This is a genomic window from Metapseudomonas resinovorans DSM 21078, assembly GCF_000423545.1.
GTDB classification, from domain to species: domain Bacteria; phylum Pseudomonadota; class Gammaproteobacteria; order Pseudomonadales; family Pseudomonadaceae; genus Metapseudomonas; species Metapseudomonas resinovorans.
Map to the genome: position 1 here is coordinate 1 of NZ_AUIE01000010.1, position 199,726 is coordinate 199,726.

General features: G+C 62.0%; 165 protein-coding genes and 9 pseudogenes. 84 read left to right on the forward strand and 90 right to left on the reverse strand.

The window, feature by feature from the left end:
• From gcvT to G559_RS0110915, 7 genes and pseudogenes are all read right to left on the reverse strand, one after another.
• Nucleotides 1-188, reverse strand: a pseudogene (gene gcvT, locus G559_RS28835) (glycine cleavage system aminomethyltransferase GcvT); the annotation flags it as partial.
• Nucleotides 189-269: 81 nt separating this feature from the next.
• Entirely contained in the window at nucleotides 270-1,646 is a 1,377-nt protein-coding gene (locus tag G559_RS0110890) for an L-serine ammonia-lyase (RefSeq protein ID WP_028626745.1), read from the reverse strand.
• Between the two features lie 185 nt (nucleotides 1,647-1,831).
• Nucleotides 1,832-4,696 carry an aminomethyl-transferring glycine dehydrogenase gene (gcvP, locus tag G559_RS0110895; RefSeq protein ID WP_028628250.1) on the reverse strand — a complete coding sequence of 955 codons (2,865 nt, stop codon included), beginning with the start codon at nucleotides 4,694-4,696 and terminating at the stop codon, nucleotides 1,832-1,834.
• Between the two features lie 9 nt (nucleotides 4,697-4,705).
• Entirely contained in the window at nucleotides 4,706-5,083 is a 378-nt protein-coding gene (gene gcvH / locus G559_RS0110900; RefSeq protein WP_028628251.1) for a glycine cleavage system protein GcvH, read from the reverse strand.
• Nucleotides 5,084-5,682: 599 nt separating this feature from the next.
• On the reverse strand, nucleotides 5,683-7,206 hold the full coding sequence (locus G559_RS0110905) for a sigma-54-dependent transcriptional regulator (protein WP_028628252.1): 1,524 nt from the start codon (nucleotides 7,204-7,206) through the stop codon (nucleotides 5,683-5,685).
• Between the two features lie 180 nt (nucleotides 7,207-7,386).
• Nucleotides 7,387-7,611: a hypothetical protein gene (locus tag G559_RS0110910; RefSeq protein WP_028628253.1), complete on the reverse strand. Its 225-nt coding sequence runs from the start codon at nucleotides 7,609-7,611 to the stop codon at nucleotides 7,387-7,389.
• Between the two features lie 406 nt (nucleotides 7,612-8,017).
• Nucleotides 8,018-8,344, reverse strand: a complete 327-nt coding sequence (locus G559_RS0110915; RefSeq protein WP_028628254.1) for a hypothetical protein — start codon at nucleotides 8,342-8,344, stop codon at nucleotides 8,018-8,020.
• Between the two features lie 241 nt (nucleotides 8,345-8,585).
• On the opposite strand from G559_RS0110915, the gene pqqF reads away from it, so the two are divergent.
• From pqqF to nahK, 4 genes are all read left to right on the forward strand, one after another.
• Nucleotides 8,586-11,045: a pyrroloquinoline quinone biosynthesis protein PqqF gene (gene pqqF, locus G559_RS28840; protein ID WP_051246568.1), complete on the forward strand. Its 2,460-nt coding sequence runs from the start codon at nucleotides 8,586-8,588 to the stop codon at nucleotides 11,043-11,045.
• Nucleotides 11,046-11,323: 278 nt separating this feature from the next.
• Nucleotides 11,324-12,472 carry a porin gene (locus tag G559_RS0110925; protein ID WP_245586498.1) on the forward strand — a complete coding sequence of 383 codons (1,149 nt, stop codon included), beginning with the start codon at nucleotides 11,324-11,326 and terminating at the stop codon, nucleotides 12,470-12,472.
• Nucleotides 12,473-12,711: 239 nt separating this feature from the next.
• On the forward strand, nucleotides 12,712-13,878 hold the full coding sequence (gene nosP / locus G559_RS0110930; protein ID WP_028628256.1) for a nitric oxide-sensing protein NosP: 1,167 nt from the start codon (nucleotides 12,712-12,714) through the stop codon (nucleotides 13,876-13,878).
• A complete protein-coding gene (gene nahK / locus G559_RS0110935) occupies nucleotides 13,808-16,435 on the forward strand; it encodes a hybrid sensor histidine kinase/response regulator NahK/ErcS' (RefSeq protein ID WP_155945711.1) in 2,628 nt (875 codons plus the stop codon). Before nosP ends, nahK begins: the two co-directional genes overlap by 71 nt.
• Before the next feature lie 12 nt (nucleotides 16,436-16,447).
• On the opposite strand, the gene G559_RS0110940 is transcribed toward nahK, so the two are convergent.
• Nucleotides 16,448-17,347, reverse strand: a complete 900-nt coding sequence (locus tag G559_RS0110940; RefSeq protein WP_028628258.1) for a LysR family transcriptional regulator — start codon at nucleotides 17,345-17,347, stop codon at nucleotides 16,448-16,450.
• Between the two features lie 127 nt (nucleotides 17,348-17,474).
• Here G559_RS0110940 and G559_RS0110945 point away from each other — a divergent pair, with 127 nt between their 5' ends.
• The gene (locus G559_RS0110945) at nucleotides 17,475-18,305 is read left to right on the forward strand and encodes an oxidoreductase (RefSeq protein ID WP_028628259.1); all 831 of its coding nucleotides are present in this window, start codon (nucleotides 17,475-17,477) and stop codon (nucleotides 18,303-18,305) included.
• A gap of 82 nt (nucleotides 18,306-18,387) precedes the next feature.
• A complete protein-coding gene (locus G559_RS0110950) occupies nucleotides 18,388-19,188 on the forward strand; it encodes a lipase family protein (RefSeq protein WP_028628260.1) in 801 nt (266 codons plus the stop codon).
• A 112-nt stretch (nucleotides 19,189-19,300) separates the two neighbouring features.
• Here G559_RS0110950 and G559_RS0110955 read toward each other — a convergent pair whose 3' ends face one another.
• The 3 genes from G559_RS0110955 to G559_RS0110965 all read right to left on the reverse strand — a co-directional run bounded on the left by G559_RS0110955 (nucleotide 19,301) and on the right by G559_RS0110965 (nucleotide 21,523).
• Nucleotides 19,301-20,200: a bestrophin family protein gene (locus tag G559_RS0110955; protein ID WP_028628261.1), complete on the reverse strand. Its 900-nt coding sequence runs from the start codon at nucleotides 20,198-20,200 to the stop codon at nucleotides 19,301-19,303.
• A 220-nt stretch (nucleotides 20,201-20,420) separates the two neighbouring features.
• A complete protein-coding gene (locus G559_RS0110960) occupies nucleotides 20,421-20,900 on the reverse strand; it encodes a nuclear transport factor 2 family protein (protein WP_028628262.1) in 480 nt (159 codons plus the stop codon).
• Nucleotides 20,901-20,959: 59 nt separating this feature from the next.
• Nucleotides 20,960-21,523, reverse strand: a complete 564-nt coding sequence (locus G559_RS0110965) for a TetR/AcrR family transcriptional regulator (protein ID WP_028628263.1) — start codon at nucleotides 21,521-21,523, stop codon at nucleotides 20,960-20,962.
• 310 nt (nucleotides 21,524-21,833) lie between these two features.
• On the opposite strand from G559_RS0110965, the gene G559_RS0110970 reads away from it, so the two are divergent.
• From G559_RS0110970 to G559_RS0110990, 5 genes are read left to right on the forward strand one after another with little or no spacing between them, the layout of a single operon-like run.
• Nucleotides 21,834-23,285: a cytochrome c oxidase subunit II gene (locus tag G559_RS0110970; protein ID WP_028628264.1), complete on the forward strand. Its 1,452-nt coding sequence runs from the start codon at nucleotides 21,834-21,836 to the stop codon at nucleotides 23,283-23,285.
• A 37-nt stretch (nucleotides 23,286-23,322) separates the two neighbouring features.
• Nucleotides 23,323-25,098, forward strand: coding sequence for a cytochrome c oxidase subunit I (ctaD, locus tag G559_RS0110975; protein ID WP_028628265.1), 1,776 nt, complete (start codon nucleotides 23,323-23,325; stop codon nucleotides 25,096-25,098).
• Nucleotides 25,095-25,784, forward strand: a complete 690-nt coding sequence (locus G559_RS0110980; protein WP_028628266.1) for a cytochrome c oxidase subunit 3 — start codon at nucleotides 25,095-25,097, stop codon at nucleotides 25,782-25,784. The genes ctaD and G559_RS0110980 overlap by 4 nt, the downstream gene beginning before the upstream one ends.
• A 4-nt stretch (nucleotides 25,785-25,788) precedes the next feature.
• A complete protein-coding gene (locus G559_RS0110985; protein WP_028628267.1) occupies nucleotides 25,789-26,475 on the forward strand; it encodes a heme-copper oxidase subunit III family protein in 687 nt (228 codons plus the stop codon).
• A 17-nt stretch (nucleotides 26,476-26,492) separates the two neighbouring features.
• Complete coding sequence (locus G559_RS0110990) at nucleotides 26,493-26,810, forward strand: cytochrome C oxidase subunit IV family protein (protein ID WP_028628268.1); 318 nt, start codon at nucleotides 26,493-26,495, stop codon at nucleotides 26,808-26,810.
• Nucleotides 26,811-26,974: 164 nt separating this feature from the next.
• Here the strand turns inward: G559_RS0110990 and G559_RS0110995 are convergent, their stop codons facing one another.
• Entirely contained in the window at nucleotides 26,975-27,529 is a 555-nt protein-coding gene (locus G559_RS0110995; protein ID WP_028628269.1) for a magnesium transporter, read from the reverse strand.
• A gap of 261 nt (nucleotides 27,530-27,790) precedes the next feature.
• Here G559_RS0110995 and G559_RS0111000 point away from each other — a divergent pair, with 261 nt between their 5' ends.
• Both G559_RS0111000 and G559_RS0111005 read left to right on the forward strand, forming a co-directional pair.
• Nucleotides 27,791-28,132 (forward strand): hypothetical protein, encoded by a 342-nt coding sequence (locus G559_RS0111000; RefSeq protein WP_028628270.1) that lies wholly within the window; start codon nucleotides 27,791-27,793, stop codon nucleotides 28,130-28,132.
• A 445-nt stretch (nucleotides 28,133-28,577) separates the two neighbouring features.
• On the forward strand, nucleotides 28,578-28,994 hold the full coding sequence (locus G559_RS0111005) for a cupin domain-containing protein (RefSeq protein ID WP_028628271.1): 417 nt from the start codon (nucleotides 28,578-28,580) through the stop codon (nucleotides 28,992-28,994).
• A gap of 51 nt (nucleotides 28,995-29,045) precedes the next feature.
• On the opposite strand, the gene G559_RS0111010 is transcribed toward G559_RS0111005, so the two are convergent.
• Nucleotides 29,046-29,270 carry a VF530 family protein gene (locus G559_RS0111010; RefSeq protein ID WP_028628272.1) on the reverse strand — a complete coding sequence of 75 codons (225 nt, stop codon included), beginning with the start codon at nucleotides 29,268-29,270 and terminating at the stop codon, nucleotides 29,046-29,048.
• 137 nt (nucleotides 29,271-29,407) lie between these two features.
• Nucleotides 29,408-30,139, reverse strand: a complete 732-nt coding sequence (locus G559_RS0111015) for an alpha/beta fold hydrolase (RefSeq protein WP_028628273.1) — start codon at nucleotides 30,137-30,139, stop codon at nucleotides 29,408-29,410.
• Nucleotides 30,140-30,574: 435 nt separating this feature from the next.
• On the opposite strand from G559_RS0111015, the gene G559_RS0111020 reads away from it, so the two are divergent.
• The 4 genes from G559_RS0111020 (at nucleotide 30,575) to G559_RS0111035 (ending at nucleotide 33,253) form a co-directional block, all read left to right on the forward strand.
• Nucleotides 30,575-31,117 carry an HvfA family oxazolone/thioamide-modified RiPP metallophore gene (locus tag G559_RS0111020; RefSeq protein ID WP_028628274.1) on the forward strand — a complete coding sequence of 181 codons (543 nt, stop codon included), beginning with the start codon at nucleotides 30,575-30,577 and terminating at the stop codon, nucleotides 31,115-31,117.
• 70 nt (nucleotides 31,118-31,187) lie between these two features.
• On the forward strand, nucleotides 31,188-32,036 hold the full coding sequence (locus tag G559_RS0111025) for an HvfB family MNIO-type RiPP peptide maturase (RefSeq protein ID WP_028628275.1): 849 nt from the start codon (nucleotides 31,188-31,190) through the stop codon (nucleotides 32,034-32,036).
• A complete protein-coding gene (locus tag G559_RS0111030) occupies nucleotides 32,029-32,775 on the forward strand; it encodes an HvfC family RiPP maturation protein (protein ID WP_028628276.1) in 747 nt (248 codons plus the stop codon). Before G559_RS0111025 ends, G559_RS0111030 begins: the two co-directional genes overlap by 8 nt.
• Before the next feature lie 55 nt (nucleotides 32,776-32,830).
• A complete protein-coding gene (locus G559_RS0111035; protein ID WP_028628277.1) occupies nucleotides 32,831-33,253 on the forward strand; it encodes an organic hydroperoxide resistance protein in 423 nt (140 codons plus the stop codon).
• Nucleotides 33,254-33,463: 210 nt separating this feature from the next.
• On the opposite strand, the gene G559_RS0111040 is transcribed toward G559_RS0111035, so the two are convergent.
• From G559_RS0111040 to G559_RS0111050, 3 genes are all read right to left on the reverse strand, one after another.
• Entirely contained in the window at nucleotides 33,464-33,889 is a 426-nt protein-coding gene (locus G559_RS0111040) for an HvfX family Cu-binding RiPP maturation protein (RefSeq protein WP_051246612.1), read from the reverse strand.
• 200 nt (nucleotides 33,890-34,089) lie between these two features.
• A complete protein-coding gene (locus G559_RS0111045; RefSeq protein WP_036997301.1) occupies nucleotides 34,090-35,397 on the reverse strand; it encodes a sensor histidine kinase in 1,308 nt (435 codons plus the stop codon).
• Nucleotides 35,397-36,137: a response regulator gene (locus G559_RS0111050; protein WP_028628280.1), complete on the reverse strand. Its 741-nt coding sequence runs from the start codon at nucleotides 36,135-36,137 to the stop codon at nucleotides 35,397-35,399. The genes G559_RS0111045 and G559_RS0111050 overlap by 1 nt, the downstream gene beginning before the upstream one ends.
• A gap of 327 nt (nucleotides 36,138-36,464) precedes the next feature.
• Here G559_RS0111050 and G559_RS0111055 point away from each other — a divergent pair, with 327 nt between their 5' ends.
• Entirely contained in the window at nucleotides 36,465-37,697 is a 1,233-nt protein-coding gene (locus G559_RS0111055) for a cytochrome c biogenesis protein DipZ (RefSeq protein WP_028628281.1), read from the forward strand.
• Between the two features lie 120 nt (nucleotides 37,698-37,817).
• Nucleotides 37,818-38,990, forward strand: a complete 1,173-nt coding sequence (ampC, locus tag G559_RS0111060; protein ID WP_028628282.1) for a class C beta-lactamase — start codon at nucleotides 37,818-37,820, stop codon at nucleotides 38,988-38,990.
• 243 nt (nucleotides 38,991-39,233) lie between these two features.
• On the opposite strand, the gene G559_RS0111070 is transcribed toward ampC, so the two are convergent.
• Entirely contained in the window at nucleotides 39,234-39,965 is a 732-nt protein-coding gene (locus G559_RS0111070) for an SDR family NAD(P)-dependent oxidoreductase (protein WP_028628283.1), read from the reverse strand.
• Nucleotides 39,966-40,031: 66 nt separating this feature from the next.
• Nucleotides 40,032-40,238 carry a tautomerase family protein gene (locus G559_RS0111075; RefSeq protein WP_028628284.1) on the reverse strand — a complete coding sequence of 69 codons (207 nt, stop codon included), beginning with the start codon at nucleotides 40,236-40,238 and terminating at the stop codon, nucleotides 40,032-40,034.
• Nucleotides 40,239-40,388: 150 nt separating this feature from the next.
• Between G559_RS0111075 and G559_RS0111080 the strand changes: the two genes are divergently transcribed.
• Entirely contained in the window at nucleotides 40,389-41,309 is a 921-nt protein-coding gene (locus G559_RS0111080; RefSeq protein WP_028628285.1) for a LysR family transcriptional regulator, read from the forward strand.
• A 318-nt stretch (nucleotides 41,310-41,627) separates the two neighbouring features.
• On the forward strand, nucleotides 41,628-43,823 hold the full coding sequence (gene katG / locus G559_RS0111085) for a catalase/peroxidase HPI (RefSeq protein ID WP_028628286.1): 2,196 nt from the start codon (nucleotides 41,628-41,630) through the stop codon (nucleotides 43,821-43,823).
• A gap of 112 nt (nucleotides 43,824-43,935) precedes the next feature.
• Here katG and G559_RS0111090 read toward each other — a convergent pair whose 3' ends face one another.
• Complete coding sequence (locus G559_RS0111090) at nucleotides 43,936-45,105, reverse strand: alkane 1-monooxygenase (RefSeq protein ID WP_028628287.1); 1,170 nt, start codon at nucleotides 45,103-45,105, stop codon at nucleotides 43,936-43,938.
• Nucleotides 45,106-45,134: 29 nt separating this feature from the next.
• Nucleotides 45,135-46,169, reverse strand: coding sequence for a 2Fe-2S iron-sulfur cluster-binding protein (locus G559_RS0111095; protein WP_028628288.1), 1,035 nt, complete (start codon nucleotides 46,167-46,169; stop codon nucleotides 45,135-45,137).
• A gap of 152 nt (nucleotides 46,170-46,321) precedes the next feature.
• On the opposite strand from G559_RS0111095, the gene G559_RS0111100 reads away from it, so the two are divergent.
• Nucleotides 46,322-47,320 carry an AraC family transcriptional regulator gene (locus G559_RS0111100; RefSeq protein ID WP_028628289.1) on the forward strand — a complete coding sequence of 333 codons (999 nt, stop codon included), beginning with the start codon at nucleotides 46,322-46,324 and terminating at the stop codon, nucleotides 47,318-47,320.
• A 55-nt stretch (nucleotides 47,321-47,375) separates the two neighbouring features.
• On the opposite strand, the gene G559_RS30365 is transcribed toward G559_RS0111100, so the two are convergent.
• Nucleotides 47,376-47,618 (reverse strand): hypothetical protein, encoded by a 243-nt coding sequence (locus G559_RS30365; RefSeq protein ID WP_137823284.1) that lies wholly within the window; start codon nucleotides 47,616-47,618, stop codon nucleotides 47,376-47,378.
• Between the two features lie 774 nt (nucleotides 47,619-48,392).
• On the opposite strand from G559_RS30365, the gene G559_RS0111110 reads away from it, so the two are divergent.
• The 3 genes and pseudogenes from G559_RS0111110 (at nucleotide 48,393) to G559_RS0111120 (ending at nucleotide 55,343) form a co-directional block, all read left to right on the forward strand.
• A complete protein-coding gene (locus tag G559_RS0111110; RefSeq protein ID WP_028628290.1) occupies nucleotides 48,393-53,915 on the forward strand; it encodes a peroxidase family protein in 5,523 nt (1,840 codons plus the stop codon).
• Nucleotides 53,916-54,246: 331 nt separating this feature from the next.
• Nucleotides 54,247-54,751, forward strand: a pseudogene (locus G559_RS28845) (GNAT family N-acetyltransferase).
• Between the two features lie 163 nt (nucleotides 54,752-54,914).
• Nucleotides 54,915-55,343: a nuclear transport factor 2 family protein gene (locus G559_RS0111120; RefSeq protein WP_028628291.1), complete on the forward strand. Its 429-nt coding sequence runs from the start codon at nucleotides 54,915-54,917 to the stop codon at nucleotides 55,341-55,343.
• 300 nt (nucleotides 55,344-55,643) lie between these two features.
• Here G559_RS0111120 and G559_RS31165 read toward each other — a convergent pair whose 3' ends face one another.
• A complete protein-coding gene (locus G559_RS31165; RefSeq protein WP_211228793.1) occupies nucleotides 55,644-56,081 on the reverse strand; it encodes a hypothetical protein in 438 nt (145 codons plus the stop codon).
• Nucleotides 56,082-56,099: 18 nt separating this feature from the next.
• Entirely contained in the window at nucleotides 56,100-56,432 is a 333-nt protein-coding gene (locus tag G559_RS31170; RefSeq protein ID WP_137823214.1) for a hypothetical protein, read from the reverse strand.
• 190 nt (nucleotides 56,433-56,622) lie between these two features.
• On the opposite strand from G559_RS31170, the gene G559_RS0111130 reads away from it, so the two are divergent.
• The 4 genes from G559_RS0111130 to G559_RS0111145 all read left to right on the forward strand — a co-directional run bounded on the left by G559_RS0111130 (nucleotide 56,623) and on the right by G559_RS0111145 (nucleotide 61,079).
• The gene (locus G559_RS0111130) at nucleotides 56,623-57,477 is read left to right on the forward strand and encodes a DUF6502 family protein (protein ID WP_028628293.1); all 855 of its coding nucleotides are present in this window, start codon (nucleotides 56,623-56,625) and stop codon (nucleotides 57,475-57,477) included.
• A complete protein-coding gene (locus tag G559_RS0111135) occupies nucleotides 57,474-58,937 on the forward strand; it encodes a DUF5666 domain-containing protein (RefSeq protein ID WP_028628294.1) in 1,464 nt (487 codons plus the stop codon). The genes G559_RS0111130 and G559_RS0111135 overlap by 4 nt, the downstream gene beginning before the upstream one ends.
• A gap of 200 nt (nucleotides 58,938-59,137) precedes the next feature.
• On the forward strand, nucleotides 59,138-59,893 hold the full coding sequence (locus G559_RS0111140) for a hypothetical protein (protein ID WP_028628295.1): 756 nt from the start codon (nucleotides 59,138-59,140) through the stop codon (nucleotides 59,891-59,893).
• Between the two features lie 517 nt (nucleotides 59,894-60,410).
• Nucleotides 60,411-61,079 (forward strand): TIGR04211 family SH3 domain-containing protein, encoded by a 669-nt coding sequence (locus tag G559_RS0111145; protein ID WP_028628296.1) that lies wholly within the window; start codon nucleotides 60,411-60,413, stop codon nucleotides 61,077-61,079.
• Between the two features lie 46 nt (nucleotides 61,080-61,125).
• On the opposite strand, the gene G559_RS0111150 is transcribed toward G559_RS0111145, so the two are convergent.
• Both G559_RS0111150 and G559_RS0111155 read right to left on the reverse strand, forming a co-directional pair.
• Nucleotides 61,126-63,129: a peptidase U32 family protein gene (locus tag G559_RS0111150; protein ID WP_028628297.1), complete on the reverse strand. Its 2,004-nt coding sequence runs from the start codon at nucleotides 63,127-63,129 to the stop codon at nucleotides 61,126-61,128.
• 90 nt (nucleotides 63,130-63,219) lie between these two features.
• Entirely contained in the window at nucleotides 63,220-63,636 is a 417-nt protein-coding gene (locus G559_RS0111155; RefSeq protein WP_028628298.1) for a PaaI family thioesterase, read from the reverse strand.
• A gap of 163 nt (nucleotides 63,637-63,799) precedes the next feature.
• On the opposite strand from G559_RS0111155, the gene G559_RS0111160 reads away from it, so the two are divergent.
• Nucleotides 63,800-64,579, forward strand: coding sequence for a CHAD domain-containing protein (locus G559_RS0111160; RefSeq protein ID WP_028628299.1), 780 nt, complete (start codon nucleotides 63,800-63,802; stop codon nucleotides 64,577-64,579).
• 14 nt (nucleotides 64,580-64,593) lie between these two features.
• Here the strand turns inward: G559_RS0111160 and G559_RS0111165 are convergent, their stop codons facing one another.
• Entirely contained in the window at nucleotides 64,594-65,208 is a 615-nt protein-coding gene (locus tag G559_RS0111165) for an NAD(P)H-dependent oxidoreductase (protein ID WP_028628300.1), read from the reverse strand.
• Nucleotides 65,209-65,316: 108 nt separating this feature from the next.
• On the opposite strand from G559_RS0111165, the gene G559_RS0111170 reads away from it, so the two are divergent.
• Complete coding sequence (locus G559_RS0111170; protein WP_028628301.1) at nucleotides 65,317-65,928, forward strand: TetR/AcrR family transcriptional regulator; 612 nt, start codon at nucleotides 65,317-65,319, stop codon at nucleotides 65,926-65,928.
• A gap of 18 nt (nucleotides 65,929-65,946) precedes the next feature.
• On the opposite strand, the gene G559_RS0111175 is transcribed toward G559_RS0111170, so the two are convergent.
• The 5 genes from G559_RS0111175 to G559_RS0111200 all read right to left on the reverse strand — a co-directional run bounded on the left by G559_RS0111175 (nucleotide 65,947) and on the right by G559_RS0111200 (nucleotide 70,783).
• A complete protein-coding gene (locus G559_RS0111175) occupies nucleotides 65,947-66,792 on the reverse strand; it encodes an alpha/beta fold hydrolase (RefSeq protein ID WP_028628302.1) in 846 nt (281 codons plus the stop codon).
• A 157-nt stretch (nucleotides 66,793-66,949) separates the two neighbouring features.
• A complete protein-coding gene (gene nhaA, locus G559_RS0111180) occupies nucleotides 66,950-68,326 on the reverse strand; it encodes a Na+/H+ antiporter NhaA (RefSeq protein ID WP_028628303.1) in 1,377 nt (458 codons plus the stop codon).
• 153 nt (nucleotides 68,327-68,479) lie between these two features.
• The gene (locus tag G559_RS0111185) at nucleotides 68,480-69,031 is read right to left on the reverse strand and encodes a GNAT family N-acetyltransferase (protein WP_051246572.1); all 552 of its coding nucleotides are present in this window, start codon (nucleotides 69,029-69,031) and stop codon (nucleotides 68,480-68,482) included.
• Nucleotides 69,032-69,086: 55 nt separating this feature from the next.
• Nucleotides 69,087-69,527 (reverse strand): hypothetical protein, encoded by a 441-nt coding sequence (locus G559_RS30380; RefSeq protein WP_155945712.1) that lies wholly within the window; start codon nucleotides 69,525-69,527, stop codon nucleotides 69,087-69,089.
• Nucleotides 69,527-70,783, reverse strand: coding sequence for an OprD family porin (locus G559_RS0111200; protein ID WP_028628306.1), 1,257 nt, complete (start codon nucleotides 70,781-70,783; stop codon nucleotides 69,527-69,529). Before G559_RS0111200 ends, G559_RS30380 begins: the two co-directional genes overlap by 1 nt.
• 921 nt (nucleotides 70,784-71,704) lie before the next feature.
• Here G559_RS0111200 and G559_RS0111215 point away from each other — a divergent pair.
• On the forward strand, nucleotides 71,705-72,379 hold the full coding sequence (locus tag G559_RS0111215; RefSeq protein ID WP_028628308.1) for a nitroreductase: 675 nt from the start codon (nucleotides 71,705-71,707) through the stop codon (nucleotides 72,377-72,379).
• Nucleotides 72,380-72,495: 116 nt separating this feature from the next.
• On the opposite strand, the gene G559_RS28855 is transcribed toward G559_RS0111215, so the two are convergent.
• Both G559_RS28855 and G559_RS28860 read right to left on the reverse strand, forming a co-directional pair.
• The gene (locus G559_RS28855; protein ID WP_081668024.1) at nucleotides 72,496-73,764 is read right to left on the reverse strand and encodes a sensor histidine kinase; all 1,269 of its coding nucleotides are present in this window, start codon (nucleotides 73,762-73,764) and stop codon (nucleotides 72,496-72,498) included.
• 229 nt (nucleotides 73,765-73,993) lie between these two features.
• Complete coding sequence (locus G559_RS28860) at nucleotides 73,994-76,045, reverse strand: multicopper oxidase family protein (RefSeq protein WP_081668026.1); 2,052 nt, start codon at nucleotides 76,043-76,045, stop codon at nucleotides 73,994-73,996.
• A 618-nt stretch (nucleotides 76,046-76,663) separates the two neighbouring features.
• Between G559_RS28860 and G559_RS30385 the strand changes: the two genes are divergently transcribed.
• Together G559_RS30385 and G559_RS30390 are read left to right on the forward strand one after the other, a co-directional pair.
• A complete protein-coding gene (locus G559_RS30385) occupies nucleotides 76,664-76,810 on the forward strand; it encodes a lmo0937 family membrane protein (RefSeq protein WP_155945713.1) in 147 nt (48 codons plus the stop codon).
• Nucleotides 76,811-76,870: 60 nt separating this feature from the next.
• Complete coding sequence (locus G559_RS30390; RefSeq protein WP_137823229.1) at nucleotides 76,871-77,017, forward strand: lmo0937 family membrane protein; 147 nt, start codon at nucleotides 76,871-76,873, stop codon at nucleotides 77,015-77,017.
• A gap of 187 nt (nucleotides 77,018-77,204) precedes the next feature.
• On the opposite strand, the gene G559_RS0111240 is transcribed toward G559_RS30390, so the two are convergent.
• The 3 genes from G559_RS0111240 to G559_RS0111250 form a co-directional block, all read right to left on the reverse strand.
• Entirely contained in the window at nucleotides 77,205-85,916 is an 8,712-nt protein-coding gene (locus tag G559_RS0111240; protein WP_028628309.1) for a GH36-type glycosyl hydrolase domain-containing protein, read from the reverse strand.
• 352 nt (nucleotides 85,917-86,268) lie between these two features.
• Nucleotides 86,269-86,691 carry a cupin domain-containing protein gene (locus G559_RS0111245; protein WP_028628310.1) on the reverse strand — a complete coding sequence of 141 codons (423 nt, stop codon included), beginning with the start codon at nucleotides 86,689-86,691 and terminating at the stop codon, nucleotides 86,269-86,271.
• Nucleotides 86,688-87,137 carry a carboxymuconolactone decarboxylase family protein gene (locus G559_RS0111250; RefSeq protein WP_028628311.1) on the reverse strand — a complete coding sequence of 150 codons (450 nt, stop codon included), beginning with the start codon at nucleotides 87,135-87,137 and terminating at the stop codon, nucleotides 86,688-86,690. The genes G559_RS0111245 and G559_RS0111250 overlap by 4 nt, the downstream gene beginning before the upstream one ends.
• 115 nt (nucleotides 87,138-87,252) lie before the next feature.
• On the opposite strand from G559_RS0111250, the gene G559_RS0111255 reads away from it, so the two are divergent.
• Nucleotides 87,253-88,173 carry a LysR family transcriptional regulator gene (locus G559_RS0111255; protein WP_028628312.1) on the forward strand — a complete coding sequence of 307 codons (921 nt, stop codon included), beginning with the start codon at nucleotides 87,253-87,255 and terminating at the stop codon, nucleotides 88,171-88,173.
• Nucleotides 88,174-88,808: 635 nt separating this feature from the next.
• Here G559_RS0111255 and G559_RS0111260 read toward each other — a convergent pair.
• Together G559_RS0111260 and G559_RS0111265 are read right to left on the reverse strand one after the other, a co-directional pair.
• The gene (locus tag G559_RS0111260; protein WP_028628313.1) at nucleotides 88,809-89,183 is read right to left on the reverse strand and encodes a hypothetical protein; all 375 of its coding nucleotides are present in this window, start codon (nucleotides 89,181-89,183) and stop codon (nucleotides 88,809-88,811) included.
• 75 nt (nucleotides 89,184-89,258) lie between these two features.
• Complete coding sequence (locus G559_RS0111265; RefSeq protein ID WP_028628314.1) at nucleotides 89,259-89,687, reverse strand: hypothetical protein; 429 nt, start codon at nucleotides 89,685-89,687, stop codon at nucleotides 89,259-89,261.
• An 86-nt stretch (nucleotides 89,688-89,773) separates the two neighbouring features.
• On the opposite strand from G559_RS0111265, the gene G559_RS0111270 reads away from it, so the two are divergent.
• The 3 genes and pseudogenes from G559_RS0111270 (at nucleotide 89,774) to G559_RS0111290 (ending at nucleotide 92,147) form a co-directional block, all read left to right on the forward strand.
• Nucleotides 89,774-90,067 carry a helix-turn-helix domain-containing protein gene (locus tag G559_RS0111270; protein WP_028628315.1) on the forward strand — a complete coding sequence of 98 codons (294 nt, stop codon included), beginning with the start codon at nucleotides 89,774-89,776 and terminating at the stop codon, nucleotides 90,065-90,067.
• Nucleotides 90,068-90,516: 449 nt separating this feature from the next.
• Nucleotides 90,517-91,044, forward strand: a pseudogene (locus tag G559_RS31325) (site-specific integrase); the annotation flags it as partial.
• Nucleotides 91,045-91,202: 158 nt separating this feature from the next.
• Nucleotides 91,203-92,147, forward strand: coding sequence for a SphA family protein (locus G559_RS0111290; RefSeq protein ID WP_028628317.1), 945 nt, complete (start codon nucleotides 91,203-91,205; stop codon nucleotides 92,145-92,147).
• A gap of 39 nt (nucleotides 92,148-92,186) precedes the next feature.
• On the opposite strand, the pseudogene G559_RS31255 reads toward G559_RS0111290, so the two are convergent.
• Nucleotides 92,187-92,339: pseudogene (locus G559_RS31255) on the reverse strand (hypothetical protein); the annotation flags it as partial.
• A 400-nt stretch (nucleotides 92,340-92,739) separates the two neighbouring features.
• On the opposite strand from G559_RS31255, the gene G559_RS31260 reads away from it, so the two are divergent.
• The 20 genes from G559_RS31260 to G559_RS0111400 all read left to right on the forward strand — a co-directional run bounded on the left by G559_RS31260 (nucleotide 92,740) and on the right by G559_RS0111400 (nucleotide 116,345).
• Nucleotides 92,740-93,024, forward strand: coding sequence for an AraC family transcriptional regulator ligand-binding domain-containing protein (locus G559_RS31260; protein ID WP_155945714.1), 285 nt, complete (start codon nucleotides 92,740-92,742; stop codon nucleotides 93,022-93,024).
• A 461-nt stretch (nucleotides 93,025-93,485) separates the two neighbouring features.
• Nucleotides 93,486-94,319: a phytanoyl-CoA dioxygenase family protein gene (locus G559_RS0111300; RefSeq protein ID WP_028628318.1), complete on the forward strand. Its 834-nt coding sequence runs from the start codon at nucleotides 93,486-93,488 to the stop codon at nucleotides 94,317-94,319.
• 14 nt (nucleotides 94,320-94,333) lie between these two features.
• Nucleotides 94,334-94,750 carry a RidA family protein gene (locus G559_RS0111305; protein WP_028628319.1) on the forward strand — a complete coding sequence of 139 codons (417 nt, stop codon included), beginning with the start codon at nucleotides 94,334-94,336 and terminating at the stop codon, nucleotides 94,748-94,750.
• Nucleotides 94,751-94,794: 44 nt separating this feature from the next.
• Nucleotides 94,795-95,091 carry an EthD family reductase gene (locus G559_RS0111310; protein ID WP_028628320.1) on the forward strand — a complete coding sequence of 99 codons (297 nt, stop codon included), beginning with the start codon at nucleotides 94,795-94,797 and terminating at the stop codon, nucleotides 95,089-95,091.
• Nucleotides 95,092-95,248: 157 nt separating this feature from the next.
• Complete coding sequence (locus G559_RS0111315; RefSeq protein ID WP_028628321.1) at nucleotides 95,249-95,953, forward strand: TetR/AcrR family transcriptional regulator; 705 nt, start codon at nucleotides 95,249-95,251, stop codon at nucleotides 95,951-95,953.
• Nucleotides 95,954-96,244: 291 nt separating this feature from the next.
• Nucleotides 96,245-97,303, forward strand: a complete 1,059-nt coding sequence (locus G559_RS0111320; RefSeq protein WP_051246580.1) for an extracellular solute-binding protein — start codon at nucleotides 96,245-96,247, stop codon at nucleotides 97,301-97,303.
• Nucleotides 97,304-97,487: 184 nt separating this feature from the next.
• Nucleotides 97,488-99,107: a methyl-accepting chemotaxis protein gene (locus G559_RS0111325; RefSeq protein WP_028628323.1), complete on the forward strand. Its 1,620-nt coding sequence runs from the start codon at nucleotides 97,488-97,490 to the stop codon at nucleotides 99,105-99,107.
• 29 nt (nucleotides 99,108-99,136) lie between these two features.
• Nucleotides 99,137-100,294, forward strand: coding sequence for a hypothetical protein (locus G559_RS0111330; protein WP_028628324.1), 1,158 nt, complete (start codon nucleotides 99,137-99,139; stop codon nucleotides 100,292-100,294).
• 11 nt (nucleotides 100,295-100,305) lie between these two features.
• Nucleotides 100,306-100,710 carry a hypothetical protein gene (locus tag G559_RS0111335; protein WP_028628325.1) on the forward strand — a complete coding sequence of 135 codons (405 nt, stop codon included), beginning with the start codon at nucleotides 100,306-100,308 and terminating at the stop codon, nucleotides 100,708-100,710.
• A gap of 181 nt (nucleotides 100,711-100,891) precedes the next feature.
• Nucleotides 100,892-102,379, forward strand: coding sequence for a flavin monoamine oxidase family protein (locus tag G559_RS0111340; RefSeq protein ID WP_028628326.1), 1,488 nt, complete (start codon nucleotides 100,892-100,894; stop codon nucleotides 102,377-102,379).
• Entirely contained in the window at nucleotides 102,379-103,218 is an 840-nt protein-coding gene (locus G559_RS0111345) for a c-type cytochrome (protein WP_245586495.1), read from the forward strand. The genes G559_RS0111340 and G559_RS0111345 overlap by 1 nt, the downstream gene beginning before the upstream one ends.
• Nucleotides 103,219-103,478: 260 nt before the next feature.
• Complete coding sequence (locus tag G559_RS0111350) at nucleotides 103,479-105,251, forward strand: DUF1302 domain-containing protein (protein WP_036997305.1); 1,773 nt, start codon at nucleotides 103,479-103,481, stop codon at nucleotides 105,249-105,251.
• 15 nt (nucleotides 105,252-105,266) lie between these two features.
• Nucleotides 105,267-106,610, forward strand: coding sequence for a DUF1329 domain-containing protein (locus G559_RS0111355; protein ID WP_028628329.1), 1,344 nt, complete (start codon nucleotides 105,267-105,269; stop codon nucleotides 106,608-106,610).
• Nucleotides 106,611-106,679: 69 nt separating this feature from the next.
• Nucleotides 106,680-109,259 (forward strand): LuxR C-terminal-related transcriptional regulator, encoded by a 2,580-nt coding sequence (locus tag G559_RS0111365; protein WP_155945715.1) that lies wholly within the window; start codon nucleotides 106,680-106,682, stop codon nucleotides 109,257-109,259.
• A gap of 375 nt (nucleotides 109,260-109,634) precedes the next feature.
• Nucleotides 109,635-110,471: a phytanoyl-CoA dioxygenase family protein gene (locus tag G559_RS0111370; RefSeq protein WP_028628332.1), complete on the forward strand. Its 837-nt coding sequence runs from the start codon at nucleotides 109,635-109,637 to the stop codon at nucleotides 110,469-110,471.
• Between the two features lie 27 nt (nucleotides 110,472-110,498).
• Nucleotides 110,499-110,903, forward strand: a complete 405-nt coding sequence (locus G559_RS0111375) for a RidA family protein (RefSeq protein WP_028628333.1) — start codon at nucleotides 110,499-110,501, stop codon at nucleotides 110,901-110,903.
• Between the two features lie 140 nt (nucleotides 110,904-111,043).
• Complete coding sequence (locus G559_RS28875) at nucleotides 111,044-112,519, forward strand: MFS transporter (protein ID WP_081668032.1); 1,476 nt, start codon at nucleotides 111,044-111,046, stop codon at nucleotides 112,517-112,519.
• A gap of 112 nt (nucleotides 112,520-112,631) precedes the next feature.
• Nucleotides 112,632-113,963 (forward strand): NAD(P)/FAD-dependent oxidoreductase, encoded by a 1,332-nt coding sequence (locus G559_RS0111390; RefSeq protein WP_028628334.1) that lies wholly within the window; start codon nucleotides 112,632-112,634, stop codon nucleotides 113,961-113,963.
• A gap of 43 nt (nucleotides 113,964-114,006) precedes the next feature.
• Nucleotides 114,007-115,308 carry a flavin monoamine oxidase family protein gene (locus tag G559_RS0111395; protein WP_028628335.1) on the forward strand — a complete coding sequence of 434 codons (1,302 nt, stop codon included), beginning with the start codon at nucleotides 114,007-114,009 and terminating at the stop codon, nucleotides 115,306-115,308.
• 104 nt (nucleotides 115,309-115,412) lie between these two features.
• Complete coding sequence (locus G559_RS0111400) at nucleotides 115,413-116,345, forward strand: MBL fold metallo-hydrolase (protein WP_028628336.1); 933 nt, start codon at nucleotides 115,413-115,415, stop codon at nucleotides 116,343-116,345.
• Between the two features lie 342 nt (nucleotides 116,346-116,687).
• Here G559_RS0111400 and G559_RS0111405 read toward each other — a convergent pair whose 3' ends face one another.
• From G559_RS0111405 to G559_RS30405, 13 genes are all read right to left on the reverse strand, one after another.
• Nucleotides 116,688-119,792: an efflux RND transporter permease subunit gene (locus G559_RS0111405; RefSeq protein WP_028628337.1), complete on the reverse strand. Its 3,105-nt coding sequence runs from the start codon at nucleotides 119,790-119,792 to the stop codon at nucleotides 116,688-116,690.
• On the reverse strand, nucleotides 119,789-120,880 hold the full coding sequence (locus G559_RS0111410) for an efflux RND transporter periplasmic adaptor subunit (protein ID WP_028628338.1): 1,092 nt from the start codon (nucleotides 120,878-120,880) through the stop codon (nucleotides 119,789-119,791). Before G559_RS0111410 ends, G559_RS0111405 begins: the two co-directional genes overlap by 4 nt.
• 400 nt (nucleotides 120,881-121,280) lie before the next feature.
• Nucleotides 121,281-122,648: a DUF1329 domain-containing protein gene (locus tag G559_RS0111415; RefSeq protein WP_051246584.1), complete on the reverse strand. Its 1,368-nt coding sequence runs from the start codon at nucleotides 122,646-122,648 to the stop codon at nucleotides 121,281-121,283.
• Between the two features lie 322 nt (nucleotides 122,649-122,970).
• Complete coding sequence (locus G559_RS0111420; protein WP_051246591.1) at nucleotides 122,971-123,636, reverse strand: hypothetical protein; 666 nt, start codon at nucleotides 123,634-123,636, stop codon at nucleotides 122,971-122,973.
• Nucleotides 123,637-123,670: 34 nt separating this feature from the next.
• Nucleotides 123,671-124,327 carry a c-type cytochrome gene (locus tag G559_RS0111425; protein WP_028628341.1) on the reverse strand — a complete coding sequence of 219 codons (657 nt, stop codon included), beginning with the start codon at nucleotides 124,325-124,327 and terminating at the stop codon, nucleotides 123,671-123,673.
• 9 nt (nucleotides 124,328-124,336) lie between these two features.
• Complete coding sequence (locus tag G559_RS0111430) at nucleotides 124,337-125,830, reverse strand: flavin monoamine oxidase family protein (protein WP_028628342.1); 1,494 nt, start codon at nucleotides 125,828-125,830, stop codon at nucleotides 124,337-124,339.
• 151 nt (nucleotides 125,831-125,981) lie between these two features.
• Nucleotides 125,982-126,695, reverse strand: a complete 714-nt coding sequence (locus G559_RS0111435) for a hypothetical protein (protein WP_028628343.1) — start codon at nucleotides 126,693-126,695, stop codon at nucleotides 125,982-125,984.
• A gap of 70 nt (nucleotides 126,696-126,765) precedes the next feature.
• Complete coding sequence (locus tag G559_RS0111440; RefSeq protein ID WP_028628344.1) at nucleotides 126,766-128,133, reverse strand: NAD(P)/FAD-dependent oxidoreductase; 1,368 nt, start codon at nucleotides 128,131-128,133, stop codon at nucleotides 126,766-126,768.
• An 11-nt stretch (nucleotides 128,134-128,144) separates the two neighbouring features.
• A complete protein-coding gene (locus G559_RS0111445) occupies nucleotides 128,145-129,383 on the reverse strand; it encodes a thiolase family protein (RefSeq protein WP_028628345.1) in 1,239 nt (412 codons plus the stop codon).
• Nucleotides 129,384-129,400: 17 nt separating this feature from the next.
• Nucleotides 129,401-130,960: an AMP-binding protein gene (locus G559_RS0111450; RefSeq protein WP_028628346.1), complete on the reverse strand. Its 1,560-nt coding sequence runs from the start codon at nucleotides 130,958-130,960 to the stop codon at nucleotides 129,401-129,403.
• A 10-nt stretch (nucleotides 130,961-130,970) separates the two neighbouring features.
• On the reverse strand, nucleotides 130,971-132,104 hold the full coding sequence (locus G559_RS0111455; RefSeq protein WP_028628347.1) for a saccharopine dehydrogenase family protein: 1,134 nt from the start codon (nucleotides 132,102-132,104) through the stop codon (nucleotides 130,971-130,973).
• A gap of 51 nt (nucleotides 132,105-132,155) precedes the next feature.
• On the reverse strand, nucleotides 132,156-133,439 hold the full coding sequence (locus G559_RS0111460) for an acyl-CoA dehydrogenase family protein (protein WP_028628348.1): 1,284 nt from the start codon (nucleotides 133,437-133,439) through the stop codon (nucleotides 132,156-132,158).
• Nucleotides 133,439-133,597: a hypothetical protein gene (locus tag G559_RS30405; protein ID WP_155945717.1), complete on the reverse strand. Its 159-nt coding sequence runs from the start codon at nucleotides 133,595-133,597 to the stop codon at nucleotides 133,439-133,441. Before G559_RS30405 ends, G559_RS0111460 begins: the two co-directional genes overlap by 1 nt.
• Before the next feature lie 443 nt (nucleotides 133,598-134,040).
• Between G559_RS30405 and G559_RS29620 the strand changes: the two genes are divergently transcribed.
• The gene (locus G559_RS29620; RefSeq protein ID WP_051246593.1) at nucleotides 134,041-136,218 is read left to right on the forward strand and encodes a putative bifunctional diguanylate cyclase/phosphodiesterase; all 2,178 of its coding nucleotides are present in this window, start codon (nucleotides 134,041-134,043) and stop codon (nucleotides 136,216-136,218) included.
• A 30-nt stretch (nucleotides 136,219-136,248) separates the two neighbouring features.
• On the opposite strand, the gene G559_RS30930 is transcribed toward G559_RS29620, so the two are convergent.
• The 5 genes from G559_RS30930 to G559_RS0111495 all read right to left on the reverse strand — a co-directional run bounded on the left by G559_RS30930 (nucleotide 136,249) and on the right by G559_RS0111495 (nucleotide 143,910).
• Complete coding sequence (locus G559_RS30930) at nucleotides 136,249-137,232, reverse strand: methyl-accepting chemotaxis protein (RefSeq protein ID WP_028628349.1); 984 nt, start codon at nucleotides 137,230-137,232, stop codon at nucleotides 136,249-136,251.
• A gap of 157 nt (nucleotides 137,233-137,389) precedes the next feature.
• Nucleotides 137,390-138,355: a WD40/YVTN/BNR-like repeat-containing protein gene (locus G559_RS0111480; RefSeq protein ID WP_028628350.1), complete on the reverse strand. Its 966-nt coding sequence runs from the start codon at nucleotides 138,353-138,355 to the stop codon at nucleotides 137,390-137,392.
• Between the two features lie 10 nt (nucleotides 138,356-138,365).
• Entirely contained in the window at nucleotides 138,366-140,735 is a 2,370-nt protein-coding gene (locus G559_RS0111485) for an efflux RND transporter permease subunit (protein WP_394296410.1), read from the reverse strand.
• Between the two features lie 53 nt (nucleotides 140,736-140,788).
• Complete coding sequence (locus G559_RS0111490; protein WP_081668034.1) at nucleotides 140,789-142,465, reverse strand: DUF1302 domain-containing protein; 1,677 nt, start codon at nucleotides 142,463-142,465, stop codon at nucleotides 140,789-140,791.
• A gap of 20 nt (nucleotides 142,466-142,485) precedes the next feature.
• Nucleotides 142,486-143,910: a DUF1329 domain-containing protein gene (locus G559_RS0111495; protein WP_028628353.1), complete on the reverse strand. Its 1,425-nt coding sequence runs from the start codon at nucleotides 143,908-143,910 to the stop codon at nucleotides 142,486-142,488.
• Between the two features lie 464 nt (nucleotides 143,911-144,374).
• On the opposite strand from G559_RS0111495, the gene G559_RS0111500 reads away from it, so the two are divergent.
• Nucleotides 144,375-144,956, forward strand: a complete 582-nt coding sequence (locus G559_RS0111500; protein ID WP_028628354.1) for a TetR/AcrR family transcriptional regulator — start codon at nucleotides 144,375-144,377, stop codon at nucleotides 144,954-144,956.
• Between the two features lie 74 nt (nucleotides 144,957-145,030).
• Here G559_RS0111500 and G559_RS0111505 read toward each other — a convergent pair.
• From G559_RS0111505 to G559_RS30410, 4 genes and pseudogenes are all read right to left on the reverse strand, one after another.
• Nucleotides 145,031-145,243 (reverse strand): annotated as a pseudogene (locus tag G559_RS0111505) (hypothetical protein); the annotation flags it as partial.
• 115 nt (nucleotides 145,244-145,358) lie between these two features.
• Complete coding sequence (locus tag G559_RS0111510) at nucleotides 145,359-146,141, reverse strand: SDR family NAD(P)-dependent oxidoreductase (RefSeq protein ID WP_028628356.1); 783 nt, start codon at nucleotides 146,139-146,141, stop codon at nucleotides 145,359-145,361.
• A 242-nt stretch (nucleotides 146,142-146,383) separates the two neighbouring features.
• Nucleotides 146,384-148,495 (reverse strand): 3-hydroxyacyl-CoA dehydrogenase NAD-binding domain-containing protein, encoded by a 2,112-nt coding sequence (locus tag G559_RS0111515; protein WP_028628357.1) that lies wholly within the window; start codon nucleotides 148,493-148,495, stop codon nucleotides 146,384-146,386.
• Between the two features lie 134 nt (nucleotides 148,496-148,629).
• On the reverse strand, nucleotides 148,630-148,779 hold the full coding sequence (locus tag G559_RS30410) for a hypothetical protein (RefSeq protein ID WP_155945718.1): 150 nt from the start codon (nucleotides 148,777-148,779) through the stop codon (nucleotides 148,630-148,632).
• A 236-nt stretch (nucleotides 148,780-149,015) separates the two neighbouring features.
• Here G559_RS30410 and qhpR point away from each other — a divergent pair, with 236 nt between their 5' ends.
• The 4 genes and pseudogenes from qhpR to G559_RS0111540 all read left to right on the forward strand — a co-directional run bounded on the left by qhpR (nucleotide 149,016) and on the right by G559_RS0111540 (nucleotide 151,818).
• Nucleotides 149,016-150,041 carry an AraC-like transcriptional regulator QhpR gene (qhpR, locus tag G559_RS28885; protein ID WP_036997307.1) on the forward strand — a complete coding sequence of 342 codons (1,026 nt, stop codon included), beginning with the start codon at nucleotides 149,016-149,018 and terminating at the stop codon, nucleotides 150,039-150,041.
• The gene (locus G559_RS0111530; protein ID WP_245586496.1) at nucleotides 150,034-151,095 is read left to right on the forward strand and encodes an AraC family transcriptional regulator; all 1,062 of its coding nucleotides are present in this window, start codon (nucleotides 150,034-150,036) and stop codon (nucleotides 151,093-151,095) included. The genes qhpR and G559_RS0111530 overlap by 8 nt, the downstream gene beginning before the upstream one ends.
• Before the next feature lie 232 nt (nucleotides 151,096-151,327).
• Nucleotides 151,328-151,587 (forward strand): annotated as a pseudogene (locus G559_RS29845) (IS5/IS1182 family transposase); the annotation flags it as partial.
• 39 nt (nucleotides 151,588-151,626) lie between these two features.
• On the forward strand, nucleotides 151,627-151,818 hold the full coding sequence (locus tag G559_RS0111540) for a DUF7740 domain-containing protein (RefSeq protein WP_028628359.1): 192 nt from the start codon (nucleotides 151,627-151,629) through the stop codon (nucleotides 151,816-151,818).
• Here the strand turns inward: G559_RS0111540 and G559_RS0111545 are convergent.
• Both G559_RS0111545 and G559_RS29625 read right to left on the reverse strand, forming a co-directional pair.
• On the reverse strand, nucleotides 151,790-152,692 hold the full coding sequence (locus G559_RS0111545) for a site-specific integrase (RefSeq protein ID WP_081668036.1): 903 nt from the start codon (nucleotides 152,690-152,692) through the stop codon (nucleotides 151,790-151,792). The two genes, G559_RS0111540 and G559_RS0111545, sit on opposite strands and share 29 nt — an antisense overlap.
• A gap of 631 nt (nucleotides 152,693-153,323) precedes the next feature.
• Nucleotides 153,324-154,823, reverse strand: coding sequence for a GGDEF domain-containing protein (locus tag G559_RS29625; protein WP_051246595.1), 1,500 nt, complete (start codon nucleotides 154,821-154,823; stop codon nucleotides 153,324-153,326).
• A gap of 475 nt (nucleotides 154,824-155,298) precedes the next feature.
• Between G559_RS29625 and G559_RS28895 the strand changes: the two are divergent.
• A pseudogene (locus tag G559_RS28895) lies at nucleotides 155,299-155,706 on the forward strand (cation transporter); the annotation flags it as partial.
• Nucleotides 155,707-155,901: 195 nt separating this feature from the next.
• Here G559_RS28895 and G559_RS0111560 read toward each other — a convergent pair.
• Nucleotides 155,902-156,885 carry a DNA-binding protein gene (locus tag G559_RS0111560; protein ID WP_028628361.1) on the reverse strand — a complete coding sequence of 328 codons (984 nt, stop codon included), beginning with the start codon at nucleotides 156,883-156,885 and terminating at the stop codon, nucleotides 155,902-155,904.
• 180 nt (nucleotides 156,886-157,065) lie between these two features.
• On the opposite strand from G559_RS0111560, the gene G559_RS0111565 reads away from it, so the two are divergent.
• Nucleotides 157,066-158,037 (forward strand): site-specific integrase, encoded by a 972-nt coding sequence (locus G559_RS0111565; RefSeq protein ID WP_028628362.1) that lies wholly within the window; start codon nucleotides 157,066-157,068, stop codon nucleotides 158,035-158,037.
• A gap of 327 nt (nucleotides 158,038-158,364) precedes the next feature.
• Here the strand turns inward: G559_RS0111565 and G559_RS30935 are convergent, their stop codons facing one another.
• The 6 genes from G559_RS30935 to G559_RS0111595 all read right to left on the reverse strand — a co-directional run bounded on the left by G559_RS30935 (nucleotide 158,365) and on the right by G559_RS0111595 (nucleotide 163,010).
• Nucleotides 158,365-158,592: a GDCCVxC domain-containing (seleno)protein gene (locus G559_RS30935; protein WP_081668038.1), complete on the reverse strand. Its 228-nt coding sequence runs from the start codon at nucleotides 158,590-158,592 to the stop codon at nucleotides 158,365-158,367.
• Between the two features lie 462 nt (nucleotides 158,593-159,054).
• The gene (locus tag G559_RS0111575; RefSeq protein WP_028628363.1) at nucleotides 159,055-159,927 is read right to left on the reverse strand and encodes a sterol desaturase family protein; all 873 of its coding nucleotides are present in this window, start codon (nucleotides 159,925-159,927) and stop codon (nucleotides 159,055-159,057) included.
• A gap of 74 nt (nucleotides 159,928-160,001) precedes the next feature.
• Nucleotides 160,002-160,730, reverse strand: coding sequence for a helix-turn-helix domain-containing protein (locus G559_RS0111580; protein ID WP_028628364.1), 729 nt, complete (start codon nucleotides 160,728-160,730; stop codon nucleotides 160,002-160,004).
• 11 nt (nucleotides 160,731-160,741) lie between these two features.
• Entirely contained in the window at nucleotides 160,742-160,939 is a 198-nt protein-coding gene (locus G559_RS0111585; RefSeq protein ID WP_028628365.1) for a hypothetical protein, read from the reverse strand.
• Nucleotides 160,936-162,330, reverse strand: coding sequence for a heavy metal sensor histidine kinase (locus G559_RS0111590; protein ID WP_028628366.1), 1,395 nt, complete (start codon nucleotides 162,328-162,330; stop codon nucleotides 160,936-160,938). Before G559_RS0111590 ends, G559_RS0111585 begins: the two co-directional genes overlap by 4 nt.
• On the reverse strand, nucleotides 162,327-163,010 hold the full coding sequence (locus G559_RS0111595; protein ID WP_028628367.1) for a heavy metal response regulator transcription factor: 684 nt from the start codon (nucleotides 163,008-163,010) through the stop codon (nucleotides 162,327-162,329). The genes G559_RS0111590 and G559_RS0111595 overlap by 4 nt, the downstream gene beginning before the upstream one ends.
• 210 nt (nucleotides 163,011-163,220) lie before the next feature.
• Here G559_RS0111595 and G559_RS0111605 point away from each other — a divergent pair, with 210 nt between their 5' ends.
• From G559_RS0111605 to G559_RS0111640, 8 genes are all read left to right on the forward strand, one after another.
• Nucleotides 163,221-163,580: a co-regulatory protein PtrA N-terminal domain-containing protein gene (locus G559_RS0111605; RefSeq protein ID WP_028628368.1), complete on the forward strand. Its 360-nt coding sequence runs from the start codon at nucleotides 163,221-163,223 to the stop codon at nucleotides 163,578-163,580.
• Between the two features lie 166 nt (nucleotides 163,581-163,746).
• Complete coding sequence (locus tag G559_RS0111610) at nucleotides 163,747-164,307, forward strand: cupredoxin domain-containing protein (RefSeq protein ID WP_028628369.1); 561 nt, start codon at nucleotides 163,747-163,749, stop codon at nucleotides 164,305-164,307.
• A 149-nt stretch (nucleotides 164,308-164,456) separates the two neighbouring features.
• Nucleotides 164,457-164,996 (forward strand): cupredoxin domain-containing protein, encoded by a 540-nt coding sequence (locus tag G559_RS0111615; RefSeq protein ID WP_028628370.1) that lies wholly within the window; start codon nucleotides 164,457-164,459, stop codon nucleotides 164,994-164,996.
• Between the two features lie 98 nt (nucleotides 164,997-165,094).
• Nucleotides 165,095-165,349: a DUF2933 domain-containing protein gene (locus G559_RS0111620; protein ID WP_028628371.1), complete on the forward strand. Its 255-nt coding sequence runs from the start codon at nucleotides 165,095-165,097 to the stop codon at nucleotides 165,347-165,349.
• 3 nt (nucleotides 165,350-165,352) lie between these two features.
• Nucleotides 165,353-167,737, forward strand: a complete 2,385-nt coding sequence (locus G559_RS0111625) for a heavy metal translocating P-type ATPase (RefSeq protein ID WP_028628372.1) — start codon at nucleotides 165,353-165,355, stop codon at nucleotides 167,735-167,737.
• A 136-nt stretch (nucleotides 167,738-167,873) separates the two neighbouring features.
• Nucleotides 167,874-168,641, forward strand: coding sequence for a thiol:disulfide interchange protein DsbG (dsbG, locus tag G559_RS0111630; protein ID WP_028628373.1), 768 nt, complete (start codon nucleotides 167,874-167,876; stop codon nucleotides 168,639-168,641).
• An 87-nt stretch (nucleotides 168,642-168,728) separates the two neighbouring features.
• On the forward strand, nucleotides 168,729-168,929 hold the full coding sequence (locus G559_RS0111635; RefSeq protein WP_028628374.1) for a heavy-metal-associated domain-containing protein: 201 nt from the start codon (nucleotides 168,729-168,731) through the stop codon (nucleotides 168,927-168,929).
• Nucleotides 168,930-169,023: 94 nt separating this feature from the next.
• A complete protein-coding gene (locus tag G559_RS0111640; protein ID WP_051246598.1) occupies nucleotides 169,024-169,773 on the forward strand; it encodes a TraX family protein in 750 nt (249 codons plus the stop codon).
• Here the strand turns inward: G559_RS0111640 and G559_RS0111645 are convergent.
• Genes G559_RS0111645 through bufA2 form a run of 3 tightly spaced genes read right to left on the reverse strand, consistent with a single transcriptional unit; the run spans nucleotide 169,742 to nucleotide 171,682 of the window.
• The gene (locus G559_RS0111645; RefSeq protein ID WP_028628376.1) at nucleotides 169,742-170,545 is read right to left on the reverse strand and encodes an HvfC/BufC N-terminal domain-containing protein; all 804 of its coding nucleotides are present in this window, start codon (nucleotides 170,543-170,545) and stop codon (nucleotides 169,742-169,744) included. The genes G559_RS0111640 and G559_RS0111645 overlap by 32 nt on opposite strands.
• Entirely contained in the window at nucleotides 170,536-171,375 is an 840-nt protein-coding gene (gene bufB, locus G559_RS0111650) for an MNIO family bufferin maturase (RefSeq protein WP_028628377.1), read from the reverse strand. The genes G559_RS0111645 and bufB overlap by 10 nt, the downstream gene beginning before the upstream one ends.
• 46 nt (nucleotides 171,376-171,421) lie before the next feature.
• Nucleotides 171,422-171,682 carry a BufA2 family periplasmic bufferin-type metallophore gene (gene bufA2, locus G559_RS0111655; RefSeq protein WP_028628378.1) on the reverse strand — a complete coding sequence of 87 codons (261 nt, stop codon included), beginning with the start codon at nucleotides 171,680-171,682 and terminating at the stop codon, nucleotides 171,422-171,424.
• Nucleotides 171,683-171,975: 293 nt separating this feature from the next.
• Here bufA2 and G559_RS0111660 point away from each other — a divergent pair, with 293 nt between their 5' ends.
• The 9 genes from G559_RS0111660 (at nucleotide 171,976) to G559_RS30800 (ending at nucleotide 179,242) form a co-directional block, all read left to right on the forward strand.
• A complete protein-coding gene (locus G559_RS0111660) occupies nucleotides 171,976-172,176 on the forward strand; it encodes a co-regulatory protein PtrA N-terminal domain-containing protein (RefSeq protein ID WP_028628379.1) in 201 nt (66 codons plus the stop codon).
• Nucleotides 172,177-172,376: 200 nt separating this feature from the next.
• On the forward strand, nucleotides 172,377-174,218 hold the full coding sequence (locus G559_RS0111665; RefSeq protein ID WP_028628380.1) for a copper resistance system multicopper oxidase: 1,842 nt from the start codon (nucleotides 172,377-172,379) through the stop codon (nucleotides 174,216-174,218).
• A 12-nt stretch (nucleotides 174,219-174,230) separates the two neighbouring features.
• A complete protein-coding gene (locus G559_RS28905; RefSeq protein WP_051246602.1) occupies nucleotides 174,231-174,533 on the forward strand; it encodes a hypothetical protein in 303 nt (100 codons plus the stop codon).
• Nucleotides 174,523-175,494, forward strand: a complete 972-nt coding sequence (locus G559_RS0111675; protein WP_028628381.1) for a copper resistance protein B — start codon at nucleotides 174,523-174,525, stop codon at nucleotides 175,492-175,494. The genes G559_RS28905 and G559_RS0111675 overlap by 11 nt, the downstream gene beginning before the upstream one ends.
• Before the next feature lie 9 nt (nucleotides 175,495-175,503).
• Entirely contained in the window at nucleotides 175,504-176,397 is an 894-nt protein-coding gene (locus tag G559_RS0111680; RefSeq protein ID WP_028628382.1) for a c-type cytochrome, read from the forward strand.
• The gene (locus G559_RS0111685) at nucleotides 176,387-176,845 is read left to right on the forward strand and encodes a DUF411 domain-containing protein (protein ID WP_028628383.1); all 459 of its coding nucleotides are present in this window, start codon (nucleotides 176,387-176,389) and stop codon (nucleotides 176,843-176,845) included. Before G559_RS0111680 ends, G559_RS0111685 begins: the two co-directional genes overlap by 11 nt.
• A 183-nt stretch (nucleotides 176,846-177,028) precedes the next feature.
• A complete protein-coding gene (locus G559_RS0111690) occupies nucleotides 177,029-177,562 on the forward strand; it encodes a cupredoxin domain-containing protein (RefSeq protein WP_137823205.1) in 534 nt (177 codons plus the stop codon).
• 3 nt (nucleotides 177,563-177,565) lie between these two features.
• The gene (locus G559_RS0111695) at nucleotides 177,566-178,195 is read left to right on the forward strand and encodes a LolA family protein (RefSeq protein ID WP_036997310.1); all 630 of its coding nucleotides are present in this window, start codon (nucleotides 177,566-177,568) and stop codon (nucleotides 178,193-178,195) included.
• A 15-nt stretch (nucleotides 178,196-178,210) separates the two neighbouring features.
• A complete protein-coding gene (locus tag G559_RS30800; RefSeq protein ID WP_211228795.1) occupies nucleotides 178,211-179,242 on the forward strand; it encodes an SRPBCC family protein in 1,032 nt (343 codons plus the stop codon).
• Nucleotides 179,243-179,470: 228 nt separating this feature from the next.
• On the opposite strand, the gene G559_RS0111705 is transcribed toward G559_RS30800, so the two are convergent.
• The 12 genes from G559_RS0111705 to G559_RS0111760 form a co-directional block, all read right to left on the reverse strand.
• On the reverse strand, nucleotides 179,471-180,796 hold the full coding sequence (locus tag G559_RS0111705) for an OprD family porin (RefSeq protein ID WP_028628386.1): 1,326 nt from the start codon (nucleotides 180,794-180,796) through the stop codon (nucleotides 179,471-179,473).
• Between the two features lie 185 nt (nucleotides 180,797-180,981).
• On the reverse strand, nucleotides 180,982-181,314 hold the full coding sequence (locus G559_RS0111710) for a DUF2790 domain-containing protein (protein WP_028628387.1): 333 nt from the start codon (nucleotides 181,312-181,314) through the stop codon (nucleotides 180,982-180,984).
• 250 nt (nucleotides 181,315-181,564) lie between these two features.
• Complete coding sequence (locus G559_RS28915) at nucleotides 181,565-184,729, reverse strand: efflux RND transporter permease subunit (RefSeq protein WP_051246609.1); 3,165 nt, start codon at nucleotides 184,727-184,729, stop codon at nucleotides 181,565-181,567.
• Nucleotides 184,726-186,207: an efflux RND transporter periplasmic adaptor subunit gene (locus G559_RS0111720; protein WP_028628388.1), complete on the reverse strand. Its 1,482-nt coding sequence runs from the start codon at nucleotides 186,205-186,207 to the stop codon at nucleotides 184,726-184,728. The genes G559_RS28915 and G559_RS0111720 overlap by 4 nt, the downstream gene beginning before the upstream one ends.
• Entirely contained in the window at nucleotides 186,204-187,457 is a 1,254-nt protein-coding gene (locus G559_RS0111725) for a TolC family protein (protein WP_028628389.1), read from the reverse strand. Before G559_RS0111725 ends, G559_RS0111720 begins: the two co-directional genes overlap by 4 nt.
• A 97-nt stretch (nucleotides 187,458-187,554) precedes the next feature.
• The gene (locus G559_RS0111730; RefSeq protein WP_028628390.1) at nucleotides 187,555-187,887 is read right to left on the reverse strand and encodes a hypothetical protein; all 333 of its coding nucleotides are present in this window, start codon (nucleotides 187,885-187,887) and stop codon (nucleotides 187,555-187,557) included.
• A gap of 230 nt (nucleotides 187,888-188,117) precedes the next feature.
• The gene (locus G559_RS0111735) at nucleotides 188,118-188,777 is read right to left on the reverse strand and encodes a methyltransferase family protein (protein ID WP_028628391.1); all 660 of its coding nucleotides are present in this window, start codon (nucleotides 188,775-188,777) and stop codon (nucleotides 188,118-188,120) included.
• The gene (locus G559_RS0111740; RefSeq protein ID WP_028628392.1) at nucleotides 188,774-189,049 is read right to left on the reverse strand and encodes a DUF2933 domain-containing protein; all 276 of its coding nucleotides are present in this window, start codon (nucleotides 189,047-189,049) and stop codon (nucleotides 188,774-188,776) included. Before G559_RS0111740 ends, G559_RS0111735 begins: the two co-directional genes overlap by 4 nt.
• A 25-nt stretch (nucleotides 189,050-189,074) precedes the next feature.
• A complete protein-coding gene (locus G559_RS0111745) occupies nucleotides 189,075-189,539 on the reverse strand; it encodes a hypothetical protein (protein ID WP_028628393.1) in 465 nt (154 codons plus the stop codon).
• A gap of 155 nt (nucleotides 189,540-189,694) precedes the next feature.
• Nucleotides 189,695-190,738, reverse strand: coding sequence for a YVTN family beta-propeller repeat protein (locus G559_RS0111750; protein ID WP_245586497.1), 1,044 nt, complete (start codon nucleotides 190,736-190,738; stop codon nucleotides 189,695-189,697).
• Nucleotides 190,739-190,878: 140 nt separating this feature from the next.
• The gene (locus tag G559_RS0111755; protein WP_028628395.1) at nucleotides 190,879-191,622 is read right to left on the reverse strand and encodes a cytochrome c biogenesis CcdA family protein; all 744 of its coding nucleotides are present in this window, start codon (nucleotides 191,620-191,622) and stop codon (nucleotides 190,879-190,881) included.
• A 6-nt stretch (nucleotides 191,623-191,628) separates the two neighbouring features.
• On the reverse strand, nucleotides 191,629-192,246 hold the full coding sequence (locus G559_RS0111760) for a TlpA family protein disulfide reductase (RefSeq protein WP_081668040.1): 618 nt from the start codon (nucleotides 192,244-192,246) through the stop codon (nucleotides 191,629-191,631).
• Nucleotides 192,247-192,423: 177 nt separating this feature from the next.
• On the opposite strand from G559_RS0111760, the gene G559_RS0111765 reads away from it, so the two are divergent.
• Nucleotides 192,424-195,108 carry an AAA family ATPase gene (locus tag G559_RS0111765; protein ID WP_028628397.1) on the forward strand — a complete coding sequence of 895 codons (2,685 nt, stop codon included), beginning with the start codon at nucleotides 192,424-192,426 and terminating at the stop codon, nucleotides 195,106-195,108.
• A 60-nt stretch (nucleotides 195,109-195,168) separates the two neighbouring features.
• Here the strand turns inward: G559_RS0111765 and tnpC are convergent, their stop codons facing one another.
• The 4 genes and pseudogenes from tnpC to G559_RS28925 all read right to left on the reverse strand — a co-directional run.
• Entirely contained in the window at nucleotides 195,169-195,531 is a 363-nt protein-coding gene (tnpC, locus tag G559_RS0111770; RefSeq protein ID WP_028628398.1) for a Tn3 family transposase post-transcriptional regulator TnpC, read from the reverse strand.
• Nucleotides 195,528-198,545, reverse strand: coding sequence for a Tn3 family transposase (locus tag G559_RS0111775; RefSeq protein ID WP_028628399.1), 3,018 nt, complete (start codon nucleotides 198,543-198,545; stop codon nucleotides 195,528-195,530). The genes tnpC and G559_RS0111775 overlap by 4 nt, the downstream gene beginning before the upstream one ends.
• Nucleotides 198,546-198,623: 78 nt before the next feature.
• Nucleotides 198,624-199,090 (reverse strand): annotated as a pseudogene (locus G559_RS28920) (DDE-type integrase/transposase/recombinase); the annotation flags it as partial.
• A gap of 142 nt (nucleotides 199,091-199,232) precedes the next feature.
• Nucleotides 199,233-199,718: pseudogene (locus G559_RS28925) on the reverse strand (reverse transcriptase domain-containing protein); the annotation flags it as partial.
• Nucleotides 199,719-199,726: the final 8 nt, after the last annotated feature.

The window sequence follows — 199,726 nt, forward strand, 5'->3', positions numbered from 1 at the left end:
TCGCCGCGCAGGATGATCTGGCCCATGTGGGACACGTCGAACAGGCCGGCCTGCTCGCGGGTGTGCAGGTGCTCCTTGAGCACGCCGAGCGGGTATTGCACCGGCATGTCGTAACCAGCGAAGGGCACCATGCGCGCGCCGAGTTCGAGGTGCAGGGCGTGCAGCGGGGTTTTGGCGAGATCGGTCATGTATTGCTCCAGGAATAAAAGTCCGAACGGGATGAGGCTTCCCTCACCCCCGGCCCCTCTCCCAGGGGGAGAGGGGAGAAATCAGCATTCGATGATGTTCACGGCGAGGCCGCCGCGAGCGGTTTCCTTGTATTTGCTCTTCATGTCGGCGCCGGTCTGGCGCATGGTGCGGATGACCTTGTCGAGGGAGATGAAGTGCTGGCCGTCGCCGCGCAGGGCCATGCGCGCGGCATTGATGGCCTTCACCGAACCCATGGCGTTGCGCTCGATGCAGGGCACCTGGACCAGCCCGCCGACGGGGTCGCAGGTCAGGCCGAGGTTGTGTTCCATGCCGATTTCGGCGGCGTTCTCCACCTGCTGCGGGGTGCCCCCCATGACTTCGCAGAGCGCGCCGGCGGCCATCGAGCAGGCCACACCGACCTCACCCTGGCAGCCGACTTCGGCGCCGGAGATGGAGGCGTTTTCCTTATAGAGGATGCCGATGGCGGCAGCGGTGAGCAGGAAACGCTCGATGCCGTCGGTGTTGGCGCCCGGCACGAAGCGGCTGTAGTAGTGCAGCACGGCGGGCACGATGCCGGCCGCACCGTTGGTGGGGGCGGTGACCACACGGCCGCCGCTGGCGTTTTCCTCGTTCACCGCCAGGGCGTAGAGGTTGACCCAATCCAGCACGCTGAGGCTGTCGCGCAGGTTGGCTTCCGGGTGTTCGCTGAGCTGGCGGTAGAGCGCGGCGGCACGGCGCTTCACCTTGAGCCCGCCGGGCATGATGCCTTCCTTGCGGCAGCCGGTGGTCACGCAATCCTGCATCACCTGCCAGATATTCATCAGGCCGGTGCTGGTTTCCTCAGGGGTGCGCCAGGCTTTCTCGTTCTCGCGCATCAGGCCGCTGATAGAGAGCCCGGTGGCGCTGCAGTAGGCGAGCATGTCCTTGCCGGTCTTGAAGGGATAGGGCAGCGGTGTGCTGTCTTCGACTATGCGGTCCAGCCCGGCCGCTTCCTCGTCCACCACGAAGCCACCGCCCACCGAGTAGTACTCGCGCGAACGAATCTGGATGCCGGCGTCGTCGAAGGCCCGGAAAATCATGCCGTTGGGGTGGTAGGGGAGCGGCTTGCGGATCATCGCCAAGTGCTCTTTTTCCACGAAATGGATCGGCTTCTCGCCGCCCAGGCGCAGTTCGCCACTTTGGCGAATGCTCGCCAGGCGCTCATCCACGCGTTCGGTATCCACGGTATCCGGTTGCTCGCCTTCCAGGCCCAGCAGTACGGCCTTGTCGCTGCCGTGGCCTTTGCCAGTGGCGCCGAGGGAGCCGTAGAGCTCGACTTTCAGGCTGTGGGTGTCGGCCAGCAGGCTCTCGCGGCGCAGGCCTTCCACGAAACGCGCGGCGGCGCGCATCGGGCCAACAGTATGGGAGCTGGAGGGGCCGATGCCGATCTTGAACAGGTCGAAGACACTGAGAGACATGTCGTGCTCCTGAGCGGGTGCTCGGCTCTTTCTTATTAGTCAGCGTAGTCAGCCCGGCGGAACGGACCTTGCGGACCGACCGCCGTGCTCCTTGTCTTGTGTCCGGTCGCTGTAGGAGCGAGCTTGCTCGCGAATGGCTCCGCAGAGCGCTTCGCCAGCAAGCTGGCTCCTACAGAGGATCGCCGTCAGGCGTCCTGGTAGGCCTCGATGGACGGGCAGGCGCAGACCAGGTTGCGGTCGCCGTAGACGTTGTCCACGCGACCCACCGGCGGCCAGTACTTGCCCTCCACCAGGCTGGCGGTGGGATACACAGCCAGCTCGCGGCTGTAGTGATGGGTCCACTCGCCGACCAGTTCCGCCGCGGTGTGCGGCGCGTTCTTCAGCGGGTTGTCGTTGGCGTCCAGTTCACCGTTCTCCACGGCGCGGATTTCTTCGCGGATGCGGATCATGGCGTCGCAGAAGCGGTCCAGCTCTTCCCTGGATTCGCTCTCGGTGGGCTCGATCATCAGGGTGCCCGGCACCGGGAAGGACATGGTCGGGGCGTGGAAGCCGTAGTCGATCAGGCGCTTGGCCACGTCATCGACGCTGATGCCGCTGCTGTCCTTGAGCGGGCGCAGGTCGAGGATGCACTCGTGGGCCACCAGGCCGTTGTCGCCGGTGTAGAGCACCTGGTAATGCTCCTCCAGACGACGAGCAACGTAGTTGGCGCTGAGGATGGCCAGTTGCGAGGCCCGCTTGAGCCCCTCACCGCCCATCATGCGGATGTACATCCAGGTGATCGGCAGGATGCTGGCGCTGCCGAACGGCGCCGCGCTGACCGCGCCTTCCTTGCGGGCCATGTGTGCGTGGCCGGGCAGGAACGGCGCCAGGTGGGCTTTCACGCCAATCGGGCCGACACCCGGGCCGCCGCCGCCGTGGGGGATGCAGAAGGTCTTGTGCAGGTTGAGGTGGGACACGTCGCCACCGAACTGGCCCGGAGCGCAGAGGCCGACCATGGCGTTCATGTTGGCGCCGTCGATGTACACCTGGCCGCCGTTGTCGTGAACGATCGCGCAGATTTCGCGAATGCCTTCCTCGAACACGCCGTGGGTGGACGGGTAGGTGATCATCAGTGCAGCGAGGCGATCCTTGTGCTCTTCGGCCTTGGCCTTGAGGTCGGCGATGTCCACGTTGCCGCGGGCGTCGCACGCGGTCACGACCACGCGCATGCCAACCATGCTGGCGGTCGCCGGGTTGGTGCCGTGGGCCGATTGCGGGATCAGGCAGATGTCGCGCTGGTCGTCGCCGCGGCTCAGGTGGTAGGCACGGATGGCCAGCAGGCCGGCGTACTCGCCCTGGGAGCCGGCGTTGGGCTGCAGGGACACGGCGTCATAGCCGGTGGCCTTGCACAGCATGGCTTCCAGCTCGGTGGTCAGTTCCAGGTAGCCCTGGGACTGCTCGGCCGGCGCGAAGGGGTGCAGGGCGCCGAACTCGGCCCAGGTCACCGGAATCATCTCGCTGGCGGCGTTCAGCTTCATGGTGCAGGAACCCAGCGGGATCATGCTGCGGTCCAGGGCCAGGTCCTTGTCGGCCAGCTTGCGCAGGTAGCGCATCAGCTCGGTTTCGGAGTGGTAACGGTTGAACACCGGGTGGCTGAGGATCGCGGATTGGCGCAGCAGGGCAGCCGGCAGGCGGCTGGCGACGCTGGCGGCCAGTTCGGCGAAGGCCGGCAGGGTCTGGTCGTTGGCGAAGATCGCCCAGAGCTGCTCGATGTCGGCCTGGGTGGTGGTTTCGTCCAGGGACAGGCCGAGGCGCTCGGCATCCACTTCACGCAGGTTGATCTGCTGGGCGCGGGCTTTGGCGTGCAGCGCGGTGGTCTGGGCGCCGGTGGCCAGGGTCAGGGTGTCGAAGAACGCTTCCTGCTCGACCTTGACGCCAAGCTTGGCCAGGCCCTGGGCCAGGATGGCGGTCAGCTGGTGCACGCGCTGGGCGATGCGGGTCAGACCCTGCGGGCCGTGGTAGACGGCGTACATGCTGGCGATGTTGGCCAGCAGCACCTGGGCGGTGCAGATGTTGCTGGTGGCCTTCTCGCGGCGGATGTGCTGCTCGCGGGTCTGCATGGCCAGGCGCAGGGCCGGCTTGCCGTGGCGGTCGATGGACACGCCGACCAGGCGGCCGGGCATGTCGCGCTTGAAGGTGTCGCGGGTGGCGAAGTACGCCGCGTGCGGGCCGCCGAAGCCCAGCGGCACGCCGAAGCGCTGGGCGCTGCCCAGGGCGACGTCGGCACCGAACTCGCCGGGTGGGGTGAGCAGGGTCAGGGCCAACAGGTCGGCGGCGACCGCCACCAGGGCATTGGCGGCGTGGAAGCGCTCTACCAGCTCGCGGTAGTCGAAGAGGTCACCATTGGCGGCCGGGTACTGCAGGAGCGCGCCGAAGTAGGCGCTGGCGTCGCTGATCTCGCGCTCGTCACCGATCACCACTTCGATGCCCAGGGGCTCGGCACGGGTGATCAGTACGTCGAGGGTTTGCGGGTGGCAGTGCTTGGAGGCAAAGAAGGTGTTGCTGCCCTTGTTCTTTGACAGGCGCTTGCAGAAGGTCATGGCTTCGGCGGCAGCGGTGCCTTCGTCCAGCAGGGAAGCGTTGGCCACTGGCAGGCCGCTGAGGTCGCTGACCAGGGTCTGGAAGTTCAGCAGGGCTTCCAGGCGACCCTGGGAGATTTCCGGCTGGTAGGGGGTGTAGGCGGTGTACCAGGCCGGGTTTTCCAGCAGGTTGCGCAGGATCGGGCTGGGGGTGTGGCAGGGGTAGTAGCCCTGGCCGATGTAGCTCTTGAACAGCTGGTTCCTGGAGGCAATGGCCTTGATGGCGGCGAGGGCTTCGGCCTCGCTCTGGCCAGCCGGCAGGTCGAGCACGCTGGTGCCCTTGATGCTGTCGGGGATGACGCTAGCGGTGAGGGCTTCGATGTCATCAAAGCCAAGCAGCTGCAGCATGGCCTTGGTATCGGCATCACGCGGGCCGATGTGGCGAGCGATGAATTCGTTGGTGGTGCCGAGGGCAGGGGTTGAGAGGCTCATGGTCGTTCCTCAGCCGTTGGCTTTCAGCAGGTTTTCGTAGCCGGCCTGGTCGAGGAGGCCGTCGAGGATGCTGGTGTCGGCCAGCTGCATGCGGAAGAACCAGCCTTTGCCCAGGGGTTCTTCGTTGACCAGCTCGGGGCTGTCTGCCAGCGCCTGGTTCACTTCAACCACTTCGCCGTCGAGCGGCATGACGATGTTGCTGGCGGCCTTCACCGATTCCAGCACGGCGACTTCTTCGCCCTTGGCATACGCCTGCAGCTCCGGGAGTTGAACGAAGACCACATCGCCCAGGGCGTCCTGCGCGTACTCGGTGATGCCTACGGTGACGCGACCGTCTTCTTCAAGGCGCAGCCATTCGTGGTCGGCGGTGAAACGCAATTCGCTCATTTTTGGTCCTCAACTCGTATGACGCGCCTGTTTCTTCTGCCAAGCGCTTAGCCCCGCACGTGGTCATTGCCGCGCGCTGTTGCCCGGCCTTTAGCAAGGGCAGTGCCAGAAGGCTGAAAGCCTTGTGTATCAAGGCGTTGAGGGTTGTATTGAATAGTTTGGATGAAATTTGGTGTAGCGATATCGCTACGGAGAGAGGGAGGCTTGATAGGGGATTTTCAGCAGGCGCAGGCGTGGCGGGGGTTTCAGGCGGTTGTTGCGAATTCGTTACGCTGTATCGATTTCGCTACGATATTTCGATGAAAAACTATGTTTATGTCTAAAAACAATAACTTGAAATGATTATGTGATGCTTTGCAGGAGCTATGAGGACTGCCCCATCTTGGGGGTCGCAACTATGCCCGCAGGAGCTGGCTTGCCAGCGAATGGCCCCGTTTCGCTGGCAAGCCAGCTCCTACAAGGCTCTTGGCCTGTTAGTCAATCTCTCGCACAGCTAACGCAGACATGGCGAATGAATTCGCCCCTCCAGGATGTGGTTGATCTGTTTTTGAAGAAAGCTATTAGTTTCAGGCAAATAGGCAGCTTATCTAGAAAGCAGATCAGCTTTTGCCTGGGATTCCGTACTTGCGCAGGCGATGGGCGATGGCGGTGTGGGAGGTCTGCAGTCGGGCGGCCAACTGACGGGTCGAGGGGTAGGTGACGAAGAGCTTCTCCAGCAGTGCCCGTTCGAAGTTCTCCATGGCCTCTTCCAGGCTGTTCACTTCGCCATCGCTTTCCCGCGCCACGGCGGTGCCGGCGATGTCCAGGTCGCCGATTTCCACGAGGCTGCTGTCGCAGATGGCTGCGGCACGGAATATGACGTTCTGCAGTTGGCGCACGTTACCGGGCCAGCGGTTGCCCAGCAGCGCCTGGAAGGTTCCGGGCGCCAGGCGGCACGCGGGGCGCTGGATCTGAGTGCAGGCGTGCTGCATGAAGAAGCGCGCCAGCAGCAGGATGTCCTGGCCGCGCTCGCGCAGGGGCGGCACTTCGAGGTTGAGCACGTTGAGCCGGTAGAAGAGGTCTTCGCGGAAGGCCCCCTCGCTGACCATCTTCTCCAGATTGCGGTGGGTGGCGCTGAGGATGCGCACGTCCACCTTGATCTCGCGGTCGCCGCCCACCCGGCGGAAGCTGCCGTCGCTGAGGAAGCGCAGCAGCTTGGCCTGCAAGTAAGGCGACATTTCGCCGATTTCGTCGAGGAACACCGTGCCCTGGTGGGCGAGTTCCAGCAGGCCAGGCTTGCCGCCGCGCTGGGCGCCCGTGAAGGCGCCGGGGGCATAGCCGAACAGTTCGCTCTCGGCCAGGTTTTCCGGCAGCGCGGCGCAGTTCAGCGCCAGGAACGGCTGATTGCGGCGGGTACTGGCAGCATGGCAGGCGCGGGCCACCAGCTCCTTGCCGGTGCCGGTCTCGCCGCGGATCAGCAGTGGTGCATCCAGGGACGCCACGCGCTGGGCGCGAGCCTTGAGGGTGGCCATGGGGGCGGAGTCGCCCAGCAGGGCATCGAAACCTTCGGCTGCGTGGTCATGGTGCAGGGCGGAAAGGCGCTCACCGATACGGTTCGGCTGGTAGAGGGTCAGCAGTGCACCCGCCAGGTGATCCCCTTCGGTAATGGGGACCGCATCCAGCAGCAGTGCCTGGCCCTTGAGCGTGATTTCCCGCAGGGGCAGCCGGAACCCATGCTCCAGCAAGGCGCTGTGCAGGCGGTCGTCACCGAAGAGCTGTGCCAGGGGCTGGCCTTCTGCTTCTGCCCCATAGAGGGCGGTCAGCGCCGGGTTGGCCAACAGGATGCGGCCGCCGCCATCCACCGCCAGCACCGGGTCGGTCATGGCGGCCAGCAGAGCGTCCAGTTGCAGTCGACGACGTTGGCCGGGAAGGATGTCCACCACCGTCACCTCCTTCACGCCGTGTACTGCATGCAGCGCTTCGCGCAGCTCATCGAGCACGTCGGGGCTGAGGGTAGGGGCGTCGATATAGACGTTGGGCGGCACCATCTCGACCGCATCCAGGTTGAGATTACGGCCGCCGAGCAGGGCCAGGACCTCCTGGGTGATGCCGACGCGGTCGATGAAGGTGACGTGAATTCGCATGGAGATGCTGGGCTGGCGATTTGAAGGGGCGAATTATGCCCGGTCTGTCTCTCTGAGGTAACAGGCTGTCGGTGTTGCTGTGCGTCTACAGGCCGGTTTCGTTCAGGGGGCCGCCGGGGGAATTCGGTTGCCCATGAAAAAGCCCCGCGTGGGCGGGGCTCTTCGTTTGTCGCTGGTTCATCAGCAGGTCAGGGCTCTCTGTGCCCGGTCAATCACATGCTGGAGGTGGCCGGCATTGCCGTAGTGCTCCGGGTACAGGCGCTCGCTGTGACGGGCTACACCGAATTCATTGACGACGGTGAAGCTGAAGTTGCCGTTGCGAGCGGCGGTGATGTGGCAGGTGAACGGCGCAAAGGCGCTGGTCAGGGTGCTGATTGCAGCTTGGGCTTGATGATGGATGGTCATCGTGTTGCTTCCTTCGATTTGCGGCCAATGGGCCGCCAGACAAATAGCTCCGAATCCGCCGAGCAACGCGCTCTGGTCGAATGATCCTTATCGGAGCAAGGGTGCCGGCATGAAGTTCCCCGATCGGGATCAAGCTCTGGCAGCTGGTACTTGGGATGCCAGGTGCTGCGCCGGGTAAGGGTCTGGCCCGGCTGGCAGTCCTGGTCAATCTACCGTGCGTTCATGACAGCTTTGCTGCATCGCCCTGGGGCGGGAGCCACTGTCTTCTAGGCGGCGGGGGTGGCCATGTCCCTTTTGGTGTGGCTCGTTCGAAGTCGAAAGAGCGAGGGATCGGAGGGCCGGATTGACTTACAACTTGGTACTAACGGCGGCGACCCTAGCGGATCGTCTCGCCGATTGCAAGCTTTCAATGACTAAGGGGCAACTGGCTGATGTCGATTTCGGTCACCAGGGACGTTCGCGCAGGCGGGGTACGGGCGAGCAGGGGGCAGAAACGGTCCAGCGACTGAATCAGGTCCCACTGCAATTCAAGGTCATGGCCCAGGCCGGTAACCTTGTCGAGCAGACCGACCGAGGCGTTCTGCAGGTTGGTGTCGGTGGAGTTGGCGAGGTTTGCCGTGACCTGTGCCAACAGGGTGGTGATGGCGGTCATGTTGCGAGTGGTGAGGGCCAGGATATTGGCCAGCAAGGCTATTTCGCTCTGCGGTACTTGTTGTTGGGGAATCTGGTCCATGAGCGCTCCGGTAGGGCCATCAGTCCATATGGCATTGCGCCATTATCGGTTTGACATGTCTGTCACAACGATGGAGTCACGCCCCTAAGAGATGCTGGCCAATGTCTTATTGGCTTGTAGGAAATTCGCTAATAGTCGAAAGAACAGCACACAAAAACTGTCGGACTACTCCCAAAGCAGCATTGCCGAGTCTTTGGTCGGCTTCGAAGCTAATGCTGTTCTCCACCTGGTTCGGCCTGCCATGTCCGCCCTCATCGAGTCTTCCGCGCAGCAACGCCCACTGGATCTGCTTCTGGTCAATGGGTTGCGCGTGCGCCTCGTGTATCGGCCGGATACCGCGCTTTCTGCGGCCCTGGTGGAAGTCCGCGGTGGCAGTCACGACGAGCCGGGCGAGTTCCCGGGGATGGCGCACTTTCTTGAACACCTGGTCTTCCTCGGCAGCCGCGATTTCCCGGCTCACGAGGGATTGATTCCCTTCGTCCAGGGCGTGGGGGGACGCGTCAACGCCAGCACCCGTGCGCGCAGCACACGCTTCTTCTGCGAAGTGCCGGCGACACACTTGGAGCAGGCCCTGGCGCGGCTCCTGGACATGCTCGCGAACCCTTTGCTGGAGACGGATGCCCTGTGGCGCGAGCGCGAAGTCCTGCAGGCCGAGTACAGCGCCCGTGCGCAGGACCTGCAGACCCTGTGTGAAGCCGCGCTGGCCTGGGCATTGGCCCCTGGCCATCCGCTGGCGGATTTCCACGCGGGCAATGCATCCAGCCTGAAGCTGGAGTCGCCGGCGTTCATCCCGGTGCTGCGCCGGTTCCACCAGGCTCACTATCAGCCCGGCCGCATGTGCTTGACCCTGGTGGCGCCATTGCCGCTGGCCCGGCAACTGGAACTCGCACGGCGTCACGGCGAGCGGCTGCGTGCGGGAATAAAACTGCCTGAGCCGGCGTTGCCGCCGCTGTTGCCCCTGCGCGCGAGCCGGCTGCGGCTTGGTGTGCCGGGCGCACTCGGGAGGTTGTCGTTGGCGTTCGCGCTGGAACGGCAGGGGGCTGGCCTGGAAGCGGCCGTGAGCTTTCTTGAGAGCCTGGCGACCGATGAGTCCACCGGCGGCCTGTCGGCTCGCCTGGGATTCCTGGGACTGAGCGATGGTATCCAACTGCACTTGCCCTATGCCCATGGTGGCCAGGGCTTGTTGTTGATGGACTTCGATTGGGTCGAAGGGGCGGACAGCGCGCAACTTGAAGCGGAAGTTCTGGACTGGCTGGCCTTTCTTCGCGCCTCAGCACCCTGGCCAGGGCTCTGGGAAGAACGGCTGGAGATCCTGCGACACAAGTCTTCGGCCCTGGAACCGCTGGAGGCTGCGCTGGCTCCAGGACTTCCCGAGCCGGCAGACGTTCGCACATTGCTGGAACAGCTGCGGGCCGAGCGTATGGTCCATCTGGAAACCGGCGCATCCAACCGTGCGCCCAACCTGACGTCGGCGGGCTTTCCCCTGCAACTGGAGCGCCTCGGCGTTCGTCCTGGCGCAAGGTCCACCGCCAGTTGGCGGCTTCCCTCGGCCAATCCCTATTGGCGTTCCAGGGCGTCAGCGCCGGTGGAGGCCTCGCTGGTTCCTTTGCTGCCCGGGGTGCCCAGCGCTCCTGAACAGGGCGCGCTATTCCTGCGCTGGAATCCCGGCGAGAACGGGCTGCCCCATGGCCTCGCCTGTGGACTGCAGCGGGCATTGCGCCCCATCCTCGGTGCCGCCGGCCTGGCTGGGGTAGAGGGACGACTCCAGGCGGAGCAGGGCGGACTGACGCTCGACCTGATGGGCAATGCAACGGCATTGCGGCAGGTCATCGTCGACCTGCTGCCCATCCTGCAGGCGCCACCACGTTGGGCCTTGGTCCAGGGGCCACGCCTTCAGCGCAGTGCCATTCGCCGCCAGGCAGGCGAACTGCCGATTCGCCAATTGCTGCAACGCCTGCCTGAACTGTTGGAAAGCCCGCGAGCGGAAGCGCCCTCAGTGCTCGACCCGGAAGCCTTGGCGCGTTTCTGGCGGCAGGCACGCTGGCAAGGGCTGGGCATCGGTGATGTGGGCCTGTGTGCGGAACTACCCGGAATGCCCGGCCCGCGCCAGACGAGGATCGGGGAGTGCGGGCGTACCTGGCATCGGTTGCCGATAGAGGGCGAGGCCGCGCTTCTGCTGTTCTATCCCCTTGAGTCCGTCACCGCCGAGTCCGAGGCGGCCGTGCGACTCCTCGCCAGCCTGCTTGAGCCGGCCTTTCATCAACGCCTGCGCGGCGAGCTGCAGCTCGGTTACGCGCTGGCCTGCGGCTATCGCCAGTTGGGTGGACACCGCGGCCTGTTGTTCGCGGTGCAGTCGCCGCGCGTGTCGGTGGCCGGGCTCTTCCAGCACGTCCAGGCGTTTCTCGTTCGCCAGTACGACCGGCTCGTGCAGCTGGATCGGGTGCAGCTGCGTGAGCGAGGCCAGGCGCTCGACCAGAAATTGCTTGGGCAAGGCACGAACTTCACCGCCTATGCCCGCCAATGCTGGTTCGATCGCCAGGCCTGCCTTCCGGTCGACCACCTGGCGCAGGTACGCCACGCCCTGGCCGGGCTGCAGCCCGGTTCTCTGCTGGAGCAGCAAGGTCGCCTGCTTTCCGGGCTGTCCTGCTGCGCCATCGCCAACGCCCAAGCCTGCGAAGCGAACTGGCACACCGGCGCCTGATTCCACGTCCATTCACCGACTGACGGACGAACCCGAAAGGGTGTCGTCCTTTCGTGCTTGCGCGTCAGCCCGCCGACCCAAGACCTTGGGGCGGACCGGTCTTAAGCCTTGCCGATGCAGCTCCCGCGCTCCGGCCAAAGCAGCGCAGAACCCCTGCCATTGCAGCGTATGGCGGGCCTGATGGCGTTTCGATAATCGCCTCCGACACGACTGACCTGCCCGGTCGTCCACCCACAGCGGAGAGCGTCATGCACAACAAGAAAATCGCCCATGCCCGTATGTCCCGCCTCGCCCTCGCGGCGGCGGTAGCGCTGGCCACCCAGCAGGCTGGCGCCGAGATCGTCCTTTATGACAAGGACCAGACCACCTTCTCCACCGACGGCTACGTCAACGCCTTCTACGTCAACAGTGACGTGGACCGTGACGGCGAGCAGTTCGACCGCCGCCAGTCGCGGGTCAAGATGGGCTTTCTGCCCAACTGGATCGGTTTCAACATGGGCAAGCAGGTGGACGACCTGAAGCTCGGTGCCCGCTCTTCCTTCTGGGTCACCATCAACGACAGTGAAACCAATGGCACCGCCACCGCCATCGATGTCCGCCAGTTCTACGGCACCGCTGGTGGCGAATGGGGTGAAGTGCTGGTGGGCAAGGATTTCGGCCTGTTCGCGCGTTCCAACATCCTGCTCGACGAACTGCTCGCCGGTTACGGCCAGGTGAGCGACACGCTGGGCCTGGTGGATGGTGGCGGCGTGTCCTTCGGCAACATCGGCAGCGGCTATCCCTATCCATTCCCAACCTCGCAGATCACCTACCGCAGCCCGAAGACCGACGGCCTGCGTGCCGCCGTCGGCATCATGGACCCGGTGGACACCAACGACGACAGCCCCACCGGCAAGGCCTACCAGGAGAATCCACGCTTCGAATCGGAGATCACCTACGAGGTCGAACTGGGCGGCGCGCAGATCTATTCCTGGGTCAACGGTGCCTACCAGACCTCGGAGAACACCGACCCCAACGTCGACTCCGTGACCTCCAAGGGCCTGGGCTATGGCGTGCAGGCCAAGATGGGCGCCTTCACCCTGGTGGGCTCAGGTTTCCAGGCGAAGGGCATCAACCCGTTCTTCACCAACAACGCCGGCGAACCGACCCTGCGCGAAGTGGACAGCGACGGCTACCTGTTGCAGGGCTCCTACCGCTTTGGCAAGAACCGCGTGGCGCTGTCCTATGGCAAGACCAAGGATGACGGCAACGGCGTGGTCAACACGGGCGCCGACTACGAAACCCGCGGTATCGCGCTGTTCCATGACATCAACGACAACCTCAAGCTGGTGGCCGAGTACAACCAGTTCGAGATCGACGGTCACGAGGGCGACGCCCAGAACGAAGACACCGACACCGTTGCCGTGGGTGCCGTGTTGACCTGGTAAGCCCTGTTCCAGATCGCTCCGGTTTTGGCGGGAGAGACGCGGGTCCTCCCGTCTTTTTGGTTTTCGGCAAGGGATGCGTAGATCGTAGCCCGTAGGCGCTGGCTTCATCCCGCGCGCTCGCCAGGTATGGAGTTGCTACCTTCGAACGAGCCCGCCCAGTACCCAAGAAGGATGGGGCGGCCCGCAAGCCCTCCGTAGAATTTCCCCATCCACAGCAGGCTGATTGAGTGAGACCGAGGATGCTCGAGGAACCGGAAGAGGGCGTCGTCACCGCCATGTCCCTGGCCAGCGAGGCAGAGGCCGTGGCCCAGGACCTCGCGCGCCAGCTCATCCACCCGCACCTGGGGTTCGTGCTGTTCTTCTGCTCGGCGGAATACGACCTCGTGGCCCTGGGCCAGGCCCTGGAACAATACTTCGGCGGCGTGCGCCTGGTGGGCTGTACCAGCGCCGGGGAAATCACGCCGCAGGGCTATGGCCGCAACTGCGTCAGCGCAGTGGGCTTCGACCATCGCAGCTTTTCCATCGCCAGCGCCCTGGTGGATGAAATGGACCGCTTCGGCCTGATCCACGCCCAGCAACTGGTTGAGCGGCTGGTACAGGATTGCCGGGCCAATTCCCTGGCGCCGATCAAGGGCCACAGCTTTGCCCTGACCCTGCTGGACGGTCTGTCCAGTCGCGAGGAGGTGGTGCTGGCTGCTCTCGGCGCGGCATTCGGCAGCATCCCCCATTTCGGTGGTTCGGCCGCCGACGACCATCACCTCAAGCACACCCACGTCTATTACGAAGGGCGCTTCCATGCCGGGGCCGCGGTGGTGGTGCTGGTCAACACCGCGTTGGATTTCGAAGTGTTCAGCACCCATCACATCCTGCCCGGTGCTGAAAAACTGGTGGTTACCCGAGCCGACAATGCCAGCCGCAGGGTCTACGAACTCAACGCCGAACCGGCAGCGGAGGTCTACGCGCGGATGATCGGCGTCCCGGTGAGTGCCCTGGACCTGCGTATGTTCGCGGCGCATCCGTTGGCGGTTCGCCTTGGGGATTCGTACTACGTGCGCTCGATCCAGCGGGTCAACGCGGACCACAGCCTGACCTTCTACTGCGCGGTGGAGAACGGCATCGTCCTCACCGCCATGCGCACCGGGCCCTTGCTGCCCAACCTGGAGTCGCTGTTCCAGCGCCTTGGCGAGCGCCTCGGCCCACCCTTGCTGACCATTGGCTGCGACTGCTTCCTGCGCCGCCTGGAGATCGAGGACGACCCCGACGCCGTGGCGCTCACATCAGAAATCCTGCGCCGGCAGCGCGTCATCGGCTTCAACTCCTACGGAGAGCAGTTCAATGGCATGCACATCAACCAGACCTTCACCGGAGTCGCCATCGGCCGCCGGGGTCGCAATGGGGGCCGCTGAACAACAGACGCGCCTGGTGGCGTTGGCGGAGGAGAACCGCAAGCTGCGGAGCATCAACGCGGCGTTGATCGAACGGGTGGAATCCAGCGCCTCGCGCCGCGACGACAGCTACGCCGCGTTCCAGCACTCCGTGGTGCTGGCGGAACAGGTGCGCGAGCGCACCGATGCGCTCAACCAGGCCATGGCGGAGTTGAAGGCCAGCAATCGATTGCTGAGCGACGCGCGACTGCGCGCGGAAACGGCCCATCACCATCTGATCGACGCCATCGAGAGTATTTCCGATGCCTTCGTGCTGTTCGATCGTGAGCAGCGCATCGTGCTCTTCAACAGCCGCTTCAAATCGTTCTGGGCCCGCAGTCGTGCCCGTATCTGCGCAGGCACGCGGCTCTCGGAAATCCGGCGCCTGGCGGAAAGTACCGGGCTGATCGTCGAAGAGCACCGTGGCAGCGACGACAACATCTTCTACCGCCTGCACGATGGGCGCTGGGTACAGGTCAGTGAGCGGCCCACCCGCGAAGGCGGACTGGTGATTCTCTACACCGACATCACCGAGGTGAAGCGGAGCGAAACCGATCGTCGCGAACAGGCCCTGGCGCAGAAGTCGCGCCTGTTGCAGCGGGCCGTGGACAACCTGTCACAAGGGGTGGCGATGGTCAGCGCCGAGGGCATCCTGGAGCTCTGGAACCACCGTTTCCTCGAACTCTGCGGTCTGGCACCGGTGGAGGCGCACCGCACGTTCGCCGGGGTCATGGCTGACAGCGAGTTGCCGCTGCTAACGCCTGACACCCGGGACGCCCAGGGCCGTCCGGTCCGCGAGATGGAGCAGCGCCGGTACAACGGCCGGGTGCTGGAGGTGCGTACCCATCCGCTGCCCACCGGCGGCTTCGTCAACACCTTCACCGACATCACCGAGCGTTACCGCCACGCCGAAACACTGGCCGAAAGCGAGCGCTGGATTCGCCTGATCACCGACCATGTGCCGGCGTTGATCGCCTACCTCAGCGCCGACCTGGTCTATGAGTTCACCAACAAGGTGTACGAGGAGTGGTACTGCTGGCCGCGCGGCTCGATGCTCGGCCAGAGCCTGCTCGAGGTGCACAGCGAAGAGCACTGGCGGCGCCTGGAGCCCTATGTGGAGCGGGCGCTCAGTGGCGAAAGCCTGTCTTTCGAGGTCACGGAGACCAACCACAACGGCCAGGAGCGCTGCATGCTGCGTTCCTACGTGCCCAACCGCCTGGCCAATGGCGAGGTGGTAGGCATTTTCGTGCTGATCCGCGATATCACCGAACGCCGCCGCACCGCCGAGGCGTTGCACCAGGCCTACCAGAACCTGGAACAGCGGGTACGCGAGCGGACCACCGAGCTGACCGCGCTGAACAGCCAGCTGCGCCGCGAAATCGACGAGCGCACCCAGGTGGAACTGCGCCTTCGCGAAGCCAAGTTTGAGGCGGAGAAGGCCAACCTGTCGAAAACCAAGTTCCTCGCGGCCGTGAGCCATGATCTGCTTCAACCGCTCAACGCCGCGCGGCTGTTCACCAGTGCGTTGCTGGAGCAGCGTGGCCCGTCCTGCAACCTGGAGCTGGTGCGCAATGTCAGCAACTCCCTGGAAGACGTGGAGAACCTGCTGGGCACCCTGGTGGACATTTCCAAGCTGGATGCGGGGGTGATCAAGCCGGATATCGCGTCCTTCGCCGTCAGCGAACTTCTCGAAAACCTCGCAGTGGAATACCGCCAGATCGCCGCCAGCGAAGGCTTGCAGTTGGACTTCGTGCCCAGTTCGGCACTGGTGCGCAGCGACTCCCAGCTGTTGGCGCGCATCCTGCGCAACCTGCTCAGCAACGCCATTCGCTACACGCCCAGGGGGCGCATCCTGCTGGGCTGTCGGCGCCGGCGCCAGAGCCTGTGGATCGAGGTGCGCGACACCGGTGTCGGCATCGCCCAGGACAAGCTCGGCGAGATATTCCAGGAGTTCAAGCGCGGCGAAGTCGTGCGCGAGAAACAGGACCGGGGGCTCGGTCTGGGCCTGGCCATCGTCGAGAAGATCGCGCGCATGCTCGGTCACCGCATCCACGTGTCTTCAGTGCCGGGCAAGGGCTCGTTGTTCGCGGTGGAAGTCCCGTTGACCCGCCGCGTTCCCCGCCAGAAGCAGGAACGCGACGAACCCCGGGCGGTTCTGGAGCGCTTGCAGGGAGCCAGGGTCTGGGTACTGGATAACGACGCGGCCATCTGCGCAGGCATGCGGACCCTGCTCGAAGGCTGGGGCTGCCAGGTCATCACCGCGCTGTCGGAAGAAGATCTGGCGCGCCAGGTGGACAACTTCCACGCTGAAGCGGACCTGTTGATCGCCGACTACCACCTGGACAACGACTGCAACGGCGTCGACGCCGTCGCCACCATCAACGCCCGTCGCAGCACGCCGCTGCCCGCCCTGATGATCACCGCCAACTACAGCAACGAGCTCAAGCAACAGATGCGTGAGCTGGGCCACACCCTGATGCACAAGCCGGTCCGTCCCATGAAGCTGAAGACCGCCATGAGCCATTTGCTGGAGCGCTGAAGCGCGTGGGGGTCACGTTTCCTCCCGAGCCGCGCGGGCGAACTCGATGAAGGCCTTGAGCACTGCCGGCACCTGGCGGCGGCTGGGGTAGTAGAGGTGCAGCCCCGGGTAGTAGGGGCACCAGTCCGCGAGTACCTGGATCAGCCGGCCATCGGCGATAGGCCCGGTCACCATGTCCTCGAACACATAGGCCAGCCCGACGCCTTGCAGTGCCGGGCCGATCATCAGGCCTACGTCGCCCAGCGTCAGTGGGCCATCCACCTCGATCTCCAGTTGCATGCCGCCACGCTCGAACTCCCAGCGATACAGGTTGCCACTGGGGAAACGGTGGCGAATGCACGGCAGGCCATGGAGGTCCTGGGGTTTCTGCGGTAGCGGATGGCGCTCGAAGAAGGCGGGAGCCGCCACCACCACCGAGCGCATGTAAGGGCCGATGGGCAGCGACACCATGTCGGCCTCCAGCCGTTCACCGAAGCGCACGCCGGCGTCGTATCCACCGGACACCACATCCACCAGCGCATCGTCGGTGGAGATTTCCAGCACGACATCCGGATAGGCCTCGAGGAAGCGGCTCGCCAGCGGCAACAGGACCAGCTCCGCAGCGGCGCGGCCGGCGTTGATGCGCAGGGTGCCGGACGGTGTGTCGCGGAATTGGTTGAGGTCCTCCAGCGCGTCATCGATGTCGCGGAAGGCCGGCTTGATGCGTGCGTACAGGCGCTCGCCGGCCTCGGTGAGGGCCACGCTGCGGGTGGTGCGGTTGAACAGGCGCACGCCCAGTCGCTCCTCCAGGGCGCGCAAGGCGTGACTCAGCGCCGAAGGGGAGAGGCCCAGCTCCACGGCGGCGCGGCTGAAGCTGAGGTGGGCGGCGATGCTGAGGAAGACATTGAGGTCGGCAGCGGATACGGATTTCATTGATGAATCCTGCTCAAAAGCTCATGTGATTTTATTGGGATTATCGCAGGAGTAAAGGCGCCATAAAGTGACGGCAACTCACCAAGAAAGCCCGCGCGGTGCGGGTTCCCACACAGGAGGAGTTGCTATGCGTACCTGGTTCATTACTGGAGCTTCCCGCGGTCTCGGCGCCCTGATCGCAGCCAAAGCGCTGGAAGTCGGCGATGCAGTGATCGCCACCGCCCGCAAGCCGGAAGACGTGGTTGCCCGCCTGGGTGACCACCCCAACCTGCTGGCCGTGCGCCTGGATGTGACCCGCGAAAGCGAGGCCCATGAAGCAGTCGCCGAGGGCATCAAGCGCTTCGGCCGCATCGACGTGCTGCTGAACAACGCCGGCTACGGCATCCTCGGCGCAGTGGAAGAAACCAGCGCCCAGGAAGTGGAGCGCATCTATGCGACCAACGTCTTCGGCCTGCTCAACGTCACCCGCGCCGTGCTGCCGCACATGCGTCGACAGCGCTCCGGCCACGTGCTCAACATTTCCTCCCTGGGCGGCTACCAGGCCTACTACGGCTGGGGCGTGTACGGCTCCACCAAGTTCGCCGTGGAAGGCATCAGCGAGGCACTGCATCAGGAACTGGCGCCGCTGGGCGTGAAGGTCACCGTGGTCGAACCGGGTTTCTTCCGCACCGACTTCCTCGACGACCAGTCGCTGGCGAAGACGGCCCTGGAACTGCCGGACTACGACGAAACCGTCGGTGCCATGCGCCGCTTCGCCGAAGGCGCCAACCATGCTCAGCCGGGCGACCCGAGCAAGTTCGCCGGCGCCGTGCTGAACCTGGTCAACGCGGCCAATCCGCCGCAGCGCCTGCCGCTGGGCAGTGACGCCCTGGCCCGCATCAGCGAAAAGCACAGCCTGGTGGAAGGTGAAGTGGCCGCGTGGAAGGACCTGGCGATGTCCACCGACTTCGACGCGTGACCCCACAGCGGCCAACGGTAGCTTTACGGCAGACGGGCATGGTCTAGAGTGGGAACCCAGATCCGCAGGCAAGGAGGCCACCATGCCCAGTCTTCCGATGTACTTTCCCGCTGCATTTTCCCTTTCCCAGGCGCTGCAGTGCGCCAACCTGGTGGAAGCCGCCTACGACCAGTACGACCAGTGGCTGCAGCAGGACAAGCCGCGCAAACCCTCGGATTTCAACTGGCAACCGCCGAGCATGAGCGGATGGGGCTTTTCGGCACCGATCTGGAGCATCCTCAGCGAGCTGAAATACATCAATGAATCCGAACCCTTCGGCTTTGCCGTCAGCGATCCGAACGGCGACGTTTACCTGGTGTTCCGGGGTACCGAATCGGCCCAGGACTGGGTCGATGACCTGGAGGCCAAGCAGTCCACCTATCCCTGGAAGGCTGACGTCGGGCTGGTCCACGACGGCTTCCTCAAGCTCTACACCTCGCTGCGCGACCTCGCCCTGCAGGCCGTGGACAGCCTCAAACCTGCCGGCAACTTCTGGGTTTGCGGTCACAGCCTGGGCTGTGCGCTTTCCAGCCTCGCGGTGCTCGACCTGCAGCAGGCCTGGCCGGGGCAGGCGATCCAGCACTACAACCTCGCCAGTCCGCGGGTGGTCGATCCCAGCTTCGCGGCCTATTACAACGGCCTCGACGTGCCCACCTATCGGATCGTCAACGACAGCGACCTGGTGCCCGAAGTCCCGCCCGGCGTAACCGGAAAGTGGGTCTACCAGCACCTGGGCCAGACCGTCACCTTCACCGCCAGCTACACGAGTGTCGAAGACGACCACAGCCTGGCGAGCTGTTACCTCTATGCCTTGAACAATCCCGAAGCGCCGATGAATGGGTGAACACGGGCTCTTGTGCATGCAGCGTGGATGACACCGGGACTGTAGCGCCGGCTGAGCGGTTGCAAGCGCCCAGTGGTTGTTCAATGAATCCTGTGTGGCGCCTTGGGCACGCTCAGCTCAGTACGTAGTCCACCGGTTGCAGTACCGGCGGCAGGTCGCGCTGGCCAAGAACGTCGAGGATTTCACGCTCCAGGGTACGCACCATGGCGTCGGTTGCCAGGTCGTTCTCGTCGTGGCCGAAGGGGTCTTCCAGTTGGTCGCCGATGGCATCCAGGCCAAAGAAGGTGTACGCAACGAAAACTGTGATGATGGGCGCCAGCCAGCCCAGTGGCCCAGCCATGGCGAAGGGCAACAGCACGCAGAAGATGTAGCTGGTGCGATGCAATAGCAGTGTGTAGGGGAAGGGCAATGGTGTGCCCTTGATCCGCTCGCAGGTGGCCTGGGCCATGCTCAATCCGGTCAGGCGGGTTTCCAGCAGGGTGTAGCGCCATTCGTTGATTTCGCCGCGACCGGCCAGGCGGGCGCACTGGTCGCCGATGTTCCGCAGGATGCCGTCGCTGGTGTTGAGGCCATAGGCATCGGGCGTGTCAGTCAGCCAGGGACGTGCTGCCTCCCGCTCGTCCTCGTCCCGCAGTCGGGCATTGAGCGCATGGACGAAACCGCATAACTCGCGCAGCACTGCTTTGCGCAGGGGCGCATCGGCAATGGCCACGCTTTGCCGGATGAAGGAGCGGACGTCGATGATGACCTGGCCCCAGGCCTTGCGGCCCTCCCACCAGCGGTCATAGCAAGCGTTGTTGCGAAAGCTCATGAAGATCGACAACGACAGTCCGAGCAGGGTGAACGGCATGGCGTTGACCTTCGTGAACCAGTCCGGGTGCAGGTTTTCGACAACGACGATCAGGCAGGCCAGCAGGGTGATCATCGAGGTACGCAGGGCAATATGTCGCGCGATGGAGCCTTTGAGGGTGGTGAGGATGCCGAGCAGATTGGGTTTGGGGCGGACGATCATCGGGGTACCTGGCGCCAAAGGCATTCGTGTAACGAAAGCTAAGGCCGCGCAAGGCATTACGTCCAATCGCCAGTAATGACCGGGTGATCAACGTCATCTATCAGTGATGGCAACGTGATCCAGGTTTTGACTGGGCATGCATAGACAGGGTCGATGAAGTGCGCGGCGCTGTGTGCGCCGCGCAAACCTGAAATGGCTGAGCGTCCCTGTCGTGCCGGGGTCAGAGGCCCAGTTCGGAAAGCCCAGGATGATCGTCCGGACGGCGCCCCAGAGGCCAGTGGAACTTGCGCTCGGATTCCTTGATGGGCATGTCGTTGATGCAGGCGTGCCGGTTGGACATCAGGCCGTGCTCATCGAACTCCCAGTTCTCGTTGCCGTAGGAGCGGAACCAGTTGCCGGAGTCGTCGTGCCATTCGTAGGCGTAGCGAACCGCAATGCGGTTGTCGGTAAAGGCCCAGAGTTCCTTAATCAGGCGGTATTCCAGTTCCTTGGCCCACTTGCGGGTGAGGAAAGCCTTGGCTTCTGCGCGGTTGGCGGCGAACTCGGCGCGGTTGCGCCACCTGGTGTCCAGGGTATAGGCGAGGGAGACCTTCTCCGGGTCACGGCTGTTCCAGCCATCTTCGGCCAGGCGGATCTTCTGGATGGCGGTTTCACGGGTGAACGGGGGAAGCGGCGGACGAACTTCGGCGCTAGAGGACATTAGTTGTCTCCAATACAAATAGAGGTTCAAAGTTTGAAGTTGCCCGCTCGATAACTTCTCTATTTACGCAGCAGAGTGCGTGCTACTGCTTGAGCATTATCTGCCGAGTTGAAATCACCAAGCACGTGGGCAACGGTAATGGCACCGTCGATCAGGATAATGAATTGCCTGGCCAGGGCTTCCGGATCAACGGCACCATATTGCTGGCAAATCCCGAGTACGAATGCGAGCATCTTTTCTTTATGCTCTTTGGCAACCAGGCGCACAGGGTCCAGGGGATCACCCGTTTCGCCAGCGGTATTGATGAAGGCACAGCCGCGAAAGCCGTTCGACTGGAACCAGCCCTTGAGCACGCTGAAGATTTGCAATAGACGTGCTTCCGGGCTGTCGACCTTTTCGACTTCGCTCTTGAACCAGTTCATCCAGCGCTCATCGCGCTGTTTCAATACCTCTGCTACCAATTCGTCCTTGGTTCCGAAGTACTTGTAGATACTCTTTCTCGAAATCCCGGAAGTCTTGACCAGGAAATCCATGCCGGTGGCATTGATACCGTTTCTGTAGATGAGGTCTTCGGCGGTTTCGAGAATTCGTTCTCTGACATCGGAAGTTGATTTGCTGTCCATGTGAGAGATGGTAGAACGATCGTTCTCCATGGGCAAGCCTCTTTCTTGAAAAAACTATGAACGGTGCTTTGATAGATGGAGGAAATGACCTTATTTCGTTTATCTATCAGCGGCGAAGTGTAACCCGTACGCCCCGTGAACGGGCGGGCAAGCGGGCAGCAGCGACTATACTTGCCACGAACTTTGTCCTGGGGGAGATAGAGAGCGATCTTCCGGCCTGTCCGGAAGCCGGAACACGTGTCTGCTGCACTGCCGATGACCGTCGCACGCTCCACCCGCGTACGAGCATCAGGAACGAGGCGACGGGAACATGGCGATAGCAATCATCTTGGGTCTCATCGTTGTCGCGTCTGTGCTGTTCCACTTCCTGGCGCCCTGGCACCTGACCCCGGCCGCGTCGAACTGGGGCTCCATCGACACCACACTCCTCATCACCCTGCTGATCACCGGTGTGTTCTTCATCGCCATTGTGGGCTTCATGGTGGTGGCCATCATCCGTTTCCGTCACCGCGAAGGCCGGCGCGCAAAGTACGAGCCGGAAAACCGCAAGCTGGAGTGGTGGCTGATCGTGGTCACGTCGATCGGCATTATGGGCATGCTCGCACCGGGGCTGGTGGTCTACAGCGATTTCGTCCGGGTGCCCAAGGATGCCTATCCCCTGGAAGTCGTTGCCCAGCAGTGGCAGTGGGCTTTTCGTTTTCCCGGCCAGGACGGCCAACTCGGCCGCGCCGACGTGAAGTGGGTCGATGCGGGCAATCCGCTCGGGCTGGACCCGAGCGATCCGGTCGGCCAGGACGACGTGCTGATCCGCAGCAATGAGGTGCGCCTGCCCCAGGATCGACCGGTGAAGGTATTGCTGCGTTCCAAGGATGTGCTGCACAACTTTTACATCCCGCAGATCCGCGGAAAGATGGACATGGTGCCGGGCATGGTTTCGCACTTCTGGTTCACCCCGACGGTGGCCGGCAAGTACGAAATCCTCTGTGCGGAGTTCTGCGGGGTAGGGCACTTCAATATGCGCGGGATGCTGTTCGTCGAACCGGTCCAGGCCTTCGATCAGTGGCTGGCAGCCCAGCCCACCTTCGCCCAGACCCTGGCGGCGGCCAGTAAACCCAGCCAGGGCAGCCTGATCGACAAGGGGCGCCAACTGGCGGAAGACCATGGTTGCCGTGCCTGCCATAGCCAGGACGGCAGCGCGAGCCTGGGGCCGGGCTGGAAGGATCTCTATGGGCGCGAAGAGAAACTGGTGGATGGCACCCGCGTGAAGGTGGATGACGCCTACCTGAGGGAGTCCATCCTCGATCCCAAGGCCAGTCTGGTGCAGGGCTTTCCGCCCGTGATGGTGCCCTATACTTTCAACCAGGATGAACTGGCCGCCCTGGTCGCGTTCATCCAGTCGTTGAGCGCCGCCGGCCAGCAGGAGCAGCGTTCCTCCGAGGCGGGTGGCGATGCGGTGGAGCAGGGGCAACGACTTGCCCAGTCCATGGGTTGCCTGGCCTGCCACAGCCTGGATGGCAGCAAGGGCATAGGACCCAGTTGGCAGGGTTTGTACGGCCACCGTGTGACCCTGGCCGATGGCAGCCAGGTCGAAGCGGACGACGCCTACCTCAAAGAGTCCGTGCTGGCGCCTGCCGCCAAGCTGGTCCAGGGGTTTGCGCCGGTGATGCCGGCCTTTACCCCGACCGATGTGGAACTGGCGGCACTGGTCGCCTTCATCAAATCCAGGGCAGATCCCGACGCCAAGCAGGAACAGGCGCCGTAGAAGCGGAAGGACCCGGTCGCGTCACGGAGGGTTTCCGATGGCCCATGTCGAGCAAGCCGAAGCCGATGTGCTGCACGAACCGCAGAGCTTCTTCACGCGCTACATTTGGAGCCAGGACCACAAGGTCATTGCTATCCAGTACTCCCTGACCGCGATCTTCGTCGGCCTGATCGCCCTGGTGCTGTCCGGCCTGATGCGAATGCAGATCGGCTTCCCCGGCAGCCTGGAGTTCATGGACCCGACCACCTACTACCAGGCCATGACCCTGCACGGGATGATCATGGTGATCTACCTGCTGACGGCCCTTTTCCTCGGTGGCTTCGGTAATTACCTGATTCCGCTGATGGTGGGTGCGCGGGACATGGTCTTTCCCTACGTCAACATGCTCAGCTACTGGTTCTACCTGCTCTCGGTGCTGGTGCTGCTGGCGAGCTTTTTCGTGCCGGGCGGCCCGACGGGGGCGGGCTGGACGCTCTATCCGCCCCAGGCCATCACCCAGGGCACACCGGGAACCGAATGGGGCATCGTGCTGATGCTGGTGTCCCTGGCGATCTTCATCGTCGCCGCCACCATGGGCGGCCTGAATTACGTCACCACCGTGCTGCAGGCCCGCACACACGGCATGACGCTGTTTCGCATGCCGCTCTCGGTGTGGGGCATCTTCATGGCCTCGATCCTCGCGCTGCTGGCCTTCCCGGCGCTGTTCGTCAGTGCGGTGATGATGCTCTTCGACCGGTTGCTGGGGACCAGTTTCTTCATGCCGGCGCTGATCTCGATGGGCCAGCCGCTGGATCACCAGGGCGGCAGTCCGATTCTCTTCCAGCACCTGTTCTGGTTCTTCGGGCACCCGGAGGTGTACATCGTCGCGTTGCCGGCCTTCGGCCTGGTGTCGGACCTGATCAGCACCCACGCGCGCAAGAACATCTTCGGTTACCGCATGATGGTCTGGGCCATCATCGCCATCGGCGTGCTGAGCTTCGTGGTCTGGGCCCACCACATGTACGTCAGCGGGATGAACCCGTACTTCGGCTTCTTCTTCGCCATCACCACCCTGGTCATTGCGGTGCCGACCGCGCTCAAGGTCTACAACTGGACCCTCACGCTCTGGCATGGCGACATCCACCTCACGGTGCCGATGCTGTTCGCCCTGGCGTTCATCGTCACCTTCCTGGTGGGCGGCCTGACCGGGCTGTTCCTCGGCAATGTGATCGTCGACATCCCGCTGTCCGATACCTATTTCGTGGTCGCGCACTTCCACATGGTCATGGGAGTGGCACCGATCCTGGTGGTGTTCGGTTCCATCTACCACTGGTTCCCGAAGATCACCGGGCGGATGCTGAATGACACCCTCGGCAAACTGCATTTCTGGATCACTTTCCTCGGAACCTATGCCATCTACTTCCCCATGCATTACCTGGGGTTCCTCGGCATGCCGCGGCGTTACTACGCCTATCCGGACTACGAGTTCATCCCGCAGTCGGCCCAGGAGCTGAATGCCTTCATCACGGTGGCCGCGCTGATCGTGGGTGTGGCGCAGCTGCTTTTCCTGTTCAACCTGGCCTGGAGCACCTTCAAGGGCCGGCCGGCGGGTGGCAACCCGTGGAAGGCCACCAGCCTCGAATGGCAGACCCCGGACACACCGCCGGTGCATGGCAACTGGCGGGAGAAACTGCCAGTGGTGCATCGCTGGGCCTATGACTACAGCGTGCCCGGCGTGGAGCAGGACTTCGTGCCGCAGACGGTTTCAGAAGAAGAACTTCAGCTTCTTCGCGAGGCCAACGGCACGAATACCCGCGCGGAGAAACAGCCATGAGCACGCAACCCTGGAAGAACGCCGGGGCTTCCGAGCCAGGTGGCTGGGGCCCGCGCGAATCCCAAGGTCCCGAGGCGCCGATCCAGGACCCTGAGCGGACCGCCAAGGTTGGCCTGTGGGTGTTCCTCGGTGTCGTGACCGCGCTGTTCCTGCTGTTCCTGCTGGCCTTCATCGCCCGCTCGCAGGTCTCGGACTGGCGCCCGCTGACCGATCCGCTGGCGCCCTTGGCCCATCCCTGGATGCTCTGGGTGAACACCGCGCTGCTGGCTCTGGGCAGTGCTTGCCTGCAGTGGGCGAACGGGGCGATGCGGCGCGACCAGATGGGCACATCGACCCTGGCGTTCCTGCTCGGAGGGGCCTTTGCCATGGCTTTCCTCGCAGGCCAGCTGTGGGTCTGGCAACAGTTCGCCGCCTGGGGCTACGCCGTCTCGGGCAATCCGGCCAACAGCTTCTTCTACCTGCTCACCGGCCTGCACGGCCTGCACCTGGCAGGCGGTCTGGTGGTATGGGTCGTGGTGGCGCAACGCATGCTGCGCCACGGCCCGATGAAACGAATGCGGACCGGAATGGAACTCTGCGCCTTCTATTGGCATTACCTGCTGGGGTTGTGGCTGGTGCTCTTCGCGCTGCTCACCAGCACGCCGGAAACCTACCAGGCCATCGCGGCCTTCTGCGGGTTGAGGTAGCACCATGGCCACATCGACGCGGGAAACGCCGGTCGGCAATCCATCGACCTGGCAGGGCATCGCACAGGACTGGTCCTCGGATCGCGACGCTTTCAAGCAGGTGCCCTGGGGCAAGGCGATGATGTGGATCTTCCTGCTCAGCGACACCTTCATCTTCACCTGCTTCCTCACCGGCTACATGTCGGTGCGCATGAGCACCACCGCCACCTGGCCGAATCCCAGCGAAGTTTTCGCCCTGACCATCGGCGGCGCGAGCATTCCGTTGATTCTCATCGCCATCATGACCTTCGTGCTGATCACCAGCAGCGGCACCATGGCCATGGCCGTGAACTACGGATATCGACGCGACCGGGTGCGCAGCGCGGCGCTGATGCTGACGACCGCTGCCTTGGGGGCCACCTTCGTCGGCATGCAGGCGTTCGAATGGAGCAAACTCATCTCAGAAGGTGTGCGGCCCTGGGGCAACCCCATGGGCGCGGCGCAGTTCGGCGCTTGCTTCTTCATGATCACCGGCTTTCACGGGCTGCATGTTTCGGTGGGGGTGATCTATCTCTGCACCGTGGCGTTCAAGGTGCTGCGCGGGGATTACGAGAAGCGCGGGAACTACCAGATCGTCGAAATCACCGGGCTCTACTGGCACTTCGTCGACCTGGTCTGGGTATTCATCTTCGCGTTCTTCTACCTGTGGTAGAGCAGGGGAGAGATGAGATGGCACATGCGCAAGGTCAACAACACCCGATCAGCCTGTACCTGAAGATATGGGGGTTGCTGTTCGTCCTCAGCACCCTGTCGTATCTCGTGGATTACTACCACTTCACCGGGTACTTCCGCTGGTCGATGATCCTCATCCTGATGTTGCTGAAGGCCGGGCTGATCGTTTCGATCTTCATGCACATGGCCTGGGAGCGCCTGGCGCTGGTCTACGCCATCCTGGTACCGCCGCTGTGCCTGCTGGTACTGGTGGGGTTGATGGCGGCCGAGGCCGACTACGTGCTCTTCACCCGCGGGACGTTCCTGGGGCAGTAGCTGGGAGCATTGAGATGCGGTTGTGGCAGGACTGCGTCCTGCTTGGCGAATGAATTCGCCCCTACAAGGTTGCGGTAGAGCGGAGCGAAACCCAACTTGGCGACCCACAGGCTTGCACTGAAAACCCCTCTCCCTTCCGGGAGAGGGGTCGAGAGCGGGCAGCCCTAGATCGTCCGCTTGAACTGATGCCAGCGGTGCAGCCAGGAGACTATCCAGTGCGGTGAAGCCGAACCCGTTCCGGCCAGTCGCAGCTGCGGATGGTGGTTGATGACCCGGTCGAGCGTGGATTCCTGTTCCGGCTCCACATCCACGAAGAAGATGTGTTCACCTTCCTTGACCTTCTCTTTCAGGTTGCGGAAGTGGGCGTTGGGTACCTGGATACCGAAGAAACCGCCTTCCCAGATGCAGAATCCGAGCACCACCACGGCAAGGAACGCGAACGGCACCCAGCCCGCCGGCGTGTCCGTCCAGCCTGCCAGCCAGGCGACCAGCAGGATCAGCGCGGCCAGCGGCACACCGATCACCGCTCCGATCTCGCCCGAGTGGACGACGTCCTGCTTCATGAAGGAGTTCACGTCATGGAGATGGTGTTGTTCGACATCGGCATCCTTGTCGCTCAGTACGTGGATCTGTTCTGTATTGATGCCGCTGGCCTCAAGCTCGGACTCAAGGATTTCCAGATCGTCGAGGTTGTCACTGATGTAGTAGTGCCGATTCATGCCGCACCTCCGGCTTCTTGTTCGAAGTGGTCTGCCGTCTCCCGCAATTGATCGCGTTATTCCGGTTGGTTATCTACGAAGCATCAATGAAACTTGATGGTTCTTTCACTTGAAAATTATAGCATTCGTGTTCTCGGGCAATCCCTGAAGCCCTTGTGATGCGTGGCTTCCGGCGATGGATGACGTAGTCCGCTGATAGGGCTTGTCTAAACTGGTGATTGAACATCAGGTGTGGCAACGCCCACGTCAGGAGGTTGCTAGATGAACACGTTGACCATCAAAAGCTGGTGCAAGCCCAAAGGCGCGGAAAAGTCGATCCCGATGGGGGATCTGCATTTCCACGTCAATGACACCGACCATCTGCGGCTGGAGGAAGCGGAAGAACGCCTGCAGCAAACCCATGAGCGGGAAATGATGATCGCCGCCGACATGGAGCACATGGAACTGATCACGCCCAGCGAATGCGGTTCGCTGTCCGATCTGCAGTTCCGTGTCTATCTCAGCAGGGACGACGAACGCGGCCAGTTCCACCTCGTGGGCCACCGTGAAAGCGATGGCAGCCTGGTGTACACCAACTCGGTGATGATCGATCAGTTGGGCTAGCCCTCAAGTGCAGCGCCAGACTCCAGGCCATGCTGCTTCACCAAGGCGGGGGTGTAGTGTCGTCACCTCCGCCTTGCCATCTACCTGTAAAACATCGCGCGTCAGCGAGCGTTGAGGACTACCAGCAGCCACTCCGGACGCTGTGCAACTTGCAGCCCGTAGGATGTGGTGGAGCAACGCGATACCCATCAGTACAAACCCGGCGGGTGCTCAGTCCTTCTTCCCGTCTGCCTCCACCCATTCCCAAACAGGCAACGCCCATGCCGCCGAGAGCGGCATGCTCAACGCAAAGGTTTCGTTGCACCTCTGGCGTTTCTGTATTTCTCTGTGTCCGCCCCGGCCTTGCACATGCAGGCTTGCAGAACCTCGATACGCCGACACATTGGCGGTACGTGGCGTGAATAGGGTGGAGCTTCCAATCCCACCCATTCGAGAGGTCACAGCCATGTGGCACGTACGTTTTCTCACCACCACTGCAGCACTGGTCCTTTTCGCAGGGCTCGCCCACGCTGAAGGCACGGCCAGCCCCCCAAGCTGGCAGAACGGCATCCACCGCACCGATCTTTCGCGCCACGATCTGGAAGTTCCGGGCTACGAAGCCATCCAGGTTCGGGTGGACTTCGAGCCAGGCGTCGTGTCCCCACGGCACTCGCATCCGGGGGCGGAGGTCGCCTATGTCATCTCGGGCACCTTCGAGTATCGACTGGAGGGTCGTGCGCCGGTGGTTCTCAAGGCCGGTGAATCCCTGTTCATCCCGGCCGGCACCCCGCATGTCGCGACGAACATCGGCAAGGTGGAGGCGTCGGAACTGGCAACCTACATCGTGGACAAGGCCAAGCCGCTGTTGAAGCTGGAGGAGTGAACGGGAACCTCGCCGCGCCATTCGTGGCGCGGCGTGCTGGCAGCGACCGGGTCAGGCGCCCCGCTTGCGCAGATCGACAAACAGCGCCTCGACCTTCTCCCGCGCCCAGGGTGTCTTGCGCAGGAAGGTGAGGCTGGACTTGATGCTGGGGTCGCTCTTGAAACAGCGGATATCGATGCGTTTGGCCAAACCGTCCCAGCCGTAATGGTCGACCAGTTCGTTCAGCAGCTTTTCCAGGGTGATGCCGTGGAGGGGGTTGTTCGGTGTCTGGGTCATGGCGGTACTGACGTAATGGCAGGGCGAAGGCGGGCACTATGTGCGTTTCGGGCTGAAAGTAGAAGCCATTCCGAACTCGACCATGCGCCACAGCGACACCTTCCGCCTCCAGCGGGGCGGCGGAAGGCATGCCGCATTCAGAGGGTGTAGACGAACTCTGGAGCAGGGCGCTGGCCTAGCCATTCCCGCAGCAACGCCGTGGTGCGCTCGGGTTCCTCCAGCGGCGGCAAGTGCCCGCATTGCGGCAGGATTTCCAGCCGCGAACCGGCAATTTTTTCATGCATCAGATGGGCTTCGGCGACCGGTGTGAGCTGGTCTTCGGCACCCACCACGATCATCGTGGGGATGCGGATGTCCTCAAGCAGCGGCACTGAGTCGGGGCGGTCGATGATCGCTTGTTGCTGGCGGATGAAGCCTTCCTTGCCCACCGCAGCCGCCATCTGCTGCACGGTGGCGGAAACCTGGGAATCGAGCCAGCGTGAATGGATCAGGCGCGGCATCAATTGTGGGCTGACGCCGATGAAGCGCCCGCGATTAGCCAGTTCCAGCAGTCCCTGGCGAGTGGCCGCGCGCTCTGCGGAGTCGAGGCTTGCCATGGTGTCGAACAGGGCCAGGCGCGACACACGCTCAGGGGCCTGGCGCAGGATTTCGAAGGCCACGTAACCGCCCATGGACAGCGCCGCCAGGGCGAATTGGGGCGGCGACTCGTCCAGCACGCGGTGGGCCATGGCAGCGATGCTGCTGTCTCGTGTCAGATCAGCGATCTGTACGTTCGCCTCGTCGGACAGCGCATCGGCCTGATGCGCCCAGAGGAGATGGTCATTGAGCAGGCCCGGGAGCAGGACCAGGGAGGTTTGGATCTCTTCCATAGGGCGGGGGCACTTGTACGAATAGGAGCGGTGATCGGAGCGGTGCCGGAGCACCCTGTTCGGCAACATGGTTCAGGCTTTGCGATGGACCCTGTCCACCCGCGAATCCTGGCCGCAGCGCATTTCACTTGCGTGAACGGCGAATTCTAGACGCTCTGCACTTCGGATTGGCTCCGGGGGCAAGGACGCCGGGTGGATTTCGGGCGGCATTCGGCCAATCACTGCCTGCGACCGCTGACGTATCCCTTTGTATCCGCCCCCCGTCCTCGCTGACTCGCTTACAAATGCGCCTTTTCACGGATACGCCGTGGATACACGGCAGCGGCTTAATAGCCACACCCCAACGAGGTTAGCCCTGGCGCCTCGCTCCAGGGTTACAACGCCCTTGCGGCATGACCTGCGCGGCCTGGCCGCTACCCTATCCGGAGAAACTCCATGTCCCGTGCCCAGATTTCAAACAAGACCCGTATTGGCCTGATCGCTGTCGCCCTGGCCGGCGGCATCAACCTGGCTTCGTCCACCGCCTTCGCCGTGGAGGCGCTGCCCCAGGGCTACCTGCTGGCCGCTGCCGACAAGGCGGGTGAAGGTAAATGTGGAGAAGGCAAGTGTGGAGAAGGCAAGTGTGGTGCGGCTGAAGCCAGTGACAAGGCAACCCAGGCCGAAGGCAAGTGTGGCGAAGGTAAATGCGGCGCTGCCGAAGCCGGCAATGCCAAAGCGGCCGAAGGCAAGTGCGGTGAAGGCAAGTGCGGCGACGCCTCCTTTGCCCGCACCGATACCGATGACGACGGCCTGGTCTCACGCAAGGAACTCCTGACCGTGGCCCCGAACGGCGGTGCGGAATTCATTGCGATGGATACCAACAAGGACGGCTTCCTGTCCGAGGGCGAGGTCTACAAGTTCCGCAGCAACCAGTACACCTCCAACGGCAAGAAAGTCCCCACCGAGCTGTTCACCAAGATGAGCCAGGCCAAGAACTGATTCGAGGCCACTCGTCCCCCCCTCCCTGTGCCCTTGGCCGGGGAGGGTTTCACCCCGCTGGAGAACTGCCATGACCACCGCCGCTTTCCCCTACGGTGCAGGCCTTGGCCTGCGTCGCGCCCTGTTGCCCGAGTTGCTGGAGATGGATGCCGGTGCCGTGGACTTTCTGGAGTGCACACCCGACAACTGGATCAAGGTCGGTGGCCGCCACGGGGACGGCCTGGCGCGCCTGGCCGAGCGTTTCCCGCTGGCCTGTCACGGCCTGTCGCTGTCCCTCGGTGGCCCGGCGCCCCTGGACCGCGACCTGCTGCAGCGCACCCGCGAATTCCTCGACCATCACAATGTCGCGTTCTTCAGCGAGCACCTGAGCTACTGCTCGGACGATGGCCAGCTCTACGACCTGCTGCCGCTGCCCTTCACCGACGAAGCGGTACGCCATGTCGCCGCGCGAATTCGCCAGACCCAGGATGCCCTGGAGCGCCGCATTGCCGTGGAGAACATTTCCTACTACGCCGCGCCGTACCAGGCGCTGCAGGAGATCGACTTCCTCCGCGCGGTACTGGAAGAGGCTGACTGCGACCTGCTGCTGGACGTCAACAACCTTTTCGTCAACTCGATCAACCACGGTTATGACGCCACGGAATACATGGCGGCGCTGCCGGCGGAGCGGGTTGCCTACGTGCATGTGGCCGGTCATTACGACGAAGCGCCGGACCTGAAGATCGATACTCACGGCGCCACGGTGAAGGCGGATGTCTGGTCCTTGCTGGAGCAGGCCTATCGGCGCTTTGGTCCGTTACCGACCTTGTTGGAGCGGGACTTCAACTTCCCGCCCTTGGCAGAACTGCTGGCCGAGGTCGAACAGATTCGTGTGCGGCAACAGGCAGCGCAGACATGGCCGGAGGTGCGCCATGCATGAGGTACTGCATGACCAACTGATGAGCATGGCGCGCTACGTGCGCGACCCGCAGCACAACGCGCCGCCCCCCGGTATCGAGGTGCGGCGGCTGGCGGTTTACCGGCAGTTGTTCTTTGGCAATGTGGAGTCGCTGTTGGCCGGCGGCTTCCCCGTGCTGCGCGCCAGCCTTGGGCCGAAGCAGTGGCAGGCGCTGAACGAGTCCTTCTACGCCGACTACCGCTGCCAGACGCCCTTGTTCACCGAGATTTCCGGCGAGTTCGTCGACTACCTGGCGGAGGGCGGGGCCGATGCCCAGGGCCTGCCGCCCTGGGTCGTGGAACTGGCGCATTACGAGTGGGTGGAGGCCGCGCTGCTCCTGAGCGACCGGCGCGAACCAGCCCACGACCCGGAGGGCGACCTGCTCGATGGGGTGCCCCTGCTATCCAATCTGGCCTGGCCGTTGGCCTACCAGTGGCCGGTCAGTGAGATCGGCCCCGACTACCTGCCGCATGTGGCCCCGGAGCAACCGACCCTGGTGCTGGCGCGGCGCGGAGCGGACATGAACGTGCACTTCTCGCGGCTGGCGCCCCTGGCCCATGCACTGCTCGATTCGTTGCAGGAGCGTAACTGCTCCGGCCGCGAACACCTGGCGGCCCTGGCCGAGGCCATTGGTGCCGACAGCGAAACCATCCTGCCGCAGGGCCTGGCCCTGCTGGAAAACCTGCGTGCTCAGGGCGTGGTGCTCGGCACCCGCAGCTGACGTGCGTTCTGATGCCGGATCGCTCCGGCATTTCCCCACCTGTGGAGATTCAGTGATGACCGCAATTCTGGAAAAAACCCTCTATGTCGCACAGACCCGGACTACCGGCGGCCGCGATGGCCGCGGCAAGTCGTCCGATGGCGAACTGGATGTTCGCCTGAGCCCGCCCGGTTCGGGGCGGCCGGGTACCAACCCCGAGCAGCTCCTGGCCGTTGGCTGGTCCGCCTGTTTCATCGGGGCACTGCGCCGCGCTGGCCAGAGCCTGGCGATCCGCCTGCCGGACGACGTAGCGGTGGCGGCCGATATTTCACTGGGCAACACCGCCGACGGTGGCTTCGCCCTGGCGGCGAAACTGACCGTGGAACTGCCGGGATTGGCCACCGAGGACAAGGCCCGGCTGGTGGACGCAGCGCACCAGCTTTGCCCGTACTCCAAGGCGACCCGGGGGAACATAGCGGTGACCTTCGACATTCCCTGATCAGTTCCTGCCAGTACAAAAAGCCCGCGCGCCTGGAAAGGTACGCGGGCTTTTTATTGTCTGGTGGAATGCGTGTCTTCGACTGCCGATGGGTTTCGCTCCGCTCAACCGCATCCTACGTACCGCCACTCGGCGCGTCCACGTAGGATGGGTAGAGCCTGTGAAACCCATCGTGTTACAGGTACGAAAAAGCCCGTGCATCCGAACGGGTCAGGCTTTCCTGCGGAAGAGCAAGGCATCCAGGCTGAATTTCCCGGCGCCCTTGAGCAGCAGAGGCATTGCGGCCACCAGGTAGATCAGCGGCAGCTTGTAGTTGCCAAAGCCCTTGTCGCTGATGGAGTACCCCTGGGCGAGTTCCGACAGGCTTGACCAGTGCGCCGGCCAGTGCACGGCGGCGATGGCCACCAGGGTCAAGATCATCAGCGCCAGGGTGGCGAAGCGCGTACCGAGACCGAGCAACAAAAGCACGGGGGCGATCAGCTCGGCCCACATCGACACCTGCCAGTTGACGCCGGCGGGAATCTGGTCGAAGGGGAAGGGGAAGGCCGAATTGATCTGTTCGAACCAGTTTGCACCGTTCCATTTCTCCAGGCCGGATTCGAAGAATTCCCAGGCGAGGAACAGGCGCAGGGTCATGTCGGCGCTCCAGGCGCCCAGGCGGTCGAGTTGCTGGCAGGCGTGCGTGAGCGGGGCGAAGGCAAGGTGGGTCACGGGCGGGCTCCAATGAACTGAGCGCGACCGCGGGATGCTGTCGCTGCTCCTGTGCCCATGCTGGCAAGGGGGCTTGTCCCGCATGTGTCGGCTGCGGCCCGTCGTGTATCGCTGTGTACGGCGCCTCAGGCCGTGGCGCCGAGCTCCAGCTGTGCGCACAGGCCACCGTTTTCGCGGTTGTGCAGGGTCAGGCGGGCGCCCAGGGCCTGGCTCAATTGCTGGGCGATGGCCAGGCCCAGGCCTGTGCCGCCGGTGCTACGGTTGCGCGAGCTTTCCACCCGGTAGAAGGGCTTGAACACTTCGTTCAATTCCTCTTCGGCGATACCTGGGCCGTTGTCCCGCACCTGTACCTGCACGGTGCCCTGTACATCGCGTTGCACAACCAACTGGGCCTCGCCGCCAAACTTCAGGGCATTGTCGATCAGGTTGCTGAGCACCCGACGCAAGGCATGGGGGCGGGTTTCCAGTTGCATCCCGCAGCTGCCGCTCAGGCTCACTGCCTGGCCGCTGTCCTGGTAGTCGCAGACCAGGCTGTCGAGGAAGGCGTCGAGGTCGATCCGGCACAGGGGTTCGCTGGCGCCGTCCATGCTGCGCGCATAGGCCACGCCTTCGCGCACGAGGTGCTGCATTTCATTGAGGTCGCTCCACAGCTTGTCTCGTTCCTGCGAGGCATCCATCTGCTCGACGCGCAGCTTCATGCGGGTAATGGGGGTTTGCAGGTCGTGGGAAATGGCCGCGAGCAGCTGCATGCGTTCCTTCAGGTAGGTGCCGATACGCCCCTGCAGGGCATTGAAGGCGCGGGCGGCGTAGGCCACTTCGTTCGGGCCGCGCTCGTCGAGTTCCGGGCCGGGGGAGTCGGGGTCGAGGTGGTCGACGGCCTCTGCCAGGCGAGTCAGCGGGCGAATGGCCGTGCGCACTGCCAGCCAGGTGCAGAACAACAGCAACAGCAGTTGCAGGATCAGGACCACGGGCAGCCACTGGGCCACCGGAATCGGCCTGGGCGTGACATCCACCGTCAGCGGCTGGCCATCGCTCAGCACCAGGTGGGCCTGGAAGTGCGGGGTCGGTCCGGGAATGTTCTCGAAGCGCACGGGGTAGCGTTGGCCGATGGCCCGTTCGATGGAGATCGCTGCCATGTGCGCCTGGTTCATATCCATGGGCACACCCGGCACGCCCTCATCGAGGCGATAACGGTAGTTGCGCCGTTCCAGCAGCGACAGCCAGGCGGCGCGTTCGTCCGCCGGCAGCCGGTCGATCAGCGCCACGGCGGTGCTCACGTCATATTCCAGGTTGCCCAGCATCACGTCGCGCCCGGTCTGGTAGCGCTCGTAGAACTGCGAGGCGAAGGACAGTCCGTAGGCCAGCAACAGGCCGCTGAGAAAGATCAGTGCCAGGCGCGCCGCCAGGGTGCGCGGCCAGTGGGGCAGGGTCATCACGCGGTTGGCTCGATCAGTTGCACGGGTAGCGCAAAGACATAGCCTTCACTGCGCACTGTCTTGATGCAGGCCGGCTCGCGGGCGTCGTCCTGCAGGCGTTGGCGCAGGCGGCTCACCAGCAGGTCAATGGAACGGTCGAAGACATCCGCTTCGCGGCCCTGGGTCAGGTTGAGCAGTTGCTCGCGGCTGAGCACGCGCTGGGGATGGTCGAGAAAGACCCGCAGCAGGCGGTATTCGGCGCCGCTCAGGGCCACCAGGGTGCCCTCGGCGTCCAGCAGGTGGCGCTGCGTGGTATCCAGGCGCCATTTGCCGAAGCCGATCAGCCGGCTACTTTCGCTGATCTGCAGGTTCGGCGGCAGCATGCGGGTACGGCGCAGCACGGCGTTGATCCGCGCCAGCAGCTCGCGGGCGGAGAAGGGTTTGGTCAGGTAGTCGTCGGCGCCCATCTCCAGGCCGATGATGCGATCGGTCTCCTCGTTGCGCGCGGTCAGCATCAGCACTGGCGTCGCCTTGTGCTTGCCGACGCGCAGTTCGCGACACAGGCGCAGGCCATCGTCGCCGGGCATCATGATGTCGAGCACGATCAGGTCGACCACATTGCCCTCGAGGAAGGCACGCATCTGCCGGCCGTCCGCCGCCAGGCTGACGCGCAAGCCATTCTTCTTCAGGTAGTTGCCAACCAGCTCGCGGATTTCCCGGTCGTCGTCGACGACCAGGATGTGATCGATATGGTCCATGGGCAGTCCTCACAACACATGTGTCGGCGCTAGTGTATCGGGCTCGATGGCGCTTGCCCGCCGCCCTTTGTATTGCAGTGTATCCAGCGTGGCCCTGATACCCGAGCTTGCACAATAGCCTCGCGTATCCGTCTGTATCCGCTGGCGCTGTCGATACCTGGCGCAGCAATCGCCGATGGTGTCGGACACATCCGCGATACCTCCCGCCACTGAAATGGGCACCGCACGGATGCCAAGTCGCATCCCCCCTTAACCGGACCCGTGTGCCCAGGACGGCCTGGTTCGCCCGCCCGGATCATCCCGGGCGCATTCACCATCGAGGTGCCCATGTTGCTTGTTGCCTTTCTTGGCGGGGTGCTGACCCTCTTCAGCCCCTGCATCCTTCCCGTATTGCCCCTGCTACTTTCCCGCGCCGGTGGCCCGGCCTGGTCGCCGCTCGTGACCCTGGCCGGCCTGGCCTCGGGCTTCGCCGTGCTGGCGAGCCTGGCCGTGGTTTCCAGTAACTGGGTGATCGAGGCCAGCCAATGGGGCCGCTACCTGGCCCTGGGCCTGCTGGCGGTATCGGCGATGGCTTTGCTCTCGACGCGTGTCGGTGCCTGGCTGTCGCGGCCCTGGGTCTGGCTCGGCAACCGTTTGCACGCTGATGCCCGCGGACTGCCGCCGGTGCTTTCGACCTGGCTGCTGGGCTGCGCCGCCGGGTTGCTCTGGGCGCCCTGTGCCGGCCCCATCCTCGGCCTGATCCTCTCCGGCGCGATGCTCAATGGACCGAGTGCCTCCACTAGCCTTCTGCTGCTCAGTTACGGCCTCGGCAGTGCGGTTGCGATGGGTGCGTTGATCTTCCTGGGCCGCGGTGCGTTCCAGCGCGCGAAGCTGTCGTTGCGCGCGATGGAATGGCTGCGTCGCGGCGCCGGCGCCCTGGCCTTGCTGGCGGTCGTTGGCATTGCAAGCGGCACCAGTGACCAGTTGGCAGGAGCGGGTTCCTCGCGCCTGGTGTTCGAACTGGAGCGCAAGGCGATCGAGGGTATTCCGGCGCTGGTGGAACGCCTGGTGGGCAACGCCCATGCCGATAGCATCGAGCAACTGCCGGACCTGGGCGCGATGCCCTCTCTGGAAGGCGCCACCCAGTGGCTCAATGGCCCGCCGCTCAGCAACGAACAACTGCTCGGCAAGGTGGTCCTGGTGGACTTCTGGACCTTCGACTGCATCAACTGCCGGAACAGCCTGCCGTATGTGAATGAATGGGCCAAGCGCTACGCCGACCAGGGCCTGGTGGTGATCGGCGTGCACACGCCCGAATACCCCTTCGAACGGATCATCGACAATGTGCGCGAGGCGGCCGGTCGCCTGGGCGTCAAGCACCCGGTGGCCATCGATAACCAGTACCGCATCTGGAACGCGTTCACCAACCAGTACTGGCCGGCGCATTACTTCATCGACGCCAACGGGCGGGTTCGCCACCTGCATATCGGCGAAGGGGACTACGCAGAGCAGGAGGCCATCATCCAGAAGCTTCTGCAGGAACGGCAGGCAACAATGGGGGAAGGCGGCGGCAGTCGCTGAACCCGTGCGGTAGACATGCGCGGCCGATCGGGGCCGCGCGACATCTGGTGATGAGCCTGGATTGGACGCGCCTGCCTGATTTGCTAGCTTCTGCCCCTTTCATCATCAAAGGACGTCCCGATGCGCCCAACAGGAAAGCGCAGCGTGCAGAGGCTTCTGTTCGCCCTTGCCACTTCGCTCGCTGGCCATGCCGTGGCCGATGCCGAGCGGGCAGATATCGGCACCGCCGTGCAGCAAGCCGCAGGGCAGGTCATGCAGCAGTACGGCATTCCGGGCCTGGCCATTGCAGTCACTGCCAATGGTGAGCAGCACTTCTACAACTTCGGTGTGGCGTCCAGGGAGACTCGGCAGGCGGTCACTCGCGACACCCTCTTTGAAGTCGGCTCGGTCAGCAAGACGCTGACGGTAACGCTGGCTGCCTATGCCGAAGCCAACGGCAAACTATCCCTCTCCGACAGTCCCGGGCAGTACCTGCCGCAACTCAAAGGCAGCCAGCTCGACCCGGTGACCCTGATCAACCTGGCCACGCACACGGCGGGTGGATTTCCGCTGCAACTGCCCGATGAGGTCCAGAACCAGCAGCAGTTGATGGACTATTACAGGTCCTGGCAGCCCCGGTTCGCCCCTGGCACCTACCGGACCTATGCCAACCCCAGCATTGGCCTGCTGGGTGTGATCGCAGCCAGGAGCCTCGGCATGCCCTATGCCAAGGCAATGGAATCCGAACTCCTGCCGAAGCTTGGCATGCGCAGCACTTTCATCGACGTACCGGCGAGTGCCATGCCGCGCTACGCCCAGGGTTACAACAAGGACGATGCGCCGGTGCGGGTGAATCCGGCGATGCTGGCGGCGGAGGCTTATGGAGTGAAGACCAGCAGCAAGGACCTGCTGCATTTCGTCGAAGTCAATCTGGGCCAGGTAGCGATGGATGATGCTTCCTTGCAGCAGGCGATCGACGCCACCCGCACCGGTTACTACAGGCTGGGTGCCATGACCCAGGCCCTGATCTGGGAGCAGTACGACTACCCGGTGGCCCTGCAAACGCTGCTGGAAGGCAATGCCAGCCGGATGGCACTTGAAAGCCATGCCGTCACGGCCATCACGCCGCCCCTGGCGCCGCAACAGGCCGTCTGGGTCAACAAGACAGGCTCGACCAATGGCTTCGGCGCCTACGTGGCCTTCGTGCCGGAGAAGAAATTCGGCATCGTGCTGTTGGCCAACAAGAACTACCCGAACGAGGAACGGGTGAAGCTGGCTTACCGCATCCTCGGTGAGCTGGAAGCGCATCAGTAGGTTGGGTAGAGGAACGAAACCCAACGGGCGGGGCTGCGGCCCCCGGGGAAGTCCAGCCTGGACGATTGATGGGGTTCTGGCCGGACTGCGCGTTGGGCTTCGCGGAGCTCAGCCACAACCTACAAGAGCCGGCCCCGCTGCTGGTCCGCTGACTCGAATCGTCACAGGTAGATCCGATGATTCATGACCACGCCCAATTGAAGAAGGGAGGCCGAGGCCTCCGTTTTTCATGCCTTCAGGCGATTACCATTTGCCGGTACTCATCCCACCGTCCACGGCGAGGACGACGCCGGTGGTGAAGTCGGCCTTGGCCAGGTACAGCACCGCGTCGGCGATTTCCTGCACGGTGCCGACACGGCCGGACGGCGCCAGGTTGTTGAGGAAGTCGCGGGCGGCCGGGTCGTGCATCGGGGTGTCGATGATGCCGGGGGCGACCGCGTTCACCTGAATGTTATGCGGCGACAGTTCCAGGGCCAGGGCCCGGGTCATCTGGTTGATACCGCCCTTGATCAGCACGGGCAAGGCTGCCGGCACGTTGATGTTGGGCTGAAGGGCAACTGCCGCGGAAATGTTCACGATGTGTCCGCCCCCCTGTTGTTTCATGTGCGCGGCCGCCACCTGGGAGGTGTAGACCACGCCCTTGAGGTTGGTATCCAGCAGGTTTTCCAGGTCTTCCGGGGTGTAGTCGGTGAAGGGCTTGGCCATAAAGAAACCGGCGTTGTTGACCAGGACTTCGACGCTGCCGAAGGCCTCGATAGCGGCGGCGAAAATCTTGCGGGCGGTCGCCGGATCGGCCACGTCGCCGGCAACGCCAACGAAGTTGCTCGGGTTGCCCAGGCTGGCGGCGGCTTCCTGCAGGCGCTCGACGGAGCGAGCGGTACCTACGACGTTGTAGCCATTTTCAATGAAGGCCTTGGCCAGGCCCAGGCCGATACCGCTGGATGCGCCGGTGATGACTGCGGTTTGCTTGCTCATGGTGGTTCCTCTTAAAAGCGGGTACGGGTTTGCCTTTGAGGCGAATGGATGGGGGTGGTTGGCAGGTCAGCCCGGCGAGTTCTTCCGGTACTCGGTCGTCGTCATTCCGGCATAGCCCCAGTTGTCGGTATCCACTTCCTCTATGACGATGTGCGTGAGGTCAGGACGTTTGCCGAGTACGCGCTGCAGGGTGTCGGTGATCTCGGCAATGACCTGGGCCTTCTGCTCCCGGGTAACCCCGTCTCGGGTGATTCGTACGCTTACGAAGGGCATCTTGAGTTTCCTCTGCTGATGGTGGTGGTCATCAGCCTCGCTCCGGGCGAAACGCCGTGGGAGTGGCTGTCTGGAGTCAACTGTATTTGTGCTTGGCGTGTAGATAAATGTAGGCTCGGATACTTCAGTTGATACGCGGTGTAATGAATCGTGAAGCGCCACTTTGACGACATCCAACTGGGCAGCATCGAGCTCTTCTGTCTTGCCGCAGAGGAGGGCAGCTTCACGGCCGCGGCGCTCTCGGCCGGGGTTACGCCAGCGGCCGTGAGCCGTTCGATTTCCAGGCTGGAAGAGCGCCTGGGAACACGTCTGTTCATGAGGACGACGCGCAGCATTCGCCTCACTGAGAGCGGCCGCGCCTATTTCGAGCAGTGCCGGCAGGCGCTGACCCAACTGGTGGAAGCCGAGCGTGAAGTGATGGGCAAGCAACTCGAACCGGCCGGCGAGCTGCGCATCAGCATTCCCACGACCTATGGCCACCACCGCATCCTCCCGCTGCTGCCGCGCTTCAGGGAGCGTCATCCCGGTGTGAGGATCGATGTTCACCTGAGTAACCGGAACATCGACTTCGTCGGTGAGGGTTACGACCTGGCGATCCGTGTGCGCGCCCAGCCCGATTCGACGCTCAATGCCCGCCATCTCGAAGACGCACGGCTGGTCGTGATTGCCGCGCCGGAATACCTGGCCAGGGCTGGCACGCCCACTTCCCTGGACGACCTTGCCGGTCACGATTGCATCCAGTACGAGCTACCCAGCAGCGGGCGCCGTATCTCCTGGTTGTTCACCGACAACGGCAAGGAGCGCGAGATCCTCGCCACAGGCAACTATTGCTGTTCGGACGATGTGCTGGGCGGAGTGACCCTGGCCAGGCATGGCGCCGGTCTGTTCCAGACTTACCGCTTCATTGTCGAGAAGGAGCTGGAGGAGGGCAGTCTGGTTGAGGTCCTGCCGGAGTTCGGCGGGCGCTCCCGTCCCTTCACCCTGCTGTATCCCCATGGCCGCCACGTGCCATTGCGCCTGCGCGCCTTCATCGACTTCCTGATGGAGTGCACACAGGAATGGAAGGTTTGAGACAGCGTGACGCCCCGAAGCTCTTCAGACCCTGGCATTCCTGGTCGGGCGATTAAGTCCGCCTATGAGGGCCAGAGCAGTCCATCAGCCAGCTAAATCAATTCGACAATTAACACGCAACACCCTCAAAGCCCTTGATATCCAGAGAGATATCGCTGCTGCGTCAGCCTCGTCCGAGCTGCGCGAACGGGCGCGCCCGCATGGTTTTCACAATCCTTGTCTACTATCAATGCCATTTCCAAAACCTATTGGCTGGGTCGCAAGGTGGATTCCAAGCTGAATAGAGTGATTGGCTGAAGACAAGAAGAGGAGATAAGTATGTCAAGCGAAGCAAAGTGCCCGTTCTCTGGCAAAAATGTGATCGCAGGTGTCACGCCATCCAATGCGGAGTGGTGGCCCAACCAACTGAACCTCAAGATCCTTCATCAGCACTCGGCCGAATCCAACCCATTGGGTGGTGAATTCGATTACGCCGAAGCCTTCAAGACCCTCGACCTCGACGCGGTGATCAAGGACCTCCACGCGTTGATGACCGATTCCCAGGACTGGTGGCCGGCTGACTACGGCCACTATGGCCCAATGTTCATTCGTATGGCCTGGCACGCCGCCGGCACCTATCGCATCGCCGACGGACGTGGTGGCGCGGGCACCGGCAACCAGCGTTTCGCGCCGCTCAACAGCTGGCCGGACAACGGCAACCTGGACAAGGCGCGCCGCCTGCTCTGGCCGATCAAGCAGAAGTACGGCAACAAGCTGTCCTGGGGCGACCTGCTGATCCTCACTGGCAACGTCGCGCTGGAATCCATGGGCTTCAAGACCTTCGGCTTCGGCGGCGGTCGTGCGGACATCTTCGAGCCGGAGGACGACGTTTACTGGGGCGCCGAGCAAGAGTGGCTGGCCACCAGTGACAAGCCCAACAGCCGCTATTCCGGCAAGCGGGAACTGGCAAACCCGCTGGCCGCCGTGCAGATGGGCCTGATCTACGTGAACCCGCAAGGCCCGGACGGCAACCCCGACCCGGTAGCCTCGGCGAGCGATGTCCGTGAAACCTTCGCCCGCATGGCCATGAATGATGAAGAGACCGTGGCCCTGACGGTCGGTGGCCATACCTTCGGCAAATGCCACGGCGCCGGTGATGCGGCCAACGTCGGACCGGAGCCGGAAGCCGCTCCGATCGAAGAATTGGGCCTGGGCTGGCGGAACGCGTTCGGCACCGGCAAGGGTGGCGACGCAATCACCAGCGGCCTTGAAGGCGCTTGGACCCCGACGCCCACCAAGTGGGACAACAGCTACCTGGAAACCCTGTTCGGCTACGAGTGGGAACTGACCAAGAGCCCCGCGGGCGCCCACCAGTGGAAACCCGTTGGCACCAGCGGGGATGGCACGGTGCCGGACGCCCATGACCCGAACAAGCGCCATGCGCCGATGATGACCACCGCCGACATGGGCATGCGCATGGACCCGGTCTACGAGAAGATCTCCCGGCGCTACAAGGACAATCCGAAGGAACTGGAAGACGCCTTCGCCCGTGCCTGGTTCAAACTGACCCACCGCGACATGGGACCGCGCAGCCGCTACCTCGGCCCGCTGGTACCGAAAGAAGAGCTGATCTGGCAGGACCCGGTACCCGCCGTCGACCATCCGTTGGTCAATGAGCAGGATGTCGCCGCGTTGAAGGCAAAGATCGCCGCGACAGGTTTGTCCGTTTCGCAACTGGTCAGCACGGCCTGGGCGGCGGCGGCTTCCTTCCGTGGCAGCGACAAGCGCGGCGGTGCCAACGGCGCGCGCCTGCGTCTCGCACCGCAGAAGGATTGGGAAGTGAACCAGCCGGCTGAGGTGGCGAAGGTCATCGCGGCGCTGGAAGGCGTCCAGAAGGACTTCAACGCTTCCGGCAAGAAAGTCTCGCTCGCCGACCTGATCGTTCTGGCTGGTGGTGTGGGCGTTGAAGCCGCCGCGAAGAAGGCCGGCATCGATGTGACCGTCCCCTTCGCACCGGGCCGTACCGATGCCTCGCAGGCCCAGACCGATGTGGAATCCTTCGCACCGCTGGAGCCGCTCGCAGATGGCTTCCGCAACTTCGCCAAGAAGGGATTCGAGGGTTCGGCGGCCGAGATGTTGGTGGACAAGGCGCAGTTGCTGAAGTTGAGCGCCCCCGAGATGACTGTTCTGGTCGGTGGTTTGCGCGTTCTCGGCGCCAACTACGGCAAGGCGCAGCACGGAGTGTTCACCAAGCGGCCTGAAGCGCTGACCAATGACTTCTTTGTGAACCTGCTGGACATGAGCACGAAGTGGCAGCGTTCCTCATCCGATGCGAATGTGCTGGAAGGGCGTGACCGGACCAGCGGCGATCTCAAGTGGACAGCCACCGTGGCGGACCTGGTCTTTGGTTCCAACTCCCAGCTTCGGGCGATTGCGGAGATCTACGCCAGTAGCGACTCGCCGCAGAAGTTCGTGACTGACTTCGTCGCCGCCTGGACCAAGGTGATGAACCTGGACCGCTATGACCTGAAGTGACGACAACGGCAAGGCCCTGGCGGGCCTGCCTGCTCTGAACACCACGCCGCCGGCAGGACATTCCTGTCGGCGGCGTGGTGTTTCAGGGAGCCGTCAAGTCCAGTGGGTGAACTCAGGCCGCGCCGTGGCTCATCAGCTCGCGGATGCCGCTGCGGGCGTTGGCCTCGGCGGCCAATTGGCGCTCTTCAGCACTGGCGTAGTGGCGGTCCCAGGCCAGCACCTTGGGCGTCATCAGCTTGTGCCAGAGCGGCGGGATCATCGCGACGATGATGGTGGTCAGGTAGCCACCGATCATCATCGGCGCGTCCGCGAAGGGTTTCAGGTCCTGATAGGGCACCTCGCCCTGGGCATGATGGTGGGAGTGGCGGGTCAGGTTGAACATCGCCCAGGAGCTGATGCGCTTGTTGGTGTTCCAGGAATGCCGTGGCTGCACCGGGGTTGCCGGGTTGCGCACCATGCCGTAGTGCTCCATGTAGTTGACGATCTCCAGCAGCGCCTTGCCCCACAAGGCACAGGCGGTGAAGAACAGCGCGGCTACCGGACCGCCGATGGCATAGGCGGCCAGCACCAGCAACAGGCTCATCAGGTGGCCGCGGATTACCGCGTTGCGCCAGCCGAACAGGGCATGGCCTTTGCGCGCCAGGCGCTTCCGCTCGATCTGCCAGGCACTGAGGTTGCCCTTGAGCGTCGAGGCGAGGATGTGAAAGTAGACGTTGCGGCCGCGCGGCGCGGTGGCCGGGTCCTCGCGGGTGGACACGTAGCGGTGGTGACCGTAGACGTGCTCGATCGAGAAGATGGTGTCGAAGCTGAAGGCCAGCAGCCAGCGGCCGACCAGCATGGAAACCGGGTCCCAGGTGCGGTGCGTCAGCTCATGGGCGGTGATGGTGCCGACCATGCCGATCATCAGGCCGGTGATGATCCAGGTGGAAAGGTAATGGCCGACGAAGGTGGCGTCCCGCGCGGCGATCAAGTCGTAACCGGTCAGTTGGCTCAGCGCCAGGCCGAAACTGAACAAGTCGCCGCTGCTGACACTCCACACCGCGGAGAACACGATGAAGGCCAGTAGCGGCAGCGCCAGCCAGAGCTGCACGGTCAGGATGCCGGGATAGTTGAACCGCGGGGTGCTGATGTCGTCGCCACAGACAGCGTCGCCGATCAGGTAGATCACCAGCACCGCCACCAGGCCGAAGGTGATCCAGGCGCCGCCGGCGAGAATCGCTACGGCCGCCAGCAGGCCAATGGCATGGAAGAGGAAGTACTTGAGGTAGTGCAGGGCGTTCATGGTCGTCTCTCTTGTTGTTTTGAAGGGTGTCAGGCCGACGTGGGCAACACGTCCTGCAGGGTGGTGAAACGGTCGGCGTGAATGTGTTCGCGGGGCACACCGGCTTCGCGCAGCAGCGTGATGGCGCTGTCGATCATGGCCGGTGGTCCGCACAGGTAGGCATGGGCGCCAGGCGGGAGCAGCGCAGGTATCTGCGCCGTCACCAGACCGCGCTCGCCTCGCCAGGCGGCATCGGCGGCAGCTTCCGACAGCACCGGTACGAAACTGAATGACCCACGCCATTGCGTGGCGATGGCACTGATGTCCTCCAAGGCATAGAGATCCCGCGCCTGGCGGGCACCGAACAGCAGCGTGACGGGGCGCGAAACACCATTGGCCACGGCGTCCTGCAGCATCGCCAGCAGTGGTGCCAGGCCGCTACCGCCGGCAATCAGCAGCAGGGGAGCATCCGCCGCTCGCAGGTGGAAATCGCCCAAGGGACCTTCCACGGTCACGCCGTGGCCGAGCAGGGGGCGGTCGTTGACCACGCCGGTAAACACCCCACCAGGCACCCTGCGTACGAAGAAGCTCACCTGGGCATCCGGCTGTGCGGGGCTGGCAAAGGAGAAGCTGCGGCGCAATCGCGGCAGGCTGTCGAGGCTGAGGTCGGCGTACTGGCCGGCGCGGTACGCCAGGCTTTCTTCCAGTTGGATGACCAGCCGGGTGATGTCGTGGGTCAGCCTGTCCTGCGCCACCACCTTCCCGCGCACCTGGCGTCTGCTCGGCTGGCGGGCGAGATCCACTTCGATGTGTACATCCCCCCGAGGCACGCTTTGGCAGGCGAGGATGTAGCCGGCGTCCAGCTCTTCATCGGACAGGATGTAGCCCGTCTCGGTCAGTTCACGCACGCTGCCCGACACCAGCTTGCACTTGCAGCTGGCACATCCGCCGACACGGCAGCTGTGGGGAAAGTCGATGCCATGGCGCAGGGCGGCCTGCAGCAGCGTCTCTTTCGGATAAACCCCGACGCTGACCCCGTTGATCAACGCAGTGGTTGGGCGATGCCGGGTAAAGAGAGAAAACATGCGTCCTCCTGTTCTAGTTATTGGCGTAGAGGTTCGGGACGCTGAAATCCTAGGGCGCAGGGGAGGTGGGCAGAGAGAGCCCGGATTGACATTCAGGGGGTCATTAATTGACATTCTGGCGCTAAGCCAGATCACGAGAACCTGCTGCCCCCATGTCCGACTTCCTGCTCCCCGTGCACTACCTGCGACAGATTGCCGAACAGCTGCGGGTGATGGGTGCAGACCCGGCCGACTGGCTGCTCCAGTGCGGTGTCGAACCACGGCAACTGGATGACCTGGGCTACCAGCCAGGCTTGCCGTTGTTTTGTCGGCTTATCGAGCACGCACTGGAACTGACCGACGAGCCCGCGTTTGGCCTGCTGTTGGGCGAGCGACTGGGGATCAACACCCACGGCATCCTGGGCTACGCGGCCCTGCAGAGTGAATCGCTGCGCCAGGCGATCCAACTCGTGGAGCGTTACCTTGCGGTACGCACCACACTCGTGACGCTCAGGCATGAACATGACGAGGCGGCGCAACTGGAACACATCCAGTTCGTTCCCAGCTATCCGCTCGGCCCCATCCAGCAAACCGTGCTGGAGGCGGTAATGCTGGCCATCAAGAACGTTTTCGACGCCATTACGCCCGGCAGCGCACGGGTCAACCAGGTCAACTTCCCGTTACCGGCGACGGATTACGCGGACCTGGCCAGTGCAATGTTCAACTGCCCGGTCGCCTACGCGCAGCCCTGGGCAGGCTTCACCTTCGACTCGGCCCTGCTGGACCTCCCGCTGCGCATGGCCGACCCGGTCGCCTTCCGCGAGGCCGAGCAGATCTGCCAGCGCGAGTTGATGAAGCTCCGCGAGAAGACGTCCCTCACCGCGCGCATCCGCCGGCTCATGCTGGAAAAGCAAAACGGTTTCCCCAGCCTTGAGGTGACGGCTCGCCTGTTCCACATGACCCCACGCACCCTACACCGTCATCTGCTGGACGAAGGCACGACCTTCAAGCTGATTCTCGAAGACGTCCGGCGCACCTTGGCGGTGGAGCACCTGAAGGCCGGGCGCCTGACCGTGCAGGAGATCGCTTATTCCCTGGGCTACAACGATGTGGCCAACTTCCGGCGGGCGTTCAAACGCTGGGAGGGCGTGCCGCCCACCGAGTTCAGGTGAATGCGATTCGCCGCCATAGCGGTACGGGGCGCCGAAATATCCACTGGTAGAAACCTCATTGTGTCTTCTGGCGACCCAGGATCAGGTTGATCGTTCCGTCCGAACTCGATGAGACATATGGATCAAGATTCGGAAACTTCTCTGCTGCTCGCTCCAGCAAGAATTCCCCTGCATGCTGAATCCGCTCGCGGGTTGGGTTCGCAAGTTGGGTGTTCACTCTTGCGAAACCATGGGCGGCAAAGTCCGCCGCCGCTTGTTCAAAAAGAACTTCCAGTAAGGCCAGGGTTTCTTTATCCATGAGTACTATCCAGATGAGCTGATCGGTGCTTGGAACCAGGCAAGCAACATGCCGGAATCCGTTGAAAGCCCCTCTTGAATTGACCTGGCGAGCTTGACGGCGCGTCCCGCGGCCTGCACGTGCAGCTGCACTTGGAAATATAACGACACAAACACCGATGTCATCAGATAAACGGGCGTGCAGACCCATTTCCGGTTGGGTGAATAGCCCATTTGTGGGGGAGTTATGGGGGTGTCAAATAGTTCTTCTAAAGCATTGAAGAAGAAAAGTGGGGAAAGTAATCCCCACTTTCTGGGGTGTCATGAACTATATATCGACAATCCAGATAATTTAAAAAACTATCGAATTTTCAATTAGATAGGTTTTCTTAGTTGTGCCTTTTCGATTGTGACGATCTCTTGACGGCTATGGGGGCGAGTATTTAAGTGAACACGACGCCAGTTCCCAGTCGTTAAGCAGTCTCCACTCATCCCGTTCGGGGAGGGCGTCAGGGAGGCGTCTTGATTCTGGCCCGTTCGAATGCAATGCAAAGGTGGTTGTCGTTCCGGCGACACGGCCATCCTTTGTTCCATGGTCCGCCACTCGCTGCCAATCACTCAGGTACCGCCGCCTGAGTGAAAAAGTGGCACCCATTCCGCCACCGTAGACAACGCGCAGTCCGCTGCCTGTGCGAGGACGTCGCGTCTGCCTGAAAACCGTTGATACCTGAGCAATAGGCCATCCGCCCTCGCTGACGAATGGCCCAGAGGGGCGCTTTGCCTCAAGGAAAGCAAAATGGTCACCCTGATCAAGCAAGACTTGGCATTTATCCTCGACCAGATCGTCATTGCCGAACGCCACGCCGCTGGTGAATCTCTCTACGACCTGGTAGGCAATCCATTGCTGCCTATTGGTCTGCGCACCGTCAATGGCATGTGGAACAACCTGATCCCCGGCCGCGAGAACTACGGCTCGGCAGACCAGACGATGCCCCGCATGCTGGACCATGAATTCCGGGATGCCGAGAACGGCATCGACGGCCCCGGCGCTCCACCCGGTTTCCCCGACAGCACTACGCAGACGTCTTACGAACAGACGTCCGGCTATGTGGTGGATTCGACGCCGAGAACCATCAGCAACCTGATTTCCGACCAGTCCGTTGCCAACCCGGCCGCCGTGGCGGCAGCGGCTGCTACAGAGGGCAGCTTCGCCTTCGACCACGATGGCAACCCGGACACACCGGACCTGTTGTTCATTCCCAACGTTGCGCCGGATGAAGGGATTTCCGCGCCCTATAACGCCTGGATGGCTATCTTTGGCCAGTTTTTCGACCACGGGCTGGACCTGGTCAACAAGGGAGGCAGCGGCACTGTCTACATCCCCTTGAAGCCGGATGACCCGCTCTACGACCCTGACTCCCACACCAATTTCATGGTGCTCACCCGCGCGACCAACCAGCCGGGTCCTGATGGGGTGCTCGGCACCGAGGACGATGTGCGCGAACACATCAACCTGACCACGCCCTTCGTTGACCAGAACCAGACCTACACCTCCCACGCATCTCACCAGGTGTTCCTGCGTGAGTACGAGATGGTGCCGAAACTGGACGCCAACGGGCAGCCGGTGCTTGATGGCAATGGCCAACCACTGCTGGTTCCCGTGGCGACCGGCCGCATGCTCGATGGTGCGGGTGGTGGCCTGGCCACCTGGGCAGACATCAAGCAGCAGGCCCGCGAGAAGCTCGGCATCGACCTCAGCGATGCCGACGTCACCAATCTGCCGCTGTTGGCCACGGACGAGTACGGTCGCTTCGAACGAGGTGCCAATGGCTTTGCGCAGATCGTTACTGTCAGCGGTCTGGTAGAAGGCAATCCCGCCGCGCCAATCAGCACCGCAGAAGCGATTCGCACGGGCCATGCCTTCCTCGATGACATCGCCCACGACGCCGCTCCACGCAACAGTGACGGCAGCCTGAAGGTGGCCGATGGCGACGATGCCCTGGGCGTGGGTGGCGCTCCTGTTCCCAATCCGGATTTCGACCCCACCCAGCCTGTAGGCCCCGGCAACTTGCCGACCCTGACTACCTACGACAACGAGCTGCTGGATGCCCACTACATCACCGGCGACGGCCGCGGTAACGAGAATATCGGCCTGACCGCCGTGCACCACGTCTTCCACTCCGAGCACAACCGCCTGATCGAGCAGATCAAGACAACGCTGCTGGAGGATGGCGACCTGACCTTTCTAAATCAGTGGCTACGCGTGGATGTCGCCACCTGGCCGGCCAATCAGGCCGAGATCGACGCCTTGGCCTGGGACGGCGAGCGGTTGTTCCAAGCCGCACGCTTCACCAATGAGATGCAATACCAGCATCTGGTGTTCGAAGAGTTCGTGCGCAAGATCCAGCCCTTCACCGACGTGTTCCTGGTGCAGCCCAACGTCGAACTGGACCCGGCCATCGTCGCGGAGTTCGCCCATGTGGTGTACCGCTTCGGCCACTCCATGCTGAACGAAACGGTGAACCGTCTCGATATCAACATGCAGAGCGGCGAAATCGGCCTGATCGAGGCCTTCCTCAATCCTGTTGAGTTCGGCAGCTCCGGGGATGCGGATGCCGCCGCTGGCGCCATCGTCCGTGGCATGACGCGGCAGGTGGGCAATGAGATCGACGAGTTCATCACTGGTGCCCTGCGCAACAACCTGGTGGGACTGCCGCTGGACCTGGCCGCCATCAATATTGCCCGTGGCCGCGATACCGGCGTGCCCTCGCTGAACCATGCGCGGGAGCAGTTCTTCGAGATGACCAACGACGCCAATCTCAAACCTTACGTGAGCTGGGTGGACTTCGCGCTGAACCTGAAGAACCCCGCGTCGATCATCAACTTCATCGCGGCCTACGGCACCCACGACAGCGTCACTGCGGCTACCACGCTCGCTGACAAGCGTGCGGCGGCCGAAGCGCTGGTGCTCGGTGGCGCCAACGCCCCTGCGGACCGGGTGGACTTCCTCAACAGCAGCGGTACCTGGGCCAGCCAGGAGTCTGGCCTGAACCTGGTGGACTTCTGGATCGGTGGCCTGGCAGAACGCAAGATGCTGTTCGGCGGCATGCTCGGCTCTACCTTCAACTTCGTCTTCGAAACCCAGATGGAAACGCTGCAGAACGCGGACCGTTTCTACTACTTGTCGCGCTTGCAGGGGCAGCACTTGCTGGGCGAACTGGAGGCCAACTCCTTCGCCTCCCTGGTGATGGCCAACACCGACCTGGGCGCGGCCGGGTCCTCGCACCTGCCGGGCGATCTGTTCGCGGCGGTGGACTACATCCTGGAAATCAACCAGTCGCTGCAGATAGGCGCCGATCCCACCTGGAGCAACCCGATACTCCAGGCCCTGACGCCGATGGTCGAGCGCGCGGAAGGCGTGCTCAAGTACCACGGCGATGACCATGTGGTGCTGGGCGGCAGTGAGGGGAACGAGTTGCTGCTGGCGGGGACGGGCGACGACACCCTGTGGGGCGACGGAGGCAACGACACGCTGGAAGGCGGTTACGGCAATGACATCCTCCATGGCGGTGCCGGCGACGATGTGATCACCGACATCGGGGGTGACGACAACATCAAGGGCGAGGACGGCAACGACGTCATCAGCGGCGGCAATGGCATCGACCTGCTGTTCGGCGGCGCCGGCAAGGATTTCATCATCGGCGGTACGGATGGCAAGCAAGTACTGGCCGGCAGTGGGAACGACTTCGTCTATGGCGGCGATGGCATCGACGCGCTGTTCGGCAATGAAGGGGATGACTGGGTCGAAGGTGGGGCCGGCTTCGACTACATCGCGGGTGACAACGGCGACATCTTCTTCGAGAGCAAGGTCATCGGCCATGACGTGCTCAATGGCGGCGGCGGGGATACCGACTACGACGCCGAGTCGGGCGACGACATCATGTTCCAGAGTGCCGGCATCCAGAAGAACATCGGCATGTGGGGCTTCGACTGGGCTGTCCATTTGAACAGCCCGGTGGTGGCGGATTCCGACCTCAACCAGGCGATTTTCCCGAACATGCCCATCGAGGTGCTGCGTGACCGCTTCAGCGAAGTGGAAGCGCTGTCCGGCTGGAACCTCGATGACACCCTGCGCGGCGACGACCGCACCAATGACCCCACGGGCGAGCCGGAGTTGTTCCTGGATAACAACAACTTCCTCTCCCAGGCCGGGGTGGATCGCATCGACGGTCTGCGGGACCTGCTGGGCGATGTGATCCCCGATTACACGCCGTCGGTTGGTGTCGATGCGGAAACCCTGATTGCGTTCAACAGCGGCAACATCCTGCTGGGCGGTGGCGGCAGCGATCTGATCGAAGGGCGTGGTGGTGATGATTTCATCGACGGCGATGCCTGGCTCAACGTTCAGCTGCGACTGCTCGACGCGAACGGTGTGCCGATGGTGGATGGCAGCGGCAACGAACTGCGCTTCAACAGCCTGGTCGAGCTGCAAACGCGGATGTTCAACCGTGAGCTGAACCCCGGCCAGTTGGAGATCGTGCGCGAGATTCTCTTCACCAACGACGCGAGCGACCGCGACGTCGCGCTGTTCTCCGACCTTGCGGAGAACTATGACCGGACGCGAAATGACGACGGCTCCTGGAGCGTGGTTCACGCCCGCGGCACCCAGCTGGATGGCACCGATCGCCTGAGTAACATCGAGGTGCTGCGTTTCCTCGATCAGGAGGTGTTCATCGGCAATCAGGCCCCGGTCGGCACGGTCTCCATCAGCGATACCTCACCCACCGAAGGCCAGATGCTGACCGCTACCCGCGCGTTCACTGATATCAACGGCACCAGCAACGCCGCCTTCAGCTACCAGTGGCAAGTGTTCAACGGCCTGGCGTTCGTCAACATTCTCGGCGCTGTTGCCGCCACCTTCACGCCCACTCAGGCGGAAGTCGGCAAGGAGTTGCGGGTGATGGTCAGCTACACCGACGACCAGGGGAGTGCGGAAGTGGTCTATTCCGCGCCGACCCAGGTGGTCGGCGACCTCTGGAATGGGGTGGGCGCCACGGCCGATGTGCTGAGCTTCACCGCCGGAGACGACATCGCCCACGGCAACAACGGTAATGATCAGCTATTTGGCTTGGCCGGCAACGATCTGCTCACCGGTGGCAACGGCAATGACGCACTCCATGGAGAGCTAGGGGACGATACCCTCCAGGGCGGCGTCGGTAACGACACGTTGCAGGGAGGCGACGGCAACGACACCCTCCAGGGAGATGCCGGCAATGACACGCTGAATGGCGGCACCGGCGCAGACCTGATGCAGGGTGGCGCCGGCAACGACGTCTATCTGGTCGACGATGCCGCTGACCAGGTGGTGGAGGAAGCCGCCGGTACCGCAGGCGGCACCGACCGGGTCGATACCACCCTCGCCAGCTACACACTCGGGGCCAACGTCGAGCACCTGACCTTCGTCGGCAACGGCAGCTTCACCGGCATCGGCAATGCGCTGGCCAATACCATCACGGGCGGCGCTGGCGACGATGTGCTCGACGGCGGCGCCGGCGCGGACCGGCTGGTGGGCGGTGCCGGCAACGACACCTATTACCTGGAGGCGTCCGGCGATGTGATAGTCGAAGCCGCGGGGGGCGGCGATGACCTGGCCTATTCGCAACGGTCCAGCTACGTCATGGCGGCCAATCTGGAGAATCTGGCCTACACCGGGCCCGATTCCACCTATGTCATTGGCAACAACCTCGCCAACCTGATCAGTGGCGGAACCGAGGGCGACGTGCTGATGGGTAACAGCGGCGATGACACGCTGATCGGCCTGGAGGGTGACGATTCGCTGGATGGTGGTCTTGGCAATGACCTGCTGCAGGGAGGGCAGGGCAGCGACTCGCTGACAGGTGGCACGGGCAATGATCGACTCGAAGGCGACGAGGGTGACGATTCGCTATCCGGTGGTAGCGGCGATGACCTGTTGCAGGGTGGCGATGGGGCGGATGTTCTGCGAGGCGAAACCGGTAATGACGTTCTGGTGGGCGGCGCCGGCAACGACCTGATGGATGGAGGATCGGGGAACGATATCTTCCAGTTCTCCGCCGGCTTCGGGCACGACCAGATCATCGGTTTCGACAGCAACCCGGCCGGAGGCCAGGACGTGCTGGATATCTCGGCCCTCGGCATCAGCGCGGCGAACTTCGCCGCTTCCGTTGCCATCAGCGGTACTGTCGCCCAGACCACCCTCACTATCGGCGCAGACAGCATCACGCTGGTAGGCGTCAACGTAGCCACGGTCAACCAGGCTGACTTCGTCTTGGGAGCATGAAGTAGCACCAACAGGTCCACCCAGGTCGACACTGACTGGGTGGGCCTGAAGCTGATCAGGTGCACTGCAACTGCATGCTGGGTAAAGGCAATCGGCCGAACAGGCAGCGACTAATGTCTGCTCTCAGCTGATAATCCCCCGATTTCTTCCAACAGTCGTCGCTCCAACACGCAGATCCGATGGCGTTGCCCAGCACTTTTCGTAATAAATACCGCCATGAAAAACGGCAGGCCCTGAGCGGGCCTTCGTGATCGCACCCTTCTATCGAGATAACCATGCCTGTCATTCCCAATTCCCTCTTTCGTTACCAGCACGGCAGCGAGGTCCGACCATGAGTGGTGCCGCAATCGAGCTGGTGCAGACCGGCCCCGGAGCACGCCGAGTTGATCCGCAACCTGTACCAGTTCTATGCCTACGAGTCGTCGGACTGGGAGCAGGAAGACGTTGAGGTCGACGGTCGCTTCTACATCCACGAGGAGCATCTGGCGCGCTATTGGCAAGATCCGCAGTGGAGCGCCAACCTGATCCTGGTCGATGGCTTCATTGCCGGGTTCCTGCTGATCGAGCGCAGCGAGTTGCCGGGCCTCGACGCCCTGGAACTGGCCGACCTGTTCGTCCTGAAGAAGTACCGCCGATTGGGCGTCGGGCGAGCTGTGGCTACCCAGGTGCTGACGGGCGGGCAGGGTGCCTGGCTGGTGCGTTTCTATGGCCAGGATGAAACGGCGCTGGCGTTCTGGCGCGCCGTGCTGGACGAGCTGCCTTGTCCCGTACGTGCGATCGAGCCGGAAGACGACGCACAGCTACTCAGCTTCCTGGTGACGCCAGTGACCCATTGAGAGGGTTGCCCACCCAATTTGTTCGGCAGGATCATTCGACTGTCATTTTCGATCATTGAGCCCGGGAGTTTCCGCTCGTTATCGTCCGTCTCGATCACACCAATGGGCGCCTCGATTCGCAGCGGGTGCGCCCAACAAGAAGAACGATCGAGAGGAATGCACGATGTCCGAACTGAACCTGAACCCCCGGGCCGCCGAGTCGCTGCAGCGCTGGCACGACATGGTCGCGCAGCAGGATCTCAGCGCGCTGCCCGAGCTGCTTGCAACGAACGTGGTGTTCCGCTCACCCATGGCGCATACCCCCTATCCGGGACCTGTGGTGGTCTCGACCATCCTCAACACCGTGCTCAAGGTTTTCGTCGGCTTCACCTACCACCGCCAGCTTGCAACCGCCGATGGGCTCAGCGTGGTGCTGGAGTTCAGCGCCTCGGTCGGAGGGCGCGAGCTAAAGGGCATCGACATGATCCGTTTCGATGAACAGGGGAAGATCGTCGAGTTCGAGGTCATGGTCCGCCCCATGAGCGGCCTGCAGGCGCTCGGTGCGGAGATGGGTCAGCGCCTGGGCGCCTACCTGGCCGCTGCCAAGGCCTGATCCGCGCGGCCCTGCGCCAAACGGGGCAAAGCGCCGCCAGCAAATCTGGGAGGGGCGGCTTGCGCGTTCGACGTCTCACGTGAACCACGAATCCGGATAGTCGGTCGTTGACACCCGGGTTGTCAGTACTAGCCTCATGGTGTGGGAAAAATTCCCACACCAAAGTTCTGACTGGCTTGCACGCATAGCGCGGAATCCGCAGCCAAGCATTCAGGTTGCAGAAAAAGGCTGAGCTGGTTGGTTGGCCGCTCCTCGGGGCGGCTGCGAGTCTTCTATCAATTGCGTTCGATAGGGAAATGACTACGCAACTCCATCCGGAGGTTCATCATGATGCTCAAGAAATGTTTGCTGGCTCTGGCAATTGCTGGGGTCTTGTCGGCCTCGACAGTTCTGGTTCCGGACTACATCGGTAATTTCTCCAGCGCGTATGCAAAGGATGGCGGAGGCGGAGGTGGTGGTAGCGGCGGTGGAGGCGGCGGCAGTGGCGGCGGTGGCGGTGGCGGCCACGGAGGCGGCGGTAGTGGCAGTGGAGGCGGTGGCGGTCATGGAGGTGGCGGTAGTGGCAGTGGAGGCGGTGGCGGCCACGGAGGTGGTGGTAGCGGCAGTGGAGGCGGTGGCGGTCATGGAGGTGGCGGTAGTGGCAGTGGAGGCGGTGGCGGTCATGGAGGTGGCGGCAGTGGCAGTGGCAGTGGCAGTGGCCACGGCGGCGACGGAGGTGGCGGAAGTGGAAGCGGTCACGGCGGCGGCCACAGTGGGTCAGGCCACAGCGGTGATGGTGATGGCAATGGCCACTCCGGCAACAGTGGCCCCGGCAGTGCCAACAGCGGACCTGGCAGCGCCAACAGCGGGCGCGGAAACGACAACGATAATGACCACGATGACGGTGGGCCGCACGGTGTCGGTCATGGTGCGGATGACGGCCCCGGCCATGATGTAGGCGAGGCACATGGCGTCGGTCACGGCGCAGATGATGGTCCCGGCCATGATATGGGCGAAGCTCACGGTGTAGGACATGGGGCAGACGATGGCCCGGCGCATGATGTAGGCGATGATCGCGGCGGCGCCTAGACAGCCACTCCGCGAGCGCACAAAACCCGGCGTGGCTCCGGGTTTTGTGCTACTTGGCTGGAAATGCCGTCGGTTGTGATTGCTTGAGGGAATGGGCTTGGGATAGCCGCTCAATCAGTACCGTAGTAGATGGCGGTTGAAGCTCCGTTCGGATTGCCTGGGGCTGCCTCCCGCATCGACCTTTGTGTTCAGTTCTTCAGGAATGCCTTGAATGCATTTGCCCTCTTTCCCTTCGTCTCTACTGCCGGCGCTCATGCACGTCATGCGCCCGTTAGTGAGACTGATGCTCAGAAAAGGGGTTTCCTATAGCTGTTTCGCCGATTTGCTCAAGGAAGTCTTCGTCGATGTCGCCGAACGCGAGTTCCGCCTCGACGACAAGCCGCCGACTGACAGCAGGATCAGTTTGCTCACCGGCGTACATCGCAAGGACGTCAAACGCCTTCGGTCCAAGGTAGTTGAAGGTGCGAGCAATCTGCCAGAGAACATTTCGTTTGGCGCGCATCTGGTCAGCATATGGCTGAACAGCGCGCCTTTCTGCGCGCAGCCTGGCGAACCGCAGGCGTTGGCTCGCTTGGCCAGCAACGGCGGGGAGCGCTCGTTCGATGCACTGGTAGCGACGGTCAGCAAGGACATCCGTGCTCGCGTTGTGCTGGATGAGTGGCAGCGCCTGGGCATTGTGCGAGTCGATGACCAGGACTGTGTCCACCTGGAGACGATGGCTTTTATTCCACAACGTGGGTTTGACGAGAAGGCAGCCTATTTCCGGCATAACCTTCACGACCATGCCTGCGCGGCCGTACACAACCTTACCGAAGCGTCCGAGCCTTTCTTCGAACGCAGTGTCCACTACGACAGCCTGTCTCCAGCCGGTGTCGATCAGCTACGCGAAGCTGTTCGGGTGGAAGGCATGCAGGTCCTGATCGCGTTCAACCAACTGGCTGCGGAGCTGGAAGACCAGGATGTTCCGAGCCCCGATAGTCGGCAGCGAATCACCATCGGCCTGTACTTCTACACCGAACCCAACCCGTCAACCGTTGCCAATTCCACTGCGGCCGGTTCGTCATGAACATCGCCTCGCGCATTCTTTGCACCCTTGCATTAATAAGCGGGCCTTTGTTGTTCGTCTCGCCCTTGAGCGCAGCACCCGCCTGCCTTGAACCAGGCGGCATGGGCGGGACGGGCGCTGTTGCCACCGGCGGGATCGGTGGCACCGGAGCACCGGCCGACAACGGTGGAATCGGTGGCACTGGAGTGAGGGACGACGACGGCGGAATCGGAGGCACCGGAGCGAGGGACGACGACGGCGGGATTGGGGGTACCGGCATTGTCGGGACCATCACAGGCTTCGGTTCGATCTGCGTCAACGGCGTGGAAGTTCACTTTGACAGCAAGGCCTCGCTCAGCCAGAACGGCGTGCCTGCCAGCAGCAAGGAGCTGGCCATTGGGCAGGTCGTTGCCGTCGAGGCCCACAAGTCCTCGAGAGGGCTGGAAGCCCGAAGCATTGCGATACTCCACGCCTATGAAGGCCCGATTACAGCGGTCAAGCCGGGGGCCGCCTCCATGCGAGTAATGGGGCAACCCGTACGCGTTGCGGCAGACGCCCGTGTGCCGCAGGGCCTGCGTCTTGGCGAATCGGTTCGGGTCAGCGGCTTGCGCAATGCCCGGGGAGAGGTAGTCGCGAGCCGGATTGATCGGGCACCGGACCTTACCCAGGCAAGCGCTATTGGCACCATCGAGCGTGCCGGCGATCTTCAAGGGCTGCCCCTCAGCAAACCGCTGGCGCCAAGCACCGAGGTGCTGGTTCGCGGTACCTGGAATGGACAGCGGCTGAATGTCGCCGAGAGCCGCATCGATCCGGGGCTGCCCTTTGGCGGGCGAGCCCGTAACGCGCTGGTGGAGGGCCTGGTGCGGTCGCAGCACGGAGATCGCATCGAGTTTGGCGGGTTCACGGTCCAACTGGACCGCAGTACATCCTTCGGCAGCTCTCGGCCCGCGGACCTCGCGGTGGATCAGCGCATCCGAGTATTCGGTGTATTCGACAGCGGACGGACCATTCGTGCGGAACGGATCGAACTCGTCCGCGAACGTCCCGAAGGGGCCAATCGGCAAGGTTCCGGTCACATCGACACGGACGCATCCGAATCAGAGCACCACGAGAGCGGTAACTCCGGGCGCGACGGTAACGAATCCCGTCTGCAAAATGACACCGGAGAAACACGGGAGAGAATCGAGCGACGAGAGGAATCCGCCTCTGGTGATTTGGAACGCCGCGAGCGGATAGAAACACGAGAATCAGGCGACCGTCTTGAAACTCGGGAGCGGATCGAAATATTCGAGAACGGTGTACGTGTAGAGCGAATCGAACGGATTGAGAGAATCGAACGACCGGACCGGGCCGACAAGCCGGAACGCGTTGAACGGGTGGAGCGAGTTGAACGCGTTGAGCGCGTCGAGCGGCCCGATCATGTCGAGCGGCCGGAAAAGGTCGAACGGGTCGAACGGTTGGATCATTCCGGCCCGCATTAGGGTGGGTAAACGCAAACAACCGCAGCCATGCACGCCCCAAAACGGAATCCGGCGCGCCGTCTATGCTGGGAAGGGTGTCCCATGCCAGGCGTCAGCCTGGTAGCCAGGAGAACGGATGCCTTTCGTCCTAAGCGGTGAGGCCATCCTCGGGACAACGCATTTGATCTGAGCTTCGATGTCCGTATCGTAACGAGGTAATCATGAGCCCCACGCGCGTGATTTCACCGGGCCTGCTGGTGTTCCTGGCATTGCCGGCCTTGTCGGACGAATTCACGATGTCGATGGGGCTCGATTATTCGCGGGGCGATTATGGAAGCCCGACAACCAGTGAGACCTGGTATGTCCCAGTGGTCGGCAAGTATGAAACCGGCCCGATGATCTACAAGTTGACCATTCCATACCTGCGTATCACCAACCCGGCGGTAGGCCCGGATGGCGAACCCTTGGCGGGTGACGACTGCGGCAGCGTCGAGAGCGGCGTCGGCGACACCGTGGCAAGTGCGGATTACGCACTGCTGGACGGTCGCGATGGAGGTAGCCTGCTGGTGGATCTGGTAGGCAAGGTGAAACTGCCGACGGCCGACGAGAACCATTGTCTCGGAACCGGCAAGACTGACTACTCCGCCCAAGTCGACCTCACTCAAGCCTTCGGTGCAATCAGCGGGTTCGCCACGCTGGGCTGGAAGAAATTCGGCGATCCATCGGATACCGACTTCCGCGATCCAATCTTCACCTCGATCGGCCTGGTCACCCGCTTGGCGCCGGCCACCTCCGTGGGTGCGGCTTACGACTGGCGCGAGAAAGTGACGTCTGATGGTGACGAAATCCAGGAGTTCACCCTGTTCCTGACACAACGGCTCAGCACCGAGTGGAGGGTTCAGCTATATGCGCTCAAGGGATTTTCCGACTCCAGCCCGGATACCGGTGGCGGCTTGGTGCTCAGTCACAGGTTTTGAGCCGAAGACTCATGCACGCGTGAGACGATATTTGTCCCGGTTTTAGTCCGTCGCGAAAATAACCAGGATGGCCCGTGTTATTTTCGCGTTTCCTGTGAAAGTCCTTCGCCGTCTCGCGGCGGTCTGGAGGCTCTGATCTTCGGCACACTCGCTGCCCCAGGTGCTGGCCCGGCACAGCACCGCCGCCCGCCTGCGCCATTCACTGATCATCGGAGCCCAACACGGCACTTGCTCGGGGGGTGATAGCAGGCCCCACGAGCAGACTGACAGAGCATCGCCCGGATGCATTCCCGGAACACCGCCCATCCCGCGCCGGTTATGCGAGTGAACTCCTTCCGGGTGCCCGGTGTCTGTCTGCTGTCGGCCCATTGGGTGGATTGCATGGCCATTCGCTACTTGGGCGGCTGCGCTGTCCTTCGCTCCATCTGATCGCGTTCCTGTCTAGAGCACTTCGCGTGGCCGGCCACTTTCGCGCCCGTATGCCGGGTTTTGTCCCATCGCCATGTGAAGATTGCCCATGCCCCTATCCCGTCATTTCTCCGCCGGTGTTTCTCCGTTCCAGCCTCGCGCCTTCGCTGCCCTCTTGTTGGGTGGCCTGCTGACGGCGGGTGCGCCGGCCCAGGCCGAGGAGCCCGCCGGCAACGTGCGCTGGGTAAGCGACAGCCTGACTACTTACGTGCGCAGCGGCCCGACCGATGGCTACCGCATTGTCGGTACGCTCACTTCAGGGCAGAAGGTTGAGTTGTTGACGACCCAGGGGGACTACAGCCAGGTGCGCGGTGAGAACGGCAGCACCGTGTGGATTCCCAGTCGCGACCTGCAGGAAGTGCCCGGCCAGACCGAGCGCCTGCCTCAACTCGAACAGAAGGTGGCCGAGCTAACCGCCGAACTGGAAGGTATCGACGGCACCTGGAAGACCCGTGTGCAAGGCATGCAGGAGACGCTCGACGCGCGCAAGAAGCTGATCGACGAATTGCAGGCAGCACGCTCGGCACTGGACGCCGAACTGACTCAGGCCCGCACCGAATTGCGCGATGCGCAGGCGCAACTGGGTGAGGAGAACAAGCAGGTATTGATGCGCTACATGGTTTACGGCGGCAGCATCGCCGGTGCCGGGCTGCTCGTCGGTCTGATCCTGCCGACCATGCTGAGGGTGCGGCGCAAGCGTAACGATCAGTGGGTCTGACGACGCGAGAAGCCCATCGGCCTTCCTTGGCGGTGCGCGCCGCAACTCAGTGCGGCGCGCGGTGGCGGATGGTCTTCAGCAGGTCATCGGGGGTGATCTGGCCGACGACGCTGCTCGCTGCGCTGCCCGGTTGAGGCAGGTCGAGAATGTGCCCCTTCATCTTGCCCACCACATGCATCTCGCAGGGTTTGCAGTCGAATTTCAGGGTCAGCACTTCGTCGCCGTGGACCAGTTGCATCGGCGCCACCTTGGTGCGCACGCCCGTGACGCCCTTGGCCTGTTTCGGGCACAGGTTGAAGGAGAAGCGCAGGCAGTGCTTGGTGATCATCACCGGCACTTCGCCGGCCTCTTCATGGGCCTCGTAGGCCGCGTCGATCAGTTGCACGCCGTAGCGGTGGTAGAAGTCGCGCGCTTTCTGGTTGTAGACGTTGTAGAGGAACGACAGGTGCGCCTCGGGGTAGACCGGCGGCGGCACGCTGACGGCCTTGCGGTATCCATGCGGATGGGCGGCAACGCGGGCAGCGGTCAGGGCCTCGATGGCTTCGCGGCGCAGGGCCTTGAGCTGTGAGTTGGGGATGAAGAATGCCTGCGGGGCATCCAGCTCGATCTTCTCGGCGTAGTACTGGGTGGTGCCTAACTGACCGAGCAGGTCGTGCAGTTGTTCCAGGGCCTGTTCGGGCTTGTTCGCTGCGCCGAACGGGCCGTCCAGTGTGACCGACGCGCTCACGCCTTCTTCGCTGGTAGCGACCAGTTCCAGGCGCGCTTCGCGCAGGGTGGCCTTCCACTCGACGCCAATGCGGCGCTCGGCGGAGGTCTTCAGCAAGGCCTGTTGCCAGTTGTGGTCCAGGTTGCGGGAAAGCGGGTGGTTCGGGCGCAGACGGAAGAGCCCGGCCGGCATCTCGTTGGGCTCGACGCGGTAGCGCCAGCGCTTCTCGCCGTCTTCCTCGAACTCATCCTTGAGCTCGGCGATGTTGGCGCGGAAACCCACCACTTCGCGCTTGACCAGCACGTTGAGGCCGTCGCCGTTGGACAGCGGCTCGCGGGTCACGGCGATCAGGTCGCGCTTGCCGACTTTCTCCACTTCGCCAACCAGCAGGCCGGTGAAGGTCGGGGTGTCGAAGGCGCCGATGTCGATCTTGCGTTCGGTGACGAAGTAATCGGTGCTGCCCCGGTGGAAGGTCTTGTCCGGGTCCGGCACGAAGAAGTGGTCGGTACGGCCACTGGAGGCGCGGGCGAGGTCCGGGCGCTCGGCGAGGATGCCGTCCAGGCGCTGGCGGTAGTAAGCGGTGATGTTCTTGACGTAGCTCGCGTCCTTGTAGCGTCCTTCGATCTTGAAGGAGCGCACGCCGGCATCGACCAGGGCGCTGAGGTTGGCGCTCTGGTTATTGTCCTTCATCGACAGCAGGTGCTTCTCGAACGCCACCACGCGACCCTGGTCGTCTTTCAGGGTGTAGGGCAGGCGGCAGGCCTGGGAGCAGTCGCCGCGGTTGGCGCTGCGGCCGGTCTGGGCGTGAGAGATGTTGCACTGCCCGGAGAAGGCGACGCAGAGCGCACCGTGAATGAAGAATTCGATGGCCGCGTCGGTTTCATCGGCAATGGCGCGGATCTGCTTGAGGTTCAGCTCGCGGGCCAGCACCAGTTGGGAGAAGCCGGCCTGGTCGAGGAACTTGGCCCGTTCCAGCGTGCGGATGTCGGTCTGGGTGCTGGCGTGCAACTCGATTGGCGGGATATCCAGTTCGAGCACGCCCATGTCCTGCACGATCAGCGCGTCGACGCCAGCGTCGTAGAGCTGGTGGATCAGCTTGCGTGCCGGTTCCAGCTCGTCGTCATGAAGGATGGTGTTGATGGTGACGAACACCCGCACATGAAACTGGTGGGCGAACTCGACCAGTTTGGCGATATCCGCTACTTCATTGCAGGCGTTGTGGCGCGCACCGAAACTCGGGCCGCCGATGTACACGGCGTCGGCGCCATGCAGGATGGCCTCGCGGGCAATGTTGACGTCACGGGCGGGGCTGAGCAGTTCTAATTGGTTTTTTGGCAGAGGCATGTCAATCACGTTCGGCACGGGTGCAAGTGGCGCATTGTAGCGGGCATGCGCCACCCGGGCATCCATCGGGTGCCGGATGGCGGTCGAGGGTCAGGTGAGGCGGGCTGGAGGAATCGAGTAGGTGCCCACCACGTGGGCCACCGGTTCATCGAGGCCCTCCGAATAGAGTGAAACCTCTCCTACGGCCAGGGTCTTGCCGACCTTCATCAGCTGGCACTCGCCAATCACGCGTTTGCGTGCTTCGGGCTTGCGCAGGAAGTTGATGGTCAGGCTGGTGGTGACCGCGAGCGGCACGATGCCGATCTCGCCCAGCAGGGCGATGTAGAGCGCCACGTCGGCAATCGCCATCAAGGTGGGGCCGGAGACGGTGCCGCCAGGGCGCAAGTCAGACTCGCCCACCTCCTGCGAAACCCGGGCGCTGCGGTCGCCCACGGCTTCGACCACGACGCGGGTCTGGGGAAATTCCTGCTGGATGAATCGGGCTATCGCTTCTTTCTTGTCGGCCATTCCGGACTCCCTGGTGTGCCATGGTCGAGCGGACGCTGCCACAACCATCCCGGCCTGTCCATGTCCGCTGCCTCAGCCGCCAGAGGCGTATTTGATCTCGTGCAATAACACGCTCATGTTCCTCGACTAAGCTCCCCGGACTTGGTTTCGAAGGGTAGCCGGGATGTCTTTCATCGATTCGATCGTCGCTCAGGTTCTGGTGCTGGAAGTCGGGATTCATCACGCCTATGCGCGCCTGGCCTGCCGGACCGATGACGAGGCGCTCCACGACCTGCGAATCAACCTGCGCAAGTTGCGCAGCCTCCTGCGGCCCATGCGCCGACTGGAGGCTGCGAGGGAGCTGGATGCCGCCGCGGCTGACGTAGGCCGCTTGACCACGCCGGTGCGCGACCTCGAGGTGCTGATCGCCGAACTGCAGCGGCAGGGCTTCCATGACCAGGCAGAACGGCGCAAGCACCTGCTCGAATCCCGCTATGCCGTTATCGAGAACAGCGCCACGGTGCAACGCTTCATGGCCGTGCTGGATGGCTGGCCGGCGCGGATGCGCGAGGCCGATAGACAGGGCGAACTGGACAAGCTCCGCGACCGGGTACGGATTCGCCTGCAGCGGCAGTTACAGCGTCTACGCGAAGCACTGGCCAATCCTGCGTTCGACCGCCATGCGCTGCGTCTGCTGGTCAAGCGAATGCGCTACGTCCATGAGGCATACCCGAAGCTCTCACCCATTCCCCATGACGCCGTCCCGGCCCTGAAGGCCGTGCAATCCGCCCTGGGGGATTGGCACGACCACTTCCAGTGGTGCCTCAAGGCCGACCAGGAGGCGGATCTGCTGGTGCTCAAGGATCGCTGGGAAATCGCCGGCGAGGCGGAACTGAAGGCCGCCGAAGTCGAGCTTTCGATCCTCGCGGAGTCCCTGGCGGAACAGGCGCCCACCGGAGGGTAGGGCGCCCTGGCTATTCAAGCGACGCCAGCCATTTCGCGCTGCGGAGTAACCTCGAACAACCTGAGGCCGATGGAGCGCGCGGCCTCCAGGTGAGGCACCGGGTCGCTGGACTCCGATTCGAAGAACAATTCGGAGGTCAGCACGCGGGCACCGCAGTAGTCGAATATCCCGTGATCGATCTGCGTCTTCATGGCCTGGCTATAGCCATGCCGCTCGAAGGTGCCGGCATCCGCGCCGGCCACGCCAATCAGGTGAACCTTGAGGTTTCGCAGTTTCTTCGTCAGGCCGCCTTCCAGGCTGTACTCAAACGCCCAGCCGTTGGCGAACACGCGGTCGATCCAGCCCTTGAGCAGCCCTGGCATCGACCACCAATACACAGGGAAGACCAGCACCAGGGCGTCGGACCGGTCGATGCGGGCTTGTTCGGCGGCTACATCGGCAGGCGGTGCTACCTGGTGGCGGTGGACGGCATGGTCCGCGAGGTTGAACCTCGGGTCGAAACCTTCCTGGGCGAGATCGCCGATCTCGGCGCTGTGGCCGGCCAGGCCCAAGCCTGCGGCGACCTGTGATGCGAGGCTGTGGGTGAGCGAGCGGGGATCGTGATGGGCAACGACGATCAGGGCATGCATGGTAAGAACTCCAAGAGGCTGATTGCGGCTGAGAGACGCGCTCGATATGCTGAGCGCAAGTTACTTTCAGTAAGTTACGATTGGTAAGTTACTTTCGGTAGGTTTTCCGTGTCAACACATGAAGATCAAACGCGTCCGCGTCGCCGTTTATCCAGGGAAGAGCGGCAGCGACAGCTGCTGGATACGGCCTGGCAGTTGATCCGGGAGGAGGGCACCGACGCCCTGTCCCTGGGCCGGCTGGCCGAGCAGGCCGGCGTTACCAAACCGGTGGTTTACGACCATTTCGGTACCCGGGCGGGGCTGCTTGCAGCGCTGTTCATGGAGTTCGATGCACGCCAGACGGCAGCGATGGATGCCGCACTACAGGCCAGTGAGGAGAGTTTGCAGGGCAGGGCGGGGGTAATCGCCTCGTCCTATGTCGAGTGCGTGCTGCTCCAGGGCCGCGAGATCCCTGGCGTGATCGCGGCACTGGCTGGCTCGCCGGAGCTTGAGTCCATCAAATGCGGGTTTGAATCGGTGTTCCTGGAGAAATGCCGCAACGCCTTGGTGCCATTCGCTGGCGGAAACGGTGTTGCCACAGCAGGCTTGCGAGCGATGTTGGGGGCGGCGGAGGCGCTGTCCCATGCCGCCGCCACCGGGGAAATCACGCCGCAGGAAGCGCAGGACGAACTCCGCGAAACCATCGTGGCCATGGTCGAGCGCAGTGCCCAGCGGGGCTGATCCCGGCCCTGATTCTCCTCAGCCCGCAACGAAAGCCGCTATGTGCCTGGCGCTGGCGTGCGGGTACTGCAGGTGCGGCCCATGGCCTGTGCTTGGCAGCGTCACCAGGTGCAGGGTGGGGAGCGCGCGGCTCAGTGCGTGCCAGTTCTCGACCGGGAATACGATGTCATGGTCGCCGCCGAGATGCAGGACCGGTGTGCTGGTTGTGCAAAGCGCATCCAGCGCAGGCTGCAGAGGGAACATCGGATTGCGCGGCCCATCCCCCAACTGCTGGCCGGCCCATTCATGGGGTACCTCGGGGCATCGCCCGTCCTGGCGTGCAGCGATGCGCTCGGCGGAGCGTACGGCGGCGTCGCGGCTGGCAGCCGACGCCGGTTCGAAGAAGAGCTTCACGAAATCCTCGAAGTCGTTTTCCCGACGTGCCAGTTCGTAGAACAGCGCCTCGCCGGTTTTCACCAGTTGGCCGGGGGGCGTAGTGCCGATCAGTACAAGATGGCTGACCAGTTGCGGCGCTTGCAGCATGGCCACCTGTGCAGCAATGCCGCCCAGGGACCAGCCGCCGAGCACGACCCTGCTCAGCCCCAAGGCGTTGATCAGTTCGAGTGTGTCGCGCGCCAGCGATGCCGGGTCATAGGTGCGCGTACCTCCAGACAGGCCCAGGCCACTGTAGTCGAACACATGCACCTTGAAGCCCAGTTCCGCGAGTTCGTCGAGAAAGGCGGGATCCCACGAATCCATGACACCGCGAAAACGCAGGCACAGGACCATCGGCGTGCCTTCGCCGATCACCCTGTAGGCCAGACGGCGGCCATTGCATTCAATGAACTGGTTGGGCACCTGACTGGCGGATTGGGCGTTCGGCATGACGTGGCTCCTTCTCGGCGTTGAGCGGCTGGACCAGGAATGGCGGAAATGCCGCCAGTGCGCTCCGCGGCCGCAACACCTGGTCCGCAATGCAATGGTGGCAACCATGCAGGGTAGACCAGGCTCCGGCGGCGGACTGGAGTCGTCGAGCGGTTCCTCAGTGCTCAGCCGGGCCGTGACCGCCGATCGCTCGTGCGCGGGCTGCCAGTACGCGTCCATAGGCCAGGCCGATGACGCCCGCTACAACGGAGGCCGCCAGGACACCGAGCTTGGCGGCGCTCAACAGGTCCTGCTGGGTGAAGGCGAGATTGGCGATGAAGATCGACATGGTGAAGCCGATCCCGGCCAGGCAGCCGATCAGTGCCATCCAGGACCAGGTCATGCCTGGCGGCAGGATGCACCAGCCCAGTCGAACCATCAGCCAACTGGTACACAGGACCCCCAGCGGCTTGCCCACGACCAGGGCCAGCGCGACACCGGAAAGCACCGCCAGGGAGTCCGCCTCACCGAGATCCACGCCATCGAGGCTCACCCCGGCGTTGGCCAAGGCGAACAGCGGCATCACCAGAAAGGCGACCCAGGGGTGCAACGCCAGTTGTATGCGTGTTACAGGGGGCAGGAGCTCGCGCTGGGCCTGGCGGAGCTGTTTGATGGGTTGCATCAGCTCTGCGGAATCGCCGTTCGCATGATGTTCGCGCGCGGCAAGATCACTGATGGCACGGGTTGCCGTTTGCAACGGCGGCTCCGTGAGCTTGGCCGGGCGGACGGGTGTCATCAGGCCCAGCACCACACCCGCCAGCGTGGGGTGGGCGCCGGTTTTCAGCAGGCCGAACCAGAGCAACGCACCGGGTAGCAGGTAGGCATAGGCCGAACCGATTCCGATGCGCTGCAGGCCCAGCACCAGCAGGATTCCCGCTGCGGCGATGACGAATCCCTCCGGGTCCAGGCCGCCTGAGTAGAACAGCGCGATGATCAGCACCGCGACGATGTCGTCGATGATGGCCAGAGCGAGCAGGAAGATGCGCACCGAAGCGGGTACCGAGCGCCCGAGCAGGGCCAGCACGCCCACCGCGAAGGCGATGTCGGTGGCCGTCGGGACCGCCCAGCCCTGGCGCAAGCCATCGGCATTGTTGAGCGAGAGATACAGCAGGGCGGGTACTACGACCCCGCCAAACGCAGCAACCATCGGCAAGGCGGCCAGCTTGATGTTGGCCAGTGCGCCTTCGTGGATTTCCCGGCGAATTTCCATGCCGACCACCAGGAAGAACACCGTCATCAGGGCATCGTTGATCCAGAAATGCAGCGACTTCGAGATGACGAAATCACCCAGCCCGAATGACAGCGGCAGGTGCCACAAATGTTCGTAGCCACTGGCATAGGGCGAGTTTGCCCAGGCCAGTGCAACGGCCGCCGCAATCAGCAGGACGATGCCGCTGGTGGCCTCGGTGTGGAGGAATTTATCAAGTACGGAGAATGCCTTGTCGGCAATGCGCTGCGCAGCCGGCAGCACCTTGGGGGAAGGGGCTTGGTTCATGGTCGCTAATACTCAGCAGCTTGTGCGGCGGCCCGACCTACACATGAAACCTGTCTGGCAACAACCAGACACCCGGCACGTAAGCTACAGCGCCTTCGCCGATTTGACTAGCCCACTTTCCCGTCCCTTCATCCAAGGGGGACGCCTCGTCCTTCACAGCAGCAAGCTGTAGATCACTTGGGCCGAGTCCTGCGGGTCCCGGTTGCATTGGAAACCCAGTTCCCGGGCGAGGGCGTGCATGGGCGCGTTCGCTGCGGCATCCATCGAGTACATTTCCTTGAAGCCATTCTCGCGGGCAGCCTGGATGAGGTGGCGCATCAGGACGGCGCCAAGCCCACGCTCCTGCCAGCCGTCAGCCACCGTTACCGCGCATTCGCATTGGCCTGGTTCAGCGGTGTCGGCATAACGACAGATACCGACTTCGACCAGCTTGCCGTCCTGGTGGACGAGCGCGACGAACGCCATCCTGCGCTGGTAATCGACGTCCATCAGGCGTTCGAGCAAGGCGGGGCTTGCTTCCTTGATCGCGCACAGAAATCGGAAATGCCGGGTTTCAGGGGACAGGTTGCGGATGAACTCGACCTCCCGCTCGCGGTCCTCCGGGCGCAAGGGTCGAATCAGCACGTGAGTGCCATCCTCGAGGGGTTCGACCCAGTGGTCTTCGGCAGATACGGCGGGGATGTCGGCGATAGACTGGGTGGACATGCTGCGTACTCCGTTCGTGATACCGGCTTTGACTTCTACGCCACCCCAACTGCGCTCATTTGATCGGGATCAAGCAATCGCTGGCGTCGTCCCATTGGCTGACGAACAGCAGGTATCGCAGTCGATACATCATGTTCATTTGCGGCGGGTCAATTCGACGGTCGATACCCGGGTGCACGCTGGTGTCATCAACCAGATGATCATCAGGAGGTTCGACATGGCCAAGATAATTCCCCTTCGTTCCGCTGCCGTTCCAACGGCCAGGCGGACCGGTTTGCGCGGCTGGATCGACCGCATGCGCAGTACCGTCGACCGTCTGGTGTATCAACTGATCAGAATCCCGTCCGGGCGTGCTGGCAGCCAGCGGAAAGCAGGGCACGATGAAAAGGGGCAGGGCAGTGGCAAGGACAATGCCAGACGTTAGCGGCGTCCAATGGATTTCCTCGCAACGCCGGAGAATGGAGTCGCGCCGGTGAACCGGCGCGACCGTGCGCATCAGAGAATGCTGAGCGGGTACTCGATGAAGGCGCGGACTTCGTTGAGGTCCGGGCCTACCTGATTGTCGGCGCGGTAGATGGAGTTGCGCAGCTTGAAGGAGAGGTCCTTGGCCGGGCCGTCCTGCACCACGTACTTGAACTGGTTGAAGATCTCGCGCTCGGTACCGTCGTTCTCGCCGCCGGCGACGATATCGGTGCCGCGCACGTAGGCGAACTTGTAGCTCAGGCCCGGTACGCCATAGGTGCTGAAGTCCAGCTCGTAGCTGGCCTGCCAGGACTGTTCGTCTTCCAGGTTGAAGTCGGAGTAGTAGGAGTTGGCCACGTAGATGGTGCTGCCACCGTCGCCGAAGTCGTAGGCATAGCCGGCATCGCCGGTATTGCGCTGGTGGGCCACGATGAACGCGTGGGCGCCGATGCTGTACTTGGCTGCCAGGCTCCAGAGGGTGTTCTTGTCGTCCTGGCCATCACCGCCGAAGGCCAGTGCGGCCACAGAACCGTCGTCGTACTTGGTGCGGTAGATGTTGAAGTCGAAGTTCAGCGCCTGCTCATCGCTGAACGGGATGTTGTAGTTCAGGTTGGCGTAGTACTTCTTGTACATGTCCTCCACGTCGGAGTGGTAGAGCGACACACTGAGATCATCACTGACCGCGTAGCTGCCGCCGATCACATCGATGCTCTTCAGGCGGTTGGGGTCGCGCGCCGGGTCGCCCATGGGGCTGTCGCCGGTGAAGCGGCCGACGTTCAGTTCCAGGCCCTCGATTTCCTTGCTGGTAACCAGGGTGCCGGTGAAGGCCTGGGGCAGCAGGCGGCTGTCGTCATGGGCGAGTACGGGCAGGTTGGGGAACTGGTTACCGTACTTGAGCACGGTGTTGGAGACGCGCAGCTTGAGCACGCCACCGGCTTCAGAGAGGTCGTCCACCGGATGGCCATCGCTGTCGGTATCGAAGAAGGCGCTGTAGTTGCGGCCCCGGCCACTGTCCAGCTTCACGCCGAGCAAGCCGTAGGCGTCGACGCCGAAACCGACGGTGCCCTGGGTGAAACCGGATTCGAAGGTGCCGATGAAACCCTGGCCCCAGGTCTTGGCGTCGTTGGTGCGGTCCTTGAAGTCACGGTTGAAGTAGGCGTTGCGCAGCAGCAAGGTCGCGCTGGCGTCTTCGACGAAGCCCTTGGATTCGGATTGCTCGCTGGCGAGGGCGGGCAGGCTGATGGCGGCGGAAACCGCCAGTGCCAGGGCGCTCAGAGGATTGAATTGCATCACGGGTGCTCCTGATGGTCGCTTTGTTGGTATTGGGATTGGCAGGAATTCAAGGCGCTATCAATGACCAGGAACAGCGACACTGCCCGGCCCTGACAAGCATATCCATTCATTATCGTTCTGGTGGCCGGCTGTGCCGACGCGATGCGCGCAAACAGTTATCACGGTTCGGGTAACTGAAAAAACTGTAATCATCAATTTCATGTATCAATGATATCAATGTTTACGAAATTTACAGTACGGGTATCCTGCGCCTGATGAAGGATGAACTTGCACAATCGTTTGTGTGAGTTGGCAGATGCTTCATCGAGTTACTCTTTGATTTAGGCCGCCTCTTCGGAGGCGGCTTTTTTTATGCGTGTAGCCATGCAGGGGTTGTCTGGATCCTGTAAATGCGATAGGGAGGTTTGCAAAATTGCCATGAGCATTGACATTCAGCTTAATGTGTTGATTCACATGCATTTTTTACCTCCTGAATACCAATTGGTAACAAGTTGTCAAGCCCCGAAAAGTGCTGTCGGCGGAGTGGATAACAGCTAAATCGAAAGTTTCCCATGGGTCGTCATCAATAGTTGCTATCAAGGCGTTTGATTTGGGCGTCGAGGTGAAACCAGTAAACTGGGCCCCGATGAAGATATTGGCCGGACGCACTTTCTGGTCCTCCCCCAAGAAGTGCGATCGGCTGCTCCGCTTCATCATTCCTTTGGTTTTATTTAATGGCCGCCTTGCCCAAGGCGGCCTTTTTTTATTTCTGGAAACAGTCACTGAACGCTCTTGCAGACGCAGGCAAGGTGCAGTTGTTCGCCCGCTGCCAGTATGAAGGTGGGCTCATTGAGGAAATGAGGGCTGTGCCTCACCAGGGTATTGATGTTCGAACCGATCTCGAGTTGACTGCCGTTGAACCCGCCAGGAAAACAGACCATGTCCGTAGCCGAACTCCTGAAGAAGCGCATTTCTGTCCGCGCGTTCAGTGACAAACCCGTCCTTGCGCAACAGGTCCTGGACTTGCTGGAAACGGCGCGCTGGTCGCCCTCGGGGGGCAACCTGCAGCCATGGAAGGTGATAGCGGTCAGCGGCGCCGAAAAACTTGCCGTGGAACGCCTGGCCATGGAAACCCTGGCGCGCAACCCAAGGGGCGAAGCGGGTGACTACCCCATCTATCCGGAAGGGTTGGCCGAACCCTACCGGACACGTCGTTATCGAGTCGGCGAAGACCTCTATGCACTGATGGGCATACCGCGTGAAGACAAGGCCGCACGGCTGCGCGCGGTGGTGCGCAACTACCAGTTCTTCGGAGCGCCAGTCGGGCTGTTCTTCGTCATCGACCGCGCCATGGGGCACGGCCAGTGGGCGCATCTGGGCATGTTCATGCAATCGTTGGCACTGGCAGCGGAAGAGCAGGGGCTATCGACCTGCATGCAGGAGGCGTGGGCGATGGTGCGCCAAAGCCTGCATCGGCACTTAGGGCTGCCGGAGCAGGAGTTGGTTTATTGCGGCATGGCTCTAGGCTATGCGGATCCGTCGGCGGCGGTGAACAATTTGCGCTCCGAGCGCGCGCCGGTGGAGGAGTTTGCTGTCCTCAAGGGATTTGATTGACGGGGGCCGGGCTTAGCCGTGCGGTCATTTCGGGGCTGTGTTCACGGGAGGGAAGGGTGGAGACATACCCCAGGCGTTATCCGAGGCCCCGATAGCACATCGACTCACTGACGACTTCAGCCTGCAAACGCCATCTGCAACGCCTGGCTGTGTCTAATGTCGAACTCCAGGACGTATCGGTTACCTCCCGAAGTCGCTGACGTATGGCGCACCGCCCAACCCAAGTGATCTGCCACTCGCTTGACGATGGACAAATTCAAACCAGGCCCGCTACTGGTTTCGCCATGAGCGGATGTTGGTCGTTTGAAGGGTCCCCTGTTGGGGGCGTCAACTACCCCGGTCCCGTTGTCCTCGATTGCGATCCCTCCAGCGCTCAAATGTATGGTTATTACCCCCCTTTCAGTGTGCAAGCAGGCATTACGAAGGAGGTGGCTCACCGCAATGGAAACCAACTCCGGAATGGCGGGGACGAGCACGTCATCAGTCGCGATAAACTCGATCTCCACAGGTTTTCCCAGCAGCAGCGGCTGGCAGCGCTGCAGTTCCTGCTCAATCAGCGGGCGCAAGGCTATACGGAAAAGGTGGCTACTCTCGGGCACCCGCGCCAGTTCCAACAAGGCGCCCATTTGTTGGGCGATGTCCGCAGCGTTTTGCCGAATGCACTCGGTCATCGCCTGCAATTTGGGATGATCCTTCAACCGCCGCCTCAGGGCTTCCGCTGCGCCGAGCAAAATAGTCAGCGGACTGCGCAGTTCATGACTGACGTCAGCCGTGAACCAACGCTCGCGCTGGAGGGCCTGGTTAAGTTGATTAGTGCGATCCTCGATCGCACGGGCCAATACGCCGAGCTCGTCAGTTGCATCGAGCCCGGGAAGCCTTTCCTCTCGCTGCTCATCCTGAACTGCGGAGGCCAGTTCGGTCAGGGGCAGAATCACCCTGCTTGCACTGGCCCGCCCAACGAGTAACGCCAATGCGAGGCCGCCCAGAAACGCCAGGCTCAAGGCAATATAAGTGCGGTCTTCAATCGCTTCGAAGTCGCTTTGGTCATCCACGACGGCATAGCGCTGGCCATCCGACTCGCCAATCAACACGTGCAAAGTCCGTCCGTTTAGACGCAACTCATGGATCCCCGAGTTCAAGCTCCGCAAAGACTGTGGCAGCTGCTGACCGACGAAGAAACTCAGGTCACTCGCCTGCAGCTGAGCTGTGCTGTTCAAGCCTTCGGTCCAGAGTTCGGTTACTCGAACCAGGCGCTTATCGATTAGTTGGCTCTCGATCTCCTCGATCACGAAGAAAGCTGAGCCGGCGAATACTCCACCAATGATCGCCGCTAACAGCACAAAGGCAGCGACCATTCGGCCGCGTATCGAACTACGGTTTTTCATCGGTAGCCACCAAGCAACGACCCGTTGCGGTCATGTTGCACATTTTAGGCTGGGCAGCGGAGACGCTGAGCCGTGAGCATGCACCAGGCGATGCAGAGCCACCCACGCAGGATCAACGGTCGCTGGCGAGAACGCTTGCCTCAATGCTTCCCGGATCCCTGCGTCCGAGGGTCCATCGACAGTCGCAGGGATGGCTGGGGGCAGTGGGGCCGTCCAGTTACCGCATCGTTCAAACCACCTGAAGTATCCGCATCATCTCGTGGTCCTCATGGGAGAGGATGTGGCAGTGCCATACATACTGCCCTGACTTGTTGAAGTGGGCTTTTACCCGAACCATCTGGCCCGTGGGATTGCCGGACTCGGGCTCGGGGTTTCCCGGCAACGCGATGACCATGTCCCTGGGGGCCGCCTCGAAGTACTCCGGTCCAACGGGAGCTGGGGCAAAATTTGTGACGAAGGAAATTTCCGGTGCCTCGCCGGTCATACCGTCGTGCTGATGCGTCATCTGCGAGCCGGTGACCTGGTATTCGAATACTTGTCGGTCGAGGATCTCGAAGTTGACCAGATGCAGGTGGACCGGGTGTGCGTCGGCGGTGAAGTTGTAGATCTCCCAGATCTCCGTGGTGTCTACGCCCGGAGTTTCGGTTGTGGGTTGGAACCACGCGTACGCGGTGGCGACATTCGTGGCGTTGAGGTTGCCATCCTTGACGGTGCCCAGCAGAGGCTGGAGCCGCCCGAATCCATCCATGCCTTCGAAGAGTGCGACCCTGCGGGTCGAGGCACCGCCGGATACGCCCGCATAACTGGGGAGGCTGACCGGGTTGAAGGTATCCGGCACCCCGGATTTCGGCTTGACCACATCGAAGGCCATGACCCGGTCGGTTTGGCGATCGTCGAACAGGTCTTCCGGGGCAAGCTCATCACCGAAGGCGCCGCCAAACGGCGTATCGCCCCCGAGGTTTTTCATGATGACACGGCTACCGGCGGGGACCTGCGAGAAGTCGACGACGACGTCATAGCGTCCGCCTGGCTCGAACACCAGGGTGTCGGTCTGGCGCGGAGTGCCAAGTCCCTGATCGCTGCCAATGACCCAGAAGGGCAGAGGTGCGCCTGCGCTGGGGTGCTTAGGATCCGTGACGTGCGTAGCGACTGCTACGAACTGGAGCACCATGAACCGCGAGTCGCAGCCGTTCACCAGGCGCAAGCGATAGTGACGCGGCTCTACATTGGCCTTGGGCCAGATCTTGCCGTTGACGACGATATGATCGCCGAAGAACTCGGCCAGCGCGGTCGGGCCACCGTTGGGGAAGAGTTCGGGAGGTAGTATCGCGCCTTCTCCGGTGATGAAGTCGGCGTAGGCGGGATCGCCCGGAAAGGCCGGATAGAACAACGCGCCCTTCTCGGTGAACATCCGGTCCTGGATGAGATAGGCAAGTTCGTACGGATAGGCGGGGAGGTTCAACGGGTTGTCCTGACGCCCCGTATCGAATTCGTCGCGGACGAAGTACTGGCCCGCGAGGCCTGCATAGACGTTGAGGCGGGTAATGCCCAAGGCATGGTCGTGGTACCAGAGGTGGTTGGCTGGCACAGCGTTGTTGTAGTGGAAGCGGTCGGTGAATCCGCCTTCAACGAAGTCCCACTGCGGCCCTTTTACCGTGGCATAGGGGCTGTAGAAGAACTCGGGATTGCCGTCGAACTGGAAATCGCTGTTCCCGCCATGGAGGTGGGTGCTGATCGGTACGCCATTCTCCCTGACGCTGAACTGCCGGTAGTCGACGCCGTTGGCCGAGTGTTCGCCGTGCAGCGAGTAGCACCAGTGCAGATTGGTATCGAGAGGAAGCAGGTGCTGCCTGCTCTTGAGTTCGTTCCTCCAGCGCACCAGAGTCTCGTCGGCTCCACCCGCCGAGCTGCTGACGACCTGGATGGTCTGGCCCGGCCAGCTCACGGTCTTGTTTCCGTACCCCCAGACCCGGGTCCACAGCTTCTTGGCATTCTTCGGGTTGATCAGCCCAGTCTGCTGCTCGGTTTCACTGACGCGAATGTTGAAGTTCGGCAGCTTGCTCGGGTGACCGTCACTGTTGAGGTCTTTGAAAAGGAACGCCGGGTCCAATGCGTTGGGTGCAAGCTCGACGAACTTGGGTTGTAGCGCTGGATCGCTCAGTAGGCCGACATTGGAAAGCAGTGCGACCGCCTGGGCCTGACGTAGAAAGGGGTGGGCGGGAAGCAGATAAGCGCCTGCGGCGAATGCGCTGTACTGCAAAACTTGACGTCTCGTGATCATATCGAAATCTCCCCATGCAAGGGACGAGAGACTGGTGGAGCCCTTATCCGCAATTGGCTGGAGGAAGGGTTGATCACTTGTGGGCCGTGCCGAGGTGTTTCGATTTGACCTGAATCAACAGTTGAGGCTGCGAACTGCAATTGCACGCACGAACGGTGCTACCAGGGGAGCGAATGGTGTCGGGACTCAAAAAACTGAAGTTCTTCTCATCTGCGCGCCAATGACCTCGAAGAGTTTGTAAGAAATGGCAAGGCCACCCTGGCCGGCAACGTCGCGGAAGACGTCAGAAAGGACCTGGCCAAGGAAATCGCACTGGGCGTTAGTGGACTTGCCTATGGCCCCTTTAAGGGGGCATCGCGGATGCAGCCGGCCAGATCGTAGCCTGGATGAAATCCGGGAGCGGCGATTGGACGTTCCCCGGATTACATCCGGGCTACTGAAAATCCGACTTCATCCTGTAAATCAGGTATTTCGATCTTCACAGGCAGAGTTGATGACTCATGACCATGGTCCGGGTTCTGGACCGCACGCGTACGATGGCGCACAGACAGCCTCCGGCCAGCGCCTCCAAACTGGTTTCCTCGATACAGGTACGAAGTCATTCGTGGAGGTGCAGTCATGGTAGGTGCAATGGTGATTGTCTTGCTCATCCTGTGGGCGCTCGGGCTTATCACGTCGTTCACGCTGGGCGGACTCATTCACATTCTGTTGGTCGTGGCGCTGGCGGGGCTGGTGTTCCTGATGCTCCAAGGCCGGCGATTCTGACGCAGCAGATGACACTGCACCGCGGGTACCGTGGGCGCAGACTGCAAGAGGAGAACTCAAATGCTCCAAACCATTCTGATCGTGTTGCTGGTTCTGTGGGTGCTGGGACTGGTCACGTCCTACTCCATGGGCGGGTTCATCCATATCCTCCTGGTCGCGGCAGTCGTGCTGCTCGTGCTCCAGATAATTCAGGGACGACGTTCATGACCATGACGCAGGAAGATCGGCGATCTTCTCGCAACTAAGGAGCAGTCCCTGGCCTCCAGGGCCTCGCAAAGAGGCCAACCCTCCTGGTGGTCAGGGCTCAACCCAGACCACAGGGTCGTGACAGGTTCCAGCATTTCTCCTGGGCAGGCCTGTTCGCCGAGGGCAACGGAAGCTGCCTTGTGTTGCTTCAGGCCGTGCCATCTCCATACCCCGACGTGTGCGCGGCCCTGTCCTCGGGCCAGGCTCGCAGTTGTGCGGGGCCACAGGGTTGGCAGTGGACTTCGACGTGGTGGTCCTTGCCATCGTCCAACAGGGGCACGCGGCAATCATCCCGCCTTTCGCCATCGAGGCTCACCTGCTGTCCTCCGGGCACGGCATCGGTCTGCACCAGGTTGATGTGGTACAACGTCGAGCCGAAGCGGTAGTCCAGTCTGTACCCCCGCGAGGCTGCCAACAGCACGGGTGCGAAGCGCAGGCTTGTACCCTCGCGGTGCACGCCCAACAGGGATTCGAGGATCAGGCGGAACATCCAGCCAGCCGCGCCGGTGTACCAGGTCCACCCGCCACGGCCTTCGTGCGGAGACACGGCATAGACATCGGCCGCCAGCACGTAGGGCTCGACCTTGTACGCCTCGATGGCGCCAGCGAGGCCATGGCTGATCGGGTTGATCATGTCGAGCAGCTCCCAGGCTCGTGCGCTGTCGCCCATTTCGGCGAAGGCCATGCTCGCCCAGACCGCTGCATGGGTGTACTGACCGCCGTTCTCGCGTACACCGGGGACATAGCCCTTGATATAGCCAGGATCGGGTTGCGAGCGGTCGAACGGCGGCGCAAGCAGCAGGATCAGACGGGATTTGCGCTGCACCAGGTGCTCATGGAGGGAATCCATGGCCTGGCGTCGCCGCTCGGCCGGAGCCGCGCCCGAAAGTACACACCAGCTCTGGGCGATGGAGTCGATGCGGCATTCCTCATTGCCGGCCGAGCCGAGCGGCGATCCGTCATCGAAGTAGGCACGTCGATACCAGGCGCCATCCCAGCCGTGCGTGTCCAGGCTTGCGCGTAGCCGCGCGGCCTGCTGGTTGCAGCGCAAGGCAAAGGGGGTATCGCCATACTCCAGCGCGGTCACCGCGAACTGCTCCATGACCGCGTGCTGGAAAAAGCCCAGCCACACGCTCTCGCCCGTACCCAGTTCACCGACCCGGTTCATGCCGTCGTTCCAGTCGCCGCCCCCCATCAGTGGCAATCCGTGGGCGCCGCGTGCCATTCCGTGTTCCAGCGCACGCAGGCAATGCTGGTAGAGGCTTTCCTGCAGCAGCGAACGCTCCGGCAGGTCGTAGTAGGATTCCTCGCCCGCATTCAGTTCACGTCCTTCGAGGTAGCCGACCCGTTCTTCGAGCACAGTCCGGTCGCCGGTTATCCGTACATATCGGCTGACCGCCAAGGGCAACCACAGGTAGTCGTCCGAACAGCGCGTGCGCACGCCGCGGTCCAGGGGAGGGTGCCACCAATGTTGTACATCGCCTTCCAGGAACTGATGGGCTGCGCACAGCAGCATGTGCTCGCGCGCGCTCGCGGGCGCCGTGTGCAGCATGGCCATGCTGTCCTGCAGTTGGTCACGGAAGCCGTAGGCGCCGCCAGACTGGTAGTAACCGCTGCGGGCCAGGAAGCGCGAGGCGATGACCTGGTACAGCAGCCAGCCATTGAGCAGGAGATCCACAGCCGGCTCTGCCGTTTCCACCCGCACTTGGCCCAGGGTTTCGCGCCAGTACTCGCGCACGGCGTGCAAGGCTGTGTGGGCTGCACCAGTGTCGAGGGCATTGCCCAGCAGGTCCCTGGCGGCCCCGGCGTCCCGCTCGGCGCCCAGGCAGAACACCAGCTCGCGTGAGGCTCCGGGGGCAAGTTCGATGCCCACCTGGAGAGCGGCGCAGGGGTCAAGGCCGCCGCCGCAGTGGCCCAGGAGTTGCCCCTGGGCCATCGCGGCCGGTGCCTGGAGATTGCCGTTGCGGCCGATGAACTCGCTGCGGTCGGCGGTGTGGCTGCGGCTTGGCGGGGCCACCGCGAAGAAGGCCACCCGTCCGGGAAACTCCATTGAGTAGGCGTTACGCGCGAGCAGCGCGCCGCTTCCGCTGTCGAGTTCGGTGACCAGGTGCATGGCGGTCTTGTCCCGCAGGTCGCCCAACACCCACTCGACGTAGCCGGTAACGGACAGTTTGCGGGGGCGCCCGGAAAGGTTGCGGACTTTCAGCAGGGAATACTTGATCGGCGCATCAAGCGCCACGTAGACCCAGAGTTCGCTTTCGATACCCTCTTCGCGGTGCTCGAAGCAGCTGTAACCAAAACCGTGACGTGTCACGTACGGCCCGCTGCCGCGCCGGGGCAAGGGCGTCGGCGACCAGTAGTGGCCGGTCTCGTCGTCGCGCAGGTAGAGCGCCTCGCCGCCGGTGTCTCGAACCGCATCGTTCTGCCAGGGCGTCAGGCGGAACTCGTGGGCGTTCAGGTTCCAGGTGTAGGCGCTTCCACTTTCCGAGATGACGGTACCGAACGCCGGATTGGCCAGCACATTGACCCAGGGAGCAGGGGTGGCGACACCGGGTTCCAGCTTCATCACGTACTCCTTGCCGTCGCGACTGAATCCTCCATAGGCGTTGGCCAGGCACAGAGCGGGGTCGGCGACGCCAGTGGCTGGAACCGGCGGCTGTGTCGGCGGGAGGATGAGGTCCGGGTCGAAGCGCTGCCAGGGTGCCTTGGGCTGCCGGCGAAGCACCTGGTCGTGCAGTGTTCCTGCGGTGTCGCTGAGAATGATTCGCGCGACCGCTTTGATCAGGGTGCGATCTTCTTGCGAGAGCTGTTGCGCCGGCCTCACGAAGATCCCGCCGGGCCGGTCGATCAGGTTGGCCTCGGCGCCCGAGGTGATCAGCCCCATGATCAGGTCCTGCAATTTCTGCCGGTAGCCCGCGCTGTCCTCGTTCCAGATCACCAGGTCGACCGCCAGGCCCTTCTGCCGCCAGTAGGCATGGGCCTGCACCAGCTGGCGCACCAGCTCGATGTTGGCCGGATCGGCGATCTGCAGAAGCACGATTGGCAAGTCGCCTGAAATGGCCTGGCCCCAGAGACCGGACTGGTTGCGCTGATTGCTGGTCAGGGCGCCGTTCTTCGCCCGCAGCGCCGCATTGGCATAGAGAATGGACGCGGCCATCTGCTCGTACAGCCAGGCATCTGCCAGGGAGGCGTTGAGCTGGCGCAGCAGCACCTGGCTGTGGGTCCAGGCGAGGTCGAAAACCCGGTCGGCAAGGTGACGGTCGCGGTACTTGTCGATCAGTTGCAGGCAGCCGTCGCGGCTGTCGCTGACGCCGCTGACCAGATCGAGGGTGACGCTCTCGCCCGCATCCAGGGTGATGCGGCAGCGAATCGAGACAATAGGGTCGAGGACGGAGCCGGCGGCGCCACCCAGTGCCTGCGCGTCGGAATCCATGGCCGCCGGGTTGACCAGGCTTCGGCCTCGGCCGATGAAGCGCGCGCGGTCGGTCTCGTAGGAGATGGCATCGATGTCCGCCCCATGGACCGCCAGCAGATGGCAGAACCAGGGTGCCTGCTCCTCGCGCGAACGTGGCCGGCGCGTGCAGAGGATCGCCTGGAGTGGCTCGAGTAGCTCGGTCTGTACAAAAAGATTGCTGAACGCCCGGTGCAACGCATCGCTCATGGCCGGTGCCAGCACCACTTCGGCATAGCTGGTGATTTCGATGCTGCGCCGGGCGCGAGCGCGGTTGGTCAAGGTGATCCTGCGCAGTTCGATGTCATCTTCCGGGGAGACGACAATCTCACTGTGGGCGTCGAAGTCCCGATGGCGAACGCGAAACTCCACACGGGCATCGGAGAAAATAGCTTCGTACTGGTCCGGGCGCTTCAGCGTCGGCTGGTGCGCGGCGGACCAGAATTCACCGCTGGCGATATCGCGCAGGTAGCAGAACATGCCCCAGTCATCGCAAGTGGCGTCTTCGTGCCAGCGCGTTACGGCCATCTCGCGGCAGCGACTGTAGCCGCCGCCGGCGCTGCTGACCATCACGTGGTAGCGGCCATTGGAAAGCAGTTGCACGGCGGGCTGACGGCGTCCCGGATCTGCGTATATCCGCAGCCTGTTCTCGACGGGACGGGTGGCGGTGCTGCCGGCCTGGAGGTCGTAGGCGTACTGGTACTCCTGCGCGCTCTTGGGCACGCGCTCCTGCAACAACAGGGCACTCGCCTGGAACTGCGGATCCGACTCGAAGCGCTTCTGCATGGGGCGATCGAGCAGCAGACTGGCCAGTGCCAGCAAACTCATGCCCTGGTGGTGGGCCATGAACGAGCGCACCACTGCAAAGTTTTGTCCGCGGGGCAGGCGCGCCTGGGTGAAATCGATGGCTTCGTACAGGCCATAACGTCCGGCCAGGCCTTGTGTGGCCAGGGCTTGCAGATTCCGGCAGGCCAGCTCGGGAGCTATCAGCAGGGCGAGTGCGGAGGCGTAGGGTGCCACCACCATGTCATCGCCAAGGCCACGCTTGAGTCCCAGGCCGGGCACGCCGAAGGCCCGGTACTGGTAATTGAAGTGCGCATCCAGCGTGTTGTAGCCGGATTCCGATACCCCCCAGGGAAGCCCCATCTGCTGGCCGTATTCGATCTGCCGGGCGACCGCGGCGCAGCAGGTCTGGTCGAGCAGGGTGCCTTCGTAATTCGGCATCACCAGCAGCGGCATCAGGTACTCGAACATCGAGCCGGACCAGGACAACAGGACCGGTACTCCCCGGGTGCTGGTGAGCAGGCGGCCGAGGCTGAACCAGCTCGACTGGGGCAATTGGCCCTGGGCGATCGCCACGAAGGTGCTCAGCCGTGCTTCGGACGCGAGCAGGTCGTAGTAGCTGCCATCCCGGCGGCGTTCGTCGACGTTGTAGCCAATGCAGAACAGGTTGCGCTCGCTGTCATAAAGGAAGCCGAAGTCCATGTCCGCGAAGCCGGCTGCTGCCTCGGCCAGGCGCTCGGCATCGCCGATCCGCGCGGCTGCATGGCGGCGCACTGCGGCCACGCTGCCTCGCACCGATTCCGGCCACAGGCCGGCGTCGAGTTGGGCGAGTTGGCGCCAGGAGGGCAGGGGCGAAAGGTCTGCGCAGGAGGCCTCAACGTCGGAGCTGGGCAACTGGCAGAGTCGCAACTGGTCGTGCAGGTCCGCGCATTGTGCGCGTAGGGCTTGCAGCCAGAACGCGGCATCGCTGTCGGGCGCGGCTTCGCTGGCCGTTGCCAGATCCTCCACGCCATCGCGCAGTGTTTGCAGGCAACCACAGGCTGCCGCCAGCGATGTCGGCGGTTCCGCCAGTACGGCATCCAGCAGGTCGCGAAGCCTGCGCAGGGCAGGCCTCGCGTGCTCTTCGTCGGCGCAAGCGACTTCCAGTACGGCCAGGGTGTCTTCGAGACCACGCAACTGGTTCGCCTGGAACGGGCTGTCGTCCGCCAGCGCCAGAAGTCCGGGGCCCAGGGTCAGCAGCATTCCCGCCAGGTTGCCGCTGTCCACGGTCGACACATATTGCGGGGCCAGGGGCTGCAAGGTCTGGGTGTCGTACCAGTTGTAGAAGTGCCGGCGGTGCCGGTCGAGACTCGCCATGGTGGCCAGGGTGTGTTCGCAGCGCTGTAGCAGGCGTGTCGCACTGAGGTAGCCGAAGTCATAGGCGGCCAGGTTGGCCAGGAGGGCCGCGCCTATGTTGGTCGGTGATGTGCGGTGGGCGAGGGTAGGGGTGGGGTGCTCCTGGAGGTTGTCGGGTGGCAGCCAGTTGTCCTCGGGGGCGACATGCTGGTCGAAGAATGACCACGTCTGGCGCGCCAGGTTGCGCAGAAAGCGCAGGTCTTCCGCCGCTGGAGCGAAGTGCTTGGGTGTCGACGGCCTGCTCAGTCTCCAGGCGATGGCGGGGCTGGCCAGCCACAGCAACAGCAGGGGGGCGGCCGCCGCCAGGGACGCGGGTTTCATCAACAGCAAGGCCACGAGCAACAGGGCCAGTGCCGGGCCGATCCACATCATCCGGTACAAGCCGCTCAGTTGGTTGGTGCTGGTGCGCTCGACCTCCCGTGAGGGGCTCCACTGCAACAGCCAGGATTTGCTGACGTACATGCGCCATAGGGTGCGGAGGATGGCGTCGAGGCTGTAGTGGCTTTCATGGGGCAGCCAGGCCAGGCTCAGCAAGGCGCGGGAAAAGTGCTGGGAGGAGGTGCGCAGGCAGGCTGTGAGGTGCTGCCCCAGCGACATGTCGTGGGGTTTGCGCAGCAGGTCGAGCAATGATGCGAGCAGCGGCGTGAGCATGCCGATAGCGAGTATCGCCAAGGTCCAGGCCAGCGGCTGGTCCACAAGAAGCCAGCCGGCCAGGAACATCGACAGAAACGCCGCGGGTTCGAGGCTGCGCCGCAGGTTGTCGGCGATCTTCCAGCGCGACAGGGCATCAAGATGGTTGCGCTCTTGGCGCCCTTGGGCGTTCGGCGCCCAGGGAAGGGTCCAGGGCAACAGTTGCCAGTCGCCGCGTATCCAGCGGTGGCGGCGCTTCACATCACTGCTGTAGCGCGACGGAAATTCCTCGTACAGCTGCACATCGCTGAGCAGCCCGGAACGCGCGAAGCAACCCTCGATCAGGTCATGGCTGAGGATCCGGTTATCCGGGAACTGGCCGTTGAGGGACCGCTCGAAGGCATCCACCGCGTAGATGCCCTTGCCGATGAACGAGCCTTGATGGAACAGGTCCTGGTAAACGTCCGACACGGCGCGGGTATAGGGGTCGACGCCGGCATCGCTACCGAGCAGCTGGGCATATACGGAGCGCGCCGTGCTCGGCAGGCTGATGCCCACCCGTGGCTGCAGGATGGCGTACCCACCGATGATGCGTGGCCGACGGGGATCGAACCGGGCGCGGTTGAGCGGGTGAGCCAGGGTGCCGACGAATTGCCGCGCGGCATCACGCGGCAGCTGAGTATCGGTGTCGAGGGTGATGACGTACTGCACCTGCCGGAGGATGTCGATCCTGCCGACGATCAGGGCGAAGCGATCCAGGCCGGTACCGCGCAACAGGGCGTTGAGTTCGGAGAGCTTGCCACGCTTGCGCTCGAAGCCCATCCAGGTTCGCTCAGCCGGGTTCCAGCGACGCGCACGATGGAACAGGAAGAACCGGTCCACCGCCGCGTCGGGGTACTTGTGGTTCAGCGCCTCGATACACTCCCGCGCCAGGGACTGCAGTTCGACGTCCTGCTCCTGAACTTCGGTGTCGGCGTCCAGGAAGTCGCTCAGAAGGGCGAAATGCAGGTTGTCGTCGCGGTTGGCCAGGAATCGGACCTCAAGGCCTTCGCACAGCTCGTCGATGTCCTTGGCGCTACCGATCAAGGTGGGCACCACCACCAGGGTGCGCGCCTCGGGGGGGATGCCTTTGCTGTAATCCAGCCGTGGTAGTTGGTGAGGAGTCACCGTCAGGGTGACCAGCCAGTTCACCAGGCTGACCGCCAACCGGCTCGCCATCAGAGCGGCGGACAGCGCCAACAAGGCCACTGCAATGGTAGGCAGCCCGCTGGCCAGCGCCCAATGGATGAAGGGCCAGGTCAAGCCCAGTGCCAGCGCTATCACCGGGCCCAGATAGAAGAGCAGGGGGGCGCTCCGCAATAAGCGTTCCCAGCGTTCCTGGAGTGTCAGGCGCACGCCCAGGCGCTGTTCGAGTTCAGATCGTCCGTTGTCGACGAGGTAGTAGCCAACGTGGCCGGCGATCGCCTCGGCCGGTGCGCGGCTTGCCAGCTCGAGGGCGATACGGGCAACGGCTGATTCCGAGTGTTCGCAGCGCTTGGCCAGGTGTTCGACCACATGCCGATAAAGGTCCCGGGTAGCGAACTCCATGGTGCTGTACACGCCGGAGGGGTCCTCTTGCAATGACTGCTCGACATGGCTCATGGCTTCGACGAAGTCACGCCAGTTGGTTGCCGACAACAGGCGCAGGCTGGCAATGCTGTTGCTGACGGCTACCTGGTCGGCGGCTTGCTGCTGGGCATCAGCCGATACCAGGCGCTCGATGCTCAGCCCCGATTCGGCCAGATGCTGTTCGATCCAGCTCAGCGGCAATGCCAGCGCCGCGCTCTGACCTTGCAGGCGGCGGGCCAGTTCGGCGACGAAGGAGCTGGTCATCGGCGGCGAAGCGCGCGCCATGTCGGCCACTGTCAACACGACGCTCTTCGGGTCCTGCTCGGCGGTCTCGGCCAACCGGTCCGCCCAGTCATCGGCCAGGTTGCGGTCATCCCAGTTGGCCATGACCCGCGAGGCCACGCGGCGCAGGTTCTCGATCAGCGCCAGGCGCAGCATGATGGGAATGGCCCAGAGCTCGCCGAGCTTGAGTGGCGTCGTCGCCTGGTAGGCGCTGACGAATCGACTGAGGCTGTCGCAGTCCACCCGTCCATCTCCGTGGGAAATGGTCTCCAGGGCGATGTCATAGACCCGCGGCAGCCCCTCGGAGCCGCCGGCGGCCAAGTGCGGCAGCTCCCGGCAGTATCCGGTCGGAAGGTGTTTCCGGGCGGTGCGGATCTGCTCTTCGATGAGGTAGTGGTTGTCCAGCAGCCATTCCCCGGCGGGCGTAATGCGCCGGCTCGACAGCGCGGCAGCCGTAAGAATCCTGCAACTGCTGGCGAGGGTCGTTTCGTTGTCGGCCAGCCGCTGCAACAACCCGTCCGGCGTCTTGAGCGGGCTGAGCCGGTGCAGCCCAGCGAGGAGAGGGCCATGCTGCTCCATCTGTTCCGCGCTGAAGAGGTCAGAGCGCAAGTCGGGCTCATACTCGAAATGTCGGAAGGCCATCCGCCAGCGCGAGAGCAGGGCGTTGAGGCTGGGTAGCCGGAGCGATGCCAAGGTACGCAAGATATTCATCGCGGTAACCGCCAGTAGCGTCGAAATGCTCGTGCGCATGCCCGGCTCCTGGGGTCACGGCACGCAGTGCCGCAACCCCATCGTGCAGCTACCCGGGCCACGTGCTGTGCAGAGTTGCCTGATCGAGTCTGGGAGGAGAGTCCACGGGCGTCTGTCTGCTAGCGCACATAGCTGGACGTTGCGCCGTTGGCCGGTCGGGCGGGGATAGCCAGCGCATTATCCGGAACGTGACGTTCGAGTAAGGGTGGCGCTCTCGTTTCCATCGAACGTTGCGAGAGCGCCGATTTCCGCGTGCAGCCGGCTGTGACGTCCTGCGCAAGTGGGGGACGCCGCGTTGCCGCTGCAGGGCGAACTAGGGTTTCAACTTGACGGGCTGGACGAGCGCCTCTTTGCCGTCGGACAGCAGCCAGGCCACCAATGAAGCCGGTTCCGAAGCGCTGGCATTGCGGGTGATGCGGTGCAACTGCATGGGGCTTTCGTACCAGGCGTCGCCTGCCTTGAAGCGCTGCGGAGGTTGGCCGTCGAGGGCAGATTCCACTTCACCACTCAGCACCACCACAAAGACGTGTCCGGGGTGGCGATGGGGCGTCGAGGTGGCGCCAGGGGCAAAGTCCACGCGAAGCGCGGTGGCCGTCCTGTATAGCTGGGGCGGCAGTGTGGTCTGCGCGACCGGCGTGACGATTTCGTCTCCGGCACCGCCGCTCCCGTGGGCCAGGGCAGCGGTACTGAGCAACCCCATGAAGGCAATTCCGATGGTCTTGGCGAGCAGGTTCATGGCGCCAACTCCGGCTGCATCGCAAAGCCGACGCCGAAGCGGTTCCAGGCGTTGATAGCGGCAATCACGAAGGTCAGTTCAGCCAGCTCCTGCTCGGTGAACACGGCGGCCACCTGTTCGTAGATCTCATCCGGTGCATGACGAGTGGCAACCAGAGTCAGCGTCTCGGTCCACAGCAGGGCGGCGCGTTCACGATCGTCGAAGAACGGCGTTTCCTTCCAGACGCTAATCGCCATAAGACGCTGGAGGCTTTCGCCTTCCTTGGCCGCATCGCTGGTGTGCATGTCGATGCAGTAGGCGCATCCGTTGATCTGAGAAGCGCGAATCCGTACTAGCTCACGCAGGGAACGCGGCAGCACCGATTCGGATGCGGCTTTCTCGAGGCCCATCATGGCCTTCATGGCTTGCGGGGCGGCTTGGTAGTAGTTGAGGCGTTTGGAACTCATCGCTGAACTCTCCAGAGTGGCCGAAGGATTTCGGCTCTGGAGTGCACTTTATTGGTCGAAAATTCGTGGATAAACTAGCCTTAAGCGTTTTCATTGTGCGGAAATCAGGACAGTTATGGCCTTCGATCGATTGGAAGCAATGCGTGCCTTCTGCCGGATCGTGGAGGTGGGAAGCTTTACCCGGGCAGCGGAGGCGTTGAACGTAGCGAAGACCACCATCTCCGGCCAGATTCAGGGGCTGGAAGCGTTGCTGGGTGTGAAGCTGCTGCACAGGACCACGCGACGAGTCACACCGACCACTGATGGTGCCGCCTATTACGAAAGGGCTCGCTCTGTACTGGATGACCTCGACGAACTTGAGGCGTCGGTTGCCCAGAGTCGCAGCGTGGCACGTGGCAGGGTGAGGGTTGAGATGCCTTCTGGCGTCGCGACGTGTCTTTTCATTCCTTCACTACCGGAGTTCACCGCACAACATCCGCAGATTCAGCTGGATATCGGGTGCAGCGAACGAGTGGTCGACCTGGTCCAGGAAGGCATCGACTGTGCTTTCCGCGGTGGCCCGGTCGCAGATCAGGACCTGGTGTGTCGCCCTGTGGGGCTGATGCGCTTCTGCCTCTGTGCTTCGCCTCTGTACCTGATGAACGCCGCGCCCATCCTCAAGCCCAACGACTTGCTGCATCAGCGGTATCTCGGTTTCACATTTCCCGGCTCAGGCAAGCAAATGATCCCGATACTGCGGCGAGGCGACGACAGCTTCAGGATCGAACAACTGCCGGCAATGCGGTTCAACAATGGCGGCGCATACATCTCGGCCGGGTTGGCAGGCCTTGGCATCGTTTCGGTGCCACGCGCGGAGGCGAGTCCCCATTTTCAGTCGGGGACTCTGGTTGAGGTCCTGCCTGGCTGGGAGATGGATGGCATGCCGATCAGCCTCGTGTATCCCCCGACACGACATTTGTCTGCGCGGGTCCGCGCCTTTGCGGAGTGGGGAGCAGCGCTAATGGCCAACGATCCGCTCTGGACGATGAAACGCTAGATCCAAGGCACCTACACATATCATAGATTTAACATAATATAGATTATGCGAAGCCTAGAGGAGAAGAGCGTGAGCACCGAGGTACACAAACGCTGTGGGCATCACTTAAAAAGTAGAAAACCGCCCTTTAAAAAGTGAAACCCTTACAGAACAAACACTTAACGTATGCCGTACCGATTTCGAGCGCTGCTCCAGCGGAGCGGTCAATTAAAAAGTGAACCCAACGCTGGCCGTGCTCGATCCGCAGAGGCCCGCCGCGGCGCCGAGTTATGGCCAACCAGGTCGCTACCGGCTGTACAGAGCTGCGCTTGTCGATATCACGCTCCTGCGTTGCTAACGCGGTCGAATGAAAAGTGACCTCTGCGCTGCCGATTCAACTTCTTAACCCTTCATAATTGCCGGGATGCGGGTGAAATGTGTTCCTGTATCAGCAGGTCTGGGCCGGTTCTTCGAATTAAAGATTTCATAAATCTGTAAGTCCTTGTCTTGCAAGGAATATTCTTGCCAGCCATTGTTTTTTACACCTTTTAAAAGCGTGCACGCTACGCCTGAAATTAGGAGCGGCAACCACTGCGCCGGCCAATAGGGTAACCGCGCGTACCAATTTCCACTGCGCTAGTACTCCGCACAGAATGCTACTGCGGATCAGTCCCCACATCAGACTTATTGCACAGCTCGCTCAGGACCTTATGTGCGTAGTTGTCGCCAGCTACGGCTGGGTACACAGCCGTAAAAAGGTGCTGCCTTTCTTGATCGCCGAGCTGGGTCAGTGCCGCTCGGCCAAGCTCAGCGTGCAAGCGTTCCTTTACCTCACGACTGCTCGACAGTGCTCCCTTGTTTCCCCTCAAGGCCTGGTCGACCATAGAGGTGATTAGCGCTTCGGCGCGCTCCGAACCCAGGCGGTCGTTCGGATAAAGCACCCGGGCGACCCTACCCGCGACAAGAAACAGGAGCTCTAGGGTTAGCTTGTCGCCCTCAGTAAGCTGAAGTTCAATCGTCGCGTTCTTCATGCTGCCTTAATCTCCGTCCGAAAAAGCTCGCATTTCATCAAGCCTCTTACCTCATGCCCTAGACGGCGTGACCTTTTAGTCTTCGCTTCTTGACCTGTAAACCACTCGCCGACACTGCGACGGTTGAGTCCCCGCCTCCTCATGCTCGAAGTATTTTGCGCCGGAGGTAAGGAGATATGCGTAGCTAGTACCACGAGGCAGTTCAATGGCCTCAATCTCAAGCAAGTCCTCCATCTTCCACTTCCCCATTCCGTTCATGTGCCCTGGACTGACCAGTTGAACCTGCTGGATCCACCAGCTGTGAGATTCGGAAGCGGCCAGGTCTACGAGGTCTGGGACGGCATAGATGAGCAGTGTGGTGCAGCGGTCCCTCTCCCCGTCCAGATCCAGCGCAGTGACATGGAAGTATGGAAAGGAGGCGATGTACTCGACATAGCGCCATGAATGCCCCCCCTTTAGAAGGGATCCAGCAGGCACTTCAGCATGGTCAAAGGTGAGAAACATCTATGCGCTCCCTAAAATGCACATTATAACTGGTCGCCTTATAGTGTGCGTTGTCGCTTTATCGGTTCCTTTTGCAGGTACAGCAAATGGAACTGAATCTCGCAGTCGGAAAAGCTCTCAAGCGATCCCGTGCGGCGGCTGGCAAAACGCAGGTCGATTTCTCTGCAATCAGCAGTCGCACCTACATGAGTGCTCTGGAACGGGGCCTTCAATCACCTACCTTGGAAAAGCTTGCCGAGTTGTGTGAACTTTTGGGTACACACCCAGTGTCCCTGCTGGCGGCCGCCTACCTGATCAAGGATGGGATGACTGCGGACGAGTTTCTACAGACGGTGGCTGAGGAGCTCAAGGTTCTAGGATTTGATGCTTCTCAGGCGTGATCTGCGTTGCTGCCTTCATTAAGGTCCCCACCAGAGCAATATCCGATGCTTTGCAGGTGTGTCTCTGGTGCTAGAAGCGCATGAATCTGCAATCTGTTGCCTTACAAAGCACAATTACCTGGCGGCGCTTTGCGCTTTGCAAGGTGATCACTGTGTGCTGTGTGCTTGCCAACCACGGCATGGGCGTCTTGTTGACATGGTCAACATAGACTCCTAGCATGCCCGCAACACGGCCCCTCTTGGCCTCCAGTTTCTTGGAGGCTACTGAGGGGTTTTTTATGCCTGCGATTAGAGCGGCCACCACTGAAGCGGCCAATAGGGATACCGCGCGTACCTACTGGATGACGAGCAACACGCTAGCAATATCCGATAATCACCAGACCCGGATATTGCTCTATGCTGCGCCGAAAGCACTAATCTAGATGCACTTACCCAGGTTGACCATTTCCATGCCGCGGCATCCGCAACCGCTTTTCGAGACCTTCGATCGATTTCACGAGCTCAACTTTCTCAACCTCAATGGAGAGCTTCCCCTGGTTCGGGACTTTGTCCTGAGCTGTGCCGGCGGCTGAGGGCTATCGAGCGGTCCGCGGATTTCTCAAGTCCTACGCGGGCAACGAGGCCACCTACAACTCCTACAGGACTCATGTCGAGCGGCTACTTCTTTGGTCCCTGCTGGTGGCGGCCAAGCCCCTCGTCGATTTGCGTCGACGGGATGCCGAAATCTTCATGTAGTTCTGCCTCAACCCGCCAGCCGACTGGATCGGCCCTGTGGTGAAATCCCGCTTCTTGCGCGTCGGTGGCCGCAAGAAACTGAATACCGATACCTGTATCATCAATGAGCACTGGCGGCCGTTCAGTCATACGGTGGCCAAGCGCGAACGCAAGATCGCCGATGAAACCCTCGTCGCCCTTCCCCCCGCCCTTATCGTATGTCCCAAGGGTCAGTGACCCAGGTATTCGCCGTGTGCGGCAACACTATCATCTAAACAGCGGAGATCATGGCGATGGAAGACCCCATGCATGAACGCACGCTCGCTGACCGCCAATACCCCTGCCCCAACGGCCAATTCGGCCTATACCTAGAGCAGGGCCAAGACCTGCCACTCCGTATCCAATAATGATGAGCGCAAACATGACTTCGACCCTTGCGCGTACGCCGCTGCGTGTGGCGACCTGCCTCATCCTGGCCCTCAGCGCGTCCGCCCACGCCACCGAGAACGGCGTGGACAACATCGCGCCGGGAACCGATGGCTTCTTCACCCTGCCCCTGGACGTGGACAACCTGCCCGACCACCTGTTCGCCTTCGTTCTCTACTACAACCATTACAAAGCCAGAAAGCTGAACATCAGCTCCCAAGGAGGCGAGGTTCCCGGCGCCGAGATCACCTCGGATTCGATCACTGCGCGCCTGGACTACGTGAGCCCGCTGCGGGTCTTCGGGGGGCGGCTAGGAGGCTACGTCGCCGTACCCTACGTACGGCAGCGGGTCTCCGCATTTGGCCTGAACGACGAGCGGAAAAGCATCGGTGACACCACCTTGGCCCCGATCATCCTCTGGGACATGGGCAAGAACCTCACCCTGGGCGCCGCGCTGGAAATCACCATTCCCACCGGCGATTACGACCCCGGCCGGCTGGCCAACACCAGCAACAACTTCTACACGTACAAGCCGCTGTTTTCCTTCACCTTGCTACCCACGGAACGCACCGAACTGTCGCTGAAGGCTACCTACAGCTTCAACAAGGAAAACCACGACACTGACTATCGCTCTGGGCAGATCTTTCATTTCGACTATTCGGCCAGCTATCGGGTGGCCGAAAACCTGCGCCTGGGGCTGAATGGCTACTACCTCAAGCAGACCACCGACGACAAACAGCATGGACGATCCGTGCAGTTCCTCGGCGAGGATGTGGATGACGGCGTGCGCGGCCAGGTCTTCGCCATCGGCCCGGCACTGCACTACACCTTCCTCGAGTACTGCAGCGCCGAGATCCGCTGGGCCAAGGAGTTCGACGTGGAGAACCGCCCGGAGGGCGACATGCTGTGGGCTAAGCTCAGCATTCCGTTCGAGCTCTGACCTTCCGGAGAGGTCCGAAAGCTCAGGCAGGACACTGGGCTAGCGTAGCGTGCAGCGGACCTTCCCCCCACCCCCTAACCGGATACGGGTCAGCGCTCGACGATTTGCCTGCCCCGCCAGCAGGTCGCCGAATTGCAGCAGCACCGACTCGGACTGGATGGACCGCAGGGCCACCTGAGCATCCGCGCTCAGGAATCAGTTAGCGTTCCAGGTCGGCGGCATCGAGGATGCGAAGGTTCAGGGTCTTGAGCAGAGCGTAACTTTCACCGTGCCGACCGTGGCAGGTCGCGCAGGTGCCTGGATAGACATTTTTTGCCATGGGCTGCCCCGGCTTGACCACCGGCTCCTTGGCCATCTCCAACCGCTGGCGGGCATAGTGGCCGCAGCCCTCCTCCTCTTCGCTCAGTCGCTCACGGCCAGTTCAAAAAACCGGCAGCGCCGTCTTGACGCGGAGCCGCGAACGTGGTGGCACGGATGGCGTCATTCAGGCGTCGCCCAGCAACAATGTCGATGACAAATTCCTTTGGATCACCTCCACCAAAATGAAGGCGGGGGTAGTAGTGAATACCCACGCTGAACGGAGAACGGTCAGTTGATTTTGGAGGTCAGGGTGGAAGACTCGGAGCGACTGCGCCAGTACTACAGCGAACACACACTCGTGGTGATCATGACCCAGCTACGCGAGGACTGTCTGCATCCCGTGACACCGCTGTACGCAGAGTTCGACTATCCACGTCCGCCGAACCATGAGGAGTACATGGGATGGTTTGGTGTGCATGTGCAACTGCCATCAAACACGCCTGGCATTCGAAGCGAGCATCCTCGAGGTACCAGTGCGTGGCCACCATCCGGTACGGGCAGAGATGATCGTCAGTGAACTGGAGCGGCGAATGGCCCGTCTGCACCAATTCAGCGGCTTGGCCGCAGACGTGGCTAAGCGCATCCGCTTCGAAGTTGGAACATGCGATCGTGCCCAGTTTAGAAAGCGCTGCCGACGCCTTACACGTCACTTCTCGCACCCTGCGTCGGCGCCTCCAGACGGAAGCGCTCAGTTACCGCCAGATACTGACCGCTGTACGCATAGAGCTCGAGCCGTACTACGAGCTACAGGGCCTGAACCGAGAGAGCATTGCCTCTCGTCTGGGCTAATCGGACATCATCGTGTTTCTACGCGCCCGTAAGAGCTGGCAAGATTCCAATGCTAACTAAACATCCAGCTAGCCACTCAAGGGATCGATCGATTCGGTCTCGATTTTTAACATAACAGTCGTTGCGTTAAATATTCCACGCTGCTAGTCTCCCCTCCATCCGAGAGAAAACCTCAGAGGAGACAGCACCATGAACGACGCGCTACGCACGGCGTTTCAGGCAGACGGGGCGGTTCTGATCAAGGGCCTGCTGAACCAGGAGCAACTGACCCGTTGCCGGGCGGCGTTTGACTGGGCCTTGGAGAACCACGGTCCTCACGCGACCCGGATGTTCAATGGAACCGAGCAGCAATCCCATGTCGACAATGCCAATCCGCTGGCCAAGGAACGACTGGAAGAACTTGTGGCTTCCCTTCCGTTCGGCCAACTGTTCGCTGATCTCTGGGGTTCGGAGAATGTCTGGTACTTCGCCGAAGAGGTGTTCCTCAAGGCTGGCGGACATGGCTCCCGCACCCTCTGGCACCAGGACACCTCCTACCTACCCTGGGCCGGCAACCACTGGGGTAATGCCTGGATCAGCTTCGAGTCCGTTCCCCGGAAAAATGCGCTAGAGATCGTTCGCGGTTCTCATCGCGGCCCGCGCTACGACGGCACCACGTTCATCGACCCCAACGATCCGACCCAGCCTCTGCATGGCGGCGGCGCCCTGCCCCGTCTTCCGGACGTCGAAGCCGAGCGTCGACTGAACCCCGACGCCTTCGAGATACTCTCCTGGGCCACCGAGCCGGGTGACGTAGTGCTGCTTCACCCCGGCTCGCTCCACGGCGGCGCGCCAGTCGACGGGGATTTCCCGGACCGGCACACCTTCGTCTTCCGCTTCTTCGGCGACGACGCCACCTTCCACCCGCTACCGGAGAACAGCGATTCGGGCTACCCGAGACAAGGCGTCCTGTTCACCGAGCAGCTGTCGACCCTGAACGCCGGCGACCCCTTCCGCCACCCGACCTTCCGCCAAATCGTCTGAAAAGAGCGCCGCTAATGAATGCCCAGAACCTGAAGCGACAGTCCATCAATCCGCCACCCACCCAGGTGTTCTACGACAACTTCCACTTCTCCCAGGCCACCCGCGTGGGAGACATGATCTGGGTCTCCGGCCAGGTCGGAATCGACGCCACCATGACGCCGGGCAAGGATGTCGAGGAGCAGGCGCACCTGGCCTTCCAGGGCCTGAAGAATGTGCTCGAAGCGGCCGGCTCGACACTGGCCGACGTGGTCGAACTGATGACCTTCCACACCGAATTGCAGGGCGACATGCAGGCCTTCGCACAGGTCAAGGATCAGTACTTCCCCGATCGCTACCCATCCTGGACCGCCGTCGGAATCTCGCAACTAGCCCTGCCCGGGCTGCGCCTGGAGATCCGCGCGGTGGCCGTTGCCGGTTGCGGAAGCGACTGAGCCTCTCACTGAATCCCTGACAACAACCCACACAAGGACTTTCCATGGCCACCCTGACCGTCAGCTACCCCTTGACCGCCGAATCCCGTTTCGACCGCAACTACTACGTGACCACCCACCTGCCCCTTGCACAAGCCGCGTGGGGCGAGTTCGGCCTGCAATCGGCGGAAGTGCTTTTCCCGGCCTCAGGCTCGCAGCCCCTGGCTGCGCTGGCGATCCTGCGCTTCGCCGACCAGCCGGCCATCGATGCCGCCCTTACCTCGCCGAAGACGCTGGAAGTGCTCGGTGATATCGCCAAGTTCACCGACATCAAGCCGGTCATCTTCCGCGCCGACGACTAAGGCAAGCATCGTAGGGGTGGTTCCGCGCGTCATGCGGCTACCCCGGCGCTCCTGGAGTGCTTTATTCCAATAATTTCCCTATGCTGGGCCGCGCTCACCCGCCGTTGCAGCCGGGCAGCAATACTTCAAACTGACCTGACGATCTTCCAGAGCCCCCATGTCCGACGCCAAAACCCGCCCTCGAACCGAAACCCATCGCACGAGTGACAGCGAGTCCGAACCCGTCGCACGTCGGGGCCGGCCTGTCGGCGACCACAACGCCAAGCGCGCCGAACTGCTGGCTGCCGCGATCGCGGTGATTGCACGGGAAGGCTACGCCGGGGCCTCGATGCGCAAAGTAGCGCAGCACGCTGGCTGCACCACCGGCGCGGTGACGTACTACTTTGCCAACAAGGAAGAGATGGTCAGCGCCGTGGCGCAAAACCTGTTCGACAGGGTAGATGCCTTGCTGGAAACCAACCGCGAACGATTCGATATCAGGTCGCTCATCCGGCAATGGCTGGATTGGACCACTTCCGACGAGCCGGACAATTGGCTGGCCTGGCTGCAACTGCTGACCCACGCCCGTCACGAACCCGCCTTCGCCGTCGTCATAAAGCAGCGTTACGCACGCTTCCGCCAGGTATTCACCGCCGTGCTAGAGGAAGGCCAGGCCAAGGGCAAAATTCGCGACGATGTCCCGGCCGACCTGCTGGCCGACCAGGTCAGCGCCATCAGCGACGGCTGGCTGATGATGTTGCCGATCGAGCCTGAACGCTTCAGTGCGGAACGTGGCCAGGCCCTGCTCGATGCACTGATCACCCTGATTTCGCCGCCCGCCCCCACCAAGCGCCCGTCCAAGGGCAAGGCATCCGCGCAGTAATCCACTCGCTCACGGGCCCGCCGCAGGGCCCTTCGCCCTTCCCTCCCAAACCTTCCTTCGCTTAACCGCTCACGCCTCCTGAATGCGCGCCACGCCCCGAGGCTGGTGCCGGCTGCGCGTATCCGACGCGTTTTTCCTTGCACGATTTCGAAACTCCTGTATTTTGCGTAACACATGAAATAATAAATAAACCGCAACCAAGTGGTGAGGGCTAGGATGGACCTGCTAAACACGGCGCTGTCGCTGTCCAGAAAGGTAACTCCATCGTCTCAAGGCAAACGCGGAAAGCGTTTGCGCACGAGCCTGCTGGCAGGCTTCTGGATGGCCTTCACCGCGGTCCAGGCAACGGCGGGCGACGTCGTCAGGGTGCACAACTGGGCCGAGTACATAGACCCCGAAGTGATCGACGACTTCGAGCGGGATACCGGCATCCGGGTCGATTACAGCCAGTTCACCACCGCCGCCGAGCTGGAGGCTGACCTGGCAGCGGGGCAGCGTTACGACGTGATAGTCCCCACCGATTTCCAGCTCGAACGCATGATCAAGGCGAAGCAACTGCTCGAACTGGACCGGCAACTGTTGCCGAATCGAGCCGAAGTGAGCAGTGAACTGCTGGCCAGGCTGTCGTCGAAGAACCGCGCGGAACGCTTCGCCATGCCCTACATGTGGGGTGTCGCCGGACTGGTCGTCCATCAAAAGGCCGCTGCCCGGACATTGCAGGGGCCGGTGACGAACAGTTGGGGCCTGCTGTTCGACCCCGCCAACGCCAACAGCTTGAAATCCTGCGGCGCCGTCCTGCACAACGAGCCGGAACAGATGCTCTCGGTCTTCCTCAACTACCGGGGCAAGAACCTGCGTAGCCAGAGTGCACGGGGTATCGAGAAGGCCACGCGAGAACTCCATGACCTGGGTATTCCCCTGGGCCCGCCCGGTTTCGCCGACCTGGTGGAACAGTTGGCCCAGGGCCGTATCTGCGCAACCGTCACCTGGAACGGTATCGCCTCCATGGCCAATCAGAATGGCGAACTCCGTTTTCTGATTCCCCAGGAAGGCGGATTGATGTTCATCGACAGCCTGGCCATTCCGCGCGATGCCCCCAACAAGGCCGCGGCCTATCGCTTCATCAACCACCTGCTGGACCCGCGCAACGCCGCGCGCAATGCCAGGGCTACGCACTTCACGCCCAGCCTCGACCTGACCCGCGAGCCAAACCGGAGACTACTGCCGGACATCGCCCTTCCGAGCCAGGAGGAACGCCGACGCCTGTTCTTCCTGGAGCGACTGAGCGACTCACAGAAGCGCGCAGTCGATGCGGCATGGTCACAGTTGGATGGGCGAGACCGGATGTAGACCACCGGGAAAACGCTCCTGGCCGCAGAGTGCGGCACGCCCCCAGATTGCCACCCCGCCAGCGGGCCGGTACCGACCGTGGAGTCTCCGCGACCGGTAACCGGCAAGGCCCGCCGCGCCCGCGGCCAGGCACGCCGCGCGTTCTTTCTCGACACACACAGGTTCCACCAAGAGCGACAGACCCATGTTCAACTCCATGCCACTGACTCTGAAACTCTCTCTTCCGCCTACCGTCGCCCTGCTGGGCCTGCTGCTGTTCGTGGGTTACACCGCCGTGCAGCTGAACGACAACGACAATCGCCTGCTGGAACTGGAGACCCTGAGCTATCCGACGCTGGAGAGCGCGGATCGGGTGATCTTCCAGTTCGCTCGTGTTCCCGACCTGCTCAATGGAGCCGTCGCCGCCGGCGAACGGGAAACCCTCGAAGAGGCCCGCACCACGCTGGTGGACGTGCAGACCAGGTTGGCGGAGCTGAAGTCGTTAACCGACGGGCGAAACGGCAGGAGCGACGAGCTGCAGGACTGGACGAACGCCATAGAGCGCTACGCCGAGAACGCGCTTGCGACAACCGAACGGTTGCTCGTAGATGCCTCCTTCGATGAGGTTCGACCGAACCTGAACCGCATGGCCAGCGACCTCAGCCAGGCCCGGGAGGCGGGAGACCGCTTCCGCAATGATGTCTATACGGACTTCCAGACCGGCCTCACCCAGGTCCGGAAGGACAATGCCACGACCACGCGCGTCGGCTATCTGCTCAGCCTCATGTTGTTGCTGCTGGTGAGCCTCGGCGCCGTGCTGGTGATTCGCCAGGTCATGACCAACGTGCGGGGTGTCATCGCGTCGCTCAGGGCCATCGCCAGCGGCGACGGAGACCTGACACGCCACGTGAACGTCCAGTCCGACGATGAAATCGGCGAGATGATCAACCTGTTCAACGGTCTGCTGGACCGGCTGCAGGGCACCATTCGCGCCATCATCGAAACGGCCGATCCGCTGGAGCAGATGTCCAGGGAGCTGCATCGCCTGACCCAGGGGGCCGAAGAGAGCGCCCGTTCCCAGCAGGAACGCACGGACTCCATCAGCCGCGACATCGGTACCATGGCGGGCAGCATCCAGGAAGTGGCGCAGCGCTCGCGGCAAGCCTCCGAAGAGGCCAGCGCCGCCACCCGCCAGGCGGATGAGGCCCGACGGAACATCGACAACCTGTCCTCAAGTATCGGCGACCTCGGCAGCAGCGTGCTGGGTTCGGTGCAGGCGATGCAGAAACTGGACGAAGAGACCCAGCAGGTCGGCTCCGTGTTGACGGTGATCCGCAGCATCGCCGAGCAGACCAACCTCCTCGCACTCAATGCCGCCATCGAGGCAGCGCGCGCCGGCGAGCAGGGACGCGGCTTCGCCGTGGTGGCCGACGAAGTTCGCAACCTCGCGCAGAAGACCGCCGCGTCCACCGCGGAGATCCAGGCCATCATCCAGCGCCTGCAGAGCAGCGCCAATGGCGTCCTGCAGGCAATGACGCTGAATGGCGCCAAGGCCAGGGCCAGCATCGAAAGCTCCGACCAGGCCACGCGGACCCTGGAGGCGATCACCCGCGCCGTTCTCCTGATCGATGAGCTGAACGCGGGCATCGCCCAGTTCACCCAGAAGCAGATTGGACTCTCCCGCTCGATCCAGCAGGACACCGAAGCCCTGCAGCAGGACACCCAAGCCACGACCCAGGGGGCCGACGCCACCGCGCGCCTGGGCGAACAACTCGTGGATACCGGTGAGCAGCTGCGCTGCGCCACCGCCCAGTTCCGCATCTGACCTTTTCCAACCACACGAGCAGTAACAGCATGCAAGGCATTAGAACACTCGGTCTGGCCGGCCTCATCGCGAGCGCGCCGGCCATCGCCCTGGAACAGGGCGAATATCGATTCAATGGTTTCGGCAGCGCCGGCCTCACCTACCTGGGGGGAGAGGACGGCGGACGCGGCTATGGCATCAACGGCCAGACCACCGATTCCTGGCGCGGGGACCAGCTCTCCAAGCTGGGCGCCCAATTCCAGTACGGACTGACCGACACGCTGGGCGCTACCGTCCAGGCCACCGCCAAGGCGGAGCAGGACACCTGGAAAGCGAACCTGGAATGGGCCTACCTCTCCTGGGCCGCCACCGACGGCCTGACCCTGCGCGCGGGCCGCTTGCGCCTGCCGGTGTACATGTACTCGGAAACACTGGACGTGGGCTTCACCCACCCCTGGGTCCGACTGCCCGACGAGGTCTACAGCCAGGTACAGCTGAGCAACTACGAAGGCGGCGACCTCCTCTACAGCCTGCCCGTCGGCATCGGTTCCCTGGCGTTCCAGGTAGCTGGGGGCCAGGCGGTCAACCGCAACCTGTTCACCCTGGATGACCTCTACGACATCGACTACAAGAAGGTCTTCGCCGCCAACGTCACTCTGGAAACCAACGACTTCGGTGCCTTGCGCGTGGGCTACGCCGAGGCCGACATCGACGCCGACATCACCACTTCGGTCATCGTCCCCGGCGGTGTGCCGGCCAGCGTCGGCTTCAAGCAATTGGAACGACAGAAGGCCAAGTTCACCTCTATCGGTTACCAGTACGACAATGGGACCTGGATCACCTCCAACGAATGGACCAGCAACAACAGCGAGGCGGACCAGGAAGGCAGCATCGACGCGTTCTACCTAATGGGCGGTCGTCGCATAGGTGACGTGCTGCTCCACGTCACCTACGCACAACTGGATGAAGACAATGGCCGCCAGAGCTCCTGGACCTATGGCCTGAACTACAACCTGGCGCCGACTCTCATCCTCAAGGGCGAGTACAAGCGGGTGGACACCCGGGGCGGTTACCGCGGCGTGTTCGTGGAGAACGCCCAGGAAACTTTTGACCACGCACTCTTCACCGCGAGCAACGGCGCAGCAGGCGTGCCCAGGCGCAACTACGACGGCGACATCCTCAGTGTCGGCATCGACTTCGTGTTCTAAGGAGCACCTCCATGAAACGCTGCATCATCGCCCTGCTCGCCTCCGCCCTGGCGACGGCCTCGACCCTTGCCCAGGCCGAGGTCGTCGTCATCCTCAACGCCAGCGCCAGTGCATCTCCCAGCCAGTCGGACGTGGCCAACATCTTCCTGGGCAAGGACACCAGCCTCAAAGGTATCGATCAGAAAGGCTGGAGCCCCACCAAGGAGAAGTTCTACAGCGCCGTCACCAGCAAGAACGAATCGCAGCTCAAATCGTATTGGTCCGGCCTGGTGTTCACCGGCAAGGGCCAGCCGCTGCGAAGCGTCGCCAATGACGCCGCAGTGGTGGCGCTGGTCGCTGAAGAATCGAACGCCATCGGCTATGTCGACAGAAGCGCCGTCAACGACAAGGTAAAGGTGCTCCTCACCCTGCCCTGACGCCGTCCGCCTCCAAATACCGCCGCGGCAAACCCGGTGTTCGCCACGGCGGCTGTCCACCCGCGACCCCAACCCGTTTTACGACAGCCTGCCATTCTTCTCTTTGCACATGACTCGTTGTGAGTTAATTTACATAACACCAGTTATTCAAATTAAAACAACAGAGTTGACCGAGACGAAGATGGATTCAGACAACAATGAGCTGTCACTGTCGGCGCGCCAGCGGCGCCTGCTCTTGCAGGCGCTTGGAAGCGCGACGCTGGTGGGTGGAATGGCCCTGGCCGGCCGGTCCATGGCCCAGGACGCTTCAGCGCGACAGGACGATGTCCTTGACGTGGCGATCATCGGTGGAGGGTTGGCCGGCCTGACCGCCGCACGGGATCTGCAGCGCGCTGGCTGCGAGTCCTTCGTGGTACTGGAGGCCCGGGACCGCGTGGGCGGGCGCACCTACAACCACGACCTGGGCGACGGTGTCATCTCCGAGGCCGGCGGGCAATGGATCGGCCCGGGCCAGACCGCCATCTTCGACCTGGCCCGCGAGTTGGAAGTCGAGACCTTCCCCACCTACTACCAGGGCAGGAACGTCTACCTGGTGGGTGGCGCCAAGTATGAGCAAGACCTCTCCAGCGGCCAGAACAGCCACGCCCCGGTCGTCATGAAACTCGATGAATTGGCGCGGCGCGTTCCCAGCAGGGAACCCTGGACCGCGACCGACGCAGCCGCCATCGACAAGCTGTCGGTCGGCCAGTGGCTGGACCAGCAGGGCATCGGCAATGAAGGGCGGTTGAGCTTCGACGCCTCCATCGGCCTCACCACGGGAACGCCGCCCTCCAATCTGTCGCTGCTGCACTATCTCTCGCTGATCAACTCCGCCGACAGCAGCATGGAGAAGCTCGAGGGCTTCAAGGGCGGCGCCCAGGAAACCCGCTTCGTTGGTGGCTCCCAGGTCCTTTGCACCCGGATGCGGGAGGCCCTGGGCGACAAGGTGCGGCTGTCCAGTCCCGTGCGCAAGATCGTCGGCTGGGATCGCGAGGTCGTCGAAATCCATACCGACCGGGGCCTCATCCGTGCGCGCCAGGTCATCGCCGCGCTGCACCCGGCGCTGTGCAACCAGATCGTCTTCGAACCCGCGCTGCCCGAGGGCCGCGCACAGTTGCAACGCCTTTGGCCGGCCCATGCGCCGATGCGCAAGACCGTGCATGTCTACGATCGGCCGTTCTGGCGCGAAAAGGGCCTCAACGGGCAGATCACCCAGGCCGATGGTCCGGTGATCCTTTCCTACGACAACTCCCCGCCGGACGGACGTGTCGGCATACTCGCCACCTTTGTCAGAACCGCCCAACTGCCCCATGACGCCAAGCGCGCAGAGAGCATTCTCTCGGGCATCTTCGCCCAGGCCCTAGGGGACCAAGCGTTGCATCCCAAGCAGTTCCACGACTACGACTGGGGCAAGGCCGACCCCTGGACCCTGACCTGCGTCGCGTCCATCCCCCCCGGGTTCCTGACGAAATGGGGCCATTACCTGAAACCCGCGGTGGGTCGCCTAATCTGGTCGGGTACCGAAACCGCCGACATCTGGGCCAGCTCAATGGACGGCGCGGTGCGCTCGGGACACAGGGCGGCACTGGAAGCCCTGCAAGCGCTTGCCAAGGCACGGAGGAGCGCCTGATGAAACGTGCCACCGTACTTGGGGTAGCCATCGCGGCGGCGGCGCTGATGGCCCTCGCCACCAACCTAGGCCATGAACCCTGGAGCGCCCAACGCTTCTCGATCTTCGGAACCCTTCGCTCCGGACGCCTGGCCGTCCTCCAAGCGCTCCAATCACTTAGCTTCGCAATGAAACGACCCTTTCTTATCGGCACCACGGTGATCACGGCTGGCCTCGCGGCGGCAGCCACCCTGCTGGGTCCGGAGTTGCTGACGGGCTATCGATTCATGGATGCCCTGGATGGCTACTACAGCGACTACGAGGCCAACGGAGGGCCCTGGCCGCAGATTCAGGATTCCTGCGCGCTCTGCCACGGCGTCAGGGGACAGCCCCGTGACGGGCAGTACGCAGCCCTGGCCGGCCAGCCAGCGCCCTATATCGAGTCCCAGTTGCACGCCTTCGCCCAGGGTCGCCGCCACAGCGCGCAGATGGGGCCACTGGCCGCGAGCCTGACCGATGCCCAGATCAAGTCCCTGGCGGACTACTTCTCCAGGCAGACGCCGGAAACCACGGAGGCACCGGGCCAGGATGCAGCACTGGCGAAACAGGGGAAAGTCGTTGTCGCCGCCAGAGGATGCATTGCCTGCCACGGAGAAAACCTCTCCGGTGGTCCCCTCGGCCCACGCATCGCCGGACAGGGCGAAGGCTATCTTCTCGACCAGTTGCAGGCCTTCAAGCAGGGACAGCGCCAAGACCCTACCCAGGCCATGAACGCCATGGCCGGCTTGCTCTCGGAAGACGAACTCAAGGCCACGGTCCACTACCTCTCCAGCCTGGCGCCGAAATCGACCGCCAGGTAATCCGCTGCCAGCCAAGGTGGGCAAGGACGCTCACCACCACCGCCGTACCTCCTCCAAAATTGCACTGAGCGTCCATCGGCATGGCTTGGTGCGCGCAGCGCACTCTATGAGCGAGCGCGAAGTGTAAGGCCGGGGCGCCGCATCAGCGGTATGACGCGACACTGGGGGTATTGGCGAATACCCATTAAGAGGCATTCACCTCGTCGAGCCCTGTCTGTGAGTCTGATGCCGCCAAACGGCACCACTTCACAGGAAACGCTATGACGACAAGAACAACAAATAGCTGGCGGCAACCCGTACTGCTGCCCCTCGTTACACTGTTCCTGGCCTCCCAGGTCCAGGCCGTGAACTTCGACATCGGGGAGATTCAGGGGAGTTTCGACAGTTCGCTGTCCGTCGGCACCAGTTGGGCGACGCGCGATCCGGATAAGGACTTCATTGGCGTTGCCAACGGCGGCACGTCATCGACGACCACGGCCGATGATGGCCGACTGAACTTCAAGAAGCACGAGGTGATCTCCAGCATCTTCAAGGGCGTCCACGACCTCGAACTGAAGTACGGTGATTCCGGCCTTTTCGTCCGCGGCAAGTACTGGTACGACTTCGAACTGAAGGATGGCCACCAGCACCTCTACGACATTGACGACCACGGCCGTGCACGCAGCGCCAAGGCTTCCGGTGCAGAGTTCCTCGACGCCTTCGTCTATACCGGCTACGAGATCAATGACCTGGCTGGCACGGTGCGCCTTGGCAAGCAGGTGGTCAGCTGGGGGGAGAACCTGTTCATTCGTGGCGTCAATCAGATCAACCCTGTCGACGTCGCGGCCTTCCGCCGCCCAGGTGCGGAGATCAAGGAAGGGCTGATCCCTGTCAACATGTTCTATGTTGCCCAGGACCTGAGCGACAGCTTATCTATGGAGGCTTTCTACCAGCTGGAGTGGGCCAAGACGGTCATCGACAACTGCGGCACCTTTTACTCCAGTACTGATGTCGCCGCCGATGGTTGCAACGATAGGAACCTGATCTTCGGCAGCGATTTCGATCCCGCTAACGCCATATTCCTGCCACGCCTTAAAGACCGCGACGCCAGTGACACCGGCCAGTACGGGGTGGCCCTGCGTTGGTTCGTCCCGCAGCTGAACGACAGCGAGATCGGCATCTATGCCATGAATCTGCACAGCAGATTGCCGGTATACAGCCTGGTCAACAGCGCTGTGCTGGACCCGGCCGACCCGGCCTTCGATCCCAACTTGATCGGTAACACGCCCAACACCGGTTACTTCATCGAATACCCCGAAGATATGCGCCTGTATGGTCTGAGCTTCCAGACCACCCTGGGCGCCACTGCGGTTACCGGTGAGATCAGTTATCGGCCGAACATGCCTCTGGCGCTCAATAGCACCGACCTGACCTTCGCAGCCCTCGGTCTGGACTCGATCCTCGGCCCAACGAGCCCGGAGGTGATACAGGACGGTCCCCTCACCCCCGGCGCCGACCTGGCCGGCTACAAGCGCATGCCGGTCACTCAATTCCAACTCGGTGCTGTCCACTTGATCGAGCAGGTCGCAGGTGCGCAACGCCTCGCTCTCGCGGGCGAGGTGGCCTACAACCGAATCAACGGCCTGGAGAGTGGTCCGGGTGAGCTGCGCTTCGGCCGCGACTCCATCTATGGCTACGGTGAGGTCGCAACGCCTGGCGTGTGCGAGACCGTGCTCAACCCAGACAATCCGCGCTTCTGCAACGGGCACGGTTACTTCACCAGCAGCTCATGGGGCTATCGCCTGGCCGCCAGCCTTGAGTACAGCAACGTCTTCGCCGGCATCAACCTCATTCCCGAGATTGCCTGGTCCCATGATGTCGACGGTTACGGCCCCAACTTCAATGAGGGTTCCAAGTCGGCGTACCTGGCGCTTAACGCCAACTACCTGAACCGTTATGGCGCTTCGCTCTCCTACGTCGATTTCTTCGACGGGCGATACAACCCCAACACCGATCGTGACTACGTCGCTGTCAGTTTCAGCGCCAGCTTCTAATTCAAGGATAACGCCATGAAAAAGCACTTTTGGTCGCCCGCGTACGTCCTGGCCATAGCCCTATCGACCGCCTCTGCAAGCGCTGCCGACCTTATCGGCCTCACGCCTCTGGGGGCTGAAAAGATCGGCAATCAGGAGGGCACTATCCCGGCCTGGACCGGCGGATTGCCGACCGATGCGGCGAGCGTCGATGACAGGGGCTTCCAGGCAAACCCCTTCACCGGGGAAAAGCCACTGTTCGTCATCACCGCGGAAAGCGCCGAGAAATACCGCCAGAACCTGAGCGAAGGCCAACTGGCAATGCTGCGCCGCTATCCGCAAACCTATCGCTTGCCGGTCTACCCGCCCCACCGCACCCTGGCCCTACCACAACGCATGTACGATGCCGCTGCGACCAATGCCAAAGTCGTCCGACTCGGCGCCGATGGTCTGAGCATCGAGAATTTCACCACTGGCCACTATCCCTTCCCGCAGCCCAGGACCGGTACGGAAGTAATCTGGAACCACCAGACCCGCTACCTCGGTGGCAACTTCCGACGCTGGATCACCCAGGCCACCCCCCAGGTAAACGGCCAGTACACCATGGTCCACCTCGAGGAAGAGGTCGTCGAACCGGCCCTGGCGGAGGGCATCGACCCGCAGCGCGCGCGCAATCTGCTGCAGTTGTTCAAGCAAACGGTCACGTCCCCCGCGCGCATGGCCGGCAACGTGTTGCTCGTCCATGAGACTCTGGACCAGGTGAAGGAGCCGCGCCTGGCCTGGGTCTACAACGCCGGTCAGCGCCGCGTAAGACGCGCGCCCCAGGTCGCTTACGACGGGCCAGGCACCGCCTCCGATGGCCTGCGCACCACCGATAACCACGACATGTTCAACGGCGCGATGGATCGCTATGACTGGAAGCTTCTGGGCAAGCGCGAGATGTACATCCCCTACAACAGCTACGAGCTGGACTCGCCTGCGCTCAGATACGACGAAGTCATCAAGCCTGGGCACATCAACCAGGACTTGACCCGTTATGAGCTGCACCGGGTCTGGGTGGTCGAGGCCACCCTGCGCGAAGGACAGCGCAACATCTACGCCAAGCGCGTGTTCTACGTGGACGAGGATAGCTGGCAAATTGCCTTGTCTGAGCACTACGACGGTCGTGGCCAGCTCTGGCGTGTCGGCGAGGGCCATGCCAAGCACTACTTCAACCAACAGCACATGGGCTACACGCTCGAAGTGCTGTACGACCTGCTCGCCGGCCGCTATGTCGCGCTGGGCATGAAGAACGAGGAAGATCGCAGCATGGAGTATGGGTTCACGGCAAGAATGAGCGACTTCACGCCTTCGGCGCTGCGCAAGAGCGGGGTCCGTTGAGACTTTACCCGTCCGGGGCGGAACGCCCTGGACGGAACTCAGGATCAAGCAACTCCAGATGAATGACGAGTGGAAGCATTGCCGCTCGGCGCGTTTCTCCTGAAGCACGTGTCGGGATGGTGGTATGAATGCTGTCATCAGGACTTTCTCACACCCTCTCAACCAGGAATCAGGCGAGCAGAAAACATGACCCATCCTGACGAAGTATCGAAGGCGCCCGGCCTGCTTGTGCGCCCTCGCCTATTGGAGAGCCTGGATTCTGATCGACGCATTCGCCTGCTTTGCGCTCCGGCGGGGTTCGGCAAGAGCGAACTGGCCCGACAGTTCGCTACACGTCTGCCTCATTGCCCAGTGGTGTGGCTCGACCTGCACAGTGCTGAGAAAAGCCTTGAGAATCTCCGTACCCAGTTCGCCGAGGCCCTGGACCTCGATGAACTGTCGCCATCGGTGGAAGAAGTACTGAAGCACCGGAAACAGGGCCTTGTCGTGCTGGATGGCTACTGCCCGGAGAAAACCACGGACAAATGGCTCGAGCATCTGTTCGAGCACTGCCCAACCACACTCCAGTGGCTGGTCTGCACACGTCGACTTCCCTCCTGGAGAGTCGGCAGGTGGCTGTTGGCCGACGAACTCACCCTGCTGGGTGCAGAGGAACTGGCGCTGACCGAAGCCGAGATAAAGCTGCTGCTCTCTCAGCTGAAGCTGAACCGACGTATCTCCGCAGTGGAACTACAGCGACAGAGCGACGGATGGATAGCAGGCATCAGTCTGCACCTGTTGTCTCTGCGGTCGGGAGTCGACAGGCCCTTCGGCCTGCTACATCGCAATTCACTGGTAGAGGATTATCTTGACAGCGAAGTCCTGGAGCACCTGCCGAAGGAGATGCTCTCTCTTCTGCGCGTCATCGCCCATGCGCCATTCGTCGACGGCCCGCTCTGCGCATTCCTGGCCGATGATCCCATGGCCTTGCGCAAGCTGCGTAGCGAGCAGGTTTTCCTGCGTCGTCTACCGGGCTCCACGGACCACTTCACTCTGTTCGCACCGCTCAAACGACTTCTGCAAGAGCGCTATCCCGACCAGGCCCCTCCCTTGCTCGCCGCTAGCCAATGGCTGCACCTGGCCGGCGCCCACGTCGAAGCCTTCCGCTACGCGCTGGCCATCCCGGACGCCTCACGCGGGCTGGTCTCAATGGGCCAGATCGCCACACGGGAGCTGCTCATCGGGCAGAACCTGAACTACCTCCTGGAAGGTATCGATCAGCTCGGCATCGCCTGGATCGAGCAGAACCCGCAAGCTCTGGAAGTCGTTTCCAGGGCCCTGCTGCTAGGGGGACGCCTGGAACAGGCCGAGCGCACCATCCAGCTCATCGCAGAGCAAGACTTCGACCTGCACCTTGCCCTGAGCGCCGAGCTGGCTCTGCATCAGGGGCACGCGCAGGAGGCGCAGAGAATTGGATGCCGAGCTCTGGACCGCCTCGCTAGAAATGAGCGCTGGGCGCAGATGATTCTCTGCTTCTCGTGCCTGACGCGTGCCAGCCTGACCATGGGTGACGTCGTGACGGCCAAGCGCCTTCAACACCAAGGTATCGAGCTTTCCCGCCGCAAGGGAGAAACGCTGTTCGAGTGCCTGCTGATACTGGACGAAGTGCTGATCGAGGAACTGGCCGGCAATCTGCCTCGGGCCCTGCAGGCCCTGGACCAATTCGATCAACTATTGGTCCAGGGCCCGGGCTCGGCACTCCTGCAAGGTGCGGCGTTGATCCGGCGCGGCTGGCTCCTGATCCTGACGGGACAAGAGCGGCAGGCTCGCGAGGCCTTGGAAGAAGGTCTGTTGCTCTCCTGTGCAAGCCGTAATCCGGTGGCTTGCCACGCCCCGGCGATACTTGCGCAGCTCGATGCCAACAATGGCGACTTCGCAACTGCACAACAGCGACTAGCGGATGCGCAACGACTGATGCACTCCTGGAACGTTGCCGAAGTGATTTACAGAGGCGTCCTCGACCTGTGCACCGCCAGGATCTGGATGAAGGCCAACCACTACGAATCGGCATCCCGATTGCTCTCCCGCGTACGTGAGCAGTACGAAGGTGAGCATGCCCTCACACCGCCCAGTGCCTACCCCGACCTTTACGCCCTGGCGGGTTTCCTTCAAGCAGAAGTCCTGTGCTCCCGGGGTTCTTTCGGCGAGGCCAACACGCTGCTCGACCAACTGCTGCAACGCGCCGAGGGCAATGCTTTCAATATCATCGTCTGCCAGGCCCAGCATGCCTTGGCTGAAGTTGTCCGCCTGAGGGGGGATCTGCACAAGGCAGAACGGCTCCTGGCCTCGGCTGCCGCCATGGCCATAAGCCAAGGCCAACACAACCTGCTCATGGGAACCCATCTGGAAGCCATGGGGTCCAGCCTGCAAGCGGGGCCGGTCGCAGACTTGCAGACGGCCCCAGCGCCGGAGGTCGAGCTGCTGAGCCGGCGCGAGTTGGCAGTACTCAGCCTGATCGCCAAGGGCTACTCCAACTTCGAGATCGCAAAAATCCTCTCGCTCTCCCCTTACACCGTCAAAACCCATGCCAAGCACATCAATTCAAAGCTGAAAGTCAGCAGCCGGACGATGGCGACGGCCCGTGCGAAAGCCCTTGGGCTTCTGCTCTGACCCAACGGAATCGACTTCGCCGACACGCCTGAGCTCGGCCATCGTGTCGGGCAACCGCATCGCGGACGCCCTGGCCAACTACCCCAACTCGCTTATCACGGGCTGTCGCACGCCGTCGCCCAAGGGCGTCGACACGGCTCAGAAAGATGCTCCATCACAGCGCACCCGACTGACGGCCTGAACATCCTCCTGCCGGACTACTACGCCTCTCCGAAGCCGGAAAGAACGACGGCCCCCGGCCGGCGCCAGCGTGATGCCCCCCAGACCGGCACTGCAGGGGGGTAATGGCAAATACCCACTTGGAGGCATTCACCTCGCCAGGTCATGTCTGGGAGTCTGGCTCCACCCCGACAAATAAATAGAAGGAGACACCTCATGCTCATCGATCAATCGATTCGCGAAGCCTTTCGCAACGACGGCGCCGTCCTCATCGAGAACTGCCTCGACCAAACGGAACTGGCGCAGTGCTACGAGGCGTTCAAGTGGAATGTCGCCAACCCGGGGCCGTACAAGTTCCAGGCGCTCGACGGGACCAAGCTGCAGACCCACATCGACAACGCCAACCCGGCCGTCAAGGACAAGTACGATGACCTGGTGATGTCGCTCCCGTTCGGCAAGCTGTTCCAGGAGCTCTGGGGCTCGGAGCATGTCTGGTACTTCGCCGAGGAAGTGTTCGCCAAGGAAGGAGGCAAGAGCGGTCGCGGACCGTGGCACCAGGACACCGCGAACCTGCCCTGGGCCGGGGAGCACTGGGGCAATGCCTGGATCACCTTCCACAAGATCCCCAAGAAGAACTCCCTGGAGATCGTGCGTGGTTCACACCGCGGCATCCAGTACGACGGGGCCAGCTTCGCCAATGCAGAGGATCCGACTGACCCGCTCTACGGTGACGGCTCCCTGCCCCGCCTGCCGCACATCGACAAAGACCTCGCAGAAGACCCCAACGCCTGGGACGTCCTTTCGTGGCCGATCACGCCGGGTGATGTCGTCTTGCTTCACCCACACTCGCTACACGGGGGGGCCGCCGTCGATGCCGACTGCCCGGACCGCCACACGCTGGTGCTGCGCTTCTTCGGTGACGACGCCAGGTTCCGCTGCCTGCCGACATCGAACCCGAAATACGCACGCAACGGCGTCCTTTTCTCCGAAGAGATGGCCAAGCTCAACGAGGGCGAACCGTTCCGCTCGCCCATCTTCCGCCAGATCATCTGACTGAACATCGCAAGGAGTATCTCGACCATGAGTCGACAGATGATCAACCCGCCACACACCCAGGAACTCTACGACCGGCTTCACTTCTCACAAGCGACCCGTGTCGGTGATCTGATCTGGGCCTCCGGCCAGGTGGGAGTCGATCGGCTCACGCAGGCCGTGGGTGAAGGGATGGAGGCCCAGGCCAGGCTGGCGTTCGACAACGTGAAAAGCGTCCTCGAAGCTGCGGGCGCCAGCATGGCCGACATAGTCGAGCTGATGACTTTCCATACCGATCTCCGGGGCGACATCCAGGAATTCATCAAGGTCAAGGATGAGTTCATCCCCGAGCGATTTCCCTCGTGGACAGGTATCGGCGTCAGCCAGCTCGCCCGCCCCGAGTTCCTGATAGAAATCCGCGTCGTCGCGGTGGCCGGCAGCGGTACCGACTGATGCTGCCCTATGAGGCAGCCGCTGAGTAACGCTTTTACGCACTGACGCCATTGCTGGCGCCTCAACGTCCGCAACCGCGCGTCAGTGCAGCTTCATCAAGAAGACAACAGAACAAATACAAAACGCTGATGGAGACGAACATGAATCGCTTTGACGGCCCGGAGCAATCCGCCCCCCCCGAATACCCGCTGAACCTGACGGCGCGCCTCGACCGCCTGCCGGTAATGGCCACTCACTATGTCTGGGCTCTGTTACTCGCGGCCAACCTTATGCTGGAGTACTACGACAACGCCATCTTCGCCTACTCGATACCGACCATCAAAACGCACACCAACCTGAGCCTGGAGCAGATCGGCGTCATCAGCAGCGCCTTCTTCGTGGGAATGGTCATCGGAGCGCTGGTGGGAGGAAGGCTCTCGGACAAGTGGGGACGCCGTTCGGTCCTCGTCTGGTCCACTGTCCTCTACTCCTTGGGAGCACTGGCGACAGCGTTCGCACCGAACTTCGAGATCATGCTGATCTCCCGTGTGGTTACGGGTATCGGCGTACAAGCGGCCACATCGGTCCTGCTTGTGTACATCGCAGAGATGTTTCCGAGCAAGGCACGTGGCCGCTTCGTGTCCATCGTGACACTGGGGTTCGTGGTCTCCGGAGTGGGGGCGGCGGCACTCGCCATGTTTGTTCTACCCCATGGGGGCCCCAATGCCTGGCGCTACCTGCTCATCGCAGGCAGTGTCGGTCTGCTGATCGCTCCCATTGTGCGTTTCGTCCTGCCGGAATCGGTCCGCTGGTATATCTCGCGAGGGCAGATCGACAGCGCCGAGAGGATCGTCCGCAAGCTGGAAGCACGAGCCTTGCGCAACGGCCCGCTGAGCGAACCACAGGTAGTGAACCTGGAAAGGATCAAGGAGCCTTCACTACCGCAGCTCCTGAGAAACAAGGCAGTGCTGCGCACCATGGCCGTCGTCACCCTGGGCTATTTCGGCTCGAGCTTGGCCTACTACCTGTTTGCGAACTGGGGTGTCTACGCACTCATCCATGGCCTCCAATACTCCGAGGGCGATGCATACCAGACCATGTTCGTCTGGAACTTGGTCTATTGCGTCACACCGTTCCTCACCTACCTGTTCCTGGACCGGTTCGAGCGCAAGACAACCATCCTCGCCACCTCCATCCTCAGCGCGATACCGCTCGTGCTGCTCGGTCTCTCGACCAACAGCTCGGTGGTCATAATCGCAGGCGGGGCTACTGCCATCATTACCGGGCTCGTCGTCAACGCCTACTACACCTATATCCCAGAAACCATTCCCACCCAATTGCGTGCCCTGGGCAGCGGGATCGTGATGTCCGGCGGCCGGTTCGGCGGGGCCGCCTCCGGTGTCCTGGGCGCAACGCTCTTCTCCGCCGGGGGTATCGAGAGCGTGATGCTCACCGCAGCGGCCTGCTACATCATCTTCGCCATCCCCGTCGTCCTCTATGGGCCTCGTACCACGAAGCGTTCACTCGACCTGGTCACTGGCCAGGAGCTCGGCGCTATCAACGGTTCGCAGCCGGGCTCTGGAGCAAGCAGAACACGGGCCCCCCACCTGCCTGTCTCAAGAGGGAAACTTTCATGACCGATCTGTACGTCGCTGCGCTGCCTGAGGCCGCGCTCGCCAGCGTGACCGTGGCCTGGGCAGTGTGGCCAGGCAAAGCGTACACGCTGAAACATTCAAAAGAGGCAGAATGATGACCCGACTCGATGACAAGTATCGAACCCTCGGCGGATGGGAAGAGAAGCCGAAGGACCTGCAGCCGGATCTCGTGGGCAACGTCACCGCAGATGTGGTGATCGTTGGCGCTGGGCTGGCCGGGCTTTGCGCAGCCCTGGAGCTGGCCAGGCAAGGCGCCCGCGTGGTCGTCCTCGAACGTGAGTTCGCCGGCTTCGGCGCGAGCGGTCGCAACGCGGGCTATCTGGCTGGCGGGCAAGGGCTCGGATACGAGTTCTTCCTCAAGAAGATCGGCACCGAAAAAGCGAGACAGGTCGTCCAATTCTACGAGGAAGGCGTCGCTTTCGCCGAAGCGAAGTTCAAAGAGTACGAGATCGACTGCGACTACCTTCAGTCGGGGTTGATCCGTGCAGGCATCGACCCCTCCCAGGAAAGGCGGTTGCGCGAAAACATGCAGATCGGCGCCGAGCTCGGCTGCGCTTCGGAGTTTCTGGATCAGGCCGATATGCGCGCGCGCGGCATCCCGCCAGCGTTCCTGTTCGGTAGCTACGTGCCACGCGGCGGCACGCTCAATCCAGGCAAGTACGTCCTGGGACTGCGGCGTGCGGCGATTCGGGCGGGCGTGAAACTCCACGAGAACACGCCACTGCTGTCATACACCGAAGGTCCGGTCATCAAGGTGAACACTCCGCGCGGTAGCGCGAGCGCTCCGCTGCTGATCTTCGCCACCAACGCCTATACGCCGCAGCTCGGTCTGCTCGCCAACAAGGTGGTGCCGTTGCGGGTCTCCGCAATCGAGACGGAACCTCTTTCGTCGGTGCAATTGGCGGCACTGGGCTGGCCAGGACGCGAAGGCATCACGACCGCGCACTGGACCATGGAAAGTCACCGCTTGACGGCCCGCAATACGCTCGTGTCGACCACCAAGCGGCTGCGCTACGCCTACGGTTCAAAGACACCGAGTGAGCCTGAGCACCGTCACTACCAAGCGCTGAGGGCTGCTTTGCATGAACGCTTCCCGACCTTGAAGGGCATCCCCATCAGGAGCTGCTGGAGCGGCTACATCAGTTTTGCCAACGATACGTTGCCCGTCATCGGCACAACCGGGGCCAATCGGAACATCTACTACGCCGCAGGATGTTCCGGTCATGGTCTCGGCACCCAGGGTCTAGTCGGACACATGCTCGCCGAGCGGATTGGAGGCATCGAGAACCCACTGCTGACGATGCTGATGCACCACGAAACGCCATCGACATTGCCCGAGCCGCTGCGCTGGTGTGCCGTCAACGGGGCATTTGCCGCGGCCAACCGCATGGACGAACGCCTCAATCGCAAAGTGCGCACCGCCTGAGCGGTGCTCGCCCCTCATCTCCTCTCCACCTAGAGAAACTCACATGACAGATCTGTACGACGTCGCCGTGATCGGTGCCGGTTTTGCCGGTGTGACCGCGGCCCGCGACCTGAGCATCGCAGGCCACTCGGTGATGCTGCTCGAAGCACGCGAGCGCATCGGCGGACGCACCCATCTGGGTGAAGCATTCGGCCGCCCGCTGGAGCTGGGCGGCACTTACGTACACTGGACCCAGGCGCATGTCTGGCGTGAACTCACGCGCTACGGTATCGGCCTGGTGACACCCCTGTCGATTGCCAAAGCCTACTGGCTGGCCGATGGCGAGGTGCACTGCGGAACCCCGGCTGAATTCACCCGGTTGACCGACCCGCTCATCACCCGGTGCTTCGCCGATGCACGTGCGCACTTTCCACGGGTGGACCGCATCGAAGCCTGCAACGTTAGCGCGGTTGACCAGCAAACAATCGGCGACCGGATCGACTCGATGAACCTTTCCGCCTATGACCGTGATCTCCTGGTCAACGTAATGGCGACGCTAATCTGCTCCGAGAGCGAACAGGGGCTTGCCCAGTTCCTGCTCTGGAGCGCGATCTATTTCGGCGACTGGAAAGCCTTCATGGAAGTGGCCGGGCACTGGCCGATCGAGGGTGGAACCGGGCGACTGCTCAACGCGATGGCCGCCGACTCGAAGGCCGAGCTCCTCCTGAGCACGCCGGTGACTGCGGTCGAGGACAACGGGGACCAAGTCATAGTGACCACCCGTGACGGGCAGCGTATCCGGGCGCGGCATGCCGTCGTGGCACTCCCTCTCAACACCCTGGACGACGTCTCCATCGAACCGCCGCTTGCTCAACCTGTGCGTGCCATGATCGAGCAGAAACACCCGATCAAGCCCAGCAAGATCTGGGCGAGGGTCAAGGGCGAGATCGAGGCCTTTCTCGCCCACGCCCCGGTCGGCAAGCATCCTATAAGTACCGCCCGGGCCGAATGGCGCCACAATGGCGACACGCTAGTGGTGTGCTTCTGCTCGGATGCGTCGGCACTCGATGGCAATGACCCTGAGGCCGTGCAACGCGCACTGCGGGTCTTCGTCCCGGATATCGAAGTGCTGGAAACCGCTTGGCATGACTGGGCAAGCGATCCCTTCTCACAAGGCGGATGGGTTCATCACCGGCCTGGCAACCTGACCCAGGTGGTTCCACAGATGCGAAGGCCCCACGGCCGAATCCATTTCGCAGGCGGGGACATCGCGGCGATAGGTGTCGGAGGTATCGAGGGTGCCATCGAGACTGGCGCCAAGGCTGCCTGTGACATTGCTCGCGCATTGGGTAGCGCAGACCATTGACCGGACCTGTTGTCGATGGGACTGGCGTAGTGTAAGGCCGCCGTCCCATCGCATCCCCGCATGGGGCTTCACAAAAGAATTGCCAGTTCAGGAAGAAATTCGCCATGGTTCCTGCAGCAACCCATTCCGCTTTGCGGGAAGGCATCCAACGTCTCGATTTCGGCCGTGTCTCTGTCTTCTTCGGCGAGAAGAGCGGGAAATATCCCGACGGTAACCAGGTGCTCATCCGTGGCTCGGACACGCGTGCGGCCTTCGACACGCCCATCGTTTCGAACTACATCGGCCCCGAGTTCGACGCCACTGAACTGGTGGTCATGGGCCACGTGCACGAAGACCATATGGCCGGATTGCACCGCGTTCCCGACGCCTGGGTGTACGTGCCAGAAGCCGACTTGCAGGCAGCGCGTAGCTGGAGCGGCATGGCTGCAGCCTTTGGCATGACGGACGAGCTCCAGATCTCGCAGACGCTGGACAAGTTCCAGCGAGATTTTTTCTATGCACCACGACCCGACGCACAGGGTTACGAGGACGGCATGTCCTGGAATGTCGGCCAGTCGACGATCCGGGCATTCCACATGCCTGGCCATACCGCTGGCCACTCGGTTCTGCTGGTCGAACCGGAGGGCATTGCCTTCATCGGCGATATCGACCTGACCGGCTTCGGCCCGTACTACGGCGATGCCTGCTCGAACCTTCGTGACTTCCGCCGCAGCCTGGCTCGGTTGCCGGAAATTCCGGCCAAGGTCTGGGTCACCTCCCACCATCGCGGCGTCTATACGGAGAGAGCGCGATTCCTGCAGGACCTGGCCGCCTACACGGCAGTGCTCGATGAGCGCGAGCAGCGGCTTCTGGCATGGTTGCGTGAATCACCGAAGACGCTGGGGCAGTTGGTAGAGCGGCGGATGCTTTATCCGCCGGGGTTCGAGGCGGCATGGGTCGTGGACGCCGAGACCCGCACGATTTCGCAGCACCTGGTCGAACTTCTGGCCGACGGGCGGGTGCAGGTGGACGAGCAAGACGTCTATCGGCTTGGATGAACGCATCGCTCCAGCGTAACGCCGCCCGCACCAACCTACGCCAGTGCTCGACTCCGTAGATTGGTCCGAGCGCGGCGAGACCGACATCGCCGGTTTCCCAAGCCCTGGCAAAGTCACGGCAACGTGCCGTAGACAGAGCAACAGGGTTGACTACTCCAGATTTCCCGTAGCAACGCATCAATCGGTTTTTCGGCTCCGCGCGAGGAAGCCGGGACGGTGCCGACTTTTCAACTGGATCCTCCCAAAGCTGATGCCTAAAGCATTTCTGGGTCAGGGTTATCAGATGCAGCACAGTGAGACCTGCCAATCATGTCTGAACACTGTGCCGAAACTGATGCCCGATTATGTATGTTGCAAGGGCTCGGGCTCTAGCCGACTGCACCGACCTGTCTCCCATTGCAGCAGGAGGGAAATGGCGCAAGGGAGGACCGTCAGGGTCACGACCGTCGCGATGGCGAGCCCGCCGATCACCGCGAAGGCCATCGGCCCCCAGAATATCTGCGGCGCGATGGGAATCATGCCGAGGATCGCCGCGCAGGCCGTCAGCACGATGGGGCGTGCCCGGTGCGTCGCGGCGTGCACGATGGCCTCACGGGGCAACTGGCCCTCGCCGACATTGATGTCCACTTCCTCGATGAGGATGATGGCGTTGCGGACGATCATGCCGACCAAGGCGATGACGCCGAGCTGCGCCACGAAGCCCATGGGCGTTCCGGTCGGCAGCATGGCCAGGACCACTCCGATCAGGCCGAATGGTGCCATCGCCAGGGCGAGGAACATCCGCGAGAAACTGCGCAGCTGCAGCATCAGCAGCACGCACATCACAAGAGCGGTCACCGGCAATACGGCGGCCAGCGAGGCGCTCCCCTTCGCGGCTTCCTCGACGGCGCCACCAGTTTCGACCTTGTATCCCTTGGGCAGCCCGGCGGCGAATTGCGCGACGGCGGGCGCGAGCGCCTGCACGACGGTCGCCGCCTCGACGCCCTCACGAACGTCGCCTTGGACGGTGACCAGCGGGAGACGCTGCCTCCGCCAGATGATCGGATCCTCGACGCCGTAGCTGAGCCTGGCAATCTGCGACAGCGGGACGGCAAGTCCCTGGGCCGAGCGGATCTGCAGGTTGGCCAGGGTCGCGAGGTTCGTGCGCTCACCGATTTGCGCGCGGACGACCACGTCAACGAGACGATCCTGGTCGCGCACGGTGGTCACGGTCGTGCCAGAGAAGATCGACGCCATGGCACTGGCGATCTCCTCGGAGGAAAGCCCCAGCGCCCGTGCCTGCGTCTGGTTGATGGCGACGAAGACGCTCCGTTGCGGCTCGCCCGACAGCAGATGCACCTCGCGGGTATCCGTGTTGGTCGAGAGCAGGTTGGCGAGCTGTCCGGCCAGGTCGCGCACCTTGCTCTGGTCGGGCCCCGTGACGCGGTACTTGAGGGGCCAGCCAACCGGCGGGCCGAGCTCGAGTGGTGTCGCCCGCGCGATGAGCCCCGGGAATTCTGTCTTGAACAGCCCGGCGAGCTTGGCCTGCAGTGCGTCACGCTCCTCGATGCCCTTGGTCACCACCACCGCCTGGGTCACATTGTCGTTCTGCAGCAGCACCTCCATAGGGAGGTAGAAGCGGATCGCACCGGAACCTACATAGGTCGAGAACAACTCGACACCGGGGTCTTCCTTGAGCAGCTTCTCGAGCTTCAGCGCCTCCCGCTCCGTCGCCTCAAGCGACGCGTTCTGCGGCAGCGTCAGGCTGACCAGGAGCTCCGGCCGGTCGGAGGGCGGGAAGAACTGCTGTTCGAGCTGGCCCGAGGCGACAAGCGACAGCGCGAAGGCGACGCCAGCCGCGGCAAGCGTGATCGCGCGATGCCCCAGGGCCCAGGACAAGGCACGCTGGTAGAGCCCCATGATCCGGCCGTTGCCATGGCCATGATTCGGTAAGGATTTCGGCAGGAGCAAGGTGCCGAGCAAGGGCGAGAAAAGGACGGCGACCACCCAGGATGCAGACAGCGAGATCAATACCACCATGAACATCGAATAGCAGTATTCACCCGCGCTCGAAGCGGCGAATCCGACCGGGATGAAGCCGGCGATCATCACCAGCGTGCCCGTCAGCATTGGAAAGGCAGTCGAGTCGTAGGCGAAGCTCGCCGCTCGCTTGAGGCTCCAGCCCTCCTCCAACTTTCCAATCATCGCCTCGACAGTGATCATCGCGTCGTCGACGAGCAGGCCAAGGGCGATGATCAGCGCACCGAGCGAGATGCGCTGCAGGCCAATGCCAGTCAGCTCCATGCCGATGAAGGTCAGAGCCAGCACGAAGGGAATCGAGATACTGACGACGAGGCCGGCGCGGACGCCGAGCGAGAGGAACGAGACAGCGAGCACGATCGCAATCGCTTCGGCCAGCACCTTCAGGAAACCGCTCACGGCCTGCTTGACAACGGTAGATTGATCGGCGACCTGGAGCATCTCGATGCCGTGGGGCAACGCCCTCCTCACCTCGTCCATGCGGTCTCGCACCGCTTGCCCGAATTCGAGCAGGTTGCCGTCGGAGGCCATGGAGATGGCGACGCCGAGCGTCTTCTCGCCGTTGACGCGGAACTGCGGCGATGGCGGGTCGGCCGGGATACGCCGAATAGTGGCCAGCTCAGTCAGCGGCACGAACCGGTCGTTCGCCCGCAGCGTCATGGTCCGTAGGCTCTCCTCGGAGACGAAGCTGCCGCTCACGCGCAGAGCGATCTTGTCGTCCGCCAGGCGCACCGTTCCGGCGGGGCTGACAGCGTTCTGAGCGCTTAGGGCCCTCAGCACCGCCTGCTCGTCCAGGCCGTAGGCGGCTAGTAGACTGGGGGAGAATTCGACGGCGATCTGTTCCTCCTGCACGCCCAGGAGCTGCACCTTGCCGATGCTCGGGATGCGCAGCAATTCCGCACGCACGCCCTCGAGGTAATCGCGCAACTCCCGATCCGAGAATCCCTCAGCCGTGAACCCGTAGATCTGGCCATAGGTGTCGCCGAACTCGTCGTCGAAGAACGGACCCTGGACCCCGCTGGGGAGGGTCGCAGCGATATCGGCCATCTTCTTGCGCACCTGGTACCAGGCGTCGGGGACGATGTCTGCCGGCGCATCGTCGCGCAGGTTCACCATGATCACCGTCTCGCCTGGGCGCGTGTAGCTGTCGAGCCGGTCGAGCCAGGGGATCTCCTCGAGCTTCTTCTCCAGACGATCGGTCAGCAGCTTCGTCGTGTCATCGATGTTCGCGCCGGGCCAGCGAGCGGCCACCACCATGGTCTTGATGGTGAAGGCCGGGTCTTCGTTGCGGCTCAGTTTCGAATAACTCATCGCGCCGCCGAGCAGCGTGATCAGCATGAGGAAGAAGATCAGCGGCTTTTGAGCGATCGACCAGGCCGAGAGATTGAAGCCGCCCTGCCCTTCCGGGCCTGCCTTGCTCGAACTCATTTGGCCACCTCGCCGGCATCATAGGTGACTTTCTGGCCGGGCCTGAGCTTGCTCACACCCGCGGTGACCACGGCATCGCCTTCGCTGAGCCCGGACTCGACCAACGTTTGCGTCGCCGTGTAGCGCGCCACCGCCACCGGTTTGCGGACGAGCTCCAAACTAGTGGGCTGAACCACGAACACCGCAGGGTTGCCGGCCTCGCTCGTCAAGGCCGAGGACGGCAGGATGATGAGCGACTTGCCGGGCAGAATCAGGCGTCCCGTTACCGTGGCGCCCAGCGCCATGGTAACGGGGGCGTCGGGCAGCGCGATACGGACGCGATAGGTGCGGGTCGCCGGGTCCGCGGTCGGGCTCGCGTCGCGGACCCGGCCGATCACCTTGACTGAGGGATCGGAGAGGAGCGCCACTTCGACTTGCACGTCGGAGGGCACGCTGGTGTATATCCGCTCGGACACGTTGAAGACGGCATCGCGCTCATGGGTGGAAGACAGCTTGATCGCCGGCTGGCCTGCATCGACGACTTGCCCGGCATTGACCAGGACCGCACTGACGATGGCGTCGTCGGGCGCACGGAGTTCGGTGTAGGTCAGCTTGTTGCGGGCGGTCTGCAGTCCCGTTCTGGCGACCTTGAGCTTGGCGTTGGCGGCGCGCCAGCTGGCCTCGGCTTCCTCGACCCGCGCCCGCGCGACGAACTGCTTGGCGAAGAGGGTGCGTTGCCGATCGAGTTCCGACTTCGCCAATCCTTCCGCCGCCTCGGCACTCTTCACCTCGGCCTCGGCGGTCAGCACTTCGTTCTGAACGTCGTTCGGATCGAGCGTCGCCAGAACCTGCCCCTTGACGACACTCATGCCGATCTCCGCGACACGGGTCGCGACGCGGCCGTCGATGCGGAAGCCGAGGTTGGTTTCGACATTCGCCTGGATCTCGCCCGTCTGGGCGACCTCCTCGCCGATGGAGGCAGCCTTCGCGATGACCGTGCGGACGGGACGCGGCGCCTCCGTCGTTTGTATTTCTTCCTGACACCCCGTCAGTGCCATGACCAGGCTGCAGGCATAACCGCAGAGCAGGAATGTCTTGACTAGTTTCATCTCGGGTCTCCTTGCTCAAGCACGAGCAGTACTGAGCGACGCACGCATTCCCGGAGTTCTGTGCGTGCGGCGCTGAAAATCGATACAGCCTTTCATGGCACAAACCTCTGAAGCCTGTGCTGTTTTACTGAGCGGTAATCCCGGATAAATTTAACACAACACTAGTTATGTTTAATATTCATCAGACGAAATTAGCCCTGCTCTGGAGCTCGGCAACGGAACGGCAGTCCGGTATCAGGCATTGACACCTGGCTCGTTCCCGCGTGGCCTGCGGGATTCTGTTCCGCCTGCCCGGGTGAGTCCCTTTCTCAATCGACGGACGGCCGCCCGCCCCAAAAAAAGAAGCCGCCCCGAAAGGCGGCAAAAAGGAGCAGGCTTTTGGCCTACTGTGAAGTAGCCGTCAGCGAATGCCCGAGCTTCGCAGTGCGGCGGCGGTGTACTCGGCAGCACTGGAAGTGAAGCCGAACTGCAGTGCCTCTTTTTCCTCGTTGTGCATGCCGGACACGATGTAGCGGCCGTTGATCAGGTCATACAGCGCCTCGGTACCGAGCCATGGAATCTGGAGGTCATACATCGGTGAGAGGTGGCCTTCGGCGACACGCCAAAGGGTGCCGCGAGCGTCGTAATGATCGGCCAACGCAATCTGCCAGCTGTCCTCGTCGATGAATAAGACCCGCTTGGCGTAGATGTGCCGCTCTCCCGGCTTGAGCGTCGCCTCGACCTGCCAGACGCGATGCAGCTCGTAGCGGGTCAGCTCGGGATTAATATGCCCGGGCCTGATGATGTCGCTGTACTTGAGGTCTGCCCCGTCGAGCCGGTAGCTGTTGTAGGGGATGTAGATTTCGCGCTTGCCGACCAGTTTCCACTCGTAGCGATCCGGTGCGCCGTTGAACATGTCCTGGTTGTCGGCGACACGCTGGCCGTCGGCAGCCGGATAGGGACCGTCATAGGAGACCTGCGGCGCACGGCGTACGCGTCGCTGCCCGGCGCTATAAAGCCACGCCAGGCGCGGCTCCTTGACCTGGTTGAGGGTCTCGTGCACCAGCAGCACATCACCAGCCAGACGCGACGGAGCAGTCACCAACTGCTTGTAATAGAACAGCACGTTTCCTGGGTTCGCCGGATCAAAGTCGGCAACGCGATCACGGAAGGTGAACTGATCTTTGAAGTGCACCGGCACAAAACTGCCATCGGCCAGCGGTGTGGCCTGCACATGGCTGCGCTTGGCGCTGCCGCCACGGTAGCGGGTGATGTGGTTCCACACTACTTCCAGGCCATCCTGCGGGATGGGAAAGGGCATCGCGGTGGAGAAGTTCTCCAGACCGTTGCCGCCGTCCACCATTCTGGTTCTTGTCGCATTCTCCCTGGCCGCCTGATAGACAAAGTCAGGCGCATTGGCGGAGCGGTGGCTACGGTAGACCGGTAATTGGTAGGTGCCTGGATAGCGTTTGAGCATCGCCATTTGCCCAGGCGTCAGGTGGTCCTGGTGCTGCGCCATGTTCTGCACGGTGATAGTGAACAGCGGCTGCTCTGTGGCGAAGGGGTTGCTGAGAAATCCCGCGGGATCTCGGTTGCCGGCACCGCTGGACAGTCCCCCGTCCCAGGGGGGAATGGTACCCGCGGCATTACCCGCCTTTTCGGCTCCCAGAGGCGTGAGCGACGCGCCCAACTGGGCGGCCTGCTCGACACTGACCGCCCCCAGGGCGAACTGACCGATCAGGCCAAGGCTCAGCGCCAGCGAACAATTTGAAAAAACCATCTTTCCCATGCTTTCGCTACCTCTTGTTGTTGTGCTTGGTGAGTAAGCGCTGGAGTTTCTGAATACCTGCACGCCCCCCTCGCACGTCAATCACGTATTTCCGGGCGAGGCATGTAGGAATCAGCACTCCGCTCAATCCTTTGAACTGATGAAAAAGGGCTGCCTGCTTCCGATGGGGCGTTCGTTAAAACCCAGGCTCTGACAAAAACGCTATCGTTGCCGTACAAATGCATCGCCAGCATGAAGTGGAGCGTTTCTTACGGGGACAAGTTGGTGCTGTGAAGTGAGCCGCCAGACAATGGTGGCTCACTACAGTCAGACTCCAGGTCACTTACCTGGCGTGGACAAACGATTGAAACGAATTGTTCTTCGCCCGCTCCAGCGCGCCGTAGGCGTAGTACTGCTGGATTATCTGGCAACCCCAAACGGTCAGGGCATAGATCATGAACTCCATCTTGTCCTCGTCGCCCGGGATTGGGAGGAAGTCATAGACGACCGCCACGGCCAAAGCAGCCGCCGTAGTCAAGGCATTGAGCAGAGCGTGCATGAACTCGCCAGCGCGCAGCAGACGCCAAGTGAAATAGCAGAGATAGAGGGTGTAGCAGGCCCACATGATCAGGTAGAAATACGGCAGCAGCCCTTTAACGAAGTCGGCAAGGACGAGCACGAAAGTGGCGGCGAAGGTGACCCCGAAAATCATGATGTCCTTGGTAACCGAAGGCCTGTAGTTATGGGTGACCGCCATCAGGCCAAGCGTGGCCACAATCGGGACACCGAAAGCGCGGGAAAAGGCATCGAGGAAGAAAGAGATGCTGTAGCCAACCTTGAAGCCCGTCACAAGGAATAGCAGTAGATTCGAAGCAGAGAAGGCCACGATCAGCCACTCGAATCCGAGCAGATAGTTCTTCCGAATGCGCACATACTTGAGGCCGTAAACCACACCGCTAGTGATCAAAAAAACGCTAGAAAGCAGCGCAAGAACTTCCTTAATTTCCATAGCAATAACCTCTATCAAATACTCTACCGATGGTTCACTTCGCCACAGGGACAAGTGCCGCGAGATAGTGGGAAAGTGCCTGACGATCATCCGCGGACAAGGTCGAGACGATGGCAGTCATCGCGCCCGTCGAATCCTTACGCCGCCCCTCGGCAAAGGCATTCAGTTGGGCCAGCAGGTAGTCGTGCCCCTGCCCGGCCAACCGCGGGAACTGGTCGCGCCCCATTAGCCCTTCGCCGTGACACGCCGCACAGCCTCCGCTCACCACCAGCTTCTGCCCCTTCTCCCGCAGCACGGGGTCAGCCTTGAAGGAGCTGTTTTCCACTGCCGACTGCTTGGCGAAGTACTCCGCCAACTGCTGGACGTCGGCCTCGCTCAGGGTCATAGCCAGCGGCCCCATGTTCGGATTGGCCCGCGCGCCACTGGCGAAGTTACGCAGTTGGTTGGCCAGGTAGGCAGCAGGTTGACCCGCCAGGCTGGGATACCCCTGATGCTGCGACTTGCCTTGAACGCCATGACAACCTACGCAGGCATCGCCCAGACGCGGCCACGGGCCGCCATCGGCTTCCTTGGCCTCCGTGGAAGTGCTGATGTGGTCCATCAGACGATAGAGATCGAGCGCATCACGACCGTAAAAAGCCAGCAGCCCGGCAAGAACCACGACTACAGCCAGCGCTATCAACTTCTTCATCTTTTTCTCCTATACCCGACGCAGGGCGTTGAGCGCCTGCAAGGCGCTCTGGTGGCCCGAGCGCACAGCGCCATCCATGTAGCCGGCCCAGATGTCAGCGGTCTCGGTACCGGACCAGATCAGGTTGCCGCAGGGTGGTCGCAGCGCCTCGCCGTGGGTGGTCCAGAAGCCCGGCGGGATGGCCGATACACAGGTGAGCGTCCAGGGATCGTCACGCCCCCAGTCCTGGTCGTGGTACGCCATGGGCTGTAGCGCCTCGTCACCCCAAACCCCGGCGAAGATTTCCGTCAGCGTGCGCTTGGCCGTTTCATGATCCGAGGGCAGATTGGCGTTGGAGAGGAAGGCATTGATGATGCCGATCTCGCCATTGGGCGGCGAGTTGTCCCAGGCCCAGATAATTGGGCCATCCATCATCATGATGTGCCCGTTCAAGCCCTTGTCCCGCCAGAACGGCCGGGAATACACCATGGCCATCTTGCGTGCCGGCGAATGCGCGGGCCAGGCACGTTGCAGCGCTGCACGCGCTCGCGGCAGAGCCGGCTCGAACTGCACCTGGTTGCACAGGGCCGGGTGGATGGCCACGATGACCTTGCGCGCGCGAATCGGCCCCAGGTCCGTGTGCAGGGTCACGACCTCGCTACCCCAGTCGGAAATCCTCCGCACCGGACACCGCAAACGCACCTTGTCGCCCAGTTGCTCGGCCATTCTGGTGCTGAGGATCTGCGAGCCGCCGATGAAACGTGTGCCTTGCGCGCTGTCCTTGATCGAGTCGAGTTTTTCGTAGTCGCAATCGGCCGAATTGATCATGGACAGGAAATGCAACAGCCCCATTTTGGCCGGGGTGACGCCACCGGTCAGCGTCATGCTGGCATCCCAGCCGGACCGTTCCTCTGGCTTGATGTTCTGCTGGGCCAGCCAGTCGCCAACCGAGAGCTTGTCCAGTTCAGCAGCTCTGGGCGATTTCCAGGGTGCGCCGGAGGGCACGTCACGAGACATCTCGCTCAACTTACCAGCCACGCTCAGGTCGGTGCCGAAGGTGCCCTTGAGATCGAGCTCCAGCTTGCCCTCCCCGCCCATGATGACCGTGCGCCCCTCGTAATAGGTCGGGAAGGTGCCGACCTCCAGCTGGCGAGCAAGGTCTTCGACAGCGGTCTGGCCCGGGCCTATCCACTGGCCTCCCACTTCCGAGACATGGCCATTCACCTCGTAGTTGAGGGTACGCCCGCCCACCCGGTCCCGTGCTTCCAGGACTAGGAAGGACTGGCTGCCAGCCAGCTGTAGGTCGCGGGCGGCGGTCAGGCCGGCCAGCCCCGCACCGATGATGACGACGTCCAGCACGTCGTCTTGCTCCGTCGCCGCACTCGCGGCGCCGGGAATCTCGCTGGCCCGCACCAGCCCCGAGCTCAGGCCGATACCGCCAATGGCCGCCGTGGCGCCCGCCAGCTTCAACAATTGCCGCCGCTTGAGATTGGGAGAAAGATTTGAGGTGGGCTTGTCCGCCATACTTGTCGCCTCACGCATTTTGTTATTGAAGTCGTCGTTCTTGTCGCGGCATCGAAAAACGGCGGCGTATGCCTGCCGCAGGACTCGCCGGACACGCCGGCGGTCAATGTCTTTATTGGAATTCAGTGAGCCTCGTGGCGCGGGCCGCGCGTCAGCCCGTCACCAGGGTGCAGGCCGGTTTGCGCAGCAACCGGGTGCCGAACACGATCATCCACATCGGGAAGATCAGGACGACCAGGACCAGCATCGCGCTGGAGAGAGCAGCCAGCTGCGGAAAGAAACCCGCCAGGAAGAACAGGCCGAAGCACCAGCCGACGACGCTGAGAGGCAGCAATACCAATCGGCCCCAGCCAGCACGCTTGAGATGGCGACCGACCACCAGCCCCCAGAACAGCACGACCGGACCCTCGCACCACCACAATCCTTGCTGACTACCGACAGCGATGCTGGTCCAGACAACTTCCGCTGCTTTGGCGGCTTCACCTCCCGCGGCATAGATCTCGGCCAGCGGGTTCAGCACGGAAAGTTGCAGGGCAGCGCCGATCACACCCAGAGTGACGTAGAGGGCGATGGCGAGCACCGCGATATCCCCAAGGGTGCCTGCCTCTTCACGAAAGACGCTCCAGAGGTAGCCGCCGATCACCAGCACCGGCAGATAGAAACCGAGGATGTCGGCGAGCATGGACAGCCTAAAAAACTGCCGGGTCTCTGCCGGGAACCCCAGCATCGTCGCACCGTCCAGGGAAACGCTCATATCACCTTGGGTGACCATCAGCATGAAGCCGACATTCAAGTAGGCAAAGATGCCGCCCAGAATCGCGGCCCAGGCAGTAACGCGCACTGCCTCTTTTGAGTTGCTATTCATCATCGCTCCGCGCAAGCAGAAAGGTTGTGTTTGGAACTGGGCGGAATCTCCGCGACGTCCCAGTTGTCCATCAGTTGGCGCCGCCCTGGACCCTGCGATTCACCCAGTTGTCCATCAGGTTCGCCGCCCCCAGCGCCAGCTTGACGGCACACCACTGCAAGGGCTCAGGCAGGGTCGAGGGCGTCTTGTGACGCAGCGCGGCCAGCAGAGGATGCTCGACACCGCCTATTCGCTCGGCGAGCAGGTAGCCCATCAACGATTGGGTGGCAACGCCGTGCCCAGAACATCCGGCGGTGTAGATGACGTTGTTCTGAGCGCCGGTCTCGCCAACAACCGGCAGCGCGTCATAAGCCATGCTGACGTACCCGCTCCAACTCGACTGGATGCCGAGGCCGCGCAAGGTCGGGAAGCGCTCGTTCAGCGCCACCGCCAGCTCACGATATGCAACGTCATCCGGCACATTCGGCGTCTGCGAGCCGTATGCATAACCAAGCCGTTTTGTCGTGATGACGAGCGTGTTGCGGGCGGTGAGGCGGTGGCTCTCCATCGTCCAGTGCGAGGTAATCAAACCTTCCCTGCCCGGCCAGCCCAGCGAAGTCAGTTGCGCCGTGGACAGCCGCTCGGTCTCGATCGCCGAGACGCGTAGCGGTACCACCTTGTCCCTGAGAAGACCGAGCTGCGGGGTGTAGGCGTTTGTGGCCAGCACCAGGTAGGGAGCACTCGCTGTGCCCCGCCGGGTCGCACACCTGATGGTCGGACCTTCGCTGTAGGACAGCAACGGCGTGTTCTCGTAGAGCTTCACACCGGCCTGCAGCGCTGCGCGTCGCAATCCCATCACGTACTTGCCGGGGTCCAGGGTGCCGCCGTGCTGCTGGGCATAACCGAACAGAAACGCAGGCGGGATGCCGCGCGCCCGCATTTCGGCATGGTCCAGGAACTGGGTCTTGGAGCCCAACTCAAGGCCAAGCTTCATGGCCTTGCGGATTTTCTTCTCCTGAGACTTATGAACGCCGACGCGAATATTGCCCGAGCGGTTGTAGTCGCAGTCGATGCTCAGCTCGTCGAGCCTGCGCTCCACGTAGCTGACGCCCTCGTCGTAGAAGCTGACGATTTTCCTCGCCTGCTCGATGCCGACACGCTTGAGGAAGAACTCGAACTCGATTCCCAGGCTGCCACCGAGATAGCCCGCATTGCGCCCACTCGCGCCGAAACCGGCAAACTCTTGCTCAAGGACAATGACCTTCGCACCGAGAGCAGTCAGCTCCAACGCGGTGGACAGCCCGGCAAAGCCAGCGCCGACCACGATCACATCGGCGCTGACATCACCTTCCAGCTCTGGCTGCAGGTCAGCCGGCCTCTCCACCCACCCACCGAGCCGACGAAATTGCGCGACTCCACAGCTGGTCTTGTTTTCCGCGTCTCGACGGGTTGCTGACATGACACGTTCTCCTATCGGCTCAGGATGTGAACTGCGACGGCGCCTTCCTCGACCCCGATGAGACCGCCACCGTTCTCCTGGATCGCATGGCGCGCACCCTCGACCTGACGGGCACCCGCCTCGCCACGCAGCTGGGTGGTGAGCTCGAAGAGCTGGCCGATGCCGGTCGCGCCCAGCGGATGCCCCTTGGATTCCAGGCCACCGGACGGGTTGATCGGAATACGGCCGCCCACGGTGAAATCACCGCGCTCGGCACAGACACCGCCCAACCCCATGGGGGCCAGCCCAAGGTTTTCCGCCTGGATGATCTCGCCCATGGCGGAGGCGTCGTGGACCTCGGCCACATGCATGTCCTGGGGCCCCAGGCCAGCGATCTCGTAAGCCTGCAGCGCAGCCAGGTGGCTGACGTGCTTATCCGGCTCTTCGATGCCGCGCAGGGTGAAGCTGCGGATCACGCTGGCGGCGATCTTCACGCAACGCTTGGGATCGGCCCCGATCCGCTTCAGGCCGGCCTCAGTGCAGATGATCGCGGCGGCGGCGCCGTCGGTCATGGGTGCGCACATCGGCAGGGTGATCGGGTAGGTGATCGGCGGCGCCGCCAGCACTTCCTCGATGGTGAAGGGCTTGCGGAACTGCGAGTAGGGATTGTGCACCGAGTGCCCGTGGTTCTTCGCGCACACAGCAGCGATCTGCCGCTGGGTGGTCCCGTAGGTCTTCATGTGCCAGCGGCAAAAGCCTGCATAAATGGACATGAATTGGCTGTACGGACGGTCGGACTCCGAGCCTGGCGGTGGAACGATCCCATCCCCCATCTTCGATAAGGTCGCGAAGTTCTCCTCGGCGCGGGCAACATCCCAGCCGGCCTCGAACAGGGCGAATGATTTCGCCTTGTCGGCCACCACCATTTTCTCGCAGCCCAGGGCCAGCGCCACATCGGAAGCGCCTGCGCGCAGGCTCTGCACTGCCAGGTGAACCGCGGTGCTGCCCGAAGCGCAGGCGTTCTCGACGTTGAAGGCCGGCACTCCTTCGATGCCGATCTTGCTCATGATCACCTGCCCCGGAATGGACAGTTGCCCCTGCAATGCGCCGTTGGTGATACCGGCATAGAAGACAGCGCCAATATCGGAGCGTTGGGCGCCAGCATCCGCCAGCGCGCCATTGAGCGCCTCCAGGGCAAGATCCTGGAGACTGCGATCCGGATGACGACCGAACTCGGTCATGGCAATGCCGGCAATGTAAATGGGTTCCATCAGAAGACTCCTCGACTTCAGATCTGCCGGTTGACGCCTTGCCAATAACGGGCACGCAGGTCTTTCTTCAGTACCTTGCCGACCGGGCTACGCGGCAGCGCCTCAATGACCTCTACCGATTTGGGCGCCTTCACCGAGCCCAGCTTTTCCTTGCACAGCGCAATCAGTGCTTCAGCGTCGACGGTCTGGCCCTCGTTCAGCTCGATGACTGCCTTGACCGCCTCGCCCCAGGTCTCGTCGGGCACGCCGATCACCGCGCAGTCACGTACGGCAGGATGGCTCCAGAGCACCTGTTCAACCTCGCTCGGGTACACGTTGAACCCGCCCGAGATGATCATGTCCTTCTTGCGATCGGTGATGTGCAGGTAGCCGTCAGCATCGATGTGACCGATATCGCCGGTATGCAGCCAGCCATCGATGAGGGTCTCCGACGTCTTCTGCGGGTCCTTGTAGTAGCCCTTCATGATCAGGTCGCCGCGCACGCAGATCTCGCCCGTTTCGCCTTGGGCGAGAATCTCGTCGTCGTCGTTCATGATCTCCACGCGGATCAGGGGATTGGGTCGTCCGACAGAGGACAACCGCTCATCGCTGGCCACTTCGCCATTCACGAAGTGCTCGCCCGGGGTCAGGTGCGCGATGGCACCCGGCGCCTCGGTCTGCCCATAGCCCTCCATCATGACCGGGCCGAAGACCTCGATCGCCTTGCGCAACTTCTCCACCGACATCGGCGCAGCGCCATAGAGGAAGTAGCGCAGCGAAGAGAAATCGACCTTCTTGTTCAGGTCGGGAATATCCAGCAGCCGGTAAATGACCGTCGGCGGCAGGAAGAACTCTGTCACCCGGTATTGTGGGATCGCCGCCAGCAGGAGTTGCGGCTCCGGCTTGGTGATCACGACAACCGCGCCGCCCCTGGCCGTGCAGGGCATGGACAGCATGCCGGCAGTGTGGGTCATCGGAGCCGCCGCCAGGTTCACCGGCCGGGTATTGGCGGGATATGGCGTGTTGATCATGAAGTGCGCAAAGCTGGTCTGCACGCTGCGATGGGTGTTCATGACGCCCTTGGGCAAGCCCGTGGTGCCACCGGTCGGCCCGAGCCAGATCACATCGTCTGGATCAACGGCGACACGCGGATCGGTCGCCGGCTGCTGCGCGATGAATTGCTCCAGCGATTCGGCCCCCTCCACTTCGCCATCTATGCAGACCCACTGACAGATCTTCGGCAGCTGCGGCCGAAGGTTGGCAATGGTCTCGGCAAATTCGCGCTGGAAGAACAGGATCTCGCAGTCGAAGGCGTCCAGTACGTACCGGTTCTCCTCGGGCGCGTTGCGCGCGCCCACCGGAATCCAGCACAGGTTGGCGCGCCACAGCCCCAGGGCACAGAGCCAGGCGGTTACATCGTTCGTGGCCCAGACCGCGCCCTTCACCCCGGACGCGAATCCACTGGCCAGCAGTGCGTTGGCGATGCGGCAGGACATTTCCCCCGCTTCGGTAAAGGTCGTGACCACGCCGTCCTGGATATAGGCAGGCCCCTGCGGATTGATCCGCCAGCCACGGTCAAAGAAATCAATGATTGCCATCTTGGTCACTTCACAGCTGGGTGATGGTTGCGCGAGCCAGGCCGCGCTGCTCAAGGAAGCCGAGCATGTAGCGGTGGCCGAAGGCCTTGGAGGAGGACGCGAAGCCCACTTTGGCAACGTCGTTGTCCAGCAGCTTGACCGCAGCCGCCGCGTGCAGCGCACCGGTGGCGATATAGGGGGTGATGCCGTGCACGGTGGCACGCACCGCCGACAGCTGACCGCGACCGATGGCGAAGTCCACGGTGCGCTGCAGGGTGCTGCGCTCGCGCGGCGGCATGCTCGGGGTGGTGGAATCCACCAGATTCTGGATCACCGCGTCCTGCTGCTCCTTCGGCAGATGCTTGTACTCGGCCTCCCACTTCTGCCCCAGGGAATGCACGGTCCTCATCACCGGGTTGTCGTAGAAGCCGACACAGGACATGCAGCTGCGTACGCGGCCGTCGTTCTGGAAGTAGATCGGCAGCGAGGTGCCGCCCCAGGGCAAGCAGAACACGGACTCGAGCAGGCTGGGGCAGACCACGTTGAAGCTGGTATTGGGCGCGTACGGAATCAGTTCCTTCTCCCACAGGTAACCACCCGGGTGACGGAAGCCTTCGAAGATGGTGGCGGTGGAGCCAACGGTCACGCCGGCAGCGCCCACGCGCGGGCCACGGGTCAGGGTCGCGGTTTCCAGGGAGTCGACACCGGGGGTTTCCAGGGCCAGTTCGGCGGCGATCTCGGCGAAGGTGTACATGTAGGCCAGGGAGGGCGACAGCAGCAGGCCGGCCTGGCGGTAAAGCTCGCCGAACTGGTCGCGCAGGGCGCGGATATGTTCCTGCTCACCGGCCGGGTCCAGGTAATGGCAGCCGGCTTTCAGAGCCGCCTCGGCGGTGGTCAGACCGAAATTGACGAACGGACCGACGGTGTTGCAGACCACTTTTGCGCCCTTGAAGACGGCAGTCAGGGCCTCGACCTCGTGCGCGCACTCGACGATCTCGTAAGTGGCTGCCTCCAGGCCCACGACGCGTTGCGCCATCATCTCCTGGGCACGCTTGGCATTACGGGCCACGGCAGTGAAGGGAATCTTCTGGTCAATCAGCCAGTCCATGGTCAGCATGCCGGTGTAGCCGCTAGCGCCGTAGACAACGACAGGATATTTGGCCATTTCGAGTACCTCGTTTTGTTCTTGGATGAATGGTCTGGTGTAACGGGTGGATCAGTTCTGAGCCCAACCTTCGGCATAGAGCTGCTGTGCCAGCAGCCCCAGACGCATGGTCAGGATGCGGTTCTCGCCGTCCTCGATCAGAGAGGCCTGGGTGTCGCGCAGTAGTTTCTCGATGGGATATTCGAGGGTGGTACCGTTGCCACCGAACAGGCGGAAGGCCTCCTCGACCACCGCCAGTGCTTCCTCGGTCACGGTGACCTTGGCAGAGGCCGTCGCGTACGGATGGGTCAGCGGCGACAGGCGCGCGAAGCTCAGTGAGCGACGGGCAACCGCTCGGGCGGTTTCAACGCGGCGAAGCATTTCGCCCAAGCGCAGGCGGGTCATCTGGTGGTCGATCAGCATCCGACCACCCTGGCGGCGCTCATGGCAGTACTGCAGGGCGAGCTCGAAGGCCGCCCGAGCCACACCGGTGAAGACCTGGCTCATATGGGTACCGGCATAGGACCAGGAGGAGCTCACGGCGCCGTAGTAACCGTCCCGTTCGGCAATGGCGAAGCGGCGCGGGACACGTACGTCATCGAAGTAGATTTCCCCCTGGGGCAAGGAACGCTGACCGATTTTTTCCAGCGGCTTGCCCTTGGAAACTCCCTTGATATCCAGCGGGACGATCACCGCAATGCCGTTGGGCAAACCATCCTCGCCGTAGAAACCGTCACCGTAGTCGGCGCACATCAGGCCGAAGGCCACCTGCGCGACAGCACCGTTGGACACCCAGGCCGAGCTCTGGCCATTGATGATGATCTCGTCGCCAACGACCTTGGCAGTCAGGTTGCCGATGTTGGCCGGCGTACCCACGGGCCAATCGCGCTTGATATCGAGCAACTGGTTGTCGCTGCCGCGATCCGGCTGGGTGGCCATCCAGCAGCCGATCCGCCCCTGGCACAGCTCGATCAGCTCGGCATTGCCCGCCGCGACGGCCATCTGCAGCGGGAAGCCGGCGCACCCCAGAGAGACGCCCAGACCGGCGTCGCCCCACCCCAGCTCTTCGCCGATCATGGATTCGATCCGCACCGCCATTTCCGGCGGTAGCTCCGCCAACAGCGCGGGGTCCAGCCCCAGCTTGGCGAACTCGCTGAACACCGAGTAGTAGGGAGAGCCCGGCGCCGCCACTTCTTCTGCGGTCATCCGATCCAGCTCGCGCCCCAAGGGACGCAGCACGTCCTTGGCGAATCGGTGCACAGAGGCCTGTATGGCTGCTTCTTCCTCGGAGAGAGGCGTTTCGAAACCGGAAAGGCCGGCGGCCGGAAGGGTGAGGTTGGGCTTGAGAGTAATCATCAGATCACCTCCGCCGATGCCGGCACTTGAGTCAGCGGGCGCTGCGCGCCCAGGCAGTTGGATTGAATCGCGGGCGACTGAACGGCCGATCCGCCGCAAAAACCGCTGCAGACGGCGAAGCCGTCGTTAGGACGGGAACCTGTCTTGAAGCTTTTCATGCACGACCTCCAGGGGGGTCTCTTGTTGTTTTGCAGAACTGTAATCCTGTGTCAGCTTTTACGCAACACTTGTTATGCAAAACACTTGTTACGCCACGAACCAAGCGACTGGCCCCGGGGCGAACAATCGCCGTCCGCTGCAGGAAATGAATTGAGTGGCGCCCTGCCCGTTCGGTGGATTGGCGGCATGGAGGATGGCGCGGCGTAAACAAAACCGGCTCGACAGCACGTTCCGCTGCAGATTCAGGTCTCGGCATTCCCCGTGGGTGCCGACTCCCTTCCCTCCTGTCGGCACCCTGCTTCCGCCGGCGGCCACACAGCACAGCAAAGCTACAATTACTGCGGAGCCCCACCCGCTCTCCTCCCTCATGAATGGAGGCCTGGCAGCCGCACGAATGGCGCCCTAGCCATCGCGCCGATTGTTCCGGCAGAGGATTCTGGAGATGACAGCTCTTCAGCTTCGCGACATCCGCGACCCGTTACCCGATCCCGAGCTCGACGGATACGTCAGATTGGCCGCAATCGCGTGCCAGGCGCCCATTGCCATGCTGACGTTCCTCGACAAGGAGCAAGAGTGGTTTGGCGCGAAGCTGGGGGTGGCATCCGGGGAGAGGCCCAGGGCGGGCTCGTTGAGCGCTGTAGTGGTGGAGTCCAACGAACTGGTTCATGTGGAGGATGCCTCCACCAATCGGCTTCTCCAGCACTGCGCCCTGGTGGCGGGGCCACCTTGTATCAGACTCTTCGCCGGGGTCCCGCTCACCGTGGCGGAGCGGGACGTGATCGGGGTGCTTTCGGTCGCGGATACCGTAAAACGCAACCTCGATGCCACACAGGTCGAAGCCCTTCGCTTGCTGGCTGGCCAGATCTCGAACCTGCTTCAGCATCGGGCCACGCTACGAAGCCGACTGGAAGCAGCCGGCAAGGAGGCTGACGCGCTCGTTGGCCTAAGGGAGAGCCAGCGCACGCTGCAGACCCTGGTCAGCAACCTCCCCGGCGTGGCGTATCGGAGCCTGAATGATGTTTCCTGGCGTCTTGAGGTCGTCAGCGAGGGCTGCCTGAAGCTCATCGGCTACTCCGCCGCCGAACTCATTGCGGGGACTGTCAGGATGGTCGATGTCATTCACCCTGACGACATTGCCTCGCTCAGGCGCAAGGTTTCCAGAGCCTTGAAGACCAGGACGCCCTACCAATCCACCTACAGAATCAGGACCGCGACAGGGCAGACCAAGTGGGTCTGGGACAAAGGGTGCGGCGTCTACTCCGCAGACGGAGCGGTGCTCGCGCTGGAGGGGTTTATCACCGACATCACTGACCAGAAGCACGCCGAAGAATGTATCCGCAGAATGGCCTATTTCGATGAGCTGACAGGCCTGCCCAATCGCCTGTCCATGAGGGATGCCCTGAGTACGGCCATCTCCACCTCAGGCGACTCGCACGACCCTGTTGCCCTGCTGCATATCGAAGTCGACAACTTCCGCGAGATCAACGAGACGTTGGGCTATCACGAAGGCGACCGGCTGCTGCAGGTGGTTGCGACAAGGCTGCGCGAGGCGGTAGCCGCCAGCGAAATGGTCGCCCGAATTGCCGAGTCCTCGTTCTCGGTGTTGCTTCCAGGAATGGATGCCAGCCATGCGGTGCAAGCCGCGCGAAAGGTACTGGAAGTGTTGAGCACGCCGTTCGGGCTGGACGCCCTGCTGGTGCCCGCTGACTGCAGCATCGGAATCACGATGTATCCGGGGCATGGCAGTGACCCCGATTCGCTGTTGCGTCGCGCGAATGTTGCGCGTTATGGCGCCAGGCGCAGTGCGGAAAAAGTTGCCGTATATGCCGGCGCGCTCGACAGTGACAACGCTCAGCGGCTGATCCTGATGACCGACCTGCGTCGTGCCATCGACGGCGACGAGTTACGCCTGATGTTCCAACCCAAGGTGCGAATGCATTCAAGGCGGGTGAGCGGCGTGGAAGCACTGGTACGCTGGCAGCACCCTGAGCGGGGCCTGATGGGCCCAGGCCAATTCATCGGTTTTGCCGAGAGCGCAGGCCTGATCACCCGGCTCACACATTGGGTACTGGCGGCTGCCGTTCGCGAAAGTCATGCCTGGCACGGCTCAGGCCATGCCGTGCCAATTGCGATCAATCTTTCGCCCCATGACATTCGAGACCGGCAGTTGCTCGAGCAGATTTCGAGAGCCCTGGAGACCTGGGGCGGCACACCGGACTGGATCCAATTCGAGCTGACCGAAAGCTGCATCATGGAAGACCTGTCAGTTGCGCGGCACGTCCTCACGCAGCTCCGCGAAGCAGGCTTCAAGCTGTTCATCGACGACTTCGGAACCGGATACTCGTCCCTCGCCTACCTCCGAAATCTTCCGGTCGACTACATAAAGATCGACCAGTCATTCGTGAAGGACCTCGACAGCGACAGCGAGTCAGCGGCCATCGTGGAAACCATCATCAAGCTTGCCCATAGCCTGGGCATTGAAGTGGTCGCTGAAGGTGTCGAGTCGGTTTCGACGATGCAGATGCTATCGAGCTGGGGTTGCGAAGAGGCCCAGGGCTATTGCATCAGCAAGCCGATATCCGGACATGACTTCCAGGCATGGAACAAGGCCTTTGTATAAAGAGCGGTGCGCAACGACCTTGCCGAGTTGCTAGATAGATCTTGAAGTCAGCATTTCCTGGATCCTCTGGGTAGCCTCCCGGGTCCGTGCCGCGAGCTTCTTCACCTCGTCAGCCACCACGGAGAAGCCACGCCCCACATCACCGGCCCGTGCTGCTTCGATAGCGGCATTGAGGGCGAGCATGTTGGTCTGGTCGGCAATACCCTTGATCACGCCCACGACGTGCGAGATCTGCTCGTAGGTTGCCTGCATTCCAGACACCTCCCGTGCATGGATGGTTTCGGCCAACTTCTCGTCCGAGATGTCCCGTACGGCGCCGATGATGCGACAGAGCGTGCCATTGCAGTCCACGACCCCCTGCCCTCTTTCCCGGTACCAGACCTCACCCCTGGTTTTGTGCCTCATCCGGTACTCGACCGTATAGGGAGATGAAAGGTCCCCCACGCGCAGGTATTCGGTGACCACCTTCACGACCTGCTTCAGGTCATCCTGATTCACGATGGAAAAGTAGCCCTCCCAGTCGTCGTTGAAGTCCCGCTCCGAATAGCCCACCAGTTCGCGGAACTGCTTCGACCACCGCAGTTGGTTTCCTGGATGCTCCGGGTCACCGTCGACGATGAACAGCTCCCAGCAAACCTCTGTCAGCGCATTCCGGGTCACCTCCCAGACCTGCTCTTTTTCCCTGTGTAACGCCAACTGTTCATTCAGGCCGGATAGCGTCAGGTTGCGCGCCTCGATCTCGCGCTGCAGCGCCTGTATTTCATCCCGGGCGGCCTGCAGACACACCTGCAAGTCACGAACCAGAGCGCTTTCAAGCTCTTCCTGTTCCTGCTGGCAGTCTGGAAGCGCCTCAAGACTGAGCCGTCGCGCCAATACATCGAAGCTATCACTCAACCACGGATACTTCTCGATCAGCCCGCCCTGGTAGTCGGGGACGGGCGAACCGTTCAACAAAGACGTAATTCGCGAGCTGACCTCTTCAGCCAGACGCTTCAGCTTTCTTCCGGAAAACATGGGCCCTCCGCGAAAACAGTGGATTCCATCGTTGGCTTGCGCCCAAAAAAATGGGGCCGAGCGCCGGGTCACGACGGGGCCCCAAAAGGTCACACTCACACCTTGCTGCCCCCTCGCGCAGCGGCACCAGCCGCTGGCAAGGAGGGCAATGTCGGCATCACTGGGGCTGCACGGGGACCACGCCACGTCGCGAGAACAGGACGGGATTGTCATTGGCATCAAGCAGCGCAGCCGTTAGCGAAACCCCATCGGCCGTATGCTGCTCCATGAAGCTCAACCCGCCGTCTCCGCTGCGCACCATCAGCCCATCCAGGCCGACCACAACCACTTGCCGGCCTGATACCGCCACGTCGGTAATGGAGCTCTTGCTTTCAAGGGAAACGCGCTGCCATTGCTGCCCATCCGCGGAGCCATGCAGCAGCGTGCCACGCTGGCCACCGACCAAAAGGGTCCCATCGGCCAGCACGGCACCCGACCACAGGGTGCCCTCGTAGCCGGTGTCCAGATAGCGCCAGGTTTTCCCCTGATCATCGGAGCGCAACACCTGGCCACGTTCAGCCGTGGCAAACAGGTTGCCGTGGTGGTCGGCGAATAGTCCCAACAGATTGAGGTCGGCGCGGCTATATCCCGGCGGCGCTTGCAGCGCCTGCTCGGTCCAGGTCTTGCCACCATCGTCGGTGGTCAGAACCAGTGACCAGAGGCCTACGGCCACCCCCTGCCGGGCGTTGAAGAAATGCACCGCGAACAGCGGGCGATCTTCTTCGCTGGACAGGCGCTGGAGCTGCCAGGAGTCACCGCCATCGCTGCTGTTCAAGATCGCCCCCCAATGGCCGACTGCCCAGCCTTGCTTGGCGTCGACGAAGCTCACCCCGGTGAGGGGTGAGGACAGCGGAACCGAGCCAGCCTGACGGAAACTTCTCCCGCGATCATCGGACAGCAGCACCATGCCGTGATCACCCACGGCGACCAGGCGTCCATTGGCCCACGTAGCACTCAGCACAGTGGCCTGGGTGGCGTAGCTCGACGGGGCTGCCGGCACGGCGTCCAAGGGTGCGGCCGGCAAGGAAGCCAACGGCAGCAGAGCGGCAAGCGCGGCCCCGGCGAGTGATTTAACGAATCTCATCATTCTCTCCTCAATGCGCCAGCGCGCCAATCATGCGTACCGGGCGCTTGCGCGGGAACACCCGCTCCAGCCAGACGGCGAAGGCCGGTAGTACAGTCATGGCCATGACCATGTTGACCATGAACATGAAGGCCAGCAGCTTGCCCATGTCGGCCTGGAACTTGAGCTCGGAGAACGACCAGGTGGCTACACCAATGGCCAGGGTGATGGCGGTGAAGATGGTCGCCACACCGACCTCGAGCAGCGCATGCTCGACAGCCTTGGTGATCGGCTGGCCGTTGGCCTGGTGCAGTTGCAGGCGGTTGTAGATGTAGAAGGCGTAATCGACACCAATACCCACCGCCAGCACCATCACCGGAAGCGTGGCGATGGTCAGGCCGATCTGCAGCTCCTTCATGAACCAGTAGCCGATGAAGGTGCCGATGGTCAGCGGCAGGCAGCACACCAGCACGGCCCGCAAGTCGCGGTAGACCACGAACACCAGCAAGGCGATGGCCGCGTAGACGTACAGCAACATCGGCGTCTCGCTCTTCTCCACCTCCTCGTTGATAGCCGCGAGCACCCCGGCATTGCCCGAGGCCAGGCGCACAGAAACGCCCTGCATGGGGAACTCGGCGCGGAAGGCCTTGGCGGCTTCGATCACCCGCTTAATGGTGGTGGCCTTATGGTCTGCCAGGTACAGGTGTACGGCGGTCATGCTGCAATCGGCGCGCATGATTCCTGAGATACGAGCGACCTCGGTGGCCAGCGAGGAGTAGTTCATCGAATCAATGGGGACCGTGTTCATCTTCGGATTCCCCTCGTTGTAACCCTCGTTGAACTGGCGCATGCCGGTCGAGAACGAGGCGACCGACAGGACCCCGGGAACGCCTTGCATTGCCCACACGAAGCGGTCCTGGTATTGCCCCAAGGCCACGTTCTCGCAGGCGCCGACGACCTCGCCGGACTCATCCGGCTGGACCTCGAAGACTACGCTCAGCCAGTCCAGCCCGATGTCGTAGTTGCTGGCGATGGACACCGCATCGAGGTTGAAGCGGGAGTCCTCGCGCAGTTCTGGTGCACCGGCCTGCAGCGTACCAACCACCCGATCATGGCTCTGCCAGACCGCCACGGCGAACACCAGCCCGGCCGTAACCAGCACCAACCGGGCATTGCGCCATTCGGCGAGGCGGGCCAGGCCGTGCAACCAGCGGCTGCGGCGCTCACGGGAAATCTCCTCTGCGGCGGCGTAGCGGCCGTCGACCTTCAGCATCGAGGCCACCAACGGCAGCATCACCAGGTTGGTGATGATCTTGTAGGCCACACCAAGTGAGGCGGTGATGGCCAGCTCGCGCACCATGGGAATCGGGATCAGCAACAGCGTCACGAAAGACACGAAGGCCGTTACCAACGCCAGGGTGCCGGGAATCAGCAGGCCGCTGAAGCTGGAGCGCGCGGCCTCCTCGGCAGTCTTGCCGCAGGCGATTTCGCGCACGATGTAATTGATCTGCTGCACGCCATGGGACACACCGATGGCGAACACCAGAAAAGGCACCAGCACGGCGAGCGGATCGAGGCCGTAGCCGAGCAGACGCAGACTGCCGAACTGCCAGACCAGCGAGGTCAGCGAGCAGCCCAGGGCAAGCAGGGTGAAGCGCACGGAGTGGCAGTACCAGTACACCGCGGCGGCGGTCAGCAACAACGCCAGCAGGCAGAACTCCAGTACCGCGGAAGCACCATCGGCGATGTCGCCGATCTGCTTGGCGAAGCCGATTATCTGGATCTCGAACTTGGCGTCCTCGAACTGCGCGCGAATCTGCTGCTCCAGGACCCGGTTGTAGGCCACGTAGTCCAGGTGGGCGCCAGAAGCATCGACCTCGTTGAGTTCGGCGGTGATCATCGCACTGCTCTGGTCACGCGAAACCAGGGTGCCAATGAAGCCTCCCTGTGCCGTGGAGCTGGCAATCTTGCTGATGATCTCCTTGTCGAGGCGCTCCGGGGTCACCGTGCCGGGAATCAACGGGTCGGCGCGAAAGCCCTCCTCGGTGATCTCGTTGACGAAGGAGTTGGGCGTCCACAACGACTGCACGCTACTGCGCGAAACGCTGGGCAGGAAGGTCACCGCCTGGGTTACGTCATACAGGCGCTTGAGCCCCTCCACGCTCCAGATATCACCCTCGCGCGCCTTGACCACTATGGTCAGGCGATTCGCCCCGATCAGGTCGCTGCGGTAGGCCCGGAAGGTCTCGACGTACTCATGACCGATCGGCAACTGCTTTTCAAAGCCGGCGTCCATGCGCAGCTGCACAGCGAACCAGGCCATGCCTAGCGTGAAGGCGGCCAGCAACGACAGTACTGCCCAGCGCTGCTTGAACAGCCAACCCTCCAGGCGTGGCAGCACGCCACGCCTCTTCACTTCGGTTACTTCTAAAACAGGAGTGTTCACAGCGTGCCTCACAGAGAGTGCGAAACCGACAGGCCAACGTAATCCCGATCACGCAGCATCTGGTCGTAAGGGGTATCGCCATCGTTGAACTTCGCGTAGTTCAGGCTGACTTGCCAGTTACCCGGGTTGCGCACGAAGTTCACATAGAAATTCATCGCGCTGGCGTCTCGGGTATAGGTCGAATAGATCGATGGCGTGCGGCCATTGCCCAGGGAGCGCTGGTAGTAGATCCCCGGCGTCACGGTCCAGCCTGGGATGACGGTGCCGTCATAGGTCAGGCTGAAGTCGACATGCATCCCCGAGGAGCTCTTGTCGCCGTGCGCTCTAGGCGGAAACTGCGACAGATCTGACACCCAGGTGTTGCCCCCCGCAGCAACCAGCTCCCCGTCGTAGCTGTCATGCAGCCCCGGGTATTTCACCAGCACCAGCTCCGACAGGAAGGTACCCGTGCTGGCCCCGGTGAACTCGAGAAGGTCGGGGGAGTTGGCGTTGGTCAGGCTGTAGATGCCCGTCAGGTGCCACTGGAATTTCTTGGTGTCCTTCCAGCATTCCCCTCCCCGTCCCGAACAAGGAGCAGGGCCAAATGCGAGGCCCGGCAGGGGATTGAGCGGTACTGCCTCCTTGGGGCGATAGGACAGCTCGGTGCCCACGGCCCAGTCGCCGACAGGCATGTTGGCACTGATGCCGTAGAGCATGCGGTCTTCCGGATAGACCCAGGTGGGGGCGAATGTGCTCTGGTTGTAGTCGACCTGCGGCAGCTTGTCGTGATAGCGCATCACGTAGAAGCCGTAGTTGACGTCACTGTCCTCCGGCTGCCAGCGCACGGAAATGCCCCACTGACCGCTATCGCGAGCATCTTTGTCGTCGTAGCCGTAGGCTTCCAGCCCTTCGCCGATCACGTTGTAGGTGGACCAGTAGCTGCCCACCGGCGGCAATTCGCTCTTGTTCCAGCCGAACTGATAGTAGAGCTCGACGTTCACGCCGTAGCCCAGGCCCGAGGCGACGCTGAGCATAGGTGCCGGCAGCACGGCTTCCTTGAGCTGAACCCCTGGACTGGAGAGCGCCTGGAAGTCATAGGAGTTGGTGGCATTGATGCCACCAATTGCGAACAGGCTCTCACCCCAGTTGATGACCTGGTTGCCCAGGCGCGCGCGAACCCGCTGGTCGGCCACATCGAAGCTCTTGCTGACCCACAGGTCGAGCAGGCGCGCCTTGAACTTCAGTTCGTCACGCGCATCATCGGTCAACCCGTCGCTGCCAATATCCGACCCCAAGGCCTGCCTGAACTGAGTTTCGGCTCCCAACGATCCCGTGGTATCGGTAGCGGCGAAGTCACGCTTCCAGCTACCACGCGCCATGAACGTGAAGTCCTCGGGGAACTTCAACACCAACTCGTGGACACCCTTGATGTAGTTAGTGAACAGATCGCCCTTGCCATAGTTCATGTTGCCCTGATCGCCGATACCGGAAACGGTCGGGTCCAGGCAGCCGCTGGGCGGATTGTGGCCACCGGCACCCGCATTGATCAGATCACACCCCGGAGACTGGGTACGCACACCCATGCCCGCCGAGATAGTGGAATCAAAGGATCCCCGGATATTGTCCGTCTCGAAGGTAAACCCCAAGGCCAGCGGCGCGGCACACGCAATGGCCAGGCCCGATGCTTGCGAAATTATTCTTTTCATGTCGGCACCTTAATTCGCGGTTAGCGCTCGCTGATGGAACGCAGGTTGTCGGATGTGTAGAAGTCGCGCTTCATGCGCGGGTTGTTGCCGCTCTCGGTGATCCAGCGGTGGTCATCCTTGCCTGCGCCAACCGAGGTCATGTCATACAGGTAACGACCATCGACCAGGTTGTACTGAACCTGGGCCTCCATATCGCAGCTTCCGGTCTCGTACACCGGAATGGTGAAGCCCTCGCGCACCTTCCAGATCTGCCCCTGCTTGTCGTAGTCGACCGCCATCAGGCCGTTCCAGCTGTCCTCGTCGATGTAGAACACGCGCTTCGGTGCCTGATGACGCATACCCTGGCGCACGGTGGCCTCGACCACCCAGACACGGTGCTGCTCGTAGCGGCGGAACTCGGGCGCGATGGCGTCGTCCTTGGCGAAGCTCGAAACCTTGGCAGAGGTGTCATAGGCGCCGAAGGAGTTGTAGGGCACGATCAGCTCTTGCTTGCCGACCAGTTTCCAGTCGAAGCGATCCATCGGACCGTAGAAGATGTTGGACTCATCAATGGTGTACTGATTGTCCAAGCCGATTTGCGGTGCGTCGTAGGAGTAAGCCGGCATGCGGCGCACACGACGCTGACCCGGGAAGTAGTAGAAGGTGGTGGTCTGCTCACCCGCCTTAGTGGTGAGCACACCGGCCTGACCGGCTAGGGAAACCGGATCGAAATAGGAGAAGTAGGTCGCTGTCTCCATGCCGTCAGTCGAGGAAAACAGCCTGCTGCCCTTCTCGCCCCAGGGCGTGAACATCGTCCAGTCCAGCGAGGTGTTCAGCCAGTCGCCTCCGGCCTTGCGCGGGGAAATACCGGAGATGGTCTTGGTCATGTGAAAGCCGACGCCGCGGTAGTGCATCTTCATGTTCCACATCACCTGCGCACCGGTAATGGGCTGCGGGAACGGGATGCCGGGAACGTGGGCTTCTTCCAGGGCAAGACCGCTTGCGTCGAGCTTGGCGAAGCCGACGTTCTTCCTGGTGTTCTCGGCGACGAAGTCCGGCACGCCGCAGCTGCGACGGGTCGGGTACACGTCCATGCGATAGCCTGGGATCTTCTTGAACAGCTCCAACTGCCCGGGCGAAAGCTTGCTCGCGTATTGCGCGACGTTGTTGGAGTCGATGCTGAAGAGCGGCTTGTCATCCTTGAACTTCCAGTGCTGGCCGCGCACCTGGCCGTAGCTCCACCCCGAATCCTGCTGACCTGGCGGCGTCCAGGCTGGAATCACCCCATCGGCGCTCGCGGCAACCTCCCCTCCCAACGGCGTTAGCGTGGTGCCCAGCAGGGATGCATCGCTCTGTGCAGCCTGAACCGAACAGAAGGCGGCCGATGCCGCCAGCGCTACCAGCAGTTGCCTGACTCCACCTGCGATGGAGTTGCCGACATCGGGGCGCTGAATCACGTCTTTCATTGGGAGGTCCTCATGGGGCTTTAAGCGGCGACCGGCGCTTCCTGGAAGGAAGAATCGGGCTGTGCCAGACTTCTGGTCATTCGACTTGGTCACTTGACCAAGTCAATCGATCAATAGCAAACCATGTGCCAACCGGCGATACAGTTATATTTTCCTTAAATATCAGCTATTTAGTATTTTTATAACAATTGTGATGTGATACCTGCGCACCCAGCTATGCACCAACTTGATTTAGGCACGCGCACCAGAATGGGAATTTACGAAACGCTTGTTACCTTATTTCTCCAAGCAGAAGACGAGAGACACCGGATACGCATTCCACGCCCAATGGCGTTGCTAAAGCATAGGCACCATTAACAGATACATATCGCTCCATGACGCTGCGAAGTGGCATGGGGTAGCATCCGCCGGCGCGGCCCCAACCCGGGCAGTAGCGGCATAGCGACAGGAACGGAGAAACTTTCATGGCCAGAGTGGGTGCTGAACTGCGCAGGCAGGATTTCGTGAAGGCGACGGTCAAGGTGATCGCCGAGCATGGCGTGGCTAACGCCACCACACGGCGAATCGCCGCTGAAGCCGGTTGCCCCCTCGCCTCGTTGCACTATGTATTCCGGACCAAGGACGAGCTCTTCTACGCCGTCTACGAATCGCTCTTCACCCTGCCCCAGCAGACCCTCGACCAGGTACCTGCCGGAACGACCCCGTCAGAGACGGCGGCGGAGATGCTGCGCCAATTGGTCACCTGGTTCTCAACCAATCCGGAACTGGCCCGGGCGCAGTCCGAACTGTTCTTCTGGACTATGCGCAACCAGCCGGAGATGGCCAGCAAGATCTACTCGGTGAGTGTCGAGGCAACTGAACTGGCCCTGGCGCGCACCATCGGCAACCGTCTCGACCAAGCGGCGCTCAAGGCCACCAGCCGGACACTCATCCTGCTGTTCGACGGCCTGCTCATAGCCTGGACCGCCCACAGCGACCTCGAACGCCTGAAGGCGGAAACCGAAACGGCCTGCCAAGCGCTGGCCTTGCTGGTAGGTAGTCACTGAGTCTGCAGCACTCGGGGGCTGCTACCAGCGTGAAAGCATGGGAATCCTCGCAGGTTCCCCATAGGACGACAGCGTCAGTGCCCACCTGTTCGCCGGTGCCGGATGGTTCCTCTATCCAAATACAGCCGCGACTCGCCAGTAACCGCTAGGGCCATATGCTCCAGCAGCTTGTTCATGTGGGTGAACTGGGCCAAGCGCTTGTCCTGGCTCTGGCCACGGAAGTAGCGGTAGTAGATCTGCTGGACGATGCCGGCTAGGCGGAACAGGCCGTAGGTGTAGTAGAAGTCGTTGGGCCGCTTCTTCGCGGCGCAAGGTATCGGAAGCGGCCAGTGCATCGGCCGCGCCCCTCAAGCAGATGTTCCTGCACGGCGCCGGAGTCTGATCGGCGCCTTTCCGCCCCGACTACAAACTGCTGACCAGATGGCCGCCATCTACCGCTAGGACGCTGCCAGTCATGAAGGAGCCCGCATCACTGGCCAGCAGCAGGAATGGCCCTTCCAGCTCCTGAAGCTCACCTAGGCGACGCATGGGCACCATGGCGCGGATGTAATCGCTGCCCTTGTCGCCCTCGAAGAAGGTCTCATTCATTTCGGTCTTGAAGTAGCCAGGGGCAATGGCGTTGACGCGGATACCGTAGCGCGCAAGTTCCAGGGCCAGTGACTTGGTCAGTTGCACCACCCCAGCCTTGGCGGCGCAGTAGTGACTGTAGCCCGTCGCCACGCGCAGTCCGAGGATGGAGGCGACATTGACGATGCTGCCTCCGCGACCGCTGCGGGCCATGCGTTGGCCGGCGACCTGAGCCACGCGCCAGACACCATCGAGATTGGTGGAGAGCATGGCCCGCCAATCCTCTTCACTGATCTCCAGCGGTCGCTGACCATTTCCAATACCAGCGTTGTTGAGCACCACATCGACCACACCGAAGTGGGCTTCGGCCGCATCGAAGGCAGCCTCGACGCTAGCCCGGTTGGTGACGTCCAGGTTAACCGGCAGCGCATGGCCATCCTCCCACTCGATATCAGAGGCCAGTTGCTGCAACCGCTCGATACGCCGAGCCGCCAGTACCACGCGCGCGCCCGCACGTGCAGCCAGTCGAGCGAGATGCGCGCCGATGCCACTGGACGCACCGGTGATCAGTACCACGCGATTGGCAAGGGAAAAGTTTTGAACGTAACTGGAAGTCATGGGAGAACCTCGAAGAGATAGGACTGGCAATCCTCCCAGCCGGCGAACAAGCCAGGCGAAATGCCGGAGCAAAGTTGATGCGAGTACGGGACACCTCGTATCCCGGCGTGCAGAAAGCGAGGAACCAGGAAGAGCCCATCAAGCATGCGCTGCCTGGCTCCCCGCCTTCTCCGGAAGCGCTGCTGTGCAAGGGCTGGCGTGGTCACCCTTGAACTAACCCACTTCCGGAGCAGGGGGGACTCTTAGAACCGCTCTATGCGCTTCCGGCCAGCGGCCACCAGGCGCTTCAGCAGCGGTGCCGGTTTGAACCACATCTCGCCGTATTCACCCAGGCCCTGCCGGTAGCGCTGAAGACCAAGCAATACAGTATCGAGACCCAGCTGCTCGGCGTAGTGCATAGGGCCGCCCAGGTGGGCGGGGAAGCCGTATCCGTTGATCCACACCAGGTCGATATCACTTGTGCGCAGGGCAATGCCCTCATCCAACAGTTGAATGCCTTCGTTGATCAGCATGAACAGGCAGCGTTCCAGAATTTCCTGGTCGTCAATCGGGCGCCGGGATATTTGCAGCTCGTCCGCCAGACGCTCGGCCAGGGCGATCACCTCCGCGTCGTCTTTTCGATTCCGCCCCTCATAGAGGTAGAAGCCTCGCCCGGTCTTCTGGCCATACCGCCCCATGGCGTACAGCTCGTCGCCCAGGCGGCAGTAGCTCTCGTCGTGGGCGATGGCGTCCCGGTTGGAATCGCGCACCAGGAAATTCACATCGATACCGGCCAGGTCGAGCATGCTGAATACGCCCATGTTCAGGTCCAAGTCAGTAAGCACGCGATCCACCTGGGCCGGCGTCGCGCCTTCCAGCACCAGGCGATGGGCTTCGCGGGCATATGGTTCGAGCATGCGGTTGCCAATGAAACCGAAACAAACGCCGGAAATCACCGGCAACTTGCCGATGCGCCTGGCGATGTCCAGGGTAGTGGCCAGCACGTCGGGCGCGGTGGCCCTGCCGCGCACGACCTCGAGCAAGCGCATGGCATTGGCGGGGCTGAAAAAGTGCAGCCCTACTACATCTTGAGGGCGAGCCACGGTCGCCGCGATGGCGTCTACATCCAACGACGAGGTGTTGGTCGCCAGGATCGCGCCCGGCTTGCACACCTTTTCCAGGGTGCGGAACACCTGCTGCTTGACCTCCAGCTTCTCGAAGACAGCCTCGATCACCAGGTCGGCCTCGGACAAGTCGGCGTAGTCGAGCGTGCCGAAGATCAGGTCCATGCGCGACTCCACCTGCTCGGCTTGCAGCCTGCCACGTCGAACGCTGATCTCGTAGTTACCCCGAATCTGTGTCAGGCCACGGTCCAGGGCCTTGCCATCGGTCTCCAGCAGGGCGACCGGTATACCGGCATTGGCGAAGCTCATGGCAATCCCGCCGCCCATGGTGCCGGCGCCTATCACCGCGATTCGCGCGATTTTGCGCAGAGGTAGATCGGCCGGCACGCCTGGAATCCGGGCCGCCTCGCGCTCGGCAAAGAACACATGGCGAAGCGCCTTCGACTGACGAGACGACTCTGCCTGTTTGAACAGCGCCAACTCCCTCAGAAGCCCCTCATCGAGCGGCAACAGAGAGGCCGCCTCCAGGGCCGACAGCACCAAGCGCGGCGCAAGGCGGCTTTTCCAGCTCGGCTCGTGCTCAGCGCGATAGCGGGCGAGGAAGTCATCCGGCAGGCCCTCCGCCGGCTCCGGCCAAGCTTCCGCTGGCCGCGCCGGCGCCCGGCAGGCGATCAGCTCATACGCATATTCGCGAGCTTCATCCAGCAACCGCTCCGTGCTGGGGGCGATGCGGTCGAGCAAGCCCAACAGACGAGCATTCTCGGCATCGATCTGCTTGCCCGAGAGAATCAGGTTCAGCGCGGACTCAACGCCGATCAGGCGCGGCAGACGTTGCGTACCACCCGCCCCTGGCAGCAACCCCAGGTTGATCTCCGAAAGACCGACACGCAGGCTCGGTTCGCCGATGCGGTATCCGCAAGCCAGGGCCAGTTCCAATCCACCACCCAGTGCGACCTTACCCAGCGCTGCGATCATCGGTTTATGAATAGCGGCCAGGCGCATCAGCATGCTGGGCAGGTCCGGCTCGGCGAATGACGCTTCGGTGCCGAACTCCTTGATATCGGCCCCAGCGCTGAACAGCCCACGCTCGCCATGGAGAATGATGGCCTGCACCCTGGAATCGGCCGCGGCACGCTCACAGGCATCGGACAGGGCAGCGCGGAGAGTTTGGTCAAGCGCGTTGACCGGCGCGCGGTCCAGGCTGATCAAGGCCAGACCCTGCTCAAGGCGGTAATGGATCAGCTCACTCATTAGGCATCCTGTTAACAGCGTCAGGGTAAATCGGACTGGAACTTCGAACGTTGAACAAATCTTGGAGTCCGTTCCCTGCAGGCAGACCCAGCCAGGCTTGCATTGAGTCGTGGCCCAGGTGCCGTTCACCGCTCTCAGAGATGGCTGAACACGTCGTCGATGCTGGAGATCATGCGAGCAGGCTGGGGATAAGAGGCGCTAGCCTCAACCGGCGCTTTTTTGGAGTAACAGATGACCGCCGTTATCAGGGTCACGACCAGGCAAGCAAGCAGCAGTTGGCGCATGGAGACCTCCGTCCTTCAGCTATTGGCCGAATGCAGAACCTTGTTGTTATTGGACTCACGGGCCTGAGTTTGCGTCTGGCCGAACGGCAAAGCTTCACAGATCACGCCACAAAATGTTCAAATCATGATTGACGTCCAAAGCAGCCATATCGCCGGATAGCAGTCGCGGGCATCCAACCTACCACCCAGCGGGAGCGCCCCATGGCTTTAGCAGTCCCCTCGCCAGGCGATTCGAAATGACCTCCTTCGTCCGGGGCATTGCTCTGTTGGGCTTCGACGATTTCGCCCGCAGCCAGGCACTGGACCCACACTCGCTCCTCGCCGAAATCGGACTGCCCGTAGACGACTTGGATGGGCCCATTTCGGGGGAAAGGTTCGCTGCTCTACTGGAGCTCTGCGCAGCACGCACAGATAACCCGCTTTTTGGCTTGCAGTTTGGACTTCACCAGGGCACCCACGCTGTGGGTGACCTGTTCTACCTGATCAACAGCTCCTGCGGCCTGGGCGAAGCACTAGAAGCGCTGATCCGCTATTACCACGTCCACAGCAGCGGCGCGGAACTCCGCCTCGAACGACACGGTAACGAAGTGCGCCTGCGCTTTGATGTAACGGACGCTGATGCGGCCTCGGTCCGTCAAACCGTGGAGCTGGCCATGGCGGTAGCATTGCGCCTCATACAGACGCTAATCGGCAGGGACTGGAAGCCCAATGAACTGCTCATGCGTCATTCCCCTGTTGAAAAAGCGGGGGTATACCGCTCACTGCTAGGCATCGCCCCTCGGTTTGACAACCCAGTGAACGCATTGGTCTTCGACGCCACGCTGCTGGCTACCAGACTCAGCGCTAGCGATGATCGCTTCCAGCGGCTCATCCGGAGACACTTCGATGAGCTCGCGAAGCTCAACTTGCAGGAGCTACCGCACTACGTGCAGAAGCTTTTGCGCAACCGGCTCCCAGGCGGCAATGTCACCGTCGAACAGGTCGCCGAATTGATGATGCTCAGTCCCAGAACGCTGCAACGCTACCTCCAGGCCGAAGGTACCGGCTTTCAACAACTGCTCGACAGCACCCGGCAGTCCATGGCCATCCGTTACCTGCGAGACTCGTCCATCAGTCTGACCCAGCTCTCCGGGCTACTTGGATACAACAGCCTCGGCGCTTTCTCCCGCGCGTTCAGCCGCTGGACCGGGACCAGCCCACAGAAGTGGAAGCAACAGCAAAGGCGTCTGACACAAACAACGGACGGAGCCGCCGATGAATAACGCCGGCATTTCGCTGTCCCCCTTCGTGCGAGCCCTTAGCCTGACTGGTTTCGATGAGTTTGCTACGAGCGTGGGGCTCAACTCAGCGGAAATGCTGCGCAGGGCGTCCCTCCCCGCAGATATCCTCAGGCGGCAAGATGGCATCATCTCCTACCGCCGCTACTGCGATCTGCTCGAACTATGCGCCCGAGAGTCGGGCAAATCGCTGTTCGGGCTGCACTATGGCCTTCATCAGGGCATCACGGTGTTCGGTGATCTGCTGTACCTGATCCGCAATACGGGAAGTGTCGGTGATGCCCTTACCGAACTGCGCGCGAACTTCTCCCTGTACAACGGCGCGGCAAATATTGACCTGGATGTGCAAGGCAAACAGGCCGTCCTCAGCTTCAGAGTCAACGATGCCAATACCCCCGGCCGGTACCAGGCTGAGGAGCTTGCATGCGGCGTTGCCGTGCAACTGATGCGCAAGTTGGTGGGCGGCGCCTGGCAACCTGACAAGATACTTCTGGGACATTCCCCACTCGACCAGGCGCCCGCTTACATGGAAGCCCTGAGGTGCCGGCCAACTTTCTCCTCCTACTGCACCGGCCTTGCCTTCGACGCGGCGACGCTCGCTTTGCCGCTCAGTAAGGGAGATGAAGGATTGCGCCAAATGATTGCGGATCACCTGGGCAGAATCGAGCGCCTTGCGGCCGATGAGCTCCCCCAATACATCAGGCAATTGCTCCGCGATCTCCTTCCAAGCGGCCGGGCCACTGTGGAGAAAGTCGCCGACTGCCTGGCCCTCCATCCTCGCGTGCTGCAGAGACGCCTGACGCAGGAAGGTACATCCTTCCAGAATCTGCTGGACGGCACCCGCCAGGACATGGCACGCCACTACCTGCAGGACCCCACTATCAGCATGGCGCAGCTGGCTGGCTTACTCGGCTACTCCAACCCCAGCGGCTTCAGCCGCGCTTTCCATCGCTGGTTCAACGCGACGCCACTGGAGTGGCAACGGCAACAGAGCACCAAACGGCAACCTCGTCTATTGCGTGGCCGACGAGCGACATGATGCGGCCTGGTCGAATTTTTCCGATCGTAGCGCAGCAGGCAGTAATCGCAGAATGAAAAAACCCGACTTCACTAGGAATATCAGGGGTTTGCTTGAAACGGAAAGTGTCAGTAAAGGAGGGATTCGAACCCTCGATTTGTCCAAAGCACACAATACTTGTTTGAGAGTCCATTCTACGGGCGCTGCCAACCTACTCAAGAAGCAATGCTGTACCACTCTGCCGTCCAGTCGGAGTCAGGAGGCCAATGAGTGCCGCTGCCCAACCGGCAAACCGCTCCGCAGCGAATAGCGCGCCTTCACCCAACAGAGGTCGCAGGTAACCAAGGCCAACGCCATGATCTACCGCTCTAGCCGAGTCGCCTGCGCCACCTGCCCGCTGAAATCAATGTGCTGCCCAACACGCCGAACCGAAAGATCGTTCGCAACATCCATGAGGCTACTCGCGACGTAGCTCGACGCATCGCCAAGGCACCGGAGCATCTCGTCTCTCGAGATATGGATAGAAGAGGTAACCATCGATAGAGCACCACCGTGAACATTCAGGACGCCACCCTCGCCCTCTTCCTTGCGGGACGTACTCACGGCAACAACGCTGCCATCAAAGCTACAGCCAAGCGCTGCACCAAATTGCTACCGCGCAGCAAGCGCGACCTGATGTTTGCCATTGTCGACAGTGCCGAGCCGCTCCGCCTGGTTAACTACCTGGCCGAGCACCTGGACTAGGCAGCTTCGGAACCTCGTCGGCCACCAGGCTCGGCGAGAGCGGCCGTAGCTGACCCGGAAACACTCCGGTGCTGTCCACGTAGCGCAGCGCTGACTTGGCATCGCGCCAGCCCACATAGCCCATCAAGGCCTTCTGGTCCCAGCCACTGCGCGTGGCCCAGGTGGCGAAGCCGCGGCGCAGCGAATGACTGCTGTACAACTCGCCCGGCAACCCGGCGCCTTGCAACACCGCCCGCAGCAACGGAATGACGCTGTACGGATGCAACCCCTGCTCACTCAAGTGACCCCAGCGGTCGATGCCACGGAATACCGGCCCACGGGCAATCCCCGCCAGGCTGATCCAGTCGCTGTAGGCTTGCACCGGGCAGAGCCTGGCCAGCGCCGGCGCCAGGTAACTCTGGCCCTGGTTGTCACGATCACTTTTGCTCCACGGCAGGAACAGCTGCATGCCCTCCCCGGCCCGCACCTGGATGTGCTCGACCTGCAGGCGGCAGAGCTCGTCGCTACGGAACGCGCGCCAGAAACCGATCAGCAGCAGGGCGCGATCACGCCAGCAACGCAGCAACCGCGGCAGATCGCCCGCCATGCGGGCCGCCTCCCCTTCCCGTTCCAGCCAGACCACGCACTGTTCCAGCTCGCGTAGCTGCAGCGGCTCGGCCTGCTTTTCCGGCTTCGGGTGCAAGGTACGGATGCCCTTCAGCACTTGGCGCACCAGCGGGGTCTTGGTCGGGTCGGGAAAACCCTGGCTGACATGCCACTGCGCCAGCGCGGCCAGGCGAAGCTTGAGGGTGCTGCTGGCGAGGGTGCCGGCATGGTCGACCAGGTAGCGCACGATGGCATCGCTGGTCGCCGGCAGGAAACCGCCCCAGCTCACCTCGAAGTGCTCAATCGCCTGCTGGTAGCTGCGCCGGGTATTGGCCCGGGTGCCTGCCTGCAGGTAGCGCTCGAGGGGTCATGCCGAGATAAGGGGAAAATTAGGACATTCGTTCTGTAACTGGATGTTTTTAAACAAATATTATTGTTGGCCTTGTACCAGACTGGCGGGCATGCGAGATAAAGCCCCGCGATGCCAACCCAGCGAACCACTCTCCTCGTGACCCACGCTCTGACCTTCCGCGCCTAGATTAAGCATCGAGTCGGGCGCAACCCTTCCTCGATCTTCCTATGGCTCTTGGCATCCGATAGCTAGGATCTCGCAGGATTCGGCAATCAATTGCAATAAAATTCTGATTATGCGCAATTATGTAAAAATACATAATTGCATCGAGGGACAGTTCGAGGGCGTTTCCTTAATCCTCCTTGAGATGTGGTGGGCATGAAGTCGCCGCGGCGTAATTGGAGTAGCAATGCCCCCTTGTGGTCAGTAATGCTACCTCCAACTTTAAGCCGACCTTAACCCCCGGGCTTCGGACAGGATCTCGCCTCGCACTGCGCACCGGGGGTAGGGCGGCCAACGGCCTTCAGTGCGCTCGATTCGCTGAGGGTGTTGTTGGCGCCGTAATCGACTAGCTCGTTGGTTCGCGTCTGCGCTGCTTGTTGGCATACATCAGCGCGTCCGCAGTGGCCAGCAACTCGTCAAGTGGCCTTAGCTCCCGCGGTTGGCAGCTGGCCACACCGATGCTCAGCGACAACGGGTAACGGCAGCGGCCACTCTGGTTCAACTCGTCCACCAGAGCCTGCACACGCGAACTGATGACCTCCGGCAGCTCCCCTGCACCGATCGCCAGGACCACAAACTCATCGCCGCCAATCCTCGCGACAACATCGGTATCGCGAAAACCGGCCTTCAGCACCTGAGCGGCGGCCATAATCACCAGATCACCAGCCTCATGGCCGAAGCTATCGTTGATGTGTTTCAAACCGTCCAGGTCGATGAAGAACAGCAGGCTGGCGAGGTTGTTGCGACGCGCCGCTTTGAGGCCCTGCTCGGCTAGGAGGAAAAAGCTTCTGCGGTTGTGCAGCCCAGTCAATTCATCGGTCAATGAAAGCCTTCGAATATCGTCTTCAGCGCGCTTGCGCTCGGCAATCTCGGTAACCAGACTGGCGTTAACCGCCTCAAGCTCCTGGGTGCGCTCTATCACGCGGTGCTCAAGCAAGGCGTTCAGCGCCTGCAACTCCGTTTGCGCCTGCTCGCGGGACAGATCGACGCGGTGCAGTCGGGTGGAGATTCGCACGATCACCTGCGTTAAGCCCACGATGCTCAAGGTCGCCAGCAATGCAAGGGTGAAACGATTGTCGTAGAGGCCTTGCGCCTCTCCGAACAACAACAGTACGCCGGTCGAAAACACGACGATGGGGATAGAGGCCAGCATGTCCCGCGCAACGGTACCGCCTGCCGTGTCGCTGACCAGAACGCGGATGAAGCCGGCCAACGGCTGTGCCGCCATGATGCCCAAGCTGAGCAGCATGAACGAGGTGACGGTGTGAATCGCCATCGAGGTGTATGCGCCCACGGTACGCAGGGTGCCGACATCAAATACGTAACCGACCAAGGCAACCAGTGCCGTCAGCAGGGTGATCAGCGCGGATGCCTGCGAGAGCCGCGGCCTGAATCCCAGGAGCAACAGACTCAGCCCGGAAGCGACGGCACACACCGCTGCCGCCGGAGCCATGCGTCCTGGATGCTTGGCGAGCTCCATGGTCGAGTCATCGGCCATGAGCAGTTGGTCTATGCCGAGGTTAACCGCAAAGAGGTACTCCATCAGAGTCAGCAAGCCGACCAGCGTCACGAACCCTGCGAACAACTGTTTGAGTAGCAGCCGGGATTGACTTGGGGTCGTCGGCAGGCCCGCCCCAAGCGCCAGGCCTGCGGCGACCAATACGCACGCGGTGTTGACCATCATGGTTACCCAGCCGGGGACCACGCTCTTCAGGAAGCCAATTCCGAAGACCCAGCCGGACAACACGGCGACCCCCACCAGTGCCACGGAACAGGCAGCACACCAGGCAAACGCCCGAAGGAAACGTAATCGGGCAAGTAACGACGGGCTCAGAGTCTTCTCCATCACAAGGTACAGGGCTTCTCAGCATCAGTTCGCCATTATGCCGCCACGGCGTCAGGAGTCATTGGCACCTTCGACGCTCGCGAGCCGGACATGGCCGAGCAGTTTCAGTTGCGTGGTGGCTCGTTCAATCGCTCCTGCAGGCGCTGGGCTTGCTGGGGGGCATGCCAAGATAAGGGGAAAATTCATTCATTTGGTCTGTAGGCATTTGTTTTATATGCCATTTTTTAGATCAGTCTTCAGGCTTTTGATTCTCAAATCGTCTGCCGACGAAATTTATGTGCCCAGCAGGCGGCCTCACCCTTTACCCCGTAGATTGGCCTGCCGAGATTAGGCAAAAATTCCGCCAGCAATCATGTAAGCTGTTGAATCACAAACTTTAGATGACCCAAAATTCGATGAGCAAGCCGATAACTTCAGCGATGAGTTCGGCTTGATAAGGCGCGATGTCTTTTCCGTGACATCTGAACTATTGTGCTACCTCCATGTGATTGCCGACGCTGCCACCTCAGCGCTGGCGATCGTTGCCTTGTTGGGCGGTAAGTGGTGGGGAGCTGCGTGGCTCGATCCGCTGATGGGTGTTGTTGGCGCCGTAATGGTCGCCATCTGGGCCAAGGGGCTACTCCGTGAGACCGGGCGCGTCCTGCTCGATGCGGAGATGGATGCGCCCGTGGTCGAAGAGATCCGCGAGGCAATCAAACAAAGCCCAGTGCCCGCAGACATCACCGACCTGCATGTCTGGCGCGTTGGTAAAGGCCAGTATGCTTGCATCCTGTCGCTCGCAACGGATCACCCTCTGAGTGCTGACCATGTTCGGCAGCAACTCAGTGTTCATGAGGAGTTGGCGCACATCACGGTAGAGGTGAACCGGCTGGCGGCAGCCTGACCATGTGCCTGAAGCGGCAGCCTCCATCACGAGCCATGGCGTAAGTGCCCCCCACTACCGCTATTGTGAATAGGTTGCCCCTCCCTCGATCCTGGCATGGATAAGCTCTTCGATAAGTTAGGCCTGCCGCGTAGTCACTATCGGCTGCATCGGGCCGTGCTCGCTGGATTTCCAATGGCTTAGGTGGGATTCGCGTTACCGGCCTCTGCGGGGGGGCTGGCCAAGGAGTTTCAGCTGCGTGAGGGCCTCGACCAGGTGCTCCTGGAGGCTCTGCACTTGCTGGCCTTGGGACGCCCCGGCTTCGCTCAGGCGCGTTACTTCACCTTGTAGCGTATCGCAGCGTTCCCGCAAGGCACTGTTCGCCTGCTCGGCCTGGGCCCAGGTGCGCTGTCCATTCGTGAGGGAGTGCTGGTTTTGCTCCAGTTGCCGCTCCAAGGCCTGCACGTCCTTCTGCTGCTGGCGGGCTTCGGTCAGCAGGCGGGCGTTGTCACGGTTCAGCTGGGTCAGCTCGTCTTGTTTGATGATCAAGGTCTGCTGCAACTGCCGCAGTTCCAGTTGCAGCTGTTGCACCTGGCTTTCGTGCCGGCGCTGCTCCTGCTCGCGCTGATCCTTGCTGGCCTGCCGGTAATGCTCCAAGGCGTCCCGGGCATGCTGATGCTTCTCCTCCAGCGAACGGATCTGCCCCTCGCGGTCCTGCAGGCGGGCATCCTGGTCGCGCTCCGCTTGCTGCAGCCGCGCCACCTCGACTTCCGCCAACTGGCGTAACTGCTGCTCCTGCTGCAACCCCTGCTGCGCGACCTGCAACTGCTCGGTGAGACCGGCGCAGTGCGTTTCTAGCTGCTGGCCGCGGGTTTCCAGCTGGTGAATCCGGTCGTGGTAACTACGGCGTTCCTGGGCCAATTGCTCACGTTCCTGGGCCACAGCGGCACGGGCTTCGTCCTGCAACTGCGTCGCCATCTGAGCGACGAGATTCGCCAATTGATCACTGAGCGACGCCGGCGCTGCCCCCCGGCCGTGATCGGCTTCTTCCAGTTCTTTCAGGTAGCGGTGGATGGTGGTTTTCGAGCCGGTATTGCCCAGCTCGACCCGTACGGCATCGATACTCGGGTGTTCCCCCCGCGCCAGAATGGCCTGCCGCGCCTTCTGAACCAATGCCTTGTTGATGCCACCACGGGCCATGATGCGCTCCTACGATTTCGTATTGGTTTACATACCACGTATTTACATACTGATTATGAGATAAAACTGACCATGTTGTGGTGACTATTTATGATAAAATAATGGAGCGTTATTCAATAGGATGGGCAAGAACGGTCGGTTGACAACCGTTTTCCAGTACACAAAGGGCAACCTAGGGCGATGAAGGACGTCGGGCGCTATCTGCAAGCCGGTACGCGGGAAAACACTCGCCGCAGCTACCAATCGGCCATCGAGCACTTCGAAGTGACTTGGGGCGGCTTCCTGCCCGCCACCAGCGACAACATCGTGCGCTACCTGGTGGACTACGCCGACACCCTAAGCCTCAGCACGCTCAAACAGCGCCTGGCCGCCCTGGCCCAGTGGCATATCAGCCAGGGCTTTCCCGACCCGACCAAGACACCCATGGTGCGCCAGGTGCTCAAGGGCATCCGCACCTTGCACCCGGTCCAGGTCAAGCAAGCGGCGCCGCTGCAATTGCTGCACCTGGAGCAGGCGATCCTCTGGCTGGAGCAGGAAGCGGTTCGTACGTACCAAGCCGGTGAATTGGTCAGCTACTTGCGCTGCCGGCGCGATGTCGCGCTACTCCTGATCGGCTTCTGGCGGGGCTTTCGTAGCGATGAACTGTGCCGGCTGCAGGTCGAACACATCCAGGCCGCAGCCGGTGCCGGCATGACGTTGTTCCTGCCCTGGAGCAAGGGGGATCGGCACAACCTCGGCATCACCCACTACGCCCCGGCGTTGAAACGCCTCTGCCCCGTACAGGCCTACCTGGACTGGATCAGTGCGGCCGGAATTGTCCGGGGGGCGGTGTTCCGCCGGCTGGATCGGTGGGGCCACTTGAATGAAGAAGCCTTGAATTCTGGCAGCCTAATCAACCTGCTGCGCCAGATCCTCCAGCGCGCTGGCATCCCGGCTGAGCTGTACACCAGCCATTCGCTGCGGCGTGGCTTTGCCACCTGGGCCACGGCCAATGGCTGGGACCTCAAGGCGCTGATGACCTATGTGGGTTGGAAGGACATCAAGTCGGCGATGCGCTACATCGACCCCGCCATTTCCTTTGGTGGCCTCGCCGCTAGACCCGCCGTTGAACTGCCTGCCGGCACTTTGACGCAGTTGCCAGCTTCTCCCTAACTTCGGCGCACGACGGGAAGTTATCTGCCATTCAGCAGTCCTGCTGGATTGGCTTACACACCACCGTCACATCATCGAAGCTTGGAATGAGTCCTACCGCCTGCGGCACAGCAGCTTGGTGGCGCAGACAAAGATCAATTCACGCAAACGAAAGCACCAAGAAGACGCCGAGACGGTGAATGACAAATAATGTTGAGATGACGGAAGACGCTGCGTGGTGAGCATGCCCCAAGCGACGCAGAGCTAGCCAGGCAGTATCAACGGTCGCTGTGGACTCGTGCTGTACCGTTCAACTTGGGTACTCGGCCATGGCTGCACTCGACAGCCTCATCGGCGAGATGGTTTCCCGCAGTATTCACGTCGCTGCTGCATCGGCGGGCACTTGACTGAGCCAAATGAGCAGAACACACAACAGTCACCGGGATTAGGCCGTAGCAGCGCTTTGCAGTTGCTGCACTCGTAGTTGAACTGGCAGGCGTCCGTGGGCATGGTTTCCTGCCTGGCGAAGCCGCAGTGCGGACAGGTCAGCACGGACTGAAGAATAATGGCATTCATCGCGTCCTCGGTTCTGCCCCTAGCTGGATAGCCCGCGCTCCTTGGGCCCTCCCCAGAGCGTCTAGCTGGAGCTAGTCAGCCGCATAGGCGACGGTGATCGCTGATTCTGGGCTATGATCAAAACTGTTCCGTGTAATTTTTCCTTGAGAGACCGCCTTCGGGCGGTCTTTTTTGCACTTGCTCCCTCCGGTGCCCGATCAGAATTAGCCAAACACGTGGCGTCTACAACCACCTACGTACGCGCGTGCGATAGGCGGCGAAGTCCTCTCCGAACAAGCTCGCCAATGCTTCCTCTTCCGGACCGATTTGGAATCGATTCATGTAGAGCATGAACCCGGCCACGCCCAGCAGCGCCACGGGTGAGCTGTGATGAAATTCGCCACGACCTCATAACCTACGGGGTTGGCCAGTAGATCAATGGGGGAGTTTCTGACGAGTGGACCTAAGTGGCTGTACGGCCACTTAGGTTTCGCCAAGCTTAGACTTCCTTCTAAACGGCGCGACCAACTGGGCGCCATAGCTCGTTGGGTAGCCCCTTTCCAGGAGCCCCACCTGCGCGTCGCCGAGCTTGCCTGCGCTGTCATAGAAGGTCCCGAGCAGGTGATCCCACACTAGGAGGAACTCGCCGAAATTGACCTGGACATCCTCGAATTCACGCTTGTGGTGCCAGCGGTGCGTTTCCGCAACGCCGATCACCTTGCGCAGCCAACCGAGTGAGTAATCGAGGTTCGAGTGCTGAAATGCCAGCTGCACGGTGAGGATGCCAAACCAGGTCGCCACTGGGGCAGACGGTGTTCCCAGCGCAAACAGCACGAGAAGGCCCGGCCCTGCCATGATCGCTGCATGCAGCGGATGGCGGCGTTCGCCATTCATCCAGTAGAGCCGTTCGGCACTGTGGTGGGGGGCATGCAGCCGCCACAGCCACGCCACGTGATGGCTGAGCCGATGCATGGCGTAGAAACTGAGATCCAGGACCGCTGCAACGATTAGTACTTGGCACCAAAGCGGCAGGTCCGTTGGGAAGACGCGGGCTGCGTCAGGCACCAAATCACCCAGTCGAGCCAGTACCGTGGCGGTGAACTGGATGACTGACAAGTTCACGATCATATGCAGGAGATCGGTCAGGGTATCTTCATGATCCTCTAGCCAGCTCTCTCGGAACGGCTGCAGACGTTCCAGCATCGCGATCACCAGAATCGCCCCTGCGGCCATGATGGGGGTGACAGGCCAGTATGGAACACCTTCGTAAAGCAGCCAGAGCATTCCGGCCGCCGTACCGCCAAAGATGGCGGGATAGCTGAACCAGCGGATCATGAACCTGGAGTAATTGCCCATCGTAACGTCCTCCCTGCGGTGATCATCACTCTGCGCCGCTCGGCCGGGGGCACGCTTGAACGAAAAAGCTGACTTCAGCTGCTCAGGCTGACGTGGCCCAGGGCCGAAGTCGGATCGAGACCAAACAGATTGCGAAAGGTCCGCGAGAAGTGCGCGGCATCAGCGAAGCCGGCCGCATGGGCGGCATCGGTCAGGCTGCGTCCTGCCGCTATGTGTTGCAGCGCCGCGACCAGGCGGCTCCATTTCCGGTAACTGCGCAGCGGCAAACCGGTCTGCTCAACGAACCAATGAGAAAACCGGGTCGGTGAAAGGTGGACCAGCCTGGCCAGGTACTGTCGGCCATGCGTCGACGCGCGCAAGGCCACGAGGACCGTCTGCAACCGCGGATCGATTTCCGATGTGACGGTCAGGTTGAGGACGTCGCGAACCCTCTGCTGCACGTCTTGGGTCGTGAGGTCCGGCGTTTCCAGCAAGGCCTGCAAGGCGGCGACATCCTGCACCTCTATGGCCGCGAGGTCGGCTCCGGCATGGAGGGCATGCGCCTCTAGGGACAGCGCATCAAGGTAGATCGACAAGACCGCCACTGCCTCGATCCGATGCATTACTCCGGCTCGGATGCAGATGGCACGCGCGCTGACGCTCGTCTCCGGGGTGTCGACGGTCAACTCGCCGGTTAGACCAATCGTGATCTGATGGGCCATGTGGCAATGCCAATCGTGGCTACCCGCCTGCCCCAGAAACACGCCCAGCCCGGGTGAAATCCAGGCTTTGCCACGCCAGCCGATACCCTGCGTTGCGTTCATTCAGCGGCGCCTCAGGGTTCCACATCCCGTTGGCTGGTAATTTTTTGCACTTCGGCCTGGAACGCTTCATCGAGCAGGCTGGGCTTCTTTCGCCAGGGCTGTCGATCGGGCTTGCGCTGGGCGGCATACATCACCACCTCGCCACCGTCCCGCTCAACGAAGTTGCGTGCTTGCTGCTCCAGTTCCGCTCTCAGCTGCTCTTTGGTCATGCGGGCTCCTTGGCTTCTTCTGACCGGGGAAACTCCATGTGAAAGGCGGTACGGCCGTGTGCGGAGGTACACCAGATCCTGCCGCGGTGGGCTTCGACAATTGACCGGGTGATCGCCAGCCCGAGACCGGCATTGCTGGGACTGCCCTCCCGACGGGCGGGGTCGGCCCGATAGAACCGGTCAAAGAGGCGCTTGAGATGCTCTGGCGGGATGGTCTCGCCGGGATTCTCAACGCTCAAGGTGGTCGATGCGCTGGTCTGGGTGATCTTCACCGCGATGGTTTTACCGGGCGGGGTGTAGCGCAGGGCGTTGGAAAGTAAGTTAGAGATGGCGCGATCCAGCATTAGCACGTCACCGCGGACACTGCCCCATCCGGAAATCTTCAGCGATATCCCCCGGTCATCCGCCATCAACTGGTAGTACTCGAACAGCTTGCCGACGATCTTTTCCAGCTCAACCTGTTCGCGCTGCGGCACGATCAAACCGTTGTCCGCCTTGGCCAGGAACAGCATGTCATCGATTATTCGTGACATGCGCTTGAGGTCATCGAGGTTCGAGTACAAGTTTTCTTCATACGCCTCTAGATCGCGTTTTCGCGACAGCACGACCTCCGTATGAGTCATCAGGTTGCTCACCGGGGTCCGCAACTCGTGGGCGATATCGGCGGAAAAGTTGGAGAGCCTTACGAAGGCCTCATCCAGCCGAGCCAACATCGCGTTGAATGACGTCATCAACTGCTGCAGCTCCAACGGAACAGGCTCCATCGGAATGCGTTCCTTGAGGGATCTGGCCGACATCGAGGCGGCCATCTGGGTCACTTGTCTCAGTGGGCGAAGCCCGCTGCGTGCGACGATCCAGCCCAGCCCCGCACTGACCAAGGCGCTGATGATCAGCCCAATGGTGAACCAGCGCTGCAAGGCCTCAAAAAAAGCCATGTGGTGGGTCACGTCCAACACTAACAACAGGGTCAATGGGGCCGCCAGACCCGGGACGTTGAGCTCGGCTGTCAAGCCGCGGTACATAAACTCCTGATCTTCCCACTCCCACATGGTGGGGGCTGACCTGACGCGGAGCCCTTGGGGAACATTCACCATAGCCGGTTCCGCGAACAGCACCTGGCCATCGCTGTCCAGAATAATGGCCGCAAGATCCCGGTGGGCGCCCAGCAGCGCGCTTAGCTGGGGCTTCAACTCGGCAAAGTTGGTCACACTGGGAAGCCCCTGCAGGATGCTTTGTGCCGACTCCAGTTTTTCCACCAGGACCTGGCGATCCAGCGACTTGAAATGGCGCTGGCTCAGGTGGTTGAAGCTCAGCCCGGCCACAGTCAGCACGGCGGTGACGGCGAGCATGAACATCAGGCTCATGCGCGCGGTCAGTGAAAGGTGCCTCATTCCGGCTCCGGCCCATCAAGCATGTAACCCATGCCGCGGGCGGTATGGATCAGCTTCACCGCGAAGTCATCATCGATCTTCGCTCGCAGACGGCGGACAGCCACCTCGATCACATTGGTATCGCTGTCGAAGTTCATGTCCCAGACCTGTGACGCGATCAGCGATTTCGGCAGCACTTCGCCACGTCGGCGCATCAGCAGTTCGAGCAGGGAGAACTCCTTGGCCGTCAGCTCAATACGCTTTCCACCGCGCGTGGCGCGGCGCTTCAGCAGGTCCACTTCAAGGTCCGCAATCCGCAAGATCGCCTGAGTTGGCGCGCTGTTGCCGCGGCGCAGGAGGGTCCTGACCCGCGCCAGGAGCTCGGAAAACGCGAAGGGCTTGATCAGATAGTCATCGGCGCCCAGTTCAAGCCCCTTCACTCGGTCTTCGACGCCGTCCCGGGCGGTCAGGAACAGCACGGGAACGTCTTTCCCGGCGGCGCGAACCATCCGCAGCACTTCCCACCCATCCAGCCCCGGCATCATCACGTCCAGGATCAACAGGTCATAGGACTCGCTGAGCGCATGCTGAAGGGCATCGGTGCCCGTCATGACCCGGTCCACATTGAAGCCAGCCTCGCTGAGGCCCTGTTGCAGGTAGGTACCGGTTTTCGGTTCGTCTTCAGCGACCAGGAGTTTCATGCGCGGCATATCCAGAAAGGCAGGTGTCGAGAGTTTGCAGGCAAAGATGGTCCCCAACCACAACCTTACGAAAATGTAATCCTGGCTTCAGGCCTCTGTCAGGGAGCGTTGTCTAGGGTTGCAAACAAGAGCGCGCCGTAAGCGCTCGCCCGGCACTCGCTGAGATGACGCAACGGCGCCGGCCACCGCCTCTTGTAAGGAGACTGCCCGATGAAATCACTGAAACCCCTGTTGCTGGCTGGTTCGCTCCTGCTGTCGTCGGCTGTCTGGGCCGAAGGCGGGAGCGATCGCACTTTCCAGCGCATCGAGCAGATGCGTGATAAAGCCGAAGCCGTGCTGATCCAGGCGGAAAAGGCGCCTGCAGACGAGCGTCATGTGCACATGAAAGAGCACATGAAGATGCTGGACGACATCATGACCCAGCTCCACAACGAGCATCCCAAGCCCGGCATGACGGCCGAGGAGCACCTGGCCTGGATGGAGCAGCACGACAAGCTGGTGGACGACGTCCTGGGGCAGATGATGCGCGAGCACAAATTGATGATGGCCGACAAAGAATGCCATCCGTAAAGAAATCCCCCACCTTCCAGGCCTTTCGTGATTGCTCCTTTGGCCTAGCGGCGCCTCTTTGGCGCCGCACTTTTTATTGCTGACGCATTTGTAGTTTGGGGGTAAGCCGCCCGACAGGAAGTGGGCAATAGCATGAGATTTTCAACCATCCCAGCGAGGTCTCATCATGAATAGCAACCGTCCCAAAACGCTGATCGCAGCGCTGTTGTTGGCCAGCACGCCTCCCGTCTTTGCCGACTCGACTGGCACTGATTCCAGCGCAGCTCGGCAATCCCCGCCCACGCCCACCACCCGCACCGTCTTTGTCCAGCTGGATGACATCAGTTACGGCACTAAGTCGATCGATGTGAAACCGGGCGAGACCGTCCGCTTTGTGCTGAAGAACGAGGGCGCATTGATGCACGAGTTCAATATCGGCCAACGCGCATCCCAGCTCGAACATCAACGCGAGATGGCCGCCCTGATGAAGGACGGCACCCTGACACCGACGGGCAAGGCGAAATCCATCGTTTGGCGTGAGCGTAATACCGGCCCTGGCGACTCCAGCCCACCTGGATATCCGGAAGTTGTAGAGGCGAAGCACGACGATCCGAACGCCGTGCTGGTTGAGCCCGGGACGACCAAGGAATTCGTCTGGACCTTCACCGATGCCACCAACCTGAACTTCGCCTGCACCCTGCCGGGGCACTACCAAGCCGGAATGGTGGGCGACTTTGTGATGCGTTGAATCGACGACCCATGCCCCCGGCGCCCCTTACCGGGGGCATGAGGCCTCGCCGAACCTTACAGATCTGTAGTTTTCGCGTAAGTCTGCCGGCAGCTCCGCCTGGCTAGCATCAGAGGCGTTTCAAACCACACCATCTTGCGAGGTTCACCATGAATAACGGCAAGCTTGCTTCTTCCCTGATTGCCATTGCCTCCCTGCTTACCGGTGCAATCGCTCAGGCCGATGCGGGCCACGCGAAGGATGAAGTCGGGCGCCCCGGCACCTTGGCAGAAGTTGACCGCACCATCGAGGTAATAATGGGCGATGTCTACTTCGCCCCGGAAAGCATCGATGTCAAAGACGGCGAAACCATCCGCTTCGTGCTGAAGAACGACGGCGCGATGTTACACGAGTTCAACCTGGGCAAAGCGGCCGCCCATGCTGCTCACCAGAAGGAAATGGCCGCCATGTTCCAGAACGGCACGCTCACCCCGACGGGACGCAATCAAGACATGCGCGCCATGGACCATACGATGGGGGGCATGAAAATGGTCGGCATGGAACACAATGACCCCAACAGCATGCTGGTCGAACCTGGGGCCACTAAGGAGCTGATCTGGACGTTCAATAAAACTACTGGGTTGCAGTTTGCCTGCAACGTGCCCGGCCACTACCAGCTCGGCATGGTCGGTTCGGTCAACGTGAAGTGAGCGGCATTGATTGGCGTCAACTGGTGAACACGGGGTGTCGTCTAGGCTGAGGTACGCGGCAGCGGACGACATCTCCATCTCAGCTCAGGAGTTGAATCATGACGGAAACCCATCGCCATGGCACCGAACCGGCCACGCCCTTCTGGCGGAGTAAAGGGGGAGTCGCGCTGATCATGCTGGTTGTGATCGGCCTGTTCTATGTGGCACGGGAACACTATGGCCACCTGTCCCTCGCTTTACCCTACTTGATCCTGCTGCTCTGCCCGCTGATGCACCTCTTCGGGCATAACCATGGCGGGCATTCTCACCAGAGCCGCGAAGACTCGACCAAGACGGACAACAGAGGGAACTAGTCCATGCCCACCGCCTCGTGCCAGCACGACAATGACCACTCACCTCAGCATGAGCAACCGGATGGACGTCAGCACGATCCGGTGTGCGGCATGGCGGTGCCGCCGGACAGTCGTTTTAGCGAGCAGTACCAGGGGCAAACCTATCGCTTCTGCAGCGAGAAGTGCCTGAGCAAGTTCCAGGCGGAACCTGCGCGATACACCGGCGCAACCGGCAACCATGCGCATGCGGGTCACGGGCACGCCAACCATGGTCAGCCTGCCGTCGCGAAACCGGCGGGTGCAGGTGTTGCCGAATACACCTGTCCGATGCACCCGCAGTTCCGCCAACCCGGCCCTGGCAGTTGTCCGATCTGCGGAATGACCCTGGAGCCGGTAATCCCGGAGCTGGAAGAGGAGGAAAATCCGGAGCTCAAGGACTTCACCCGACGGTTCTGGTGGACCCTGCCACTGACGGTCATTGTGACGTTGCTGGCCATGACGGCGCACCAGATGCAGTTGCTCCATGGCGCTACCCAGAACTGGGTGGAGCTCGTGCTGGCGACGCCGGTGACCCTGTGGGCCGGCTGGCCCTTCTTCGTTCGTGGGGTCGCCTCGATCCGTCACCGCAGTCCCAACATGTGGACGCTCATTGGGCTTGGGACGGCAGCCGCCTACCTCTACAGCGTGGCCGCGACCTTGGTCCCTCAAGCCTTTCCGGCGACCTTCATGCAGGACGGCCGCATCGGCGTTTACTTTGAAGCGGCCGCGGTCATCATTTCGCTGACGCTGTTGGGACAAATGCTTGAGCTTAAGGCGCGCTCGCAAACCTCCGCAGCCATCAAGTCACTGTTAGGCCTTGCCCCCAAGACCGCTCGCCGCATCAAGGCCGATGGCGAAGAGGAAGACATCCCCCTGACCCACGTTAATACGGGGGACCAACTGCGGGTCCGCCCAGGTGAGAAGGTCCCAGTCGACGGGATCGTGCTGGAGGGCGAAAGCGCCGTCGATGAATCCATGCTGACCGGCGAGCCCGTACCGGTGATGAAAAAGGCCGGTGAGCCCCTCATCGGGGCCACGCTCAACACCCATGGCAGCCTGGTGATGGAAGCACAGAAAGTCGGCGCAGAAACGGTGCTGTCGCAGATTGTGCAGATGGTCGCACGCGCCCAGCGTTCGAAGGCGCCCATGCAGCGCATGGCCGATGCCGTCGCCGGCTACTTTGTCGTGGGGGTGGTCCTGATTGCGGTCCTGACCTTCTTCGGCTGGGGGCTTTTCGGGCCCGAGCCTGGCTGGGTATTTGGCCTGATCAATGCGGTCGCGGTGCTGATCATCGCCTGTCCGTGCGCGCTGGGCCTCGCCACGCCGATGTCGATCATGGTGGCGACCGGCAAGGCTGCCGGTAGCGGCGTGCTGTTCCGGGACGCCAGCGCCATCGAAAATCTGTGCAAGATCGACACCTTGATCGTGGACAAGACTGGCACCTTGACCGAAGGGCGCCCCGTGTTTCACAGCGTTGTGGGCACCAATCGCTTCGCCCCGGCCGAGGTCCTGCGCCTGGCAGCCAGCCTGGACCAGGGCAGCGAACACCCCTTGGCCCACGCGATTGTCGATCATGCGCGGGCAGCCGGGATTGTCCTGACCAAGCCCAATGCCTTCGAGTCCGGCTCCGGCATTGGCGTTCGTGGCCAAGTGGAGGGCCATCAGCTGCAGCTGGGCAATACCGCTTTGATGGAAGACGCCGGCCTGGATATCACCCCGCTCAGAGAGCGGGCTGAGCTGCTTCGCCTGGATGGTATGAGCATCATGTACCTGGCCATTGATGGGGTGCTGGCCGGTCTGCTGGCGGTGTCCGACCCGATCAAACCGAGCGCCAAGGAGGCGGTGCAGCGTCTCCAGGACGAAGAGGTGAAGGTGATCATGGCCACCGGTGATGGGGTGACCACGGCGCGCGCGGTCGCGAAGCAGCTGGGTATCGAGGAAGTCCACGGCGAGGTGAAGCCACAGGACAAGGAGAAGCTGGTGGCCGACCTGCAGGGATACGGCCGGCGAGTCGCGATGGCGGGTGATGGCATCAACGATGCCCCCGCACTGGCGCGCGCCGATGTCGGGATCGCCATGGGTACGGGTACCGACGTGGCGATGAACAGTGCTCAAGTCACCCTGGTGAAGGGCGACCTGATGGGCATCCTGCGCGCCCGGACGTTGTCCGTGGCCACGGTGAAGAACATGCGCCAGAACTTGGGGTTTGCCTTCCTTTACAACACGATGGGCATACCGCTGGCGGCCGGCTTGCTCTATCCCCTCACCGGTCATCTGCTGTCGCCAATGATTGCGGCGCTGGCCATGAGCGTGAGCTCTGCATCGGTAGTCTTTAACGCGCTGCGCCTGAGACGCACGGACATTGGCTAAATCAGCCAGCTACCAAGCTAGTACAAGCGGCGCGAAGATACGTGGTGTGACCAGTCGCCAGGTCGTAACTGATCGGTGAGATAACCCCCGTGATACTCGCGGGGGCCCTGGCGATTACGCGAGAGAGGCCTCAGCCATGATGCGTCACAAGCACCTCCCCCTGTTACTCGCCCTAGTCAGCTCACTGCTCGTCCCGGTTACGCAGGCCGAGGAATTGCCAGCGCCCATCAAGGCGATTGAGGCTCGCGGCGCCACCATCGTGGGCGAGTTCACTGCGCCTGGCGGCCTGCGTGGCTATGCCGCGCGCTATAACGGCCAAGGGCTGGCTCTTTACCTCACGGCCGATGGCCAGCACGTCCTGGTCGGGACCCTGTTCGACGCCCAAGGCGAAGACCTGACGAGCGCGCCACTGAACCGACTGGTTTATGAGCCGATGGCCAAGGAGATGTGGGCGCGCCTGGAAGGCAGCACCTGGATCGCCGATGGGCGCAAGGATGCCCCACGCATCGTCTACATGTTCGATGATCCGAACTGCCCCTACTGCAACCAGTTCTGGCACCAGGCGCGGCCTTGGGTTGAGTCCGGCAAGGTCCAGCTGCGTCACATCATGGTTGGGTTGCTCAGTCCCGATAGCGTGGGCAAAGCCGCCGCCCTGTTGACAGCCAAGCAGCCGGAAGTCGCCCTGAAAGAGCATGAAGCCGCCGGCAACGCCAGCAAGCTCAGCGCGCTGCAAAACATGCCCGCGGACGTCCAAAAAAAGCTCGACGCCAACCTGGCGCTAATGAGCGAGCTTGGGGCGGTTGCCACGCCAGCGATCTTCTATCGGGATGACGGCGGTCGCCTGAAGATGCAGCAGGGACTGCCGCCAGCGCAGGGTCTGGTAGACATCATGGGGCCGAGATAAGTGCTTTGCGGGCTTGACCTTGCCATCGTGTCAAGGTCGAAGCTGCATGTGCGGCAAGAGATGCCGTTCCAGCATGAGAGGCTCGCTATGTTCGTCTTGGAAGTTTCCGGTATGGGCTGTGGCAGTTGTGCCAGCAAGATCACCAAGGCCATCCAGGCAGCAGATTCGGAGGCCACGGTCACGGTCGATAGCGCTGCCGGTAAGGTGAGTGTTGAAAGTGTCGTCGCAGCCGAGCGCGTGAGTGAGCTGGTACAGGCATTGGGTTATCCCACCCGGGCCAGAGCCTAGTGGCCCTGGCTTCAGGTCGGCCCCGAAAGGGGCCGGTACTGACAGTGACTCTCACGCTTAAGGCTGGGACAGTCGCCCTGGGCCCGCAGGCCGGATGACTGCGCTGATGCAGCTGCCAGTAGCCTCAAGGCGCAATGCCAGCCTGGATCTCATCAAGTGGGTCGCCATGGCGACCAAGCTGATGGATCACCTCCGCTATCTGTGGCCAGACGCGCACTGGCTGTTCGTCGTTGGCCGGATGGCCTTTCCGCTGTTCTGCCTGGGAATCGCCACCAACGTCGCTCGCTCCCGTCCCGGTGATCTGTTCACCGATAGCAACGTACATTATCTGGGCTGGCTGATCGCCTTCTCCGTGATCTCCGAGTTGCCCTATCGGTTGCTTTCGCCGTTGAGCAGCACGCTCAATGTGATGCCAACCCTGATGCTGGGGATGCTCGTGGCTTGGGGTATCCACCACCGCGACCGCACGAGCTCGTGGCTGGCCCTGGCGACGCTGCTGATCGCCACCGCACTGCACTCACGTTTGATGTATGGCGCATTCGGGGTGCTATTGCCGGCCGCCATTCTTCTCAGCCTTCAGCGGTTCTGGGGGTGGTGGTTGCTCCCGGCGGCCACGGCCGCGTTGGCCAATAGCCGTACTCGATGGCTCGCTGATAGCGGACTGACGGTAGAGACGTTGGCACCCCTCATCACCGCGTTTGCTACGCCGATGGCGGGACTCTGGCTGCTTCGTCAGGCATTTGCCCCCGCCATTTGGCCAGTTCGGCGCTGGGGGTACCTGTTTTATCCCGGACACCTGGCGGCTCTGCAACTCATTCGGGTTGCGCTGCAGCACCTGTCCTGATCAGCAGCTCTTCGGAAATCCACTGCTTGAGCCAGGTGGCGGCCTGCATGGGAGCCTGTTCCCCGGTCGTTTCGAACAGCGCGATGCACAGATCGGCAAACGACAGCTGGTCCCGCACCATCAACTGCAGCGCTGCGGCCTCCAGCGGGTCGAGCGTCCGGAATTGGCAGGTCAGTCCGTGTCGCCAGACCAGGCAAGTCAGCGTTTGTTCCAACTTCTGGCATTCGGGAATAGCGGTTTCGGCCTTGGCCGCTTTCCAGATCTCCAGCGCATTTGAACTCAAATTGAGCCAGCAGACGCTGGGGTGTAGCCGCACCGTCAGGCCGGTCCAGTCCTCCGGCCCGAAGGTGGCCATGTCCTGCAGCGATAAAGGCATTTCGTCAACCGCATCGAAGGCCAGCGTGAAGGCCCATTCCAGCTCGGCCAGCTCTCGTAGCTGCGATGCCTGGGGTTCGGCGAGGAAATCGCTGATGAACCCGGGAAACTGCTCACCCAGCCAGCGCAAGCTGAAATGCCGTGGCGGCCAGGCGTCAATGTAGGCGTGGGCCAGTTGTTCGAAGGCCTCGGTGCCCAGCCAGTAGTGGATGGCGGGAAAGTCTTCGCGAAGTGCGGACAGCAGCCGAGCCCGGTAGGCATGGTGATAGACCCGCAGACCATCTTCTGCCGAGAGCGCCTCGCTCCCGCGCAGCTGTTGCAGCAGCTCAGCGGGCGCAGCGCTGTCGCCGTCCAGTAGGTAGCGTTCGAACGCCTGTTGCAAGGTAATCAGGTGCATGCGGCAGCCTCCAACCGTCTGGCCGCGACCGCCCGGGCTTTCTCCAACTCGTCCAGCAGATCGTTCAGCGGGGGGAAGACATCATCGCGTTCAATCAAGGTCGCCCGGGGGCCTAAGTGCTCGATCGTCCGCGCATAAAGGTCCCACACCGGATCGGCGATCGGTTGGTCGTGGGTATCGATCAGGTAGTGGCCGTAGTCACGGTGACCGGCCAGATGGATCTGACGAATGCGTTCCGGGGGCAGTTTCTGGATGAACTGCCAGGCGTCAAACCCCTGGTTGCGGGCGCTCACGTAGACATTGTTGACGTCCAGGAGCAGCTCGCAGCCCGTCAGCTCACTCAGTTCGTGGAGGAAAGTCGCTTCGCTCATCGTTGACTCGTTCCACTGCACATAGGCCGATACGTTCTCCAGCACGAGAGGTCGCTCGATAATGTCCTGCACCAGGCGAATCCGAGCTGCGACGTGCAGCAGACTTTCCCGAGTGAAAGGTAGCGGCAGCAGGTCGTGTAGGTGATGCGCGTTGCCACGACTCCAGCACAGGTGATCAGAGATCCAGAGGGGGTTTACCCGCTCGGCGAGCAGTTTCAGTTGGCGCAGGTAATCGTGATCAATGGCGTGGGGACCGCCAATCGACAGCGAAACGCCGTGCATGACCAGTGGGTAGCGCTCCTTGATGGCGTCCAGGAAGTAGAGCGCCTTGCCGCCGCCGACCAGGTAGTTTTCCGAGATGATCTCGAACCAGTCGATGGCGGGGTCTTGCTCCAGTATCTGGTGGTAGTACTCGCTACGGAGGCCCAGCCCAAACCCAAGAGTGCTGCGCTCGTTCATTCAGGACTCCCAAGGGGGAGTGACGAGCACTCCCCACGGCAAGACATCACTCGCTGGTCCGGCCACCAGCTTCATCGCATTTGGCCTTGGGCATCAACTTGAAACCCTGGCCTTTGCAGGCGCCTTGCCCCTGGCAGGCGTTCTTGGCGGTCATGCAATCGTTCTGGCCTTTGCAGGCATTCACCCCGAAGCACTTCACGTCAGCGGTTTTGGCATCTTGAGCGGCTTGTGCAGGCAGGGCTGCGAACAGGCTTGCAGCAACGAGGGCCAGCGCGGCACCGGTCGCGGCGGTAGTTTTGGTCGACATAAGGCTATCTCTCATGGTGATGGTCAGAGTCCGGCCGGGCTTTCGTTGCTGGCGCAGCACGCGACAACTGGAGGGCCTGGCAGCCGGCCAGAGCGCGCTGAGGACTGTCTCTACCCGGCATGCCCTGGACACTACAGAGCAAGCGGGAGGCTCTACAAGAAGGAAATGCCAACCTTACAGAACTGTAATGTTCAGCTCAGGTTGCTGACAGCACAGGGCGGTTAAGGTGACTTCGAGTCTGACACTCAGCCCGCACATGCAGGGCTACCCCGTCCATATTTGAGGAAAACCATATGAAATCCATGAAAGCCCTGTTTATTGTTGCTGCCTTGACTGCCTCGTCCTTCACCATGGCCGCTGGTGGCGGTGATCGGACCATGGCGCGGGCTGACAAGCTCGCCCAGGCATCGATGGAAGCCTACCGCCTGGAGCAGCAGAAGGCCGAGTCGTCGGTCGCTGAAAAGGCCAAATCGGCTGAGCATGCCAACTGCTGAGTCGGGAGCGCGTTGGCCAACCTTACAGAAATGTAATCATCTGAAAGGTTGGGATGTGGCAGCTTCTACGCTCGCGGGCGCGTGCATCAAGGATGGCGACCGCGGGCATGCCAACTAGAGGGTAGGAATCACCTGGTGCGGCTGCCTGATCACGCTGGCTGTTCCGCGCTGGCTCCATTGACTGATTGGACATACACGGCATGCATTGCAAAACCTCAAGGCGAACCTTCGTCAAGGGCCTGGCCGCCGGCGGCATTCTGGGCGGACTGGGTCTTTGGCGCACTCCTGTCTGGGCGGTGACCAGCCCTGGTCAGCCCACTGTGCTGAGCGGTACGGAATTCGACCTGTTCATTGGTGAAACCCCAGTGAACATCACGGGCTCCGCGCGTACGGCCATGACGATCAATGGCACCATTCCTGGGCCGATTCTGCGTTGGCGCGAGGGGGATACGGTCACCCTGCGCGTGCGCAACCGCCTGAGCGAAGACACCTCCATTCACTGGCACGGCATCATCCTGCCGGCCAACATGGACGGCGTGCCGGGCTTGAGCTTCCACGGCATCGCCCCGGACGGGATGTATGAGTACAAGTTCAAGGTCCACCAGAACGGCACCTACTGGTACCACAGCCACTCCGGGTTGCAGGAACAGGTCGGCGTCTACGGCCCCATCGTGATCGAACCGAAGGAACCCGAGTCGTTCCAGTACGACCGCGACTACGTGGTGATGCTGAGTGACTGGACCGACGAGAACCCGGCTCGCGTCATGGCCAAGCTGAAGAAACAGTCGGACTACTACAACTTCCACAAGCGCACCGTTGGTGACTTCATCAACGATGTGAGCGAGAAAGGTTGGGCCGCCACCGTGGCGGACCGGAAGATGTGGGCCGAGATGAAGATGAGCCCCACCGATCTCGCCGACGTCAGCGGCTACACCTATACCTATCTCATGAACGGCCAGGCGCCGGATGGCAACTGGACCGGCCTGTTCAAATCGGGCGAAAAGATTCGTCTGCGCTTCATCAACGGCTCAGGCATGAGCTACTTCGACGTGCGCATTCCGGGGCTGAAAATGACCGTGGTGGCCGCCGACGGCCAGCACGTCAAGCCGGTCAGCGTCGATGAGTTCCGCATTGCGGTGGCGGAAACCTACGACGTTATCGTCGAGCCCTCCAACGAGCAGGCCTACACCATCTTCGCCCAGTCCATGGACCGTACCGGCTACGCCCGTGGGACCCTGGCTGTGCGTGACGGGCTGAGTGCCCCCGTGCCTGAGATTGATCCCCGCCCGTTAATCGCCATGGGCGACATGGGCATGGACCATGGCAGCATGGGTGGTATGGATCACGGCAGCATGGCCGGTATGGACCACAGCAATATGGCTGGGATGGACCATAGCACCATGCAAGGTGACATGGCCGGCATGGATCACAGCAAGATGGCTGGGATGGACCACAGCGCCATGCAGGGCGATATGGCCGGTATGGACCACAGCAAGATGGCTGGCATGGGTGGCCAGATGCAGGCCCACCCGGCATCCGAAACCGACAACCCGTTGGTCGACATGCAGACCATGACCCCAACCCACAAGTTGGATGATCCGGGGATTGGCTTGCGCGGCAACGGCCGTCGTGTGCTGACTTACTCCGATCTCCGCAGCACCTTCATCGATCCGGATGGCCGAGAGCCCAGCCGCACCATTGAACTGCACCTGACCGGCCACATGGAGAAATTCTCCTGGTCGTTCGACGGCATCAAATTCTCCGATGCTGAACCGCTGCGCCTCAAGTATGGCGAGCGCGTCCGCATCACCCTGGTCAACGACACCATGATGACTCACCCCATCCACCTTCACGGCATGTGGAGCGACCTGGAGGATGAGAACGGCAATTTCATAGTGCGCAAGCACACCATCGACATGCCGCCCGGCTCGAAGCGCAGCTACCGCGTTACAGCGGACGCCTTGGGTCGTTGGGCCTATCACTGCCACCTGTTGTTCCACATGGAAATGGGCATGTTCCGTGAAGTCCGTGTGGACGAGTAAAGGAGACTTTCAATGAGCAAATTCATGAAGCGCAAAACCTTCGGTGGCAGTGTTCTGTCCGTAACCTTGATGGCAGCCCTGCTGGTACCCGCCGCGATGGCAGGTGAGAAGACTCACGCCGACCACCAGAAGGGCCAGGTGGCTGACGCGCAGCAAATGGACCATAGCCAGATGAACCACGGGCAGATGGATCACAGCAAGATGAAGTCGATGGACCATGACGGTATGGACCACAGCAAGATGAACGATCACGGCTCGATGAAGCACGAGCACAACACGGACAAGGCTAAAGCGAGCCAGGACCATGATCACTAGGATTTCAGCTCCATCCGCTCTGGCGTTGGTTGTCTCGCTCAGCGCCCTGAGCGCAGGCCTGGCAACTGCTGCTGAGGAAATGGACCACAGCAAGATGGACCATGGCCAGATGCAGGGCATGGACCACAGCAAGATGAACCATGACCAGATGCAGGGCATGGATCACAGTAAAATGAACCATGACCAGATGCAGGGCATGGATCACGGCAAGATGGACCAAGGTTCGGCGGAGACGGCCCCCACCACGACCAGTCGGACGCCTATTCCGGTTCTGACCGATGCCGATCGCGAAGCGGCCTTCCCCCCGCTGCCGGGACACGGCATTCATGACAGCAAGGTCAACACCTTCTTCCTGCTCGACCAACTGGAGTATCAGGACGCCGACGAGGGCAGCGTGCTCAGTTGGGATGCTTCTGGCTGGATTGGTGGCGACGTCGACCGCCTCTGGCTGCGGTCGGAAGGTGAGCGTACTAACGGGGTGACCGAAGAGGCCGAAGTTCAGGCGCTCTGGGGGCACTCCATCGGCCCTTGGTGGGATGTCGTCACCGGTGTTCGCCAGGACTTCAAACCCGGGTCGCCACAAACCTGGGGTGCCTTCGGTCTCCAAGGTATGGCGCTCTACGCGTTCGAGGCCGAAGCTACCGCTTTCGTTGGCGAAAATGGCCAGACCGCTGCGCGGTTGGAAGGCGACTACGACATTCTGCTCACCAATCGGCTGATCCTACAGCCGACCGCAGAAATGAATTTCTACGGCAAGAACGATCACGAGCGTGGCGTTGGTTCGGGACTGGCCAACACGGAAGTCGGTCTGCGCCTGCGCTACGAAATCCTCCGCGAGTTTGCCCCGTACATCGGTGTCACCTGGAGCCGCTCCTACGGCAACACCGCCGACATGCTGCGCGACGACGGTGAGGACGTAGACGAGGCACGCTTTGTTGCAGGTATCCGGATGTGGTTTTGAGAGTCTGACATGAAAAGAACAATTAAGACGTTAGCCATTGCGAGCACTGTGGGTTTTGTTGGAATCATGGGCGTCGCCTATTTTGGTGTCGTCAACGTAGGCGCTGACGATCCCCACCTAGCCCCAGTTCACGCCTTCCTGACGATGGTCCGGGAGCGTTCGATCGCGGTGCGTGCACGAGATCTCGAAGTGCCGAACCTGAATGATGAGGCGCTGATTCGCGCCGGCGCTGGTAACTACAACTCCATGTGTATTGGTTGCCACCTCGCTCCCGGCGTGGCTCAGACCGAGTTGAGCCAGAGTCTCTATCCAGCACCGCCTAACCTGACCAAGGTGGGCGTGGATGGCAATCCGGCCAACGCCTTCTGGATCATCAAGCATGGCATCAAGGCCACGGGCATGCCGGCCTGGGGCAAGAGCATGGGTGATCAGTACATCTGGGGCATGGTGGCGTTCCTGCAGCAGCTTCCTTCCCTGGACGCAGAGCAGTACCGCACGCTAGTGGCCAGCAGCAGCGGCCACCAGCACGGCGGCGGTGAAACCCAGATGCACAACCACGAAGGCCAGCACGGCGACAATGTGTCCGCGGGCGAAGATCACCATGGCGGTGAGGCGGCGAGCCAGGCAGGCGATGATCACCATGGCGGTGAGGCGGCGAGCCAGGCAGGCGATGATCACCATGGCGCCGGACAGGCTGCTGAAGATCACCACGCCGGTGAGTCGGCCAGCCAGCAAGCGGACCATCATGCGGCTGAACCGGCCGCCCAGGGTGGTACCGGTCACCATGGCGGCGCAGAAGGCGAGGCTAACCATCACGAGATGGAGCAGGCGCAAGACGAAGCAGCACCGGCGCCGAAAACCCACACCCATGCCGATGGCAAAGAGCACGTCCATGAAAGCTAAGTCTCATCGAGCTTTGCGACTTGTCGCACTCGCTTCGCTGTTCATGGTTTCTGCCGCCCAGGCTGCGGAATCCCTAACAGTTGATGTCCACCGTAGCGCCAGTTGCGGCTGCTGCAAAAAATGGGTGGAGCACCTGGAAGCCAATGGTTTCAAGGTGATCGATCATGTCGAGTCGGATATGGCCTCAGTCAAGCAGCGCCTCGGCGTCGCTCCACGGTTGGCGTCCTGCCATACCGCGGTGATTGACGGCAAATTCATCGAGGGTCATGTCCCGGCTGCGCAAGTCGTCGAGCTCAGCAAGCGCTCTGATCTGCGAGGCATTGCCGTCCCGGGGATGCCGGCAGGTTCTCCCGGCATGGAAGTGGGCGGGAAACAAGACGCCTATCAGGTCATCGGATTGACCCAGGCGGGTACCGACCAGGTAATCGCCGACTACCCGGCCCAGTAACTTCGAGTCCGAGCGGCACGCCCGGCCAGCCATCAGGTTGGCCGGGATTTCCATTTTTGCTCCCCCTCACCCCGCGGCAGCACTGCTCTAAACTCTAAGTGGGTGCTCGATGTTCCATGATGAGTTCAGGACTCAGCGGAAGATCGGCACAGCAACAACATTGTCCCGGAGGCTCTGCAGCCAATGTCGCGACCAGTGTTCCGTTGCGCAGAGACCGATAGTGCGGCCCTGGCTCAGGCTTCAGGACGCTGGCTCCGTGTCCTCTCCGTCATATCTTTTCGCGTGCACGACCAGCGGGTCGCGAGAATACCCGCCAAGTTACTTCAGGGTGTCATTGTCGTCGCCTTGCTTTCGCCTGCCGCGGTGGCTACCGGGGCGACCGACAGCGTCTCGCCTGCGCGTGCAGCTGCAGATGACCTGCAACGGGTGGCTATCGTCGGTGGCAGCTATTTCTTCCAGCCTGACCATGTCGTTGTCAAAGCGGGCCGCCCCTTAGAGCTGGCCGTGCGCGTGGAGGCCGGCATAATCCCGCACCGGTTCGTCTTGGAAACCGTCGACGGAAGATCTCTGGCGGATGTGCCGATCAATGAGACGACGAAAGTTCTGCGCTTTGAATTGCCGGCAGGGAAATACCTGTTCCAGTGCCCCAATCGGCTGCTGTTCTTCAAGAGTCATCGCGAGCGCGGTATGGCCGGCGTGCTTGAGGTCAAGGAGTAGCCAGTGCGATGGCGTGCTCTGCTCATTGCGCTACTTATCGGTGAAGCCATGGCTGACCCACTTGCCGACGCGGTCATTCGCTTCCAGGAACTGAGCACCTATCAAGCCACTGTGCGCTCGATGGCGGCTAACGGCGAGCGGCAGGTCATACGTTATTTCTTCCGAAAGCCCGGGTGGGTCAGGATGGAGTTCGCTGAGCCCCACAGAGGCGCCGTACTGATCTACGATCCCGAGGCGCGTCGTATTCGCCTCTGGCCATTCGGCCTGAATAATCCCTTAGCGCTCCCCCTGGCCCCGGACAATCCTTTGGTGCTTAGCCCCCGCGGCCACCGGGTCGATCGCTCCGATGTGGGGGTCTTGCTGGATAATCTCGTCGCGCTGCGTGCACGTGGCAACGTGGTCGCCCTGGGCGCTGCCGTCGTGTCTGGGCATCCTGCAGTTGGCATCGAGATTGTCGGCGCAGTCGCCGTCAGCGTTGCCGGCGTTCATCGTTTTCAAGTCTGGTTGGCACAAGACAGTTTGTTCCCGCTAAGGGTCAAGAGCTTTGACGTAGAGAACAAGCTGATGGAGACCGTTGACCTGACCGACGTGGCGATCGGCGTCCGATTCGCCGAGGACTTTTTCACCCCTTGAACGGGCGGATTGAGCATGGCCGGACGGGATTGTTATCACTACCACCTGGTCACGCGATGGCAGCTCGAAGCCCCCCTCGAATCCGTGTGGGATGCGATCTATAACGCCGAAGCTTGGCCGACCTGGTGGCAAGGTGTTCAGTGCGTCGAGACCCTGGATCGCGGAAATGCCGACGGTCTGGGGGCGCGGCAGCGCTATGTCTGGAAAAGCGCGCTGCCCTACCGTTTGGAATTTGTCTCACGGGTGACCCGGGTGGAGCGCCTGCGCCTGCTGGAGGGGCGGGTTGAAGGGGACCTCGAAGGAATCGGCTGCTGGCACTTCAGCCAAGAAGCAGGACTGACCACATTGTGCTTCGACTGGCGGGTGCGTACCACCGAGCGCTGGATGAACCTGCTCAGCCCGATGGCGGAACCCATCTTTCGCTGGAGCCACGGCGCCCTCATGCACAAGGGCGGCATGGGCCTGGCCAAACACCTGCATGCGCGACTCAGAACCTCGGCCACACGTTCCCACAGTGCAACTGGCTGGCTGGGGCGGGGTGGTGGTCGTGCGGCGCCGCCTTTCAAGCTGCTTGGTCCTCTGCATGCGCAGCCGTCGCACGTGGTTGCAGGGGTGACGGGCATTACGGCGGGCATTTTGGCGACCGCGGTGCAAATACTCATGTGGTGGATGGGCGGCACGCCGCTGCTGCCGACGCTGCTACGGGATGCGCGGCTAACCGCAGCGATCGTCCTGGGCCCTTCGATTCTGGTGACAGTACCCGCGTGGCGCTGGGACATCCTGATGGTCGCGACACTGATTCATTTCGGCCTGTCCATCCTCTACGCCGCCATCGCCATGCTCTTCGCCTACCGACCCACCACGCCAGTCGCCCTCGTAGCAGGCGGACTCTATGGCGTACTGCTGTACGGCCTCAACTTGTATGCATTTACCGCGCTCTATCCGTGGTTCACGCAAGTGCGGGGCTGGGACACCTTGTTGACTCATGTGTTTTTCGGGATGGCCTTGATCGGCGGATGCAGGCTCTTTGCGTCTCAGGCAACCTAGGAACCAACCGCCCGCTGGGCATTCGCCAGTGAGCTTGTAGCGTCGTTCAACGTGGCCGTCTAATCAGGTCCACGGAGCAGCACGGATTGAGCCGTCATCCCAGGTGAACGTTTCGCCGGAAGAAAAAGAGGCGCCCGCAGGCGCCGAGAATTACCTCCAAGGGAGCACAATGGAGGTAATGGTGACGGATCGGGGTGAACGCCTTGCGAACAGATCACCCAGTGTCACTTACAACACTTCAAGCGGATATTCGACGATCAGCCGGAACTCATCGAGGTCCGATTCAAAGTCGGTGGCGCGCGTGGTGGCTTGGCGGATACGGAAGGACAGGTCCTTGAGCGAGCCAGTTTGGACCACGTACTTGGCCTCGATATCCCGCTCCCAGCGCTTCTGATTAGTCAGCGGATCGCCATTGGCATCCCGGCGCATGTAGACAGCGTTGGCATTGGTGTAATCCGCGTCCCAGCCCTGCGCATAGCGGGTCATGAAGCTCAGGCCGGGGACGCCAAAGGATTCCATGTCCAGGTCGTAGCGGACCTGCCAGGATTGCTCCTTCGGCGAGTTGAAGTCGCTGTACTGGATGGAGTTGTCCAGGTAGATCGAATCGGACTGCCGCAGGTAATCGAAGTCATCGTCACCGTTGTTGCGCTGATAGGCCACGATGACGCTGTGGGCGCCGAACTTCACTCCGGCCTTGCCGCTCCAGATGTTGTTGTCGAAGCTGCCGAGCAGCTGTTTGCCCTCGTCAACAGCCTTGTAATAGTTGAACCCACCGATCAGCGCCACGTCATCCGCCAGCGGATAGCTCAGCGTGGTGCCGAAGTAGTACTGGTTCCAGGCATCCTTGAGGCGGCTGGTGTAGAGGCTGACGGCAACGTTGTCATTCACCGAGTAGTCGCCGCCGAAGTAGGCGATCCAGGGCGAGTCCACCTCGCCGGCGTAGAAGGTTGCAAAACCATCCCGCATGCTGCTGGAGTTGGGCTGGCTCATCGCATGCAGGCGCCCACCCTGCAGGGTCAGTCCTTCGATGCTGGTGTTGGCCAGGGTGATCCCCCGGAAACTTTCCGGAAGCAGCCTCGAATCGCCGTATTGCACCACCGGTGTCACCGGGAACACATTACCGGCTTTGATGACGGTATCCATGTAGCGGGCTTTAACCGCACCCCCGACCTTGGAGTAATCATCCTCGGGTTGACCAGCGCTGTTGTAGGGCATGACGTCAACCGAACCGCCGGCACCGGATCGGCCGTCACCCGAGTCGAGCTTGATCCCCAGCATGGCGAATGCATCGATACCAACGCCTACGGTACCTTCGGTGAAGCCGGACTCGAACCGGCCCATGATTCCATGGGCCCACTCTTCGGAAAAGCCGTTACCGGTGCGACTCGACTGCCCTTTGCGGAAATCGCGATTGAAGTAAAGGTTGCGGTGGAGGATGGTGAGGCTGCTGCCCTCAATGAAGCCTTCTGGTTTTGGCTCATCGGCCATTGCGCCGTGCCCAACGCCGATACCCAACGCAATGAGCGATAGGCCAAACAGGCTCTTGTTGTTCATTTTGTACTCCTGGCGTGATTGGCAGTTCTTCTATTACTGGTTTCTTATTAAGAACAAGTGGTGCGCTCAGTCCGCTGATACGCACCACGGACATGGTTCCACACGCCAACTAACGCCAAGATGACTTCAAAATTACTTTTCTGTCAGTGAAAAGTAAGGAAGTCGAGCTCGAAATGACTCATTTATCAGCCGCCATGGGGGCAACCAAAGCCTTGAACGCGATACTCAATTGTGTGCAGTTCGCCCCGGGAATCCTCATAAGTCATACGGGCTGGCCCTACGCCGCAGGCACTGCTGCTGGGCGTGACGCTGACCACCTTGGCGATGTCCAGATTCATCCCGTACTTGTAGTGTCGTACTTCCGGCGCAGCTTTACCTTGTGCTTCAGCATACTGCGCCATGGCTTTCTCATTGGACTGAAGCATTCTCCCAAATACCCGATCAGCCCCGCCTTCAGCCAATGTCAAGGATGAAACTGCCAGAAGCGATATCGCCATGACTGTTTGGATTGTTTTCATTCCATTCACCTTAATTTCGGTTTGCCCACTGGAATGCTAGAAAATCCACCTGTCATCAAGCTGAGGCGAAAATTACATTTTGGTAAGCGACATGCCAGAAACAGGCAGATATAGGAGGCAAGCGGTAATCCGCCGGGTTCTTGTTGTTGCTGGATATTAAAATTCGAGCAGCATTGGAAGTAAATAAAGTCGAAATTACAACCCCAACTGCAGGAAGAACTTTTGCTTCCTGCAGTTGGTTTGTCCCTACCTAAGGTCGCGCAGAAACTGCGCGGCGACTGTTCACGTGAGGGTGTAGGTGCCGACGCCGCATCAGGTAGTAGGCGGCCGGCAGCACGAACAGCGATAGCAAGGGCGCGGTCACCATGCCGCCGACCATGGGCGCGGCAATGCGGCTCATGATTTCGCTGCCGGTACCGCTGCCCCAGAGGATCGGCAGCAGGCCGGCGATGATCACCGCCACCGTCATCGCCTTCGGTCGCACACGTTGCACGGCGCCTTCGCGAATCGCTGCGAGCAGACCCTCCTCAGTAACGTCGCCGGCGTCTTCGCGTTCGGCCCAGGCATTCTTCAGGTAGAGCAGCATGATCACGCCGAACTCGGCGGCGACGCCGGCCAAGGCAATGAAGCCGACGCCGGTGGCCACTGACAGGTTGTAGCCGAGCACATAGAGGAACCACATTCCGCCGGTCAGGGCGAAGGGCAAGGTGGCCATGATCAGCAAGGCCTCGTCGAAACGGGCAAAGGTCAAGTAAAGCAGGACGAAGATGATCAGCAGCGTGGCCGGCACCACCAGCTTGAGCCGGGCATTGGCCCGTTCGAGAAACTCGAACTGCCCCGAGTAGGTGAGGCTCATCCTCGGTTTTAGCTCGACCTGTTCGCTGACGACCTGGCGCAGGTCGGCCACCACCGAGGCGATATCCCGACCACGCACGTCGATGTAGACCCAGCCGGAGGGCCGGGCATTTTCGCTTTTCAACATGGGTGGACCGTCAGTGGTCTTGATCCTGGCCACCATGCCCAAGGTGATTTGCAGGCCCTGCGGAGTGAAGATCGGCAGCTGCTCCAGAGCCTCTGGCGAATCCCGCCACTCCCGTGGGTAGCGCACGCTGATCGGGAAGCGCGCCAGACCTTCGATGGTTTCGCCGATGTTCTCGCCGCCGATGGCACTTGCCACTATGGACTGGACGTCAGCGATGTTTAGTCCATAGCGCGCGGCGGCCTGGCGGTCGATGTCGATATCGACGTAACGTCCGCCGGTGAGGCGCTCGGCCAGCGCCGAGCTGACACCAGGTACCGTCTTGGCGACCTGTTCCACTGCCTGCGTAACGGCATCGATGTGAGCCAGGTTGGGGCCGGCGACCTTAACCCCAATCGGGCTCTTGATCCCGGTGGCAAGCATGTCGATACGGTTGCGGATCGGTGGAATCCAGATGTTGGTCAGTCCCGGCACTTTCACCACCCGGTCCAGTTCTTCCACCAGCTTTTCCGGGGTCATGCCCGCGCGCCATTCTTCGCGCGGCTTGAACTGGATAGTGGTCTCGAACATCTCCAATGGCGCCGGGTCGGTGGCCGTCTCAGCACGGCCTGCCTTGCCAAAGACGTGTTTGACTTCCGGTACCGTCTTGATCAGGCGATCGGTCACCTGAAGCAGCTGGCTGGCCTTCTGTGCGGACAGGCCCGGCAGTGCCGAGGGCATGTAGAGCAAGTCGCCTTCGTCTAGGGGGGGGAGGAACTCACCGCCCAACCGTGAGATCGGCCACAGGGCGCTGACAAAGACCACTACAGCCACCACCAAGGTCAGTTTGGGATTGCGTAGCACCCACTCCAGTGCGGGCTCGTAAATTCGGATCAGCCCGCGATTCAGCGGGTTCTGCTCTTCCTTGGGAATGCGCCCACGAATCCAGTAGCCCATCAGCACCGGAACCAAGGTCACCGACAGCCCGGCAGCTGTCGCCATGGCGTAGGTCTTGGTGAAGGCCAATGGTCCGAACAGGCGGCCCTCCTGCGCCTCCAGGGTGAACACCGGGATAAAGGACAGGGTGATGATCAGCAGGCAGAAGAACAGCGCCGGCCCGACCTCGGCGGCGGCATCGGTCATCACGTGCCAGTGCTGCGGGCCCTTCAGCTCCTCGCCTGGGTGTTCGGCATGCCACGCCTCAATCTTCTTGTGGGCGTTCTCAATCATCACCACCGCGGCGTCCACCATGGCACCGATGGCAATGGCGATCCCGCCCAGGGACATGATGTCGGCGTTGATCCCTTGCTTCTGCATGATGATGAAGGCGATGAGCACGCCGATCGGTAGAGAGATGATCGCCACCAGCGAGGAGCGTATGTGCCAGAGGAACACTGCACAGACCAAAGCGACCACGATGAACTCCAGCAGCAGCTTGTGGCTGAGGTTTGACACCGCGCGATCAATCAACAGGCTACGGTCGTAGGTCGTCACGATTTCCACGCCGGCCGGCAGGCTTTTCTGAAGCTCGTCCAACTTGGCTTTCACTGAGGCGATGGTCTCGCGAGCGTTCTTACCGCTGCGCAAGATAACCACTCCGCCGACCGTCTCGCCCTGGCCATCTAACTCGGTAATTCCGCGACGCATCTCCGGCCCTTGCTGAATGGTTGCCACGTCTCCGAGGGTGACCGGTACACTGCCGTTGACGAGTTTGAGCGGCACGGCGCGGAAATCGTCCAGCGATTTCAGGTAACCGGTGGCGCGTACCATGAACTCGGCTTCAGCCAGGGTCAGCACGGCGCCCCCGGTTTCCTGGTTGGCCTTGCCGATGGCCTCGATCACTGCATCCTGGGTGATGCCCTGACTGGCCAGACGCACCGGATCGAGCACCACCTGGTATTGCTTGACCATGCCACCTACGGTGGCCACCTCAGCGACGTTGGGCAGGGTCTTCAGTTCAAACTTGAGGAACCAGTCCTGCAAGGCGCGCAATTGCGCCAGGTCGTGCCTACCGCTGCGGTCCACCAGGGCGTACTGGAAGATCCAGCCAACCCCAGTGGCATCCGGACCCAGCGCCGGTTTCGCGGTGGCCGGCAGGCGGCTCTGGATCTGGCTGAGGTATTCCAACACGCGGGAACGGGCCCAGTACAAGTCGGTGCCATCCTCGAAAATCACATAAACGAAGCTGTCTCCGAAGAAGGAATAGCCCCGCACCGTTTTCGCCCCCGGGACCGAAAGCATGGTGGTCGCCAGCGGATAGGTGACCTGGTTCTCGACAATTTGTGGCGCCTGGCCCGGATAAGGTGTGCGGATGATCACCTGGACGTCGGAGAGGTCGGGCAGCGCATCCATCGGCATGTTCTGCACCGACCAGACGCCCCAAGCGGTGGCGAACAGGGTGGCCAGTATGATCAGGAAGCGGTTGGCGACCGACCAGCGAATCAGCACGGCAATCATGGCTGGCCTCCGAGCTTCTCAACGCGCTCGACCACCAGACCACTGTCGGTCTGGCGCACCGTGACACGGACCTTGTCACCAGCCTTGATGCCAACCATCAGGGTGGGATCGGCCAGCGGGTAGGCCATGGTCATGCCCGGCATGCCCACTGTCTCGAATGGCCCATGGGCCAGGGTAATGCTGGCAGCGTCGATCGCCATGACCTGCGCCTCGGCTTCGTCCCGCACGGGGGCGGCAGTGGAGGTGGGTTTGCTTTCGGTGGGCGCGGTCAGGCCCTTGAGGCTGGCCTCGGAATCCAGCAGGAATTGCCCGGAAGCGACCACCTGCTGGCCCTCCGTGAGCCCTTGGGTCACCACGATGCGACCGGCGCTCTCCGGCCCCAGCCGGACCTCCACCGGCCGGTAGCGACCGCCGTCCTCGGCAAGCATGACCAAAGCGCGGCGGCCCGTGCGCATGACGGCTTCGCTGGACACCCACAGGACGCTCTGCGCGGTAGAACGATTCAAACGGACCTGGGCCGTCAGGCCGGGGCGCAGGCGGCCATCGGGATTGGGTAATTCGACCCGTACCCGCAGCGTGCGGCTGTCCGGGTTGGTTTCTGGCAGAATCGCATCGACTGTCCCGGCGAGCACTTCGCCAGGAAAGGCCGGCAGGCGTGCTTCGACCGTCTGGCCTTGCGCAATCGAGCCAGCTTCTGATTCTGGGACGGCAAGGGTCAGCCAGACGCTGCTCAGACTATTGATCCGGGCCAGATTGGTGCCGGCCGCCACCGTCATGCCGGTGCGCACGTCCAGTTCCTGGATGACGCCACCAATCGGACTGCTCAACGTCAGAACTGGTCGGGACTTGCCGCTGCGTTCGACCTGGCTGATCAGTGCCACCGGCATGCCCAGGAGTTGCAGGCGCTGACGTGCCGCTGCCAACAGAGCGGCATCGCCGTTGTGTTTCAGTGCAAGGAACTCTTCCTGGGCGGCGGCCCAGTCCGGGATCAACAGGTCCACCAGCGGCGCCCCGGCTTTGAGTACATCCCCTGGCGCCCGGGCGTAGACCCGCTCGACGAAGCCGCCAGCACGTGCCTGGACTACCGCAACCTCACGTTCGTTGAGGGCCAGCACACCGACCACATCCAGGCTCTTGGCAAGGGGGCCGCGAGTGACGGTGGCCAGTCGCACTCCCAGGTTCTGCGTCAGCCTGGGGTCAATGCTAATGGCGGTGCTGTCGGCGCCTTCGTCGGCATACTTGGGCATCAACTCCATGTCCATGAAGGGCGACTTACCCGGCTTGTCGAACTTCTGCTGCGGATTCATGGGGTCGTACCAGTACAGCACCTTGCGTCCGTCCTGAGCGCCGGTGGCGTGCTCGGCTGTAGCGTTGGAAGCGTCGTCCATGCCGGAGGAGGCGTACCAGTAACCGCCTGCTAACCCCAGGGCGACCGAGAGGCCGCTCAGCAGCGCACCTTTCCAGAATTGTGCGCTCATTGGTGAATCTCCCCGTAGGTGAAGTGGAGCCTGGCGCCGGTCAGGGCACGCTGGCCCTCGACGTCGATGTGATTCAGACGTGCCTCAATCAGCTCGCGGCGCGCCGCAATAACGGAGGACAGGTCGCCCGTGCCGGCGCGGTAGCTGGCCGTGGTCAGGTCGACCTTCTCTTTCGCCAGCGGCAGCAGGCTGTCCTGGCTGCGACGGACCGAGCGATTCAGGCGCTCGTATTCAGCAAGGTCCGCTTCCAGTTGCTGGGCGCTTTCCCGTGTACGAGCCTCGCGCTCTGCCTCCAGTTGGTTGAGTTCGGCACGGCGGGCAGCGATCGTGGGGTTCTGCCGGGACCCTGGAAACAGCGGTAGGTCGAAGGTGAACTCCACGCTCACCATGTCGCCAAACTCACGGGCCCGGCGTTGGTAGTCGACCTCCCAGCTCCAGTCGGGCTTCTTCTCCGCCTCTGCCTCTCGCACTTTGGCTTCGGCCTCGCCGGTGATGTGCGCATAAGCTGCCAGCTCAGGATTCCGCTCCAGCTTGCCGGCATATTCCGCAGCCGTAATCGGCCAGACTGGCAGTTCGCCGACCAAGGGCTCGTCCGCGGCCGGGCCGATCCAGCGGCGCAGCGCAGCACGTGCCACGGCCCGCTGGCGAACCAGTTCGTCCTCCTGCTCGGCGAGTTGGGCCGCCTCCTGTTTCGCGGTCACCGCATCCGCTGCCTGGGCCCGTCCCCCGGCAATTTGCGCGTTCACCGTGGTGGCCAGGAGCCGATTCTCCCGGAACAACTCGCCAAAGAGCGCTTGCTTGCGCTCCACCGAATAACGGGTGATCCAGGCTTCAGCAGTGCCTTGGCGAATCTTCAGACGCTCAATGCGGCCATCCGCGGCAGCGCGATCTACGGCTGCATTGGCGACCTCACTGCGCGCCCGACGCTTGTCGCCGTTGGGCATTTCTTGCATGACCCCAACCATCTGCATGGTCATGAAGTCTTCCTTGAGGGACCAGCGGTCGGCGCCGCCAACGGGGTAGTTCTGCACGCCGAGAATCAATTTTGGGTCCGGCAGTTCACCGGCAGGAATGGCAGCACTGCTGGCGGCTTGCAGTTTGTACGTCTGGGCGGCGAGAGATGGAGCGTTGTCCTCGGCCAGCCGCAAGGCTTCATCGAGGGTCAAGTCGGCGGCGTGGCTGGGTGCGCCAATTACAGATGCCACCATGGCGGCGATTGGCCAGCCTGTGCGATAGCGTGTGGGGTTCATCGTCACGATTCCTGTGAAGCTCCGCTGCGCGGCTTACGGCACGAACGGAGATTAGCTGCGCCGCGTGAGTAGGGCGGCAGTCAGTAGGGAACAGGAATCAAACGCAGGGGGGATGCCAGATGCTGGATGGCGTTCGTTCAGGCAGGAAATCGCTGATGGAGGTCGTTGCTACGGGGAAAGCCAGGTCCAAAACAGGCTTCAGGAATCTCACCTGCAGGATGCTGACGGTCTTGCATTCCATGCCAGGCTTGCAGAGCTTGCCATTATCGGAATTGCCGTGACAGCAGTCCGCGCCCGTGTACATCACTTTGCTCATGCTCGCGGACTTCATCGGGCAGGGCGCCGACGGCGACTGTTCGCCCGCCATCCCGTTGAAAGGAAGCGCAAAGCTAAACAGCAGAAACAGACACAGGCGCAGGTAGCGTTGCATGTGGGGCAGTTTAGACCGGGTTCTGGGGGCTAACTATTACGATTCTGTAAGGCTTGGAAAGCGTTCGCCGAGGTTGATCGAGGGCTCTAAGTTGCCCATTTTTGGCGCTCGCGTTCGCCCCTTGCTCCCGACAGAGGCCTAGTCTGCTCGTTTATGGAACTCTCACACCGGATTCCTCTGTGTGTCGTGGCTCTTGTGTGATTCAGATCGAAGCTTTCCTGCCCCATGCTTCAGCCTCCCTGACCCGCACTGAACCTATCTCGAAAGCGCGGAATGAACCTAGGTGTAGCACGGGCATATGCGTCGTAGGCAGCGCCGAATTCCTTGCGCATATCCCTCTCTTCGGTAACCGCCAAGCGCCCGTACATCACCAGCAACACAGGGAACATCGCCAGAGTCAGAAGGGTTGGCCACTGAAGCAGAAAGCCCAGGAGGATCAGCACAAAGGCTACGTACTGAGGATGCCGGACCCACGCGTAGGGCCCAGCTGTGGCGAGAGAGTGACGGCGTTGCGCGTGATAGAGCACGTTCCACGCGGCCGAAAGCAGATAGAAGCCGAAGCCCAGGAACACGTAGCTCGCAATGTGCAGCGCACTGAAATGCGGATTGCCCGTGTCACCCAACAACGTCGACCACAGATGCCCAGAGTCGTGGGAAAGCAGATCGAGGTTGGGGAACTTGGACTGCAGCCAGCCTGACATCAGATAAATCGTCAGGGGGAAGCCATACATCTCCACGAACAGGGCGACGATGAACGCAGAAAACGCGCCGAAGCTCCTCCAGTCTCTTGCCGTCGCGGGTTTGAAGAAACTGAATGCAAACATTATGAAGATCGCTGAATTGATGAAAACCAGCGCCCAGAGACCATATGCGGATTCACCATGGTTCATAAGGGATCTCCCGGTTTACGGGTATCGGGCTTCCCGGAGGCGGCAGAGTTGCTCTGGCCTTGGTGATGGTGCCCACCGTGTCCTCGGTGCATGAAGACATGCATCAGCGGGCAGGCGAGCAACAGCAGAAACGGTAGGGCGCCGACAACATGGACGAGGTGCTCGGTCAGCAGGAAATAGACGGCGACTCCACCTATCACCACGAGACCGATTGCGTAACGTGAAGTCCAGAAGCTGGGTGGCGAACCGTGTTCATCGGAATGATGGTTCATAGCGTCTCCTCGGCATGGTGAAGTGCTACTTCGACGGTGTGGGAGGCTTGCGGTCCATCATCATCTGCATCATGGATTCCATCATGTCCATGCGCTTCTCCATCATCTGCTGACATGCGGCCATATCACCGTCCATACCCTTGCCGCCTTGCATTCCACCCATACCCGACATTCCACCACCCATGGACTTCATCATGGCCATGCCGCCCTTCATCAGCGTCATATGCTCGGCCATCAGCGCCTGACGCTCTTCCGGGGTTTTCGCTGCAGCCATCTTTTCGTGCATGGCTTGCATGGCCTTCATGTGCTGGTCCATCGCCGCCATTTGCCCTTTGTCCATTTGCTGGGCAGGGGGCATCTTCTCAGTGGCCTCTGAACCAGAGGCATTGGCCGGGTGATGCGCCGAGTGTTCATCGGTGTTTTGCGCCATGGCCCCCGCAGACGCAGCAGCCATGCAGAGCCCGATCAGTACATTGCGAATCTTAGACATCATCATCTCCTTAACCATGCTCGAAAATTTGTGCGGTAGCCGCAGCATCACGGCTATCGGTTGAGTCGTAGTCAGGTCGCTCGAACTTCGTTTAAACGACCCCGTCTTTGCCACAAGACTTGGTTTTGGTGCCATCCCCACGGCAGATCGAAGGGCTATTCGGCTTTCGGCGGCTTGTAGCTGATCCCGTTCGGGCCAGCGCCGACCTTGTGTGTGCCAACGACCTTGCGGCTGTTCGTATCAATTACGGATACGGTGCCCGCTTCAATATTGCTGACAAACACATAAGCGCCATCTGTGCTGATGGCCACACCATGAGCGCCCCGGCCGGTGGTCACGGTGCCAATGCTGCTGCGTGTTTGGGGATCGACGATGGAGACTCGATCGTCCGGGTTCTGGCCACTGCCTTGGTTCGCCACATAGACCTGGCGACCATCAACGGTGGCCATCATCTGGATCGGCGTACGGCCCACATCAACCTTGCCGATCACCTCGCGCTCGGCTGTGTCGATGATGCCGAGCTGGTTCGCTGCACTGAGCGACACGAACGCCAGGCGGCCGTCGGGGGCAAAGCCCACCTGGACAGGACCGTTACCCACTGGAATTTGCGCGGTCTCCTTGAGCGTGGTGACATCGATAAGCGAGACGCTGTCGCTCCGCATATTGGCGACGTAGAGCGTTTGGCCATCTGGGCTCAAGCGCAGCCCATGGGGATAGCGCCCAGTCGGAATGCCAGGTAGTTCGACCTGCTTTTTCAAGTCGAAAACCCGCACCCGGTTGGCGGCGGAATCGGTAACAAAGGCGCGCTGCCCAGTAGAGTCAGTGACCACATGAGCCGGGTGATTGCCGGCTGGCAGGCTGAACTGCGGTCTATCCAGCCCGGCGGTACTGAATACCAGCAACTGCCCACTGGCCTTTTCACCACTCGAATGTCCGGCATGTCCGGATATCCCAACGACCAAAAGCAAGCTGCCATCGGGTGACACCTGCACGTTGTGCGGGGAAATCGGCAAGGCGACCGTGCTGATCACGCCTGTATCGAGGTCTACCTGGCTTATGGACGCCGCCCGCTCGTTGGCGGTGTAGACGCTGCCAGTCGGGTTTGCCAGGGCAAGGCTCAGGTGTGCTGCAAGGGATATACCTAAGGCCAGAGAGGTAAACCGCTTAGCGTTCATCGTGGTGTCTCCAACGAAGGACATGGTCTTGAGCCAGACAGGCCTAAACCGATGCTCAAGCTAAGCGCCAATCGCGAAGTAGTTTGTTGATCGCGGTCAACGATCTCTACCGGGCTCGATACTGAGTGATCGAACGCGCAAATTTTCTAGGTGAGTACCGCCAGCTAGCCGATCCTGCCGAGGATGGGAAACACCTCCAGCAGCCACCAGGCAAAGTCGGTCAACTGGCCCGTGACCATGGCCGTCCCCATGAGAATCAGGATGACGCCAGCCCCTATGTGAATGACCCGACTCCAACGGCGAAGGCGTTTCAGGTGGGCAAGGAAGTGGTTTGTGAACCAGGCCGTCAGCAGGAATGGGAGCCCCAGGCCGAGCGAGTAGATCGACAGCAGTGCAACGCCACTGGCGCCAGTACTGCCAGTGGCGGCACTCAGCGTCAGGATGCTGCCCAGGATCGGGCCGATACAAGGCGTCCAGCCAAAGGCGAAAGCGATTCCCAATACATAGGCCGCCAGCGGTCCTCCGCTGGATTTGAGCTGGTGGACGAAGCGCACGTCCATATTCAGCCAGCGCGGGTTGATCAGGCCGGTGATGAACAAGCCAAAGGCGATCACGATGATGCCGCCAACCAGGTTGGTCTCCTGCCGATAGGCGATCAGCAGCCGGCTGATGGCGGTGGCGCTGGCCCCCAGGGCAATGAAGATGGTGGAAAAGCCCAGCACGAAGCTCAGGCTCATGCCGATCACCGCGAGCCGTTCCTGGCGGCTTTCCAGAACCTGCAATTCGTCCACCGAGCGACCGGCAATGAAGGATATATAGCCGGGTACCAAGGGCAGCACACAGGGCGACAGGAACGAAATCATTCCCGCGGCAAACGCGCTGAGGATGCCGATTTCGCTAAGGCTCATCGCAGACTATTTCCTCGCTGTGGAGGCCATCACTTCCTGCACATACTCAATGACCTCCGGGCTGTCCCACTCGGCCGCTCCGGCTTTGCGGCCAAGCTCTCGCCCCTCGCGGTCCAGCAGCAGGGTGACCGGCAAGCCAAAGGCGCCGAGGCTTTGGATGGTTCGCATCTGCTCATCGAGGTAGATCTGGAGGTGCTGGATACCGATCTCCCGGTAGAAGTCTCGGACCCCGTCCAGCCCGCCTTGATCAAGAGAGAGCGCCACCACCTGGAAGTCATTGCCTCCGAGCTTGGCCTGGAGGCGATCCAAGGTCGGCATTTCCTGACGGCAGGGGACGCACCAGGTGGCCCACAGGTTGAGCAGAACCACCTTGCCGCGGAAGTCAGCCAGGCTGAGTGGCTTCCCTTCTCCATCGACGAAACTGACTGCATCCAGCGGTTTGGGCTCAGGCCAAATGATCAACCCCGCCCGAGTGCCGGTTTCCGTAGATGGCTCGGCGCCGAATGAAAGACGCGCCCCGACCAAAGGCAAGACAAGGCACAGCAGCCAGCAGGTCCGTAGGTACCAGGACAGTTCCGTGAAACCTGAGGCCAGGTGCGTGGAGCGGTGAAAGGCGCAGGTCATGGCACACCTCAGGAGCAGCTGTCCGTTCAAACCACCGGAACGGCACTGGCTGGCTGCAGTCACCAGGAAGCAAGGTTGCTATTGGGACTATAGCAGTGCCGACTCGCCGTTTAAGTGGCCCCTTGCCATTCCTCGACGCGGACTCTCTAATCGGCGTCTCAGGCAAAGGAGGCTGATATGGCACTGTTGGATGAGATTGTCGGATGGGCCGGCGGGTTGAGACCGTGGCAGCAAGAGGCACTGCGTCGCATCTTTGCGCGACCAGAGCTTCCTCAGGCTGACGTGGATGCCATCTTGCAACTGGTTCGCGAGCAGGAAGGCGATGGCACGGCTCCCGCAGAGGTGAGACCGTTCACTGTGGACGACGTCCCAGGTACCGGCAGTGGCGCCACGGTAAGGTTGGTGGGGCTATCCGGTCTCGATCAAGTCAACGGTTTCCCCTCCGGCCGCGCCTTTGATTTGGCGCCGGAGGGCATGACCATCCTGTTTGGCCACAATGGTGCTGGCAAATCCGGCTATGCCCGTGTCCTGAAGAATGCGTGCAAGGCCCGGCATCGGGTAGAGGTTCTGCCTAATGCGTTTGATCCGGTGCCTGGGCCACCTTCTGCGGACTTCGCCATCTTGGTGGACGGAGAGCCGGATACGGCACGCTGGGTCCAAAATGCTCCAGCTCATCCTCACCTCAGTTCTGTCTCGGTGTACGACGTTGCCTGTGCCAACGACTACATCGATGCCGAAGGCGTTCCCGCCTTTCAACCCTACGGGTTGCCACATCTGACACGTCTGGTCGCGCTACAGCGCGACCTCCAGGCCCGTATCAATACCGAGCGTGGCGCACTTGCGCTGGACGCCCGGCAATTTGAGCCGTTGAAGGGCGACACCGAAGTTGGCCGTTTCGTTGCCAACCTGGGAGAAAGTTCCGACCTGACCACGCTCGCTCGGCTGGGTAGGGTCAGTGAAGCGGAAGCGCAGCGGCTGACGTTTCTCAACCAGACGCTTCTAGAAACTGATCCTGGGCCCAAGGCGCTTGCCCTGGAACGCCTGGCCACTCGCCTGGACCAAGCACAGCAACGGGCGGCGACTGCCCAACGCTGGGTGAACGACCGGGCCATCACGCGTGCGAAAGAGCTGCTCGACGCCGAGAAGACGGCGAACTTCGCCATGACCCTGGCGCAAGCCAGGCTTCACGGCACCGCCGCGCAGACTGGAGAACCAGCTTCGCAAGCGTCCGCGCTCGTCGCCCCCTTGCTGGAGGGAACGGGAAATGTGCTGTGGCAAACCCTTTACCGCGCCGCCGAGGCTTTCTCCCAGCAGTCGGCGTACCCTGATCACCCATTTCCGCACCTCGATGCCGACGCGTACTGCGTGCTCTGCCAGCAACCCTATGCGGCCGATGCCGTCGAGCGCATGCGTCGATTTGCGGCCTTCGTCGCCGATAGTGCGACGGCCGAAGCCCAGGCTGCACACAGCGCGCGGCTGGAGGCCTTCAGCAGGGTGAAAGCAGTTGATCTCAGCGTGCTGGACGAACCGACGCTGGCTGACGTGGGGGAGCGCCTGCCCGAGCTGCATGCCGCGATAACGCAAGCGGCCTCGGTGTGGGCAGCGCGACATGCCTGGGTGACTCAGGTGTTGGAGTCCGGCAATTGGCCCGCCGAGGTCGAGGCACTGCCTCCCGAGACCAACCTGGATCAGTCTTTCGCGGTCAGCGCCGCAGCGCTGCGAGCCGACTCCACCACCTTACGGACTTCAGCCGATCCTGCAGTACGTCAGGCATTGGTAAATGAACGGGCGGAGCTGGAGGCGCGGCAGCGGCTTACTGGCCACCTCGCGGCAGTGGAGCGTTTTGTTCAGGACAGCCGAACTCACCAGAAACTGAGTCGATGCCATACCGCCCTTAACCCACAGGCAGTGTCGCGCAAGCTGACAACACTCGCCACGACGCATGTAACCGAGGCACTGGCGACCGCTATGAATGCCGAGCTGAAAGCCTTGGGCTATCGGCGCCGGGTGCAACCAGAACTGACCGGCCGCACGGACCTCGGCCTGACCAAGGTGACGCTTCGCCTCAGCGACATTGCCCTGAAGGCCTCGAAGGTGCTGTCGGAAGGTGAGCAACGTGCCATGGGATTGGCCATGTTCCTCGCCGAGCTCGAATCGCAGGCCCATACCTCCACGGTCGTGTTCGACGACCCCTCCACCTCACTGGACCACGTTTACCGTCGGGCAATTGCCAGGCGTTTGGTCGAGTTGGCAGCCACGCGCCAAGTGCTGGTGTTCACCCACGACGCCGTGTTCTTGACCGAACTCGCCATGGCGCTTCAGCAGGCTGATCGCACTGCCAGTTACAAGACCATCGGTTGGGATGAAGCGCCAGGGTTAGTGAGCGATGGGCTGACCTGGGCCACGATGGACACCAAGGCCCGCCTGACTGATCTGCGTGCCCGTACAAAAGCGCTGAACGCCGATCTAAGTGAGTACCCGACTGAGGAGATTGAGCGCCAGATCTCAGCCGGCTACACCAGCCTGAGAGGGACGATCGAGCGAGCGATACGTGAGGTTTTCCTGAACAACACGGTCCAGCCTTTCAGCGACGTCGTCAGCGTGGATTCGTTCGGTGCCGTGGTGGGGCACCCTCAGGACGAGTGGGAGGCGCTGCAGGCAGCCTATGCGCGGGCCTGCGAGGCGACCGAGGCCCACGACACCCCCGGGGAACGCCAACTCCCGCTGCCACCACGCGAGGACCTGCTCCGCGACATCGCCCTGGTGATTGACCTGGTCGACCGTGCGGTAGCGCGTCGTAAGGTCTACGAGACTCAGCGCGGTGAGCGGACGACTCAACGCAAGAAGCTTTTCGGCGGCTAGTCCTCCCGAACTCAAGCCGAACGCTGTACGGGGTTCGGCTTGCGCGAAGGCATGGCTGAGTCACTGCTCGTGGGCGGGAACTAGATTGACCAAGGGCGTGAGGCAGGCCTGGGCTGAGCGAACCCATGCAGTCAGCGCCTCAAGGTCCAGTTGCACGGATTCCGCTTCGGCCCAGATGCAGGCGCCCTCGGTGGGCACTGCCGGGGCGGCACCCTCGACGAGGGTCAGCGCCATCGCATGGAGCCTCAGCAGCTCGTCGCGCAGCCTAACGAGACCGCCCATGTCAGCGAGACAGGCATCCAGCCCGTCGACCAGTCCCAGGAGTTGGGACGTGTCGAAGCCGTCCCGGACCTGTTCCAGTACGGTTGCATCCACCTCACCATAGGGCGTGACACGAAACGACGCGGGCGGGATGTCGATCATAGGGTTTCCTCCGTTGGAGCCTGGCTGGGTGTGCCGACCCGCAGCGAACCGGCTGCCTGCTGGAAGACCGAGTCTTTGATCCAGGGTTCCGGCGGGCGATTCAGCTTGAGGTTGAACTCACCGAAGCGCTTGACGTTGCTGGTCAGGTAGGGACTGAGGAAGGACACGTCCTCATCGCTGAACTGCCAACCCTCGCGCGCCAGTTTCTGCAGGATTCGCATCATGTCCACGGTGTTCTGCAGGATCACCGACGAGGCCACCATGTCGTTGTAGCGCAGCCGCTTCTGCTGCTCGTCCGGATCGTTCTCGGCAATCACGTCGCCGCCAAAGGACAGCCACTTGGAGAAACCGTTGTAGGACTCGATCTTGTTGGTGTTGGCAGTGACTTCCTGGCGCAACTCGCGGCTGCCGATCCAGTTGAGCAGGAAGATCGTCCGAATCACGCTGCCCAGCTCCTGCGCCGCGTGGTAGAGCTTGTTGCGCCGGCTGTAGGAACCGAGCTTACGCAGCAGCATGGGCGAGGAAATCTTGCCGGCCTGGATCGACAGCGCCACCTGCATCAGATCCTGCCAATGGGTTTCGATCAACTGCCAGTCGGCAGTGTCGGTGAACAGGCGATTGATGTGCTTATACGACACCCCGCGATCCGGCCGGTTCATGATCAGGTCGCGCCAATTGCGGATACGCGGCATCAGGTTGATGCCCAGCAGGTGGGTAAAGGCAAACACCGTGGCTGACTGGCCCTGAGTGTCGGAATACACCGTATCCGCTTCCACGCTGAGGTCGGCCTTGAGCAGTCCCTCGATGACGTAGATCGCCTCCCAGATGCCCGGCGGGATGAAGTGCTGGAATACCGCGATGTAGTTGTTGGCCACGTGCCGATAAGCCACCGCGCCCATCTTGCGGTAGCGGAAGTGGTAGCCGGCCAGCAGGTTGTCGTCGTAGAAGTCGAATTGGGTCCCGTCCGCCGCCACCGCCTTGCCGTCGCCCCACAGCTTGGGCAGATCCAGTTGCAGGTAGAGCTCCACCAGCTCCCGGTTGGCCTTGTCCAATTTCTCCAGCGAGAGATGGCGGCGATTGGTGTAAGAGAGCATATGCGGCGTGACATTGCCGGCGAGGTGCCGGGCCGCCTGGTTGGGCCCCAGGTTGCAGCCCATGGCGAAGATGGTCATCAGGTAGCGTTCGGCTGGGTCTTTGAGCTTCGGCTCGTTGCCGGAGATTGGCCCGAAATGCCGAGTGAACTGAATCCAGTGCTCAATGTTGGCCATGATGTCGAGCACGTGTCGGGCGGGCATCCGCTGGACAATCGCCGTTTGCAAGGAGATGGCGGAGGGTGGGATATCCCGCGCCATCACCCGCCGCAGCACAGGCTCGCCGGCGTCGTTGATCGAAACATCGCCTCGGCAGGAAGGAAACTTGTCGTCCAGTTGTTGCGCGGTTTCCTCCAGCTGAGCCTTGAGGGATGCGACAAATTCTTTGGCCGAGCTGGGCAGGCCAACCTTCTCGCAGTAGGCCGGCAGTCGCCCCAGACACTCCTCCCAAGGGAGCAGCTGCCTTCGGTAATCGTCGAAGGATTCGGACCCCAGCACGCAAAGATCCCCGGAGCGCAATTCGCTGGCCAGGTAGGAGAACACGCAGACTTCCAAGTAACGGCGGTTGGTCGGCGGACCCTCGCTGGCGGGGCGGCGCACGACTTTGCTCCAACGCTCCGAGGCAAACGAAAGATCGACGTGTTCATCGATCCACTCGCGATGCAAATTCTCGTTGTCTTGGATGAGTTGGAGAGCCTGAATCAGTGTGCGGTCCTGGGTAGTCGGCTCCAGTTGCAGCAGGTGACTCAAGCGAAACAGAAGCGAGCGATGAGATTTGAAGTGTTTCCAGATCAGGGGCAAGTAGTTATTGCCCCCGGTGGCTTGTACTTCGGAACAGGACTCCCGCAACCGATCGAGATTGCCGTCGGGGCAGAGGTACTCCCGAATCAGGCTGCCGGCTTCCTCGTTGTTTGGTTCCTGGGCCAGAATCTGTAGCACCCCGCCCAGGGTGGCCACCAATTGTTCCACCTTCTGTCGTTGTCGGACCTGGATCTGCTCCAGCTCTTCCTTGGCGCGCTTGTGAATGGTCGAAATTCGGCGGATGAACATCTCGGCGAGATGATCCCGGGTTCGCACCCGCATCCGATAGATCAGCGCCAACATCAGGGTATAGCGCTTGGGTAGTGAGCAGTCTTTCAGTTCTGAAACGTCCGCGGCTGCGGCCTGAGCAGAAAAATGCCGGATCTTGGTCTCAACGATTCCCTCGAAAATCGTGTCTAGGTCGCCAAAGCTATCCAGCCAGGCAAGGTGGTCAATCAACACCTCAAGATGCTTGCGCGACGGCTTCTTGGGCGCCTGCTTGAGGGAATTGAAATCGCTCTGCCGGCGCCCGAATTCAGTGCCGAGCAGCTCCTTCAACTTGTGGATCACCTCTATCGGCGTTCGAGCTACCACGCGGTTGAAGATAGCCTCTTGCGCGCCCGCCAACGCGGTTTCCGCGATGTCGTTGAGCGTTGAGTAAGCCGGAAGCTCATACCCGCGCTGAACTAGCTCATCGAGCATCGCATTAATAAGATCGGTTCGCTGCTCTAGAACTGAAGCGCAGTCACGTGCGATTTGCTCCGTAACTGCAAGCCCGTCGCTGCTATAGAACGGGGTAACCTGCAGGTACTGCCGGACGGCAGCTTGATGCCGGTAAAGTGTGCGGGGATTGCTGTAGCGCGGAGTTATACGCGCACCGTAGCGCAGGCAACGCCGGACATGGCCAACGAGTTCCGGAGGAAGCTCTTCGAGCGGAACGAAGTAGTGGAGCTGCTGAAACACCTTTAGCTGGATTGCCAGCGCAATTGAGAGCGCTGGACTCTTAGCGGTGTTGTCGACCCATTCGATCTCGGAGTCAGACAGAGAATAGCTTCGATGAAGCTCCTTAGCTGACAAATGAATGGGTAATAGAGGGTAGGCTGTCCTTTCCACCGAGGCCATTGAGTGCGTCCCCAAGCAGGCAAAGCCATCAGCATAGACGCTTCGCAAGTATGCGGCCGACCAGCCAAAATGTAGTGGTCAACCCATCCCGGACAGTGGGTTAAGTCTTTCCTCGGCCACCGCAGGCGGTAGTCCGTCGTTGAATTGATGCGGCCTGATCCAGTTGTAGCGGTGCATCAGGTAATGGCTGATGTCTCGCTGGGCCTCCTGCGCCGTCAGGTAGCCAGTCGACGGCACCCACTCCGACTTCAGGCTGCGGAACAGCCGCTCCATCGGCGAGTTGTCCCAACAATTCCCTCGGCGGCTCATGCTCTGCTGCATCCGGTAACGCCAGAGCCGTTGCCGAAACAGGCGACTGGCGTACTGGGCGGATCCGAATGGAACAGCACCTGCTGCGGCTTGCCGCGTTGCTCATAGGCCATGTCCAATGCCTTGATCACCAGCTCGGCATCCGGTTTGGCCGAGAACGCCCAGCCGATCATCCGCCGTGTATGCAGGTCCAGCACCGCGGCGAGATAATGCCAACGGCCTTGTGCCCAGACGTAGGGGTAAGTAGGCCGGGGGAGTTTCACCCCCAGCCTCTCGCAGAACCGGACGTGAGCCTCTCGACTCATCCGGCTCCCATCATCCAACCGCAGGAAGACATCCCATACCCCAATGCACGAAGGCAGTCGGGAATCGACGCGCAACCCATGAGGTCTGGCAGTGCTTCTTGAGCGCGCGCAGGAGCAGATCATGGTCAATATTGTCGAAGAGACCCTTGATATCGAACTCCACGACCCAGTCGTAGTCCCAACTTCGCCGCCTCACCAGGGCAATCGCATCGTGGGCAGAACGCCCGGGCCGATAGCCATAGGAGTTTGGATGGAACATCGGGTCGATCTGCGGCTCCAGCAGGAGCTTGACCGCCGTCTGCGCCACCCGATCGGCAACCGTGGGCACGCCCAGCACACGCACACCACCCGACTTCTTCGGAATCGGCACCCCTTTGACCGGCGGCGGAAAATAGCTGCCGGAACAGAGTCGATTCCATAGCCTGTATAGGTTGTCGCCCAAGCGACTCTCGAATTGCTCAATGGACTCACGGTCAACGCCTGCGGCGCCGCCGTTCGCCTTGACACATTTGAATGCCTCCCAGATTAACGCCTTGGGAATGTCATACGGTTTGGTCATGAGACCGT

What these genes read in the sequence shown, in the direction of transcription:
- G559_RS0110890 (WP_028626745.1), bottom strand. Translation starts at nt 1,646, where the DNA reads ATGTCTCTCAGTGTCTTCGACCTGTTCAAGATCGGCATCGGCCCCTCC.
- gcvP (WP_028628250.1), bottom strand. Translation starts at nt 4,696, where the DNA reads ATGAGCCTCTCAACCCCTGCCCTCGGCACCACCAACGAATTCATCGCT.
- gcvH (WP_028628251.1), bottom strand. Translation starts at nt 5,083, where the DNA reads ATGAGCGAATTGCGTTTCACCGCCGACCACGAATGGCTGCGCCTTGAA.
- G559_RS0110905 (WP_028628252.1), bottom strand. Translation starts at nt 7,206, where the DNA reads ATGCGAATTCACGTCACCTTCATCGACCGCGTCGGCATCACCCAGGAG.
- G559_RS0110910 (WP_028628253.1), bottom strand. Translation starts at nt 7,611, where the DNA reads ATGACCATCCATCATCAAGCCCAAGCTGCAATCAGCACCCTGACCAGC.
- G559_RS0110915 (WP_028628254.1), bottom strand. Translation starts at nt 8,344, where the DNA reads ATGGACCAGATTCCCCAACAACAAGTACCGCAGAGCGAAATAGCCTTG.
- pqqF (WP_051246568.1), top strand. Translation starts at nt 8,586, where the DNA reads ATGTCCGCCCTCATCGAGTCTTCCGCGCAGCAACGCCCACTGGATCTG.
- G559_RS0110925 (WP_245586498.1), top strand. Translation starts at nt 11,324, where the DNA reads ATGTCCCGCCTCGCCCTCGCGGCGGCGGTAGCGCTGGCCACCCAGCAG.
- nosP (WP_028628256.1), top strand. Translation starts at nt 12,712, where the DNA reads ATGCTCGAGGAACCGGAAGAGGGCGTCGTCACCGCCATGTCCCTGGCC.
- nahK (WP_155945711.1), top strand. Translation starts at nt 13,808, where the DNA reads ATGGCATGCACATCAACCAGACCTTCACCGGAGTCGCCATCGGCCGCC.
- G559_RS0110940 (WP_028628258.1), bottom strand. Translation starts at nt 17,347, where the DNA reads ATGAAATCCGTATCCGCTGCCGACCTCAATGTCTTCCTCAGCATCGCC.
- G559_RS0110945 (WP_028628259.1), top strand. Translation starts at nt 17,475, where the DNA reads ATGCGTACCTGGTTCATTACTGGAGCTTCCCGCGGTCTCGGCGCCCTG.
- G559_RS0110950 (WP_028628260.1), top strand. Translation starts at nt 18,388, where the DNA reads ATGCCCAGTCTTCCGATGTACTTTCCCGCTGCATTTTCCCTTTCCCAG.
- G559_RS0110955 (WP_028628261.1), bottom strand. Translation starts at nt 20,200, where the DNA reads ATGATCGTCCGCCCCAAACCCAATCTGCTCGGCATCCTCACCACCCTC.
- G559_RS0110960 (WP_028628262.1), bottom strand. Translation starts at nt 20,900, where the DNA reads ATGTCCTCTAGCGCCGAAGTTCGTCCGCCGCTTCCCCCGTTCACCCGT.
- G559_RS0110965 (WP_028628263.1), bottom strand. Translation starts at nt 21,523, where the DNA reads ATGGACAGCAAATCAACTTCCGATGTCAGAGAACGAATTCTCGAAACC.
- G559_RS0110970 (WP_028628264.1), top strand. Translation starts at nt 21,834, where the DNA reads ATGGCGATAGCAATCATCTTGGGTCTCATCGTTGTCGCGTCTGTGCTG.
- ctaD (WP_028628265.1), top strand. Translation starts at nt 23,323, where the DNA reads ATGGCCCATGTCGAGCAAGCCGAAGCCGATGTGCTGCACGAACCGCAG.
- G559_RS0110980 (WP_028628266.1), top strand. Translation starts at nt 25,095, where the DNA reads ATGAGCACGCAACCCTGGAAGAACGCCGGGGCTTCCGAGCCAGGTGGC.
- G559_RS0110985 (WP_028628267.1), top strand. Translation starts at nt 25,789, where the DNA reads ATGGCCACATCGACGCGGGAAACGCCGGTCGGCAATCCATCGACCTGG.
- G559_RS0110990 (WP_028628268.1), top strand. Translation starts at nt 26,493, where the DNA reads ATGGCACATGCGCAAGGTCAACAACACCCGATCAGCCTGTACCTGAAG.
- G559_RS0110995 (WP_028628269.1), bottom strand. Translation starts at nt 27,529, where the DNA reads ATGAATCGGCACTACTACATCAGTGACAACCTCGACGATCTGGAAATC.
- G559_RS0111000 (WP_028628270.1), top strand. Translation starts at nt 27,791, where the DNA reads ATGAACACGTTGACCATCAAAAGCTGGTGCAAGCCCAAAGGCGCGGAA.
- G559_RS0111005 (WP_028628271.1), top strand. Translation starts at nt 28,578, where the DNA reads ATGTGGCACGTACGTTTTCTCACCACCACTGCAGCACTGGTCCTTTTC.
- G559_RS0111010 (WP_028628272.1), bottom strand. Translation starts at nt 29,270, where the DNA reads ATGACCCAGACACCGAACAACCCCCTCCACGGCATCACCCTGGAAAAG.
- G559_RS0111015 (WP_028628273.1), bottom strand. Translation starts at nt 30,139, where the DNA reads ATGGAAGAGATCCAAACCTCCCTGGTCCTGCTCCCGGGCCTGCTCAAT.
- G559_RS0111020 (WP_028628274.1), top strand. Translation starts at nt 30,575, where the DNA reads ATGTCCCGTGCCCAGATTTCAAACAAGACCCGTATTGGCCTGATCGCT.
- G559_RS0111025 (WP_028628275.1), top strand. Translation starts at nt 31,188, where the DNA reads ATGACCACCGCCGCTTTCCCCTACGGTGCAGGCCTTGGCCTGCGTCGC.
- G559_RS0111030 (WP_028628276.1), top strand. Translation starts at nt 32,029, where the DNA reads ATGCATGAGGTACTGCATGACCAACTGATGAGCATGGCGCGCTACGTG.
- G559_RS0111035 (WP_028628277.1), top strand. Translation starts at nt 32,831, where the DNA reads ATGACCGCAATTCTGGAAAAAACCCTCTATGTCGCACAGACCCGGACT.
- G559_RS0111040 (WP_051246612.1), bottom strand. Translation starts at nt 33,889, where the DNA reads ATGACCCTGCGCCTGTTCCTCGCCTGGGAATTCTTCGAATCCGGCCTG.
- G559_RS0111045 (WP_036997301.1), bottom strand. Translation starts at nt 35,397, where the DNA reads ATGACCCTGCCCCACTGGCCGCGCACCCTGGCGGCGCGCCTGGCACTG.
- G559_RS0111050 (WP_028628280.1), bottom strand. Translation starts at nt 36,137, where the DNA reads ATGGACCATATCGATCACATCCTGGTCGTCGACGACGACCGGGAAATC.
- G559_RS0111055 (WP_028628281.1), top strand. Translation starts at nt 36,465, where the DNA reads ATGTTGCTTGTTGCCTTTCTTGGCGGGGTGCTGACCCTCTTCAGCCCC.
- ampC (WP_028628282.1), top strand. Translation starts at nt 37,818, where the DNA reads ATGCGCCCAACAGGAAAGCGCAGCGTGCAGAGGCTTCTGTTCGCCCTT.
- G559_RS0111070 (WP_028628283.1), bottom strand. Translation starts at nt 39,965, where the DNA reads ATGAGCAAGCAAACCGCAGTCATCACCGGCGCATCCAGCGGTATCGGC.
- G559_RS0111075 (WP_028628284.1), bottom strand. Translation starts at nt 40,238, where the DNA reads ATGCCCTTCGTAAGCGTACGAATCACCCGAGACGGGGTTACCCGGGAG.
- katG (WP_028628286.1), top strand. Translation starts at nt 41,628, where the DNA reads ATGTCAAGCGAAGCAAAGTGCCCGTTCTCTGGCAAAAATGTGATCGCA.
- G559_RS0111090 (WP_028628287.1), bottom strand. Translation starts at nt 45,105, where the DNA reads ATGAACGCCCTGCACTACCTCAAGTACTTCCTCTTCCATGCCATTGGC.
- G559_RS0111095 (WP_028628288.1), bottom strand. Translation starts at nt 46,169, where the DNA reads ATGTTTTCTCTCTTTACCCGGCATCGCCCAACCACTGCGTTGATCAAC.
- G559_RS0111100 (WP_028628289.1), top strand. Translation starts at nt 46,322, where the DNA reads ATGTCCGACTTCCTGCTCCCCGTGCACTACCTGCGACAGATTGCCGAA.
- G559_RS30365 (WP_137823284.1), bottom strand. Translation starts at nt 47,618, where the DNA reads ATGGATAAAGAAACCCTGGCCTTACTGGAAGTTCTTTTTGAACAAGCG.
- G559_RS0111110 (WP_028628290.1), top strand. Translation starts at nt 48,393, where the DNA reads ATGGTCACCCTGATCAAGCAAGACTTGGCATTTATCCTCGACCAGATC.
- G559_RS0111120 (WP_028628291.1), top strand. Translation starts at nt 54,915, where the DNA reads ATGTCCGAACTGAACCTGAACCCCCGGGCCGCCGAGTCGCTGCAGCGC.
- G559_RS0111130 (WP_028628293.1), top strand. Translation starts at nt 56,623, where the DNA reads ATGCATTTGCCCTCTTTCCCTTCGTCTCTACTGCCGGCGCTCATGCAC.
- G559_RS0111135 (WP_028628294.1), top strand. Translation starts at nt 57,474, where the DNA reads ATGAACATCGCCTCGCGCATTCTTTGCACCCTTGCATTAATAAGCGGG.
- G559_RS0111140 (WP_028628295.1), top strand. Translation starts at nt 59,138, where the DNA reads ATGAGCCCCACGCGCGTGATTTCACCGGGCCTGCTGGTGTTCCTGGCA.
- G559_RS0111145 (WP_028628296.1), top strand. Translation starts at nt 60,411, where the DNA reads ATGCCCCTATCCCGTCATTTCTCCGCCGGTGTTTCTCCGTTCCAGCCT.
- G559_RS0111150 (WP_028628297.1), bottom strand. Translation starts at nt 63,129, where the DNA reads ATGCCTCTGCCAAAAAACCAATTAGAACTGCTCAGCCCCGCCCGTGAC.
- G559_RS0111155 (WP_028628298.1), bottom strand. Translation starts at nt 63,636, where the DNA reads ATGGCCGACAAGAAAGAAGCGATAGCCCGATTCATCCAGCAGGAATTT.
- G559_RS0111160 (WP_028628299.1), top strand. Translation starts at nt 63,800, where the DNA reads ATGTCTTTCATCGATTCGATCGTCGCTCAGGTTCTGGTGCTGGAAGTC.
- G559_RS0111165 (WP_028628300.1), bottom strand. Translation starts at nt 65,208, where the DNA reads ATGCATGCCCTGATCGTCGTTGCCCATCACGATCCCCGCTCGCTCACC.
- G559_RS0111175 (WP_028628302.1), bottom strand. Translation starts at nt 66,792, where the DNA reads ATGCCGAACGCCCAATCCGCCAGTCAGGTGCCCAACCAGTTCATTGAA.
- nhaA (WP_028628303.1), bottom strand. Translation starts at nt 68,326, where the DNA reads ATGAACCAAGCCCCTTCCCCCAAGGTGCTGCCGGCTGCGCAGCGCATT.
- G559_RS0111185 (WP_051246572.1), bottom strand. Translation starts at nt 69,031, where the DNA reads ATGTCCACCCAGTCTATCGCCGACATCCCCGCCGTATCTGCCGAAGAC.
- G559_RS30380 (WP_155945712.1), bottom strand. Translation starts at nt 69,527, where the DNA reads ATGCGCACGGTCGCGCCGGTTCACCGGCGCGACTCCATTCTCCGGCGT.
- G559_RS0111200 (WP_028628306.1), bottom strand. Translation starts at nt 70,783, where the DNA reads ATGCAATTCAATCCTCTGAGCGCCCTGGCACTGGCGGTTTCCGCCGCC.
- G559_RS0111215 (WP_028628308.1), top strand. Translation starts at nt 71,705, where the DNA reads ATGTCCGTAGCCGAACTCCTGAAGAAGCGCATTTCTGTCCGCGCGTTC.
- G559_RS28855 (WP_081668024.1), bottom strand. Translation starts at nt 73,764, where the DNA reads ATGAAAAACCGTAGTTCGATACGCGGCCGAATGGTCGCTGCCTTTGTG.
- G559_RS28860 (WP_081668026.1), bottom strand. Translation starts at nt 76,045, where the DNA reads ATGATCACGAGACGTCAAGTTTTGCAGTACAGCGCATTCGCCGCAGGC.
- G559_RS30385 (WP_155945713.1), top strand. Translation starts at nt 76,664, where the DNA reads ATGGTAGGTGCAATGGTGATTGTCTTGCTCATCCTGTGGGCGCTCGGG.
- G559_RS30390 (WP_137823229.1), top strand. Translation starts at nt 76,871, where the DNA reads ATGCTCCAAACCATTCTGATCGTGTTGCTGGTTCTGTGGGTGCTGGGA.
- G559_RS0111240 (WP_028628309.1), bottom strand. Translation starts at nt 85,916, where the DNA reads ATGAATATCTTGCGTACCTTGGCATCGCTCCGGCTACCCAGCCTCAAC.
- G559_RS0111245 (WP_028628310.1), bottom strand. Translation starts at nt 86,691, where the DNA reads ATGAACCTGCTCGCCAAGACCATCGGAATTGCCTTCATGGGGTTGCTC.
- G559_RS0111250 (WP_028628311.1), bottom strand. Translation starts at nt 87,137, where the DNA reads ATGAGTTCCAAACGCCTCAACTACTACCAAGCCGCCCCGCAAGCCATG.
- G559_RS0111255 (WP_028628312.1), top strand. Translation starts at nt 87,253, where the DNA reads ATGGCCTTCGATCGATTGGAAGCAATGCGTGCCTTCTGCCGGATCGTG.
- G559_RS0111260 (WP_028628313.1), bottom strand. Translation starts at nt 89,183, where the DNA reads ATGAAGAACGCGACGATTGAACTTCAGCTTACTGAGGGCGACAAGCTA.
- G559_RS0111265 (WP_028628314.1), bottom strand. Translation starts at nt 89,687, where the DNA reads ATGTTTCTCACCTTTGACCATGCTGAAGTGCCTGCTGGATCCCTTCTA.
- G559_RS0111270 (WP_028628315.1), top strand. Translation starts at nt 89,774, where the DNA reads ATGGAACTGAATCTCGCAGTCGGAAAAGCTCTCAAGCGATCCCGTGCG.
- G559_RS0111290 (WP_028628317.1), top strand. Translation starts at nt 91,203, where the DNA reads ATGACTTCGACCCTTGCGCGTACGCCGCTGCGTGTGGCGACCTGCCTC.
- G559_RS0111300 (WP_028628318.1), top strand. Translation starts at nt 93,486, where the DNA reads ATGAACGACGCGCTACGCACGGCGTTTCAGGCAGACGGGGCGGTTCTG.
- G559_RS0111305 (WP_028628319.1), top strand. Translation starts at nt 94,334, where the DNA reads ATGAATGCCCAGAACCTGAAGCGACAGTCCATCAATCCGCCACCCACC.
- G559_RS0111310 (WP_028628320.1), top strand. Translation starts at nt 94,795, where the DNA reads ATGGCCACCCTGACCGTCAGCTACCCCTTGACCGCCGAATCCCGTTTC.
- G559_RS0111315 (WP_028628321.1), top strand. Translation starts at nt 95,249, where the DNA reads ATGTCCGACGCCAAAACCCGCCCTCGAACCGAAACCCATCGCACGAGT.
- G559_RS0111325 (WP_028628323.1), top strand. Translation starts at nt 97,488, where the DNA reads ATGTTCAACTCCATGCCACTGACTCTGAAACTCTCTCTTCCGCCTACC.
- G559_RS0111330 (WP_028628324.1), top strand. Translation starts at nt 99,137, where the DNA reads ATGCAAGGCATTAGAACACTCGGTCTGGCCGGCCTCATCGCGAGCGCG.
- G559_RS0111335 (WP_028628325.1), top strand. Translation starts at nt 100,306, where the DNA reads ATGAAACGCTGCATCATCGCCCTGCTCGCCTCCGCCCTGGCGACGGCC.
- G559_RS0111340 (WP_028628326.1), top strand. Translation starts at nt 100,892, where the DNA reads ATGGATTCAGACAACAATGAGCTGTCACTGTCGGCGCGCCAGCGGCGC.
- G559_RS0111345 (WP_245586495.1), top strand. Translation starts at nt 102,379, where the DNA reads ATGAAACGTGCCACCGTACTTGGGGTAGCCATCGCGGCGGCGGCGCTG.
- G559_RS0111350 (WP_036997305.1), top strand. Translation starts at nt 103,479, where the DNA reads ATGACGACAAGAACAACAAATAGCTGGCGGCAACCCGTACTGCTGCCC.
- G559_RS0111355 (WP_028628329.1), top strand. Translation starts at nt 105,267, where the DNA reads ATGAAAAAGCACTTTTGGTCGCCCGCGTACGTCCTGGCCATAGCCCTA.
- G559_RS0111370 (WP_028628332.1), top strand. Translation starts at nt 109,635, where the DNA reads ATGCTCATCGATCAATCGATTCGCGAAGCCTTTCGCAACGACGGCGCC.
- G559_RS0111375 (WP_028628333.1), top strand. Translation starts at nt 110,499, where the DNA reads ATGAGTCGACAGATGATCAACCCGCCACACACCCAGGAACTCTACGAC.
- G559_RS28875 (WP_081668032.1), top strand. Translation starts at nt 111,044, where the DNA reads ATGAATCGCTTTGACGGCCCGGAGCAATCCGCCCCCCCCGAATACCCG.
- G559_RS0111390 (WP_028628334.1), top strand. Translation starts at nt 112,632, where the DNA reads ATGACCCGACTCGATGACAAGTATCGAACCCTCGGCGGATGGGAAGAG.
- G559_RS0111395 (WP_028628335.1), top strand. Translation starts at nt 114,007, where the DNA reads ATGACAGATCTGTACGACGTCGCCGTGATCGGTGCCGGTTTTGCCGGT.
- G559_RS0111400 (WP_028628336.1), top strand. Translation starts at nt 115,413, where the DNA reads ATGGTTCCTGCAGCAACCCATTCCGCTTTGCGGGAAGGCATCCAACGT.
- G559_RS0111405 (WP_028628337.1), bottom strand. Translation starts at nt 119,792, where the DNA reads ATGAGTTCGAGCAAGGCAGGCCCGGAAGGGCAGGGCGGCTTCAATCTC.
- G559_RS0111410 (WP_028628338.1), bottom strand. Translation starts at nt 120,880, where the DNA reads ATGAAACTAGTCAAGACATTCCTGCTCTGCGGTTATGCCTGCAGCCTG.
- G559_RS0111415 (WP_051246584.1), bottom strand. Translation starts at nt 122,648, where the DNA reads ATGGGAAAGATGGTTTTTTCAAATTGTTCGCTGGCGCTGAGCCTTGGC.
- G559_RS0111420 (WP_051246591.1), bottom strand. Translation starts at nt 123,636, where the DNA reads ATGGAAATTAAGGAAGTTCTTGCGCTGCTTTCTAGCGTTTTTTTGATC.
- G559_RS0111425 (WP_028628341.1), bottom strand. Translation starts at nt 124,327, where the DNA reads ATGAAGAAGTTGATAGCGCTGGCTGTAGTCGTGGTTCTTGCCGGGCTG.
- G559_RS0111430 (WP_028628342.1), bottom strand. Translation starts at nt 125,830, where the DNA reads ATGGCGGACAAGCCCACCTCAAATCTTTCTCCCAATCTCAAGCGGCGG.
- G559_RS0111435 (WP_028628343.1), bottom strand. Translation starts at nt 126,695, where the DNA reads ATGAATAGCAACTCAAAAGAGGCAGTGCGCGTTACTGCCTGGGCCGCG.
- G559_RS0111440 (WP_028628344.1), bottom strand. Translation starts at nt 128,133, where the DNA reads ATGTCAGCAACCCGTCGAGACGCGGAAAACAAGACCAGCTGTGGAGTC.
- G559_RS0111445 (WP_028628345.1), bottom strand. Translation starts at nt 129,383, where the DNA reads ATGGAACCCATTTACATTGCCGGCATTGCCATGACCGAGTTCGGTCGT.
- G559_RS0111450 (WP_028628346.1), bottom strand. Translation starts at nt 130,960, where the DNA reads ATGGCAATCATTGATTTCTTTGACCGTGGCTGGCGGATCAATCCGCAG.
- G559_RS0111455 (WP_028628347.1), bottom strand. Translation starts at nt 132,104, where the DNA reads ATGGCCAAATATCCTGTCGTTGTCTACGGCGCTAGCGGCTACACCGGC.
- G559_RS0111460 (WP_028628348.1), bottom strand. Translation starts at nt 133,439, where the DNA reads ATGATTACTCTCAAGCCCAACCTCACCCTTCCGGCCGCCGGCCTTTCC.
- G559_RS30405 (WP_155945717.1), bottom strand. Translation starts at nt 133,597, where the DNA reads ATGAAAAGCTTCAAGACAGGTTCCCGTCCTAACGACGGCTTCGCCGTC.
- G559_RS29620 (WP_051246593.1), top strand. Translation starts at nt 134,041, where the DNA reads ATGACAGCTCTTCAGCTTCGCGACATCCGCGACCCGTTACCCGATCCC.
- G559_RS30930 (WP_028628349.1), bottom strand. Translation starts at nt 137,232, where the DNA reads ATGTTTTCCGGAAGAAAGCTGAAGCGTCTGGCTGAAGAGGTCAGCTCG.
- G559_RS0111480 (WP_028628350.1), bottom strand. Translation starts at nt 138,355, where the DNA reads ATGAGATTCGTTAAATCACTCGCCGGGGCCGCGCTTGCCGCTCTGCTG.
- G559_RS0111490 (WP_081668034.1), bottom strand. Translation starts at nt 142,465, where the DNA reads ATGAAAAGAATAATTTCGCAAGCATCGGGCCTGGCCATTGCGTGTGCC.
- G559_RS0111495 (WP_028628353.1), bottom strand. Translation starts at nt 143,910, where the DNA reads ATGAAAGACGTGATTCAGCGCCCCGATGTCGGCAACTCCATCGCAGGT.
- G559_RS0111500 (WP_028628354.1), top strand. Translation starts at nt 144,375, where the DNA reads ATGGCCAGAGTGGGTGCTGAACTGCGCAGGCAGGATTTCGTGAAGGCG.
- G559_RS0111510 (WP_028628356.1), bottom strand. Translation starts at nt 146,141, where the DNA reads ATGACTTCCAGTTACGTTCAAAACTTTTCCCTTGCCAATCGCGTGGTA.
- G559_RS0111515 (WP_028628357.1), bottom strand. Translation starts at nt 148,495, where the DNA reads ATGAGTGAGCTGATCCATTACCGCCTTGAGCAGGGTCTGGCCTTGATC.
- G559_RS30410 (WP_155945718.1), bottom strand. Translation starts at nt 148,779, where the DNA reads ATGCGCCAACTGCTGCTTGCTTGCCTGGTCGTGACCCTGATAACGGCG.
- qhpR (WP_036997307.1), top strand. Translation starts at nt 149,016, where the DNA reads ATGACCTCCTTCGTCCGGGGCATTGCTCTGTTGGGCTTCGACGATTTC.
- G559_RS0111530 (WP_245586496.1), top strand. Translation starts at nt 150,034, where the DNA reads ATGAATAACGCCGGCATTTCGCTGTCCCCCTTCGTGCGAGCCCTTAGC.
- G559_RS29625 (WP_051246595.1), bottom strand. Translation starts at nt 154,823, where the DNA reads ATGGAGAAGACTCTGAGCCCGTCGTTACTTGCCCGATTACGTTTCCTT.
- G559_RS0111560 (WP_028628361.1), bottom strand. Translation starts at nt 156,885, where the DNA reads ATGGCCCGTGGTGGCATCAACAAGGCATTGGTTCAGAAGGCGCGGCAG.
- G559_RS0111565 (WP_028628362.1), top strand. Translation starts at nt 157,066, where the DNA reads ATGAAGGACGTCGGGCGCTATCTGCAAGCCGGTACGCGGGAAAACACT.
- G559_RS30935 (WP_081668038.1), bottom strand. Translation starts at nt 158,592, where the DNA reads ATGAATGCCATTATTCTTCAGTCCGTGCTGACCTGTCCGCACTGCGGC.
- G559_RS0111575 (WP_028628363.1), bottom strand. Translation starts at nt 159,927, where the DNA reads ATGGGCAATTACTCCAGGTTCATGATCCGCTGGTTCAGCTATCCCGCC.
- G559_RS0111580 (WP_028628364.1), bottom strand. Translation starts at nt 160,730, where the DNA reads ATGAACGCAACGCAGGGTATCGGCTGGCGTGGCAAAGCCTGGATTTCA.
- G559_RS0111585 (WP_028628365.1), bottom strand. Translation starts at nt 160,939, where the DNA reads ATGACCAAAGAGCAGCTGAGAGCGGAACTGGAGCAGCAAGCACGCAAC.
- G559_RS0111590 (WP_028628366.1), bottom strand. Translation starts at nt 162,330, where the DNA reads ATGAGGCACCTTTCACTGACCGCGCGCATGAGCCTGATGTTCATGCTC.
- G559_RS0111595 (WP_028628367.1), bottom strand. Translation starts at nt 163,010, where the DNA reads ATGAAACTCCTGGTCGCTGAAGACGAACCGAAAACCGGTACCTACCTG.
- G559_RS0111605 (WP_028628368.1), top strand. Translation starts at nt 163,221, where the DNA reads ATGAAATCACTGAAACCCCTGTTGCTGGCTGGTTCGCTCCTGCTGTCG.
- G559_RS0111610 (WP_028628369.1), top strand. Translation starts at nt 163,747, where the DNA reads ATGAATAGCAACCGTCCCAAAACGCTGATCGCAGCGCTGTTGTTGGCC.
- G559_RS0111615 (WP_028628370.1), top strand. Translation starts at nt 164,457, where the DNA reads ATGAATAACGGCAAGCTTGCTTCTTCCCTGATTGCCATTGCCTCCCTG.
- G559_RS0111620 (WP_028628371.1), top strand. Translation starts at nt 165,095, where the DNA reads ATGACGGAAACCCATCGCCATGGCACCGAACCGGCCACGCCCTTCTGG.
- G559_RS0111625 (WP_028628372.1), top strand. Translation starts at nt 165,353, where the DNA reads ATGCCCACCGCCTCGTGCCAGCACGACAATGACCACTCACCTCAGCAT.
- dsbG (WP_028628373.1), top strand. Translation starts at nt 167,874, where the DNA reads ATGATGCGTCACAAGCACCTCCCCCTGTTACTCGCCCTAGTCAGCTCA.
- G559_RS0111635 (WP_028628374.1), top strand. Translation starts at nt 168,729, where the DNA reads ATGTTCGTCTTGGAAGTTTCCGGTATGGGCTGTGGCAGTTGTGCCAGC.
- G559_RS0111640 (WP_051246598.1), top strand. Translation starts at nt 169,024, where the DNA reads ATGACTGCGCTGATGCAGCTGCCAGTAGCCTCAAGGCGCAATGCCAGC.
- G559_RS0111645 (WP_028628376.1), bottom strand. Translation starts at nt 170,545, where the DNA reads ATGCACCTGATTACCTTGCAACAGGCGTTCGAACGCTACCTACTGGAC.
- bufB (WP_028628377.1), bottom strand. Translation starts at nt 171,375, where the DNA reads ATGAACGAGCGCAGCACTCTTGGGTTTGGGCTGGGCCTCCGTAGCGAG.
- bufA2 (WP_028628378.1), bottom strand. Translation starts at nt 171,682, where the DNA reads ATGTCGACCAAAACTACCGCCGCGACCGGTGCCGCGCTGGCCCTCGTT.
- G559_RS0111660 (WP_028628379.1), top strand. Translation starts at nt 171,976, where the DNA reads ATGAAATCCATGAAAGCCCTGTTTATTGTTGCTGCCTTGACTGCCTCG.
- G559_RS0111665 (WP_028628380.1), top strand. Translation starts at nt 172,377, where the DNA reads ATGCATTGCAAAACCTCAAGGCGAACCTTCGTCAAGGGCCTGGCCGCC.
- G559_RS28905 (WP_051246602.1), top strand. Translation starts at nt 174,231, where the DNA reads ATGAGCAAATTCATGAAGCGCAAAACCTTCGGTGGCAGTGTTCTGTCC.
- G559_RS0111675 (WP_028628381.1), top strand. Translation starts at nt 174,523, where the DNA reads ATGATCACTAGGATTTCAGCTCCATCCGCTCTGGCGTTGGTTGTCTCG.
- G559_RS0111680 (WP_028628382.1), top strand. Translation starts at nt 175,504, where the DNA reads ATGAAAAGAACAATTAAGACGTTAGCCATTGCGAGCACTGTGGGTTTT.
- G559_RS0111685 (WP_028628383.1), top strand. Translation starts at nt 176,387, where the DNA reads ATGAAAGCTAAGTCTCATCGAGCTTTGCGACTTGTCGCACTCGCTTCG.
- G559_RS0111690 (WP_137823205.1), top strand. Translation starts at nt 177,029, where the DNA reads ATGTCGCGACCAGTGTTCCGTTGCGCAGAGACCGATAGTGCGGCCCTG.
- G559_RS30800 (WP_211228795.1), top strand. Translation starts at nt 178,211, where the DNA reads ATGGCCGGACGGGATTGTTATCACTACCACCTGGTCACGCGATGGCAG.
- G559_RS0111705 (WP_028628386.1), bottom strand. Translation starts at nt 180,796, where the DNA reads ATGAACAACAAGAGCCTGTTTGGCCTATCGCTCATTGCGTTGGGTATC.
- G559_RS0111710 (WP_028628387.1), bottom strand. Translation starts at nt 181,314, where the DNA reads ATGAAAACAATCCAAACAGTCATGGCGATATCGCTTCTGGCAGTTTCA.
- G559_RS28915 (WP_051246609.1), bottom strand. Translation starts at nt 184,729, where the DNA reads ATGATTGCCGTGCTGATTCGCTGGTCGGTCGCCAACCGCTTCCTGATC.
- G559_RS0111720 (WP_028628388.1), bottom strand. Translation starts at nt 186,207, where the DNA reads ATGAGCGCACAATTCTGGAAAGGTGCGCTGCTGAGCGGCCTCTCGGTC.
- G559_RS0111725 (WP_028628389.1), bottom strand. Translation starts at nt 187,457, where the DNA reads ATGAACCCCACACGCTATCGCACAGGCTGGCCAATCGCCGCCATGGTG.
- G559_RS0111730 (WP_028628390.1), bottom strand. Translation starts at nt 187,887, where the DNA reads ATGCAACGCTACCTGCGCCTGTGTCTGTTTCTGCTGTTTAGCTTTGCG.
- G559_RS0111735 (WP_028628391.1), bottom strand. Translation starts at nt 188,777, where the DNA reads ATGAACCATGGTGAATCCGCATATGGTCTCTGGGCGCTGGTTTTCATC.
- G559_RS0111740 (WP_028628392.1), bottom strand. Translation starts at nt 189,049, where the DNA reads ATGAACCATCATTCCGATGAACACGGTTCGCCACCCAGCTTCTGGACT.
- G559_RS0111745 (WP_028628393.1), bottom strand. Translation starts at nt 189,539, where the DNA reads ATGTCTAAGATTCGCAATGTACTGATCGGGCTCTGCATGGCTGCTGCG.
- G559_RS0111750 (WP_245586497.1), bottom strand. Translation starts at nt 190,738, where the DNA reads ATGTCCTTCGTTGGAGACACCACGATGAACGCTAAGCGGTTTACCTCT.
- G559_RS0111755 (WP_028628395.1), bottom strand. Translation starts at nt 191,622, where the DNA reads ATGAGCCTTAGCGAAATCGGCATCCTCAGCGCGTTTGCCGCGGGAATG.
- G559_RS0111760 (WP_081668040.1), bottom strand. Translation starts at nt 192,246, where the DNA reads ATGACCTGCGCCTTTCACCGCTCCACGCACCTGGCCTCAGGTTTCACG.
- G559_RS0111765 (WP_028628397.1), top strand. Translation starts at nt 192,424, where the DNA reads ATGGCACTGTTGGATGAGATTGTCGGATGGGCCGGCGGGTTGAGACCG.
- tnpC (WP_028628398.1), bottom strand. Translation starts at nt 195,531, where the DNA reads ATGATCGACATCCCGCCCGCGTCGTTTCGTGTCACGCCCTATGGTGAG.
- G559_RS0111775 (WP_028628399.1), bottom strand. Translation starts at nt 198,545, where the DNA reads ATGGCCTCGGTGGAAAGGACAGCCTACCCTCTATTACCCATTCATTTG.